The sequence below is a fragment of the Ruminiclostridium sufflavum DSM 19573 genome (genome assembly GCF_003208175.1).
Lineage (GTDB): Bacteria > Bacillota > Clostridia > Acetivibrionales > DSM-1351 > Ruminiclostridium > Ruminiclostridium sufflavum.
Genome location: NZ_QKMR01000005.1, coordinates 1 through 214,297 on the forward strand (window position 1 = coordinate 1; position 214,297 = coordinate 214,297).

General features: G+C 39.2%; 188 protein-coding genes, 8 tRNA genes, 2 pseudogenes and 1 riboswitch. Of the genes and pseudogenes, 150 read left to right on the forward strand and 48 right to left on the reverse strand.

Annotated elements, in window-relative coordinates; all coding sequences use genetic code 11:
- The 3 genes from LY28_RS05125 to LY28_RS19490 all read left to right on the forward strand — a co-directional run.
- Positions 1-183 (forward strand): transposase (locus tag LY28_RS05125; protein ID WP_207658057.1); only part of this gene is annotated, 183 nt, incomplete at its 5' end.
- Between the two features lie 538 nt (positions 184-721).
- Positions 722-1,303 carry an accessory gene regulator ArgB-like protein gene (locus LY28_RS05135; protein WP_110461115.1) on the forward strand — a complete coding sequence of 194 codons (582 nt, stop codon included), beginning with the start codon at positions 722-724 and terminating at the stop codon, positions 1,301-1,303.
- Between the two features lie 17 nt (positions 1,304-1,320).
- Positions 1,321-1,434, forward strand: a complete 114-nt coding sequence (locus tag LY28_RS19490; RefSeq protein ID WP_278302863.1) for a cyclic lactone autoinducer peptide — start codon at positions 1,321-1,323, stop codon at positions 1,432-1,434.
- A gap of 37 nt (positions 1,435-1,471) precedes the next feature.
- Here LY28_RS19490 and LY28_RS05145 read toward each other — a convergent pair whose 3' ends face one another.
- A complete protein-coding gene (locus LY28_RS05145; RefSeq protein ID WP_110461117.1) occupies positions 1,472-2,764 on the reverse strand; it encodes a sensor histidine kinase in 1,293 nt (430 codons plus the stop codon).
- A 106-nt stretch (positions 2,765-2,870) separates the two neighbouring features.
- Entirely contained in the window at positions 2,871-3,263 is a 393-nt protein-coding gene (locus LY28_RS05150; protein WP_110461118.1) for a helix-turn-helix domain-containing protein, read from the reverse strand.
- A 1,068-nt stretch (positions 3,264-4,331) separates the two neighbouring features.
- On the opposite strand from LY28_RS05150, the gene LY28_RS05155 reads away from it, so the two are divergent.
- A complete protein-coding gene (locus LY28_RS05155; RefSeq protein WP_110461119.1) occupies positions 4,332-4,574 on the forward strand; it encodes an AbrB/MazE/SpoVT family DNA-binding domain-containing protein in 243 nt (80 codons plus the stop codon).
- 544 nt (positions 4,575-5,118) lie between these two features.
- On the forward strand, positions 5,119-5,811 hold the full coding sequence (locus LY28_RS05160; protein WP_110461120.1) for a manganese catalase family protein: 693 nt from the start codon (positions 5,119-5,121) through the stop codon (positions 5,809-5,811).
- Positions 5,812-6,012: 201 nt separating this feature from the next.
- Here the strand turns inward: LY28_RS05160 and splB are convergent, their stop codons facing one another.
- The gene (gene splB / locus LY28_RS05165; RefSeq protein WP_110461121.1) at positions 6,013-7,035 is read right to left on the reverse strand and encodes a spore photoproduct lyase; all 1,023 of its coding nucleotides are present in this window, start codon (positions 7,033-7,035) and stop codon (positions 6,013-6,015) included.
- 411 nt (positions 7,036-7,446) lie between these two features.
- On the opposite strand from splB, the gene LY28_RS19880 reads away from it, so the two are divergent.
- A complete protein-coding gene (locus LY28_RS19880; RefSeq protein ID WP_242981167.1) occupies positions 7,447-7,839 on the forward strand; it encodes a sigma-70 family RNA polymerase sigma factor in 393 nt (130 codons plus the stop codon).
- Between the two features lie 378 nt (positions 7,840-8,217).
- Here the strand turns inward: LY28_RS19880 and LY28_RS19500 are convergent.
- The 4 genes and pseudogenes from LY28_RS19500 to LY28_RS05190 all read right to left on the reverse strand — a co-directional run.
- Positions 8,218-9,456, reverse strand: a pseudogene (locus LY28_RS19500) (recombinase family protein); the annotation flags it as partial.
- Positions 9,457-9,828: 372 nt separating this feature from the next.
- Positions 9,829-11,223, reverse strand: coding sequence for an ABC transporter permease (locus LY28_RS05180; protein WP_110461124.1), 1,395 nt, complete (start codon positions 11,221-11,223; stop codon positions 9,829-9,831).
- Positions 11,210-13,597 (reverse strand): COG1361 S-layer family protein, encoded by a 2,388-nt coding sequence (locus LY28_RS05185; RefSeq protein ID WP_110461125.1) that lies wholly within the window; start codon positions 13,595-13,597, stop codon positions 11,210-11,212. The genes LY28_RS05180 and LY28_RS05185 overlap by 14 nt, the downstream gene beginning before the upstream one ends.
- Before the next feature lie 173 nt (positions 13,598-13,770).
- Positions 13,771-14,493, reverse strand: a complete 723-nt coding sequence (locus tag LY28_RS05190) for an ABC transporter ATP-binding protein (protein ID WP_110461126.1) — start codon at positions 14,491-14,493, stop codon at positions 13,771-13,773.
- Between the two features lie 254 nt (positions 14,494-14,747).
- Between LY28_RS05190 and LY28_RS05195 the strand changes: the two are divergent.
- Positions 14,748-15,125, forward strand: a pseudogene (locus tag LY28_RS05195) (sigma-70 family RNA polymerase sigma factor); the annotation flags it as partial.
- A 199-nt stretch (positions 15,126-15,324) separates the two neighbouring features.
- Here LY28_RS05195 and LY28_RS05200 read toward each other — a convergent pair.
- Positions 15,325-15,717, reverse strand: coding sequence for a pyridoxamine 5'-phosphate oxidase family protein (locus LY28_RS05200; RefSeq protein WP_110461128.1), 393 nt, complete (start codon positions 15,715-15,717; stop codon positions 15,325-15,327).
- A gap of 132 nt (positions 15,718-15,849) precedes the next feature.
- Here LY28_RS05200 and LY28_RS05205 point away from each other — a divergent pair, with 132 nt between their 5' ends.
- A complete protein-coding gene (locus tag LY28_RS05205) occupies positions 15,850-16,233 on the forward strand; it encodes a winged helix-turn-helix transcriptional regulator (protein ID WP_110461129.1) in 384 nt (127 codons plus the stop codon).
- Positions 16,234-16,401: 168 nt separating this feature from the next.
- Here LY28_RS05205 and LY28_RS05210 read toward each other — a convergent pair whose 3' ends face one another.
- The 4 genes from LY28_RS05210 to LY28_RS05225 all read right to left on the reverse strand — a co-directional run bounded on the left by LY28_RS05210 (position 16,402) and on the right by LY28_RS05225 (position 21,724).
- Positions 16,402-18,147 carry an ABC transporter ATP-binding protein gene (locus LY28_RS05210; protein WP_110461130.1) on the reverse strand — a complete coding sequence of 582 codons (1,746 nt, stop codon included), beginning with the start codon at positions 18,145-18,147 and terminating at the stop codon, positions 16,402-16,404.
- On the reverse strand, positions 18,147-19,895 hold the full coding sequence (locus LY28_RS05215) for an ABC transporter ATP-binding protein (RefSeq protein WP_110461131.1): 1,749 nt from the start codon (positions 19,893-19,895) through the stop codon (positions 18,147-18,149). The genes LY28_RS05210 and LY28_RS05215 overlap by 1 nt, the downstream gene beginning before the upstream one ends.
- 81 nt (positions 19,896-19,976) lie before the next feature.
- Positions 19,977-20,594, reverse strand: a complete 618-nt coding sequence (locus LY28_RS05220) for a TetR/AcrR family transcriptional regulator (protein ID WP_110461132.1) — start codon at positions 20,592-20,594, stop codon at positions 19,977-19,979.
- A 236-nt stretch (positions 20,595-20,830) separates the two neighbouring features.
- Positions 20,831-21,724 carry an AraC family transcriptional regulator gene (locus LY28_RS05225; RefSeq protein ID WP_110461133.1) on the reverse strand — a complete coding sequence of 298 codons (894 nt, stop codon included), beginning with the start codon at positions 21,722-21,724 and terminating at the stop codon, positions 20,831-20,833.
- Positions 21,725-21,955: 231 nt separating this feature from the next.
- Between LY28_RS05225 and galE the strand changes: the two genes are divergently transcribed.
- From galE to LY28_RS05260, 7 genes are read left to right on the forward strand one after another with little or no spacing between them, the layout of a single operon-like run.
- On the forward strand, positions 21,956-22,969 hold the full coding sequence (gene galE / locus LY28_RS05230) for a UDP-glucose 4-epimerase GalE (protein WP_110461134.1): 1,014 nt from the start codon (positions 21,956-21,958) through the stop codon (positions 22,967-22,969).
- A gap of 14 nt (positions 22,970-22,983) precedes the next feature.
- On the forward strand, positions 22,984-23,919 hold the full coding sequence (locus LY28_RS05235; protein WP_110461135.1) for a nucleotidyltransferase family protein: 936 nt from the start codon (positions 22,984-22,986) through the stop codon (positions 23,917-23,919).
- Positions 23,909-25,021, forward strand: a complete 1,113-nt coding sequence (locus LY28_RS05240; protein ID WP_110461136.1) for a phosphotransferase enzyme family protein — start codon at positions 23,909-23,911, stop codon at positions 25,019-25,021. The genes LY28_RS05235 and LY28_RS05240 overlap by 11 nt, the downstream gene beginning before the upstream one ends.
- Position 25,022: 1 nt before the next feature.
- On the forward strand, positions 25,023-26,060 hold the full coding sequence (locus tag LY28_RS05245) for an SIS domain-containing protein (RefSeq protein ID WP_110461137.1): 1,038 nt from the start codon (positions 25,023-25,025) through the stop codon (positions 26,058-26,060).
- A gap of 25 nt (positions 26,061-26,085) precedes the next feature.
- Complete coding sequence (locus LY28_RS05250; RefSeq protein ID WP_110461138.1) at positions 26,086-27,483, forward strand: ROK family protein; 1,398 nt, start codon at positions 26,086-26,088, stop codon at positions 27,481-27,483.
- A 19-nt stretch (positions 27,484-27,502) separates the two neighbouring features.
- On the forward strand, positions 27,503-28,354 hold the full coding sequence (locus LY28_RS05255; protein WP_110461139.1) for a PIG-L deacetylase family protein: 852 nt from the start codon (positions 27,503-27,505) through the stop codon (positions 28,352-28,354).
- A 23-nt stretch (positions 28,355-28,377) separates the two neighbouring features.
- On the forward strand, positions 28,378-29,004 hold the full coding sequence (locus LY28_RS05260) for a carbohydrate-binding family 9-like protein (protein ID WP_165835501.1): 627 nt from the start codon (positions 28,378-28,380) through the stop codon (positions 29,002-29,004).
- An 8-nt stretch (positions 29,005-29,012) separates the two neighbouring features.
- On the opposite strand, the gene LY28_RS05265 is transcribed toward LY28_RS05260, so the two are convergent.
- On the reverse strand, positions 29,013-30,695 hold the full coding sequence (locus LY28_RS05265) for a sensor histidine kinase (RefSeq protein ID WP_110461141.1): 1,683 nt from the start codon (positions 30,693-30,695) through the stop codon (positions 29,013-29,015).
- Complete coding sequence (locus LY28_RS05270; protein ID WP_110461142.1) at positions 30,692-31,450, reverse strand: response regulator transcription factor; 759 nt, start codon at positions 31,448-31,450, stop codon at positions 30,692-30,694. Before LY28_RS05270 ends, LY28_RS05265 begins: the two co-directional genes overlap by 4 nt.
- 341 nt (positions 31,451-31,791) lie before the next feature.
- Here LY28_RS05270 and LY28_RS05275 point away from each other — a divergent pair, with 341 nt between their 5' ends.
- From LY28_RS05275 to LY28_RS05295, 5 genes are all read left to right on the forward strand, one after another.
- Entirely contained in the window at positions 31,792-33,162 is a 1,371-nt protein-coding gene (locus tag LY28_RS05275; RefSeq protein WP_110461143.1) for an ABC transporter substrate-binding protein, read from the forward strand.
- Positions 33,163-33,304: 142 nt separating this feature from the next.
- On the forward strand, positions 33,305-34,213 hold the full coding sequence (locus LY28_RS05280; protein ID WP_110461144.1) for a carbohydrate ABC transporter permease: 909 nt from the start codon (positions 33,305-33,307) through the stop codon (positions 34,211-34,213).
- A complete protein-coding gene (locus tag LY28_RS05285) occupies positions 34,210-35,052 on the forward strand; it encodes a carbohydrate ABC transporter permease (RefSeq protein WP_110461145.1) in 843 nt (280 codons plus the stop codon). The genes LY28_RS05280 and LY28_RS05285 overlap by 4 nt, the downstream gene beginning before the upstream one ends.
- Positions 35,053-35,069: 17 nt before the next feature.
- A complete protein-coding gene (locus LY28_RS05290; RefSeq protein ID WP_110461146.1) occupies positions 35,070-36,101 on the forward strand; it encodes a Gfo/Idh/MocA family protein in 1,032 nt (343 codons plus the stop codon).
- Complete coding sequence (locus LY28_RS05295; RefSeq protein WP_110461147.1) at positions 36,101-36,952, forward strand: amidohydrolase family protein; 852 nt, start codon at positions 36,101-36,103, stop codon at positions 36,950-36,952. Before LY28_RS05290 ends, LY28_RS05295 begins: the two co-directional genes overlap by 1 nt.
- A 159-nt stretch (positions 36,953-37,111) precedes the next feature.
- Here the strand turns inward: LY28_RS05295 and LY28_RS05300 are convergent, their stop codons facing one another.
- Positions 37,112-37,495 (reverse strand): metal-dependent transcriptional regulator, encoded by a 384-nt coding sequence (locus LY28_RS05300; protein WP_110461148.1) that lies wholly within the window; start codon positions 37,493-37,495, stop codon positions 37,112-37,114.
- Between the two features lie 600 nt (positions 37,496-38,095).
- Here LY28_RS05300 and LY28_RS05305 point away from each other — a divergent pair.
- The 30 genes from LY28_RS05305 to LY28_RS05450 all read left to right on the forward strand — a co-directional run bounded on the left by LY28_RS05305 (position 38,096) and on the right by LY28_RS05450 (position 72,089).
- Positions 38,096-39,529, forward strand: coding sequence for a hypothetical protein (locus LY28_RS05305; RefSeq protein WP_110461149.1), 1,434 nt, complete (start codon positions 38,096-38,098; stop codon positions 39,527-39,529).
- 102 nt (positions 39,530-39,631) lie between these two features.
- The gene (locus LY28_RS05310) at positions 39,632-40,366 is read left to right on the forward strand and encodes a ferric reductase-like transmembrane domain-containing protein (protein WP_110461150.1); all 735 of its coding nucleotides are present in this window, start codon (positions 39,632-39,634) and stop codon (positions 40,364-40,366) included.
- 16 nt (positions 40,367-40,382) lie between these two features.
- On the forward strand, positions 40,383-40,775 hold the full coding sequence (locus LY28_RS05315) for an FMN-binding protein (protein WP_165835502.1): 393 nt from the start codon (positions 40,383-40,385) through the stop codon (positions 40,773-40,775).
- A 348-nt stretch (positions 40,776-41,123) separates the two neighbouring features.
- Positions 41,124-41,819 (forward strand): NfeD family protein, encoded by a 696-nt coding sequence (locus tag LY28_RS05320; protein WP_110461152.1) that lies wholly within the window; start codon positions 41,124-41,126, stop codon positions 41,817-41,819.
- An 87-nt stretch (positions 41,820-41,906) separates the two neighbouring features.
- Positions 41,907-43,373: a flotillin family protein gene (locus LY28_RS05325; RefSeq protein WP_110461153.1), complete on the forward strand. Its 1,467-nt coding sequence runs from the start codon at positions 41,907-41,909 to the stop codon at positions 43,371-43,373.
- 211 nt (positions 43,374-43,584) lie between these two features.
- Positions 43,585-43,779 (forward strand): sulfur carrier protein ThiS, encoded by a 195-nt coding sequence (gene thiS / locus LY28_RS05330; protein ID WP_110461154.1) that lies wholly within the window; start codon positions 43,585-43,587, stop codon positions 43,777-43,779.
- Positions 43,780-43,872: 93 nt separating this feature from the next.
- On the forward strand, positions 43,873-44,673 hold the full coding sequence (gene thiF, locus LY28_RS05335) for a sulfur carrier protein ThiS adenylyltransferase ThiF (protein WP_110461155.1): 801 nt from the start codon (positions 43,873-43,875) through the stop codon (positions 44,671-44,673).
- Positions 44,674-44,700: 27 nt separating this feature from the next.
- A complete protein-coding gene (locus LY28_RS05340) occupies positions 44,701-45,474 on the forward strand; it encodes a thiazole synthase (protein ID WP_110461156.1) in 774 nt (257 codons plus the stop codon).
- A 34-nt stretch (positions 45,475-45,508) separates the two neighbouring features.
- Positions 45,509-46,663 carry a 2-iminoacetate synthase ThiH gene (gene thiH, locus LY28_RS05345; RefSeq protein ID WP_110461157.1) on the forward strand — a complete coding sequence of 385 codons (1,155 nt, stop codon included), beginning with the start codon at positions 45,509-45,511 and terminating at the stop codon, positions 46,661-46,663.
- Positions 46,664-46,783: 120 nt separating this feature from the next.
- Positions 46,784-47,398 carry a thiamine phosphate synthase gene (locus LY28_RS05350; RefSeq protein ID WP_110461158.1) on the forward strand — a complete coding sequence of 205 codons (615 nt, stop codon included), beginning with the start codon at positions 46,784-46,786 and terminating at the stop codon, positions 47,396-47,398.
- Between the two features lie 87 nt (positions 47,399-47,485).
- Entirely contained in the window at positions 47,486-49,042 is a 1,557-nt protein-coding gene (locus LY28_RS05355; protein WP_110461159.1) for an ABC-F family ATP-binding cassette domain-containing protein, read from the forward strand.
- Positions 49,043-49,536: 494 nt separating this feature from the next.
- Positions 49,537-50,610 carry an ABC transporter ATP-binding protein gene (locus LY28_RS05360; RefSeq protein ID WP_110461160.1) on the forward strand — a complete coding sequence of 358 codons (1,074 nt, stop codon included), beginning with the start codon at positions 49,537-49,539 and terminating at the stop codon, positions 50,608-50,610.
- A gap of 25 nt (positions 50,611-50,635) precedes the next feature.
- Positions 50,636-51,706 carry an ABC transporter substrate-binding protein gene (locus tag LY28_RS05365; protein ID WP_110461161.1) on the forward strand — a complete coding sequence of 357 codons (1,071 nt, stop codon included), beginning with the start codon at positions 50,636-50,638 and terminating at the stop codon, positions 51,704-51,706.
- Between the two features lie 161 nt (positions 51,707-51,867).
- Complete coding sequence (locus tag LY28_RS05370) at positions 51,868-52,779, forward strand: ABC transporter permease (RefSeq protein ID WP_110461162.1); 912 nt, start codon at positions 51,868-51,870, stop codon at positions 52,777-52,779.
- Between the two features lie 13 nt (positions 52,780-52,792).
- Positions 52,793-53,590, forward strand: a complete 798-nt coding sequence (locus LY28_RS05375; RefSeq protein ID WP_110461163.1) for an ABC transporter permease — start codon at positions 52,793-52,795, stop codon at positions 53,588-53,590.
- Positions 53,591-53,624: 34 nt separating this feature from the next.
- Complete coding sequence (locus tag LY28_RS05380; RefSeq protein ID WP_110461164.1) at positions 53,625-54,848, forward strand: aspartate aminotransferase family protein; 1,224 nt, start codon at positions 53,625-53,627, stop codon at positions 54,846-54,848.
- 14 nt (positions 54,849-54,862) lie between these two features.
- Positions 54,863-56,011 carry an iron-containing alcohol dehydrogenase gene (locus LY28_RS05385; protein WP_110461165.1) on the forward strand — a complete coding sequence of 383 codons (1,149 nt, stop codon included), beginning with the start codon at positions 54,863-54,865 and terminating at the stop codon, positions 56,009-56,011.
- Between the two features lie 49 nt (positions 56,012-56,060).
- Positions 56,061-57,332 (forward strand): class-III pyridoxal-phosphate-dependent aminotransferase, encoded by a 1,272-nt coding sequence (locus tag LY28_RS05390; protein ID WP_110461166.1) that lies wholly within the window; start codon positions 56,061-56,063, stop codon positions 57,330-57,332.
- A gap of 4 nt (positions 57,333-57,336) precedes the next feature.
- Complete coding sequence (locus LY28_RS05395) at positions 57,337-58,341, forward strand: phosphotransferase enzyme family protein (protein ID WP_110461167.1); 1,005 nt, start codon at positions 57,337-57,339, stop codon at positions 58,339-58,341.
- The gene (locus LY28_RS05400; protein ID WP_110461168.1) at positions 58,334-59,119 is read left to right on the forward strand and encodes a glucose 1-dehydrogenase; all 786 of its coding nucleotides are present in this window, start codon (positions 58,334-58,336) and stop codon (positions 59,117-59,119) included. Before LY28_RS05395 ends, LY28_RS05400 begins: the two co-directional genes overlap by 8 nt.
- A 210-nt stretch (positions 59,120-59,329) precedes the next feature.
- Positions 59,330-61,117 carry an indolepyruvate ferredoxin oxidoreductase subunit alpha gene (iorA, locus tag LY28_RS05405; RefSeq protein WP_110461169.1) on the forward strand — a complete coding sequence of 596 codons (1,788 nt, stop codon included), beginning with the start codon at positions 59,330-59,332 and terminating at the stop codon, positions 61,115-61,117.
- Entirely contained in the window at positions 61,114-61,719 is a 606-nt protein-coding gene (locus LY28_RS05410) for an indolepyruvate oxidoreductase subunit beta (protein WP_110461170.1), read from the forward strand. Before iorA ends, LY28_RS05410 begins: the two co-directional genes overlap by 4 nt.
- A gap of 145 nt (positions 61,720-61,864) precedes the next feature.
- A complete protein-coding gene (locus tag LY28_RS05415) occupies positions 61,865-62,329 on the forward strand; it encodes a methylglyoxal synthase (RefSeq protein WP_110461171.1) in 465 nt (154 codons plus the stop codon).
- A 155-nt stretch (positions 62,330-62,484) separates the two neighbouring features.
- Entirely contained in the window at positions 62,485-63,726 is a 1,242-nt protein-coding gene (locus tag LY28_RS05420) for a phenylacetate--CoA ligase family protein (protein ID WP_110461172.1), read from the forward strand.
- A 246-nt stretch (positions 63,727-63,972) separates the two neighbouring features.
- Entirely contained in the window at positions 63,973-65,877 is a 1,905-nt protein-coding gene (locus LY28_RS05425; RefSeq protein ID WP_110461173.1) for an efflux RND transporter periplasmic adaptor subunit, read from the forward strand.
- Positions 65,878-66,037: 160 nt separating this feature from the next.
- Positions 66,038-66,715: an ABC transporter ATP-binding protein gene (locus LY28_RS05430; RefSeq protein WP_110461174.1), complete on the forward strand. Its 678-nt coding sequence runs from the start codon at positions 66,038-66,040 to the stop codon at positions 66,713-66,715.
- Positions 66,716-67,894 (forward strand): ABC transporter permease, encoded by a 1,179-nt coding sequence (locus tag LY28_RS05435; protein WP_110461175.1) that lies wholly within the window; start codon positions 66,716-66,718, stop codon positions 67,892-67,894.
- Between the two features lie 31 nt (positions 67,895-67,925).
- A complete protein-coding gene (locus LY28_RS05440) occupies positions 67,926-69,911 on the forward strand; it encodes an S-layer homology domain-containing protein (RefSeq protein ID WP_110461176.1) in 1,986 nt (661 codons plus the stop codon).
- A 215-nt stretch (positions 69,912-70,126) separates the two neighbouring features.
- Positions 70,127-70,240, forward strand: a riboswitch (THF riboswitch).
- Positions 70,241-70,394: 154 nt separating this feature from the next.
- A complete protein-coding gene (locus LY28_RS05445; RefSeq protein ID WP_110461177.1) occupies positions 70,395-70,916 on the forward strand; it encodes a folate family ECF transporter S component in 522 nt (173 codons plus the stop codon).
- A gap of 294 nt (positions 70,917-71,210) precedes the next feature.
- A complete protein-coding gene (locus LY28_RS05450) occupies positions 71,211-72,089 on the forward strand; it encodes a DUF4097 family beta strand repeat-containing protein (protein ID WP_110461178.1) in 879 nt (292 codons plus the stop codon).
- 183 nt (positions 72,090-72,272) lie between these two features.
- On the opposite strand, the gene LY28_RS05455 is transcribed toward LY28_RS05450, so the two are convergent.
- The gene (locus LY28_RS05455) at positions 72,273-72,881 is read right to left on the reverse strand and encodes a hypothetical protein (protein WP_110461179.1); all 609 of its coding nucleotides are present in this window, start codon (positions 72,879-72,881) and stop codon (positions 72,273-72,275) included.
- Between the two features lie 371 nt (positions 72,882-73,252).
- Between LY28_RS05455 and LY28_RS05460 the strand changes: the two genes are divergently transcribed.
- The 4 genes from LY28_RS05460 to LY28_RS05475 all read left to right on the forward strand — a co-directional run bounded on the left by LY28_RS05460 (position 73,253) and on the right by LY28_RS05475 (position 79,507).
- On the forward strand, positions 73,253-75,238 hold the full coding sequence (locus LY28_RS05460; protein WP_110461180.1) for a DNA gyrase/topoisomerase IV subunit B: 1,986 nt from the start codon (positions 73,253-73,255) through the stop codon (positions 75,236-75,238).
- Between the two features lie 57 nt (positions 75,239-75,295).
- Positions 75,296-77,488, forward strand: coding sequence for a DNA gyrase/topoisomerase IV subunit A (locus LY28_RS05465; RefSeq protein WP_110461181.1), 2,193 nt, complete (start codon positions 75,296-75,298; stop codon positions 77,486-77,488).
- Positions 77,489-77,663: 175 nt separating this feature from the next.
- The gene (locus LY28_RS05470) at positions 77,664-78,185 is read left to right on the forward strand and encodes a peptidylprolyl isomerase (RefSeq protein ID WP_110461182.1); all 522 of its coding nucleotides are present in this window, start codon (positions 77,664-77,666) and stop codon (positions 78,183-78,185) included.
- A gap of 359 nt (positions 78,186-78,544) precedes the next feature.
- On the forward strand, positions 78,545-79,507 hold the full coding sequence (locus LY28_RS05475; protein WP_110461183.1) for a hypothetical protein: 963 nt from the start codon (positions 78,545-78,547) through the stop codon (positions 79,505-79,507).
- A 103-nt stretch (positions 79,508-79,610) separates the two neighbouring features.
- Here LY28_RS05475 and LY28_RS05480 read toward each other — a convergent pair whose 3' ends face one another.
- Entirely contained in the window at positions 79,611-81,032 is a 1,422-nt protein-coding gene (locus LY28_RS05480) for an NAD(P)/FAD-dependent oxidoreductase (RefSeq protein ID WP_110461184.1), read from the reverse strand.
- Positions 81,033-81,578: 546 nt separating this feature from the next.
- Between LY28_RS05480 and LY28_RS05485 the strand changes: the two genes are divergently transcribed.
- The 8 genes from LY28_RS05485 (at position 81,579) to LY28_RS05520 (ending at position 89,480) form a co-directional block, all read left to right on the forward strand.
- Entirely contained in the window at positions 81,579-82,079 is a 501-nt protein-coding gene (locus tag LY28_RS05485; protein WP_110461185.1) for a QueT transporter family protein, read from the forward strand.
- Positions 82,080-82,204: 125 nt separating this feature from the next.
- A complete protein-coding gene (locus LY28_RS19070) occupies positions 82,205-82,381 on the forward strand; it encodes a hypothetical protein (RefSeq protein WP_165835503.1) in 177 nt (58 codons plus the stop codon).
- 138 nt (positions 82,382-82,519) lie between these two features.
- Positions 82,520-83,530 carry a tryptophan--tRNA ligase gene (trpS, locus tag LY28_RS05495; protein ID WP_110461187.1) on the forward strand — a complete coding sequence of 337 codons (1,011 nt, stop codon included), beginning with the start codon at positions 82,520-82,522 and terminating at the stop codon, positions 83,528-83,530.
- Positions 83,531-83,643: 113 nt separating this feature from the next.
- Positions 83,644-84,210 carry a manganese efflux pump MntP gene (locus LY28_RS05500; protein WP_110461188.1) on the forward strand — a complete coding sequence of 189 codons (567 nt, stop codon included), beginning with the start codon at positions 83,644-83,646 and terminating at the stop codon, positions 84,208-84,210.
- A 176-nt stretch (positions 84,211-84,386) separates the two neighbouring features.
- Positions 84,387-86,366, forward strand: a complete 1,980-nt coding sequence (uvrB, locus tag LY28_RS05505; RefSeq protein WP_110461189.1) for an excinuclease ABC subunit UvrB — start codon at positions 84,387-84,389, stop codon at positions 86,364-86,366.
- Between the two features lie 40 nt (positions 86,367-86,406).
- Entirely contained in the window at positions 86,407-86,760 is a 354-nt protein-coding gene (locus LY28_RS05510) for a CidA/LrgA family protein (protein WP_110461190.1), read from the forward strand.
- Positions 86,761-86,911: 151 nt separating this feature from the next.
- Entirely contained in the window at positions 86,912-87,607 is a 696-nt protein-coding gene (locus LY28_RS05515) for an LrgB family protein (RefSeq protein ID WP_110461297.1), read from the forward strand.
- A 142-nt stretch (positions 87,608-87,749) separates the two neighbouring features.
- Positions 87,750-89,480, forward strand: a complete 1,731-nt coding sequence (locus tag LY28_RS05520; RefSeq protein WP_110461191.1) for a phospho-sugar mutase — start codon at positions 87,750-87,752, stop codon at positions 89,478-89,480.
- A gap of 144 nt (positions 89,481-89,624) precedes the next feature.
- Here the strand turns inward: LY28_RS05520 and LY28_RS05525 are convergent, their stop codons facing one another.
- Positions 89,625-90,440: a metallophosphoesterase gene (locus LY28_RS05525; RefSeq protein ID WP_110461192.1), complete on the reverse strand. Its 816-nt coding sequence runs from the start codon at positions 90,438-90,440 to the stop codon at positions 89,625-89,627.
- A 318-nt stretch (positions 90,441-90,758) separates the two neighbouring features.
- Here LY28_RS05525 and LY28_RS05530 point away from each other — a divergent pair, with 318 nt between their 5' ends.
- The 5 genes from LY28_RS05530 to LY28_RS05550 all read left to right on the forward strand — a co-directional run bounded on the left by LY28_RS05530 (position 90,759) and on the right by LY28_RS05550 (position 98,036).
- Positions 90,759-91,829, forward strand: a complete 1,071-nt coding sequence (locus tag LY28_RS05530; protein WP_110461193.1) for an HD-GYP domain-containing protein — start codon at positions 90,759-90,761, stop codon at positions 91,827-91,829.
- Positions 91,830-91,949: 120 nt separating this feature from the next.
- A tRNA-Leu gene (locus LY28_RS05535) sits at positions 91,950-92,032 on the forward strand.
- A gap of 201 nt (positions 92,033-92,233) precedes the next feature.
- Positions 92,234-92,731: a recombinase family protein gene (locus tag LY28_RS05540; protein ID WP_110461194.1), complete on the forward strand. Its 498-nt coding sequence runs from the start codon at positions 92,234-92,236 to the stop codon at positions 92,729-92,731.
- Between the two features lie 63 nt (positions 92,732-92,794).
- Complete coding sequence (locus LY28_RS05545) at positions 92,795-93,700, forward strand: recombinase family protein (RefSeq protein ID WP_110461195.1); 906 nt, start codon at positions 92,795-92,797, stop codon at positions 93,698-93,700.
- 61 nt (positions 93,701-93,761) lie between these two features.
- The gene (locus tag LY28_RS05550; RefSeq protein WP_110461196.1) at positions 93,762-98,036 is read left to right on the forward strand and encodes an NACHT domain-containing protein; all 4,275 of its coding nucleotides are present in this window, start codon (positions 93,762-93,764) and stop codon (positions 98,034-98,036) included.
- A 368-nt stretch (positions 98,037-98,404) separates the two neighbouring features.
- Here the strand turns inward: LY28_RS05550 and tnpA are convergent, their stop codons facing one another.
- Entirely contained in the window at positions 98,405-98,713 is a 309-nt protein-coding gene (gene tnpA, locus LY28_RS05560) for an IS66 family insertion sequence element accessory protein TnpA (protein WP_110461198.1), read from the reverse strand.
- Positions 98,714-98,822: 109 nt separating this feature from the next.
- On the opposite strand from tnpA, the gene LY28_RS19790 reads away from it, so the two are divergent.
- The 8 genes from LY28_RS19790 to LY28_RS05600 all read left to right on the forward strand — a co-directional run bounded on the left by LY28_RS19790 (position 98,823) and on the right by LY28_RS05600 (position 106,627).
- Complete coding sequence (locus LY28_RS19790) at positions 98,823-98,954, forward strand: DUF4180 domain-containing protein (RefSeq protein WP_422784982.1); 132 nt, start codon at positions 98,823-98,825, stop codon at positions 98,952-98,954.
- 219 nt (positions 98,955-99,173) lie between these two features.
- Positions 99,174-100,037 carry a hypothetical protein gene (locus LY28_RS05570; protein ID WP_242981160.1) on the forward strand — a complete coding sequence of 288 codons (864 nt, stop codon included), beginning with the start codon at positions 99,174-99,176 and terminating at the stop codon, positions 100,035-100,037.
- Positions 100,038-100,350: 313 nt separating this feature from the next.
- Positions 100,351-101,763, forward strand: coding sequence for an MATE family efflux transporter (locus LY28_RS05575; protein ID WP_110461200.1), 1,413 nt, complete (start codon positions 100,351-100,353; stop codon positions 101,761-101,763).
- Positions 101,764-102,574: 811 nt separating this feature from the next.
- On the forward strand, positions 102,575-103,300 hold the full coding sequence (locus tag LY28_RS05580; protein WP_110461201.1) for an SAM-dependent methyltransferase: 726 nt from the start codon (positions 102,575-102,577) through the stop codon (positions 103,298-103,300).
- A gap of 286 nt (positions 103,301-103,586) precedes the next feature.
- Positions 103,587-104,051, forward strand: a complete 465-nt coding sequence (locus LY28_RS05585; protein ID WP_110461202.1) for a VOC family protein — start codon at positions 103,587-103,589, stop codon at positions 104,049-104,051.
- Between the two features lie 300 nt (positions 104,052-104,351).
- Entirely contained in the window at positions 104,352-104,906 is a 555-nt protein-coding gene (locus LY28_RS05590; RefSeq protein WP_242981161.1) for an RNA polymerase sigma factor, read from the forward strand.
- Positions 104,896-106,023, forward strand: a complete 1,128-nt coding sequence (locus tag LY28_RS05595) for a DUF4179 domain-containing protein (protein WP_110461203.1) — start codon at positions 104,896-104,898, stop codon at positions 106,021-106,023. Before LY28_RS05590 ends, LY28_RS05595 begins: the two co-directional genes overlap by 11 nt.
- Positions 106,024-106,261: 238 nt before the next feature.
- Positions 106,262-106,627, forward strand: coding sequence for a hypothetical protein (locus LY28_RS05600; protein WP_110461204.1), 366 nt, complete (start codon positions 106,262-106,264; stop codon positions 106,625-106,627).
- Between the two features lie 128 nt (positions 106,628-106,755).
- Here LY28_RS05600 and LY28_RS05605 read toward each other — a convergent pair whose 3' ends face one another.
- Together LY28_RS05605 and LY28_RS05610 are read right to left on the reverse strand one after the other, a co-directional pair.
- Positions 106,756-107,769 (reverse strand): bifunctional glycosyltransferase family 2/GtrA family protein, encoded by a 1,014-nt coding sequence (locus LY28_RS05605; RefSeq protein WP_110461205.1) that lies wholly within the window; start codon positions 107,767-107,769, stop codon positions 106,756-106,758.
- 17 nt (positions 107,770-107,786) lie between these two features.
- A complete protein-coding gene (locus LY28_RS05610; protein ID WP_242981162.1) occupies positions 107,787-108,782 on the reverse strand; it encodes a phosphodiester glycosidase family protein in 996 nt (331 codons plus the stop codon).
- A 253-nt stretch (positions 108,783-109,035) separates the two neighbouring features.
- On the opposite strand from LY28_RS05610, the gene mscL reads away from it, so the two are divergent.
- From mscL to LY28_RS05625, 3 genes are all read left to right on the forward strand, one after another.
- Positions 109,036-109,455 (forward strand): large-conductance mechanosensitive channel protein MscL, encoded by a 420-nt coding sequence (gene mscL / locus LY28_RS05615; protein ID WP_110461207.1) that lies wholly within the window; start codon positions 109,036-109,038, stop codon positions 109,453-109,455.
- Positions 109,456-109,567: 112 nt separating this feature from the next.
- Entirely contained in the window at positions 109,568-110,383 is an 816-nt protein-coding gene (locus tag LY28_RS05620; RefSeq protein ID WP_110461208.1) for a ZIP family metal transporter, read from the forward strand.
- Between the two features lie 132 nt (positions 110,384-110,515).
- On the forward strand, positions 110,516-111,574 hold the full coding sequence (locus LY28_RS05625) for an aldose epimerase family protein (protein ID WP_110461209.1): 1,059 nt from the start codon (positions 110,516-110,518) through the stop codon (positions 111,572-111,574).
- An 82-nt stretch (positions 111,575-111,656) separates the two neighbouring features.
- On the opposite strand, the gene LY28_RS05630 is transcribed toward LY28_RS05625, so the two are convergent.
- On the reverse strand, positions 111,657-111,836 hold the full coding sequence (locus tag LY28_RS05630) for a zinc-ribbon domain-containing protein (protein ID WP_110461210.1): 180 nt from the start codon (positions 111,834-111,836) through the stop codon (positions 111,657-111,659).
- A gap of 260 nt (positions 111,837-112,096) precedes the next feature.
- Between LY28_RS05630 and LY28_RS05635 the strand changes: the two genes are divergently transcribed.
- The 3 genes from LY28_RS05635 (at position 112,097) to LY28_RS05645 (ending at position 113,822) form a co-directional block, all read left to right on the forward strand.
- A tRNA-His gene (locus LY28_RS05635) sits at positions 112,097-112,173 on the forward strand.
- A gap of 127 nt (positions 112,174-112,300) precedes the next feature.
- Positions 112,301-112,741 carry a GNAT family N-acetyltransferase gene (locus LY28_RS05640; RefSeq protein WP_110461211.1) on the forward strand — a complete coding sequence of 147 codons (441 nt, stop codon included), beginning with the start codon at positions 112,301-112,303 and terminating at the stop codon, positions 112,739-112,741.
- A gap of 124 nt (positions 112,742-112,865) precedes the next feature.
- Positions 112,866-113,822: a DUF4349 domain-containing protein gene (locus tag LY28_RS05645; RefSeq protein WP_110461212.1), complete on the forward strand. Its 957-nt coding sequence runs from the start codon at positions 112,866-112,868 to the stop codon at positions 113,820-113,822.
- A gap of 54 nt (positions 113,823-113,876) precedes the next feature.
- Here LY28_RS05645 and LY28_RS05650 read toward each other — a convergent pair.
- The 3 genes from LY28_RS05650 to LY28_RS05660 all read right to left on the reverse strand — a co-directional run bounded on the left by LY28_RS05650 (position 113,877) and on the right by LY28_RS05660 (position 115,719).
- Positions 113,877-113,952: transfer RNA gene (locus LY28_RS05650), tRNA-Lys, on the reverse strand.
- Positions 113,953-113,955: 3 nt separating this feature from the next.
- Positions 113,956-114,032 (reverse strand) — tRNA-Gln (locus LY28_RS05655).
- 73 nt (positions 114,033-114,105) lie between these two features.
- Positions 114,106-115,719, reverse strand: a complete 1,614-nt coding sequence (locus LY28_RS05660; protein WP_110461213.1) for a peptide chain release factor 3 — start codon at positions 115,717-115,719, stop codon at positions 114,106-114,108.
- 609 nt (positions 115,720-116,328) lie between these two features.
- Here LY28_RS05660 and LY28_RS05665 point away from each other — a divergent pair.
- From LY28_RS05665 to pheT, 12 genes are all read left to right on the forward strand, one after another.
- Entirely contained in the window at positions 116,329-117,987 is a 1,659-nt protein-coding gene (locus LY28_RS05665) for a nucleoside kinase (protein WP_110461214.1), read from the forward strand.
- 64 nt (positions 117,988-118,051) lie between these two features.
- Positions 118,052-118,396, forward strand: coding sequence for a DRTGG domain-containing protein (locus tag LY28_RS05670; RefSeq protein ID WP_110461215.1), 345 nt, complete (start codon positions 118,052-118,054; stop codon positions 118,394-118,396).
- Between the two features lie 75 nt (positions 118,397-118,471).
- Positions 118,472-118,891, forward strand: coding sequence for an ATP-binding protein (locus LY28_RS05675; protein ID WP_110461216.1), 420 nt, complete (start codon positions 118,472-118,474; stop codon positions 118,889-118,891).
- 252 nt (positions 118,892-119,143) lie between these two features.
- Positions 119,144-120,451 (forward strand): [Fe-Fe] hydrogenase large subunit C-terminal domain-containing protein, encoded by a 1,308-nt coding sequence (locus LY28_RS05680; RefSeq protein WP_110461217.1) that lies wholly within the window; start codon positions 119,144-119,146, stop codon positions 120,449-120,451.
- Between the two features lie 87 nt (positions 120,452-120,538).
- Positions 120,539-120,871 (forward strand): DRTGG domain-containing protein, encoded by a 333-nt coding sequence (locus LY28_RS05685; RefSeq protein WP_110461218.1) that lies wholly within the window; start codon positions 120,539-120,541, stop codon positions 120,869-120,871.
- 15 nt (positions 120,872-120,886) lie between these two features.
- Positions 120,887-121,606 carry a PHP domain-containing protein gene (locus LY28_RS05690; RefSeq protein ID WP_110461219.1) on the forward strand — a complete coding sequence of 240 codons (720 nt, stop codon included), beginning with the start codon at positions 120,887-120,889 and terminating at the stop codon, positions 121,604-121,606.
- Between the two features lie 63 nt (positions 121,607-121,669).
- Positions 121,670-124,768, forward strand: a complete 3,099-nt coding sequence (locus LY28_RS05695; protein ID WP_165835505.1) for an EAL domain-containing protein — start codon at positions 121,670-121,672, stop codon at positions 124,766-124,768.
- Positions 124,769-124,843: 75 nt separating this feature from the next.
- On the forward strand, positions 124,844-125,644 hold the full coding sequence (locus tag LY28_RS05700) for a TrmH family RNA methyltransferase (RefSeq protein ID WP_479692069.1): 801 nt from the start codon (positions 124,844-124,846) through the stop codon (positions 125,642-125,644).
- A gap of 139 nt (positions 125,645-125,783) precedes the next feature.
- A complete protein-coding gene (locus tag LY28_RS05705; RefSeq protein WP_110461222.1) occupies positions 125,784-126,812 on the forward strand; it encodes a LacI family DNA-binding transcriptional regulator in 1,029 nt (342 codons plus the stop codon).
- Positions 126,813-127,235: 423 nt separating this feature from the next.
- On the forward strand, positions 127,236-129,590 hold the full coding sequence (locus LY28_RS05710; RefSeq protein ID WP_110461223.1) for a glycoside hydrolase family 94 protein: 2,355 nt from the start codon (positions 127,236-127,238) through the stop codon (positions 129,588-129,590).
- A gap of 654 nt (positions 129,591-130,244) precedes the next feature.
- Positions 130,245-131,276, forward strand: coding sequence for a phenylalanine--tRNA ligase subunit alpha (gene pheS, locus LY28_RS05715; RefSeq protein WP_110461224.1), 1,032 nt, complete (start codon positions 130,245-130,247; stop codon positions 131,274-131,276).
- A gap of 12 nt (positions 131,277-131,288) precedes the next feature.
- Positions 131,289-133,670, forward strand: coding sequence for a phenylalanine--tRNA ligase subunit beta (pheT, locus tag LY28_RS05720; protein WP_110461225.1), 2,382 nt, complete (start codon positions 131,289-131,291; stop codon positions 133,668-133,670).
- A gap of 102 nt (positions 133,671-133,772) precedes the next feature.
- Here the strand turns inward: pheT and LY28_RS05725 are convergent, their stop codons facing one another.
- The 3 genes from LY28_RS05725 to LY28_RS05740 all read right to left on the reverse strand — a co-directional run bounded on the left by LY28_RS05725 (position 133,773) and on the right by LY28_RS05740 (position 137,575).
- On the reverse strand, positions 133,773-136,712 hold the full coding sequence (locus tag LY28_RS05725; RefSeq protein WP_110461226.1) for an Ig-like domain-containing domain: 2,940 nt from the start codon (positions 136,710-136,712) through the stop codon (positions 133,773-133,775).
- A 119-nt stretch (positions 136,713-136,831) separates the two neighbouring features.
- The gene (locus tag LY28_RS05735; protein ID WP_110461227.1) at positions 136,832-137,128 is read right to left on the reverse strand and encodes a hypothetical protein; all 297 of its coding nucleotides are present in this window, start codon (positions 137,126-137,128) and stop codon (positions 136,832-136,834) included.
- A 225-nt stretch (positions 137,129-137,353) separates the two neighbouring features.
- A complete protein-coding gene (locus LY28_RS05740; RefSeq protein ID WP_110461228.1) occupies positions 137,354-137,575 on the reverse strand; it encodes an alpha/beta-type small acid-soluble spore protein in 222 nt (73 codons plus the stop codon).
- A gap of 222 nt (positions 137,576-137,797) precedes the next feature.
- On the opposite strand from LY28_RS05740, the gene LY28_RS05745 reads away from it, so the two are divergent.
- The 9 genes from LY28_RS05745 (at position 137,798) to LY28_RS05785 (ending at position 148,542) form a co-directional block, all read left to right on the forward strand.
- On the forward strand, positions 137,798-139,150 hold the full coding sequence (locus tag LY28_RS05745) for a glucose-6-phosphate isomerase (protein WP_110461229.1): 1,353 nt from the start codon (positions 137,798-137,800) through the stop codon (positions 139,148-139,150).
- 429 nt (positions 139,151-139,579) lie between these two features.
- The gene (locus LY28_RS05750; protein ID WP_110461230.1) at positions 139,580-140,167 is read left to right on the forward strand and encodes a hypothetical protein; all 588 of its coding nucleotides are present in this window, start codon (positions 139,580-139,582) and stop codon (positions 140,165-140,167) included.
- A 103-nt stretch (positions 140,168-140,270) separates the two neighbouring features.
- Positions 140,271-141,545, forward strand: coding sequence for a bifunctional folylpolyglutamate synthase/dihydrofolate synthase (locus tag LY28_RS05755; protein WP_110461231.1), 1,275 nt, complete (start codon positions 140,271-140,273; stop codon positions 141,543-141,545).
- Positions 141,546-141,623: 78 nt separating this feature from the next.
- Positions 141,624-142,748, forward strand: a complete 1,125-nt coding sequence (locus LY28_RS05760) for a tetratricopeptide repeat protein (protein WP_110461232.1) — start codon at positions 141,624-141,626, stop codon at positions 142,746-142,748.
- Positions 142,749-142,990: 242 nt separating this feature from the next.
- A complete protein-coding gene (locus LY28_RS05765; RefSeq protein ID WP_110461233.1) occupies positions 142,991-144,076 on the forward strand; it encodes a patatin-like phospholipase family protein in 1,086 nt (361 codons plus the stop codon).
- A gap of 274 nt (positions 144,077-144,350) precedes the next feature.
- Positions 144,351-145,850 (forward strand): threonine synthase, encoded by a 1,500-nt coding sequence (thrC, locus tag LY28_RS05770; protein ID WP_110461234.1) that lies wholly within the window; start codon positions 144,351-144,353, stop codon positions 145,848-145,850.
- A 151-nt stretch (positions 145,851-146,001) separates the two neighbouring features.
- Positions 146,002-146,442 (forward strand): ACT domain-containing protein, encoded by a 441-nt coding sequence (locus LY28_RS05775; RefSeq protein ID WP_110461235.1) that lies wholly within the window; start codon positions 146,002-146,004, stop codon positions 146,440-146,442.
- Between the two features lie 162 nt (positions 146,443-146,604).
- Positions 146,605-147,852, forward strand: a complete 1,248-nt coding sequence (locus LY28_RS05780) for a homoserine dehydrogenase (protein ID WP_110461236.1) — start codon at positions 146,605-146,607, stop codon at positions 147,850-147,852.
- A gap of 147 nt (positions 147,853-147,999) precedes the next feature.
- Positions 148,000-148,542: an ECF transporter S component gene (locus LY28_RS05785; protein ID WP_110461237.1), complete on the forward strand. Its 543-nt coding sequence runs from the start codon at positions 148,000-148,002 to the stop codon at positions 148,540-148,542.
- A gap of 6 nt (positions 148,543-148,548) precedes the next feature.
- Here the strand turns inward: LY28_RS05785 and LY28_RS05790 are convergent, their stop codons facing one another.
- The gene (locus LY28_RS05790) at positions 148,549-149,976 is read right to left on the reverse strand and encodes a hypothetical protein (protein ID WP_242981163.1); all 1,428 of its coding nucleotides are present in this window, start codon (positions 149,974-149,976) and stop codon (positions 148,549-148,551) included.
- A 318-nt stretch (positions 149,977-150,294) separates the two neighbouring features.
- Between LY28_RS05790 and LY28_RS05795 the strand changes: the two genes are divergently transcribed.
- From LY28_RS05795 to yhbY, 10 genes are all read left to right on the forward strand, one after another.
- On the forward strand, positions 150,295-151,089 hold the full coding sequence (locus LY28_RS05795) for a lysophospholipid acyltransferase family protein (protein ID WP_110461238.1): 795 nt from the start codon (positions 150,295-150,297) through the stop codon (positions 151,087-151,089).
- A gap of 293 nt (positions 151,090-151,382) precedes the next feature.
- Positions 151,383-151,457: transfer RNA gene (locus tag LY28_RS05800), tRNA-Pro, on the forward strand.
- Positions 151,458-151,565: 108 nt separating this feature from the next.
- Entirely contained in the window at positions 151,566-153,419 is a 1,854-nt protein-coding gene (locus LY28_RS05805; RefSeq protein WP_110461239.1) for a TIGR03960 family B12-binding radical SAM protein, read from the forward strand.
- Positions 153,370-154,122, forward strand: a complete 753-nt coding sequence (locus LY28_RS05810) for a TIGR03936 family radical SAM-associated protein (RefSeq protein ID WP_479692070.1) — start codon at positions 153,370-153,372, stop codon at positions 154,120-154,122. The genes LY28_RS05805 and LY28_RS05810 overlap by 50 nt, the downstream gene beginning before the upstream one ends.
- A 19-nt stretch (positions 154,123-154,141) precedes the next feature.
- Positions 154,142-155,641 (forward strand): Rne/Rng family ribonuclease, encoded by a 1,500-nt coding sequence (locus tag LY28_RS05815; RefSeq protein ID WP_110461241.1) that lies wholly within the window; start codon positions 154,142-154,144, stop codon positions 155,639-155,641.
- A gap of 136 nt (positions 155,642-155,777) precedes the next feature.
- On the forward strand, positions 155,778-156,089 hold the full coding sequence (rplU, locus tag LY28_RS05820) for a 50S ribosomal protein L21 (RefSeq protein WP_110461242.1): 312 nt from the start codon (positions 155,778-155,780) through the stop codon (positions 156,087-156,089).
- Between the two features lie 14 nt (positions 156,090-156,103).
- Positions 156,104-156,439 carry a ribosomal-processing cysteine protease Prp gene (locus tag LY28_RS05825; protein WP_110461243.1) on the forward strand — a complete coding sequence of 112 codons (336 nt, stop codon included), beginning with the start codon at positions 156,104-156,106 and terminating at the stop codon, positions 156,437-156,439.
- A 4-nt stretch (positions 156,440-156,443) separates the two neighbouring features.
- Positions 156,444-156,725: a 50S ribosomal protein L27 gene (gene rpmA / locus LY28_RS05830; RefSeq protein WP_110461244.1), complete on the forward strand. Its 282-nt coding sequence runs from the start codon at positions 156,444-156,446 to the stop codon at positions 156,723-156,725.
- Positions 156,726-156,998: 273 nt separating this feature from the next.
- Positions 156,999-158,276, forward strand: coding sequence for a GTPase ObgE (gene obgE / locus LY28_RS05835; protein ID WP_110461301.1), 1,278 nt, complete (start codon positions 156,999-157,001; stop codon positions 158,274-158,276).
- Positions 158,277-158,304: 28 nt separating this feature from the next.
- Positions 158,305-158,598, forward strand: coding sequence for a ribosome assembly RNA-binding protein YhbY (gene yhbY, locus LY28_RS05840; RefSeq protein WP_110461245.1), 294 nt, complete (start codon positions 158,305-158,307; stop codon positions 158,596-158,598).
- 104 nt (positions 158,599-158,702) lie between these two features.
- Here the strand turns inward: yhbY and LY28_RS05845 are convergent, their stop codons facing one another.
- From LY28_RS05845 to LY28_RS05860, 4 genes are all read right to left on the reverse strand, one after another.
- Positions 158,703-161,180 carry an ABC transporter permease gene (locus tag LY28_RS05845; protein WP_110461246.1) on the reverse strand — a complete coding sequence of 826 codons (2,478 nt, stop codon included), beginning with the start codon at positions 161,178-161,180 and terminating at the stop codon, positions 158,703-158,705.
- Entirely contained in the window at positions 161,181-161,852 is a 672-nt protein-coding gene (locus LY28_RS05850; protein WP_110461247.1) for an ABC transporter ATP-binding protein, read from the reverse strand.
- A 127-nt stretch (positions 161,853-161,979) separates the two neighbouring features.
- A complete protein-coding gene (locus LY28_RS05855; RefSeq protein WP_165835506.1) occupies positions 161,980-163,134 on the reverse strand; it encodes a HAMP domain-containing sensor histidine kinase in 1,155 nt (384 codons plus the stop codon).
- Complete coding sequence (locus LY28_RS05860) at positions 163,122-163,970, reverse strand: response regulator transcription factor (RefSeq protein ID WP_479692071.1); 849 nt, start codon at positions 163,968-163,970, stop codon at positions 163,122-163,124. Before LY28_RS05860 ends, LY28_RS05855 begins: the two co-directional genes overlap by 13 nt.
- A gap of 201 nt (positions 163,971-164,171) precedes the next feature.
- On the opposite strand from LY28_RS05860, the gene LY28_RS05865 reads away from it, so the two are divergent.
- Positions 164,172-164,441 (forward strand): hypothetical protein, encoded by a 270-nt coding sequence (locus LY28_RS05865; RefSeq protein ID WP_110461249.1) that lies wholly within the window; start codon positions 164,172-164,174, stop codon positions 164,439-164,441.
- 38 nt (positions 164,442-164,479) lie between these two features.
- Here LY28_RS05865 and LY28_RS05870 read toward each other — a convergent pair whose 3' ends face one another.
- Together LY28_RS05870 and glgA are read right to left on the reverse strand one after the other, a co-directional pair.
- On the reverse strand, positions 164,480-165,019 hold the full coding sequence (locus LY28_RS05870) for a DUF4364 family protein (RefSeq protein ID WP_110461250.1): 540 nt from the start codon (positions 165,017-165,019) through the stop codon (positions 164,480-164,482).
- 298 nt (positions 165,020-165,317) lie between these two features.
- A complete protein-coding gene (gene glgA, locus LY28_RS05880; protein WP_207658059.1) occupies positions 165,318-166,772 on the reverse strand; it encodes a glycogen synthase GlgA in 1,455 nt (484 codons plus the stop codon).
- A 445-nt stretch (positions 166,773-167,217) separates the two neighbouring features.
- Between glgA and LY28_RS05885 the strand changes: the two genes are divergently transcribed.
- The 9 genes from LY28_RS05885 to LY28_RS05925 all read left to right on the forward strand — a co-directional run bounded on the left by LY28_RS05885 (position 167,218) and on the right by LY28_RS05925 (position 175,552).
- Positions 167,218-167,466 (forward strand): TIGR03905 family TSCPD domain-containing protein, encoded by a 249-nt coding sequence (locus LY28_RS05885; protein ID WP_110461303.1) that lies wholly within the window; start codon positions 167,218-167,220, stop codon positions 167,464-167,466.
- A gap of 258 nt (positions 167,467-167,724) precedes the next feature.
- A complete protein-coding gene (locus LY28_RS05890) occupies positions 167,725-168,045 on the forward strand; it encodes a YtxH domain-containing protein (protein ID WP_110461253.1) in 321 nt (106 codons plus the stop codon).
- Positions 168,046-168,115: 70 nt separating this feature from the next.
- Positions 168,116-168,496 carry a hypothetical protein gene (locus LY28_RS05895; protein ID WP_110461254.1) on the forward strand — a complete coding sequence of 127 codons (381 nt, stop codon included), beginning with the start codon at positions 168,116-168,118 and terminating at the stop codon, positions 168,494-168,496.
- A gap of 193 nt (positions 168,497-168,689) precedes the next feature.
- Positions 168,690-170,183, forward strand: a complete 1,494-nt coding sequence (locus LY28_RS05900) for a LysM peptidoglycan-binding domain-containing protein (protein ID WP_110461255.1) — start codon at positions 168,690-168,692, stop codon at positions 170,181-170,183.
- A 417-nt stretch (positions 170,184-170,600) separates the two neighbouring features.
- The gene (locus LY28_RS05905) at positions 170,601-172,730 is read left to right on the forward strand and encodes an S-layer homology domain-containing protein (RefSeq protein ID WP_110461256.1); all 2,130 of its coding nucleotides are present in this window, start codon (positions 170,601-170,603) and stop codon (positions 172,728-172,730) included.
- Between the two features lie 316 nt (positions 172,731-173,046).
- Positions 173,047-173,340 (forward strand): Dabb family protein, encoded by a 294-nt coding sequence (locus tag LY28_RS05910; protein WP_110461257.1) that lies wholly within the window; start codon positions 173,047-173,049, stop codon positions 173,338-173,340.
- Between the two features lie 233 nt (positions 173,341-173,573).
- Positions 173,574-174,722: a polysaccharide deacetylase family protein gene (locus LY28_RS05915; protein WP_110461258.1), complete on the forward strand. Its 1,149-nt coding sequence runs from the start codon at positions 173,574-173,576 to the stop codon at positions 174,720-174,722.
- Positions 174,723-174,952: 230 nt separating this feature from the next.
- Positions 174,953-175,261 (forward strand): hypothetical protein, encoded by a 309-nt coding sequence (locus LY28_RS05920; RefSeq protein WP_110461259.1) that lies wholly within the window; start codon positions 174,953-174,955, stop codon positions 175,259-175,261.
- An 87-nt stretch (positions 175,262-175,348) separates the two neighbouring features.
- Positions 175,349-175,552, forward strand: coding sequence for a hypothetical protein (locus tag LY28_RS05925; protein WP_133250177.1), 204 nt, complete (start codon positions 175,349-175,351; stop codon positions 175,550-175,552).
- A gap of 95 nt (positions 175,553-175,647) precedes the next feature.
- On the opposite strand, the gene argH is transcribed toward LY28_RS05925, so the two are convergent.
- Both argH and LY28_RS05935 read right to left on the reverse strand, forming a co-directional pair.
- Positions 175,648-177,027 (reverse strand): argininosuccinate lyase, encoded by a 1,380-nt coding sequence (gene argH / locus LY28_RS05930; RefSeq protein WP_110461261.1) that lies wholly within the window; start codon positions 177,025-177,027, stop codon positions 175,648-175,650.
- Positions 177,028-177,141: 114 nt separating this feature from the next.
- Positions 177,142-178,356, reverse strand: coding sequence for an argininosuccinate synthase (locus LY28_RS05935; protein WP_110461262.1), 1,215 nt, complete (start codon positions 178,354-178,356; stop codon positions 177,142-177,144).
- 362 nt (positions 178,357-178,718) lie between these two features.
- Between LY28_RS05935 and ruvC the strand changes: the two genes are divergently transcribed.
- The 11 genes from ruvC (at position 178,719) to LY28_RS05990 (ending at position 187,252) form a co-directional block, all read left to right on the forward strand.
- Complete coding sequence (ruvC, locus tag LY28_RS05940) at positions 178,719-179,219, forward strand: crossover junction endodeoxyribonuclease RuvC (protein WP_110461263.1); 501 nt, start codon at positions 178,719-178,721, stop codon at positions 179,217-179,219.
- A 105-nt stretch (positions 179,220-179,324) separates the two neighbouring features.
- Positions 179,325-179,930, forward strand: a complete 606-nt coding sequence (gene ruvA / locus LY28_RS05945; RefSeq protein WP_110461264.1) for a Holliday junction branch migration protein RuvA — start codon at positions 179,325-179,327, stop codon at positions 179,928-179,930.
- A gap of 97 nt (positions 179,931-180,027) precedes the next feature.
- A complete protein-coding gene (gene ruvB / locus LY28_RS05950; RefSeq protein WP_110461265.1) occupies positions 180,028-181,029 on the forward strand; it encodes a Holliday junction branch migration DNA helicase RuvB in 1,002 nt (333 codons plus the stop codon).
- A 66-nt stretch (positions 181,030-181,095) separates the two neighbouring features.
- Positions 181,096-181,611, forward strand: a complete 516-nt coding sequence (locus tag LY28_RS05955; RefSeq protein WP_110461266.1) for an epoxyqueuosine reductase QueH — start codon at positions 181,096-181,098, stop codon at positions 181,609-181,611.
- Between the two features lie 277 nt (positions 181,612-181,888).
- The gene (locus LY28_RS05960) at positions 181,889-183,445 is read left to right on the forward strand and encodes an N-acetylmuramoyl-L-alanine amidase (RefSeq protein ID WP_110461267.1); all 1,557 of its coding nucleotides are present in this window, start codon (positions 181,889-181,891) and stop codon (positions 183,443-183,445) included.
- Positions 183,446-183,564: 119 nt separating this feature from the next.
- Complete coding sequence (locus LY28_RS05965; RefSeq protein WP_110461268.1) at positions 183,565-184,761, forward strand: GerMN domain-containing protein; 1,197 nt, start codon at positions 183,565-183,567, stop codon at positions 184,759-184,761.
- 278 nt (positions 184,762-185,039) lie between these two features.
- Complete coding sequence (gene rph / locus LY28_RS05970; protein WP_110461269.1) at positions 185,040-185,759, forward strand: ribonuclease PH; 720 nt, start codon at positions 185,040-185,042, stop codon at positions 185,757-185,759.
- 23 nt (positions 185,760-185,782) lie between these two features.
- Complete coding sequence (locus LY28_RS05975) at positions 185,783-186,376, forward strand: XTP/dITP diphosphatase (protein WP_110461270.1); 594 nt, start codon at positions 185,783-185,785, stop codon at positions 186,374-186,376.
- A gap of 89 nt (positions 186,377-186,465) precedes the next feature.
- On the forward strand, positions 186,466-186,945 hold the full coding sequence (locus tag LY28_RS05980) for a metallophosphoesterase (RefSeq protein ID WP_110461271.1): 480 nt from the start codon (positions 186,466-186,468) through the stop codon (positions 186,943-186,945).
- A 153-nt stretch (positions 186,946-187,098) separates the two neighbouring features.
- Positions 187,099-187,172 (forward strand) — tRNA-Gly (locus LY28_RS05985).
- Positions 187,173-187,175: 3 nt separating this feature from the next.
- Positions 187,176-187,252, forward strand: a tRNA-Arg gene (locus tag LY28_RS05990).
- A gap of 158 nt (positions 187,253-187,410) precedes the next feature.
- Here LY28_RS05990 and LY28_RS05995 read toward each other — a convergent pair.
- From LY28_RS05995 to LY28_RS06010, 4 genes are all read right to left on the reverse strand, one after another.
- Entirely contained in the window at positions 187,411-187,782 is a 372-nt protein-coding gene (locus LY28_RS05995; protein ID WP_110461272.1) for a hypothetical protein, read from the reverse strand.
- Between the two features lie 80 nt (positions 187,783-187,862).
- Positions 187,863-188,306, reverse strand: coding sequence for a cell wall hydrolase (locus LY28_RS06000; protein WP_110461273.1), 444 nt, complete (start codon positions 188,304-188,306; stop codon positions 187,863-187,865).
- A gap of 278 nt (positions 188,307-188,584) precedes the next feature.
- Positions 188,585-189,346, reverse strand: coding sequence for a 5'-methylthioadenosine/adenosylhomocysteine nucleosidase (locus LY28_RS06005; RefSeq protein WP_110461274.1), 762 nt, complete (start codon positions 189,344-189,346; stop codon positions 188,585-188,587).
- Between the two features lie 162 nt (positions 189,347-189,508).
- Positions 189,509-190,237, reverse strand: a complete 729-nt coding sequence (locus LY28_RS06010; protein ID WP_110461275.1) for an ATP-binding protein — start codon at positions 190,235-190,237, stop codon at positions 189,509-189,511.
- 293 nt (positions 190,238-190,530) lie between these two features.
- Between LY28_RS06010 and LY28_RS06015 the strand changes: the two genes are divergently transcribed.
- On the forward strand, positions 190,531-191,403 hold the full coding sequence (locus LY28_RS06015) for an SPFH domain-containing protein (protein ID WP_110461276.1): 873 nt from the start codon (positions 190,531-190,533) through the stop codon (positions 191,401-191,403).
- Between the two features lie 18 nt (positions 191,404-191,421).
- Positions 191,422-191,610 carry a type II toxin-antitoxin system antitoxin gene (locus tag LY28_RS06020; protein WP_110461277.1) on the forward strand — a complete coding sequence of 63 codons (189 nt, stop codon included), beginning with the start codon at positions 191,422-191,424 and terminating at the stop codon, positions 191,608-191,610.
- Positions 191,611-191,689: 79 nt separating this feature from the next.
- Here the strand turns inward: LY28_RS06020 and LY28_RS06025 are convergent, their stop codons facing one another.
- Complete coding sequence (locus tag LY28_RS06025; protein WP_110461278.1) at positions 191,690-192,943, reverse strand: methyl-accepting chemotaxis protein; 1,254 nt, start codon at positions 192,941-192,943, stop codon at positions 191,690-191,692.
- 257 nt (positions 192,944-193,200) lie between these two features.
- Here LY28_RS06025 and LY28_RS06030 point away from each other — a divergent pair, with 257 nt between their 5' ends.
- The 3 genes from LY28_RS06030 (at position 193,201) to LY28_RS06040 (ending at position 197,530) form a co-directional block, all read left to right on the forward strand.
- The gene (locus LY28_RS06030) at positions 193,201-194,580 is read left to right on the forward strand and encodes a beta/alpha barrel domain-containing protein (protein WP_110461279.1); all 1,380 of its coding nucleotides are present in this window, start codon (positions 193,201-193,203) and stop codon (positions 194,578-194,580) included.
- Positions 194,581-194,700: 120 nt separating this feature from the next.
- Positions 194,701-196,629 carry an aconitate hydratase gene (locus LY28_RS06035; RefSeq protein ID WP_110461280.1) on the forward strand — a complete coding sequence of 643 codons (1,929 nt, stop codon included), beginning with the start codon at positions 194,701-194,703 and terminating at the stop codon, positions 196,627-196,629.
- A 226-nt stretch (positions 196,630-196,855) separates the two neighbouring features.
- A complete protein-coding gene (locus LY28_RS06040) occupies positions 196,856-197,530 on the forward strand; it encodes a GntR family transcriptional regulator (protein ID WP_110461281.1) in 675 nt (224 codons plus the stop codon).
- A 56-nt stretch (positions 197,531-197,586) separates the two neighbouring features.
- Here LY28_RS06040 and LY28_RS06045 read toward each other — a convergent pair.
- Positions 197,587-197,662: transfer RNA gene (locus LY28_RS06045), tRNA-Glu, on the reverse strand.
- 314 nt (positions 197,663-197,976) lie between these two features.
- Here LY28_RS06045 and LY28_RS06050 point away from each other — a divergent pair.
- The 11 genes from LY28_RS06050 to LY28_RS06100 all read left to right on the forward strand — a co-directional run bounded on the left by LY28_RS06050 (position 197,977) and on the right by LY28_RS06100 (position 208,707).
- Positions 197,977-199,377, forward strand: coding sequence for an RsmF rRNA methyltransferase first C-terminal domain-containing protein (locus LY28_RS06050; RefSeq protein WP_110461282.1), 1,401 nt, complete (start codon positions 197,977-197,979; stop codon positions 199,375-199,377).
- Positions 199,378-199,414: 37 nt separating this feature from the next.
- On the forward strand, positions 199,415-200,134 hold the full coding sequence (locus LY28_RS06055; RefSeq protein WP_110461283.1) for a pseudouridine synthase: 720 nt from the start codon (positions 199,415-199,417) through the stop codon (positions 200,132-200,134).
- A 124-nt stretch (positions 200,135-200,258) separates the two neighbouring features.
- Positions 200,259-201,428: a class I SAM-dependent methyltransferase gene (locus tag LY28_RS06060; protein ID WP_110461284.1), complete on the forward strand. Its 1,170-nt coding sequence runs from the start codon at positions 200,259-200,261 to the stop codon at positions 201,426-201,428.
- Between the two features lie 127 nt (positions 201,429-201,555).
- Positions 201,556-201,954 (forward strand): carbohydrate-binding protein, encoded by a 399-nt coding sequence (locus tag LY28_RS06065; protein WP_110461285.1) that lies wholly within the window; start codon positions 201,556-201,558, stop codon positions 201,952-201,954.
- Between the two features lie 209 nt (positions 201,955-202,163).
- Entirely contained in the window at positions 202,164-203,165 is a 1,002-nt protein-coding gene (locus LY28_RS06070) for a polysaccharide deacetylase family protein (RefSeq protein ID WP_165835507.1), read from the forward strand.
- 147 nt (positions 203,166-203,312) lie between these two features.
- Positions 203,313-204,560 carry an adenosylhomocysteinase gene (locus LY28_RS06075; protein ID WP_110461287.1) on the forward strand — a complete coding sequence of 416 codons (1,248 nt, stop codon included), beginning with the start codon at positions 203,313-203,315 and terminating at the stop codon, positions 204,558-204,560.
- Between the two features lie 53 nt (positions 204,561-204,613).
- The gene (locus LY28_RS06080) at positions 204,614-205,912 is read left to right on the forward strand and encodes an amidohydrolase (RefSeq protein ID WP_110461288.1); all 1,299 of its coding nucleotides are present in this window, start codon (positions 204,614-204,616) and stop codon (positions 205,910-205,912) included.
- A gap of 76 nt (positions 205,913-205,988) precedes the next feature.
- Positions 205,989-206,279 (forward strand): hypothetical protein, encoded by a 291-nt coding sequence (locus LY28_RS06085; RefSeq protein ID WP_110461289.1) that lies wholly within the window; start codon positions 205,989-205,991, stop codon positions 206,277-206,279.
- A 189-nt stretch (positions 206,280-206,468) separates the two neighbouring features.
- Positions 206,469-206,975, forward strand: a complete 507-nt coding sequence (locus LY28_RS19340; RefSeq protein ID WP_207658058.1) for a hypothetical protein — start codon at positions 206,469-206,471, stop codon at positions 206,973-206,975.
- A gap of 3 nt (positions 206,976-206,978) precedes the next feature.
- A complete protein-coding gene (locus tag LY28_RS06095) occupies positions 206,979-207,572 on the forward strand; it encodes a 5-formyltetrahydrofolate cyclo-ligase (RefSeq protein ID WP_242981164.1) in 594 nt (197 codons plus the stop codon).
- A 709-nt stretch (positions 207,573-208,281) separates the two neighbouring features.
- Entirely contained in the window at positions 208,282-208,707 is a 426-nt protein-coding gene (locus LY28_RS06100; RefSeq protein WP_110461290.1) for a recombinase family protein, read from the forward strand.
- A gap of 255 nt (positions 208,708-208,962) precedes the next feature.
- On the opposite strand, the gene LY28_RS06105 is transcribed toward LY28_RS06100, so the two are convergent.
- The 4 genes from LY28_RS06105 to LY28_RS06125 form a co-directional block, all read right to left on the reverse strand.
- Positions 208,963-210,483, reverse strand: coding sequence for a recombinase family protein (locus LY28_RS06105; RefSeq protein WP_110461291.1), 1,521 nt, complete (start codon positions 210,481-210,483; stop codon positions 208,963-208,965).
- Positions 210,484-210,733: 250 nt separating this feature from the next.
- Complete coding sequence (locus LY28_RS06115) at positions 210,734-211,696, reverse strand: hypothetical protein (RefSeq protein WP_110461293.1); 963 nt, start codon at positions 211,694-211,696, stop codon at positions 210,734-210,736.
- Positions 211,689-212,192 carry a sigma-70 family RNA polymerase sigma factor gene (locus LY28_RS06120; protein WP_242981165.1) on the reverse strand — a complete coding sequence of 168 codons (504 nt, stop codon included), beginning with the start codon at positions 212,190-212,192 and terminating at the stop codon, positions 211,689-211,691. The genes LY28_RS06115 and LY28_RS06120 overlap by 8 nt, the downstream gene beginning before the upstream one ends.
- Positions 212,193-212,429: 237 nt before the next feature.
- A complete protein-coding gene (locus LY28_RS06125; RefSeq protein ID WP_110461295.1) occupies positions 212,430-213,044 on the reverse strand; it encodes a methyltransferase family protein in 615 nt (204 codons plus the stop codon).
- A gap of 373 nt (positions 213,045-213,417) precedes the next feature.
- On the opposite strand from LY28_RS06125, the gene LY28_RS06130 reads away from it, so the two are divergent.
- Positions 213,418-213,984: a hypothetical protein gene (locus LY28_RS06130; RefSeq protein WP_110461296.1), complete on the forward strand. Its 567-nt coding sequence runs from the start codon at positions 213,418-213,420 to the stop codon at positions 213,982-213,984.
- 4 nt (positions 213,985-213,988) lie between these two features.
- Here LY28_RS06130 and LY28_RS06135 read toward each other — a convergent pair.
- On the reverse strand, positions 213,989-214,297 hold a 309-nt coding region (locus LY28_RS06135), incomplete at its 5' end, for an IS66 family transposase (RefSeq protein ID WP_133250178.1).

Genomic DNA, 214,297 nt, shown 5'->3' on the forward strand with positions numbered 1-214,297 from the left:
GATAAACATGCAAATTTAAAGTATAAGTTTGGGAACAGACATTTTTGGGCAGAAGGATATTATATAAGCACAGTAGGTTTAAACGAAGCAACTATTAGGAAGTATATCCAAGAGCAGGAGAAGCACGATATTATGGTGGATAAACTAAGTGTAAAAGAGTATGAAGACCCCTTCAAGGGGTAGCAAGTAGTACGTTTGTCCCTTTAGGGGCGGCAAAGATGGCAAGGGCAATAGTAGCTTGAACAAAGTGAAAGCCAGCGTCTTTAGGCGCTAGCCGGTAACAAGCCCTTATAGGGCTAGCACAAGCCACCCGTTTTACGGGTGGTCATGACTTATGAAACCTTTCAGTTCAGCAGGAGATATTGAGTAATTCGACGAGCTATATTCGATTCTGATGCTTAAATATATAAGTGATGGTTTTATATTGATAATATGCAGGATGAAGCTGAAATTGGCTTGTGAGACTTCACGGATACTATTTCGGACTATCGGCTTTCAGCCGATAGTAATTGACTTTTTTAAAAGTTTTCTGTTTAACAAACATATAATGTCATATTTAAAGGAAGCAAGCATATTTATATTAATGGTTTTACTGTAGTTCAATTGCATATTTATGTAATTTGTATAAGGATATCACATGTTTTTGGTAAATTACAAAAAAATATCGACAAATGAAAATAAATAGGATATAATGGTGTAAAATGTAACATGCGGTGATAATATGTTGTCAAAAATTGTGAAAAAAATTACCGATGAAATTGTTATGAATGTACCGGGAATAACTGAAGAAAAAGCGGAACAAATTGATTATGGTTTGTATGTGGCTTTTTCAGATAGTTTGAAATTAATTGCAGTATTGATTACCGCTTTATTTCTTGGTAAATTCGAATATACTGTTGTCGCTGCTGTTGTTTTTGCTTTAAATAAATCTTATTTGGGCGGAGCTCATGCAAAGACACAAGTGGGATGCTTAATTTCATATTTTGTATTTATTTTTAGTTCTGTTTATATATGTGAGTCAGTAGATGTTTTATATATTAATATATTTTTATTTATTGTATCGGGAATTTTAGCAGCATTATTTGCACCTGCAGACTTAGTGACAAAGCCTATAATTTCTGAAAGAAAGAAGAAGGAACTAAAGATTAAGGGAAGTCTTTTATTATTACTGTTATTTTTAGTTTCGTTCTTTGTTCCTGTTGTTTACTCAAATATTATTTCTTTAATTACTTTAATATCGACGATTAATACTACACCACTGGTGTACAAATTAACAAAAAATAAGAGGGGTGGGATAATATGAAATTAAAAATTAAACTGATGGTATTGACAGTTCTGTCTTTGATTGGTATGTTTGCTGCTACTGCATCTGCGAATGCCTGTTGGATTTGGGCTTTTTACCAGAGGGAATGTCCCAGATCTTTGCTTAAGTAAAACAGTAAAACAAAAAAGGCTAAAGCAAAAGAGGCTATCAAGCCTCTTTTGCTATGCTTATAACTTGTGAAAATGTCATGCTGTCTTTATTGAAGGAGGTTGTATTAAAAATATTCTTATAGGAGCTGAGTATTTTATTTGCTATGATAAGCCCATTTCCTCTGTCTGCTCCCTTTTTGGATTTTTCAAGGATTGGGATTTCTGTGCACTCGTTATTTATTGTTATTATAAGGCTTTTTTCCGTATTTTCCATCTGCATCTCAATTTTCATTTTTCCGTTGTTCAATACTTCTTCTATTGCATTGTCAAGGTAAATGCCTATGACCTCGCACAATTCGGAAATCCTGATATCAGGAATTGAATCTACCACATCAATAACCTTAAGATTAAAAGCTATCCCTTGGCTGTCTGCATAATTCATTTTGGCTGAAATAATACCAAACAGCCCCGCGTTTTTGATATTATATATTGCCGTATTCCCTAAGTTTTCATTTAATTCTAATATTTCCTTCAGATATAATTCTGCCGCCTCGTACTTTTTCATTTGATACATTGCATATAAAACCGTAAGGTGATTTGTATGGTCATGCTTCAGCCTTCTTAAATCTTCGAGAGTATTGGCGAGAGATTCATTGTAGAACATTTGCTGATGCTGCTCTTCCTTCTGCATTTCATATCTATGATAAATACTGATATACCAGACTGTTGAAATAAAATATATAAGGGAGGATATGAGTGAGACCACAAGAGAAACCGGATCGTAATGAATTGCATAATATACTCCGAAATATGAAGCCATTACAATAACGGTAATAATCAGTAAAAATCCTATAGGTTTAAGATTTCTGATATTTGAAAGCATTTTAGTATATGTACTGAGCTTTATAAGGATGAAGGTTACTATATAAATAATAATATTCATTATTAAGAACAAATCAGGATTATTGTTTATCAATTCCTGAGACACCTCAATTCCGAACATATAAAAAATAGGAGCAACTGTGGCATTTCCAATTCCCATAAAAATGATTATAATGCAAAACGCAAGAATAGATTTAATCCATTCGATTTTAAAAAAGAATTTTATTATTACTATATTTATTATAGTCAATATTATTGATTTCATAAATTGCAGGCTAAGTGGTATATTCAGCACGCTCATCCATAGGGTGGATATCAATCCGTTCAGAACGCCGACAGAAATAGAAAATATGATAATTATATTGCGCTTAATGGTAACATTAAAATTTACTTTAAGAAATTCGCAAGTTAAGTATGTAGTAATTATTGCAAAGACTGTGTTAATTAACAACTGTTCTAATATATACACTAAAAGTCCCTCCATGCCCGAATTATCGAATAATAATTAAACCGTGATATTATGATTTGTATGTAAGCAAAAGTTTTACGAATATTTAAAAGGCAGCTTTATATATTTAGGATGTATTTTTTCCGGAAGCTGATGATGTCTCACATTTGACCTTATCCATTGAATCTTTATACTTAAGCAGTTGAATATATTTTTCAAGTTCTTTTTTACTTTCGGGACTAAGATTGTTAATGTTTGTTATAATAGAATTCTCAATAGAATTTAGTATATAATCCGAATTTTTGTTATTTGTTCTTCCAAACAGATAATCGGAGCTTACTTCATAATAATCAGCAAGGAAATTAATAACATGAGAATCAGGCTCTCTTTTTCCCTGCTCATAATAACCATATGCGCTGGTTGTAATATTTAAGATATTTGCAATATCCTTTTGCAATAAGTTCTTCTCTTCTCGTAGCTTCCTTAATCTGACAGAAAGTTTACTTTTATATTTTGGCATACAATTTCTCCTACTAAGATTATTATACAACGAAATGTCGCTTTAAAATACAAAAAACAACAAATAATTGTGGAAAGTTTTGTCGTACAACAATTTGTTAAGTCAGTCCCGTAATAAATATATTATTCCATTTAACTCTTTCATAAAACCAACCTCCGTAAACGTTTTTTTTGATTTTACAATAAAATAGATAATGTGTCAATATATGTAACAATATTAAGATAAATACAAATTAAGCTAGAAAAAAGTATTGGCTGGTTTTGTGAAGAAAAAAGCATTTAAAATAAAATTTTTTAAACATTCCGGCAGTTGAAAATATCATATGTAAAAAAGTAACTGAATGTCCAATAAAAATTATTCTTGCAATAAATCAACTGATGCATTAATATATAAATACTGTATTGAAATGTTTTGTGCGGAAGCGGAAATAAGCCTGACATGAGTTGACTAAATTTTAAAACATTGGTGAAGCAAGAAAACAGACACTTCAAAAAATAACAACTTCGTTGGTTTTCTCAATAATGTTAACATTGATAATCTTGACAATGTCCAACTTAAAATATTATTAATAAGGTTTAGCTTGAAAGCTTAAAGCATCTGTGCAAGCAGGATGCTTTGTATGGCATATAAAACCATATATGGCTTTTCGCAGTTATGGGGAGAGTATGGCTGGAAATCAGCTGTATATCTCTGAGAAGAGGCGGTTTTCCACTGATGGCTTAGCCCTTTTTATACCAGTACTCGTTAGAATTTGCGGGGATAGAGTATCATAGGAGATATTTATATCAAGATTATAATATCGTTTTTCAGCTGGTATGAAAATTGTATATATTATAAAAAATAATACATTTATTTACTGGGAACTTATTTCAAATTAATATTTGGGCAAAGAATAGGAAACTAGGCTTATTCCAGCGGTTTTAATAATGCTTCTCACATATGTAAAAAAATAATACATATATTTTATGTTTTTATACGACATTTTTCTTGAAAATTGTTGACAAATAGTAGGAGATATAGTAAAATAATGTCGAAGGGAATAAAAAATTGTAAAGGAGGCACACATTTATGAAATCAACAGGAATAGTAAGGAAGGTAGACGAGCTGGGCAGAATTGTATTGCCGATAGAATTAAGAAGGACTTTTAACATTGAGGAGAAGGATGCTTTGGAGATATATGTGGATGAGTCAACAATTATATTAAAAAAGTATGAGCCGGCATGCATTTTCTGCAATGATGCAACAAATGTAACAAACTATAAGGGTAAGAATATCTGTCAGGCATGTATGAATGAATTGAAGAAAGATTAAAAAGCACTTGTAACTACTGATATTATCAGACTCCAAAGGGAGTATGTATTATTTCAATAAAAGGCAGCACTTGAAGTGATAATTGCTGAGACAATTGATATACAAGGCTTAAGGCAGTATGCTCAGTTGTTTAGTTTAAGTTTGAAAAGACTAAAAATAGAAGGTGATATTGTTGGGGAAAAATGATATTGCAAGAATAAATCTATTTTTATCTGCTGAGTTGGGATTTACAAAAGTTATAGTCACTAAAGAAAAAAGGAAATATATCAAAAAAAAGATAAGCTTTTAAAGTTGGCTTATCTTTTTTTGTGTGGAAGGATACGTTAAAAAGCTTGATGTCTTGGTTATTATAAAGTCGATTGCTGTCGGTCGGGAATATATATCGTCCCTATATTTTATCGTAAGGAGGCCTGCAGATTTATCCGTTAAAAAATGCTTAATTTCTTGTATTAGCTTTCCATAACTTTTGATTTTTATAGGTATATTTTTAACTTATCTACACAGGATACTTATGAAATTATAAAATAATTAAAAGGAGAAAATTATGTTTAAACATGACAAGGCTCTTTTGCAGGAAGTTAAGGTTGATGGACCGAATCCCGCGTATGCGGCTATGATGCAGGAGCAATTAGGCGGACCTCACGGAGAATTAAAAGCGGCGCTTCAATATATGTCTCAAAGTATGAGTATTAAGGATCCGGAAATAAAAGATTTATTTCTGGATATTGCTTCTGAAGAGTTAGGTCACATGGAGATGGTTGCTACCACCGTCAATTTGCTGAACGGGCATACTCTTGATGCAAATAATGCAACAATAGGAAGCATTCAGGCTCATGTTTCAACCGGTCTTACACCCGCACTTACAAGCGCGTCAGGACAGTATTGGACAGCTGCATATATTGAAGAAACAGGTGACCTTGCCGCAGATATTTTATCGAATATATCCGCTGAGCAAAGGGCAAAAGTGGTTTATCAATATCTTTACAGGCAAATAAACGATAAAGGAGTAAGGGAAACAATAGATTTTCTGCTCAATCGTGAAGAAGCGCACAATACAATGTTCAGGGAAGCTTTTAACAGACTTCAGGATACTGGTTCTTTAAAAGACTGGGGAGTAACAAAGGATTCCAAGCTGTATTTTAATCTTTCAACGCCCGGCGGGCAGTTTTTTAATGCAAATAACCCACAGCCGCCAAGCTTCAATTCTCCTAATGCTGCGGGAGGACCCAAGATGTAAGAATAATAAATTGGCTGTTGCAGAATATACTTTGCATAAAAGTTATTACTGCCGGCGGAAGCTTTCATAACGATAGTAATTAATCTGAATGCTTTCAAGGCAATAAATAACAGCAGCTTATATTGTTTTTAAGGGATATCATGCAACAGCCTTTTATCAGGAAATGCCGGCATTAAATGCAGTTTAAGACCGAAAATAAATTTATATAATGTACAATATTTTTTTGTTTTTATAAAGTCCATCCAGTTCTTTTGTAAAAAAATCCTTAATTTCATTTATGTTTTCATTCGGATACACATACTTGCCATATCCGAACTGTCCATATTTAAATTTGCGTTCTTCGTCATTCATAGGTAAATCACTGTCGGGAAAAACCTCCAGTATTCTGTTTTTTGCTATTGTTGTATATCTGTGGGATATGATTTCAAAGGTAACGGGATAGCTTAAATTATCAGGAAGCTTGCTTCCTAATTCAAGCAGTAGATTATGGTAATCTTCTTTCCAATTCGGATAAATAAATACCGGTGCTATTAGAAAGCCTGTGGGATATCCTGCCTTGGCTGCCTTTATGCCCGCTTCTATCCTATTATTGCGGGAGGATGTATGATGCTCATATTTATTTATTACGAAAGCAGTATTAATACTGAAGCGTATTTCTGTATGTCCGTTATGCTGAATATTAAGCAAGGTATCTATATCATTGTATTTTGTCACAAATCTGAATCTGGATTTTTCGGATTTTCCGAAAAACTCTATGGCTTTTTTTAGCGAATGTGTATAAGGCTCAACAGGCACAGGGTCTGAGGTGGCTGCTCCTTCAAAGAGGGTTATTTCAGGGAGTCTTTCATTAATATACTTTTGAGCTTGCTTCAGAATGTCATCAATATTGGCATGGATTTTCACAAAGGGCTTATCTCCAAGCTGAGTGTTTAAATAGCAGTACTCACACTGTCCCATACACCCGGATACCAATGGGAGCTGATAGTGGGCTGAAGGCTTGCAGGATTGAAATTTTAAGCTTTTCTTAGTACCTATTACCAGAGTTTTTTTCCCTTCTCTGTATTGTGAAAATAAGTTGTCACCCGGGATGTACTGCTTTACCCTGCCGGATACAGAGTCGATAATTTCGGTATCTGCTTTGCCTTTAAATTTGTTGAATATATTTTGGCTCATTTCATATTCTAGTGCGCTTTTCTCAAAAATAATTCTTTCAGGTATAAACATAGTGTGCTCCTAACAAAATTAAATGCTTCTCGGTTAAGACTTCAAAAAATATAACTTATTATTTGACAAAGCTGCGGAATATATTCTTTAAGAAGCAAATTCAAAGCTGATGCAGCTTAAAGCCGGCTTGAAAGCAAAGTTTGTTCTGAAAAGTGCAGTCTTAAAATATTTATAAAGGACAGGCATTATTTATTTATTTATTCATAGAATAGAAAGGTACACTATTTTTTGAAGTATGAATATTGTGAGCTATCACACATATGTCATGCTTCATTATTATAGGAGGTGCCTTGCTTGGTAGAAATACTGTTTCCTGCAATTATTAATGGACTACTAAATAACCTATTCCTTATGCTGGGCTACGTTTCAAATGTAAATTCCTTTCCTCAGCCTCTGAATTCTGAGGAGGAAATGTACTATGTTGAGGCATATAAAAATGGCGATGAGGAAGCAAGGAATGTTCTGATTGAAAGAAACTTAAGGCTTGTTGCACATATTGTGAAGAAATACGGTTCCTGCGGCAATGACAGCGATGACCTTATCTCTATAGGTACAATCGGACTGATAAAAGCAATATCAACCTTTAATGTGGATAAAGGTACACGTCTTGCAACTTATGCTGCCAGGTGCATAGAAAATGCTATTCTTACCTGTTACACACAAATCACTTCTTTCGGATACCATTTGAAAAAAATCCTGATATTCTTCCTCAGAGGTTCCCTTGATGAAAATATGAACCTCGTCGTCTCCGCCGGCGTTCGGTATAATAAATATTTTTTCAACGATTTTCCGTATCAACTCTGACTTTTCTATATGAGATAATTTTTCAACCAGTATGGGGAAGGAAAATATCAGTTCTCCGGTTTTTTTCAAAACATCTGTATCCTCAATATGGGTTTTCCTTTCAGCCAGCAATTCTTCTTTTTCTGATTTATATTGCTCTATGCTATCCGCCAGTCTTTCTATATCCTCAAGAATATATTTTTCTGCTTTTTCGGCTGCATTACGGAGGCTTTTTGTAAGATTCTCCATTTCTATACAGCATTTATCAGTCAGCTTTTCAAGGCTGTTTATTTTTGAATCCAGATTGGCCGTTATTGATTGATGCATTGAACTGCTTTCCAGCAGGCTGCTGTAATATTCGTTATCCGTATGACTGCAGACAGAGCAAATGGTATCCAGCACAAACTGATCAATGGCATTGCCTTTTATGTCCTTACAGCTGCAAGCTGTATTATCCCTTCGCTTGGTTTGGCATTTATACAGAAAGCGAGGCTTCCCGTTGGTATACCTGCCTGTTTCCCTGTGTGTAAGGAGATTCCTTCCGCAATAGGGGCAGGCGATCAGACCGGATAACAGGGAGTGGGTTTTTTCATTAGGGCGGATATATTTATCCTTGTTTTCCTCTAGTATATTTTGTGCCAATATCCATTCCCTGCCGGAAATGATTCCTTTATGTCTTCCTATAGCTATAATCCAGTCTTCAATGCTACGACGCTGGATTTTTTGAGTGTAGGAGGGATGAATGATGGTGCTTTCGTCTTTTATTTCTTTAACCTGCAAGGTTTTATTGTAGACCATCAAACCGCACTTGCCGTTAAAATCAGCCTCTTTTGCATAAATTGGCACTTTAAAAGCTGATAAATAAGCATATGTGTCTTTATCGGCAGCAGCATATACGGGGTTTGTCAAAATGTTTCTTATGCTGATTCTTGTGTGGTTTTTCCTGTTTTTTGTAAGGATTTTCTTTTGATAAGCCCAATTTACTACATTTTGAACACTTCTGGATTCCAGAAAGCGCATAAATATTTCTCTGACAATAGCCTGCTCCTCAGGAACCGGCTCCAAATGGTTCAGCGATGTTTTTTTGCTGCCGATACTAATATACTCTTTTTTTGATACGAAGCCTGTGGGAGCAGTACCGCCAAGCCATCGTCCTTCCTTCGCAAGCTCATACATGTTGTCTGATATTCTCTCCGCAATAATGTCACGCTCAAATTCTGCAATAGATGCAAGTAAGCTCATTATTATTTTTCCGGTTTTAGAGCTTGTATCTACCTCGTCTGTGCAGGAGACGAAAGAAATTTTTTTCTGCCTCAGCTGTTCCACAAGATTAAGCAAATCAAGAGTGCGTCTGGATATACGGTCGAATTTATAACAGATTACCGCTTTGATTTTATTATCCTTAATATCCTGAAGCAGCTGCATATACTCCGGCCGGTCGGAATAAAAACCGGACAAGCCTTCATCCTTATAAACTATTATATCCTCATCATGGGCGTCAAATTTTAAAACGGCATAGCTTTTGCATTTGCTGATTTGATTATCTATGCTTTTTCCGGTTTCGGTTATCTTTGATTTGCGGGCATAGACTGCAACTTTTCGATTGTCCTCCGGTTTGCTTTCTGTTTTTGAAATCATAATGCTCCTCCCGCAAAAGCTGCTTTGTTTTTTCTTGCGGTATGCTGTAAGAATATTCCAGGCTGATGCACTCCTCGATGGCGCTATAATTGACTCCTGTCAAAGAAATATATTTAGCTGCTTTTTCTGCTCTGAATTGAAGCACTGATTTGCAGATGTACTGCAGCTGTTTTTGTGACTGACTGTGAAGGACAGCTTTAAAAGCCATTTATAATACCTCCCTTATAAATTAAATATATTTTTGGAGATATTTGTCCTATGCATGATTATGCATGATATAGAAGTAAAAGCAGCACAAAAAAGGCTATTGACGTATCGCCAATAGCCGGATATTTTTTGGAAAATATTTTATTGAAAGGCTGCCGGAGAGGCTTATTCGGATTTTATTGCTTCCAGAGCACTGAGCTTCATGGCTCTTCTTGCGGGTGAAAAACCGGAAACAAGTCCTATAAAGATAGCAAAAGCGATAGAGGTAAGTGCCAGCCAGATAGGTATTACGGATATCCTGCTTTCGGCATCTCCCATACCCATGCCCATACCCATACTGAGCATGCCTCCGCTTTCGGAATTCATAAAACTCTTGCCGATTGTGTTTAAAGCAAAGGAAGCAAGATAACTCAAAATAACGCCGATACAGCCTCCCAATAATCCGATGATACCTGCTTCCAGCAGAAACAAATGCCGGATGTTTCCCATTTTGCAGCCAAGAACCTTCATTACGCCTATTTCACGGGTCCTTTCATAGATGGACATAATCATTGTATTTGTTATACCAAGAGCAGAAATAATGAGGGATATGGCTCCAATGGCTCCAAGCACCAGCTGAATAGTCTGAGACTGCTTTTGCATGGATTTTCGCATATCTGCAAGGCTGTTGGTTCCGTAGCCCAGATCATCAATTTCAGACTGAATCCGATCAACATCCTTGATTTTATCCACCATGACCATAAGGCGATCGAAGCTCTTGCCGATGCTGTTGGTATCAAACATCATGCTGCTTTGGCTCTGGCCGTTCTGGGCTTTGGCAGCGTCCTTCATAAGCTTTTTAAGATTAAGGTAATCCATGAAGATATATTGATCCTTCTGCCAATCGTTCGTTATATCTAAGACTCCTACAGCTTTCAATTTGTAGAGCTTGGGAGCCTTGTCTGAAGTGTCGGATCCACCTAAACCCTGTTGCTGCTGCTTTTCTCCATAGCTCATGTCAAAGGTTGCCTCGATTTTATCGGTCAATACATTAACGGCGGGCTGTCCGTCTACCGAGCCATAGCGGCTCTTTGGGTTGTAAAAGTATTGAGGGATATTACCGCCCACTACGATTTTGTCCGAATCGCCCTCCTGAAGCAACCGGCCCTCGGCAATGGGATAATCAAAATTCGGCATTGATTTTACATCAATCCCCATAACCTGTACATAGGCCATGTACTTGCCTGATATAAGCTTCATGCTGCTTTCAATGACGGGGGTTATACCCTTGATTCCTTCAATTTTGCTTATTTTTGTTATGGCGGCATCGTCAAGAACGATTTCCTTTTGTGGTCCGCCGGAGCTGTCGGGATCGTTTCTGTATGTGGTAACGTTAATGATATTAAGGTTGCCCATTTGCTTTAATTGGGCTTCAAAACTCTCATTCATACCCATTCCAAGGGAAACCATGACAACAATGGATGCGGTTCCTATGACAACACCGAGAACAGTCAGTATAGTTCTGGTTTTTCTTCTGAAGAGATTCTTTAACCCCATTAAAAGTATATCAAAGTTCCTCATCTATCATAAATTCCTTTCTTGCTTTTATTTTTTTGCGAATTACGAGTACAGTAATGGTTATTATTATAAGTAGCAAAGCTCCTCCTCCGATAAAAGCCCATAGTGGAATTTGTTTGCCGGCTTCCTGAGGAGGAATTGAGCCATCACCGTCAGCGGGAGGCTCCACAGGCATTTCAGAAGCATTAAAGGATATCTCTTTTTTTACTTCCTGCTTTTTACCATCTGCATCTTCATATGAGAAAACAAGGAAGCCATTCACAGGGCCTGCTGCTTCGGGAGTAACAGCGCCGTCAAAGGAATCTGTTTTTCCGGGTTCAAAATTACCCACATAATAGCTGGTTCCCTCAACTCTGAAATTGCCTTCAAGCTTTACCAGCAAATTATATAAGGTGGATTTGCCCATATTGTAGAAGCTAACATTTATAGGCACCGGGGAACCCAAATAGGCTTCGGCGGGAAAGCTTAAATCTCCCACTACCAGACGCGGGGTCTGCTGGAGGGAAACACCCACAACATCCTTGGTAGTATAAGGATTTCCTTTTTCATCCTCGTACTCGTAATTTATACTTATCATATACTGCTTGGGAGCAGCATCCGATTTTGAAGAGAAGCTGACCTGTTTCTGAACCCTGCCTTTGGGGGCTATGCTATCGATATAAAAAGAGTTTGAATTAACAGTTGTAAAGGTTCCGTCATCAGAAGTAAGAGTTACTTTAACATTGCTGATGGTGGAGGCCTTACTTGTATTCAATATTGACAGGTTCAGGGTAAAGGGCTGGCCTGCACTTATGATTTCAGGATTAACGCTGTATTTGTCAATGATGAGTCTGGGGACAGACTTTCCGGTGGAATTTTCTATATTGAGGCCGACGTACTGCATGACTGTCTGTTTGGTAACAGTTCCATCAACAGGTGCGTCATATTCAACATTCAATGAAACGGCATAATTTTTTGTTACTGCCTCATCCGAAACATAAAGCTGAAACTGAACATTCTTTGATTCCCCCTTTTTCAGTGTGGGAATTATAATTGTATTCTGAGTTCTGGGTATCAGCTCCTTGTCTGCTGATATAGTTACCTTTATATTATGAGCATCTGCCGAGCCGGTATTGGCTATGTCAAAAGACACAGGAGCACTGTCACCGGGTGATAGTACATTTTCGGGCGATACAATGCTTTTCATCTCGACAATTGTGTGAGAGTCCTCCGATACCACATTATAGAAAAATTCCATTTCATCGGAATATAAAGAACCGGTACTATCCGAATAATCTACCTTTACTTTCAGACTGTTTGCGCCGGTTTCGATTTTGGAGGAAGCAAACAGATTAAATGAAAATACGGACGAAGTACCGGAATAAATGGCTGTCTGAGTTTTTTTATTTGTATTCCCGATTATACTTGCTCCGTCATTTTTCAATCCAAGTAAGGTGACCGTTACATTTTTTGCCGATATGGCACCGTTGTTTTCCAAGGCTACATCAAGCTTGAAATTCTTTCCGGGAAGTACAGGTGAAGGATTTGTCGAGACTGTTTTTAAATCCAGCTTTGGAAGCCGGCTGCCTTCCAAGGTTTTTAAATAACCCGTTTCCGTATTGCTGAAATAATCTCCTGAAGCATTATAATATTGGAGATTAAATTTTATGGGATAGGTTTTAGGGGTTGCGCCGTAGGATATCTTGAAAGTAAATTTGACATTCTTGCTTTCATTTGGCTGCAAGGATTCCAGTGTATGAGACGGATTCATTGCTTCAACGGTAATTGGAGCAGAGTCGTCAAGCACCGGAGAAACCACAATATTTCTTGCATAGTACAGGCTGGTGTTTTTAAGGGGAAGAGTATAGGTGATTTCAGCACCGGCTTGTCCGGAGGGTATGGCTGAATTCTCTGCAATTTGGATTTTTGGGGCATATTTTGTAGTATCTACCGGGGTGGAAGGAGTGTCATCCTTGATCACAGCCTCGGAGATAGTAACGAAATCTGTTTGGGAGTTGGTTCCTGACGGTGTGGTATATTTTATGGTAACCTGAAGCTTATTGGATGATCCGTCATATTTATAATTGTAAGCATTGGTCATAAAGACGGTAGCATCAAGGGTAGCAATATCTACAGGGATGATGGAACCGGAATTTTTTATTGAGAAGGAAGAACTGCTGTCAATTGCTATGTATATGTCCGAAACATCGGCACTATATTTTTTTACATTAAGAGTCATACTGAATTCGTCACCGGATTTAATGGTTGTCTTATTAATGTTGTAGCCTTCAAGACTTACATCTTGTGCGGCAGTTGCCGGTAATGTAACCGTAAATATTTCCGACAACAGAATAAAACAAATTAAAAGTATAGCTGCAAGTTTTTTTAACACGTTCATATGTATTTACCTCCAAGCCTCACTGGACTGTCATTAATTTTTATACTGTATTTGCATATCAAATTTAAAGAAAACCGTTTATACAGCCGCAATATACGACTTAACATCGTAAGATGCTATACTGCTTTTACTGAGTGCTGACTATAACATCAAACAGGAGATGTTAAGCGGTATTATATTATCTTTTCCGCCGGCAGGTTAGACGACGGGGTCTGGGTTACTACCTTTTCAATATTTCCATCAAGAATATGAATTACTTTATCTGCGTAATTTGCAATGCTGATATCGTGTGTAACGATTATCAATGTCTGGGAGTTCCTTCTTGCCATACCTGTGATTAGATTCATAACATCAATGGTTGTCTTGGAATCCAGATTTCCGGTGGGCTCATCTGCAAAAATAATTTGAGGGTTTCCCACAAAGGCTCTGGCTATGCCTACTCTTTGCTGTTGACCGCCGCTCATCTGGGACGGTTTTCTGTTGTTGTGAGAGGTTAGCCCAACGGCATTAAGCATTTGCTGTGATTTTTTATCCCGCAGTCTGCGAGGGATGCCTTTGAAAGCCAGAGGCAGACCGACATTTTCCAGAGCAGTCAAGCCTGGCAGCAGATTGTACGACTGGAAAACAAAACCAATGTATTTTTGGCGGAACAAAACAAGCCTCTGCTCATTCAGCTTTTCGATATGTATATCTTTGATAATTATTTCACCTCTGGATGGCTTTTCAAGACCGGCCAGAAGATTTAAAAGAGTGGATTTGCCGGAGCCGGAGGTTCCCAGAAGACAACATATTTCACCCTTTTGGATAGTAAGGTCGATATTCTGCAGGGCAACGACTTTTTCGTTACCTACCCTGTATACCTTTCTTACTCCTTTAAGTTCAATCAAACTACCCAAATATTCACCCTCCTTAAAAAAGTTTAACTGAGAATTAGACGAAATTGAATTTATATAGTTCCCTAAAATTAACAAAAGGTTATATAATCTATAATCTATTATATAACTTCCAGTAAAATTAAAGGTAACAAAAATGTAACCATTTACAGGCTTTAATTTGAAGGCTGTAAGTCTGAATGCCGCCGGATTTCAATAAATGGGGGATTGCTTGAATAAGGACTGAAAAAAGGTATAGATGTGTTAACAAGGCTATAATAGCAAATGAAATTCTAATGCAAATAAGAGCTTCTAAAAAAATACAGAATGAAGTTTCTTTACAAGATCCTATCGGGGTGGATAAAGAGGGCAATGAGATTACACTTATTGATTTAATTAGCAATGACTCTGAATCCGTAGTGGATGAGGTCGAACTGAAAATGCAGGTTAAGAAGCTGTACAGCAAAATGAAGGTTACTCTTAAAAACAGAGAAAAGGTAGTACTTGAATTAAGGTACGGCTTACAAAACGGAACAAGCAAAACCCAAAGGGAAATAGCAAAAATGCTCGGGATTTCAAGATCATACGTATCCAGAATTGAAAAGAAAGCAATAAAAAAATTAAGCAAGGAACTAAAACCGGAAGGCTGTCAATAAATAAACATAATGCCCCCTATTTAAGCATAAAGAACCCTATATTTTTTAAAGTCAAAACTATCCTCTGATAGTTTGGTTTTAGGCATACCTCCACATGCATAATAAAACAATTCTATAATGTGGAGGTATGCATCTTTTTTACACGGCATTCTGACCTTTCCCCAATACATAAGGGCAGCAACATATAAACCTTGATATATTAAAACTTAATCACCTTAGGTGCATCTGTGAAAGATGAGATTGTAGCGGTAGCATCCTTGAGATAAAAAACCTGACAGTTGCCGTCATCGGCTTTGTACATTCCCTGAAGGGAAGGATAGGCATCCAGCATATGCTGCCTTGCTTCTGCTCTGTCATCCTCTACGGCTGCAGCTTCCACACGAATCCATCTGCCTCCTGCCATTCCGCAGATTTCAATCTTGGAATTTTCTTTCATTTGTTTTGATACATTTTTTATTTTGCCGGTTTGAAGGTAAAGCTTATTATCAAAAATATCAACAGTGCCAAAAGGACGAACCCTTGGTTGGTTACCTTCAACGGTTGCTAGGTAATATGTTTCGCATTTTTTCAAAAACTCATAAACTTCATTCATAAATATTCTCCATTTCTTTTAAGATTGACTTTTAATCTATTTTTTAATATTATTAAACTATTATACAAGGTTATAATCAAGTACGATTTTTTAATATAGTAAGTATCAATTTGGATACTAAGGAGGAAAATTATGCAGAAAGAGTTATTTGGCATTTGTCCATTTGTGACGGCGCAAAAACTGCTTACCGGAAAATGGACGCTGCTCATTATGCGTAATCTGAGCATAAGGACAATACGTTTTAATGAGCTGCAAAGAGAGCTTCCAAATTTAACGCAGTCTACTTTGACAAAGCAGCTGCGTATGATGGAAGAAAATGGACTGATTATCAGAACAGTATATAATCAGATACCGCCAAAGGTTGAGTATTCACTCAGTGAGCTGGGGAATCATTTCAAGCCTGTTTTGGATGCGCTTCAAATATGGGGGAACGAATATATTGAGTATTTAAAAGAAAATAACAGACCGGCTGAAAAGCAACATGAATTAATTGATGGTGAAGGGAATTCTTTTTAAAATTAAAGGCTTGTAAAAGAATGACCCCTTGCTTGGGTTTTTCAAGGGGTCATTCTTTTTTGACGGCTGCTAAAGTCAATTGCGGTTCACAGTTCATGCCTTCATGAAGATAGGATACAGTTTTTTCGGATTAATTAAGCTTTTCAATGCAGGCTGTTACAGCGCAGGCTATTCTCTACGACTCCACCCCTTAGTGGTTTCCCGGACTGTTACAAAGCTTTTATAAATTCCGTCCATCTGTATCAATTCCTCATGGGTTCCTTCCTGAGCAATTTCTCCATTCGCAATGACCAAAATTTTGTCTGCATATCGGATTGTACCGAGTCGATGGGCAATAACAAGGAGCGTCTTGCCCTTGCACAGTTCACTGATAGCCTCCTGAATATAGCTTTCGTTATCTGCGTCAACACTGGCAGTGGCTTCATCTAGGATTACAATAGGAGCATCTTTTAAAATGCAGCGGGCAATGGAGATTCTCTGCTTTTCACCGCCTGAAAGAGTTTCACCGCCTTCGCCTATCATTGTCTGAAAACCGTCAGGCAGTGCCATTATGAAATCATAACACCTTGCTTTTTTTGCAGCTTCTATTACCTCTGCCTCGCCGGCATCGGGGCGTCCCATGCTGATATTGTTATAAACGGTATCCTGAAACAGATAAACCCGTTGGAACACCATGCTGATATTATTCATAAGATCACTGAGCTTTACCTCCCGAACATCCTTGCCGCGTACGAGTACTTGCCCGGATTTCACATCCCAGAAGCGGGTAAGCAGGTTTGCTATGGTAGATTTCCCTCCTCCAGAGGGCCCGACTAATGCCAGCATATTGTTCTTCTTTAAATCAAAGGAGACATTGTGAAGAACATCCTTATTGCCGTACGAAAATCTCACATTCTTAAATTGCACCTCAGGTGCTTTGCTGTGCTCTGGAATAGTGGACCGGCCGTTATCCGGCAGCTCCTGCTCATTGAATACCGCTTCAATACGATCCATACAGCTGCTCATAACTGTAAGACGCGCGCTGTCACTATAAAGTGCCTTGATAGGACCGAAAAGGTCAAACACAAATAGCATTATGCCCAAAAGGAAGGTGGTGTCAAGCACAGAGCCTGCATTCAGGTACAGGGAAAGAGTAAGAATAATCACTCCGCCGATGCCATATAGCAGGTTCAGACCACGCTGCCATACAGCGGCATTTTCTTCAAAGTCAATGCTGCGCTTGCAGCTAGTGCGGAAGTTGTCTGAAAGCTCCTTCGATTTCTCTCCCAAAAGATTGTAGGTCTTGATGATACCAATTCCTTCAATAAAATCAAGCACAGCTTCAGTCAGGTTTTCGCTCTGCTCCTGACGGATTGAAGAGTACCTGAGACTGTCCTTGTTCATTCCATGTGCTACAACAATTAAAATCAGAATAACGGCGGTTGCCGCAAGACCAAGCCAGACGTTGAGAAGGAACAGAAAAGCCAGCAGAATTACCTCTGCAAAGATATAGCTCATCATGTCAGCAAGGATGTTCATGCAATTTTCTTCAATAAACAGCATATCGGTGGAGAGAACCGAACTGATTTTCCCAAGATTGCCTTCCGTAAAATATCCCATTGGCATTTTGCGCAGATGTGTGCCCAGCTCCATACGTTTTTCGGCAAAGACCATGTATCCTGCAGCAGACTGCAGCCGGTTTGCCGTGTGCTGGAGCAGAATCTGCAGAATCAGGCTTGCCGCCATTGCAATTCCGACTTTCAGGCAAAGAGCAGCGTTTGCAGTGCCATCATAAAAGGCTGCAAGAATGACAAATGCAAGCCCTATTGGCACTTTTGCCATAATTGATTTCAAAAAGGAAAATACAAATGCCAGTTGGATCTTGCCCTTATATTTTCCTGAAACCGAGAGAATTCGTTTCATCAAAGAGAGCATTAGTTTTCATCTCCTTTCGCAATGCTAACCTTCCAGTTTGCACTGGCTTTAGCTGCCTGCCACAGCTTTTGATATTCAGGACAGGTGTCCAGCAGCTCCTTATGGGTACCTGCTGCCGCAAGGTTACCCTCCTTTAAAACACAGATCTGGTCTGCGTTGATAATTGAATGCAGCCGATGGGCAATGACAATAACGGTTTTTTCACGGATTACCTCGGCAATTGCCTCATTCATTTTCTCCTCGTTTTCAGGATCCATGAAGGCTGTTGCTTCGTCAAGAACAATAATAGGTGCGTTTTTTAAAATCGCACGGGCCAGAGAAATCCTCTGTCGTTCTCCTCCGGAGAGTTGTTTCCCTCCATCTCCCGCTAAGGTGTGGATTCCGTTTTCCAATCTGGATAGGAATTCTCCGCACTGGGCTTTTTCAGCTGCTGCCATTACTTCGTCATCTGTTGCATCCAGCCTGCCTAAGCGTATATTTTCCAAAAGGCTTATATTAAATAGAAATTGTTCCTGAGCCACATAGGATATCTCGTTGTTCAAAGCTTCAATGCTCATATCCCGGAGTTCCTGTCCGCCTATTTTTACCGAACCGCTGTCAATGTCATAAAAATGAACCAGCAGCTTTGCCAGAGTGGATTTTCCGCTGCCGGATTCGCCAACCAGAGCCGTCATACTGCCCTCGGGAACCTTTAGCGATATACCGTGGAGAACCTCGGTATCCTTGTAGGAAAAGCTGAGGGAATCAAATTCCACAGAGTGATCCTTTCCCATAAAGGGTTTATCTGTTTGTTGAAGAGGAGAGGCACTCATAATTTTTTCAAGGCTTGCAATTTTAAAATTAATTTGCGGAAGTGTTGACATAAAGCCCAGAGCCCGCAAAAGCGGCGCACCGATTCCGAAGGACATACACAAAACCAGTGCCAGATCCGGCAGTGTTGAATATCCGTGAATTACCAGATAAGCGCCGATAGGCAGAACAAAGAGCGAGACTGTAGGCAAAACGCTGCTGTAAAGCGCCATCCACGGCCAACATGCCTTATACCAGGCAAGTGTAAAGTCCCTGTAGTTTTTTACATCTCCTTCGAATCTATGATAGGATTCGCCGTCCCGGTTGAAAACCTTTACTACCTCCATGCCGTTGATATATTCCACAATGGTGTTATTCATCTTTTGGGCCGCGCCGTAATAATTTCCCATTTCCTTCATGCCTATCCTGTACATGAGCAGCATTGAAAAAATCCCCACCGGCAGAGAGCATAGTGCCAGCAGGGCGAGCTTCCAATCTGCGATAAACATTCCGGCAAACACCATAACGGGTATAGCAAGATTTGCGATACCCTCAGGAAGCGCATGGGCGAGGAGCAGCTCAATTGTTTCTATATCATCAATAAAAACCTTCTTGACGGAGCCGATGCCTTTCCCCTGAATAACGCCCAGAGGCTGCTGCTCCAGTCTCTCCTGAAGGGAGATTCGCAGATTTTTCAGCGTGTTGTAAGCACTTTCATGTGAAAGAGAAAGCCCCCGCACATAAAAGATGGCATACAGAACAACACATACGGCGATGGCTGCTACTCTCAATGCTACATAATGCAATGACATGGTTTCCCTCATAAGCAGGGGGGTGATAATTTGGTATATGAACCAAAAGGGGAGCGCATTCATCACGATACTAACGAGCATCAAAACAATTGCCGCATATGTTGTTTTTCTATACTCACCTGTATAATTCAGTACTTTTTTAAACAAGTTGAAATCCTCCTTTATGTATTGGTTAGTTGTGCCTAACTTGTGGTTGTAATACACCCTTCCATATGCTGGAAGGGATGCTCACACCGATGGAAATCCAAGTACACGCCGCCAGTTGAACAGGTCACAAATCAGCTTGCAATGCTCTTTAATCTGTTCCCAGCCATACCCGTGAATGAACGGCTCATAAATGGTAGTCCAGAAAGCTGACAGCAGGATATGCATCTCGTCCCGGGAGATGCTTGCATCGGTTAGCCTTCGCTTCCTGGTTTCCAAAAAGTATTCATAGCTTTTTCCTGTCATAACCTCTACCCAGTCATGCTGAAAATCAGAATATCTGGTTCCTTCCGCACACTTAATGAGCAAAAGAAACCCATTTCTATGCTCGTAAAGAAATTGAAACCACCACAGCGTAGAAGCATTCATTTCCCATGCAGTTACCAGCTCTTCATCGGAAAGCTTTTCCACAGAAATAGAGCACTTTTCCTCCATAACAGCGTTCAGAGCTGCAACCGTATCTGCGACAACGGCGCAGAATAAGTCCTCTTTACCCTTATAACGCTTATATAAAGCGCCAGTAGTAATTTGCGCCTTCTGGCATATTTCTTTTAAGGATGCTTTTTCGTATCCATTGGCAAGAAACTCCTTTTCAGCACTTTTAATAATTCGAGGATCAATAGAACGGTCAGGCCTTGCCAAAAATACGCACCTCCTTGTATTAAACATTGATAAAAGCATTATCGATAACTCGATTATCAGTTTATCAATTGGCAGGGAAAATGTCAAGACTTATGTACAGGAGAAAATATTTAAAACGGGAAAGACAAGTCTTCTATGCTCAATATAAGATTCGGCAGATAGAGAGCTCAACAGTATATATCTGCGCTTGGCTTATTCCTGCACTTATAAGAAATCAGAATACCGCATTATACACATTATATCCTGTAAGCTTTGGATTTAACTGACAGTACATACTGCGACGGAGTCATACCGGTAACATTTTTAAAATGCCTTGAGAAGTAATGGATAGATGTATAGCCCAAGATTTCAGATATTTGTGTAAAATTATATTCTCCCTCACGCATCATTTTTTTTGCTGCTTCAATTTTAAGCTTCTTAAAGTGCTCCATTACTCCTGTTCCCATTTTATCCTTGAACAAGACCTTCAAGCTTGTCCTGCTGAGGTTGGAAAAACGGCATACCTCGTCAAAGGTCAGGTTTTTTGTAACATTCTCATTAAGAAAATTATTAATCCTTTGAAGCAAATCGTTGTCAGATCTTTCTTTGACAACAGTTGAAAGCCTGCTGCTGCTATTTACGCTGTTTCCTTTTCGAACCATGCTTATCAGTAATTGCTCAAGATATATTTTAATCAGCTGTTCACAGCCGAAAATAGGCTCCGGCCGCTTTTCCAGCTTTTTCATATGGGTAATGTCAAGCTCGGAGGTATAGGCCTCTTTAGCCTCATTAATAATTTGCGCAAGCAGGTTTTTTTCGAAATCGCTTATTCCAAGGATTTTATTTTCATAGTACCTTATTGCGGGCGATTTACACTCAAAGGACACAACAATCAGGTTGGGAGCGACCTTGCCGTTTGCCCAGACATTATGAAATTCATTGGGCTTATGAAATATAATTTCACCCTGCTTCAGTTTTAAACCGAGGGCTTCAGCCATAACCTCAACCTCTCCCTTGTCAACATACAGAAATTCCCAGAAGTCATGCTTTTCACCCTCAAAAACATAGTCCTTTGCATATTCAAAGTAATGTATAGAAATAATTCTTTTAATGACTATTTCCTCTTTTAAAAGAGTTTTTTCGTAATCCATTTTAACCTCGCAGTATTGATGTTAACTATATTATAGCTAAAAGGAAGCAATCTTCCTAGTCCAAAAGTCTAAATAAATTGACTTTATTGATAAATAAATAATTAGCCATACGCCTTAAAATATAAGTATAAAGAGAACGTGAGACAATGGTAGACAGATTTAGAAAAGGTTAGTGTACCGCTGCGTTGCTTTATTATAAATTTTGTACCCGAATCGGGTGTGGAGGTTAATATGTCTGTTTTGGTAACCGGAGGAGCCGGCTATATTGGAAGTCACGCTTGTGTGGAACTTTTAAAGTCGGGATTTGAGGTTGTGGTTATAGATAACCTCAGTAACAGTAATGAAGAAGCTTTAAGAAGAGTTGAGGAAATAACAGGGAAGGCACTTAAGTTTTATAAAGAGGATTTGCTTGACAGAAATGTGCTTGAAGAGATATTTAATAAGGAAAAAATTGATGCAGTAATGCATTTTGCAGGGTTAAAGGCTGTTGGAGAGTCTGTGGTGCAGCCGGTAAGATATTATCACAACAATATAACAGGTACACTGGTATTGTGTGAGACAATGCATAAATATGGTGTTAAAAAGCTTGTCTTCAGTTCATCTGCAACAGTATACGGAAATCCTCATACAGTTCCTATTACGGAGGAATTTCCGCTGTCAGCTACAAATCCTTATGGACGTACAAAATTAATGATAGAGGAAATACTAAGGGACTTATATATTGCGGATAACACATGGAATATAGCCATACTGAGGTATTTTAATCCAATAGGCGCCCACTCAAGCGGCAGAATCGGAGAGGATCCGAAGGGAATACCCAATAATCTGCTGCCATATATTGCTCAGGTTGCAATTGGCAAGCTGGATAAGCTGAGTGTTTATGGAAGTGATTATCCTACAGCTGACGGAACAGGTGTCAGAGACTATATACATGTTGTTGATTTAGTTATGGGACATCTCAAGGCATTGGAAAGGCTGAGGAGCAATCCCGGTGTTGTAACCTGCAATTTGGGTACGGGAAGAGGCTATTCGGTTTTAGAGATTGTGAAGGCTTTCTCTGAAATCTCAGAAAGAGAAATACCATATAAAATTGCAGATAGAAGGCCCGGAGATGTGGCTGCATGCTATGCTGATCCAACGAAGGCAAAAAATGAACTGGGCTGGTGTGCGGAAAAGGGGCTGGAAGAAATGTGCAGGGACTCGTGGAACTGGCAGACCAAGAATCCGAAGGGATATGAAAAATAAGGAGGGACTGTGCTATGACAAAACCGATACTCGTTGTAATGGCGGCTGGAATGGGAAGCAGGTATGGCGGTTTAAAACAGATAGACCCCGTTGGACCGAATGGAGAAATTATAATGGATTATTCTATTTATGATGCACTTAAAGCCGGCTTCGGAAAAATTGTATTTGTCATAAAAGAAGATTTTCAGGAGGTTTTCAGGGAGAGAATAGGATATAGAATTGAAAAGCTGGCAGACACCGCGTATGTATTCCAAAAAATCGATGATATTCCGGAAGGGATTCAGGTGCCTGAAGGCAGAGTAAAGCCATGGGGAACAGGACATGCGGTTTTAAGCTGCCGGAGGGCTGTGGATGCTCCCTTTGCTGTTATCAATGCGGATGACTTTTATGGTGCGGCAACGTTTAAGCTGCTTCACGATTATTTGATTTCCGAAGCTGCTGATGCTCAAGGAATGTACAGGTACAGTATGGCAGGCTTTATTCTTGAGAACACGCTGTCTGAACATGGACATGTGGCACGTGGAGTATGTAAGGTAGATTCAGAGGGCTATCTTGAGGAAATACACGAAAGAACGAATATAAAAAAACTTGGGGACAAGGTTAAATATTCCGAGGACGGACAAAATTGGTCTGAAATTTCTAAAAGCAGTATTGTTTCGATGAATACCTGGGGGTTTACTCCTAGTATTTTCGGAGAGCTTGAAGCGAGGTTCAATTCCTTTTTCCGTAATAGCAGCAGCAATCTGCTGAAAGCCGAGTACTTTCTGCCCGAGGTGGTTGACAGCCTTATTTCAGAAAAAAAGGCTAGAGTAAAGGTACTGCCGTCAGAGGATAAATGGTACGGGGTCACATATCAGGATGACAAGCCTTTAGTTAAAAATGCCATATGCAATTTTATTAAGCAGGGAGTATATCCTGATAAATTATGGGAGGGAATCAATGAGTACTAATAATAAATACGATTTCAGCAGTATTGCAAAAAGCTTTTCTTTTGGAGGCAGCTTTGTTAAAAGCCAGCCATACGGTTTTGGACATATTAATGACACGTATGAGGCATATTTTGAAATGCAGGACGGAAAAATGAAACGCTTCATTCTGCAAAGGATAAACAATAATGTATTCAAGAATCCGGAAAAGCTTATGGAAAACATTCAGTCGGTAACCGCCTTTTTACGTAAAAAGATAATTGAGGCAGGAGGAGATCCGGACAGAGAGACCCTCAACCTGATTCCGGCTGTTGACGGGAAAAGCTTCTATAAAAGTGACGAGGATAATTATTGGAGGGCATATGTTTTTATAGAGGGCGCTCAGACATACCAAGTTGTTGAGAAGCCTGACCATTTTTACAATGCGGGCAGGGCCTTCGGAAAGTTCCAGAAATTATTGAGTGATTATCCTGCGGAATCTTTATTTGAAACTATTCAGAATTTCCATAACACAAAGGTGAGGTTTGAGACCTTTATTAACGCGGTGGAGAAAGATGTTATGAATCGCGCCAAGGATGTGAGGGCAGAAATTGATTTTGCGTTAAAGAGGTACAACGAAGCGGTTCTGCTTGTCAATATGCTGGAAAGGGGAGAATTACCTCTTCGTGTAACTCATAATGACACAAAATTTAATAATGTTATGATAGATGATGAATCAGGAGAGGGAATCTGCGTAATAGACCTTGACACTGTCATGCCGGGTTTATCCTTGTATGATTTCGGAGATGCCATACGTTTTGGAACTAATCCGGCAGCAGAGGACGAAAAGGACTTATCAAAGGTTTGGATGGACCTTGCTCTTTTTGAACAATTTACAAAGGGCTTTCTCAGTGCCGCAGGAGACAGCCTTACAAAGGCGGAGCTGCTGCATTTGCCGCATTCAGCCAAAATTATGACATATGAATGCGGAATAAGATTTTTGACGGATTTTCTTTCCGGTGATACCTATTTTAAAATCCATAGGGAGGGACATAATCTTGACCGTGCCAGAACCCAGTTTAAGCTTGTTGCGGACATGGAACAGAAATTTGAGCAGATGCAGAAAATAATAAACGGAGGTATTTGATATGACGCACATGTGGAGTGAGATACTTGAACAGCCTGAGGTGTTAAAAAGATGTATTGAAAGTAATGAGAAAACAATATTAAGCATCGTTGAAGCTATTAAAGCAAGAAATATCGATTCTGTTGTAATTGCTGCCAGAGGTACTTCCGATTATGCCGGAACCTATGCAAAATATATAATAGAGTCTGTAATAGGTATTCCTGTTGCACTGGCAGCTCCTTCGATTTATACTGTATACGGCAAAAAGCTGAAGCTGGGCAACAGCTTGGTAATAGGCATTTCCCAATCAGGGAAGGCGGCTGATGTGCTGGAGGTAATAAAGGGAGCCAATGAGAGCAAAGCACTGACCTTGTCAATAACTAACGACAGGGAATCCCCCTTGGCAAGGCAGGCTCAATATCACCTGTTCTGTGATGCGGGAGTTGAAAAGAGTGTTGCTGCCACAAAGACCTTTACCAGTGAAATGATGCTTGCTGCACAGCTGGTAGCCCAATGGTCTGAAGATGGGCAGATTAAAAATCAATTATCCGGGGTTCCGGTTAATTTGTCAAAGGTCTTTGAGCAGGAAAAGGATATTATTAACAAGGTACAGAGGTACCGCTTTATCAGCGAATGCTTTGTTCTTTCAAGAGGTATAAATTATCCCGTGGCACTTGAGACAGCCCTGAAATTTCAGGAAACCTGTTATGTGAGAGCGAGGGCATATGCTACGTCGGACTTCTATCACGGCCCCTTTGCTATGCTTGACAAGGATATGCTTGCGGTTATCTATGCTCCAAACGGGCCATCTCAGAAGGATGAGATAGAAATGATAAACAAGATTAAGGAAAGCGGTGCCGAGGTATTGATTGTATCCAATAATAAGGAGCTGCTGGAATCGGGAAATTGTACCTTTGAAATACCTCAGACGGATAATGATATGATATCTCCGTTTTATAATGTGGTTATAGCACAAATGCTTGCATGCAGGCTATCTCTTTGCAAGGGCCTTAATCCTGATGCGCCCCGCGGGCTGAATAAGGTCACAATAACAAAATAATATCTCGTAAGAAGGAGGTTTATTTATGCTTAAGCTCGAAGTCAAACCTAAGGTTACTACTGTACTTGATAAGGATTTTATGCCTATTTCGCTTATAAACAGGGCTTTTCGCGATAGCTTAAAAAAGCTCGGGAAAAGTGTGGCTGTAAAAATAGCTTTAGAAAGAGAAGGGGGCTTGATTTCTTCATACAGTACTGAGGTTTTCCCTGAAAACAGCGGAATGGATGAAGAAAATCTTTTATATATTGAGCGTATTGTAAAAACACTTTTATGGGCACGCGGGGGCTGGAAGCTGACAATCGGAGGTCCTGAGAGCATAGGAAAATATATTTCAGGAATGTATTCTCAGGGCGGAGGGAGAGAATTTGATGCAAAATTCATGGGACGCGTATACGAAAAGGAGTTTACAGTAGTAATTGCAGATTTAAGAGAGGTTCCCGGGGCAAATGAAGCTGCAAAAGCCATAGGCCGTCATTTGAAGGGCTGCAGAATAGGTCTGGATTTAGGAGGAAGCCGTAAAAAGATTTCGGCGGTAATTGACGGGAAGGTTGTATTTACAGATGATGTTTTATGGCAGCCGAAAGCACAGAGTAACCCTGATTACCATTATGAAGAGATACTAAATATTATAAAAACCGCTGCGGCGCATTTGCCGAGGCTTGACGGATTAGGAATAAGCTCTGCCGGTATAATTGTAAATAATAGGGCTATGATTTCATCGCTTTTTATTAAGGTGCCGGAGGATGTATTTAATGCTAAGGTAAAGGGAATATTCAAGAATATTGATAAAGCCTTAGGAGGCATTCCCTTCGAGGTAGCCAATGACGGCGATGTTACCGCACTTGCAGGTGCTATGGGGATGAAGGCCTCAAATGTTCTTGGAGTATCAATGGGAACAAGTCAGGCAGGCGGCTATGTTGACGGAAGGGGTAATATAACAGGCTGGCTTAACGAACTGGCATTTGTCCCGATAGATTATAATCCTCGGGCTATGGTTGATGAATGGTCAGGAGATTATGGCTGCGGGGTCAAGTACCTGTCACAGGATGCGGTTGTCAAGCTGGCTCCGGCTGCAGGGATAGACTTTTCTTCGGGCCTTGAGCCGTCTGAAAAGCTTAGGCTGGTTCAGGAGCTTCTTCAAAAGGGAGACAGCCGTGCCATACAGATATTTGAAGCAATAGGCTGCTATCTTGGATATGCTGTGGCACATTACCAGGACTTTTATGATATCAATTACGCTTTTGTCCTTGGAGGTGTGACGGCGGACGAAGGCGGCAGAATTATACTTGAAAAAGCCTCGGAAGTACTTGCTGAGGATTTTCCGGATCTGGCATATAAAATTAACTTTACTGTCCCCGAGGATTCTTTCAGAAAGCTTGGACAGTCTATAACGGCAGCCAGTCTGCCTGAAATAAGTATGTAGAAAATGGAGGAATTGATATATGAATTTTAATAAAAACGATGCCGAATTATTTATACCTGACGGAAGGCCTGCTGCCGATGCATTAGGGAGAACTACATGTATGGCTGTTGCCGCACATCATGATGATATTGAAATAATGGCTTATCACGGTATTGCACAATGCTTCGGAAGAGAAGATGAGTGGTTTTGCGGAGTTGTTGTGACAAATGGTGCCGGCAGTCCGAGAAATGGGCTATATGAAAAGTATACAGACGAAGAAATGCAAAAGGTCAGAAAGCTTGAACAGAAGAAAGCAGCCTATGTGGGCGAATACGGCTCTATGGCACTTCTCGGCTACACCAGCAGTGAGGCAAAGGATTCTGCAAACAACGAGGTACTGGAAGAAATCAAGGAATTGATTAAGGAAGCATCCCCAAAGGTTGTTTATACACATAACCTTGCAGATAAGCATGATACGCATGTGGCGGTTGCCATAAGGGTTATAGGTGCAATCAGGCAGCTTCCCCCGGAGCTTAGGCCTCAGAAGGTTTATGGCTGCGAGGTGTGGAGAAGCCTTGACTGGGTTAATGACGAAGAGAAGCTTTTATTTGATGTGTCGGCTCACACTAATATAGCGGCCGCACTTACCGGCGTCCATGATTCTCAAATATGCGGCGGAAAGAGATACGATCTTGCGACAGAGGGAAGAAGACTTGCCAATGCTACATATTCAGAATCGCATGGAACTGACGGCTCATCCGCTTTAAGCTGCGCTATGGATTTAACGCCGCTAATCAAGGAGGACTCCCTTGATATAAGTAAATATATTCAAGACTATATAGAACGTTTTAAAAATGATGTTGCAGAAAAAATCAGAGCATTTAGCTCTTAATGGCTAAAGAGGGAGCAGCTAAGATGATATATTATTGCAGAAAAATTGAAGAGGATTTGTTTCTTGATGGAAATGCTGACAAGCAGCAATGGAAGACAGCCAAAGAAATCCGGCTTGTTGACAACAGTACCGGCGGTAAGCCGCAGCAAGCCGCAACAGCAAAATTATTATGGAATGATAGAAACCTGTATGTCTGCTTCAAATGCACAGATAATTATATTAATGCCACAATGACAGGCTATAATGACAGATTATACGAAGAAGAGGTTGCGGAGGTTTTCATAGATGACAACAGAGACATGAAAACCTATATAGAGCTTGAGGTAAATCCATTGAATGCTTTACTGCATTATAGCATACACAATGATCTTAAAGGGAATATAATTGGTTATGGAAGAGTGGACAAAAATATTAAGTCAGCTGTCTTATGCGACAAATTAAAGGGTATATGGAGTGCAGAGCTTGAAATACCCTTTTCAGAATTTATAACAGCTGAAAATATTCCGCCTGAAAAGGGTGACAGGTGGCTGGCCAACTTTTACAGAATTGACAGGCCAAAGGATAAGAAGGCGGAATATACGGCATGGTCTCCTACAGGACAGGACAACTTCCACCGGCCTGAAAAATTCGGTGAATTAATTTTTGATTAAATTTCCGGTCAGGTCTGATATTTTAATGTAAAAATTACAGTTGTATTGCGATCCTTGCTCTCAATTTCCAAGCCATATTCATTCCCTTCATAGAGCTTAATCTTGTTATTGATATTAGTGAGTCCGATATTTAGAACGTCATTAGTTTTCATGTTGATTTGATTATCTTCAAGAGATTTTTTTATGTCTGCCAGTTTTTCATAAGGAATACCTATTCCATTGTCAAGTATATATAATTTCAGAGTATCTCCAAATCTTACCGCCTTTATATTAATGGTGCCATAGCCGTCAATTTTCTCCAAGCCGTGGAAAACAGAGTTTTCGATAATGGGCTGTAAAATCATTTTTGGAATTTTACAGCTTTGCAGGGAGTCATCTACGAATATTTGATAATGGATTTTTGTTTGAAACCGGACGGAAATCATATAAAGATATTTATCAATAATATCCAGTTCGTCTTTTAGAGTTACATAATTGTCTCCCTTTATTGAATAACGGAACAGATCAGCCATATTTGTACAAATATTTGCAAGCTCCTTTACACCATGAATCAGGGAGATTCCTCTCATACATTGCAGCATGTTGAATAGAAAGTGGGGATTGATTTGACTCTGGTATGCATACAGCTGTGTTTCCTTTTTGGATATTTCCATTTCATAAAGCTTTGCCTGTGATTCTATATTCTTTTTGTTTAAGGAGGATATTTTATCCAGCAGTTCATTTATATGAGCCCCTATTGATCCTATTTCATTTCTTGCGGTATGCTTTATGCGGGCATCCTCAAAATTAATGCTTTTAATTTGCTTATTCAGTCTGTTAACCGGCTTTATTATTGTCTTGTCCACTGCAATAAAGATATAGAACAGGAATACAAGGTAGAAAATACCTGTAAATATCGAAAAGCTTTCAAAGGTTGTCGACTTGTTATCTATCAGATTTGTCTGCGGTGTGCCTATTAAAACAAGATTTGTGCTGGGGATTTTAGATACAGCCTGATTACTGCTATCTGTACCTGATAATTTCAAGTCAAAATTTGAGGTGTTGGATATTAGCACCTTATCGGCATTTATATCAACAAGCTCTATAAATATGTTTTTTGAAGAATTAATAAGCTGGGACACAGTTCTGAAGGATGAGACCATTACCACATACCCTAACTGCTTCCTGTAATTTGCCGTTATTTTTGTGGCAAATATCGGAGTGAAATGTATCAGGTAGGTATTATTTGAGTTTATATCATAATAAGCTGTATATACGCTATTTACACCTGAATTGTTTTGAATGTAGGATTTAATATAATGCTCAAGATTCAGGGATATATAACCGAAAAGGCTGGCTGTGCTTTCTGAGCTGCACAAAAGGATATCAACCAGATTTGAGTTATATATTTTTGAGAGAGAGATCATATCACTTAAATTTTTCTTTGCTTTATTTTTTTCAGTTTCAGATTTTGAAGAAAGAAGCATCTGAGCATATTGGCTGTTTGCAAAAATAGAGGCACCTTTAGACATATTTTCAGATTGTATGGAGAGACTTATTTTAATATTATTCAGGGTGGCTTCACAGTATGTTTCCTGATCTTCAATACGGTTCTTCTGTATCTGATTCAAAATAAAAAAGTTGGCAAAGGTTATGAAGAGCACAGGAATAATCATAATTACAGCAAATTGCTTAAATATTGACTGCCTCATGTCTGATTCTCCTTGAAATTTTTTCTGTAATCCTTAGGTGAAAGCTTGCTATATTTCTTAAATACCTTGCTGAAATAAAAGTAATCATGAAAGCCTACCAGAGAGGATATCTTATCCAGGGAATATGAAGAGCTTTCCAAAAGCTTTTTAGCCTCAGTCACTCTGATACCGGTCAAATATTGCGAAAAGGTGGTATTTTTATATTTGGTGAATAAAGAGCAGCAATAATTGGGATTAAGATAAAACTTATCCGCAAGACTTTTTAGTGTCAGGGTTTTAGAAAAATGAGTATTTATATAATTTATCATCTGGTCAAAATTATCGATATTTACTTCGACGGCGGTGCTATTATCTGTAAGGCCGTTATTTTCCTGATTATATTTATCCAGATGCTCTTTTGCCAATTTCAAGGTTTCATAGGTTTCTTTGGGGTTCAGGGGCTTCAGGCAATAGCCGGTTGCTCCGAACTGTATAGCCTTCTTAGCGTATTCAAATTCTCCATAGCCGCTTATAATAATAATTTCACTGGCTATGTTCTGCTCTCTGATTTTTTGCATTAACTCTATCCCGGTCATATTTGGCATACGTATATCGGTAATTATCAAATCGGGTTTTTGAGTAACTATATGAAGCAACGCAGTCTTAGGGTCTTTAAAGGAGTCAGTTATTCGGAAGCCAAGCTCCTCCATCGGCCAGGTCTGTTCAATATCAATAATAGTCCAGGGTTCGTCATCAATAATTATTGCTGAATACATACTGCCTCCAAATGAATTTTATAGTTGAAAAATTAATTATAAGATAGTTTTTTAAAAATTGGATAATTATATATATAAATAGTTTAGCAGAAAGCTTCAATAATTTAAAGTGTATTTTGTTTACATAAAATAAATTTATTGGTTTAGCTTTAAGAATGAAGGTATAAGTGCTTTAAACTATATTCTTATTATATTTGTATACTTTGACTAAAAAAATGTAAAATTCTCATATAATTTTTGTAGAATAATAGATTCTCTGAGAATATTCTATACTTTTTAATCGCAGTTGAATATAAAATAAATTCATAGAATAAATAATATAGTAAATGGAGGTTACAACAATGAAAAAAAGGTTATTAGCATTATGCATGACAATGACTATGGTTGTTGGTATGTTGGCAGGCTGCGGAGGCTCAGGGACAAGTTCTGATTCCGGGTCCACTGACACCAAGACAGCACAGACAGCAAATTCAGGTGAAAAGATTACACTCTCTTTTTCTACATCTGTGTATGTTGAAGAACCCCATCAGAAGGCAATTGACGGATTGATTGCCGCTTATACAAAAGAAAATCCGAATATTAATATTGAAATCTTTGGCGCCGGCTATGACGGTTACTGGGATAATATTACAACTGAAATTCTGGCAGGTAATGAAAGTGATATGATACAGGTTTATCCTGAAAATATTTCCACATATAATGTCATTCGTCCGGAGGGTGTATTTGTGGATTTAACAAGCTATATGGAAAAATCAGGCTTGAAGGACAAGCTGGTAGGACAGGAATTCTGTACGGTGGATGGCAAGGTATTGGCTATTTCAGACTATGCATGGGGAACGACAGGGATATTTTATAGAAAATCCTTGCTGCAAAAAGCCGGTATTGATGCTGACACAATAAAAACTCAAGAGGATTTCAGAAACGCTTGCCTGAAATTTACAGGTGACGGTAAGTATGCTATGGGTGTTGTTTCAGGAACACATGCTTTTACAGTAAGTGAATGGAACAGGTTAATTGCCAGACCGGTATCCGGAGGTTTGTATTTCCCAAATGGGGAAACAGGGCCTTATACAGCTGATAATGTCAATGTTAATTCAAAAGAAAATGTTTGGGCGGCTCAATGGTGGCAGAACCTTATTGTTAAGGACAAGGCAGTAAAGCTGGTCACAGATAAGAAGGATTCCCGTGAAATGTTCTGGAACGGGGATGTCCCCTTCAATATGGACGGCCCGTGGTTCGTTGGTATGACAAAATCAAGAGATACATCACTGTTGGATGATATCGGCATAATACCTCAATTTGACATAGTATATGAAGGAAAAAATTATAAGCCGAATCCGACTAATTATCCTTTGGTAACAATGATAAGCAAAAACTGCAAGCATCCTGAAGAGGCTTGGAAATTCCTGGAATGGATGGCATCGGAGGACGCACAGAAAATTATTGCCGATTGCGGTATGATTCCAAGTAATCTGGACTATTCGACAAGTGATGAATATATCAAAAACTATTCCCTTGAATATGGCATTGTTGATTTTATGAAGAATAATTATACTAATTTAGTTGCTGACCCCAATATTCCTCAGCTGGGTGAAATATCCCAAATCATGCTGGATGCAGGACAGGCTATGTTCTCAGAACAGGCGGCAGATCCTCAGACAAAGCTGGATGAAGCTGCAAAAGCAATTAAAGACGTCATGTCGAGAAAGTAAGCAAATAGCCTGAGTCGGTGCGGTTGTAAGAGCTTTATATATAACCGCACCTGCATTTCAGGTGTAGTAAGGCTTAGAGGGGATAGGTGATATCAGATAACATAAGTATTATATTATATTAAATTGACAATCGAGGTTTCTTATGAAAAATATTAACAAGAAGAAGAAAAAAAAGAAGGATTATGCACCGTATTTTTTTATAGCCCCCTTAGTGATAATAATGTTTGTTTTCTTGGCCATACCTATTATCAAGGCCGCAATTATGAGCTTTCAATATTGGTATATAGCAAAACCGTCTGCTGACGGAAATTATTTTTTGGGATTCGACAATTACAGCAAGGTTCTGACTGACAAATATTTTTTCAATTCTGTTAAGGTAACAGTATTTTATACGGTTGTTACGGTGACTGCAAGATTTATTTTAGGCTTTTTAGCGGCTTTGCTATTGAATCATGCTTTTAAAGGAAGAGGTCTGGCAAGATCCTTGCTGATTATTCCATGGGCAGTGCCGGAGGTAGTAGCCTGCCTGGTCTGGATTCTTATGTACGATAGGGATTATGGTATTATAAACTTTTTATTAAATAATGCAAATATTTTATCACAGAATATAGCATATCTACAGGATGTTAACGTAGCCTTGCCTGCGGCAATGGTGGTAAATATATGGAAGGGCTTCCCCTTTGTCGCGATTATGCTGCTGGCCGGAATGCAAAGCATTTCTAAGGATTTATTTGAAGCAGCTGATATGGATGGCGCCAATTCCCTGCACAAGATAAGACATGTAATAATTCCGTCCATAAAGCCGGTCTCAATGATAGTTTTCCTGCTCCTGATAATATGGACTATTAAGGATTACGCAATAGCTTATGTTTTAACAAAAGGCGGGCCCTCCAGAGCAACTGAGATATTAACGATTTATGTTCAGCAAAATGCGTTCAAGTACTTTGATTTTGGCAAGGCATCTGCCGCAGGTATGATTATGCTGGTATTTTCATTAATTTTTACCTTTATATATTTCAAAGCTTTAAAAGGAGGTGAGCAGGAAGTATGAAAAAATCAAAAATACCGCATATATTAATTATTGCCGCAACAATATTATTATGCGCAGTTACACTATTTCCTTTCGTCTGGATGATTTCAACTTCTTTCAAGCCTGCCAATGAGGTATACAGCTATCCGCCCACCTTTGTACCGGTAGAAGCGTCAATCAGCGGGTATATCGAAATTTTGACAAAAAATTCTTCAAGCTTTAATTTTATTAAGTGGACTGCAAACAGTGCGGTTATTGCAGTATTCACCACAATATTCGCCATGCTTATAGCATCACTGGGAGGCTATGGCCTTTCAAGATTCAAATTTAAATGTAAGGGTGCTTTAACTTATACAATTCTCACTTCACAGGTATTACCCGGCTCACTTCTTATCGTACCCCTTTACATTATAATGAGTAATCTGAAATTGCTTGATACTCATTTGGGACTTATTTTAGCATATGCCACCTTTTCAGTTCCGTTTTGCACATGGATGATGAAGGGCTTCTTTGATACTATTCCCGCAAGCATAGACGAAGCGGCAATGGTAGACGGAGCAAACAGATTCGGGTTATTTACCACAATAATCATACCGCTGACAGCTCCGGGGCTGGTGGCGACAGGCTTGTTCTCATTTATCACAGGCTGGAATGAATACCTGTTTGCAAGCGTTTTTATGAAAAATTATAAGAACTGGACATTACCGGTGGGAATTGCCAGCTTTCAGGGACAGTACACTACAAATTGGGCAACTATTATGGCAGGCTCCGTATTAATTACCTTACCTGTCGTAGTTTTATTCTTATTATTACAAAAGCATCTGGTCAGCGGAATGACGGCCGGTGCTGTAAAACAATAAATCAGGAGGGATTATGCATGGAAATTAAACAAATTAAAATGGGAATAGTTGGGGCAGGCACTTGGGGGGAAACACACGCATCAATATATGCAGAGCATCTATTTGCAGACCCGGTGGCTATTTGTGATAAGGACGAGGTCAGGGCAAGAGCCATAGCGGAAAAGTACGGCATAAGAGAAGTGTACACCGACTATAATGAAATGGCAGAAAAGAGTGATATTGATGCTGTTGCAATTGTAACACCTGATTTTCTGCATGCTGATATTGCTTGTAAGTTTGCCGACTGCAAAAAGCATCTGTTGATTGAGAAGCCATTGGCAACAACAAGAGAGGATATCGGCAGAATATGTGAAGCTGTTGAGAGAAATGGCGTGCGTTGTATGGTAGACTTGCACAACAGATGGAACCCTCCTTTTAATACAGCCAAGCAGGAGGTGGAATCCGGCAAGCTGGGTGAACCCTATACGGCATATATAAGGCACAGCGATGTGAAATGGGTTGCCACCGACATGCTGAAATGGGCGTCAAAATCATCAATCCTCTGGTTCTTGGGAAGTCATAGTCTGGACACCCTGCGCTGGATTTTTGATGATGAGGTTAAAAGAGTGTATTCAATTAAAAAGGAAGGTATATTAAAAGCCCTCGGTGTTGATACGGCTGATATATATTTGACTACCATTGAATTTGAACGCGGCGGAATTGCACATATGGAGAATGGATGGGTAACTCCGAACGGCAATACAAATATCAATGACTTCAAATTCAGTTTGCTTTGTACAAAGGGTATGGTCAGCCTTGATTTATCAAGCCATAACTTAATACATCTGGTAACTGATGAAAAGGCTGTAACACCGGATATATTAGTATCTAATATGGTATTTGACAGATGCAAGGGCCTTTCTTATGAAAGTATCCGTGATTTTATAGACAGATTGGTGGATGGCAAGGAATTCAGAGTAACTCTTGAGGATTCAAGAAAAACTGCTTTAGCCATAATTGCCATGCTGGAATCGTCAGAGACAGGAATGCCTGTAGAGGTTGAATATTGATGCTGGACGGACATATTCATATATTTAATAAAACAATCGATAAGGCTGGATTAGCTGAAAAATTCAGCGAGGCCGGAATTAACGGGGGAATTATATTATCCCTGCCTCCGGAAACAATGAACTTTGGATATTTCGGGCAGAAGGAGCGTTTGGACAATCTGCTTGAGTGTAAGGAAGCCGGAAGCAATTTGTATCCCTTTTATTGGATAAATCCTATTGAAAAGGATGCCTTGGAGCAGGTTAAGCTTGCGGAGGAATATGGTGTCAGGGGATTTAAAATAATATGCAATAATTTTTATCCCGATGACAAAAAGGCTTTTAGGGTATTTGAGGCTATAGCAGGTATAAACAGGCCGATATTATTCCATTCGGGAATTTTATGGGATGGAGCGGTTTCATCACAATACAACAGGCCGGCGGGGTTTGAGGCTCTGCTGCAAATCGACGGATTGAAATTTTCACTTGCTCATGCGTCTTGGCCATGGATTGATGAGTGCATCGCCCTCTATGGCAAAATCCAGAATGCCTATTCGAGGCGTCCTGACTTGTCGGTTGAAATGTTTATTGACATAACTCCGGGAACTCCTCCTATCTACAGGGAAGAGCTGCTGACAAAGCTTTTTAAGGTTGGATATGATGTCCAGAACAATATTATTTTCGGCAGCGATTGCAATCTGGACAATTACAACTCAAAATGGACTAAGGATTGGGTAAAAAGAGATAATGAAATATATGATAAGCTATCAATTGGTACTGATGTTAAAAAGAAAGTATTTTCAGAAAATCTGAAGCGGTTTCTGGGACTGGATAAGCAACCTGTCAAAAAGAATACCTTGCTTCCGGGAATCTGAAACTAAAGCTTATAAAGCCGGCGTACAGCCATAAAAAAATTTAAAGCTGTGTGCCGGCTTTTTTGCCCTTTTAAGCAAACACCGGTAATTCATAACCGTCTTGGTTTCATATCTCTGCTTTACACATCTTACAAAAACTGCAAAGGTTGATTAATTTATTTATTTATTACTCTCGTAGTTCTGTAAAAAAAGCTGCATAGCCTCAATGGATTTTGCACTGATAACATGTTCAATGGAGCAGGCATCATTGTCCGCGGTATCATGGTCTATCTTAAGGATATCCATAAAAAACTTCCGGATAATATGATGCTTTTTTGATGTGAATTCCGCCCAGTTTTCTCCGGCAGAGGTAAGATATATTTCACCGTATTTCTCCCTTATAATCAGACCCTTCTCTGCAAGCGTTGACATAGCACTGTTGGTGCTTGCTTTTGTAACTTCCAGACGTTCGGCGATATCTGATACTCGTACTCCCTTCCCTGCTTTTGAAAGTTCATAAATTGCTTCAAGGTAATTTTCCATCGTAAAAGTGAGTTTTTCCATTTCAAATCCTCCGCAATTCCGCAGCAGGTAAATTTGCTACCTCGCTCAGCTTATGCTTTTATATTAAAGGAAAAGGGAATTTATTTCAAGAATTAAGAAAAATTTATTGCAGATAGTTGACAGAAGTTATAGTCAACCATATAATATTAAATGTTAGATTAATCTAACACTCGAGTGAAAAGATTAAAAATCCGGCTATGAGCATCAATGAGAGCGGTAAGCCTTTTGAGAGGCTTGGCCGGAACAGGAAACTGCATAGTAATCATGACAGCAACAGTTGCATTACAAAACTGAATACAGAGGACTAAACTATGCTGATTGGAATTTAAAGCATTGATCATTATTTTATGAACTGAACGGGAAAGTTTACAAAAACAATCTGAGAGAATTGATGCCATATGGCGGTTAAGCATTATCATGAGATTTCTGAAGCTGCCCGGCTGCAGAATATTAGGATAACGCTGTGGCGCACATTCACATAAACAGGTCAAAGCCATAGGTTAAAATAAAAGGTCCTCAATTTCAAACAAGGTATTAATAAAAAATATAGAGAGGAAGGTATAGATGTGATTAATTATAATTACATCATACAAGGGAAAAATGAAGATTAATTTAAAAAAAGCGGTTACAATTGGCATGGCATTATCGATTTCCTTGTCTATGCTCGCAGGCTGCTCATCTGAGGAAGGCAGCAAGGAGTCTGTTGCGGACACTTCTGCTGCGAAGGTATCACAGGCAGATGACACTGCAGCCGGTAAGGAAGTAAAATCTGAAATAGAATGGATATCTACATATAATGGTCCGGATAAGAAGGATGACAGAATGTTTGGCGCTGCCGTTGCATCGGATGGAAGCTATATTGCCGTAGGAAATTCTGAAAATGCGGATAAAAGTGAAACGGCTGTGTATTTAAAATATAAGGCAGACGGTACTCAGGAATGGGCGAAGCAGATTCCTGACACCCACTTGCAGGCAGTAATAGAAACCAAAAGCGGATATCTGGCTGTGGGCAGCACAACCTCAAAGGCGGAACCGTTCTTTAAGGAAACCGCGGCGGCGGCAGGAGAGCCTGATACCAATGCGGCGGCTGTACTGTTTGACAAAGAAGGAAACATAATTTGGGCTAAATCCTTTGGAGGCAGCGGATATGATGTATTTACAGGGCATATGTGGAGCGGGTCCGGCTATCCTTCCGTATTGCCTAACGGGAACTTTTTACTACTTGGGAATACAGCATCAAATGACGGCGATTTTAAGGGCAGAAACATCGGAGGCACTGATGGGTTCCTGCTTGAAATAGATCCTCAGGGGAAGCTTGTATCAGTAAACCTCTATGGCGGCAGCGGAAACGACACCTTGCATGAGGCAATTGCTTTAGAGGATGGAAGTATTTTAATTGGCGGCATCATGAATCTCCCTACAGAGGAAAAAACAAAAAAGGTTCTTCCTGCGGACGGAATGTTTAAAGGATTGTCCGACAATTGGGATGAAGGCAGTGTTTTTGTAACCAAGCTTGATAAAAATAAAAATATTCTTTGGACAAAGCTTATTAATGCACATGGACCATGGGTTGTAGGAATGACGCCGGCAAAGGACGGAGGAATTATGGTTGCTGCCGACGGTATGAAGGAAACTGCCGAGGAAGAGGCTACCAGCCTGTCTCTGTATAAGCTGGATGCAAACGGTAATGTGATTTGGGAGAAAGATTACAGTAACGATAAGGGTGATACTGCGAGAATATTTGTAACCTCCTTAAGAGGAGCTGCCGACGGAACTTATCTGCTTTCGGGAGAGGTTCATTACAAATCGGTTCTTGAGCCTGATTCTGAAGGTATGCGCGGCTGGCTTGGCTGTATAGATGAGACCGGTAATTTGCTGTGGGAACGTAATTTTGAAGGCACAGATTATGAATTGCACATCCATGCAGAGCCCGCCGCCGACGGAGGAGTTGTTCTGGCGGCTCAGAAAGCCTCGGAAGATGGAGACTGGGATGCAGTACTTATAAAATATGCACCCTATGTAAAATCAAAATAATCATTACATAGCTTCTGATGCAAATGGACTTCTGCCCTGCCGAATGCGGGCAGAGGTCCATTCAATTAGCATTTATTTAAAAATGCAAGAGAGGAGAAAAAAATGTTGCTATTGCTGGGACTGGTGCAAGTATTCATTTTCATATTTGTATTCCATAATGCTCTTAAAAAATACCCTGAACGATTTTACACAGTGGCAGTCTGCATGGTAATCTTTTTAATCGCGGATATTTTACTGGAATTTTCCGTAGAATGGCCGGATTGGATTCAAACCTATATTTTGTCTGTTTTTCAGAGAGGTTCCTTTGCTACCTCACTGTTTATTGTTGTAATGTTTATTGGCGCACTGGATAAAAAACGGCCGGCCGTAAGGGCATTATTCAAGATTCGTGCTGAATTATCCATTGTGGCCTCCATATTGACACTAGGGCACAATCTTATCTATGGTTGGTCCTATTTTCCAATGTTATTTACAAGGCCGGGAGATATGCGCCCGGAATATGCGGCTGCCTCGGTGGTAACCATCGTGCTGCTGGTGCTTATGATACCGCTGTTTATTACCTCCTTTTCAAAGGTACGGCGCAAAATGAGTGCACATAAGTGGAAAAGCTTGCAGCGGCTGGCATATCCTTTTTATATTCTGATTTATGTGCATGTGATGATTCTGTTTATACCGAGATGGAATTTGGGAGGTAATTATGTTTTGGGCATTCTGGGATATACGGCTATTTATTCAGCCTATGTTATCCTTAGGCTTAAAAAATATTTTAATGACAGGAAGCATAAGCAGCCGCGGTATTGCAAAACCCATGCACGAAAGGAAAAGATTAAAAATTAAATTTAGGAGAATATATATGAAAAATAAACGCTTTTTTGCGTGTGCAGCCATAATGCTGGTACTTCTTAGTGCCGGCTGTTCCACAGAACAAACAGATAATTCATCGGTAAAGAAGGAAGCTGCCGGTCAGTCTGCGGAGGCAGGGAAGATTAAGGACGGCATATACTCGGGAGTGGCACGGGGATATAAAAAAGGCCTTCATGTAAATGTAACAGTCAAGGATAGTAAAATTGCGGATGTGGAAATTGGCAAGAATAACGAAGATGAACCTTATTTGACGGATTCCATGGTTGTAATTGAGCAGATTGTGGAAACCCAGTCTACGGAAGTAGATGCTGTGGCAGGTGCCACAAAAACCTGCAAGGGAATAGCCAAGGCAGTGGACAATGCACTGGAGAAGGCTAAATAATTATATGCAAGAATACAAAAAGGCACTGGATTTTGGAGTATTACTTCAAGTTCAGGTGCCTTTTTCGGTTTTCAGCCGATAGTAATTGACTTTTTTGTAGAAGCCATATATACATTTGTGTGCGGTGAATGGACTAGGGCGATAATTGAAGAGAAACGAAGATAATAGCATTTACATAATAACCTGATAATTCTTGTGATTTTAAGCGCAAATTATAGTATAATTAGAATATAAACATGCTGCGGCGGTTCTTGTGGAACCTTATAGGATATATTATAATTTGTGCATGTGGTAAATATTTGTAATTACATATCATTGTCACTAGGTTATAGGGAAGGAGGTTAAGATATGTCTGATTTCTACGTAATAGTTTTTTTGGTAGGTGTTTTTTATACGCTTGTTTCTTTAATTATAAGCGGAGTTACCGGTTCATTGCATTCACACGGGGATTTCAGCGGTGATGTGAGTATGCATGGGAATATGGACAGTGGAAGCCTAGACGGCGGACATATTCAAACAGATGGAGGAAACGCAATGCATTCCGCTGACGCAAGCCATGCCGGAAGCATTGAAGGGCAGCATGGATCTTCTGCGGATAGCAGCTCGGGAGTATCGCATAGCATTGTATCCTGGTTCGCATTATTGTTGAACCCGATAGTGGCTGTTTCCTTTTTAACTGTTTTTGGAGGTATAGGAATATTAGGAGAAAGCTATTTTAAGTGGAACGATATCATTACCTTGGTATTTTCAGCTGCTTCGGGAATAATTGTTTCAACGCTTCTTTACAATTTTATAGCAAAGCCTATTTACAGAAGCGAAAACACCTCTGATGTTTCAAGAAATGAATTGATAGGAACGGCGGCAGAAGTTACGACGGATATACTTGCTGAAGGCTTTGGGACTATTACGTACACAGTAAACTCTATCAGGTTTACGTCACCTGCAAAGCACATTGAGGAAAAGGCTGTCAGACAAGGCCAGAAAGTTGTTATATGCAAGATAGAGAGCAATATTTTTTATATAAGTGAAATACCCGGTATCTAAAAACTCAGCTTTTACCGGCAAATTGAGCTTTGGCTCAGTTAACCATGCCGGTTAGGCTTTGTAAAAAAAATAAAAGGAGATTAAAAAATGGGAGATTTTTCAGTGTATTTAATTCCGGTAATAATTGTAATAGTTTTATTTGTTTTAATTATCAGCTTATTCAACATGTACAAAAAGGTGCCGCAGGATAAGGCGCTGGTAGTTACAGGTTTCAGAGGCAGAAGGGTTATAACCGGCGGCGGCGGTATTGTTGTTCCTTTGCTTGAAAGAATTGATGTTATATCTCTTGAAAATATGCAGATTGATATCAGAATAGACGGTGCGCTTACCTCACAAGGTGTTGGAATTGTTGCGGACGGTGTGGCGGTTGTTAAGGTTAAATCCGATAAAGAGTCTATTTTATCGGCAGCAGAGCAGTTTAATACCTCAAAGGGTTTGGATTATATGCTGGGTATTATTGCAAAGACAACACAGCAGGTACTTGAGGGTAAGCTTCGTGAAATAGTTTCAAAAATGACGGTTGAGGAGATATACAAGGACAGGGAGACCTTCGCATCACATGTTCAGGGTGTCGCAGCAACAGAGCTGCAAAGTATGGGACTTGAGCTGAAGGTATTGACCATCAAGGATATATCTGACAAAAACGGATATCTGGAGGCACTTGGAAAGCCAAGAATTGCTGAGGTTAAGAGAGATGCCCAGATTGCAGAAGCAGAAGCTACAAAGGAGACAAAGGTAAAGACCGCTGAGGCCAACAGAGAAGGAGAGGCTGCAAGAATACAGTCTGAAACAAAGATTGCGGAAGAAAATAAAAATAAGGAGCTTAAGGTTCAATCCTACAATAAGGATCAGCAGACTGCAAAAGCGGATGCCGACCTTGCTTACGAGATACAGGCGAATATTGTTAAAAAGGAAGTTGCCGAAACGGCAATGCAGGTTGAAATAACCAAAAAGCAGAAGGAAATAGAGCTGGCAGAGCAGGAAGCACTCAGAAAAGAAAAGGAACTGGAAGCGACAATCAAAAAGCAGGCTGATGCAGATAACTATCAGGCTACAAAGCTTGCGGATGCTAATAAGTACAAGGAATTCGCATCTGCAGAGGCAAGAGCAAGAGCGATAGAAATGGAAGGTGAAGCTAAGGCAAAGGCAAAGAGAGCCGAAGGTATGGCTGAGGTGGAAATTATCAAGGCAAAGGGTGAGGCTGAGGCATCAGCTATGCTGAAAAAAGCGGAAGCCTTCAAGCTGTATAATGATGCGGCTGTTACGCAGATGATAATTGAAAAGCTGCCTGAAATTGCAAATGCAATAGCCAGTCCTCTGGCTAAGACTGAAAAGATTGTTATTGTCGACAATGGCAGCAGCGGAGAAGCAAAAGGTGCCGCAAAGGTTACAGGCTATGTGACAGATATTATTTCTCAGCTTCCTGAGAGTGTTGAAGCAATTACCGGACTTAATGTTTTGGATTTGCTGAAAAAAGGCGGTATTAATAAACCGGAGGATATAATTAAAGAAGTAAATAAAGATGAGGCTCAGCAACAGTCAGATACTCTGTAAAAAGCAGGATAGCTGTTTTGTAAGGCGAGCAGGATAAAAATATCACAAGGGGTTTACGTGACGGTGCCTCTTGTGATATAATACATAAAAAATTAATTTATTTATTAAGTTTCGTACAATATAGCACGAAAAGGGGTACACCACCGCGGGTGTAATTCTTTTCGTGCTTTTTGTTTTGGCTTGTATTTTAAACTTGGAAAGGATGCTTGTGATGAAATTAAATGGGAATACAATTATCTTTAAAAAGGAAGTGCCGTTAATTTTATTCTTACAGCAAAACAAATATGATATTTCCCGGATAGCGGTTGAGCTAAACGGAGATATTGTACCGAAAGCAGAGTATGCCGGGGTTTTGCTTAGTGAAAAGGATTCCGTGGAAGTTGTCAGCTTTGTTGGAGGAGGATGAGGATAAATTAACAGGAATAACGGGTAATTAAAAATTGGAAAGGTGGCGGGCAGCTTTCTATGCTGTTTTGCGTAAAAGGAGCATGGAAATAAAATGTATATTAAAATAAATGGGCAGGAGATTGAAACGAAATTTCGGTATGTATATGAGCTGTGCGGAAACATAAGTGCAGAAAAGGTAATAATCCTTAACGGATATCAGACATCCGGGGACTATGAATTATCTGAAGGGGATGAGCTTTTTATTATACAAAAGGGGGTCATACCAGGGCAGGAACAGCTGGAAGGGATGATGGCGGCACGGCATACCCCACGGGTACATGCTAGGGTAAAAGCAGCTGGAGTTGCTATTGCAGGATTGGGAGGATTAGGCTCAAATGTTGCGGTCATGCTTGCCAGAACGGGTGTGGGGAACTTGCTGCTGGTGGATTTTGATGTGGTTGAGCCGAGCAATCTGAACAGGCAAAGCTATTACATAAGCCATTTGGGTTTGCCTAAAACAATTGCTCTTGAAAAACAGCTTAAGGAAATTAATCCGTTTATAAATATAAAAATAAAAAATGTAAGAGTTACAGAGGAAAATGCAGAAGAATTGTTTGCCGGATATGATGTGATATGTGAGGCCTTTGACAATCCTGAAGCAAAGGCTGTGCTTGTAAATACTGTTCTTGAACGGTTACATAATATTAAGGTGGTAGCGGCATCAGGAATGGCCGGCTATCACAGCTCCAATCTTATAAGAACCGAGAGAAAAATGAAAAATCTTTATGTATGCGGTGATTTTGAAAACGAAGCCGGAACAGGCAGCGGGCTGATGGCACCCAGAGTACAGATATGTGCGGCACATCAGGCAAATATGGTTCTGCGCCTGTTATTGGGAATAGAAGAGGCTTGAAAAGCTATTATACAAGGAGAGGTTAAAATGACAGATAAATTAGTTATCGGAGGCCATGAATTCAAATCCAGATTTATTCTGGGTTCAGGCAAATTTTCGCTTGATATGACAAAGGCGGTAATAGAAAATGCAGATGTCGAGATGATAACCGTTGCACTGCGGAGGGCAAATATAGGAGGAGAAGGGAATATACTGGATTTTATTCCTAAGGACATAGTGCTGCTGCCGAATACATCAGGGGCAAGAACTGCCGGGGAGGCTGTAAGAATTGCCAGACTTTCAAGAGAAATCGGCTGCGGTAATTTTATTAAAATTGAGGTTATTAATGATTCAAAGTATTTGATGCCGGACAATTATGAAACTGTAAAAGCAACGGAGACACTTGCAAAAGAAGGCTTTATTGTTATGCCATATATGTATCCTGAGCTGAATGCGGCAAGAGCGCTCCAAAATGCCGGAGCTGCCGCTGTTATGCCTCTTGGTGCGCCAATAGGCAGTAATAAGGGGTTATTGACGAGGGATTTTATTAAAATGCTGATAGATGAAATTAATCTGCCTATTATAGTGGATGCAGGAATAGGCAGGCCCTCACAGGCTTGCGAAGCAATGGAAATGGGTGCGGCCGCAGTTATGGCAAACACAGCTATTGCAACCGCAAAGGAGGTCTCCGTTATGGCAAAGGCCTTCAAGCTTGCCGTTGAGGCGGGCAGAGCGGCTTACCTTGCAGGTCTTGGACGTGTGCTTGATTATAAGGCGGAGGCATCCAGTCCTTTGACGGGATTTCTGGAGGATTTGGCTTGAGATAACATTTGTTGCGTAAAAGGAGTGAGGCTGTATGACAAGCAGGGAAAGCAGTATCATGCATCATTTAGAAGGCATGGAGGCCATAGATTCGGACATTATGAGCAAAGTGCTGAATATGGCACAAAAATATGATTATAACCAATATACGGTGAGGGATGTGGAAGGCGCGCTGGAAAGGGAGGCACTTTCTGTGGAGGACTTTGCAGCTGTACTGTCTCCGGCGGCGGCAGCCTATCTGGAGCAATTGGCTCAGAAGGCAAGGCTCGAAACCAGAAAGCATTTTGGAAACTCTGTTTCCTTATTTACACCGCTGTACATATCAAATTACTGCGAAAACAATTGCGTATACTGCGGTTTTAACTGCAAAAATAAAATCCAAAGAGGGAAATTATCCCTTGAAGAAATAGAGGATGAACTTAAAACTATTGCCAAAACAGGCTTAAAGGATATCCTGATATTAACCGGAGAAGCGCGGCGAAAGTGTGATGTTGCATATATAGGTGAGGCAATAAAGCTTGCCCGCAAATATTTTTCAACAATAAGCGTTGAAATTTTTCCGCTCAATACGGAGGAGTATAGATATATCAGGCAATGCGGCGCCGATTTTGTCTGTGTTTATCAGGAAACCTATAATACTGAGACATATGAAAAAATGCATCCAAGGGGGCCGAAGAGGGTTTTCCCTTATAGATTCAATGCTCAGGAGCGTGCGATAAAAGGCGGAATGCGCGGAGTTGCCCTTGGTGTCTTGCTGGGCTTGGACGATTTCAGAAGAGATGCTTTTGCAGCAGGTATTCATGCCTATCTGTTGCAGCAGAAATATCCTCATGCCGAGCTTTCCTTTTCTGTACCGAGACTGCGTCCTTATATCAATAATTCCCGAAATAATCCGAGAAATGTGCATGAATCTCAGCTTTTGCAGGTTATACTGGCTTACCGCCTGCTTATGCCCTTTGCAGGTATAACAATTTCAACGAGGGAAAGTCCTGAATTCAGGGATAATGTTATAGGCATAGCGGCAAATAAGGTTTCTGCAGGTGTGAAGGTAAGTGTGGGAGGGCACGATTCAGAAGCAAAAGGCGATGAGCAATTTGAAATATCCGATCCACGAGATGTTGCCGCTATACATCAAATGATACTTTCGAGAGGCTTGCAGCCGGTGTATACCGATTATGTCAGAGTATGAAGATGTAAAATTTACGCCGGAAATATCAGCTTAAAAATGAGAAGTTTACAATTCGTGCATTATTTTTTTCTTCACAATCAAAAAGCTGCGGGCGGCATCGGTGAATGGAGGTCAGTATAATTGATTATTTGTGTGACAAACAGATTGCTTTGCAAGGGGAATTTTCTTGAGCGTATTGAACAGATAGCAAAAGCTTTGCCATATAGTATAATTCTGAGGGAAAAGGATTTGCCGCTTGAGGAGTATGAGCAGCTGGCATTGGAATGTGAGGGAATATGCAGAAAATATAACGTACCGCTGGTAATAAATTCATATATAGCTGCTGCTCGAAAATTGAAAGCTTCGTATATTCACCTTCCTGCTGAAATATTTCTGAAGCACCGGAAAGAGCTGAGCGGCTTCAGACAAGCAGGTGCTTCCGTTCATTCGGCAGAGGAAGCGAAATTTTCTGAAATAATGGGGGCGGATTATTTAATAGCAGGGCATATTTTCCATACTGGCTGCAAAAGAGGTGTTCCGCCAAGAGGGCTTGATTTCCTCCGGCAGGTATGCTCTGCGGTTTCAATTCCGGTATTTGCAATCGGAGGGATAAGTGAAAGCAATGCGAATGAAGTGCTGAAGGCAGGAGCGGACGGCATTTGCATGATGTCTCAGCTTATGGGCTGTGATAATGTGGAGGCGGTTTTCGAGGGATATCGTGAAATTTTTGCTGAAAATAAAAAGTTGAAGGATTAATTTGATCGTTTTCAGACAAATTTACTTTACTATATTTTATAAATCGGTATAATTATAATGTTGATTTTTTTGTGTGGAGGAGTAAATTTGAGTATATTAACAGTAGAAAACGTAAGTCATGGCTTCGGCGCCAGAACCATATTGGAGGATGCCTCGTTCAGATTGCTTAAGGGTGAGCATGTAGGCCTTGTAGGGGCAAACGGGGAGGGCAAGTCTACATTTTTAAATATAATTACCGGAAAGCTTATGCCGGATGAGGGAAAGGTCGAGTGGTGCAACAGAATAACCACCGGATATCTGGATCAGCATACTGTGCTCACACCGGGGAAAACCATACGTGAGACCTTGAGAGAGGCTTTTCAGCACATGTTTGATCTCGAGCAGGAAATGCTCTCAATATACGAAAAGATGGGTGAGGCTTCTGAAAGTGAATTAAACTCAATGATGGAGGATGTAGGTGAGCTTCAGAATGAGCTTGAGCACAGCGGCTTTTACATTCTTGATTCAAAGATTGAGGAGGTTGCAAATGGTTTGGGACTGGGGGATATCGGACTTGAGACAGATGTTTCCAACCTGAGCGGAGGGCAGAGAACAAAGGTATTACTTACAAAGCTTCTGCTTCAAAGCCCTATGATATTGATATTGGACGAGCCTACGAACTTTCTTGATGAAAACCATATAATATGGCTGAAAAATTACTTGAAAAATTATGAAAACGCATTTATACTGGTTTCTCACGATATTCCGTTTCTGAATGATGTGGTAAATGTTATTTATCATGTGGAAAATGCTGTGCTGACAAGGTATGCAGGTAATTATGACGAATTTCAGAGAATGTATCAGCTCTCAAAGCAGCAGACTCAGCAGGCATATGAAAAGCAGCAGAAGGAAATCGAAAGGCTTGAGGACTTTGTCGCAAGAAACAAGGCAAGAGCGGCTACTGCGAATATGGCTAAAAGCAGACAGAAGAAGCTGGACAAAATGGAGCTTATCAATAAGGTGCAGGAGAAGGTCAAGCCGATATTCAAGTTCAGGGAAGCCCGTGCATCTGGAAGATATATATTCAGGACAGACAATCTTATAATAGGATATGAAGAAGCCTTGACAGGTATGCTGAACATAGCTCTGGAGCGCGGACAGAAGGTTGCAGTCAAAGGTGTGAACGGACTGGGGAAATCCACTCTGCTTAAAACTCTGCTGGGAATTCAAAGGCCGTTTGGAGGAGAGGTTGTACTTGATGACTATTTGTATCCCGGTTATTTTGAGCAGGAGGGTGAACGCTATAATACAAAAACCGCATTGGAAGAGGTATGGAAGGAGTACCCCGGGCTATCGAATGCCGAAGTACGCGGAGCGCTGGCAAAATGCGGCCTTACAACTGAGCATATTACCAGCCAGATGATGGTGCTGAGCGGCGGAGAGAATGCAAAGGTACGTCTGTGCAAGCTGATGCTGAAGGAGGTAAACTGGCTGATATTGGACGAGCCTACAAACCATCTTGATGTGGATGCGAAGGAGGAACTGAAAAGGGCACTTGCGGAATTTAAAGGCACAGTACTGTTGGTTTGCCATGAGCCGGAATTTTATGAGGATTGGGTTACAGATGTATGGAATGTGGAGGACTGGACAACAAAAATTGTTTAAGGCTTGAATAGTTACGGTAAACTAAAAAGATAGTATTTTATAAAAATTGTAATATAAAGAAATGCTTAGGATATATGGGTGAAATAGTCTTGTGCTGCAAGCTTAAATAGTATATTGTACTAAAACTGCAGATTAAAAAATATTAAAATTTGTTACTAATTATAGAGATTTTTATTTACATAAACTAATTCTTGACACAGCAAAAAAAAGAAATTATACTAGTTACATAAACAGCAACGAAATATAATTAATATAAAGCAACGGTGCTTTGAGTTATTATAAGCTCAAAGTGCTTTTTTTATAGGCTGTACAGGAATTAAAAATCAAATAATAGAAGAAAAGCAAAGGCGCTTTGGGTATAAAACTCAAAGCGCTTTTTTCATAGGCTGAAAAGGAAAGGAATAAGAAAGATAGTAAAGAAAAGCAAAGGCGCTTTGAGAAAAAACTCAAGTGCCTTTTGTTATAAAGAGGCCGGTGAGAAGGGGGAAGCCATTATGGGAGCTAATATCAGGCTGGAAAATGTATGTAAGGATTATGGACAGACAAATGTAATCAAGTATGTAAAGTTTGAAATAGAGGATGGGGATTTCCTTACAATTCTTGGCCCCAGCGGAGCAGGGAAAACAACTCTGCTGAAAATGATTGCGGGTTTTGAGGATACATCAAGCGGAAGCATATTGATTAACGGAGAGGATATTGCAAGAAAGCCCATTCATAAGAGAAATATCGGAATGCTTTTTCAGAATTATGCATTGTTCCCTCATATGACAGTTAACGAAAACATTTCTTTTCCTTTGGGTATAAGAAAAGTAAAGAAAGCTGAAAAGAAGGAAAGAGTAGCTGAAATGCTCAACAAGGTCAAGTTGGGAGAATATGGAAAAAGATATCCTAGAGAGCTGTCAGGCGGGCAGCAGCAGCGGGTTGCGCTGGCAAGAGCACTGGTCTTCAATCCTCCGGTTTTACTGCTGGATGAGCCTATGGCTGCTTTGGATAAACAGCTGAGAAAGCATATGCAGCTTGAAATCAAGGAAATACACAATGCACTGGGAATTACAACAATTTCAGTAACCCATGATCAGGAGGAAGCTCTGACAATGGCCACGAAAGTTTGCATTATGAAGGACGGCATGGTTGAACAAATAGCTTCTCCTGTTGAAATTTATGAAAGGCCGAATTCAGTTTTTGTTGCAAAGTTCATAGGTGAGGCAAATGTTGTTGAATGCCCTGTAGTCAAGGTTGAGCCTTCATATATCGGCATAAAGCTGTATGGAGACAACTTGGTAAGGTTGCCGCAGAAATCAAAAAAATATACCTCCTTCAACTCCATAAATGTTGTGATAAGGCCTGAAAAGGTCAAGGTGGTTGATGATTCCTTCAATGGCCTGAGGCTGAAGGCAAAAATTGAGCAGGCGGTTTATGTGGGAGATGTTTTAAAGCTCAAGGTCAGGCTTGAATGCGGAAAGAGTATGAAGGTGAAGGTTTTTACACAATATTCCCTGTCACTTAATGTAGGGGATAGCATCAATCTTGGTATTCTTGAGGAAGACATGGTTGTAGTAGGAAGATAAAAATTATATACGGGAGGATACGAAAATGAAAATAATGAAAAAAGTCGCAGCAGTAGTCTTGTCAATATCAATGTTAGCTGCAACGGCAGCCTGCGGAAAAGGCGAAGAGGTTGCGGGTGATAAAAAATGGTCTGGAAAGAGTCTTGTGGTGTGCAGCTGGGGCGGTGCGATTCAGGAAGCACAGAAAAAAACCATCTTTGATGCCTTTGCGGAAAAATACGGATGTACAGTTGAAGAAACGACTGATCCGGATCCGGCAAAAATTAAGTCAATGGTTGAGGCGGGGAATATGGAAGTTGATGTTTGGGATGTTGACTGTGACTTCGTTCCGCGCGGAATTGCACAGGATTTATTTGAGAAGCTGGATTTCAATGTTATTTCAAAGGAAGGACTGGTCGAGGGCTTTATAACAGAATATTCCGTACCGGCGGAAATTTCAACTCTGTGCATTTCATGGAATACTGAAAAGATTTCAAGTGATAAACATCCTAAAACCTGGACTGAATTTTTTGATTCAAATACTTATCCGGGAAAAAGAACTCTTTATACGAATCCGATGTCAATGTTTGAGGCGGTATTATTGGCAGACGGAGTAAAAAAAGAAGATATGTATCCAATTGATGTTGACAGGGTATTTAAATATCTTGATGCTCACAAGAGCGATATTGTAACCTTCTGGACCTCCGGCGCACAGTCAGTTGAGCTGGTGGCAGGCGGTGATGCCGCACTGGGAACGGTATGGGGCGGACGTGTTATTGCAGCCCAGAAGGACGGACAGCCTATTGAAAAGGAAACAAATGAAGCAATTCTGACAGGAGATGCATGGGTAATCGGTAAAGGCTCAAAGAACGTAGAAATGGCGCAGGACTTTATAGCCTTTGCGACATCGCCGGAAGTGATTGCAAATTATGCTGTTGAATATCCGGGGAATGCACCGGCAAATACCAAGGCATATGACCTGATGACCAAGGAACAGATTTCCGCACTTGCATCATCTCCCGAATTGGAAAAAACTCAATTATATATAGATGTTGACTGGTGGGTCAAAAACTACGACGCTGTATATGAAAGATTCCAAAAGTGGCTTATAAGCTAGGTCCCCCGGTAAATTCCTTTATATAAGGGCTGCTGCATAAATAGTACTTGTAATTGCTGCAAAGACAATAACAGGTCGAGGGACATTTAAAAAGACTATAGAGCTATGCAGCAGCCCTTCCTTTGTAATTGTATATTTTTAGGCTTGAGGAGGTGCTGGTAATGGAAGAAAAAGCAGCATTGGAAGGAGCTGTTTCATTCAATAAGGCTGAACAGCTGACAATGAATTATACAGCTAAAAGAAATAAAAGGAGAAGCAATAAATCCTGGATGCTATTAATCCTGCCGGCATTATTTTTATTTATATTTATGTTTATTCCTTTGCTTCAAATAATAAAATTAAGTATTACTGATGCTGGCGGCTCATTTACATTAGCTGCATATTTAAAGTTTTTCCAATCAAGCATCTATTTGCAGGTTATTGCATTGACCTTTAAGGTGGCATTTGTGGTTACGCTTTTATGCCTGTTGCTGGGATATCCGGTTGCATATGCTATGACGAAGTGCTCAAAGAGGATCAGCAGCCTGATAATGATAGCTGTTATGATTCCGTTCTGGACAAGCTTATTGGTTCGTACTTACGCATGGATGATTATACTTCAGTCAAACGGAATAATTAATAATATTCTTATGGGCCTGGGACTTATCAAGGAACCGCTGCAGCTTATGAACAACACCACAGGTGTATATATAGGTATGACACATATCCTGCTTCCATACATGATTTTATCACTTTATCCTGTTTTAAGCGGCATTGATTTCAATTATGTTTCAGCGGCACAAAATCTTGGAGCAAACAAGCTGCTGGCCTTTTTAAGGGTATATTTGCCTCTTAGTATTCAAGGAATTGCTGCAGGCTCGATTTTAGTATTTGTAATGGGTATAGGTTATTTTGTAACACCCTCGCTGCTGGGGGGCTCAAACGATGCAATGATTTCTCAGCTGATTCAGGTACAGGTGAGCAAGCTTTTGAACTGGCAGTTCTCATCAGCTGTTTCTATAATACTTCTTGCAATAAGCTTAGTTGTATTATATGTTTCAAAGAAGCTTATGAAGGTTGATAAATTATGGTAAGGAGGTTGAGGATATGATTTGGGTAATTGCAATCTTAATTATTTTATTTCTGGTATTACCTGTGCTGATTATAATTCCGATGTCATTCAGCTCTTCACGATATATCGAATTTCCGCCGCCGGGGTTTTCAGCACAGTGGTACGAGAAGTTCTTTGGAAGCCAGCAATGGACAGATTCGCTTGTTACCAGTATTCAGGTTGGAATTATAACAACGGTTATTGCACTGCTTCTTGGAATACTTGCCGCGGAAGGAATACACAAATCCGACTTTAAAGGAAAGGGAATACTCACCGAGCTGTTTATGATGCCAATGCTTGTGCCTGCGATTATTGTAGGCTTGGCACTATATCGTTTTGAGGCGCAGAACAATATTACCGGTACCTTTGCAGGTATTGTAATAGCCCACACGCTTCTGGCTGTTCCGTTTGTAATAAGAACTGTTCTTGCCAGCTTAAGCGGGCTTAATCCAAATTACGAGCTGGCTGCACAAAATCTCGGGGCCAATAAATTCAAAGCGTTTATTAAGGTTACCTTTCCAATAATAAAGCCTGCTGTATTTTCAGGTGGAATGTTTGCATTTGCAACCTCCTTTGATGAAATTGTTGTGACACAATTCATCAGCGGAATAAGGCTGGCGACACTTCCCAAAAGAATGTGGGATGGGCTCAGGCAGCAGATAGACCCTACAATTACAGCCATTGCCGCAATTATGATTATAGGGATAACACTAATAATGATTATTGCAAACAGCAAGGAAATTTTTTCGAGAACCTACCATGTTAAAGAAGAGGTTCTGGATGAAACTGATTAAAAATTACAGCTGTTAACATACTGGAGGAAGAAAAATGAGATTAAAGGATTGTGGATTGACAAAAGAGGATTTGAAAGAAATTGTGGGAAAGTACATGATTGAAACCTACGAGCGTTTTGATTTTGTTGCCGAAACAGCAAAGGATATGTATTTATATGATGAAAACGGTGAAGGCTATTTGGACTTTTATGCGGGTATTGCGGTGAACAGTGCGGGAAGCTGCAATGAGAAGGTTGTCGCAGCTGTTAAAGAGCAGATTTCTGATGTTATGCATACATTTAATTATCCGTATACAATACCTCAGGCTTTGCTGGCTAAGAAAATTTGCGACACCATAGGTATGGACAAAATTTTCTTCCAGAATTCAGGCACTGAGGCAAATGAAGCCATGATAAAAATGGCCAGAAAGTATGGCGTTGAAAATTTCCATCCCAATAAATATAATATTGTGACTGCAAAAATGGGCTTTCACGGCAGAACCTTCGGCTCGATGTCGGCAACAGGCCAACCGCAGAATGCTTGTCAGAAGGGCTTCGGAGATATGGCTCCCGGCTTTGTGTATGCGGAATACAACAATCTGGAGTCCTTTCAGGCGGCAGTTACCGGAGACACTATTGCTGTCATGATAGAGCCTGTTCAGGGAGAGGGAGGAGTCTTTCCGGCTACATATGAGTTTATGACCGGCCTTAGAAAGCTGTGTGATGAAAAAGGACTGCTGCTGCTGCTTGACGAGGTTCAGACAGGCTGGTGCAGGACAGGTGAGGTAATGGCTTATATGAATTACGGTATAAAGCCTGATATTGTTTCAATGGCAAAGGCAATGGGAGGAGGGATGCCGATAGGTGCAATCTGTGCTTCAGAAAAAGCGGCAAGGGCATTCAGCCCCGGCTCTCACGGCACTACCTACGGCGGGAATCCGGTATCCTGCGCTGCTTCTCTGGCTCAGATTACAGAGCTGCTGGAAAAGGATCTGGCAGGCAATGCTAAAAGAATGGGGGCATATTTTGCCGAAAAGCTGAAAGCACTTCCGCATGTCAGGGAGGTCAGAGGGCAGGGCTTGCTGATAGGCGTTGAGTTTGATGAAAAAATTGAGGCTGTTGATATAAAGCACGGCTGCTTTGACAGAAAGCTTATTATTACTGCTATAGGCTCAAGCATTATCCGCATGGTGCCTCCTTTGATTCTTACCGAAGAGCATTGTGATAGGGCTTATGAAATTATCAAGGAAACAGTTGAGAGCTGTCAAAATAGAAAATAAAAGGAGCTTGATTCATGAAGGATTTCACATTTTCTGTCCCGCAGGATATAGTATTTGGTATCGGCAGTCTTTCAAAGCTGCCCATGCTTTTGCAAAAAATCGGTTCGGGCAAGGTTTTGATTATTTCAGGGAGATTCCTTGAAAGGCTGGGAGCAGTTAAAAAGGTAGCTGATATTATCGAAGCCAGCGGGATATCCTATGAAACATTTTTGGAGGTTGAAGCTAATCCCTCTATTGAAACTGTAAAGGCTGCCTCAGAAGCATATAAAAAAAGCGGAGCCACAAGTATCGTTGTTCTGGGAGGCGGAAGTCCTATGGATGTTGCAAAAGCCGCAGGAGTACTGGCAGGGTTTGGCGGGGAGGTAACGCAATACGAGGGCGCAGACAGGGTTCCCGGTAGGATAGATCCCATTATTGCTATTCCTACAACTGCCGGAACAGGAAGTGAGGTTACTGCTTTTTCTGTTATAACAGATAAAACCAGAAATTATAAGCTTACAATTTTCAGCAATAAATTAATACCGGAGTATGCACTGCTTGACCCGGAGCTGATAATGTCATTGCCTTCGGATATTGCGGCAGCAACCTGTATGGATGCTCTTGTCCATGCCTTGGAGGCTTACTTGTCAACAGCGGCATCACCTTTTTCAGATGCAATGGCGGAAAAAGCACTGGAGCTTATAGGAAAGAGTATACGGCCTTTTGTTTCAAGCAGGAATAATGAAGAAGCTGCTTCCGGTATGATGCTCGGGAGTATGTTTGCAGGAATAGCTTTTGCATGGGCACGGCTGGGAAATGTTCATGCAATGGCACATCCACTGGGAGGTTTTTTTAATATTCCTCATGGGATGGCAAATGCCATATTGCTTCCTGTAATTTTAGAATATAATGCCCTTACCGATACGGGTAAATATGAAAAAATATATAACTGCATAAAAAGAAGCAAAGCTGCAAGAATGAATTTTACTCCAAAGATACTTATTGAAGAAATCAGAGAGCTTAACCAGAGCCTTGGAATCCCGGCAGCACTTTCTGAATTGGGTGTGACAGAAGATACAATTCCGGATATGGCAAGGGATGCAATGAAGAGCGGAAATATTCTTGTCAATCCCAGACAGTCTACTCAGAAGGATATAGAGATGCTTTACAAAAAGGCATTATAAATCCCGGCTCTGATATCAATTATCATTTTATGAAACAGGAGGGAAGCACATGTTATTGGATAATCCCGGCATTACAAAAAGAAGTACACTTGAAAAAAGCGAGAAGTTCTGGAATCCAAGTAAGACACAGGAATGGCAGAAGAAAGGCATTAATCTTGTTGTAGGGAAAAGAGAAGGATATTATTTCTGGGATATGGAGGGGAAGAAGTATCTTAATATACACATAAACGGCGGAACATACAATCTGGGACACCGTAATCCCGAGGTTATTCAGGCAATGCTTGATGCGGCGGAGGAATTGGACATAGGCAATCATCATTTTCCGTCGGTTGCCAGAGCAGAGCTTGCGGAGCAGCTTGCATCGCATTGCCCGGAGGCTTTGCACTATTCGGTATTCTCCACCTGCGGCGGAGAGGCTGTGGATGTGGCAATAAAGAGTGCAAGATATGCCACAAAAAGGAAAAAGGTTATTTCTATCAAGGGCTGTTATCATGGCCACACAGGACTTGCGGTTTCGGCGGGCGACGATGTTTTCAAGGATCCTTTTCTGTGCCGGGGCGAAGAGGGAATGTTCGTTCAGGTACCTCTGAATGATATAGCAGCAATGGAGGAGGAGCTGAAAAGGGAAGATACGGCCTGCGTTCTCGTTGAAACTATTTTGGCGACTTATGGCTTTCCCCTTCCAGCCGAGGGCTATTTGAAGAAGGTTAAGGAGTTATGCGGGAAATATGGTGCATTGTATGTGGCGGATGAGGTTCAGACCGGATTAATGCGCACGGGTAAAATGTGGGGTTTTGAGCATGAGGGCTTCGAGCCTGATATTATTGTTACTGCAAAGGGCTTCGGCGGAGGCATTTATCCCATATCGGCGACAATATTGAATGAAAAGGCTGCAAAATGGCTTTTTGACATAGGAAGACTGCACGGCTCAACCTGCGGCGGTTCTGAAATAGGCTGCTGTGTTGCTTCAAAGGTGCTGGAAATAACAGCAAGACCGTCAACTGCCGATAATATAAGGCGCAACACAGCTTATCTGGAAAAAGGAATCGGAGAGCTGCAGAAAAAATACAATGATTTCTTTACGGGCTTTACACAGCGCGGAGTAATAATGGGACTTGAATTTGCCTGTGAGGATGCTTCTGTTTCGGTTGTAAAGCCATTGTACGATAATGGTGTCTGGTCTCATAATTCACGGCTTCATCCTAATATTCTGCAGTTAAAACTGGGTCTTTTATGTGATGAGGCCTTCTGCACCGAATTATTTGAAAAAATGGATACAGGTATAAGGCAAGCCAGAGATAAAGTCTTGCATAAGGGGTGAGCATATGAGGTATGCGTTTGATACGCCTGACGAAATACTTGCTTCTGTAAAAGCCTGTTTTCCGGTATTATACAATATTGAATCTGCATATTCAATTTCCCTGCTGAAATTTTCTGAAAATTATACTTTCCTGATTGATTTGAAAGGCGAACAGAGGATTTTCCGGGTCAACAGGCCCGGGTACCACACCTTGGAGGAGCTTAAATCAGAAGTATCATGGATGGATACTCTCAGAAGTGAAACCGGACTGATTTTTCCCGAGGTTATATGCGGCAGGAATAAGGAACCGGTGCAAAGCTTTAGAAATGAGCAATCTGGAAGAATATACTTTTGCAGCATGTTCACCTTTATGACCGGAAACATTGTCGGAAGCCTGAGCGGAGGGGAGCTTCTTGAAAAAATGTGCAGCATAGGCGAAATTACGGCAAAACTCCACAAGTGCAGTATTAAAAATAATTTTAAGCTCAAGAGGTTTGAGTGGAATTTTGAAGCTTTTTTCGGAAATAATCCGCGTTGGGGTGATTGGAGGAAATTTAAAGAGCTGACACCCTATGAGATTAAATTGATAGGAAAAGTAATTTTTGTTATGAGGAACAGACTTGAAAAATTCGGGAAAAATTCTGCCAGATACGGTCTGATACATTCTGATTTGCACTTGTCAAATATAATTGCAGAGGGGGCTGCGGTCAAAGTGATTGATTTTGATGACTGCGGTTACGGATGGTATTTATATGACTTGGGGTGCAGTCTGGTTGAATATAGCAATGGCTTGGAGGAATTGATTGATAGCTGGCTTAAAGGCTATGAAAAAGAGAGACCTCTTTCGGAAGAGGAAAAGGAAGAGCTTCCGACCTTCGTTCTGATGAGGAGAATAATACGGCTTGCATGGCTTTCAAGCCGCTCTGACAGTGATACGGCAAAAAAACTTGACAAGGATTACCTGACAAAGACTATAGAATTGTGTATCAAGTATTTAACGGCAAACGAACAGGAGGTATTATATGGGTAAGCTAAAAGGAAAGATTGCTTTTATTACGGGAGGAGCGGCAGGCAACGGCCGGGGAATTGCAGAAAGCTTTTTGAGGCAGGGAGCGGAGGTTATACTTGCCGATATATCGGATACAGTATTTACAACAGCCGATGAGCTGGGAGAAAACGTATTTGCTTATCAGCTTGATATCACAAAGCCCCATGATGTGAATAATTGTGTGGCTGATGCTGCCGCTAAGCTGGGAAGGATAGATATACTGGTTAATAATGCAGGTATCGCGAGATTTTCTAAGTTTATTGACATTGAAGATAAATTAAGGGATTTGCAGTTTGATGTTAACATAAAGGGTACTTGGAATTGTACAAAAGCAATATTACCGCATATGATTAATAATAAATACGGACGTATTATCAATATGTCCTCGGTGACAGGCCCATATGCAGCCGATCCCGGCGAGGTGGCATATGCAACGACCAAGGCTGCAATTATTGGATTTACAAAGGCTCTGGCTATTGAGACGGCACAGCATAATATAACTGTAAATGCTATTTGTCCGGGTTATATTCTGACCTCAATGGTAAGGCACAGTGCCGGGGAATCGAATCCTGTCAATCCTCAGGCGGTTATTGACGCAATAGCTGCCGGAATACCTATGAAAAGGCTTGGAACACCCGGGAATATAGGTGATTTGGCAGCATTTCTTGCCAGCGGTGAGGCTGACTATATTACAGGAACCGATATTATTATTGACGGAGGAAACGGTATTCCTGAAACAAACTCAATGGGACTCAGATAAATTGCTTGCTTTTATTAATAATTAATTCAGGTTTTCCGATAAACGGAGGACCTTTTTTGCTGTGTGATAAATATTAACATAAAGTATTTAACTGTTTTTTAAAAATAAGTTTATAAAAAATTAAAGATATTATGTTATAATTCTTAGTGTATTGTTTTAAAAGGGATGCAGGAATATTTACAATTGGCCGCTTGGCCTTTGGAGGTTAAAATGAGTAAAAAATTGCTTATGGGCAATGAAGCAATAGCGTTAGGTGCTGTCAGAGCCGGGGTGAATATCGTAACGGGATATCCGGGAACTCCTTCTACCGAGGTGCTTGAGACCATAGCGCATAATAATCCGGGAGATTTGTATGTCGAATGGTCTGTAAATGAGAAGGCTGCAATGGAGATCGCAGCAGGAGCTGCGTACAGCGGGGCAAGAACTATGGTAACAATGAAGCAGGTGGGATTGAATGTGGCATCTGATCCATTGATGTCTCTGGCTTATATAGGGGTTAAGGGAGGAATGGTAATTCTGGTTGCGGATGATCCGGGACCTTTTTCATCTCAGACGGAGCAGGATACAAGACATTTTGCAAAGTTTTCCAATCTTCCTGTGCTTGATCCGGCAACACCGGAAGAGGCTTATGAAATGGTTCAGTATGCTTTTGAGCTTTCTGAAACGGTTAAATTGCCTGTGTTTTTAAGGCCTACAACCAGAGTGTGCCATGCATGTGCAACAATTGAAACAGATAATGAAAGAATAAAGCATAAGCCGGAAGGCTTTGAAAAGAATCCTGACTGGGTTATATTCCCCAATCTGGCTTATAGAAAGCATATACACATAGAGAAGCTCCAAGATGATTTGAGTGATATATTCTCCAAGCTTAGGTTTAACAAGGTATATGGAGCCGGCAGACTTGGAGTTGCGGCATCAGGAGTGGCTTATACCTATGTTGCTGAGGCTGCTGAAAAGCTAAAGGCAGATGTAAAGGTGTTTAAGGTTGGAACGCCTTATCCGCTGCCTAAGACTCTGGCGGAAGATTTCCTTGAGGGCTTGGACGAAGTATTGGTATTTGAGGAGCTTGACCCTGTTGTAGAGGAAGAGTTGATTTTATATTCTGCGGCTAACGGCAAAAAAGTGAGGATTTCAGGTAAAAAAACTCAGCACCTGCCATGTGCGGGAGAATATACGTTTGAATTGGTTTATAGTGCATTGGCAAAATTTATCGGAGTTGAGGAAAATAATACCGAAAGGGAAGCTTTGCCTTTACTTCCAGTCAGACAACCGGTACTATGCGCAGGCTGCCCTCACAGGGCCTCCTTCTATGCGGTCAAGATGGCTATGAAGGGGCAGAAAGCAGTGTTTTCGGGAGATATAGGCTGTTATACCCTTGGCAATGCAAAGCCTTTGGATATGGTTGACACATGCCTGTGCATGGGAGGCGGAATAACCGTAGCGCAGGGAATTCACAGAACACAGCCTGATACAAAAAACATATCCTTTGTTGGGGATTCAACCTTTTTCCATACAGGGATACCGGGAATTGTCAATGCCGTTTATAATGATACAGATATTACGGTGATTATACTTGATAACAGTACTACTGCAATGACGGGTCATCAGCCTCATCCCGGAATAGGGAAAACCATGATGAACAGTATTTCGGAAAAGGTGGATATTTACGGTGTTATTAAGGCATGCGGCGTAAAGCATATATCAAAGGGAAACCCTCTGGATTTTGAAAAGGCCGTTGAGCTGATAAAGCAGGCAGCAGAATTCAAGGGACCTTCGGCGGTGATTTTTGAAGCCCCCTGCATAGCATTGTTTAAACCTGCTGTGCTGTACGAAGTTAATGATAATTGCAGGAACTGCAAAAAATGTATTACTTCCATCGGATGTCCCGCAATTTCCATTGCAGACGGAAAGGTTAATATAGAGCCTTCTCTCTGCTATGGCTGCGGTTTGTGTACGAGTGTCTGTCCATTTAATGCTATCGGGAGGTGTGAAAAATGATTGGCTCAAAATATGACATACTGATAGCCGGTGTCGGCGGACAGGGAACTGTCCTTGCATCAAGGCTTATTGCGGCAGCTGCAATAAAGCAGGGAAGCTTTGCAAGGACTTCTGAAACAATAGGCATGTCACAAAGAGGAGGCTGTGTTGTCAGTCATGTCAGAATTAACAGTGAAATGTCCGGCTCCATAATACCTAATTACAATGGTGACATGCTTATCGGCTTTGAACTGGCGGAAGCTGCACGAAATATGCAGAGGCTCTCAAGGGAAGGCTGCTGTATAATAAATACCCAGGTAATAAAGCCTGTATCTGCTTCGTTAGGAGCTTCACAATATGATGCGGAGGAGATTGCCGGATATATTAAAGACAACACAAAAGAGCTATATTTTATTGATGGCTATGAAACAGCAAAAAAAGCAGGCTCAGTCAAGGCTGTGAATGTTGTTCTTTTGGGTGCGGCGGCAGCTGTCGGTAAAATGCCTTTCAGCAGGGAGGCTATTCTTGAAGCAATAGTTGAAAATGTACCGCAGAGGTTCAGGGAGCTTAATGAAAAAGCTTTTGTAATGGGGTTTGACAGCATTTTGTCACAGCAAAAATGAGAAGGTGGTATTTTGTGCAGATATCAGGCGGCAGGTTAACTATATATTTATTGGTAAAAAGGTTTGTACTTAATATATATACATTGCTCAAGAAACATTGTTCAAAGAGAAGCGGCATATTTAATATAATTCAGGAGGTATAAAAATGAGCATAAACAAGCTGGGTAAACAGAAGCATATAGCTTTAATAGCACATGACAATAAAAAGGATGATTTGATAGCCTGGGCAAAGAATAACAGGGATGCTCTCGGCAAGCATTTTTTGTGCGGAACAGGTACAACTGCCCGCTTGATAGCTGAGAACACCGGGCTGCCGGTTAAGGCCTATAAAAGCGGGCCATTGGGAGGCGACCAGCAAATAGGAGCACGTATTGCAAACGGTGAAGTTGATTTTATGATATTTTTTTGGGACACATTGACTTCGCAGCCTCATGACACTGATGTAAAGGCTTTGCTGAGAATTGCGGTGCTGTATGATATCCCTGTGGCTATGAGTCAGACTACAGCAGATTTTCTTTTGTCATCTCCTTTAATGGATGAGGAATGTGAGCGAAAAGAAATAGATTATTATGCAAGAATCAGAAAACAGAATTTCAGCGGGACACTTTAGATTTGTTCTGTTGAGATAGACATTTTCAGCGGCATTTTGTATAATAATAGATAAATTAACTCAACTTTCCGCAGATAAGTTCGAGCACTGATATGCTTTTTTGCAGGAGAGCCGGGTAAGTTAAACAATAATTTGAAGAGAAGAGATGAGTAATGATGAGTGGCGGTCAGTTTGAACTATTTCAGAAATTGCTTTCAAATGTTAATCAAAACAGCCTGTTTTACAAGGAGAAGTTTGAAAAAAACGGTATAAAGGTTGAGGACATAAAAGCTCCGGAGGATATAAAGAATATTCCGTTTACTACCAAGGAAGAGCTGAGGGACGCCTATCCTCTAGGGTTGCAGGCAGTTTCTGATGAGAAGGTTGTGAGAATTCATTCTTCCTCAGGTACTACCGGAAAGCCTATAATAATCCCTTACACTGCTCAGGATGTTGAGGACTGGGCTGTGATGATGGCAAGGAGCTTTGAAATTGCAGGTGTTACTCCCTTGGACAGGGTACAGATTACCCCGGGTTATGGTTTATGGACAGCCGGAATCGGATTTCAGGCCGGAGTTGAGAAGCTTGGTGCTATGGCAGTACCTATGGGGCCGGGAAATACTGATAAGCAGCTTCAGATGATGATGGATCTTAAATCAACTGTAATAATAGGAACCTCCTCATATGCTTTAGTATTGGCAGAGGAGGTTGAAAGAAGAGGAATCCGCTCTGAAATCAAGCTGAGAAAAGGTGTTATAGGCTCTGAACGCTGGGGAGAAAAAATGAGACAGCGTATAAAAAATGAGCTTAGTATTGAAATCTATGATATATACGGACTTACAGAGATTTACGGGCCGGGTATCGGGATTGATTGTGACTGCCACGAGGGAATGCATTATTATGATGACTATTTGTATTTTGAGATAATTGATTCCGAGACAGGAGAGGTTCTGCCTGAAGGCGAGACAGGTGAGCTGGTTATTACAACATTAAGAAAAGAAGGTGCACCGCTTGTAAGATACAGAACCAGAGATCTGACAAGAATAATCTCAGGGAAATGCAGGTGCGGCCGCACATATCCCCGTATCGACAGGATAATCGGGCGTACGGATGATATGGTCAAGGTCAAGGGTGTTAATATTTATCCGGGGCAGATAGATGAAGTTCTCAAGGAGGTTGAAGGAGCCAGCAGTGAATATCAGATACTGATAGATCATATCAACGGGAAAGACGTTATGACGCTCAAGGTTGAATATAATTCGGACGGTGATACTGACCGTTCTGATATTGAGGATAATATAGTGGATATCTTTAAAAAGAGAATAGGGATACAGATTATCGCTGAAGTCAGCGGAATAGGCAGCTTGCCAAGAAGTGAAAAAAAGAGCAGGAGAATTATAGACTACCGTCATTGCTAAAAAACCGGTATTTTGTCTTTCATAGACTTTGAAATATAATAAGTTTTTAAAAAGCAGATATATGCATACAGTTGCATATGTTTGCTTTTTTTTGTTTGAACTTTCTTTACAATAAGTGCTTACAGGCCTTAGTACTTCACATATTATTCACAATTCAAACACAGGTTTTTCATAAAGATGAAATAAAATATTAACATGAAAGAATTTGAAAAGTTTGCCTAAAAACCAATTGAAGAGGTGGAGTTCATGCAAAAGAGTATAAAGAAAAATAGGTGGAGTCGTAAGAAAATTATTACGTGTTCCATTATTGGCGCAATTGTTGTTGCAGCCGCTGTGACAGGATTTACTCTGACAAAAAATAACGCTTTAAAAAGCAGTTCAGCCGGTGCTCAGAGAACGACAAAGGTTACAAAAGGAAATATCGAGGTCAGCATCAGCGGTTCGGGTACCATAACCTCAGCAAATACATCTGATTTGATGTCCAATGTTGAAGGTAAAATCATTAAAGCCTATTTTAAAGAGGGAGATACGGTAAAAGAAGGTGATTTGCTGTACGAAATAGACGATAATGATGCACAGCTGAATATTCAGAAAATAGAAAATTCTATCAGTCAGGCTAAGCTTAGTTCAGGCAGCAATGACAAGAAATATGACAGCTTGGTAATAACAGCGCCTTTTGACGGAAGAGTAACAGATATACAGGCAGAAAAGGGTGAAAGTGTAAACAGCGGCAAGAGCCTGTTTACTATAACCGACACTTCAAAATTGACAATCTCGGTTCCCTTCAGCAAGTCAGATGTGCAGGAAATAAAGGTGGGACAGAAGGTTCAGATTAATTTGCAGCAGCAATTTGACACAATAGAGGGTGTTGTAACAGAAATTGCAGATAATACATATACAGCTTCAAATGGCGGAATTGTTAAAAATGTGGAGGTTACCGTGACAAATCCCGGAACCCTGACAGATTCCTCAACTGCAAGCGTAAGCTTGACGACTGCCAAGGGTGCGGAAATAACAAGTCAGGATGTGGGGATCTTTTCATATGCAAATAAAAAGACTGTTCAGGCTGCAACGTCAGGAGAGTTTTCAGCTGTAAATATCAAGGAAAATCAATATGTGAAAAAAGATGATGTTCTGATAAAAATTGATAATGATGATTTACAGGTCACAACAAAGACAAATGATTTGAAAATGCAGGATTTGCAGAATCAATTGTCTGCGGCAAAAAAGACATTGGAAGACTATAAGGTATATGCTCCGTTTGACGGCACGATTTCTTCCATTACTGCCGAGCAGGGAGACAGTCTTGAGCGGGGCGGTGCTCTCCTGAGCATAAGGGATTTTAACCAGATGCAGTTTACGATATCTGTTGATGAGCTTGATATATCCAAGGTGGAGGTGGGGCAGGATGTTTCGGTTACTGTGGATGCACTGACGGAAACAACTGCAGACCCTCTGAGCGGAAAGGTTATTTACAAGGCGATGGAAGGCGCGTCATCCAATGGTGTTGCCACATATGATGTTACAATAAAAATCAATGAAACTGAAAACCTGCTTGCAGGTATGAATGCAAATGCGACAATAACCTTGGATAAAGCAGAGAATGCTTTGGTTCTGCCTCTTGAAGCAGTAAGCCAGAGAGGAAGCAAGTCTTTTGTGTGGGTGAAGAGCTCCTCGTCCGGAGGGAATCAGCAGGCTCAGACAGGAGAAGGCAAGGGCGGAAGCAGGGAGGCTTCAGGCAGCTCGGATAATGCCAAAAAGCCTGATGCCGGAACCGGCGAAGACAGCAAGAATACACAAAAACAAAACAATGGCAATTCAGAAGGAACAGAAAAGATGCCCACTGTGTTCTCCCAGAATCAGGAATACTATGCTAATGCAGAAATGGTATCTGTCGAGGTGGGATTAACAAGTGATACTTATATTGAGATAAAAAGCGGATTATCGGAAGGTGATGAGGTTATTCTTCCGCCGCTTGTTGAATCAAGCAATGGCGAAAGCAGTGAACAGAAGTCCTCCGGAGGTTTTAACATGGGCGGTATGAGCGGCGGCATGAGCGGCGGCATGCCAAGCGGCGGAGGTGGTATGCCAGGTGGCGGGGGCGGTATGCCTTCAGGTGACAGGACATCCAGCGGCAGCAGAAACAGGTAGGTCGGTATTAACTGGCATTGCTTTTGCTGTGCTCAAAGCATAAAATTTGCTTGCTTAGGTTCAAAAAGCAATACGCTTGCTTATAAAATTTAAAAGGGGGACCGGAGCCATGCCTTGCAATAAAAAGTATTTACCCTAATACGTGGGTGTGGACATAATTATGATAAGAATAGAAAATATGTGTAAGATTTATAACATGGGCGATAACTCTGTTTATGCATTAAATGATGTTTCGCTGCATGTGGCAGAGCATGAATTTGTCTCAATTATAGGTCCTTCCGGCTCAGGGAAATCCACATTGATGAATATGCTGGGCTGTCTGGATGTCCCAACATCCGGAGAGTACTATCTGGACGGAAAGGAAGTAAGCAGGCTGAGAGATAACCAGCTTGCAGAGATAAGAAACTATAAAATAGGATTTATTTTTCAGGGATTCAATTTGCTGAAAAAGCTTACGGCTGTTGAAAATGTTGAATTGCCGTTAATTTATCAGGGTATAGGGCATAGGGAAAGAGTCAGGAGAAGTACAGAGGCGCTTGAAATGGTAGGCCTTGGAGACAGGATTCATCATACTCCGAATGAATTATCCGGAGGGCAGCAGCAAAGAGTTGCCATAGCCAGAGCCCTTGTGAGCGACCCTCCTTTAATACTGGCAGACGAGCCCACAGGAAATCTGGATACAAAATCCGGTGCGGATGTTATGAAAACATTGCACTTTCTACATGAGAAAGGAAACACTATTGTACTGATTACGCATGATAACAGTGTAGCCGCCCAAGCTCAACGGATTATCAAGATTCAGGATGGTCAGATTATTGAGGACAAGGAGGCGGTGTAGATGGGCTTTATTCAAGCCTTCAAAATGGCAATAAAGAGTATTGTAAGCAACAAGGGCAGGTCTTTTCTTACAATGCTTGGGGTAATAATCGGTGTGGGTGCTGTTATTACGGCAGTAGCCTTTGCACAGGGAAGTACTTCCAGTATAACCGATTCCATCAAAGGACTGGGAAGTAATCTTATTAATATATCCATTACAGGCAGAGGCAGTAACAGACAGATTACTTATGAGCAGCTGCAGAAATATGCGGATGAAAACAGTGATACCATCAGCCTGCTTGCACCTACAGTGAGCAATTCAATGACTCTTAAAGCAGGAACTTTGAGCAGAACGGTAACAGTCATAGGAACAAGTGAGGAATATGAGTACATAAAGAGCAAGCATGTTTCATCGGGGAGATACATTACTTCCTTTGATAACGACAACAAGCTTAAAACAGCAGTTATAGGAACAGCTGTAGCAAATGATCTGTTTGCCGGAGTCAATCCCGTAGGGCAGACAATGAAAATTAACGGACAGGAATTCAAGGTTATAGGGCTTTTGCAGGAGACAGACGGCAGTCAGGACTCGGGCGATGATGATCAGGTGATCATTCCGGTAACGGTTGCCCAGAGAATCAGCAGAAACGGCACTATCAGAAATTTTACCATTCAGGCGGCAGATGCGGAACAGGTAGATGCTGTAATGGAAAATATTAAAACATATTTAACATCTGTATACGGTGATGAGGATTTGTTCAATGTGATGAATCAGGCAGAGATACTGGATACTCTTAGTTCGATTACAGATACCCTGACAGTGGTGCTTGCCGGAATTTCAGCCATATCTCTTGTTGTGGGAGGCATAGGTATAATGAACATTATGCTGGTGTCTGTAACAGAGAGAACGAGAGAAATAGGTATAAGAAAAGCTATCGGAGCAAAACGAAGGAGTATATTGGTTCAGTTTTTAATTGAGGCTGTAATGATGACAGGTCTTGGAGGGCTTCTCGGTATATTGATTGGAGTTAGCATCATCCACTTTATTATCGGTGGATTAAACATAACAACAGAGGTATATTCACCATTCTGGATGATGCTCTCTTTCAGTATATCATTAGGAGAAGGGGTTCTTTTCGGAATTTTCCCGGCATACAAGGCAGCAAGCTTGAATCCTATTGAGGCCCTTAGATTCGAATAATAATTATTAAAAAACCAGGAGGTTGAAAAGAATGCTTAAAAAGATTATTACCCTTACAATGATTGCCGTTCTGTGTATTTCAACTACATTTTCATATGCGGCGGCAGGGACACAGGCTGAGTCTGCTCAGTCAGCTTGGAAGGACTCACTTTCCAAGCTGGAAGTAATGGGTATTATAAATGAGTCTGATTTAAATACCACAGGAAAGATGTCCAGAGATATTTTTTCAAAAATAATAGTCAATTCGACGGGAAATTACGAATTGGCACAGTCCTTGAAGGGCTCCACCACTTTTTCGGATGTATCAAAGACCTCTGAATTTTGCGGATACATAAATGCAGCTGCGAATAAAGGCTATTTAACCGCATACGCCGACGGAAAATTCAAGCCCTCAAGCAATATTTCCTTTGCCCAATTGTGTACTGCCATGATTGGAGCACTTGGGTATACAAGTAACGACATAATCGGAATCTGGCCGAAAGGGTATATAGATAAAGCTAAGAGCTTGGGGCTTACTTCCGGCTTTAGCTACAAAACTTATGATGAAGTGCCTGCAACCAGTATTATTATTATGATTGGCAGAATGCTGGGCACAAATGTCAAGAAAGCCAATACAAATGATGCGGATGTTACTCTGAAGGAATGGGCAGGATTAACAAATGATCAGGCTAATTGGGTTTATGGTGAGCCGGAGGTTGCTTTCAACTTTAATCCTAACACCAGAAAGCTTGGAAATATCACCTTTAAAGCCAACATACCTGTTCTGAGAAATACAATTGACAACGGTGTGTCCCCGGCTGCAAGTGTAATCGGTGAAAAGATTTCATTAAGTGATATCAAGGATAAGGATGTTGTTTACGAGGTTTATAACAAGCTTGATGTTTTAATATATTATCTGGTAATTGACAATAAAATTGAAGGTGAGATCACAAGTATTCTTCCAAACAAATATGCGCCTACGTCGATTAAAATAAATGATGTAAATTATGATTTGGGTGAATATGCAAAAATAGAAAAATTCAATTCAACAGACGGCTCCTTCAGCGTAGGGGACCATATATCCGCTGTATTGGGCTATGATGGCAAGGTTGTGGATGTATACTTGGTCGAAGATGATAACAATAAGGAATATGCATTTGTTGTAAACTGCAAAACAAAGGTATCCGAAGCAGCCGCTGATTACGGGAAAACGTATTATACGGTTGAGCTTATGCATGTGGACGGAACGACGAAGTCCTACAAGGTTCAAGAGGATGCAAGTGATTATAAGTGGAGGCTTGTCAAGTATTCAAATATTGATGACGACACAGTAACGCTTTTGAATCTTAATTACAGAAGTGACTCTGAAATTGTAATAGACAGGTATCAGGAAAAAATAGGCCAGAGCTATACCGCAGATAATGTAAAAATCTTTAATTACACTGATGAGAGTGTTGATTTGATTAAATGGGAGGATATACCTGACGGTACGTTGGCTGCCGGGAAAGTTAAATATCTGGCAACTTCGGGTGACTTCGGGGATGTATGTGTTATTCTGACAAACGACATATTCAACCAGCAGTACAAAAATTATGTGGTAAAAAGTATAAAGGAGCCAAGCGATAAGAATCTTGCAGATGAAAATTCGGCATATTACCAATACAGCCTTGTGTCAGGTTCGGAAAATTATACTTATGTATCAAAAACCGGAACCGGTATATCCGGGGCTATAATCGGTTCTGTTCTAAGCATGAAGATGTACAATAATAAAGTAAGCACCTTTTCGAAGGTTGCTACTCCCGACACCTCAGGCATACGCGTTCAGGCTGTAGACAGCAAGCGTATCAAGATGAATAACAGTGTATATATGTTTGACTCAAATGTAGCCATATATCTTAAGGATTACAAGGGAAACCTGACCTCCATAAAGTATTCGGATATCACTGTAAATATAGATTACGCGTTAATAAAGCTTTATTTTGACAGGCCTATAAATAATGGAGGAAGAGTTCAGGCAATAGTTATTTCACAGAATTAGCAGGAAAGTATAAGCTGTAGTCAATATTTGTAATTTACACGAGTAATATAAAAATCCCCGGCTTAAGTTGCAGAATAAAATGCTTTTAAGTCCGGGGTTTTTTAAAGGAATATTATTTAAAACGCTAAAAGTGGGCTATGATATAATTGCTATTTTTATAGAATATTTGTATTGATTTTGTAGCTGATCTAATATAAAATAAACAAAGAAAAATTGGCAGAGTAGATTTTTGCGCGTTAAGTGCCGGAAGGACGGGAAGTTGCCTTTCGGACGAAAAGTATAGACCTTCGTTGTTTATATTTGCGGTGCAGATTTCGCATTCCGCTGTCACAAAAAGAGCATACCTCTTTATGTGGCTTTTTAACATACGCAGCGCTGTGTTAAGCTTGCGTTGTTTATTGTAATTGAGGGCCTTTGCATTGGCAATGCCGGTTTGTGGTCTTGCAGTGCCTATGCCCGTAATAAAAAGGAGGTAATGCTTTTATGCATGATAAAACAAGAAATATTTTATTTGTAGGTCTTTTTGTCGCACTTGAAATTATTTTAACAAGATTCACTTCAGTAGAAACTCTCACTGTGAGAATATCCTTTGAGTTCATAGCCGTCGCTCTTTCCGCGATATTATTCGGACCTGTCACAGCCGGCACTGCAGCAGCAGCTGCTGATATATTGGGTATGATTATTTTCCCCAAGGGGCCTTACTTCCCGGGCTTTACTTTGAGTGCCTTTGTTTCGGGTATTTTATACGGACTGATTCTATACAAAAAGAGAATAACCCTTGTCAGGACATTTTTTTCGGCCCTTGCGGTGATAGTAATTACAGGACTGATAATGAATACAGTCTGGCTCTTTTATCTTTATGGAAATGCAGCATATGCGGGTTTGGCCTCAAGATTAGTCAAATGTACAGTTTTTTTGCCGATACAAACAGTTATGATTTATTTTACATGGAAATATTCAGGAGCTTTGATTAGCAGAACTATTAATCAGAGGCAGAGCTTTTAAAGCAGTAGCGCTTCAGGCCTAATCCAGCGGTCAGTAATTAATCTTGATGTGTATTTCCCCAAATTAATATTCTATTTTTAAGACATTTTTTATAAAAGCACGTATAAAATAGTGGAAAGCAGTAATTTCAGGAGATATTTCCCTGTATAAGACAGTGAAGTATATACGGCGAAAAATGATGACGGTTTGTCTTAAATCAGCTTTGCCTTGAAGTATAGCCAAGTTTGCACAGGCCTTAGAAAAATATTTATCAATCCGATAAGGGACAATAAAAATAAAACAGGGGTGAGATTTTTGAAAAGAAAATATTTGTCAGGTATCTCAATAACATTAATTTTTGCAATGCTGCTTCTTGTTTCCGGCTGCGGTGTGAGAATTAATGGAAAGGAATATGAATTCTTTTCAGCGAGTGAAAAGGATGAAGCAAGTGTTCTTGACGGAATAGCCGAGGAAGCTTCTGATGGCTTTACATCCTCTGTCGACAGGCAGGATGCCGGCAAGGTAGCTGTGTCTGCCAGCTCGGGAAATATTAAGATTAAGAGATCGGATACCTCCCAATTAAAGATTGAGGCAAATAAGAGAGTCAAGGGAGCATCGCGGAAGGATAAGGATGCTGTCTTGAAAAATATGGATATTACAGTTGAAAGGAATGGCAAAACTATAGAAATAGTTGTAAAAACCAAGAATAGGAGTGATTTTTGGGATTGGCTCAAGGACAACTATAAAGCATTTCAGGTTTCAATAGATTTTGAGATATTGCTGCCTGACGGCATAAATACAATTGAAGTGGATACGGGAGCCGGTAATATAGATATTAATGATATTTCGGCTGAGCTTTTAATAAGCTCCGGTGCCGGAAACATTGACATCCGGAATGTGAATGCATCGGGTCAGTCTGAGCTTGAAGTGGGAGCCGGGAATATCAGCTTTGACGGAAATGTGAATGATATAAAATCCTTTGAGGCTTCGTCAGGAGCAGGAAATATAGATTTTAAGGTTCCCGGAAGTACGAGGATGTCTCTTGAGGCAAATACCGGTGTCGGTATCTTATCCGGTGCCTTTATAAAGGAAAACAGCGATGATAAATTCAGCTTTGATGAGGATATAAATGGCGGAGGCCCGAAGGTAGAGCTTAGCAGCGGTGTGGGTAATGTCTCGGCGGATAAAAAATAACGGGTAAGAGCTATGGGGACAGGATAAGGCTGAAACCGCTTAAGGAAAATGCTCCTTTTGCGCTATGGCATGAAATCTATAGTATGGAAACAGGAAATATTGCTCATAGATTTTATGCTAAAAGATTTATTGCAAAGGGAGCATTTTATTGAACAAACTCAATTCAAGGTTAAAACAAACTATTTATAGCAAGGCTTTGACAGCTTTCCACAATATTTCGCATAATTCAATACCTTCGCTGTTTTCGGCATAGGTATCTTCAATTATAAAATTATCCTTTGAAATTTCAAAAGATTCATCATCAACAGCAACAGAAAGAGAGAAGTTACATTGACCGAAATTTTTCCTTGCCAGAATATCTATCATCTGTCCGATATCAAGAAGCGGCAGGCATTCCTGTTTGGTGTAGGAATCAGGCCTTTGAAATTCAAAACTAAAATCTTCATCAAAAGAGAATTCTTCTTCAATATTTTCGTCAGTATCGTTATTTTCATCTTTTTCATTTTCATCAGCTGTTTCAGAAGCAAGGACTTCTGAAGCCTCCTCCTCACTGATTATCTTTACTTTCTCGTCAGGCAGGAATTTCAAGTCATAAAGAAGCAAACCACCGTTTTTGGATATTGTAATTCCTCCGATGACATAAGTTATCAGACCGTATTTTTCCTCTGCAGCATCTACGCAAACTGTTGCTACGGCTACATCGTATAAATTCGGAAGCCATAAATCACAAAGATTCTGCTTTTGCTCGGGATTTAATTCATCTAGTTGCTTTTGAGTTATCCTTAATTTCATATAGCTGTTTCCCCCATTATTGTTTTGTGGCTGAGCCTCAGGTAAGATATCAACAGGTTCAAAAAGAGCTCGGCTGTATAAATATTATATTATATATTCCACATCTTGTCATTTGATTTTGCCAAAAGCAATTATGGTTCAAGCCTTTGAAAGGAGAAAATCGAGACGATAAAATCGTTTGTTTAGCCCATAGTAATTGATTTGCACCCTTTGAGGTTCAGGGAAATTATACTAAGGTTTTAGTTGAATTTCCAGAGTATATTATTAAATTGAGTTAGTTATGTTATATAATAAAAATGAAAACACTTGAAAAGAACACTAGTTTGATAATATAATGTTGTTTAAACGGAATAATTTTTGGAGGGGCAATAATGACAAAAGGTACTGGAAAGACTGAGTATGGAAATGAAAGCATTTCGTCGTTAAAAGGAGCAGATAGAGTCAGGCTGCGTCCGGGAGTGATTTTTGGCTCGGATGGACTTGACGGCTGCCAGCATTCTTTCTTCGAAATTTTGTCAAACTCAATTGATGAGGCAAGAGAGGGACATGGAAATGTTATAGAGGTTACCAGATTTGCCGATCATTCAATTATGGTTCAGGACTGGGGAAGAGGTATTCCTCTGGATTATAATGCCAATGAAGAGAGATATAACTGGGAATTGGTATATTGTGAGCTTTATGCGGGAGGAAAGTATAAAAACAACTCGGGAGAAAATTATGAATACAGCCTGGGTTTGAACGGGCTGGGTGCATGTGCTACCCAGTACAGCTCGGAATACTTTGATGTTACTGTATTTCGTGACGGCTATAAATATGAACTGCATTTTGAAAAGGGACAAAATGCCGGTGAGCTGAAAAAAGAGAAATGCAAATATGCTCAGACTTCTACTATACAAAAGTGGAAACCGGACTTGGAAGTATTTACTGACATAAATATACCGCTTGAATATTTTCAGACAGTTCTGAAAAAGCAGGCTGTTGTCAATGCAGGATTAAGGTTTGTATTCAAGGATGAGGAATCGGGAGAATCCTTTATATACAGCTATGAAAACGGTATTGTTGATTATATAAAAGAGCTTTCACAGGAGGACGGCTTCACAGAGGTACAGTTTTATGAGAATGCGACAAAAGGCAGGGACAGGGAGGACAAGCCTGAATACAAGGTTAAAATGCAGATAGCCTTTTGCTTCAACAACAAAACAAATCTTCTGGAATATTACCATAATTCAAGCTTTCTCGAATACGGCGGCGCTCCGGACAAGGCTGTAAAGAATGCAATGATATATGCAATTGACAAATGCATTAAGGAAAGAGGCCGGTATAATAAAGACGAGGCAAAGCTGATTTTTGCAGATATTGAAGACAGCCTTATTTTGGTGGTCAATTCATTTTCAACTGTAACAAGCTATGAAAACCAGACTAAAAAATCAATTACAAATAAATTTATACAAGAAGCAATGACAACCTTCTTAAAAGAGCAGCTTGAGATTTATTTTATTGAAAACAAGGTTGAAAGCGACAAGATAATAGAACAGGTGCTGGTCAATAAGAGAAGCCGTGAGACGGCTGAAAAAACAAGAATTAATATTAAGAAAAAGCTCAGCGGCAACATTGATATATCAAACAGAGTCAAAAAATTTGTTGACTGCAGGACAAAGGACATTTCAAGAAGAGAGATATATATCGTTGAAGGAGATTCCGCCCTGGGTTCCTGCAAGCTTGGGCGTGATGCCGAATTTCAGGCAATTATGCCTGTGAGGGGCAAAATACTCAATTGCCTGAAGGCAGATTATGACGGGATATTCAAAAGTGAAATTATCACCGACCTGTTGAAGGTGCTTGGCTGCGGAGTCGAGATAAAATCAAAGCATAACAAGGATTTAAACACCTTTGATATGGACAGCCTCCGATGGAACAAAATAATCATATGTACAGATGCGGATGTGGACGGATTCCAGATAAGAACCCTTATTCTGACCATGATATATAGAATTGTTCCGACATTGCTGAGGGAAGGAAAAGTATTTATTGCAGAATCACCCTTGTTTGAAATCACCTGCAAAGGGAAATCCTATTTTGCATATTCCGAAAAAGAGAAGGCGGATATTTTGGCAAGGCTGGAAGGAAATAAATATGCAATTCAGCGTTCAAAAGGTCTTGGAGAAAATGAACCGGATATGATGTGGCTTACAACCATGAATCCTGAGACCAGAAGACTGATTAAGGTAATGCCTTCGGATGTGGAAGAAGCCACAAGGCACATGTTTGATGTGCTGCTGGGTGATAATCTGCCGGGAAGGAAGCAGTTTATCGAGGAAAACGGAAACAAGTATCTGGATATGATTGATGTAAGCTGATGATTAAGCTTTAGACCGGTAATTTCCGGTAAACTGGAAATAGAAAAGAGGATAAGCATGACTTCCAAGAAAATTATTGTTGAAGAACAAAATATAGTAGAAACTCTTGAAACCAATTATATGCCTTATGCCATGAGTGTTATAGTTTCAAGAGCAATCCCCGAAATTGACGGCTTCAAGCCTTCCCACAGAAAGCTTCTTTACACAATGTATAAAATGTCACTTCTGACAGGAGCAAGAACAAAATCCTCAAATATTGTGGGGCAAACCATGAAGCTGAATCCTCATGGCGATATGGCCATATATGAAACTATGGTACGGCTGACGAGAGGAAATGATGCCCTTCTTCATCCTTTTATTGATTCAAAAGGAAATTTCGGAAAGCAGTTTTCAAGAGATATGAAGTTTGCGGCGCCGCGTTATACAGAGGCCAAGCTTGACAAGCTCTGCGAGGAAATATTCAAGGACATAGACAAGGACCCCGTGGACTTTGCGGATAATTATGACAGTACCATAAAGGAGCCGGTTCTGCTGCCGACTACATATCCAAATATATTGGTAAATGCAAATCAGGGAATAGCCGTTGGAATGGCAAGTAATATATGCAGCTTTAATCTGAAGGAAATTTGTGAAACGACTTCGGCTCTGATTGACAATGAAAATATCAGCATCAGGGATTACTTAAAGGCACCGGATTTTTCATCGGGAGGACAATTAATATATTCGGAAAAGGATATAGGGGATATATATGATAATGGAAAAGGCAGTATTAAGGTTCGTGCGAAGTACAATTATGATAAGGCAAACAACTGTATCGAAATAATAGAAATACCGTATTCAACAACAATTGAGGCAATAATGGACCAGATTATCGATTTGGTTAAAAGCGGCAAGATAAAGGAAATCACTGATGTAAGAGATGAAACAGACCTGGGCGGATTAAAGCTGACAGTTGATATTAAAAAAAGTGCCGACCCCGATGCCCTGATGAACAAGCTTTATAAGTTTACTGCCTTGCAGGACAGCTTCAATTGCAATTTTAATATACTGATAGACGGAAGACCGCGGGTTATGGGTGTAAAAACCATTCTGAATGAATGGCTGAAATTCAGGATGGAATGTATAAAGCGTCAGACTTTTTTTGATATAGGAAAGAAGAAGGACAGGCTTCATCTACTGATGGGCCTCAAGAAAATATTACTTGATATAGATAAGGCAATTATTATAATCCGTGGAACAGAGCAGGAAACAATGGTTGTGCCAAACCTGATGGAAGGTTTCGGAATAGATCAGGTTCAGTCGGAATTCATTGCGGAAATAAAGCTTAGAAATCTGAATAAGGAATATATCTTAAACAAGGTAAGCGAAACTGAGAGTTTAATTAAAGAAATAGCTGATTTAGAGGATATCTACAAGAGTGAAGCAAGGATAAAAAAAATAATTCAGAAGCAGCTGAAGGAGATTGTAAAAAAATACGGACGGCAAAGGCGTACGGAAATAATCAGCGAAGAGCAGGTGGAAGAGATAACTACCGAGCACCTTATTGAGGATTACAACTTGAAGCTGTTTCTTACAGAGCATAATTACCTCAAAAAAATTACACTTGTTTCTCTCAGGTCAGGCTCCGAGCAGAAGCTGAAGGATGACGATGCAATAATTCAGGAAATAGAAACTCATAACAAATCGGAGCTTATGCTGTTTTCTAACCAGTTTAGTGTGTATAAAATGAAAATATATGATATACCGGACTGCAAAGCCAGCAGTTTAGGGGAATATATTACAAACCTGCTGGGGCTGGAAAACGATGAAAAGATAATTTATATTACAGCTACGGATAATTATGAAGGCCATATGCTCTTTTTCTATGAGAACGGGAAAGGAGCTAAGATTGAAATGTCGAGCTATGCTACAAAGACAAACAGAAAGAAGCTGGCAAATGCATATTACAGCAAAGTTCCTTTGGTAAGAATGCTATATATAAATGAAGATGTGGATTTAGCCGCGCAAAGCAATATTAAAAAGGTACTGGTGTTCAATACTGAGGAAATCAGTCCTAAAACCACCAGAGCTTCACAGGGAGTACAGGTTCTCACCTCCAAAAAGGGAAGCAGGCTGTTAAGCATACAGACACTGGAAGAAAGAAGGCTTTCTGATCCTGATTATTACAGGACAAAGAATATACCTGCCATCGGCTGCTATTTAAAGGAGGAGGATAAGGGAGATGTGCAGCTAAGCTTGAAGCTGGAATAAAATCAGTTATAGAAGGATGAGGTATGTGTTAAGAATAGCATGAAAAATAGTAGGGGAAATAAAGCTTAAAGCTTGACATATCGGCTTAAAGCTTTAAAATATAATAGACATTGTTAGTATTCAGGCTCAGAAGCTGAGCTAATGAACTACGGCACAAGAAAAGGGGACAAATATTATGAACAAGAATCCAATAGTAACAATTGAGATGGAAAGCGGAAGTATCATGAAAGCTGAGCTTTACCCGGAAATAGCACCGAATACGGTGAATAATTTTATTTCACTTATAAACAAGGGCTTTTATGACGGAGTTATTTTCCACAGAGTTATACCGGGCTTTATGATTCAGGGGGGAGACCCGGACGGGTCAGGTATGGGCGGACCGGACTACAGCATCAAGGGTGAATTTTCCACAAACGGCGTCAAAAATGATTTGAAGCATGACAAGGGTGTTTTATCTATGGCGAGGACGATGGCTCCGAACTCAGCCGGTTCGCAATTTTTTGTAATGGTTGCAAAGGCTCCGCATCTTGACGGTCAATATGCCGCATTTGGAAAAATAATCGAAGGAATAGAAGAGGCAGACAGGATAGTCAGTGTAAAAAGAGACTATAATGATAAGCCGAAAGAGAACCAAGTTATGAAAAAGGTTACGGTTGATACCTTTGGCATTGAGTATCCCGAACCGGAAAAGGCCTGAAACACAGATGAAAAACACCTTGCAGGACAGCAGATATTTTTGAGGCTGTTTGTTGCGGCAGGGTGTTTTTTAGCTTGGATTTAAATAATAAATAATTAATATGTCCATAAAAACGCGAAATAAAATTAATAAAATTTATAATTCGACTTATTGCAACAAATAACTTACTGTGTTATCATATCATCATATTAGCTTAAATTTCCACCTGAATAAGTATTATACAAGACAAAAATATTTTATTTAAGAAAGTTCCGGATTATTTATAATTAATTTTCCGACTGTTATTATATTTTAATTTTTTAAAACTATATTTTATACAGGTTATGGAAATTCAGGCAAAATCAAAAGGAGGAAAATTGATGCGTATTAAAATGATGTTAAAAACATTAGCGGTAGCTATGATTCTTACCTGTTTGTCTGCATTTCCGGTAAGTGCGGCACATGAAGAAACTGTCAGTTTCGGAGACGATGCTTATCAAATCGTTGTTCCGGGATTTATCGAGGGAAGAGATGTTACTATTGACGGTGAGACAGTGCATGCCATTGTTGTTGAAAAGCCAGAGAAGAAGAGCAACGGAAGATATGATTTTTTTGAGGTGGTAACAACTGATCCTGATGTTTTTATGATTACCTCAACTATTTCAACAATGTATGATCCGATAGGTGATTTAATGTTAGACATAGAGGATGGCCACGTAACCTTTAGTCCCAGCTTCTATGAGGATTTTGATGAAGCTGCAAAAGAACCTCTGTATTTTGGCTTCTCCTTACGTGACATAGATTTCAATGTAATATATGATTTCCCGATATGGTTTGTATTTGAAGACGGAGATGCTTCTTCCGGGACGCCTGAAGTAACTCCTGCACCTGAGCCTGTTCAGGTTAAGGAGGTAGTTGCAAAGGCTGCGACACCAAAGGTTATTGTGGACGGAAAGCAGGTTGCCTTTTATACATACAATATTGACGGTTACAACTATTTCAAGCTGAGGGACTTAGCTATGGCGATCAACGGTTCGGACAAGCAATTTGAAGTGTCCTGGGATAGCGAAAATAAGACTATTAATCTTTTGACAGGTGAAGCATATACATCTGACGGCAAGGAGCTTGCTCCTGTATCAGGGCCTGCTTCTGTTAAAGGAGTTACCAACCAGTCCAAAATATATCTGGACGGAGAGGAAATAGCTCTTGAAGCCTATAATATAAATGGAAATAACTACTTCAAGCTTAAGGACTTGGCTTCAGTAATTGATTTTGAACTTTTATGGGACGGAGTTAATAAGCAAATAATTATTGATTCTGCTTCCAGTTATACAGAGCAGTAAGCAATAACAAGGAGGATTCCAAGGCTGTGGGCGTTACCCCTCAGTCGTGGAATCCTATTTGTTTTTTGTATATTTTTTCATTTAATGCTTACAGGCTGGGCAGTCAATTACTGTTGGTTTCAGCGGCGGAAGCTGACTTTATTCTGTCAGATATGGTTCTTGCTGCAAGAACACCGCTTGCGCTCGCCTGAGAAAGACCTCTGGTTATTCCGGCACCGTCTCCGATGGCAAACATATTTGGAAGCCGGGTTTCAAGCTCATTTGTAAGCTCAAGCCTTGAACTGTAGAATTTCACTTCAACTCCGTATAAAAGTGTATCATAGTTTGCCGTACCGGGGGCTATTTTATCCAATGCATAAATCATCTCGATAATATTGTCCAGATGCCGCTTGGTTAAAACAAGGCTTAAATCTCCGGGAGTCGCATTCAGTGTTGGATGTGTGAAGCTCTGACTCAGCCTGTGCGGATTGGTTCTGGCACCTTTTATAAGATCACCGAATCTTTGCACAAGTACACCTCCCCCAAGCATATTAGACAGGGAGGCTATCCTTTTACCGTATTGATACGGCTCATTAAAGGGCTGAGTGAACCGGTTGCTTACAAGAAGCGCAAAGTTGGTATTCTCACTTCTGAGCTGTGGGTCAGTGTAGCTGTGCCCGTTAACAGTAACTATATCGTCAACATTTTCAGAAACGACATGTCCGTAAGGATTCATACAAAAGGTGCGTACAAGATCACCATATTGCTTTGTCCTGTATATCAGCTTTGATTCGTAAACAACATCGGTTATATGTTCAAATACCTTGGCAGGAAGCTCAACCCGGACACCGATATCAACCTGATTGTTTATCAAGTCAAGCTTCAGCTGACGGCATTGCGTTGAAAACCATTCCGCACCTGATCTTCCGGGAGCAACAATCAGATATTTGCATTTGATGATTTCTCCATTGTACAAACTTAATTCATAGCCTTCCTTTGAAGGGTTAATGGTCAGAACCTGAGTATTGCATTTGATTTCAAGCAGCTTTGCAAGGTAGTTATACATACTTTTGAGTATTTCGAGATTGTTTTCTGTTCCCAGATGCTTTACGGATGCCTGCAGCAAGTGAAGGTCGTTTTCAAGAGCTTTTTTCTCTATTATTTTAGCAGCATCGGTATATGTGGAGTATTTTTCTTTTGTTGCACCAAATTCAACATTCACACTGTCAACATAGTTAATCAGCCTCATAACCTCGGAATCATCCAGATAATCATTCAGCCAGCCTCCAAATTCGGTTGTAAAATTGAATTTTCCATCGGAAAATGCACCGGCGCCTCCGAAGCCCCGCATTATATCACAGCTTTTGCAACGTATGCAATCTTTGATTTTATTTGCAACAATGGGACAATTTCTGCTAAATATATTGTTTCCCTGCTCAAGCATCAATACTTTCAGCTGAGGGTTCAGCTTTGTTAATTCATAACCGGCAAATATACCGGAAATACCACTGCCTATTATTGCAGCATCGTAATTTGATATTGTCATAAGTAACCTCCGTAAGCCGTGCAGCGGCAATTAGTATAAAAATTGTTCTGAAAATACGTCATGCAGCACAATTTATTTTCAAGCTTTTCAAAGCTAATTATATCTGAAAAAAAGAAAAAAGTAACTAGTTGACTTAAAAAACCAAGGGCATGCCAAACTGAATAATTTGCTCTAAGAACGACAGGGTATCCAGCTTATGTGAATATATGGGATTATAGACATAAAGTACGATTTATATTCATAAAGTATGCTGTCTTCAGACGAATAATGTGTCCGGACAGTTTTGTAAGGCATTGATTCAGTTTTGATTGTAATATATAATATATAAATAACAGTTATATAATTTATAACTATATTTTACTTCTTTCAAGCTAAGACAGTTCGTGACCATCCTGTCTGTAAATAAAACTATGGCGGCACTGCCTGCTTACTGCAGGGCAGTATTTTTGTTAATATTGTTTTGCTGCAATGTCCATTGTTTAAAAGGAGGAAGAGATCATATCCGGTTATTGCAACGGGTTTAAAAATAAAGGAATGGATATAATTATGAATAATAAAAAAGTAAGGCTGCTCACAACTTCATCAATGATAGCAGCAGTATATTTAGTGCTGACCTTGATTTTTTATCTTACAAGCTTTTTTCCGTATCAGATTAGATTCGCCGAGGCGCTTACAGTGCTTCCATACTTCACTCCGATGGCAATCCCGGGACTGTTTGTAGGATGTCTGGTTTCAAATATACTGGGAGGCAATGGGATTTGGGATATAGCTATAGGAAGCATATCAACACTTGCAGCCTCCTATCTGACGTATAAGGTATCTTTTAACAGACCCAAAAGAAAGCTGCTGGCTCCTCTGCCTCCTGTAATTATAAATGCTGTGGCTGTGGGGGCCATGTTAAGTGTTCTTTATGAGCTGCCTGTGTTTATGACAATGCTTTCGGTGGGCGGCGGCCAAGTAGTCGCCTGCTACTTGCTTGGGTATCCTTTGATGCTTCTGATTGAAAGAAATAAGAAATTAAAGGCACTTTTTGATAAAATCAATTAGATGTAAAGGCAGCAGGTGAAATTACATTTAGTGCAGTGCAGAAAGAAGCTTGCATTGTGCTGTAGAGGGGAGAATCCATGCCGAGCGCTTTCCGAAACTTATTGAGAAGCAGGCATGGTATAATTATGAATGTAAATAAAATAATGAGTTTTGGAAGTATGTTTTTTACTATTGTACTGATTGCCTTTGGAATGTTAAAATATTCTTCGGGACAGACAAGAGCGGGTGCTTTTTATTTGATAGGCGGATTGGGTTTTTTTATTGTTTTTCTGTCCTACAAAAGGAAAGAAAAAAACCGCTAAAAAATTCAAAATGCCTTGTTATTAATAATATAATAGTGATAAAATCAATGATATGAGATTTTCAGTGTATCAGTTGCTGGAAATTTTACAGTTATGTGTATTTTATTCAAACAAATTTCAGGTTAAGGATGTGTTTTAATGGAGCAGACAGAAAAGAAAAAGAGGATTTTCAGCGGTGTTCAGCCATCAGGGAATCTTACCATAGGTAATTATTTAGGAGCTATAAAAAACTGGATACCAATGCAGGAGGAATTTGAGTGCCTTTACTGTGTAGTTGATTTACATACACTTACTGTCAGGCAGAAGCCGGCTGAGCTGAGGCAGAGAAGCTTAAATTTACTGGCTCTTTATATGGCTTGCGGACTGGATCCTCAGAAATGTACATTGTTTATTCAGTCGCATGTCAGTGCACATGCAGAGCTGGCTTGGGTATTGAGCTGCTACACATATATGGGGGAATTAAACAGAATGACCCAGTTTAAGGATAAGTCGCAGAAACACAGTGATAATATAAATGCGGGCTTGTATACCTATCCTGTCCTTATGGCAGCTGATATTCTGCTGTATCAGGCAGACCTTGTACCAATAGGTCAGGATCAGAAGCAGCATCTTGAGATAACGAGAGACATTGCCTCAAGGTTTAACGGTATTTACGGTGATACCTTTGTTATTCCGGATGCATATATTCCCAAGATAGGTGCGAAAATTATGAGCTTGCAGGAGCCTGAAAAGAAGATGTCAAAGTCAGATGAAAATGAAAATGCGTATGTATTTATTCTGGATACTGAGGATGCCATTATGCGCAAATTCAAGAGAGCGGTTACCGATTCGGAGCGTGAAATCCGTTATGATGAGGTAAATAAGCCCGGAGTAAGTAACCTGATCAGTATTTATTCTGCAACAACAAATAAGGGCTTCAGCGATATTGAAAAGGAATTTGAGGGGAGAACATACGGTGATTTGAAGGAAGCTGTCGGTCAGTCGGTTGTAGAAACCTTGAAGCCTATTCAGCAAAAATATAATGAGTTCTCTTCAAATAAGGATTATTTGAATTCAATCCTTAAGGAGAATTCCGACAAGGCTGCTTATATGGCCAGAAAAACTCTTTCAAAGGTTTACAGGAAAATAGGGCTTGTACCGAGGGGATAAAAAGAATATAAGGTGGGAACTCATTTCATGTGTCGTGGAATAGTTCCCAGTTTTTTTGCACGAAGCATTACCGAGGTTATAAATTTGTGCTCAAGTAGGGCGTGGAGGTTAGTATGGGAATCTGGGAACTAATACTTTTGGCAGCGGGGCTTTCAATGGATGCGGCGGCAGTATCTATTTCCAACTCTTTATGTATAAGAAGAGTTGGTATAAAGAATGTATTGCAGATGGCATTGATGTTTGCATTATTTCAGGGAATAATGCCATTGATTGGATATTTTGCTGCAAATGCTTTTTCTGATATAATTAATCAGTTTGACCACTGGATAGCCTTTGTTTTATTAGCTATTATTGGGGGAAGGATGCTGCATGAGGCATCAGCGAAAGAGGATAAAAAGGATTGTGAACTGTTTTCAATGACATTTAAGCTTTTGTTTATTCAGGCTATTGCAACTAGTATAGATGCTCTTGCTGTTGGTGTAAGCCTGTCCGCTCTTAATGTAAATATTTATTATTCAATAAGTATTATAAGCATAGTTACTTTTGTAAGCTGTACTGTCGCAGTTGTGATTGCAAAGCGGTTTGGTACTTTATTAGGGAAAAGAGCCGGCATTGTGGGAGGAATAATATTAATTGCCATAGGCCTTAAAATATTTATTGAACATATGTTTTTTCAGTAACAGGACTAAAATGGCATTATTTAATTATATAACATAAGCTTTATTATTCCAAACACATGTTTGATTTTGTTTGGCTATATGCTATAATTGAATACAATACTATTGGAGGAAAAGCCCATAGCTTGGGATTTAATTATACTAACAGGATTTTATTGTGAATTGCGAATGAGGTAGTTATGAACAAATTTGAAATTATATCAGAGTACAGTCCAAAGGGTGATCAGCCGGAGGCAATTGAAAAGCTGAGCAAGGGAATATCTGATGGTGTAAAGCATCAGACACTGCTCGGAGTAACAGGTTCGGGCAAGACCTATACGATGGCGAAGGTAATTGAAAAGGTACAGAAGCCAACACTTATTATGGCTCATAATAAGACGCTTGCCGCACAGCTTTGCAGTGAATTCAGAGATTTTTTCCCTAACAATATTGTTGAATATTTTGTAAGCTATTATGACTATTACCAGCCGGAGGCATATATTGCGGCTACAGACACCTATATTGAAAAGGATTCCTCTATCAATGAAGAAATAGACAAGCTGCGGCACTCTGCAACTGCGGCACTGTTTGAGAGAAGAGATGTCATTATTGTTGCAAGTGTTTCCTGTATATACGGCTTGGGAGATCCTGAGGATTATACAGACCTGATGATGTCTCTCAGAGTGGGTATGCACAAGGATAGGGATGAGGTACTCAGAAAGCTTATAGAAATACAGTATGAGAGAAATGAAATTGATTTCAGAAGAGGCAGGTTCAGGGCCAGAGGAGATGTTGTCGAGATTTTTCCCGCCAACAGTTCAGAAATGGTGCTTAGAGTTGAATTTTTCGGAGATGAAATTGACAGAATTACCGAGGTTGATTATCTGACCGGGGAGGTTAAGGGAACGAGGTCACACATTGCTGTTTTCCCTGCGTCACACTATGCAACGACAAAGTTGAAGATGGACAAGGCCATAGTTACGATAGAAGAAGAACTGGATGAACAAATTGAACGTTTTAAAATGGAAGGAAAGCTGCTTGAAGCGCAGCGAATAGAGCAAAGAACCAGATATGATCTGGAAATGATGACTGAATTAGGCTTTTGCCAAGGCATAGAAAATTATTCCAGGCATATCAGCGGAAGAGAGACCGGAAGCCCTCCTTTTACACTTATGGATTATTTCCCTGATGATTTTCTGCTTTTTATAGATGAATCACATGTTACCGTTTCTCAGGTAGGAGCTATGTATAACGGTGACCGTTCCAGAAAGGAATCACTTGTTAATTACGGGTTCAGACTGCCATCTGCATTTGATAACAGACCTCTTAAGTTCAATGAGTGGGAAAATAAGATTAATCAGGTTGTATATGTCAGTGCAACGCCTGCCGCTTATGAAAAGGAACATTCGGCTCAGGTTGTTGAACAGATTATCAGGCCTACGGGGCTGATAGATCCTGAGGTTATTGTCCGGCCCGTAAAAGGCCAGATAGATGATTTGATAGGTGAAATCAATGCCAGAGCAGAAAAGAATCAAAGAGTGCTTGTTACTACACTTACAAAGAAAATGGCTGAGGATCTGACTGACTATATGAAAGGGCTTGACATACGTGTCAAATATATGCATTCAGATGTTGCCACCTTTGAAAGAATGGAAATAATAAGAGACTTGCGTCTTGGTGAATTTGATGTTCTGGTAGGAATAAACCTTCTGAGAGAAGGCCTTGACTTGCCCGAGGTCACCCTTGTGGCAATACTTGATGCGGATAAGGAAGGTTTTCTGCGTTCAGAAACATCGCTTATTCAAACAATAGGAAGAGCAGCCAGAAATTCCGAGGGCAAGGTTATAATGTATGCCGACAGTATAACCGGTTCAATGCACAGAGCTATAAGCGAGACTAACAGAAGACGTCAGATACAGATGGATTTTAACAGGGAGCACGGCATTGTGCCTACTACTGTCAGGAAAACTGTGCGTGATCTTATTGAAGCGACAAGGGCAGCAGAGAAGGAGGAGACTTATTCTGCAGGTGATAAAACTGAAATGATATCCTATGAACAGCTGGAAAAAGTAATTTTTAAGCTGGAGAAAGAAATGAGGCAGGCTGCAGGTGATTTGCAGTTTGAAAAGGCTGCAGCACTGAGAGATAAAATTGCAGGGCTGAAAGAAAGGCTTAAATAAGGCAGAAGCGCATGCTGTTGTGCTTTGAGGAGATAATGCAATGAAATTACTTAGACAATTTTTAATAGTATTGATAATATGCTTTTTGGGAGAGGTTTTAAACAAGGTGGTGCACATACCGCTTCCCGGCAGCATAATCGGAATGCTGCTGCTTTTTGTCTGCTTGCTGCTTGGAATAATTAAGCTGGAAATGATTGAAGAAATAAGCAGGTTCTTGCTGGATCATCTGGCGTTCTTTTTTATTCCGGCAGGGGTCGGGTTAATAGCATATGCGGGGATTCTAAAGAGAAATTTAATTCCCATACTGGTTATATGCTTTGCAACCACCTTCCTTGTAATGATTGTAACCGGCTGGACTGTCCAGATAATTAAAAGGAGACTGAAAAGACGATAGTATATGTAGCGAAGGCTTGAGCCTCAATAGATTTTTAGCACAAATTATTGTTAACAATATTATAAGTATTGAAGCATATTTATTATTGAAATGGGGGGAATGTTCCTGCCGTATTCATTGTTGTTTATACTGAATGGGCATGGATATGCATATGAAGGATATAGTTGCTGCTCCGATTTTTGCACTGCTTATTTCCATACTTGCTTATGAAATAGGTATATTTATTAATAAAAAAACCAAAATAGCCTTTTTTAACCCGCTTATGATAGCTATTGCATTGGTAATAGGTGTTTTGCTTCTGCTGGACATCCCTCTTGAGGATTACAAGAGCGGGGGGGATTTTATTTCATTGTTTTTGACGCCTGCCACAGTTATATTGGCTGTGCCGCTCTACAGGAATATTAATTCTCTGAAAAAGGACTATATTGCCATACTTGGAGGAGTTGCTGCAGGATGCGTTACTGCTGTTTTCAGCATTTGGGGTCTGGCGAAGGTTTTCGGGCTCCCGAAGGATTTACTTGCCTCACTTATTCCAAAGTCAATTACTACACCGCTGGGGATAGAGCTTTCTAACCAAATTGGAGGTATTCCCTCTGTAACGGTTGCCGCTATTATAATTACGGGAATTGTTGGAGCAGTTTTTGCACAATGGATTTTAAGGGTGTGCGGGATAACCGATAAGACTGCAAAGGGCATTGCCATAGGGACTTCGGCACATGCGCTTGGGACTACAAAGGCAGTTGAGCTGGGGGAGACCGAGGGCGCTATGAGCGGCTTGGCTATAGGGCTTGCGGGGCTTGTCACAGTTATAGCGGCAACCATATTATCCGGAATTGGTATGTTTTAAATGGTTAAATCTGCATTAAAAGGTTATAATTTTTGGGAATTGTGTATTAATATTATATATATTGCATAATTGAAATTGTAAATTTTTATGATATACTATTAGTCGAATGTTCAAATGAATTTTAGGAGGATGCTGATAAATTATGGATAGCATGTCAAAATTGAACTTTTGGTTGGAAAATGAATATTTTGATCAAGACACAAAGGATGAGCTTTTATCAATAAAAGACAATGAAAAAGAAGTAGAAGACAGATTCTACAAAAGTCTTGAGTTTGGGACCGGAGGGCTCAGAGGTATAATCGGTGCCGGTACAAACAGAATTAATATATATACTGTAAGAGTTGCATCACAAGGTCTTGCAAACTATATAAATAAACTCGGAAAACAGGATAGCGGTATTGTTATAGCATATGACTCAAGATTTATGTCTCCCGAGTTTTCTCTGGAAGCAGCAAAGGTTTTTTGCGCCAACGGGATTAAGGCGTATCTTTTTGATGAATTGAGGCCCACTCCGCAGCTTTCCTTTGCAGTAAGATATTTGAAAGCGGCAGCAGGCATAGTTGTGACTGCCAGCCATAATCCGAAGCAATATAACGGATACAAGGTGTACGGCGGGGACGGGGGACAGTTATCAATAGACGGTTCAAATGCGGTTATTTCTGAAATTAACTCAATAGCCGATATAACAAAGGTTAACACAATTTCAAAGGAAGAAGCGATAGAAAAGGGCCTGCTTGAAATTATCGGAAGCAAGATAGATGATGCATATATTGCGATGCTGAAAACATTGTGCATAAACAAGGATGCAGCTTCAAGGGTAGGAGACGGCTTCAAAATTGTTTACACACCGTTACACGGAGCAGGAAATAAGCCTGTCAGAAGAATTCTATCGGAAAACGGCTTCAAAAACGTATTGGTTGTAAAGGAACAGGAGCTGCCGGACTCACAGTTCTCAACCGTTAAGTCACCTAATCCGGAAGAAAGATCTGCATTTGAATTAGCTATAAGGCTTGCATCCGAGAACAATGTTGACTTAATAATAGGTACTGACCCTGACAGTGACAGAGTTGGTGTTGTGGTAAGAAAAAATGACGGAGAATACGCTACATTAACGGGAAATCATACAGGCTGCCTGCTGCTTGAATATATGCTTTCCGCAATGCAGGAGACAGGAAAGCTTCCTGATAACGGTTTTGTTGTTAAAACAATAGTTACCACCGAGCTATCCAGGACTATTGCGAAATATTACAATGTTGAGCTTGTTGAAGTTCTCACAGGCTTTAAATTTATAGGGGAGCAAATAATGCTTCGGGATGAAAGAGGCAGCCAGAAGTATCTGTTTGGTTTTGAGGAAAGCTACGGCTATCTGGCAGGCACTGATGTAAGAGACAAGGATGCGGTTGTAGCCTCAATGCTTATAGCTGAAATGGCGGCATATTACAAGGCTAAGGGAATTACGCTGTATGAAGCCCTGATAAACCTATTTGAGAAGTACGGATACTACATAGAAGGGGTTAATTCATTTACTCTGGAGGGTAAAGACGGTGTAATGAAAATCAAAGCTGCAATGTCTGCTATGCGTCAAGTGAAATATCAGAAAATCGGAGCTTTAAATGTAAAGGCTATAAGAGATTACAAGAAATCAGAAAGATACATTATTGCTGATGGGTCTGCGGAGAAAATCATATTACCGGAATCTGATGTTTTATACTATGAGATGGTGGACGGCTCATGGTTCTGTATCAGACCTTCGGGTACAGAACCGAAAATCAAGATATACTATGGTGTGTCCGACAAAACCCTTGAGCTGTCACAAGCAAGGCTGGACACATTAAGGAGCAGCGTTTTAGAGGTTATAAAGCCATTACTGTAAAGGAATAATGGTTTCCCGTGCAGGTATATTATTAAAAATCAATTAATATCGGCTGAAAAGGCTATTGGAATTGTTTTAATGCTATCAGCCGGTATTAATTTACTTCCCGTTAAGCAGACTTTTTTTAGGGAAAGCCTGTACGCTCTATGGAAGCTGGATTACTGCAATTTCCGGTTTAGAAAGAAAGCGGAACGGAAAGACTACATTTCCCAATCCTTTATTTAAATACATATTTATGCCGTTTATTTTGTGGCTGCCCTTTCTGTATCCCATTTTACAAAGCTTTTCATTTCTCATTATTTTAAACTCAAGGCCAAATGGCATCCATATCTGACCGCCGTGAAAATGTCCGCAGAGAAAGTAGTCTGACTTTTCTTCGGGAAGATTAAACAGCATGTCGGGATTATGTGAAAATACAACATTTATGCAGTTATTACCCAAGGATGGCTTAATCCCGCTGAATGCTTTTCCGACATCAGGCTTTCCTTGCTTTAAGTCATCAATCCCGATAATATTATAGGTTGTATTATTTTTTATTATGCTGATATTGGAATTAAGCAGAACCTCTGCTCCTGTTTTTTGTATTATATTGATAAAGGAGGCTGTCTTTTTATTATCATGATTTAAGGCTTTATGGTCATGATTTCCGAGAGAAATATAAACAGGACAAATAGCTGTTATTTCCCTCAGCAATGTAATAAACCTTGTGATATCCTTTGGTTTTTCGATATAATCACCGCTCATAATTATTATATCAGGATTGGCTTCTTTTAAGGCTGTTCTGATTCTTTCTGCCGAAATATAAAGCTTATTTACATGTAAGTCAGATATGTGTGCTATTTTAAGGCCTTTATGGCTTGTGCTGTAGCTGACTGTGCTTTTACTCAGCAAGGAAGCCTCTATTCTCATATATAAAAGCAATAGCAAAATTGAAATGATAAGAATAATTGTATAAGTCATAAAAACACTCCTCATAATAAAAAACAAAAAAATGGTAAGAATAGTAATATACTATATGTTTGTTTTTTGCATCAGCCGTGTGATTTGCTTGCATTGTCACTAGATTAGTATATATAAAAATATTATCTTTGTAAAATAGCAAAAAAAGTTTGAATATAGTAAAAATATGTTGCCACTACTTGGAATAATAAGTATAATTATGATGATAAATGTATTTTTTAATCATTATATATTTGTTGAGATATTTTAGCATATAAATTATTGTCACAAGGATGTATATCGCAACATATACGTCAATATAAATTTAAGAGGAAATAAATGAGAAAAATTAGTACTTCTAATTGCAAGGCCGGAATGATAGTCGGAAAGGCAATTCTGCATAATGGTGCGGCGGTTCTGCTGGAGGCAGGCGCCCGGCTGACAGCATCATATATAAATAGGTTGATAAATCTGGGCATTACCGAGATATACATTAAAGATGATGTGTCAAAGGATATTGATATACCTGATGTTATTGAAGAAAAAACGAGGCTTGAGGCTATTGAACTCGTTAAAAGCACAATGGAGGCTTATTATCATGGTGATAAGCTGAATTCAGACAAAATTATAGAGGTTGTTATTAAAATAGTAAATGAAATTTTATTAATAGATGATATTATTATCAATTTAATGGATATAAAGTCTTGTGATAATTATACATTTTTACATAGTGTTAATGTATGTGTCCTGTCAATTGTCACAGGTGTGGAATTAAAATTAAGTTATGATGCTTTGAAGGAATTAGGGATAGGTGCGATTTTGCATGATATAGGAAAGGTTATGATACCGCCTGAAATACTTCAAAAAAGCTCTGCGCTTACTGATGAGGAATATGAAGTTATCAAGCAGCATTCACTATTGGGGTACAATATTATAAAGACAATACCTGAGATTAGTGAAGCGTCGGCTATGGTTGCATTATGCCACCATGAAAGATTTGACGGCAAGGGATATATCAGCGGGCTGAAAAGGAATGAGATACATATTTATTCAAGAATAGTTGCTGTGGCGGATATATTTGATGCATTGACTTCTGACAGAATATACCGCAAGAAAATCAGCACAATTCAGGCTATTGATTACCTGACGGTTATTGCTGCCTCGTCACTGGATGAGGAAGTGCTGCGATGCTTTGCTAAAATAATACCTCCGTTTCCTGTGGGAACCGGCATAGTTCTGAATAATGGTGAAAAGGGAGTGGTTATCGGGGTAAACAGGAATTTACCTTCAAGACCGGTTGTGCGAATAGTTTTTAGTTCTGATGGAAATAAAAAATCGAGCTATAATGAAATAAATCTGGCTAAGGAAACGGAGTATTTTATTAAGTCTACCGCTGAATTGACAAAATGACAAAGAGAATATAACTTAGATAAGGGAAGTAAAACAAAGCAAGGCACACTTAATGATGAATTTTATAATAATCTGAGATTGACAAAGCTTACGGATGTATTTATAATAAATATTGCTTATGCGGATGTGGCGGAATTGGCAGACGCGCTGGATTTAGGTTCCAGTGGGAGACTGTGCAGGTTCAAGTCCTGTCATCCGCACCAAGATAAGTTGACAAGTTTTCGAAAGAGAATTTGTCAACTTTCCTTTATGCGGGTTTGAAGCATTTTAAGTGGTTGGCAGATTTCCAGAACGTATGGATTTGAACCCACACGTAATCAAAAAACAATAATTATATGAGCACGATGGCTGCCAAAGCTATCGTGCTTTTTTCGTACCCTAATTAAGAAAGTGAGGATCTGACCATGACGACTTATATTGACAAATCAAATGGGATTACAGAAGGCTTGCGCAAATCCTTTCAAAGTACAGACTGCAAGATGGCGAACCGTCAGTGCTATGGCTATGATATCTCGCCCAATGGCGACCTTGTCGTCAATCATGGTGAGGCAAAAGTTGTTCGTTGGATTTTTGAACGGTATCTTGTAGGAGAAAGCTTTGGTAAAATCGCTGCCGGTCTTGAACAGCATGGAGTACTTTCCCCTACCGGAAAAGCTAAATGGAATCGTGAAGCGATTTCCAAATTGCTCTCGAATGAAAAGTATACAGGATCGGTTCTGCTGCAAAAGACAATGAGCATTTGCGGTACGCAGATTAAAAACGAAGGCGAGCTTGATCAGATGTTGATTACTCACCACCATGATGCAATCATCTCAACTCAGGATTTTGAAACGGTGCAGCAAATGAAGCATGAGCGTGCAAAGGCCCCAGTTCAAGAAATGAAAATGATGCTGTCGTTTTAACAGGAAATATATTCAAATAAATCAGAATATGGTATACTATTAACAAAGAAAGCGGCGAAGCCCATGAACCATAGAACTATTACAAATATTTCCCTGAAGCAATACAATTTATCTATGGATAAACCCCTTCGGATTGCTGCTTATTGTAGGGTTAGCAGCCTCAAAGAGGCTCAAGAATTAAGCCTTGAAACGCAGATTCGATATTATACAGATAAAATCGAGGCCTGTACCTTTGGAGAGAATGCCGGGGTGTTTTCAGATACAGCAACGGGCCGGAATATTCGGCAACGCCCGGCGTTTAAGAAGCTTATGACAAAATGTCGAGCCAGTAAAGTGGATCTCATTCTTACAAAGTCTATCAGCCGCTTCGGAAGAAATTCCTTGGAGACTATTCAGCGATTACGGGAGCTTCGCAGCTGGAACATTGATGTTTATTTTGAACAAGAAAATATTCATCTACTTGACCCTGCTGCACAGCACATTATTGAGATATACTGTGCGCTGGCGCAAAATGAGAGTGAGAACAAAAGCCACAACATTCATTGGGGAATCCATGAGGGGTTTCAAGCAGGAACCTCGGGTTATCAAAATCTTCCTTGCTATGGGTATTGCTTCGATAAAACAAAGCAGATACTCACAATTGTTCCAGAGGAAGCAAAGGTTGTTCAAATGATTTTTGACTTACGCCTGCGAGACTATAGCCTTGGCAGAATTTCAGCAGAACTGGCAAAAAGAGCAATCCCCTCACCAAAAGGTAAGCCAGTTTGGAGTCGCGAGTGCATCCGAAAAATCCTTTGCAACGAGAAATACACAGGCTCAGTGATGCTGCAAAAGACTTATGTGGAGGACTTCTTCACTGGCAAGCAGAAGCATAATACCGGGCAGCGTGAACGATATTTTTACAAGAACAACCATAAGCCGATTGTTGGATGGGACGTTTTTGCGCAGGTGAATGGCTTAGAAATGTAACGGTATGTTATAGCAATAATGAGGCTCGTTTAACAAATGATTTTAAGCAAAGGAGATAAACGTGAATTGGACAAATTTTCAAACATATAACGATGCGCCTACTAAGGCTTTCGAAGTGTTATGCAATCAACTCTTTGAGAATTGGTGCAAAGCGGAATATTCATCGCATATTGACTCTTTTAGTATTGTAAATGGTGCGGGCGGCGATGGAGGGGTAGAATCGTTTGCTGTGTTAATTAATGGAGAAATTATCGGATTGCAAGCGAAATGGTTTCCTTCAAGCATTTCTGAAAGTCAGATAAATCAGATAAAAAACTCCATCAAAACAGCGATGAAAGTTCGTCCTCAAATTGTCCGTTACATTGTCTGCATTCCTCGAGATCTCGCTTCGTTGACAGGTAAAGGTGAAAATTCAGAAGACAAACGATGGAACGAAATGCAGGCAACTATGTCGGAGGAATTCCCAACTCTGTCCATAGATTTATGGAACGAAACGCGGCTTATCTCGGAACTTCAAAAAGAGTCGTCTGCAGGAATATATAAATTTTGGTTTAAAAATGCGGAGGTTTCTGAAGAAAATGCAAGGTTTTCATTTAATAAAAGTAAAGAAAGTTGGTTGTCCACAAAATATGTTCCTGAATTAAATACTTACGGTGAAATTGATAATTGCATTTCTGAATTTTTAGGTAATCAAAAGCAGCGCAATGCTATTCGACTGACATTTGAAAGCTTTTGCATGCTCTGTGAAGCCTTTTCTTTTGCGGCAGACGAATTGATTTCTGTATGCGGAGATAATGATCTACAATTATCACTTGCTTTAACAGATACAAAGAATCATTTGACTGCAATGAAATATGAAATAGATAAGGCATTGGCATGGTTAAATCATGAAACAATATTTAACATTTCCATAGATGAATCTGATTTTTGGATTGATATAGATACGCTCACTCAACAACTTAAAGAAAGTAAAGAAGAGTATCATCACCATTTCCATTTTTATGAAGTATCAAAAGTGCTACGAAAACTAGAAAAGGTTGACATGCAAGAGGCGATAAAAATCCTTATGCACGGCAATGACAGAAAAAGTCTTATCTTTTTAGGTGAGCCTGGAACTGGAAAAACTCACGGAGTTGCAGCTGAAACCGAAAAATTGCTTGATGATGGGAACCATATTCCTATACTTATTCAAGCACGCGATATTCCTGCAGGTTATATGTGGAAAGATATAATCATCTCTAGCCTTGGCTTGACAAGTGATTGGAGCGAAGATGAAATTTGGCAAGCATTATCTTCTCTCTCAAATAGGAAACGCTTTCATGCTGTTAATTCAGATACCCAGATGTGCATTTTGCCTAAAATTATAATTATTGTGGATGGGGTTGATGAATCATCGCTTCCTCAGAAGTGGATTCAACTAATTCAAGAAACAAATGCCATTGTACAAAAGTACCCTCAAATTCGATTTTGCTTTACATCTAGGCCTTATATAATTGATTCAAATGCCAATTACGCAAGAATAATAAAAATTGGTGCTAGTGGTGATTCTCCAACTTACAAACTTTTTTCGAGTTATGCAAAAGCTTACAATATTGATATTACTAATGTTGGTTGGATAAAGTATGCATTAACAACTCCGTTATCCTTAAAGCTGTTTTGTGATATAAACAAAGGAAAACCCATATCATACCATGACCGAACTGATGTCTCAATAACAATGCTCTTAAAAGAAAAAATTTATATTTTGGAAAAAGAGTTCTGTTCACGAATGAATGTAGTTTCGGTAAATAATCAGTATATACTAAGGGCTATTAGACTAGTTTCTGCAGCATTATATGATCAACCCCGTATTGAAAAAAATGTACTTACTGAAACTATTTTAAAGGAATTAACATTACAGCGATCTCAAGTAGAGATGTTAATGCAATATTTGGGGGATTATGGAATATTAAGATTATTTTGCGAGCATAGTTCTAGATATCTTTCACTCGATACCTATTATTATTATCCGGGAATTCAAGGGTACTTTGATTATGCATCCGCCCTAATGCTTTTGGATGAATATAGTCATCCGCAGAACATTAATTTTGAAAAATACATGTACATTCAGAAAAACACACTGTATGCTTTGACGATTATCGCCATTCAAAATTGCAATTATCTCATAACGTCGAATGCAACCATTGATAATGTGGCTAACCCATGGTTTAAAGAAGAACTTCTATTTATCGCATTACGTCATTCAAACCCTAGTAATGCCCAAACTTATAAAGAAAGGCTTCTACAAATAATGTCGGGTGGCGCAGAACCTCTTATGTCGATTACAAATAATGTTGTTTTACCATTAGCGAGAGACATACAGCACCCTCTTGGAAGTGCATTGCTTGATAAATTTTTATCCAGTTTTATAAACCCTGCTGATAGAGATATTATGTGGTCAATACCATGTTATCTAAAAGGCACGCATAGTGATAAATGGTATTACACAAAAGAGTTGGCGCTTAACGATGACGAGTATGTCTTATCCAATGACGATATGGCTGGTGGCTGTCCAGTAATATACGCATGGGGGTTATCCTCCGTTAATAACTTGCAAAGAAAGTTTTACAGAGATTCGCTAATGAAATGGGCGCAGCTAGCCCCCAATGAGTTTTATAAGCTATTTCTCAAATTTTCCACTGTGAACGATCCCCAAATACGCAGTGACATCTTTTCAATCTTAATGTCTCTATTGTTCGAAGATGAGAATCAGAAATTGATTAAAGAAGCCGCTGATTGGCTGATCACTAATATTTTAGCACCAGATAAGATTCAAGAAAATTATGATATCTCAATAAGATATTATTCGTGTGCCATTGTACAAAAAGCAATTAGTTTGGGCGTTATTGACAAGAAAGAAGCTGAGTCTTTTTTGCCTCCGTATAAGCCGGTTAGCAATTACATTCTTCTAAATAAGGATGCTTTGTCTGGGACGCGTATGGGTGGGTATAGTGGGATTGACTACGATTTAGCAAGATACGTGCTAATTGACCACTTCACTTCATGCTTTTCTGATTATGACAGACGAGTAAAAAATCAATATGAAAAGTTAATAAAGCTAATTGCCAAGGAGCAGCCAGAATATAAAGGTATTTCAACCGACCAGTTTATCATATCTGCAGCGTTTGCCTTTGTAACTCAATGTGGTTGGAATGAAGAGATATTTCAATATTATGATAGAGAAAAGAAAAAAGCCAGAGGTGTAGATTGCGCAATCAGTGGATCTTATCATTCAGCTACCCACGGATCGCAAAGCCAGGTTATGACAATCTGCGAGAAATATGTTTGGCAGGCAAGAAATGTTATTAGTGGCTTTTTATCAGATCGCCTTTTATATTGCGATGATGATAAGGTCGTTCGAGTTACTGATTATGGATTATTGGATGATTTCATCATCCCCGCGCAGGAACTTAACCAAATTGATCCAGATAATATACCCGAAGATCATCCATGGCATATTCCTGAAAAAGAAGTTGTTATATTAGAAGGACAATACAACACGAAAGAGGACGTAATTAATTCAATTATTCACTCGCCTGATGTTGAGTGGATTAAATGGCTGTTTATCAATAACAATACACAAAAATATAGCGTAGAGAGCAACAACTTGGCGGCTCTGGAGGGATATTCATGTTTTTATGGATCCACTGGGGTTGAAACATGTTTATTTATTAGTTCAATATTAATTTCATCTGACGATATTGATAAATTTCTTGATATATTAAGAGATGATCCAGATTTGGCTGATAATATATCGAATCCCGTGGATTGGCAAGGTGGGATATATTCATCTTGTTATATTACGCCTAAAGAGGTTTGCTGGTCTCCTTGGAAAAAGCGGTATAATAGTAGATTTGTTGATGATTTTCCTCAATTAGATATCCAATCGGCTGTTGACAAGTGTTGCTATAATTTTCAGGAGTATGGTGATGTTTATTACGATTTACCCTCTCTCCCCGTAAGGGATTTACTCCATATTACTAATTCAGACGGTTACTTGTTCTGCGACAATCAGAAAAAAGTAAAAGCTGAATACTGTATAACAGGCGAAAAATGGAGAACCTATCAAGATTATCTTTTGGTGGACAAAAAAGAATTACTTACAAAAGCAGAGGAAATAGGGAGTAAAATTCTTTGGATAATGCGTGAATACCGCAGAGAAGATGGAAAGTCCAAAGAAAAGCTTGGTGAGTTTTATGCTCAAAAAGATTGCTGTTCTATTGGCTTCTTTAAAAATGGTGAGTTTATTACGAGACAAATTTCTACAAAGCAAGACAGTAAAGTGAGAATCCATTAATTATATTGAATTTATAGCAAACTTTATTATGCTGAGCCAATTGCGCATTATGTTTTAATTTTCATATGATGATAGTTCAAATTCCTATCTTAAAACAGGATGATATCCAGAATTGACGTGGCTCGCATGTAATACACAGAAATAAAGGGTTTCAGAGGCTTTCGGACTTCGTGAAATCCTTTGTTTTTTTGTAAAAATCCAGTGTGTGAAATTTAACACACTGGACTCAAATAAAGCTTTCACATATCTCATAAGAAAAAGGGAGAGTTTATCATGGGTAACCATTGCAACAAGTGATTCAGCCTGCTTCCTGAAATCAGTTGCGCCACATGCAAGGTAAATGTGCTCCGCTCCTGAAATAAATGAACTCAACATGAGGATTGCAGTGCGCGGATTACCTCTGCTGCCAAGAGGGCTTCGTGCTTTGATGAAATCTTGATGCTGACATCCTTCCAGCTCAGAATTACTCCATAAGATGAAACGGGAACCTTCTCCATTTTCTGAATTTCAACAAATGCTGTCTTTGGGGAAACGGTCGGATCTTCCTTATAACCACGGATGATCTTTCTCCAGTAATAGTATACATGAGGAGATAACTGATTCTTTTCGCACCATTCCGGGATTGTCATCCCGCTGATTCTCTGTTTCCATAGGCTATAACTTTCCTGATTGAACATAATCAACCTCCTGAATTTGTTTTCAGAAAGTTTATCACAATCAGCTTAATGGTTCACGACGCCATGTTTTGAATCACTTACCAAAGATTGATTCATTATAACAGTTAAAATAAATGTAGATATGATCGCGTCTGCTCAATATGAAACCAGTTGCGATAAGTTTATCATTGACAAGTCATGCGTGGTGGATGATTTCTTTGTTTTAAGCACGGGACTTGCTGGCAGAATAAGCATCGCGTGAAGTTTATGAAAGCTCTCCTTGTTGATAATAATGGGGCAACTGTTCATGCAGTTGTTTTATACAAGTGATACCAAAAGACATTGCTTTCCGGCGGAGGGAAGTTGTGTCTTTTTTTATTGGAAAAAATATGGTATTATCTTCATGTGTGTTGCTGCTTTATGAGAACCAAGACCTCGCATTCTCTCTGCGCAGTGCAATTTGATAAAAGGAGGGTGTCTTGTGAAAAAAACAGGATTCCTACTGCTATGCGTTTTGACCATCGCCGTGATGTTTTCGTTAACCGCCCATGCGGATATGGGTCCGAAACCGTCTGTTGTGATAGATTTTAATGGGCTTGACGGAAAAACATATTATGCAACGTTGCTTGCCAGTGAAAAAACCACTGGTCCTTACACAGCGCTTAACGCTAATAAGGGGAATGCCCATTACGTGGAGGGAGACGAGGACTATGAGATTTTTTTGAAATTTGCGGAGTATCATGACGCGGAGGGGTATTCCTTTCTGCAATTCTTTAAAGACTGTACAAAAACACATCAATTTAGCTGGACGTACTACCCGCCTCAGGTATTTAAAATACTTTTGTATTTCCCCAAAACAGACCATTTTATCGTCAGTGATGACCGCTACGAGCGTTATGCCTTTGACAGTTATTTCACTGTTCAGATTTCCGATACAAGTCTTTCTGCTGCAAAGTCCTACGATTATACGAATGAAACACTTTCCCTGATCGTCCGTATTTTACTTACTATTGCCGTCGAGCTTGCTATTGCGCTGCTGTTTGGTTTTCAGGAAAGAAAACAGTTCCGTTTTATCATTCTCGTTAACGTCATCACGCAAATTGCGCTGAACCTTGCTTTGAATATTATCAATTACTGTGCCGGGGAGTTGGCATTTGTGGTATCCTACGTTCTGCTGGAAGTAGGGGTGTTCATTGCGGAAGCGATTCTTTATACATGGTATCTGAAAAAGCGCAACTCAAAAGAGATTCCCGGCTGGAAACCAGGCGTATATGCATTGGTGGCCAATGCCGCCTCTTTTGCGCTGGGGCTTGGGCTAGTCTATTGGATTCCAGGTATTTTTTAGTGGAGAGTATTTCTAAATAACAGCTCCTCGACAGTATAAAAACAGATAAGCTTTTTGCACGATTCCTTCAAAGAAACCGTCTGATTTCATGTCGAAATTAGACGGTTTCTTTTTGATGCTTTATGTGCTATAATACTAATGAACTCAAATGATCCATTATTTGAGCGATTCATCGGAGGGCTTTTAATGAAAATAAAGCTGGATAAGATGTCGGGGTTATTCCCGGTATTTTATCCGGCTTTTTTGATTTCAAAAGCGCAAAACGTGAACATAAAAGCAAAGCACAGGGATGATTTCAGGAGGACAACATCACATGAATGTTCAAAATGCAAGTCTCAAGCCAATCAACAAGCAATTTACCAAATATGTAATCCCTTCTGTTATAGGAATGGTTGTACAAGCCCTTTATACTGTTTTGGACGGTATCGTCGTAGGGCAGGGAATTGGAGAAATAGGACTGGCCGCCATAAATATCGTCTTCCCTTTTGGCATGATTGTTATTGCGCTGGCCATGTTGATCTCGGTAGGTGGCGCCAACGTTTATTCGTTTTACAAGGGTCAGGAAGAAGCGGCAAAAGCGAACAGTATCTTCTGTCAATGTCTGACACTTTCCGCTGCAGTCGGCGCTGTGCTGGCCTGCGCAGGGTTTCTTTTCCGGGAGTCACTGGCCTTGTTTGCGGGGGGAAACGAAGCCCTGCTGCCCTCCGCTACTGCTTACTTGAAGTGGCTGGCGCCCTTTTCCCTCTTTCAAATGATCGTCTGCTGCCTTTCTATTTTTGTGCGGAATGATTATGCCCCCAGACTTGTCATGATTGCGACGGTTACCGGAGCAGTCATCAATGCGATCCTTGATGTTGTCTTTATTCTGGTTCTCCATTACGGTATTGAAGTGGCGGCCATGACAAACGGCATCGGAATGCTTATAGAGATTGCATTCTACGCAACTCATTTTGCCGGTAAAAAGGGTATGCTGCGGATCAAAAAGCCCGTTTTCAATTTTGCTGATATGAAACGGGTATTCAGCAATGGGCTTGCTACATTCCTGATGGAGTTCAGCCTGCCTGCGGTTACATTTTCTTTTAATCTGGCAATCATTCACACAGTGGGGACATTGGGAGTGACAGCCTATTCGATTGTCGGCTATATATGCGCCATCATGAACATGGTATTGATCGGTGTTACCCAGGGTGTACAACCGCTCATGAGCTTCTGCCACGGCAAGGGTGATAAAAAGTCATTTTCTCATGCATATTCCCTTGGGATGCGAACCAATATTATCGTCCCGGTGATATTGGTGGGCCTTTGTTTCGCCTTCAGTGAAGGACTCGTAGCTCTGTTCCGCTCAGACAACCCGGAATTAACCGCTTTAACGAGCCATATGCTTCGGCTTTATCCGTTCGCGTATATCGCCATAGGGGTTACACTGATGAATATCCTCTATTTCCAGACCACAGAGCGAAACGCCTTTTCTGCAGTAATTTCTTTCTTGCGTTGCATCGGTTTCATACAATTCTTTCTGTTGGTATCTGTCTATCTGTTTGACGGACAAGGACTCTACCTCGCCTTTTTTGCCGGCGAGTTGTGCCATTTGATTATTTCACAGATATTGGTGAAACGGGCGAAGCTCTTGGGAGATACAGCAGTGCAAATACAGAGGGGCCTCATCGAACAGGATAGTAAAGGTGAAAGTGAATCGGATATTGCATCAAGGGATTTGGCGGACTGATTGCACCAAAAGAGGTTAATCTGTGCTTAAAAACATAAATTTCTTTTGCATGGTTCCCTCAAAAAACTCTATGTGTCGGAGATGAACACTTTTGAATTGTGCCTATAAAGAGGAATCTTAATTTTTGCCTGAAAGAATGCCATAGGGAAGTTTTTTTTATTTTGAGTGTGGAAAAACTTGAAAGGTTGCAGATGCGTCCGTTTTAGATGACCTTTTAATTTTGAACAGTTCTTATTGGACTGAATAAAATTGAAGGCCATTTTTCTTGCCCGGAAGCTTTATGTCAAAGTTTCATGGCATTGCCATATAAATACTGATGTTCAAATTTAATTATACGAAAAAGCTGAAAATCAGAGACAAAAAACTAAATATTACGGCTTTTGAACTCTTTGTTCAAGTTGATGCCGTCCGCAATAGCCTTAAAACAGACATCTCAATAATAATCAAACTGAACAGAGATGTGCAAATGGCTTAGCTTATGCAGATAAATAAACTGTTTCAGACTCTTGTGCATAAGCGAAATTGAAATGTAAAGCGATTCGTTACATTGACATAATAATAGTATCATGATAAAGTAAATTTGTAAATTAAAGAAAGAGTGGTGTGTTGATGTCGGTCATCCTGTAAGGATTTATGTTAAAGACATGAGATGAGCAGTTGTACTGCTTTTATTTGTGTTATCAAAAACTGCCTTACAGATTGAATGAGCATCCATTTTTTATAATGGTGTAGTTTGTAGCGCAGTAATTATACTGTGCTTTTTTATTTTCTTTCTATAAGGCGAAAATCAAAATTAGAGAGGAAGAAGACTATGTATACATTTACAGACCGGTTTATGTTCAATAATGAAAATATTAAGTTCCTGAAAAAAACAATGATGGGGCCAAATGCCATGCGGGTGTCTGAGGAATTAGCGTCGCACCTGAACATCAACGAGAATATGCGAATCCTTGACCTCGGCTGTGGGAACGGTCTTTCCACGCTTTATCTGACGAAAAGGTATGGAGCATCCGTTTTTGCCGCCGACCTTTGGATTTCGCCAACTGAAAATTATGAGCGATTCAAATCTATCGGGATTGATGATAGGGTCGTTCCGGTTTCCGTAGATGCGACTAAGGGGCTGCCTTTCGCAAACGAATATTTTGACCTGCTCTTTAGTGTGGATGCTTACCATTATTTTGGTGACACAGCAGAAATGCTGCCGTCGCTCATTCCTTTTGTGAAAAAGGATGGCTATATCGCTGTAGCGGTTCCCGGACTAAAATATGAGTTTGGGAAAAATGTCCCTGATGAAATGAAGCCGTTTTGGAATGACGAAGTGGCAAGGACTATACACTCTCTTGACTGGTGGAAGGAGTTATGGGGCAGGGAAAAGGGTATTGAAATAGTGGATATCTGCGAAATGGCCTGCTGCAAGCAAGCATGGGAGGAATGGCTTACCGCATATCATCCCGTTGTTGCGGAGGACATAAAAATGATGAAAGCAGAAAACGGAAAGTATTTTAATCTTGTTCAAATGATTGCTAAAGTGCTTTGAATACGTTTCCGGTTTATTATTCGTCTTGGTTTCCAAGGATGGCCTGCCCACCTCAAGGTAAAACAATTGTATTAATTGATGTACCCTCCGTGCTATATCTGTGATATGAAAAAGCTGATTGCAGCCAGTCAAAACGGCAATATATAAAATAACCAATTACTTCGAGGTTATCAGGCTGAAACAGATGCAGAATTGTATCTGTTTCAGCCTGTTTTTTCATGTTATACTTAAAAAACAGGACAAAAACGCTGTTTAAACATAATTTATATTATTGGAGGAAACTCAAATGAAATATCAAGGAGTTTGCATTGCAGTGAAAGATATAAGTCTTTCCAAAAGGTTTTATCAGGATTTATTTAAGCTTGAGGTGTTTCAAGACTATGGCAGAAATATTTCCTTTGGAGGATTGTCTTTGCAGCAGGACTTTGATTGGCTGTTAGGTATTCCGAAAAAAAGCGTCTTGAAGGAATCTAATAATATGGAGCTGTACTTTGAGGAAAGTGAATTTGACGACTTCATTGCAAAATTAGAGCAGCGCAACGACATTAGGTATATAGGGGATGGCGTTAAGGAAGCTGAATGGGGACAACGCTCCGTCCGTTTTTATGATTTGGATGGACATATTATTGAAGTTGGCGAGAATATGAAGAAGGTTGTAAAACGGTTCCTTGATTCCGGGCTGTCAATGGCGGAAACCTCCAAACGCATGGAAGTTTCCTTATCGGATTTAGAAATGCTTTTAAATAGTTGATTCCTTTGTGGTATACAAAGTATGCTCCGGTATCGGAGATAACCTAATCCTGAATTATAGGTTCGTGTAAAAATGCGCTGAAACGTGTTTTATTGTGAAAAGCGTGTATAATATAAGTATAAATATGATATTGTCTCAAAGGTGATGTCTGTTCCTTAATAGTACTTTGAAGATAAAGGGTTTCATAGGTTTTCGGACTTTATGGAATCCTTTGTTTTTTGCAAAAATCCAGAGGGCAAAAAGTGAACCATTTGCAATCTCGTGCCTATTAACAAGTGTACGGGATTTGCAAAGGAGGCGATGAAAGTAGGTTTGGAAATGTTACGCGTAATAAAAGCTAATCAAACAATCCCGCGCTGTATGTTTGCGGAGTTAGTAGATGACTACGGCGATTCGGTTTACAAGTTTTGCCGAAGTCTGACGTATTCTAAAGAGGATGCAGACGACTTGTTTCAAGAAACATTTTTAAGAGTATTGGAGCAGTTACCTAAGGTGGATAACTCAGAGAATCCGAAAGGCTTTCTCTTTTCTTCTGCGCTGTATATATGGAAAGGTTGGAAGCGCAGGTATGCCCGGCGAAAACGGTTAGCACCCACAGAGCCTTTTGACGAAGCAGCAGCGGGAGGAGAAAGTATGGAAGAAGATTTTCTTGTACGGGAGGAAGCCCATATTGTCCGCGAGCTGGTTGAAAGCTTGCCGGACAAATTTAAGGTCCCGGTTATCCTGTACTATACTGTTGAAATGAGTGTGCCTGATATTGCATTGTCTATGAAAATACCGCCCGGCACGGTTAAAAGCAGGCTGTTCAAGGCGCGGAAACTTATTGAGAAAGGATTGAAGGAGCATGAAGAATAAAAATTATGATGTGGACGGATTGCTCAAAAAAGCATTAAAAAGCACAGAAACGCCGGATACAGCGTTAGTGCAAAAAGTAAAATTAAATTATATCAAGGAGGGAGCTCTTTTGAGAAAACCCAAGTTTAAAAATTATTTTGGAACAGCTGCCGCTGTTATTGTTGCAGTTATGCTTGTAACTACTACGGCGTTTGCGGCATGGCATTTTTTGAAGCCGGAAGATATAGCACAAAAAACAGAAGATTATGCGTTGAGTGCAGCATTTGAAAGCAAAACCGCCATAAATATCAACGAATCAAAGACAAGCGGCGATTATATATTTACCCTGCTTGCCGTTGTATCCGGCAAGGACATTACTGATAAGCCGTATTACAAAAATGGGGAGGTACAGCTTGAACGTACCTATGCGGTAGTGGCGATTCAGAAGGCAGACGGTTCACAAATGACGGCAGATGAGGGGACGCATAATTTTTTTGCCTCTCCGCTTGTGAAGGGCTTGAAGCCTTGGGAAGTGAACGCTGCTACATTAGGCGGCGCATATGTTGAAACGGTAACGGAAGGAGTTATGTACCGGCTTGTAGAGTGTGATGATATTACGATGTTTGCCGACCGTGGTTTATATTTTGCAATATGTGACAGTACCTTTATCTGCAACACTACTTTCAAATTCAATGAACAGACTGGCGAAATTGCTGTAAATCCAGCTTATAAAGGAGCAAGCGCAATTTTTGATTTGCCGCTTGACAAGAAGCTGGCTGATCCCTCGAAAGCTGCTGAGCTATTGAAGGGCTTGAAAAGTTCTCAAGACACAAACGTGGATTTTGAGAATGGAGGATATGATATAAACTGGAATAACGCAAAGGCTGTTGAGTGGTCTAGAGTACCCCTTAAAGTCGACGGCAAAGGATATTTCAGTTATGAGTGGAGCTCTGACGGGAAATCGGACGATACTGTTGGCAGCGGTTCAATTTCCGCAAAAGTTACCGACATTTTTACGAGTGACAGCATGAGCTCAGCTATTGTCAATGTAATGAAGTCTGACGAAGCTACATATGCCTTGCGGGTTGTAAAATCGGAGGACGGCACGTTTACCGGAATGATTGTAATAGCACAATAAAACATATAACCCTCCCTGCATTTCGTTTTTGCAGTACAAGAACGGAATGCAGGTTTTTTCTGCAACGGATACCACATGCTTTGGGCGTATCCTAAAAAGCAGATAGCTTTAACAGGAGAAATAATTTTTATTGGCTTATCACACAAATTTTTCCAAATTAAAAGGGGATAGTAATTAAATGTAGAATAATAATCATATAATACTTCGTACCAAATTTTTATTTAAGGGAGAGTAAAAAATGAAGAGAGAAGATTTTATTTTAAGTGACCCTTATTATGAAACAGAAGCTGAAGGAATTTTAATTAAAATTCACAGGGACTTTTTGAATCAAAGCTCTATCGCGTACGCCAATAAAATATTTGAATTGTATTTGTACAAGAAATCCGAAGTGATAGATTATGTTTTAAATCACAGTGTTCTGGATTTCTATAAAAGCAGATATGCAAGGAATGAAATAGCTGAGAAATTAAATGAAGCAGATATAGAAATCATGAATGACAGATGGGGCTGTCTTACATGGAGAAACCATAATCTGGATGAGCATATAATACAAGTTGAGTTTAATGATGAGATGCAGTTATCTTATGTGAGCATAGATGGTTAACGAAACTTATAATAATACAAGTATCGCGGCTATGGAAAGTTGAATTGAAAAAAATGCTTTTAAAAATGTAAGCTCCATGTTTAAGGGGCTTACATTTTTTAGAGGTTTTTGACAGGTCATACCGCTTTTCAAGTAAAGATATATTTCTTTTGAGTGAAATAGCTTACAAAAAATAAAATAGCTTCGGTTAGAATTTTGCTTATAAAAAGGGACAATGACATTGTATCCGTAAAGAAATCAAGCATCAGATAATTACAGATAAGAATTGCTGCTACCAAACAGTAATACTTTATTAAAGCTTTTCTGTGTAGCTGCTTTTTAGCGTTAAACACTAAATTTTTGTTTAAGATATAATTAACAAGGGAGCTCACAGCTCTGGCCGCTATTACCGAAATAAGCAGATTTTTTGTAATGCGGTTGAAGATAAACAGGCAAATAAAATCAATAATGCCGCAGGCAGCTGAAGAAAAGCAGAAGCTCAAAATAGGCAGATATATTTTTACAGAATCCCGAACGGGGTGAAAATGACTGCTTTTGTTGTTGTTTTCGTATATTGTCTTTATAGGAATGCAAAACAATTCATAGCCTGATGACTTTGCCTCCAGCAGTTGATTCATCTCATATTCATACCGGTTTCCTTTTATTTGAATCAGCCAGGAAAGCATATTGGCTGAGAAGCCTCTGAGGCCTGTCTGTGTATCGGTTATCTTGCAGCCGGAAGCAAGAGAGAAAATAAAGCCTGTAATTTTGTTCCCTATCAGGCTTTTTAAAGGAATTGAGCCTGTAAATTCCCTGCATCCCAAAATGACGGAATTTTTGTGCCAGACTATGCTTTCGGCAATTTTAATAATGTCCTGCCATGTATGCTGACCATCGCAATCGGCACAAACTATGCCTTCCTTTTCTATACCTTTCTGCAATAAATAGGTAAATGCGGTTTTTAATGCGGCTCCTTTTCCTAGATTGATTTTATGGCTTAGCACAATACAGCCTTCAAATCCGGCCTGTGTGAATATGGCTTTGTATTTTTCGGCGCTGCCGTCATTTACAACAATTATGCCGTAATCACTGTTTTCTCTTATAGCCCTTATTAGCTCGATTAGCTTTTTATCCGGTTCGTATGCGGGAATTATAATTTTCATAAGGAAATTTTCCTTTCTCAGCCGATGTATAAAATATCACTGACACCACGTTCTTTATTTTTACCAAGGGGATTATTTATAACCTCACCGTTAAAATACATCGTTGAAGAGCCACCTCCATCAAGATTATAGGCATCTGTGCAGCCCAGGCTTTCAAAAAGCTGAGCAAATTCAGTCAATGTCATTCCCTTGCTGTAGCCCTTGCTTCTGCCGTCTACCACTACAAAGACATAATGATTGGCGGAAATAACACCTACTCCTGTTCTGGGATTCGAATTTTGAATTGAACGGTTGCCGAAGTTTGTGTCAATCTCTGTAGTGCCGAAATCGGTAACGGCAGAAGAAGCTTTGACAAGTACAGGCCCAAAGGACAGCGTTTGTGTAACACCCTGCGAAATTAATTCTTCAGCTGTTGTTCCGGTTTCATCATAGGTCGTCATGGTTCCGTTCTCATAAAATGCCAAACCTGTCCGTGCAGGAATATCTCTGAATATTTCTCCGTTGCGGATTACTATTCCGTCATCACGGAAACCGTAATAGTCGCCGTTAATGGCTAAAATGGCATTGTTTTCTTCCGAAATCTCAGAAGTGTATTCAATAATGTTGCTTCCGAACTGATTTTTGGCAAACGCTGATTTCAGCTCGCTTGAATCCTTCAGGACAATATCTGCGACGTAATAGGTAACGGTATCACTACCAGAACCCTCGGTAATTTTTTTTATATTAATAGTTTTTGAATCACTTGTATAATTCCACTCATTACCGGAGGAGGATACGGATTCTGAATCATAGGCAGCTCCGGAGCTGCCCGTGTTAACGCTTTGAGAAGCCTGCCCTGCGGCATCGGATGCAGCGCTTGTATCAAGAGCATTGCTTATCTCGACATGCTCAATAAGGTAACGGTCCGCTAATTTATATAAAACAGTACAAACTGCAAGAAGAAAAATAAATATGATTATAAGTATTCTTTTTTTAGTAAGCCTTCTGCTGTGCTTTGACATTTCAGATATCAATCCCTTCACCGCTGTTCAGTCACAATTGTTTATGAAGCTTTGCTGACAGCTTCGTTGCCGTTTTTAATAAAACAGTTTTTATTGCAATTATAGTCTAAACCTTATGTGTGTTCATTTTGTCATAAAGGTGTGTACTTTTTGTGAAGGTTTAGAGAAAAGCCCGTTGAATTATTAAATACTATAGTTTATACTAAACACAAAATATATTATAGAAACCGTTTCAGTATCGGTTTGGGAAAAGGATGTGTGATATTTGAAAAAGTTTTTTTCTGAATTTAAAGAGTTTATTTCCAGAGGAAATGTCATTGATTTGGCTGTCGGTATAATTGTGGGAAGTGCATTTACAGCTATTGTTAATTCATTGGTTAATCAGGTTATAATGCCCGCCATAAGCTTCATAATCGGAGGGCTTGATTTCACAGGGTACAAATTTCCTGAAGGTGCGGCAGAAGGACAGGCTGCAATTATGTATGGTGCTTTTATTCAGCAGGTTATTAATTTCATAATAATTGCATTAGTTGTATTTTGTATGGTAAAAATGATAAACAGGGTTAAAAGGATAAAGGGTGAAGAATTAAAGGAAAAGGAAGAAAATACGCCTCCTCCTTCGGCAGAGCTGCAAATGCTGACGGAAATCAGGGATTTGCTGACGGAAATTAAAACAGAGAAATAAAGTCAATAATTTTCCAAAGCTATAATGGGGCTGGAGTAATATATAAGGGCTTTTATTAAAAATTGCGGTCAGCAGTAATATGTCAAAAAATCAGGAAATGGCGGTGTGATATATGGAATGGATAAGTAATCAGAATCATGTGCTTCTGGCACTGGCTGCAACGTTAATGACATGGGCGATGACAGCGCTTGGAGCTGCAATGGTTTTCTTTTTTAAGGAAATAAAGCAGAGTGTTCTTAATACTATGCTGGGATTTGCCGCGGGAGTAATGATTGCAGCCAGCTTTTGGTCATTGCTGGCTCCGGCAATTGAATTGGCAGAGGATTCCTTTTTGCCGGCATGGCTTGTTGCGGCTATAGGATTTGTTGGAGGAGCAGGTTTTTTAGCTGTGGCCGACAGGATCATTCCTCATATGCATTTTAATGCAAAGGATGGAGAAAGCGAGGGTATTTCAACACACCTCAAACGCAGTATTCTTTTAGTTTTTTCGATAACCTTACATAACATTCCGGAGGGTCTGGCAGTGGGTGTGGCATTCGGAGCTGTGGCAAACGAAATGGGCAGCCTGTCTGTTATGTCTGCAATTGCCGTTGCAATCGGAATCGGGATACAAAACTTTCCGGAGGGTGCGGCAGTATCAATTCCTTTGAGGAGAGAGGGCTTATCCCGCAGCAGGAGCTTTTTTTACGGACAGGCATCAGGTTTCGTTGAGCCTGTTGCCGGAGTGGTTGGAGCGGCGTCAGTTATGTTTATTAGGCCAATATTGCCTTATGCACTTGCATTTGCGGCAGGTGCAATGATTTTTGTTGTGGTTGAGGAGCTTATCCCGGAGGCGCAGAGCGGAAATCACAAAAGTACTCATCTCGCTACCGCAGGATGTATAATTGGGTTTGCGGTAATGATGATTCTGGATGTTGCTTTGGGATAGTATATACCGCGGTTGATAAAAAGCAGAAATAATTGCCGTTTTTGTTAAATGCTTATTTAAATAAAATGAAATCTGGTTTATTATTAGATGGGTAAGAAAATAATAATTTATGTTGCACAGGAGGATAAAGCCTTGAGTATTGAAAAAAATAGCTTCGGTACATTGCAGGACGGCACTGAAGCAGATATATTTAAGTTGACAAATTCTAAAAATGTATCTGTAGAAATCACTAATTTTGGCGGAATAATTGTTTCGGTAAATGTACCTGATAAAAACGGAAAATCAGCTGATATTGTATTGGGATACAGAAAGCTTGATAAATATATAGATAATGACGGGTACATTGGCGCATTAATAGGCAGGCATGCAAACAGGATAGAGGATGCCGTATTTGAGCTGAATGGCAAGGTATATGAGCTTGTGAAAAATGATGGCAGGAATCATCTGCATGGTGGGGATACAGGCCTTCATAACGTTTTATGGAAGGCAGAAATATTAAGCGGGGAAGGCATTGAAAGGCTGGTTCTCACTCACACCAGTCCTGACGGTGAGGAAAACTATCCGGGTAAGCTTGATGTAACTGTCGAGTACTCCTTATCAGAGGATAATGAGCTGAAAATTGATTATACTGCCGTTTCGGATAAGGATACAGTCGTGAATCTGACAAATCATGCTTACTTTAATCTTTCAGGGCATAATTCAGGAGAGGCAACACAACACCGGCTGTTTATCAATGCTGACAAATTTACTCCGGTTAATGACGAATGCTTGCCGATTGGTGAGATTCGCAATGTAAAAGGGACCGTAATGGATTTTACAAAAATGAAGCGTATTGCCGAAGATATAGACAGTCCGGATGAACAGCTTGTAAACGGTAAAGGCTACGATCACAATTGGGTTCTGAACACAGAAGGCAGCATTAAGGAAACAGCGGCTGTGCTGTATGATCCTGAGAGCGGAAGAGCTATGGAGGTATATACCACAAAGCCCGGTATTCAATTTTATTCAGGCAATCACCTGAGCGAGAAGCTGATTGGAAAAGATAATGCGGTTTACAATGCGCGAACAGGTCTTTGTCTGGAAACGCAATATTTTCCTAATGCTATGAAGCATAAAAACTTTCCGTCTCCTATTTTGAAGGCAAATGAAAAATATCATCATATAACTATATACAAATTTGTAAACAAATAATAATAGCATAATATATTAAGCATAAGCAGAAGCAAAAACCCCCGGGATTCCGGGGGTGACTAAAGTCAATTTGTGTTTTATATTATCCTCTTTTAGAGTATCCGCTATTAAAGCTTTTTTGAGCAGCCTTTTTAGCTTTTCTGCATTCAGGACATCTTGCAGGTTCGTTTGTAAATCCTTTTTCGGCGTAAAACTGCTGTTCTCCAGCAGTAAAGGTAAAAGTTGCACCGCAATCTTTACAGGTAAAAGTTTTATCTTCCATGAGACTACCTCCTAAAAATTTTGTTGCTGAGCATATAAAACCTTATACATTACGGTACGAAAAAGGACAGTTAAATCAGAATAAGAAATTATAAAGCTTAGCAATATAATTATACTATTGAGAATTGTAAAAATCAAGAAATTTTGATTAAATTGGAGCATTAATAATAAAAAAAAATCAATTTCCTATTGACAAATATAATATTGTGCCGTAAAATATCAAATGTGCCTTGCGGGACGGAGTCTTGAAGGCAGTAAATGGTGGATATAGTTCAGTTGGTTAGAGCGCCAGATTGTGGTTCTGGATGTCGTGGGTTCGAATCCCACTATCCACCCCATTAATAAAAGAATCCATGTGCTAGGTATTGAGCCTGTGCATGGTTTTTTTGTGTTACGGGGCAGAAGCTTTACGCGCGGCAGCCTTGATTAAATTTTAGTGCCGGAAATTCGGCGGGGGAGGTCAGCTTGATAAGAAAAATAAGAGAAGAGGATAAACAGTTTTATTTGAAGATGTCAAAGGATTTTTATTCTTCAGATGCTGTATACCGCAATATACCGGAAGTATTTATTATGAATACTTTTGATGAGTTAATGCGGTCTGATAATTATTTGTCCGGATACATTATGGAACATGAAAATTGTACAGCAGGCTATGCCCTCTTGGCCAGATCCTTTTCACAGGAAGCAGGCGGTATGGTTCTGTGGATTGATGAGCTTTATGTCATGCCTCAATATCGTTGCTGCGGCTTGGGACATGAGTTTTTTTCATATCTGGAAGGTAATCTGTGCTATAATGTCAAGCGCTTACGTCTTGAAGTTGAAGACAGCAATGAAAAAGCGGTATCCCTTTATGAGAGAATGGGATTTAAAAACCTGCCGTATTCTCAGATGATAAAGGAGCTGTAACAATATACAATACAAAACAGTTTTGTATTGTATTATCTCGAATATTATACAATAAAATTGAAACCTTTTGATTTTCCTTACGTCTATATTCTTATACTGTTCACAAAATATAAGGGGGAAAGCTATGTACAGAAAATTAATTATCTGGATTCTAATGATAGCGGTATCGGTTTCAATGGCAGGCTGCGGTTCGACTGCCAGCAAGTCTGAGACTTCTAAAAAGGATATTGCGCTTACCTTCAATGATTCTATGGATGCCGGATCTGCACAGTCCGGCGAAGGAGCCGCAGAAACATTACCGGCATCGTCAAGTCAGGCTGAAAGTAATAATGTAAATGAGCAAAGTACTGATAATATTGCCGGTGTAAATCAGAAGATAATTTTTACAGGTCAGGTTAATCTTGAAACTCTTGATTTCGAAAAGACCAAGACGGATTTATGCCAATACATATCGTCCGCGGGGGGATTTATACAAAGCTCAACTGTTCAGGGCAGCGGAATTGGCTATGGTGGTTTAAAGAGTGCCGAGTATGTATTTAGAATTCCGAAAGCAGGATATAATCAGGCATTTATTGATTTAAGGAAATTCGGAACAGTAGTATTAGAGCAATCAAACGGCGAGGATGTTACTGAGAGGTACTTTGATACAGAGGCAAGATTAAAGTCGCTGAAGATACAGCAAGAGCGTTTGCAGGAGCTTCTGAAGAAGGCCGACAAAATGGAGGATATTTTAAAGATAGAGAAAGAGCTTCAGACAACTTTGTATGAGATTGAAAACTGTACGGGTACGCTCAAAAAATGGGATTCACTTGTAGAATACTCTACTTTAAATGTAAACATATCCGAGGTTGAACAAATAAAGCCTGCTCAACCTAAAGAGAAGGATGGCTTTTTTCACAGGCTGGCATACAGCTTTAAAAACAGTGTGGCAGGTATCGGGGTGTTTTTGCAGGCTTCGGCTGTGCTTTTGGCAGCGGCGGTACCTGTAATAGTACCATTAGGGTTGATTGGTTATTTGATATTCAGGCTTGCAAAAAGAAAAGCAAGAGGATTGAAGGATAACGAGAATAAAGAAAAATAACAGATTAATAACTTGTTTAAAACAAAAAGCCTTTAATCGGATGATTAAAGGCTTTGGTGACCCATCGCAGATTCGAACTGCGGACACCTTGATTAAAAGTCAAGTGCTCTGCCAACTGAGCTAATGGGTCGAGTGGCTGGGATGGCTGGACTCGAACCAACGAAATGCCAGAATCAAAATCTGGTGCCTTACCAACTTGGCGACATCCCAACGTCAAGCGCAAAACCTATTATAAATAGGTTTGCACTTTTTGTCAAGTAAAAAACAAAAAATATTTGAAATTTTATAGCTTGAAGTCCTGTGTTGCTATGTCAACCAGCTGCAAATCCTTATTTCTTTCTTCAGCCATTCTTATTGACCATTCGTTTTCAAACAGTATGGAATTCCTTCCCAGCTTGTCTTCAACAATAATAGCTGTACTGGGAAGATTCAGCTTTCTTGGATCCAGACCTTCGTTTTTTATCCATCTTGCATGTCTGAAGGGCAGATTTTGAACTCTCAGCTGAACACCATACTCATTTTTCAATCTGTATTCCAAAACCTCAAATTGAAGGGCGCCGACTACTCCTACAATTAATGCTTCAATGCCTATATCAATTTGCTTGAAAACCTGAATTGCACCTTCTTCGGAAAGCTGATCAATGCCTTTTATAAATTGCTTTCTTTTCATAGTATCGGCAGGCGTAATTCTTGAAAAAAACTCCGCAGGGAAAATAGGAATGCCCTTGAATCTGATATTATCGCCGCCCTCGAATAAGGTGTCTCCTATGTTGAATATTCCGGGATCGAACAAGCCTATGATATCGCCGGCAAACGCTTCTTCAACAATTGTACGTTCTTGTGCCATAAACTGCTGCGGTTGTGAAAGACGAACCTCCTTACCGGCGTTTACATGCCTAACCGACATACCTTTTTTAAACTTGCCTGAGCAAATTCTTATAAATGCAAGCCTGTCTCTATGCGTAGGATTCATATTGGCCTGAATTTTAAATATGAATCCGGAAAATTTGTCGCTTTCAGGATCAATTTCGCTGCCTATTGCTTCAACAATCCCCGGTGAAGGCGCAAGATCCAGAAATTCTTCCAAAAACGGCTGTACTCCGAAATTGGTCATTGCACTTCCAAAAAACATGGGAGTCAGTTCACCGCTTCGGATTTTTCTTTTGTCAAATTCATCGCCGGCCATATCCAGAAGCTCAATATCCTCACACAGCTTGCCGTGATAATGGCTGCCTAACAAATCTGCAAAAACCTGATCGTCTACTTTACCGACTTGAGATGATACCTGGCTTTGTCCATGCTCACCGCCGGTAAACAGTTCAATTTGCTTTAGCTTACGATTGTATACGCCCTTAAAATCACCATCAATTCCAATTGGCCAATTCATTGGATAAGAACGAATACCAAGTACTCTCTCAATTTCCTCCATTAATTCAAAGGGATCTTTGCTGGCGCGATCCATCTTGTTTACAAAGGTAAAAATAGGAATTCCTCTGAGCTTGCATACATGGAAAAGCTTTATCGTTTGAGCCTCAATACCCTTTGCGCCGTCTATAAGCATAACGGCACTGTCTGCGGCAACCAGAGTTCTGTAGGTGTCCTCACTGAAGTCTTGATGACCGGGAGTGTCCAGTATATTAATGCAATAATTATTGTATTCAAATTGCATAACACTGGAGGTTACAGAAATTCCTCTTTGCTTTTCAATTTCCATCCAGTCTGATACGGCAAATTTATTGGCTTTTCTTGACTTTACGGAGCCGGCCATTCTGATGGCTCCTCCATAAAGCAGTAATTTCTCTGTTAATGTTGTTTTACCGGCATCAGGATGAGAAATAATGGCAAAGGTTTTTCTTCGTGATACTTCTTTTTTTATTTCGGCTTTTATATCTGGCATATTAACCTCCCATGCCGAGTTTTCGGCACAAAAATTTGGTAAGCTTTTGTGGAGGTACGCTAGTATTTTCGTAGCTGTATCTAAAGTCTTTCAAGCTAACCTCCCACGCCGAGTTTTCGGCACAAAAATTTGGTAAACTTTCGTGTAGGTACGCAACATGTTTATTACCAAATCCGCATTTTTTAGCTGCCTAACCTCTTGTAATTCGTTTATCAACACGTTTTCCACGTTTCATTTTATATTATAGCCAATATGCTGTCAAATACTAAAAGGAGCAAGCGGGAGTTTCATAAATTGTTTTATGGAAATAATATGGATAATCCGGCTTTTGCGGTTTTATACGATTTGAAAGGCAGGAAAAGAATCAGCGTTTCAATTTAAATGTGAAAGTTGAATAAGTAATATTAAAATTTATACATTTCGGGGAAACCATGAATATAACTATTATAGAAATAATAACATTAAAAGGATATTTTACATTTAGCATAGAATATTATAAACTAAAGAAAAGTAGAAAAAGATAGTAATTTCTGAAAACAGACGGAGCAAAAGGTTAAGTGGAAGTTTTAAACGCTGCGTTTTAAAATAACAAAATTGAACGGAGGATATATGGGTAACGGCAAAATTATTGTAACTATAAATGGAGACAGGTACGAAACAGAAGCTAAAACTACTCTTTTTGAGCTGAGCGGGAGCTTTCAGAAAAATTATGCTTGCGCTGTTGTTGCAGCAAGAGTTAATAATGATATAAAGGATTTAAGCTACGAAATTATTGAAGATGCAAAAATTAAATTTATAGATTTAACTGATGAGGATGGAATGAGAATATACAGAAGAAGCTTATATTTTCTTTTCATCAAGGCGGTTAATGAGGTTTTCCCTGACAGAAATGCGGTTATAAGCCACCCCATGAGCAACGGGGTATATTGTGAGATAAACGGAAGTGAAGCATTAACTGAGGTTGATGTTGAAAAAGTTGAAAATAGAATGAGAGAGATTATTGCTGCAGAAATGCCGTTTGAAAAAAGAATTATTCCCTTGGAGGAAGCGAGGCAGTTGTATAAAAACACTGGAAGACTTGATAAATACGAGGTTCTGGAATATAGAAAAAAATCACATGTTACGGTTTATAACTGCGGCGGCTATGAGGACTATTATTACGGGTATATGCTGCCGGATACAGGTTATATAACATGCTTTGCTCTTAAATTTTATCAGCCGGGTCTTGTTATACAGTTTCCGTCAAAAGTAAATCCCGAGTCTCTTCAGCCGTTTGAGGAGCAGAAAAAGCTGTTTAAGGTTTTTATCGACTACAAGAAGTGGATAAGAATATTGGGAGTGCAAAACGTAGGAGCATTGAATGACATTGTTAACACAGGTGAAATAGGGAATCTGATAAGGGTCAGTGAAGCTATTCATGAGAAAAAAATTGCAGAAATAGCCGACAAAATAACAAACCATGAGGAAGAAAAAAGAATTGTTCTGATTTCAGGACCGTCATCATCGGGGAAAACCACCTTTGCAAACCGACTAGGCATACAGCTCAGGGTAAATGGCTTTGTACCGCAGACTATATCTCTTGACAATTATTTTGTAAACAGGGATAAAACTCCTGTGGATGAGGATGGAGAGTACGACTATGAAGCATTGGAAGCTATTGATGTGGATTTATTCAACAAGCATCTTTCTGATTTGCTAAATGGCTTTGAGGTGGAAGTGCCTGTCTATAATTTTGAAACGGGTTCGCGAGAAGCTTTCGGACAGAGGATGAAGATGAATAAGAACACAGTTCTTGTCATTGAAGGAATACATGGACTTAATGACAAGCTTACCGCATCTATCTCACCCGAGGATAAATATAAGATTTATGTAAGTGCTCTTACTTCGATGAATATTGATGACCATAACAGAATTCCCTCAACGGATACCAGAATACTGAGAAGAATAGTAAGAGACAGCCAGTTCAGAGGCTGCTCGGCAATTAATACTATAAACAGGTGGCCATCTGTAAGAAGGGGTGAGGAGAAGAATATTTTTCCTTTTCAGGAGAATGCTGATGTTATGTTCAATTCCTCACTTGTGTATGAGCTGTGCTTGCTGAAAACATATGCGGAACCGCTTTTGATGCAGTTAGGCATGGAAAATGAGCGTTATTCCGAGGTAAAGAGATTAATAGAGTTTTTAAGCTACTTTTTGCCGATAGACGAAAAGGATATACCCAATAATTCAATTGTAAAGGAATTTATTGGAGGAAGCTGTTTCTTTTAGGTGGTTTTTGCGCAAAAGGTATTGGGATAAATTTTATTAGACAACTATATAAGGGGTGGAGAAAATGAGGCTTGGTTATATAGCTGAAATACTGGATGCACAGGTTATTTGCGGTGGAGAGTTTTTGGAGCTTGAGGTTACGGCAGGCTGTGGATCTGATTTAATGAGCGATGTGATGGCATATGTAACTGAGAATGTTATACTGCTTACCGGGCTTATAAACTTACAGGTTATAAGAACGGCTGAAATGATGGATATAAAGGCAATAATTTTTGTGAGAGGAAAGCTTCCTATAGACAGTATGATTGAATTGGCCAGAGAGAAGAACATTGTTTTGATGTCAACGAAACTATCAATGTTTATTGCATGCGGAAGGCTTTATAATGCCGGCTTACAAGGGAAATCGTAAAAGCTGCTGAGGTAGCTGCCGCCGAAGCACAAGGTTTTGTGCTTTTTTAGTACAGCGAGAGGAAGGTTTGTTGATATGGGCACTATAAGGCTAAAGTATGACATACCTGCAAATGACTTTATAACTGCAGGAGAGGCCTCCAGCAATGTTAAAAACAAGCTAACACAAATAGGACTTTCATCCGATATTATAAAGAAAGCTGCCATAGCAATGTATGAAGCGGAGATAAATGCGGTTATTCATGGAAATGGCGGGTATGCTTATGTTGAAATTTCGGACTATAAGGTTGTTATAAATATTGTGGATTTTGGTCCCGGAATACCTGACTTGGATTTGGCCATGCAGGAGGGTTATTCGACAGCTCCTGATAATATCAGGGAAATGGGCTTTGGTGCCGGAATGGGGCTTCCCAACATGAAAAAGTATGCGGATAAGCTTGAGGTGTTTACTAAGGTGGGAAAAGGAACAAAAATAATAATAACTGTTAACTTTTAATATTATAAAAAACTGGCAGCATTGACTAAAGTCAATTACGGTTCAAGCTTTCGCGATGATATTTATATCGAGACGATATTTTGTATCAGGACGATATTTAATATCGTCTTTTTAGTTGAATCAGGCTTTTAAGCTGATTTTGAGCGCAGTTTGGGTTTGAACTCAAGCTATCGGCCGATATAATCGAATCGGCTCTTTATCCGGCAGTAATTGACTTTTTAAATGCGGGATCAGAACGGCAGGAGGGTTAATGTGAAAGAATATTTTCATTCGGTTAATCTTGATAAGGACAAATGCAGAGGGTGTACAAATTGTATTAAACGATGTCCTACTGAAGCTATCCGCGTCCGTAAGAGCAAGGCTCAGATAATAAATGAGAGATGCATAGACTGCGGTGAATGTATACGTGTTTGCCCTTATCATGCAAAGACTGCCATAACTGACAAGCTGGATATTATTAATAATTTTAAATTCAAGGTTGCATTACCGGCGCCGTCCCTTTATGGACAGTTTGATAAAAAATATACAAGGGATAATATTTTATATGCTCTCAAATCACTTGGCTTTGATTATGTCTATGAGGTGGCAAAAGGTGCTGAAATTGTAAGTGAGGCTACCAGACAGCTATTGAAGAACCCTGATATAAAGAAGCCTATGATATCCTCTGCTTGTCCGGGAGTTGTAAGACTTATTCAGGTCAGATTTCCGGGCTTAATTGAGAATATTGTTAAATTGGAGTCTCCTATGGAGGTTGCGGCAAAGTCGGCAAAAAACGAGCTTCATGAAAAGCACAGCATAGCCCTTGAAGACATAGGCGTATTTTTTATTTCCCCGTGTGCTGCAAAGGTAACCAGTGTCAAGGCTCCTTATGAAAAACAAAAATCAAATGTTGACGGTGTAATTTCAATTAATGATATTTATCTGAAGCTTTTGTCTGCATTGAACAACTCCGAAAAAGGTACTAATTTGGCGGAGGCGGGTATAGAAGGAATTAACTGGGCAAATTCAGGCGGTGAGAGTTCTGCACTGGGAACTGAAAAGGTTTTGGCTGTGGATGGTATCCATAATGTTATAAAAATTTTTGACGAAATTGAGGAAGACAGGCTTAAGGATATTGATTTTGTAGAAGCACTTTCTTGCACAGGAGGATGTCTTGGAGGACCGTTGACGGTCGCGAATGCTTTTGTAGCAAGGACAACTCAGCAGAAGCATATGAGTGAAGCCTCAGAAAAATATGCCTCAGACATTGATAATAAAAATTATAAGGAGCTGGTATGGACTTCAGATGTTGAATACAAGCCGGTTATGAAGCTGGATCAGAATGTCTCAAGGGCTATAGAGAAATTAGAAATGCTTGAAAGGCTTTATGCCGAGCTTCCCGGCTTGGATTGCGGAGCATGCGGTTCACCGAATTGCCGTGCTCTTGCGGAGGATATTGTAAGAGGAATCGCAAATGAAACAGACTGTATTTTTAAGCTAAGAGAGCGAATCCGGGATTTGGCTGAGGAAATGGTGGAATTAGGAGGTAAAATGCCTCCTGTTATGGATAAAGACAAATAAGTTTCACTTATTTGTCTCTGCAAATAGCTTCGCTATTTGTTTTCAGCCGGATTAACGCAGTTTGTTTTATTATTAAGGAGGGTTTTAATGAAGATTGCTGAACTGCTTGCCGGAATAGGAGGCAGGCTATTGACTCAAAGTGCTGCAGATACTTTAATAATTGAAAATGTATATATATGTGACCTGCTTAGCTGGGTTATGTCACATGCGCAAAAGGGTGATGCGTGGATTACGGTTTTAACAAATGTCAATGTGCCGGCTGTTGCAATGCTGACTGATGTAGCATGTGTAATTATCCCAGAGGGGATTGAGGTTGGAGAACTGACAATAAAGAAGGCAAAGGAAAATAATATTACTATAATCAGTTCACCGTATAGTGCATTTGAAATATGCAGAGCAATCATAAAAAATGAAGCATAGGTTGCGGAGGTTAATGTGAAAGCTGCATATGATTTACATATACATTCTTCAATATCTCCCTGCGCGGATGATGATATGACACCGAACAACATAGTAAATATGTGCTTGCTGAAGGGGCTGGATGTGATAGCTGTAACAGACCACAATTCATGTGCAAATGTACAGGCAATAGTAAATTGTGCAAAAGCTACCTCCTTGCTTGTCATACCGGGAATGGAAATAGAAACTGCGGAGGAAATACATGTGGTCTGCCTGTTCCCTGATATGCAAAGAGCCTTGGAAATGCAGAACATAGTCTATTCAAGACTTCCGGATATAAGAAATAATGAGGAGGTCTTTGGCAGGCAGCTTATTCTGGATGAAAAGGATAACCTGATTTGCAAGGAAAAGAGACTTCTTTTGACTGCTGCGGCTATGACAGTTAATGAAGTCTTTGAGATAGTGGGCAATAAAATGGGAGGACTTGCAATACCGGCGCATATAGATAGACAAGCCAATTCCATAATTTCAAGTCTGGGTGTCTTGCCTGAGGATATAGATATCAGCTGTGTGGAAATAAGCGGTAAAAATATTGAGAGTACTGTTATTGCAAAGGATTTCAGGTTTAAGGATATTAAAAGGATATGTTCCTCGGACGCGCATTACTTGTGGAATATTCATGAAAGGGAGTACTTTATAGAATTAGAGAGCTTGACAATTAAAGCTGTTATAAAAGCATTAGGAACCGGCAAGTAAAGAAAGGTATTAAAAAATAAAGAGAACTTTACATTTGCTGTCCTAATGAAAGGGGCTATGGGAATGACATTAACTTATTTTTTATCTTTATTATTTTTTATTTCTTTTTCCGTTTACATTTTTTTGGGATTGTACATTTTATTTATTAATATTAAAAGTATATTAAACAGATTGTTTTTTATGGTTACCTTTTCCTTATGCATATGGGCGTTTGCTTTTTCTATGTGCTATCTTACCAGAGATTATAATACGGCGGTACTATGGCGTATGCTTGCATCAATTGGATGGACCACTATATTCAGTTTTTTGCTGCATTTTCTTATAATTTTAACGGGACGCAGTGAGATATTAAAAAAACGCTGGATTTATATACTTATTTATTTCCCCGCTGTGGTATTTATTTCTGTTTTTTGCCTTTTCAATGATATAGCGAGACAACAATATGACATGATACTTTCAAATGTCGGCTGGATTACTGTGACAGTAACAAGTATCTGGTCGCGTATTTATAACGTTTATTATATTTGCTGTACAATTATAGGGTTGAGACTGCTTTGGAATTGGGGCAGGAGGTCGAAGGAAAAGGAGATTAAGAAGCAGGCAAGGATGATGATAGCATCCTTCGCAATTGCTGTTTTTTTAGGCACCTTAACCGAGATGACTGTAAATATATATACATCGATACAATGTCCGCAGCTGGCACCGCTTTTGGCTGTTATACCTATCAGCACCGTGTGCTTTTTCGCAAAAAGATACGGCCTTATGTTTCCTGAAAGTGCTTTTGCGGCAGAGCCGGGCACGATACTCAATAAGGCAAATAAGAGCAAAATATATCAGACTGTATCTATGAGCTTTTTTATAGGCGCGCTGCTGAATTTTATAGCTGAGTTTTATTTTAACAGGAATGAAATAAAATCTGTAATGTATTTCAGCATGTTTCTTTTTATGATAGGAATAGTGCTGCAAGTAATACAAAGAATCCGGATTAAAGAGGAACTGAGAGATTTATTTTTTACCATTACAATATCATTGACTGTTCCGATTTTAACCTTAGAGTATATTTATTGCGGAAGTGCCACTGTCTGGGCCAGTACATTTCTTTTTGTCATGATTTGCGTTGTATTTAATAAGCGGCAGCTAATGTATGCGTTGGGTATCTCTATACTTATTACTCAGATAATAATATGGGTGAAGGTACCTGCTGTAACCGTAATTATTGACGGGGCAGATTATATAGTCAGAATAGCTTTATTAAGTATAGCTGTTTGGATGGCTCATTATATAAATCAGATATATATTAATCGTCTTGAAGAAAATGAAGACCAGATTAAGTTTCAAAAAATGGTTTCCAACATTTCAGCTGATTTAATCGGGGTCAATGAATACAATATAGATGAAAAAATCAACACCTTCTTAAAGATGAGCGGAGATTATTTCAGAGTAGACAGAATATTTTTTATCAGCCTGTCCCAGAACTTCAGGACATATGAGTGGTGCGGAGAAGGCATACAATCTGCAATAGACAGTGTTCCTAATGTAATTGAAGAAAATTTGAAATGGTGGAAGAGGCAGCTGTATAATAATGATATAGTGCATATATCAGATATTGAAATGCTCCCTGATGAAGCGGAAAAAGAAAAAGCAATACTGCGTAATTTGGATACCAAGTCTCTGTTTGCAATAACTATGACCAGAAAAGGCAAAGCGTTAGGGTTTTTGGTTTTTATTTCAAATTATGATTCTAACATATTTAAAGACAGTCATAAAAAATTATTAAAAATATTAGCAAATATATTATCTGATGGTTTGATTAAAATGGAGGCAGAAAAAGAAATAAGTTATATGGCATATTATGATTCGCTGACAGGAATTCCAAACCGCACATTATTCAGGAACAGATTGGAACAGGAAATAGCGTTGGCAAAACGGGACGGAACCTTGATTGGCGTGATTTTTATTGACTTGGATTCCTTTAAATTGGTAAATGATACTATAGGGCATTACGGAGGAAATAAAGTATTAAAGGAAGTGGCTTCCAGATTGTCGGCATGTGTACGCAGGCAGGATTCGGTTGCACGTTTCGGAGGTGATGAATTTCTTGTTCAGGTTAATCAGGTTTTTGAAGTGGAGGAAATACAAAAAATTGCAGAGGATATTCTTATTTCTATATCAAAACCAATAACTATAAAGGAACAGGAATTTTTTACTACTGCAAGCATGGGAGTTTCAATTTATCCGTATGATGGAGAGGATACTGAGACACTGATAAAAAATGCGGATTTAGCCATGTATACCTCCAAGGATAACGGAAAGCATCAATACACCCTTTGCTCACCTGAAATAAAGGAAGAGGTGCTCAAAAAGACCAAAATTACAAATCATCTTTACAGGGCAATAGAAAGAGGTGAATTTGTATTATATTATCAGCCTCAGATAAGTACTGCTTCAAGAGAAATTGTGGGTGTTGAGGCCTTGCTTCGGTGGAGGAATCATGAGTTTGGGGTGATTTCCCCGAAGATATTTATACCTCTGGCTGAGCAGACCGGTTTAATTGATGCGATTGGTAAATGGGTGCTTGAAGTGGCTTGCCGGCAGAATAAGGCTTGGCAAAATGCCGGCCTGCCGCCTATAAGAATGTCGGTTAATTTGGCGGCTGAGCAATTTCAAGACAGGAAGCTGATTGGCTTTGTTAACAAAGTACTTTATGAGACCGGATTGGATGCGAGGTATCTTGAATTGGAAATCACAGAAAGTACTGCTGTTGATAAAGAAAAATATAAATATACAACACAAATGCTGAATGAATTGAAGGAATTAGGAGTATCAATTTCTATAGATGATTTTGGAACAGAATATTCATCTCTGGGGAGGCTGAAATCGTTACCTATAGACCAGTTGAAAATTGATATGCAGTTTGTGCAGAATATTTCAGAGAGCAAGAAGGATGAAGCTATTGTAAAGACAATTATTCAATTGGCTAAAAATCTGGAGCTCAATGTAATTGCCGAAGGAGTTGAAAAAGAAGAGCAGTATGAATTTTTAAAAAAGGAAAGGTGCGATGAGATACAAGGATATTTCTTTTATAAGCCAATGCCTGCTGCTGAATTGGAGGGTATTCTGCATAAGCATAGCAAGAGGCTTGATATGGAGGTTAAGCTTTAAAACAAAACTATAGGCTGGTAATATCAGTTCTTTAGGTATTTGTTTTGACTTTTTGAAAGCATACGAGGAGAAAAGATGATGAATTATATACAGAGCAGCCGCAACAGCACAATAAAAGAAATTAAGGCTCTGCACCTGAAAAAGAACAGAGAAGCTGAAGGCCTTTATTTTGTGGAAGGCATCAGATTTGTAAAGGATGCTGTTGATAACGGGCAGGAGATTGTAAAGGTTATTATGTCTGATAAGCTTGAAAGCTTAAATGGCGGGAAAGAGTTGATTGACAGAGTAGCTGCGGTAGGTGCCGATTGTTTTGTCGTTAATGAAAAGGTATTTAAGGAGATATCGGATACTCAGACACCTCAGGGAATTATGGCGGTATTAAAAAAGAGGGAATTCAAGCTTAATAATGTTATTGAACAAGGAAGCGCTATTGTAATATTAGATAGTCTTCAGGATCCCGGAAATGTTGGAACCATCATAAGAACATCGGATGCAGCCAATATTTCCGCGGTTTTTATGACTAAGGGCTGTGTTGATTTGTTTTCGCCGAAGGTTTTACGGTCTACAATGGGCTCTGTTTTTCATATACCTATATTTGAAGGCCAAAATATAAAGGAGATAGCCGGACAATTAAAAAAAGCAGGTTATAGAATAATTGCTTCTCATTTGAGTGGAAAAAACAACTATTATGAAGAAAATTTGTCGGGGAAAATTGTCCTTGTAATAGGAAATGAGGCAAATGGCATAAGCGACGAAACAGCCGAATTGTCAGACAGTCTGGTAAAAATACCGATGCCGGGCAGGGCAGAATCGTTGAATGCGGCTGTGGCTGCGTCAATAATGATTTATGAAACAGTTCGACAGAAAACGAAATGAAACACTTGTTTCTCTGCTTATATATAGTATATAATGTTATCAAGAGGTAATATTTTTTGAGCGGCTTTAGATTTTTAGCAGTTTTTTGGAAGTATAGTTCACCAAATTTATGTCTCCTAAATGGGGCGTGGAGGTTAGCATGACTAACATTTTTGATATTGCGAGATTGGCAGGAGTATCAAAGACAACTGTTTCAAGAGTAATTAACAATAGATCTGGTGTGAAGGAAGAAACTCGTGTTAAAGTAAATGAAGCCATAGAAGAGCTTAATTACATTCCAAATCAGGCTGCTAGAAGCCTTGTCTCAAGAAAGTCCGGTGTTATCGGAGTAATTTACAATGTTTTTAATGCTTCTGTATATCTGAATTTAGCTAATCTGCTTGAAAAATATGCTGCGCAATATAATTACAATGTAGTTTTTTGCAGTACGAATGATGATTGTGGTTCAAAATTAAGATATGTTCAATATTTTACCAGCGGGGCTGCCGACGGACTCATTTTATTTGGAAGTGATTGCAGGGATGCCGAGGTGGTTCAGAAAATCAGAGACTCCAAGTATCCTTTGGTAGTAATCGAGAATTACTTTAATGATATTAAGGTGAATGATATTATTATTGATAATTATAATGGAGCAAAAAAAGCGGTTCAGTATTTGATTGAGCTGGGTCATACCAAGATTGCCCATATAACCGGAAATGTAAGCCACAAAGTTGCTTTTGAAAGATTAAGCGGCTATAAAGCAGCACTTAGGGAGAATGGAATTGAGTATAGAGATGAATATGTTGTGTTTACCGATGCAGGAGAAAGGTCCGGAAGTGAGGCAATTGAAAAAATTATCTTTTTAAATGACCCGCCTACAGCGGTATTTACCTTTAACGATATGCAGGGCTATGATGCTATACAGAAAACCAGAGAAGTGGGAGTACATGTTCCTCAGGATATGTCAATAATAGGGTTTGACAATATATACGAAGTAATGCATTATATTCCTTCAAGCATCAGGCTTACATCAATGATGCAGCCGATAGACAAGATTGCTGAGTCAGCCATAAGATTAATTATGGAAAATATAGAAAGCAGGGAAGCGGAGCCTAAGGTTATTTCCTTTGACACTGAATTATATTACGGGGAATCCTGCAGTAACAGAGAATTGAGCTGTGAAGATTAGAACAGGTTAAGCATCTGTTTTGATTTTAATAGAAGAAAAATGTTTTTTTTAATGATTTTTGGGAGCGTTCCCAATTGATTTTTGCTTAGCTTTAAATTAAGATTACGGACATTTAGGACAGGAATTATCAGCCGATAGCAAATTGACAAGAGTTGATTACAGTTCAAGCCTCAATATGTATATAAGCTGATAGTAAATTGACCAGAGTCAATTACGGTTCAAGCTTCAATATTGTATATAAGCTGATAGTAAATTGACCAGAGTCAATTACGGTTCAAGCTTCAATATTGTATATAAGCTGATAGTAAATTGACTAGAGTCAATTAAGGTTCAAGCCTCAATAGGTATAGAAACTGATAGTAATTGACTCTACTGCTAAGAGCTTTAAAAGGAAATTATAAGTTATAAATGGAGGATAATTTAATGAGGTACGGATATTTTGATAAGAAAAAGAAAGAGTATGCAGTGACAAGACCGGATACTCCCACGCCATGGATAAACTATATTGGAAGCGGAAATTATGGAGGTATAGTATCTAATACAGGCGGAGGGTACAGCTTTCACAAGGACCCGCAGAACAGACGCGTGACAAGATATAGATATAACAGTATACCTATGGACAGACCGGGCAGATACATATATATCCGTAACAAAAATAGCGGAGAGTACTGGAATCCGGGTTATCAGCCTGTGCAAAGGAAGCTTGACAGCTATAGCTGCAGGCATGGCATGGGGTACACTGTTTTATCAGGAGAATATCAGGGGGTTATCGGTGAAGTAACATATTTTGTCCCTGATGACAAAAATTTTGAAATCTGGCATGTAAAGCTATCTAATACATATGGCATAGCGCAGAGCCTTCAGGTTTTTGCATATTCAGAATTCAGTTTTTGGGATGCCATATTGGACCAGCAAAATGTTGACTGGGTTCAGCAAATTAATCAGGGAAGATTTGATGATGGCATAATTACATATTATCCTTACCATGTAAGTGATAATGCTGCTTTTTTTGCTACAGGCGAAAAGGTAAGCAGCTTTGACACAAATCTTGAAACCTTTATAGGCAAATACCGGTCTGAAGGCAATCCCATAGCTGTTGAGCAAGGCGGCTGCAGTAATTCAATATCACGAAGAATGAATGGTGCGGGTGCATTTTGCATTGATGTTGACCTAAAGTCCGATGAAGAAAGGGAAATGGTATTTATCCTCGGTTTTGCAGAAGACAGAACCGCCATAAAGGAGGATATAAAGGAATATCTTTCACCCGGGAAGGCAAAGGAAGCCTTGACCAGATTGAAGAAATACTGGGATGACTACACAGGAAGGTTAAGTGTGGAAACTCCTGATGAGGATATGAACCTGTTTGTAAATGTTTGGAATCAGTATCAGTGTAAAACTACCTTTAATTGGTCGCGTTTTGTTTCGCTGTACCAGCTCGGTCTGGGAAGAGGGATGGGAATTCGTGACAGTGCGCAGGATACATTAGGTGTAATGCATACAATACCGGAGGAGGCAAAACAGCTTATAATAAAGCTTCTGAAATGCCAATTTACTGACGGCAGGGCATACCATCTGTTTTTTCCTCTTACAGGCGAAGGAGGACAGGGAGATGCTCCTGTTAATAAGTTTGACTGGTATTCGGATGACCATTTGTGGCTGATATTGGCTGTAAATGCTTATGTTAAGGAGACAGGCGATTTTGCCTTCCTGAAGGAGCTTATTTTGTACAATGACAGGAGTACCTCCGGTACAGTATTAAACCATTTGGATATGGCTCTTGAATTTACGCGCAATAACAAAGGCCCTCATAATATTGCTTTGGCAGGGCGGGCGGACTGGAATGACACTCTGAACCTTGATACAGGAAAGGGAGCTGCCGAGAGCGTATTTACATCAATGCTGTATTGCAGAGCTGCTTTGGAAATGGTTGAACTTTGTGAATACCTCAAGAATAAAGAACAGGGTATAAAATATACAGGAATGTATGAAGAAATGAAGAATGCCATTAACTCTAGCAGTTGGGACGGAGAATGGTATAAGCGTGCTTTTGACGATAACGGTGAGCCGCTGGGGTCCAAGGAAAATAAATTCGGCAAAATATTTATAAATTCTCAGTCATGGGCTATTCTGGGCAAGGTTGCCGATTGCGATAAAGCTGATAAATGTATGAAATCAGTTGACAGGTATTTAAATTCTAAATACGGAATTGTCACGATGTACCCTTCCTATAATGAATATGATGAGACAAAAGGAGGAGTTACCACTTACCCCGTAGGAACTAAGGAAAACGGGGGAATATTCCTGCATACCAATCCTTGGATGATGATTTCTGAAACCTTGTTAGGTAACGGGGATAAAGCATTCGAATACTATAGGCGGATACTTCCTGCTAAGAGAAATGATGATGCAGAGCTTTATGAAGTAGAACCTTATGTATATTGCCAGAACATACTGGGAAAAGAAAATCCTCAATTTGGTGTCGGCAGGAATTCATGGCTTTCTGGTACGGCGGCATGGAATATGGTGGCATCAAGCCAGCATATTCTCGGAATCAGGGCAAACTATGACTGCTTGATAGTTGACCCGTGTATACCGGCTGAGTGGCAAGGATTTAAGGCAAAGAGGGTATTCAGAGGTGCAGTCTACAATATAGAGGTGCAAAATCCGAACGGAGTATGCTCAGGCATATCAAAAATTACGGTTGATGGTGCAGAGGTTGCTAAAATACCGGTTTTTGAAGCCGGAACGACGCACTCCGTCGTGGTGCTGATGAAATAATACGGCAAAAGGGGATTGCAGCAAAAAATACACTCTTGAATGTTTTTGGTTATATTGCTATAATAACAAATAATACTGGTTTGAAAAATACTGCTTTTGCAGGATACGACCAATATGCTAAAAGCAATGATGGAGAAAAGTAAGCGAGAAAAGGCTGCTGCAGAGATAAGGTATCACCGGCTGAAAATACCTTTAGCAGACTGCTTGCCCAAGTTCCCTCCGAAGCTGTGGCTTTGAACATTACAGTGTATGTGTTAAGCGGATTTGCTGCATAAATATCAGATACATTGTATTAAGGTAGGGGCTGCCGGTTAAAACCGTTAAAATGCAAGAGTTCAGCGACATATCCTTTTTGAAAGGGGCTTTGTAATGACTGTGCCGAATAATATATATGTCATTTATTGTTAAGCTATATCGCTGAAAAAGCTGGGTGGTACCGCGAAGAATGCCTTCGTCCCTTTTGTTGGGATGGAGGCTATATTTTTGCGTAAAAATAATAAGGCTTTTTAGGGGGATACTGACTTTCAAGCTGAGCAATTAATAATAAAGGAACCTGATAAGCAGCATTTAAAGGTGAGAAAGCCATGACGGCACTTTATTGCGGTAATATTCAAATGCAAGGCAGAAACAAAATAATGAAAGGAGATATTAGACGTGATTGAAAAAATCTGTAATTTAAGGGACATAGCTCTGGGTAAAATAAAAGAAGCTGCATCAGGCAGTGAGGTTGAAGAACTGAGAGTAAAGCTGCTTGGTAAAAAGGGTGAGCTGACTGAAATGCTCAAGGATCTTAAAAATATGGCTCTTGAAGAGAGAAAGCAGTTTGGGCAGGAGGCAAATGAGCTGAAAAATGAATTGAGTGAATTATTGGAGGTAAAATTCAGAGAAATCAGCAATAATGATGTCAAAAAGTCATTAAGCAAAGGGTCCAGCTTTGATATTTCATTGCCCGGTACAAGCTTTCAGGTTGGTTCGCTTCATCCGGTCACTATTGTTCAGAAGGAAGTAGAGAGAATTTTTACGGGCATGGGCTTCAATATTGTTGACGGACCTGAGGTAGAAGAGGAGTTTTTTAATTTTGAGGCTCTTAACATACCCAAAAACCATCCTGCCAGAGATATGCAGGACACATACTGGCTTGAGAACGGCTCCCTTTTGAGAACCCATACCTCGCCATGTCAGGTAAGGGCCATGCAAAAGTACGGAGCACCGCTGAAGGTTATAGCTCCGGGAAGATGCTTCCGGAATGAAAGCACTGACGCATCCCATGAGAATACTTTTTTCCAGCTGGAAGGCATGATGATTGATAAGAATGTGTCTATTGCAAATTTGATATATGTTATGAAAACACTTCTGTCAGAGATATTTAAAAGAGATGTAAAGGTAAGGCTTAGACCCGGATTTTTCCCATTTGTTGAGCCGGGCTTTGAGCTGGATTTGAACTGTATGATTTGCGGCGGCTCAGGCTGTCCTACCTGTAAGCATTCAGGATGGATAGAGCTGCTGCCGTGCGGAATGGTTCATCCTAATGTACTGCGTGCGGGAGGTATTGACCCCGAGGAATATACAGGCTTTGCATTTGGCGTTGGACTGACAAGGCTTGCAATGATGAAATATGGAATCAGTGATATTCGTGTTCTCAATTCGGGAGACCTGAGAGCAATGGAACAATTTTCGGTAAGATAGGAGGAAAGTAAATTGAAGATATCATTAAATTGGATAAAAGATTATGTTGACTTAGACGGCATTGATATAAAGGAGCTGTGGTACAGATTTACAATGTCCGCTGCCGAGGTTGAGGACGTAGAATATGCAGGCAGGGATATCCAGAATGTGGTTGTGGGGAAAGTGCTCAGTGTTGTTCCTCATCCCGAATCCAAAAAGCTTAAGATTACTCAGGTTGATTCAGGTGACGGAATACTTCAGATAGTTTGCGGAGCACCTAATGTAACGGAGGGGATTTTAGTTCCTCTTGCAAAAATAGGAGGTTCGGTTAAGAAGCTTTCCAAGCTTGGAAAGGTGAAGCTGGTTGGTGTTGAAAGCTTCGGTATGCTGTGCTCGGCTCAGGAGCTTGGTATCAGTGATGATCACAGCGGGCTTCTGATTTTGGAGGGGGATTATACACCCGGTACTGATATCAAATCGATTATTGATATTGATGATGTTATTATTGAGATAGATAATAAATCCCTTACAAACAGGCCTGACCTGTGGGGGCACTATGGAATTGCCCGTGAAATTGCCGCTATTTACGGCAAAGAGCTGAAGCCTATGCAATTGGACAGCCTTGAGGGTTCCGAAAACAGGAGTAAGGTTGACATTGCCGTGGAGGATACGGAAAAATGTCTCAGATATTCCGGTATAAAGCTTGACGGTGCAGCCGGTTTAAAAACCTCTATTAACATGAAGGTAAGGCTGTTTTACTGCGGAATGAGACCGATTTCACCCTTGGTTGATCTGACTAACTATTTAATGCTTGAGATGGGGCAGCCGATGCATGCATTTGACAGCAGACAGGTTGAAAGCGGTATTGTGGTAAGGTCAACAAGGGAGCCTGAAATATTCAGAACTCTTGACGGCTCTGAAAGAAATCTGCCTGAGGATATTCTGCTTATATGCAATAAGGAAAGGCCTGTGGCTATAGCCGGAATTATGGGTGGCGAAAACTCTGAGGTGCTGGAGGATACCACCTCTATTCTGCTGGAATCCGCTACCTTTGACGGCCCTTCAATAAGAAAGGGCTCAACAAAAATCGGTCTGCGTACCGAAGCAAGTGCCCGTTACGAAAAATGCCTTGACCCTAATATTACCGTTATTGCAATTCAGAGATTCGTTAAGCTGCTGAAGGATATGAATTCGGGGATTACCTTTGCCTCTGCCTTATCGGATGTATACTGCCGCAAGCTTGAGCCGGTTGACATTACAATTACAAAGCCGTACATTGACAGGTACATCGGGAATAATCTGCCGCAGGAAAAAATGGTTGAAATTTTAAGGTCATTGGAGTTCAAGGTTGAGGTTGAAGGTGATACCTTTGAAATAAAGGTCCCTACCTTTAGGGCTACAAAGGATATAACAATGAAGGTGGATATAATTGAAGAGATTACCAGGATATATGGTTATGACAACATAGCTCCTCAGACTCTGAATATAGAATTAAAGCCTCTTGAATATAACGAGGAAAGGCTTACGGATCACAAAATTAAGGAGCTGCTTTCCGAAAGGTTCGGCGCGAGCGAGGTAATGAGCTATATCTGGTATGACAATGCCTTTAATGCCAGAATGGGAATAGAGACTAACGGGCAGGTTAAGGTTATGAATCCGCAGGCGCAGGATGCAAATACCTTAAGGGAAAGCATGGTTCCCGGAATGCTGGGCTTTGCGGAAAAGAATGAAAAGGTATATGATGATTTTTCGCTTTTTGAAATAGGAAGTGTATTTAGTGCCGCGAATCCAACGGAAAAATGTGAACAGCACAAAAATTTGTGTGTATTGCTTGGAAGTAAGATTAAAAGTGAGGATGAACTTTTCTATGACTTGAAAGGAATAATGACCTTTATTGCAAAGACATTGAAGAATGTTATTCCCGAGTTTTCTGCCTGTTCCGGTGAATATAATTGGATTCACCCCATGAAGTCTGTTGACATAAGCTTTGACGGTAAATTGATGGGATATATTGCTGCTGTTCATCCTTCCATAAGAAAGAACATAGGAAGGAAGGTTAACGCTGCGGTATTGGAAATAAACAGAGATGTTCTGCATGCTATAAATACCGAAGTTATTAAATACAGGGATTTATCCAAGTTCCCTGAGGTCAAGCTGGATTACAGCTTCCTTGTTGACAGCGGTATCATGTTTGACAAGCTGCTTGAGGATATTCGCGGGTTTAAATCTCCGCTTCTTAACAGCTTTGATTTTGTGACAAGCTATACGGGAAAAGGCTTGCCTGAAGGTAAGAAGAGTATGACCTTCAGGTTTGTTATCGGTTCAAGCGAAAAAACCCTTGCCAGCGATGAAATAAATGGTTTTGCAAAGAGCATAATAGATTATATGGGAGAATTAGGCTATATGCTTAGATAGTCTTTATAAGGCAAAGCCGTATATATTGAAAAGCCCTGCAAATAATGCTGAAAATCATTTGCAGGGCTTTTTCTCTGTATATTTAAAAACAAAAACTAAAAGCTATCTTACCTTCCAAGCCTTGTCTGGTAAAAAATAATTAACTGAATAATCGTAAATTTCATAAACCTGTCTTACCGTAGTTCTTGCCGGAGTGTTGTCTGAATCGGCTTTTACAGATAATACTACCTCACTGTTATTTACAGTATTTGAAATAGCTGTTACAGTATAGCCCTCAACAGCAAAGGTCAGCAGGGAAATAGAATAAGAAGCAATTGGTTCACTGTAGTATATGGTTATTTTTCCTGTTGTGCCTTTTGGCACTTTGCCATCAACTATAGCAGATAAAATATCACCTGATAGTACAACCTTTTCCACTGGTTCTGTTAAGTCACTAGAATCATGGTCAAAGGTAATAACCTCAGGGGCTACCTTGTCCATTATGCTTATGGACTGTAAAGGAGATAAGCCGGTTCCGAAAACAGATTTTGAATAGCAATTATTTCTGGTAAGTGATGATATGGCAAAACCGTTGTACTTGACGTCAGTGCTAAGATCTTTGTCAAGGACTAATGCCACCTCGGTGTTGTCGTCGCCGTTAACTATCATTGATTCCACGTACGCAGTTCTGATAGCACCCTCGGTAACTCCTGTAAAAGAGATATCATTGTTGGAGAAGTTATACAGCTTGCTGTTAAAGGTGATCTTAACCTTGTTTTTGGCAATTAAGTCCGCGGATTTCACCATTACCCTTTCTTTATCTATTGCATTTAAATAAGCAGGGTAGGGAGAATTCAATATTTTTCCCGATAAATCTGTAATAGAGGACATTTTTACATTCGGCAAATTTACTTCCGTACTCATTTTAAGCATAACCGACCTGTCAGATAATTTGGATACTGTATCCTCAGTTCCCAATGGAGAGTAAATTGCACCCTGAGTTGTGGCAACCATGTAGTTGGCTTTATCAAGCATCTGGGCTTCATTCATTGGTTCGCTGAAATATATTATAATTTTGCCTTCACTATTTAGAGTGAAGCATTTACCTTCTTCCAATGAAGGAGTCGTATATTCACCATTAGTAAATGTAAATGGAATATCCGAAGCTATTTTGTTTCCATATAGGTCTTCTGCATTTTTAACAACTACCTTGTAATCAGTATTATCACGCAGTGGTTTAGGTAAATTTAATGTTACGCTTTTTTGGTCGGAGGAAAGCATTGGTGTGAAGGATATATGCGATTTTTCCTCTGCTGTTGTAAAGCTGTAGCTTGCAGAATCCAGTGCAACTGTTCTGTTTATTACCTCGTTAAAATAAATTTTGAAAGAAAAGTTACCGTTTAATTCGGTTGATGTAACATGCGGTGCGGTTTTATCAGGCCCTACCTCGGCAACGATTGTCTGATCCGGAACATATTGACCGTATATATTGAACATTTTACAGCTTGGGTCAGTGCTGTTTACGAGGAATAAATCAGTTGTGCCGATAGGCATCCTGTCAGGAAATTCAAAGGTAATCTCATTTACAAAGGCTCCCTCGTCTATAGAGACAGGAGTTGACATATTTGCCACAACATTCTTGTCTGTATGGAACAGTTTCAGGTCTTTTGCAGTTACCGGTTTGGAAAAGCCCAAGGTAATTGCGTTATCTTTGACCTTTTTGACTGTAACCTGTGAAGATGTCTTTCCAGTTTTTGTATAAGTAAACATGAATCTACGATGGGATAATATGTTGTTTGCATAATCCTGAATAGGAGTTTCCGTTTCCGAGCTATTTATATGAACGATTAATATACCTTCAGAAATAGATTCCGTTAAAGTCAGAATTATAGTGCTTCCTAATAATTCTGCTCTTTGTATTGTATATGTATAAGCATGGGAAAAAGCAATACCTTTAGATTCTTCAATTTCCGTATACTTTGGCTTTAAAAGCTCAACGCTGAAATTTTTAACATCAAGTATATTGTTATTTGTGCTGTCATAAACAGGCTCTGATAAAGTGATTTTTATTGCTTTTTCCCCAACTGCTTCAATATTTTTTAAAGTTGTTATTCCAAGGTCTTCAACCTTTACCTCCAAATTAATATCATTTTCAAGTTCGGAGCCGTCGGAAGCTTTAATCCCTTTTTTTACAGTAACCTTTGCCGTTGTCAGGTTAGTCAGCCTGTCACTGATTTTATTGTTCAGTGTAATAATTGCTGTTTTTGTAAGATTATTATAATTTACAGCACCTTGGGCAAGACTAATAGCCTCTGTTCCGTTATCCTTTATTTCATAAAAGCTTATATCAGTAACAGAGGATTCCTCCATTTCTTTATTAAATACTATTTGTATCTGCTTTGCATTTATTGCTGTAATTGAATCTACAGATAATGAAGCCTTAGAGGGAGAAGAGGAAGAAGCTGAACCGGCGGGAGGCATGATAATCTGCGCATATCCTGTAAAGCTTCCTGTAAGCCCGGTTAAAATATTGCCTTCGGAATCCTTGATATTAATCAACTCTACAGTGTAGCTTTTTCCCGGCACCTGATTGCCTGTTGTTATTTTCAGCTTGGTACCTGAAGGTGTTACGGAGGATATGTCTAATGTATTATTTTTATTGCCTGCTTCATATATTAATACATTGTTTTTGCTGATTGCTTTGATTTCTGTATTCAAATCAATTGTTATTTCTGTACCGCTGACGGCAAGTATTCCCTGGATTTTTGCAATAACAGCAGCCTCGGCTGCTTTTCCCGTATCATATCCCAATGAAGCAGCGGTTTCGGAATCGACAGAACCCTCGCTTATAAGAGTCTGGATAAGAGTTTTATCTTCACCTAGAATGTCGGTGCTTAATGCGGTATTCATGGCTAATACTGCCTGTCCTCTGGTAAAGCTGCCGCTTGAATCCTTTGTTTTTGACAAATAGGACTTATCAGCTGAAAGACCTGTCTCATAGGCTTTTTTGAATACATTTTCGTTCCATTTGATATCCGTATGATTCAGAAGCTTCAGAAGCATTATAAGAAATGCCTGCTCGGTGGTGTTGTCCGAAGCTCCGAAAAGCCCGTTGCCATAGCCCGAAACAATGCCGTTTGAGCTGCAGAAGCCGACATACGGCGCAAACCAGTCCGTTTGGGCTACATCCTTGAAGCCGGTATTTTTAAGGTATCTTTATTTTTCTGTATGTATTCATATTTGCCCATCAATTTTGCTATAAAGGTCATAGCTTCTGTTCGCTTCAAGGTGCTGTCAAGCTTGTAGTTTCCGTTGCCGTCACCCGAGAGCAGGCCCAGTTTGTTTAAATTGGCGGAAATAAGGCTTAAAGAATTTTTGCTGTCAGCTTCCTGAGCATTGCTTGAAACTGTGCAGGAAAATAAAATGCTAATTGTGAGAAATAAAGCTGCAGTTTTTCTAAAGTACTTGATAAAAATCATCCCCCTATAATATTTTATGAAGAAAGCTGAAATATCTGTATTAAACTATACAAGTTGACTTCATTTGAAAATTATACCATGAGTTCGCCGCTTTTTGAATACCATTTTATTTAATTTGAAGCGGGCATAAAAAATATCAGTGTGTTAATCCGCACACTGATATTTTTCAGAGTTAAGAAATGTTGACTGCGCTTGGCAGTACTCGTTTATGATTGGTACAGACGGTTATTTCATATTATTTTCATACATCTCAACCATTTTTTTTACCATCTGTCCGCCTATGGGACCGCCTTCAGAACCATTTTGCTTTGAAGTTAAATCGCCCTTGTAATGATCGTTGTTTTCCTTGCAGTATTGAAGCCTTCCGATTTCAGCGGCGCAATCAAGCTTAAATTTGGTTAAGGCATCTCTGCTGCCTGAAACAAGTGGTTTTTTTGGATTTGACATAAATTTTCTCCTTTACGGCAATTAATTAAGATGTTTAAGAAATTTCATTATTATTGTTGGCATAAAAAATAATTTCTTACTATGTAAATTTTACGAGATATGGGTTCTATAAGCAAAAGTGCATAAAAAATCATTAATATGGCTTTTAATTAACAAAAGCGAATGATATACTATTAAAGATAAAAATTTTAAAATTAATATAGTGATATACAGGAGGCCGTTATGAATAAAATAACATTTGACAGCTCAAAGGCTTCAGGCTTTTTGAGCGATTATGAGATTGATTATTTAGAAGGACAGGTTAAGCTTGCACATGAAATGCTGCATAATAAAACCGGTGCCGGTAATGATTTTTTGGGATGGGTAGACTTGCCTGTAAACTATGACAAGGAAGAATTTGCGAGAATAAAAAAATCTGCCGAAAAAATAAAATCAGATTCTGATGTATTGGTTGTCATAGGTATCGGAGGCTCATATCTGGGAGCAAGAGCGGCAATTGAGATGCTTTCCCATTCCTTTTACAATATGCTTCCGAAGGACAAGCGCAAAACTCCGGAAATTTATTTTGTAGGCAACAATATAAGCTCGACATATGTTACAGACTTATTGGAGTTAATTGACGGAAAAGAAATATCCGTTAATGTAATATCAAAATCCGGCACTACTACAGAGCCTGCTGTTGCATTCAGAATACTCAAGGAATACATGGAAAAGAAATACGGCAGGCAGGAGGCTCAGAAGAGAATATACGCAACTACCGACAAAGCACGAGGAGCATTGAAGAAGCTTGCTGATGAAGAAGGCTATGAGTCCTTTGTAATACCTGATGATGTAGGAGGCAGATTCTCTGTCTTGACGGCAGTAGGGCTTTTACCGATAGCCGTATGCGGTGCAGACATTGATAAGATAATGCAGGGCGCTTTGGATGCCTACAATCTTTACAAGGACTGCGATTTCAGGAATAATGACTGCTACAGGTATGCTGCTGCAAGAAATGCACTGTACAACAAAAACAAGACAATAGAAATAATGGTTAATTATGAGCCTTCCCTGCACTTCTTTACAGAATGGTGGAAGCAGCTTTACGGTGAGAGTGAGGGCAAGGATCAGAAGGGAATATTCCCGGCAGGTGTTGATTTTACAACAGATCTGCACTCCATGGGGCAGTACGTTCAGGATGGACTCAGAAATCTGTTTGAGACTGTAATAAATGTGGGCAAGGCTAAAAAGAGTATTACAATAAAGGAAGACAAGGATAATATAGACGGGCTTAATTTCCTTGCAGGCAAGGATATGGATTTTGTTAATAAAAAGGCCTCTGAGGGAACGCTTCTTGCACATACTGACGGCGGAGTACCAAATTTTGTTATTAATGTACCTGAATTAAATGAGTATTGCTTCGGAAGCATGGTTTATTTCTTTGAAAAGGCATGCGGGATAAGCGGTTATTTATTGGCGGTAAATCCTTTTAACCAGCCGGGAGTAGAGGCTTACAAGAAAAATATGTTCGCATTGCTTGGAAAACCGGGGTATGAGGAACAGAAAGCGGAGCTTGAAGCAAGATTGGCTGAATAAAATAAACGAAATAGCGGCAAAGGATTAAATTCACAAGAACTGCCTCTTTAATGATATTTGATATTATTTTAAGAGGCAGTTTTTTATATGAGGATTATGTATTGCATGGACTTTAAATAAATTGTATAATTAGTAATACAACAAACATCAAATTTCGACAATAAATATTTGTGGAAGATGTTTTGCGAACAAGGATACCATAAAAAATAAGATGTTTGAAGAAAAAGCAGCTCAGTCTTCAAAAAGCTATGGAGCCATAAGGTTTCTATAGCTTTTTCTTGGTAAGGCAGGCGGCTTGAAACAGTAAATATAACACTTAAAATCAAATATTTCCCAAAAAGGCGAAGATTCAACAGTAATTGACTTTGTATAAGGTATATAATTTACATATCCGGTTATTATAACTTCATTATGATGGAGAGGTGTAAAATGGACAAAAACTTTAAAATTAAGGTGTCAGATATTTCAGGTAAAAAGGATTCTGTCTCAAAGTTTTCAATACAATACTCATCTAAAAATGCAGAAAATTCAAAAATAAGCTATCAGATTATGTCGGCACTGAAAACAAATGAAAGAATTATTATGGAAGTAAGCAGTTCGATTATGAAATTAAGTCAAAGTGAAAATAAAAAGCTTTTTTCGAGAATTATGGAGGATTTAGATAAATGGGGAATACAGTATAAAAAAAAGAAAATATCAGTATATAATAAAATCTCAATAATGTCGATATCTCTGAAAAGTGAAGCTATTGAAGGATATGAGCTGCTTGCGGCCATACCTGATGAAGTTTGGAGGAATGAAGAATTCAGAAGGATTCTTCCAAATACCGGTGTCAGATATTATCTGTCTGAGCGGGGAGAGGAAATAGACTTGGAAACGTTTATGGATTTAGATGAAGAGGAGCAGATTAAGCTGTGTTCAATGGTAATTTTTGATTATATATTATTAGGCAGTATGGGAATAAATACTTGTATAAAGAAAAAGGCTGATATTATTGAATTATTAAATAGAGATTAAGGTTTTTTAATTGACTGTGGTGGAAAAAACTGATATTGTTTACTTGCAGTGAGGGGTTTTTAGAGTCAGCGGTACATTTAGGTCTTGGAGGAAGCAGCTTGCTATGAACTATGAAGAAGCAATGAAATACATACATGGTACCCTTAAATTCGGAAGCAGGCTTGGGCTTGACAATATTGGAAGGCTAATGGAATTTATGGGAAATCCCCAGAAAAAATTAAAATATGTGCATGTTGCCGGAACAAATGGAAAAGGCTCTGTCACTTCCTTTATAAGTAATATATTAATAAGTTCCGGCTATAAGACAGGTGTATTTACATCTCCGTATATACAAAGGTTTACCGAGAGAATTAAAATAGATGACAAGGAAATAGAGCATGAGGAATTAACAGATATAATTGCGTTTATAAAATCCAGAATTGACTTAATGCTGGACGGAGGCTTTGAGCATCCAACAGAATTTGAAATTATTACTGCGGCTGCATTTGAGTATTTTTATAGAAATAATTGTGATATAGCCGTACTGGAAGTAGGTCTTGGGGGAAGATTCGATTCAACAAATATAATAGAAGCTCCTGAGGTCTGCGTTATAACAACTATCAGTCTGGACCATACCGACATACTGGGGAAAACCATTGGAGAAATTGCTTTTCAAAAAGCGGGGATAATCAAGCATAACAGCGATACAGTAATATATCCCCAGGAGCCGGAGGCGGAAGAGGTTTTTGAAAGAGTTTGCAAAAGTCAGAAGGCCATATTGCACAAAGCCAGTTTTAAAACTTTGAAGCTAAAGGAATACGGCATTGAAGGACAGCTGTTTGATTATAAGGACTATAAAAATTTAAATACAAAGCTTTTAGGAGATCACCAGCTGAATAATGCCGCATTAGCTGTTGATGCCTGTGAAGTTTTGTCTTTAAAGGGTTTCAATATTGATAATGAAAGCATAAGAAACGGTATTGCAAGGACAATATGGCCGGGAAGGCTTGAAATAATAAATAAAAATCCTCTGATACTGATAGACGGCGCACACAACTTTGAGGGCGGAAGGGCTTTGAATGCAGCGTTGGACAGATACTTTGCTGATAAAGACAAAATTTTTATCGCAGGTTTTCTTAAGGATAAGGATTACCGGAATACAATGGAAATGCTGTCTGAAAAGGCAAAGCTTATAATTACGGTTACACCGGATAATGACAGAGCATTGAAATCAAGTGAGCTTGCAGAAGTACTGAAATGTTTTTCAAAGAAGGTTAAGGACGGAATTACTGTTGAAAACAGCTTGAAGCTGGCATATGAAGCAATTGACGGGAATAGTGTGATTTGTGCATTCGGATCACTGTATATGATTGGTAAAATAAGAGGGTTATATAAATAAAGAATATAATACAAAGGATAACATATAAAAGTATATTATAATGAAAAAATTAAAATACTTTGAAGGGAGCTAATGTTCATGGATTTAGATCAGGAAATTAGAGGCTTCAAACCAATAGACTTGGAAAAATATTCTCAAAATAATGAAGCAACCGATACAGTTGTCAAATCAGTGGAATTATACAATAAGGCCGTAGAGTATCTGAAATCGGGAAACGAAGATATTGCAATGATTGAATTGAAAAAGGTTGTGTCTGTTAATCCAAATTTTTATGAAGCTGTAAATTTACTGGGGCTATGCTATGCGTATACAAACCAGCCGGAAAAAGCAGAGGAGCTTTTCGGAAGCATTGTTCAAAAAGAGAACAATGCTATAAAGGCAGCAGATTATCTGAATTTTATCAGTATAAGTGAAAACGGTTCTTACAAAAAGGCCGGGAGATTAAAGCAGACTGCTAATGATCTGGGCTCAAATAAATCCTTAAAGGAGCTTTCAAAAAAAAGCACTGCCAATGAGAAAAACGTATTGGCTGAAAACCTTGTTCTTGAGAAAATAAAATCAGGATTTACCAAGCCTTATATTGTTATGATTATAAATGTTGTCAGTATTATTTGTCTGATAGCGGCTATAATACTTTTTGCTGCCTCAAGAAGGGATGCCGGAAAGGTGGACACAGGCTCAGAGCCGGCGGTTAGTGCACAGAACCAATCGGAGGCTGGCAAGACCTCTGCGGAGCTTGAAAAAATAAAAGACCAGCTTGCTGCGGCCAATGGCAAATTAAAGCAATATGAGCTTTCGGAACAGGTTTCCAATGTATCTGCTCTTTATGCACAAAAAAAATATATAGAGGCTGCAGATAAATTATTAGCTCTCAAGGCTGATGAATTTACCGGCGATTTAAAGACCCAATATGATTCCATAAGAAAAAAAGTACTTTTAAATGCTGCCAGCCAGCTGACTGCAGACGGGAATACTCTGTATAAAAGCAAAAAGTATCCTGAAGCTGTAAAGAAGCTTGAAAAGGTTTTTACCTTGGGTGATAACTGGGAGTTTGCCGATAAAGCACTGTATATTTTAGGCAAAAGCTATGTGGAGGTAAATGATTTGCAGAAGGCTGCAGCAGCATATCAGAAGCTTATAGACGGATATCCCGAATCTTCCTATGTAAAATATGCAAAAAGCAGGCTTAGTGAAATTCAATAGCTGATAGGGCAGTATATTGCCGCAGCATTTACCATTCAATTCCTGTTAAAGCTTTTGCACTATAGAGAACGAAATATCAAGGCTGTTGCAAAATATATATAAACCTCTAATGCGGCGGGTATAATATTTTGCATACAGCCTTTTAATTTAAAAATCAATGCTTGTAGGATTGTACATTATACTAATTAATAAAAAACGATAATATATATACATTAGATACATTTTTCTGAGGGGATTTGGAAATGAGAGGTGCCAAGCGTGCATTAAATATTGTATTCAGTGGAGGAGAAACTAATTCATTAGCATTTGTCGGAGCATATGAGGAGCTTGAAAAAAAATATAGTGTTCTTGGAAATATTGCAGGTGTATCTACGGGAGCCTTGGCTGCGGCGTTGATTGGAGCGGGATATTCTGCGGCGGAGCTGAAGGAATTGCTTGATAATTTTGATTTCAATAGTTTGAAGCTTAGAAAAAACAAATTTCTGGATATATCAATAGCAGAAAAAATCAGAAGCATGGCTGAAGGGAAAAAGTGGTTAAATGATAATGACCTCTTCGTATTGCTGCATAAGCAGGATTATCCTGAGCTTCAGCATATAAAGAGAGAAAACGGTGATTTTAAAGGAACCAGAGGCAATTTCCTGATTAATTTGATTGCATTCAGTCAAAAAAATGCTTTTATAAATGGCGAGCTTTTTGAAAAATGGGTAGCTCAGCTTCTTGCAAATAAAGGAATTTATACTTTTAATGATTTAAGGGGAGGTATTACGGATAAGGTAAACCCTCGGGGATACAAGGTCAGAATGACTGCGGTGGATGCAAATATTGGAAAGGTAATAGTACTGCCTGATGATATTGCGGTTTATAATATTGAGCCTGATAAGCTTGAGGTGGCACGGGCGGTAAGAATGAGCATGTGTATGCCTTTTATATTTGAGCCTGTTGTTCAAATGAAAAAGGAAAATAACAGCTTAAAGCCTCATTATATTATTGACGGAGGTGTACTGGATAATTTTCCGGTGTGGCTTATAGACAGCACCCAGATAAATAGCATAGCGGGCTTTAAATTAATTGAAAGGCAGTCAAAGGATTTTATGCAGGAAGAAAAGCTTTTGAAAAAATTAATTATAGTATCCCATGATACAGGGGTTCCGAAAAATTCATATAATATTGATAATATTGCGTTTATCAATACCGGCTTTATATCAACGGTGTATTCGGCCCTGTCTGAAAAAGAAATTATATATCTGTATAATCAGGGGAAAGCATCGGTTCAAAAGCTTATTATTGGTATGCAAAAGAAAAATCAAGGGTGGAGAGTTTTTTAAACGGCTGTATATCAACCTTTAATCAGCTATATTAAGATTGCTTTTTTTTAGGATTTATTATATTATTTAGTCTGGTAGAACTTAAAATTGTCTGAATTACATTACCAAAGTCAATTGCCATTGAGAGCCTTTGCGGCGGCGGTATGGCGTTTTCTCAGACACAGGTTGCCGCTTTTAACACAGGTTGGACTTCAATTAAGCGTAATTGATTTTATGAATTTAAGGGAATATAATTCTATTATGCGATAGATTTATTATTTCGTGGGAGGTAAAGATGTTATATAGAAGTACCAGAGGAAAATGTGCAAGCGTTAGCTCGGCAGAAGCCATAAAGAAGGGCCTTGCATCAGACGGCGGGTTATTTGTGCCTGAAAATATAATTCACTTTGATAATGAGCAAATTTTAAAAATTAGTAAACAAAGCTATCAGGAAAGAGCTTTAAGTATATTAGAAGGATATCTGGACGATTATACCGCGAGTGAGCTTAGGGATTGTGTCAGCAAGGCATATACAGCTCAGAAGTTTGAAACGGAGGCTATTGCACCCTTGCACAAATTGTATGATTCGGTTAACATACTTGAGCTTTGGCATGGACCTACGAGTGCTTTTAAGGATATGGCCCTTCAAATACTTCCTCATTTTCTTGTAAAAGCCTTGCAGAAAACAGGGGAAAACAAGGAAATTGTTATTCTTGTCGCAACTTCCGGAGATACCGGAAAAGCTGCCCTTGAAGGTTTTAAGGATGTCGAGGGTACAAAAATTATTGTCTTTTTCCCAAATCAAGGCGTCAGCGAAATTCAAAGGATGCAGATGGTAACGCAGGAGGGCGGCAACACATACGCAATTGCGGTAAACGGAAATTTTGACGATGCTCAGAACGGTGTTAAAAAAATATTTGGTGATAAGGATGTTCTGAAATTAATGGAGGACAACGGATATAAGTTTTCTTCCGCAAACTCTATCAATTGGGGCAGACTTGTTCCACAGATAGTTTATTACTTTTCTGCATATGCTGATATGCTTAAAAATAAGGAAATTCAAGTGGGAGATAAGATAAATTTTGTTGTGCCTACAGGTAATTTCGGAAATATACTGGCGGCATATTACGCAATGCAGATGGGCTTGCCGGTAAATAAGCTGGTTTGTGCATCAAATGACAATAATGTTTTGACCGACTTTATTAATACTGGTATATACAATAAAAACAGGGCTTTCAAGAAAACTCTGTCTCCGTCTATGGACATTCTGATATCAAGCAATCTGGAAAGACTTTTATATTTGATTACAGACGGCAATTCCGGAATGGTAAGTGAATGGATGGGCAAGCTGAACAGTGAAGGCTTGTATGAAGTGGATCAGGATACAAAGAAGAAGATTCAGAATATATTCTGGGCTGACTACTCAAATGACAGTGATACTTTGAAGACGATAGAAAGTGTTTATCTTGAAACCGGATATGTGTTGGATACTCATACTGCCGTTGCGGTAGATGTATACGATAAATACGTTATTTCAACAAGTGATGTAACAAAGGCTGTAATTGTTTCAACAGCCAGCCCGTACAAGTTTAACGAGAGTGTAGTCAAAGCTGTTTCAGGGGAAGAGGCTATTGCGGGCAAGTCCGAGTTTGAGCTTTTAGCGGTGCTGAATGAGAAATCAGGGCTCAAAATTCCTGAGCCTTTGAAGGCGCTTAAGGATAAGCCTGTTATTCATAAGGAAACCTGTGAGCCTGCCCAGATGGTTAATAAGGTAAAAGAAACCCTTCATATTTGAAAATAAACGGTTAAATTAAAAGCATTAAAAAAGATATGTTAAGCTTGTTAATCAGGTTAATATATCTTTTTTTGGTTGCAAAGAAAAAGAAAATGTGCTAATATATCACCAAGGAAAAACAATTGTACGTATTAGGCGGACAGGAGGGCATATGAAGCAGGAATCAGTTTTTTTTCTGGTTGATTCATTTATTTTACCTGAAGTATTTTCAAAGGTGATAGAAGTCAAGAAAATATTGAGCACAGGCAAGATAAAAACTGTCAATGATGCTGTTAAAGAGGTCGGAATCAGCAGAAGTGCCTACTATAAGTATAAAGATTATATATTTCCGTTCTATGAGACATCAAGAGGGAAGGTTTTAACACTTTTTTTTGTGGTTGAAGACTTTTCGGGTATTCTATCAAGTATTATTGATAGAATAGCATCTGCGAAGGCTAATATTTTGACTATAAATCAAAATATTCCAATCAATGGGCTGGCAGATGTTACTGTTTCCATTGAAACCTTTGAAATGAAGGATGATATGCAGAAGCTGATGACAGAGATTGAAAAAATTGAGGGTGTCAGGAGATGTGAAATCTTGGCAAGGTAACAGCTCGAAAATAAAGTTAGTGCAAACATGGCGTATTTTCCAGCTCGAAAACAGAGTTAGAGGTTAGCTTGAAAGAAATGTGGAGGTTTAGAATTAAGATTGCGTACCGCCACATTGCTTTACTATAAATTTTGTGCCGAAAATTCGGCGTTGGAGGTTAGTATGATTAATGTAGCTATTTTAGGTTTTGGAGTTGTAGGCTGCGGAGTTGCGGAGGTCCTTAAAATAAATAGTGACAGTATAGCACAGCGTGCCGGACAGGAGATAAAGGTTAAATGGATTCTGGATATTCGTGACTTCCCGGATAGTCCGTATTCCGATTTATTAACTAAAAATGCAGAGGATGTATTTAATGACAGAAGTGTTGACATAGTAGTAGAAACCATAGGCGGAGCAAAAGTTGCGGCTGAGTTTACAAGAAGAGCACTTATGTCAGGGAAAAGTGTAGTTACATCAAATAAAGAGCTTGTTGCTTCACAGGGTCCTGAGCTATTGCAGCTGGCAAAGGATAACGGGGTGAGTTATCTTTTTGAAGCGAGCGTCGGCGGAGGGATACCTATTATAAGGCCATTGAATCAGTGCCTTGCGGCAAATGAAATTGATGGAATTACCGGTATATTGAATGGAACTACAAACTATATATTCACTAAAATGAGAAGAGAAGGCAAAAGCTTTGAAGCTGCCCTGAAGGGTGCCCAGCAGAACGGATATGCCGAACAGAACCCTACAGCGGATGTTGAGGGACATGATACTTGCAGAAAAATCGCAATATTATCTTCGATAGCATACAATGAGTTTGTTGATTCTGACAGCATATATACGGAAGGTATTACAAAGATTACGACTGAAGACATGAAATACGCCGAGGCAATGAATGGCGTAATTAAACTGATAGCGGTAAGCAAGAGAATTAACGGCAGGATTTTTGCAAGAGTCAGTCCGGCTGTTATATCAAAGGAGCATCCCTTGGCAAATGTAGAAGATGTATTTAATGCCATAGTTGTGAAGGGTAATGCAATCGGAGATGCAATGTTCTACGGAAGAGGCGCCGGCAAAATGCCCACAGCCAGTGCGGTTGTCGCTGATATTATAGACATAGCAAAGCACCCCGGTTCAAGTATGATGAGTGTATGGGTCAGAAAGGATAAAAATAATATTATTGACATAGAGGACAGTCTTGCAAAATTTTTGGTAAGGGTTCAGGTTGCAGACATATCAGAAGCTAAGGGAAAAATAGCTTCTGTATTTAATCAAGAGACAGAGTTTATAGAACTGGGCTCAAAGACTAATGAGCTTGCATTTATCACTCCGTTTGCAGCAGAAAAGGAGCTTAACGGCAGCATAAACAGGATTAAAGAAATGAATTCAATTACTGCAATATCTAATATAATCAGGATAGAAGAGGAATAATAAAAAATATTATATTCATTATGGAGCTTCAAGCTCTGTAAGAGCTTTATTTAAACACTGCGGGTATTTTGTTTGCAGTGTTTAAATAAGCATTAATTTGAGGATAACATTTTGTCTGGCATTATAAGAGCTGGGGGAATTAATTTAATGAGTAAAGTTTCTACAAGAACATTAGTTATTAATGCATTGATGATTGCACTGGTATTTTTAATAACTTTTCTTCCGTTTTTGCATATACCAAGCCCGGTGGTGCAGGGATATTTTAATATAGGAGATGCTGTTATTATGATTACAGCTATGCTCTTGGGCAGGAAATCCGGGTTTGTTGCCGGAGCCTTCGGCTCGGCACTGGCTGATCTGGTTTTGGGTTCATTTGTATTTGTTCCTGTCACCTTTGTTGTTAAAGGGCTTGAAGGGTATATGGTAGGGCTGATTGCCAATAAAAGCAACAATGATACGACCTCCGTTATACGCAGACTCCTTTCTCTGGCGGCAGGGGTTTTAGTTATGGCCTCCGGATACTTTATGCTGGAGCTTTCGGTGGTAAGATTTTTGGATGAAAATCTGGCTCTTACCGTAATTATTACAGAGCTTCCGGGAAACCTGGTACAAGGTGTTGTCAGTGCGGTATTGGCATATGTATTTATAACAATTATAAACAGGACAAATGTTATTTATAAATTAAAATAATATATTTTAATTATTTTTAACAACGTCGGCATCAATTTCACAGAAGTCTTTTGTGACTAGCCTTACTGCATATTCGATATACTTTTTGCCCAGGTCTGCTTTGGGTATACTGACTAGTTGGACTCCGGTTCTGGAGGGGATTCCGGTTAATAATACATTATCTTCTGATATACTTGCTTTTGTTACCGAAAAGTTGTATATCAGCAGCCCTATCTGGTCTTTATTAAGGGCGGGGTGTTCTTCAAAGAAACCTAATTCTGCACATAAGTCAAAGGCGATATCCTTATCTGATGACAGCGCAAAAAGTTTTTTCATGTTAAGGTACATTTTGCGGGGGACATAGCACCAGTCTCTGTCTGAGTGCTTTTTCCACTCGGGATGATAAACAGGCCTCACATAATTTTTATTGTTATATAGGATGCTGTAATTAATGCCGGAAGAGCTGCTTATGGCGTTTTCCAAGTCAAGGTTTGTATTTAAAATACCTGATGCCTGATATCCTCCGTTGTATTGAAAGTAAATAGGATTTGATGAATCGGAAATATAGTGCGTCAGCTCTTGCTTAAGAAGAGTATTTTCCTCGGCTATATTATCAGGTATATTATTTGCAACACTGCTTGTATTACTGAAGGTTTCTTCGACAGTACCAAAATCATTCTCTCCGTTTGGAACATGCGGAAAGTTTATATTTTGATAATCAATCTCAAGACCCCCAGGAGTACATAAATGAATTGACATTTGCTTTTCTTCATTAGTCTGAGCAGAAACATCGCCTATTTTTACAGATATTATCTGAACTCCTTTTTTGGCTGGCATTCCTGAAATGGCTATTTGATTTTCATACTGGACTACATTCTGTAAATCAAAATTATAAATCATTATGTTGATATAATTTTGATCGTCTATAGATACAGAAGGATAAAAACCTAGCTCACCTTCCAGATTAAAAGCAGTGCTTTCATTTCCGGTATATACAAAAATACTATGCCTTGCGGTAATTATTTTTTCGGGCAGATACAGCCAGCCTTGATAATATGCCTGTTTCCATGTGTCTGAATATATAGGGCGAAGATATTCTTCATTTGTATAGGTAAAAATGTATGACAAGGTTTTCCCTTTGTCCAGAATCTCCTTGGGAGTTGCGGCAGAAAACACAGGCTGAATATCCGGATCGGCAATTTCTCTGAGGCCGTTTTCGTAAAGCACCTTGTCTTCTGACGGAATGATGCTGGATAATATCCCTTTCAGCTGCTTGTTTTCATTTTCGGGAGACAAGGCAGGTTGAGTCTTGCAATTATCGACATCTACTGACTGGGGATAGCGGGAATAATTCAAATTTGAAATAAAAAATGCGGACAGTACAATAAATAATATTGCCATTAAACAAAACAACATTTTTTTTCTGCTTGTTATAATAAATAAGCTGTTGTTCATACAGACCTCCACTTCAGAAAGAGCATAGTATAATGAACACTGCATCCACATTTTTTATGCAGTATGCCTCCATGGTATATTTGTATTCATTTGGTTAACAAGATAGAATTGAAAAGTATTGAACTGCATATATATGATATATAGATATTTTGTAGACATTGCAAAATTTGTGATATATAATAAGTTGAATGGCTGAAAGCCAATTGCTGCCGGCTCATAGTCTGGCTTGGGCTGTTTCTGCTGTCCGGATTTTTTTTAGACAAGGCTGTTAAGTGTAATTGACCTTGTAATATAATTTTTCGAGTGGGATGTGATTTTTTGAGCAAGGAGTTTTTTTTCGGAGATAAGTATCAGACAAACGGAGATAAAAGAAATATTTTTGATAAGCTTTTTTTAAATACAAGATGGTATTTTGTATATACTTATATCAAGGTGGTTTTGCAGGCGAGGAGATTAGTTGGCAAGGGGAGCTTTGATATGGAGGAGTTTTCCGTATCCAGCTACAAGACTTTTCAGAATATTGAAAATTGCGGCGGCAGGTTGTTTATTGACGGTATGGACAATATAAGAAAAACAGAAGGGCCTGTCGTTTTTGTCAGCAACCATATGAGTACTCTTGAAACCTTTGTGTTTCCATGCATTATAGTACCCATTAAAAAGATAACCTTTGTTATCAAGGATAATCTTCTCTCTATTCCTGCGTTTGGCCCTATAATGAGCAGTCTTGAGGCGATTATTGTTTCAAGGAAAAATTCCAGACAGGATTTGGTCAAGGTCATTAATCAGGGCAAGGAGACTATTTTAAAGGGGATTTCAGTTGTGCTGTTTCCAGAAGGTACAAGACGTGCGGAATTTGAACCGGGAAAATTTAATTCAATGGGTATTAAGCTTGCAAAAGAAGCAGGAGTCCCCGTTATACCTGTTGCCATAAAGACTGATTTCTGGGGTAATGGAAGGCTGATTAAGGATATTGGACCGGTGAGAAGAAAAGAACCTATATGTATTAGCTTTGGAGAGCCTGTTTACATATCAGGCAATGGAAAAGCCGAGCATAAGCAGGTTGTGGATTTTATAAGCCAAAAAACTGATGAATTTAAAAAGATAAAGATATAATATGTGAATAATTTATTATATAAAAACAGAAGAATATAACAGGGTATTCTGAAAAATTGAGCTGTCAGGCTTTGTACTCACAGAAGCAGTGTGCCGGAAAATTATAAATATAATTAGTTTTTTGAAAAGTCGCTCTGAATTTATATAAAAAAGCAGATAAAAATAGCAATTATTTATTTACGGGTATTGCAAAATTCTTCAGTTAGTTATAAAATGTAAAGAGTTATTTAACAATTAATGTTGTGTGCTGCTGTTATATGTAGAAGCGGTATATACACATTATGTAAATATTTCGGGGTGTAGCCCAACGGTAGGGTGCTTGCTTCGGGAGCAAGAGGTTGCTGGTTCAAATCCAGTCACTCCGACCACTATTATAAGCGACTTTCACATTATGGGGGAGCGCTTATATTTTTGCGGTATAATAATACTGCCATAAAGTATGTCACAATATTCACAAATCAGAAACGGAGATAAAAATGAGCGTAAGGTTATCAGACGGGTTGCTTAAAAGTGTTGAAAAACCTTCAAGATATACAGGAAATGAGTGGAATAGCGTTATTAAGGATCCCCGAAACGTTAATATACGATTTGCGTTTTGCTTTCCGGATACTTATGAAATAGGCATGTCTCACCTCGGAATGAAAATTTTATATCATTTATTGAATGAAAGAGAGGACTGCTATTGTGAAAGAGTTTTTGCACCATGGACAGATATGGAAGCGAAAATGCGTGAAAATGGCATACCTTTGTATTCGTTGGAAACTAAGGATGAAATAAAAAATTTTGATTTCGCCGGTTTTACACTGCAGTATGAAATGAGCTTTTCAAACATATTAAATATGCTTGATTTGGCTGGAATACCAATTACAGCCGATAACAGAAAGGACAACGACCCTTTCGTGTGCGCGGGGGGACCATGCGCATATAACCCGGAGCCTCTTGCCGATATAATTGATTTCTTTATGATGGGTGAGGGTGAAGAAATTATAAATGAAGTTATGGATGCTTATGCGGGATGGAAGGGTACTGGAAGGTCCAGAACTGACTTTCTTGAAGATATTGCGGGTATCGAAGGTATTTATGTGCCTTCGTTTTATGAGTTTGAATATAAGGAAAATGGCACTATTAAAAGCTTTAATCCGTTAAAGCCCCAGTATCCGGTGAAGATAAGAAAGCGCATTATTCACGATATGGATAAGGTTTTTTACCCTGATAAAATAGTTGTTCCATATACTGACATTGTACATGACAGGATAATGCTGGAGGTTTTCAGAGGCTGTATAAGAGGCTGCAGATTTTGTCAGGCAGGATTTATATACAGGCCTGTAAGAGAAAAGAGCCATGAAAGATTGATGGAATTGGCTAAAAAGCTGGAGGAAAGCACAGGCTATGAGGAAATCTCACTTACATCGCTCAGCACCAGCGATTACAGCGAATTGGAAGAGCTGACAACAGAGCTTATAGATGAAATGGATGAGAGAAAGGTTGGTTTATCGCTTCCGTCCCTCAGACTGGATTCATTCTCAATGGATTTGATGGAAAAGGCTCAGAAGGTGAGAAAGAGCGGACTGACCTTTGCTCCTGAAGCAGGAACTCAGAGACTTAGGGATGTAATTAATAAAGGTGTTACGGAGGAGGATTTGCTAAGTGCCGTTTCACTTGCATTTAATGGAGGCTGGCACGGTGTGAAGCTGTATTTTATGCTTGGCTTGCCGACAGAGACCTTTGAGGATGTGGAAGGGATTGCGGATCTGGCTTATAAGGTTGTGAATGCATATAAGAGGGTGCCGATGGAAAAGAAGGGCAAAGGCTTAAATGTGACTGTAAGTACGTCCACATTTGTTCCAAAGGCTTTTACTCCGTTTCAGTGGGAAGCTCAGGAAAGCCGGGAAGGTGTTTCTGAAAAGCAGAGGTTTTTAAAAGGCAGAATACGCTCAAAACAGGTAACATACAATTATCATGAAAATAAGCTGAGTTTTCTTGAAGCTGTATTTGCACGCGGAGACAGAAGAATATGCAAGGTTTTAATCAAGGCATGGGAACTGGGCTGCAGGTTTGACGGCTGGGGGGAATACTTCAAGTACGATATATGGATGCAGGCCTTTTCCGAATGCGGCGTTGACCCGTATTTTTATGCCGTGCGCAAAAGAGAATATGATGAAATTTTACCGTGGGATCATATAGATGTAGGAGTAACAAAGAAATTTTTAATAAATGAAAGTAAAAGGGCTCATGATGGAAAGATAACGCCAAACTGCAGAAAAAATTGCGGAGGATGCGGTGCCGCCGTATTCGAAAGCGGTATTTGTGGAGGTGACAGCCTTGGTTAATATTCGTGCTAAATTTAAACGTGGTGATGAGGTAAAGTTTATTTCACATCTTGACTTGATGAAGGTATTTGAACGTGCAATAAGAAGGGCAAAGCTTCCTATTGCATATTCACAGGGCTTCAATCCGCATCCGGGCATGGTTTTTGGGCTGCCGCTCAGTGTTGGGGTTACAAGTGAAGCTGAATATGGGGAATTTGAAATAACCGATGACAGTATTTCTGTGAATGAGTTTGCAGACAGACTTAATGCCCAGCTTCCTCAGGGACTGGGAATATTGTCCGTAAAAGCCAGAAGGTCAAAAGAAAATATAATGGCTACGATAGCCGCTTCTGAGTATTCCGTTGTTGTGGGAACCAAATCAGAATGCACCGAGAAAAATATTAAATCAAGTATTCAGAAATATCTTGCCCAGAATGAGATAGTTGTCAAAAAAAGAACTAAAAGCGGCATGAAAGATACAAATATAAAGGATATGATTTACGACCTGAGCTTTGAACTGCAGCCCTGCGGCACATTTAATATAATTAAATTTAACATGTTAGTCAGTGCCGGAAGCAAAGCAAATTTGAAGCCGGATCTCTTGATTGCTTCTTTTTTTGATTATTTGAAGCTTGATTACGACATTGATAGAATTCATAGGACAAAGTTATTTGTCAAGGCTCAGGACCAACTTCTAGATCCAATGGACGGGCTTGTTTTATAGTTACATTTGAGGTGATTGGATGATTAATGAAATGATTGTGGATGTCAATGCGGCAGAAATAAGAGTTGGCATACTTGAGGACAAAGAGCTTGCTGAGATTCATATTGAGAGAACAAGTCATCAGGGGCTTGTGGGCAATATTTACAGAGGCAAAGTCAGCAGTGTTTTACCGGGTATGCAGGCTGCATTTATTGACATTGGTTACGAAAAAAATGCTTTTTTATATGTGGGTGATGCAATTCCGCAAAAGGATTATTCTGATGATGAAACGGATGCTTACAGAGATTACGAGGAGTATAGCATTTCGGATATTCTGAAGGTGGGACAGGAGCTGACTGTTCAGGTAATAAAGGAGCCGATCGGAACTAAAGGGCCAAGAGTGTCAACACATATAACTCTTCCCGGAAGAAACCTTGTTTTGCTTCCAAATGCCGATTATGTGGGGATTTCCCGCAGAATAGAAAATGACGAGGAAAGGCAAAAGCTTAAAAAAATAGCGGAAAAGCTCAAGCCTGAAAATATGGGCTTGATTGTCCGCACTGTATCCGAGGGGAAGGATGAGGAAGATTTTGTTGAGGATGTGGCCTTCCTTACAAGGCTATGGGGGAAAATTAAGCAGCAGGAGAGCTGCGGGTCTGTTCCCCGTTGCCTTCATAAGGAGGTTAATCTGGTCTATAGGTCGGTGAGAGACTTATTTACATGGGAAATAGCCAAATTTGTTATAAACGATGAAAAGGAATATTGCAAGGTACTTGAATTAGTGGAAATGATATCACCTGCCTTAAAAAACAGAGTTGAATTATTTCAGAAGGATTATGAGATTTTTGATTATTATCAGATAGAGACAAAAATACAAAGAGCCCTGTCCAGAAAGGTCTGGCTGAAATGCGGGGGGTACCTGATTATTGATAAAACGGAAGCGCTTACTGTAATTGATGTGAATACAGGCAAGTTTGTAGGCAGCAATAATTTAGAGGATACAGTTCTGAAAACCAATATAGAAGCTACAAGAGAAATCGCAAAGCAGCTGCGTTTGAGAGATATTGGCGGAATAGTTATAATTGATTTTATTGATATGAATGACTGCGAACACCAGCAAATGGTGCTTGATTCGCTGAAGCAGTGCTTGAAGAGTGACAAAACAAAAGCCATAGTTCTGGGAATGACTCAGCTGGGGCTGGTGGAAATGACCAGAAAGAAGATAAGACAAGAGCTTTCTACAATTATGACCTGTGATTGCCCCCTCTGTGAAGGAATAGGAAAAGTGCATACTTCCGAAACAAATGCAATGGAGGTTTTGAAAAAAATAAAGGAATATCTGAGCACCTCCAAGGCAAGGGAGGTAGAGCTGGAAGTACATCCCTCTGTCATATCCATTGTCGAGGATAATATTGATAAAATTAAAGAAGCGTATACCCCAAAAAAAGCGGAGATTAAAATCTTAATTTCTTCTGCCCATGATTTGAAATCAAATGGACTTAGAATCAAAATGATTGACATTGATTCCTTGCTATGCTAAAATATATCGGTAGCCGCTCGGCCAGGGCTTGTTAAATATAGCTTATAAAGTCTGATAGGTATTTGATTTTTTGAGCTGTTGCCTGTGATGTGTAAATGTCATTTTGCCGGCGAGATTGTTAGTAGGAGGTGTATTCATGTACGCAATTATAATGACTGGCGGTAAACAGTATAAGGTTCAGGAAGGCGATGTTGTTTTCGTTGAAAAGCTTTTTGCTGAAGAGGGAGCAGCAGTTACTTTTGATAAAGTTCTTGCAGTATCCAAGGACGGAGCAGTTAACTTCGGAGCTCCGACATTAGAGTCTGTTTCTGTTAGCGCAAAGGTTCTTAATCATGGCAAGGGTGAGAAAATCACAGTTTTCCATTACAAACCCAAAAAGAACATAAAGAAGAAGCAAGGTCACAGACAGCCTTATACAAAGGTTCAGATTGAAAAGATTAATGTTTGAGGAATAACAAGGTAATGATTAAAATTAATATAGGTAAGGATTTAGCAGGTAATATCAGAAAGTTTACTGTAAAAGGACACTCAGGGTATGCCGAGATAGGCAGTGATATTGTATGCTCAGCCGTTTCAGCAGTTTCTTTTACCGCAATAGGGGCTATAAAGGAGCTTATAGGCTTGAAGAAGTTTTACAGGCAGCATAGATGGGGGATTATTTCATGTAAATTAGACATGGACATACCGCCAGAATTGATACATGATGCCAATATTATTATGGCAACAGCGGAAATAGGGTTCAAACAGATAGAATATGCTTATCCGGACTATGTGAAGGTAATGGATGAGGAGGTGTAGTCTCATGATAAAGGTTAATTTACAACTTTTTGCTCATAAAAAGGGTGTTGGTAGTTCCAGAAACGGTCGTGACAGTGCGGCGCAAAGACTTGGCGTAAAAAGAGCTGACGGTCAGTTTGTACTGGCAGGAAACATTCTTGTTCGTCAAAGAGGTACAAAAATTCATCCCGGTGATAATGTAGGTATTGGTAAGGATGATACCTTATTTGCATTAAAGGATGGAAAGGTTAAGTTCGCAAGACTTGGCAGAGACAAGAAGCAGGTTAAGATTGTAGCTGCTGACTAAAGTCAATTACGGTTCAAGCCTTCGCGGCTAGGATATCGTTTTTTAAGGAGGCTTTAGCCTTAGGTCTAAACTGTCGACCGATAGCAGCTGTTCTTTTTGGCCGATAGTAATTGACTTAATATTATCGCATTAGTGGAATTATAAGAGGTAGAAAATGTGATATGCATTTTCTACCTTTTTGATATATTTATAAAGTTATTGGCGGTTAGTATAAGTAATAAGCAGCAGATAATAAGGACAATAAACTTATCCAAACTGGAAACGGAGATAGAGATGTTTAAAGATAGTGCCAGAATAAATGTTAAGGCTGGAAATGGCGGAAATGGATGCGTTTCATTTCACCGTGAAAAGTATGTGGCGGCCGGAGGCCCTGACGGAGGAGACGGGGGAAAAGGCGGCGACGTTATATTTGAGGTGGAGGAAGGTCTGAATACCTTAATCGACTTTAAATATAAAAAGAATTTTAAGGCTCAAGCAGGTGAGGATGGAGGTACTTCAAACTGCTCCGGAAAAAACGGAGAGGATTTGATTATCAAAGTTCCGCCGGGGACAATGGTTAAGGATGATACAACAGGAATTGTACTTGTTGATATGATAAAGTCCGGGCAAAAATGTGTTATCGCGAAAGGCGGAAAAGGCGGAAAAGGGAATCAGCATTTTGCCACTCCTACCAGACAGATTCCAAACTTTGCAAAGAGCGGTGATTTAGGTGAAGATTACTCTTTGATTCTTGAAATGAAGGTAATTGCAGATGTGGGATTAATAGGCTTTCCAAATGTGGGGAAATCAACTATATTATCAATGGTTTCTGCCGCGAAGCCTAAAATAGCAAACTATCATTTTACAACATTAGTGCCCAATCTGGGGGTAGTGCAGATTGAGCAGGGGAAGAGCTTTGTAATAGCAGATATTCCGGGATTGATTGAGGGTGCCAGCGAGGGAGTCGGGCTTGGACATGAATTTTTAAAGCATGTTGAGAGAACCAAATTACTGGTGCATGTTGTTGATGTATCCGGGATTGAGGGCCGAACTGCAATAGAAGATTTTGAAACTATTAATGAGGAATTGGAAAGATATAATGCCTTGCTTGCGTCCAGACCGCAGATTGTGGCTGCAAACAAATTGGATATTCCCGGCTCGGAAGAAAATTATGCTTCATTCAAAGCAGAATTAGAGAACAGAGGATACAGGGTATTCGGCATTTCAGCCGCTACGAACAAGGGCTTGAAGGAACTCATGTACTATGTTTCAAATACGCTCAGTACACTTCCGGATACTATTTTATTGGAAGAAAACAAGGATGAAGAGGTTATATATACCGCAAGGGAAGAAAGGCCTTTTGAAATTCACATTGAAGACGGTGTGTATGTTGTGGAGGGAAATTGGCTGAGGAAGGTTCTGGGTTCAACTAATATGACTAATTTTGAATCACTTCAGTATTTCCAGAGGGCTCTGAAGAAAAAGGGTGTTATTTCAGCTCTTGAAGAGATGGGTATCCATGAAGGCGATACTGTTCGAATTTACGATACGGAGTTTGATTACTCAAAATAATTGAGTTAATCGCATATAGGAGGAAAATATGCTGACAGGAAAGCAGAGAAGCTACTTGAGAGCACTTGCAAATAACATTCAGCCGATATTTCAGATTGGTAAGGGCGGGATAAATGACAACATGCTTAAACAATTTTCCGATGCCTTAGAGGCCAGAGAATTAATAAAGGCAACAGTACTTAAAAATGCAGAGTGTGACGCTAAGCTTGTATGTGAGGAAATTGCAGAGCTGACACAGTCACAAATTGTTCAGGTAATAGGAAGCAAGTTTGTTTTATACAGGCAATCCGAAAAGAACGCAGTTATAGAGCTGCCCAGATAGTCTTATTGCGGTGCAGTGTACAAGCATATCCGATAAAGCGGGAGCACTATTGTTTATTATGAAATGCAGTGCCCCGCCATACCCGTATAAAATCAGAAAAATTACTATACTGATTCAATTAAATTAACAATATTCATTCTTTCAATCTTCCTCAAAGGTATACAGGAGGCAATCAGACAAGCTGCAATTGATACAATGGCTGCTTCTGCCATTGGCAGAACCGGCAGAGGGACAAGCTGCAATTTATCTGAATCGGCGGCATTTGCAAGTATAGTGCAAATATATCCTGTAATAGTACCTGCGGCAGCGGCAATTATGCCGTAATACGCACCTTCCCACAAAAAGGTTTTATAGAGGCTTCCTATGCTCATTCCAACTGCCCGCTGTATACCGATTTCGGCTATTCGCGTATGGATATTTGTGTAAACCGTATTGATTATATTCAGAATACCAATCAGTCCGATAAGCAGGATAAGTCCCCATGCAAGCAAGCGGATTTGTTCATAGCTTTCAAGGAGCTGCCTGTCTGTTTCCTGATAGGACAGCCATGTGCCGCCGGATTTTTCACACATTGACGTAATTGCATTTTCTACTGCTTTATAATCGGCGTCATTTGAGAGGGAAGGATATAATTCTGTATAGTTCCTTTGACCTGTAAGGCTGTCATATACCGTGTCATATACGATTATCTGAACACCGTTTGTGAAGCCGGCATTATCCGGAGTAACAGGACTGTCAATTATACCTGACACTTTGAGGGGTTTTCCGTTTAACGAAATTGTCTCACCTGTTTCTATTTTTGTTGAGCTAATGGCCGTATCTCCGTACACTATAGCCACAGGATTTTTGATAAGACAGGATTTACCGTCTTTAACTGACTGTATTTCCTGCTGCGAAAGCAGCGGGAGCAAGGAACGCATACGCTGTTCGTCAATTCCGGCGATATGGAGGGTTTCTCCCGGCTGAAGCTGAACAGACAGCTTTATATCTGGGATATTACCACTTTCATCAGGCATGTATAATTTGTATTTCAGTGTTGAGATAGAGGAGATACCTGAAACAGATGCCAAATTATTTACTGCTTCCGGCGAAAAGCCTGCTGTTTGGTTCGTGACTGAAAAATCTCCAAGATGCATTTTCCGTACAGCTGCTGATGTATCTAAAAGGCCTGAAAAACTTTGCAAGGCGATAAACACAGTAATACTCATTATAAGTGATAAAATTGTAATAGCTGTTCTGCCTCTGTTACGCTTCATATTCATACGGGCGTAAAATGATTCAAAGCTGAGGATGTGTTTGATTTTACGGTTTCTGCGTTTTATTAGGGATATTCTGCCGGACATTGCTGTGGTTGGCGGGACCTTGGCGGCATAATGTGCGGCAGGTAACGAAGCAATAAAAGCAAAAACAAGTGTAATTGCTCCGCTGATGACTAGCGGGAGAATCTTTCCACCGGAACTTTGGGCTATCATTTCTGATAATTCGTTATATGAGCTTGCCATGAAAATTTCCGGAGAAAACAGAGAAACTGCAGCTGATGTAACTCCTTTAGAAGATAACAGACCTAAAAGTATTCCCGCCGGAATACCTATACTGCAAAGCAAAATAAGCTGTAAAACCACAATTGTGTTGAGCATGCCGCGGTTCGCACCTATAGCCCTCAAGGTACCGTATTCCTTGGATTTTTTGGTGACTGCAATTTTCAAGATATTGTATATAACCAGTCCTGCTGCCATGAGAACAAGGACACCAACCACTATTCCTGCCAATGTCATAAAGGAGAAGCCTGAGGAGTCGTCTCCGGAAGCCTTTTCCCGATAGTTTATTCTAAGTGCCGAAAGCAAGGTGTCGTTATACTGAATGCAATAATCCGGAATGGAGTAGATTTCTGCCAGATCATCAATGGTATTCTGGAAGTTTTTTTTGTCTGCAACACGAATATCCTCGGAATAAAGCTGATATTTTTCAGGAAGCACCTTTTGTGCCGTACCCTTGCCGACGATGCCGGTGGTAATGCCGTTTACATAGCCGATATAGTTTGCTTTCAGAATACCTGTGAGAGTAAAGCTCTGAGAATAGGCATATCCGGTTTCGGTGTCGTGCAGACGTGATATATTAATATCTAGGGATATAGTATCCCCAAGACTTCCGCTAAAGTTCAGCATTGACAATACATCCCGGGGCAAGGCGATTTCTCCTGTATTATCAGGCAATTTACCGCTTTCAAGCTGCAGGCTGCTTTTATATGCGGACAGTGCAGCATCCCCGTACTCACGAAGCTGGATAGAAAGGCTGCTATCCTGAATATTTGCCGTACCTATAGAAATTGTGGTTCCGGAGTAAGAAAGGCGGCTATCATCAGATATTGCGGCGGCCTGTTCCTTCGACAGCTGGTGAAGGGTTGCATATCTGTTGCCGTTCAGACATGCTGCCTGCCTTACCCGCATGTCATTTAAAATACCGATTGATTGACCTATTATAGTTGTCATCATGGTGGATAGAACTATGGCAATCAAAATCAGAACAGAAGTCATTTTTTGCGCCAGAAGCTCTTTCCATGCCAGAGCTTGATATGATTTCATTTAAACAGTCACCTCCGAAAGAATGCCGTCCTCAATGACAAACTGCCGGTTTGCTGTTTTTGCAATGCGGCTGTCATGGGTGATTAAAACAATTGTTTTTTTCATTGAAGACCAGATATTATAAAGTAAATTCATGACCTCGTTGCTGCTTCTGCTATCAAGGTTTCCGGTCGGTTCATCGGCAAAAATAATATCCGGTTTCATAATCAATGCGCGGGCGATAGCAACACGCTGCTGCTGTCCGCCGGATAATTCATGAGGCAGATGGGTCAACCTGTCATCTATTCCAAGCAAATTGGCAAGCTGCTTCAGGTAGTCTTCATCCGGCTTTTGCTTATCCAGAAGCAGAGGCATATATATATTTTCCTTTGCGGTAAGTACCGGAAGCAGATTGAATTGCTGAAAAATAAAGCCTATCTTCTGCCTGCGGAATGCGGAAAGCTGACGGTCGGTGAAGCTATAGATGTCTCTTCCGTCGTAGGTAAGACTTCCTGAGGTTTGTTTGTCAAGTCCAGACAAGAGATGCAGCAGTGTGCTTTTTCCGCTGCCTGACGGCCCCATAATGGAAATAAAGTCATTTCCGTTAATTTTTATATTGGCCTTATTAAGGGCAATAATGCGGCTTTCGCCAATGCCATAGATTTTTGACAGTTCCTTGGTTTCAATATTCATAAAAATCACTCTCCTTAATTCATAAAGCAATTATGCTTTGGCCAATTGGCTTTGACCAAATAGGTTTCAGCCGATATTAATTGACCTTCGTTTAAGGAAAGTATAATTTAAAAATCTCAATTTTTCCTCAATTTTTTGAAAGAGAAAAGATTGCTGTTGCTTTTGCGCCGCTTGATGTATTTTCCAGAGCTAGGCTTCCGCCATGCTTCTCACACATAAGGCGGCAAACATAAAGCCCCATACCGAAATGCTCCTGTCCGACGGCAGTATCATCACGCAGGAAAGGAGCAGCGCCTTTTTGAAGAATTAGAGGTGAGAAGCCGGGGCCATCGTCGGAAACAATTAATAAAAGCTTTGTATTTTCAACATAAATGTCCACCGACACACTATCTTTTGCATAACGGATTGCATTATATATCAGGTTCTCGGCAGTATTCAGAATGATATGCCGATCCGCCCACAGCTGCTTAGCCGTGCCATGGAATGAGAAGCTGATTTTTTTATCTGTGCCTGAGCACAATATACTCAAGCTGTCCTTTAAATTATCTGAAAAGGCCGGCCATAAAATAAGGCTCGGAGAATATTTCATTTCCTCAAGCTTTTGAGCGTTTGTCATTGCCTCAACATAGGTTTCAACACGTCGGGAATATTGTAAAATCAAATCAGTAATATCTGCTATCTTTGTATCTGTTGGCTTTTCCTGCTCGATTTTCTTTTGAAGTAATTTTGCAGAGCCCTTCAAAACAGTAACAGGATTTCTTAAATCGTGAGAAAATGCGGCATTTAACCGTTTCCGTTCTTCCATTTGAGCCCAAAGGCTGCGGTTGTTTTTCAGCAGTTCCGCCCGCATTGTTTCAAAAGCGGTGCTAAGCTCACCCAGTTCATCATTTGAGTGCTTTACAACAGTAAAATCCAAGTCCTGATGCCTTATCCTTTCTGCGCTGTTTTTTAGGATATCAATGGGTCTCTTTAGCTTGATTTTATAAAAAACGATATCTGCCGCTAAAAGAGAAACAACTGCAAATAAGATTGGAAGTGCTGCCTGCAAAAGTGATAATACCATCAGGGGCCAGTCATTCTGCATCTCGGCGGCATGAACAGATATACTTCCGGAGGATGTGTCTCCGAATTCAATGATAGTGTTTCCGGAAGCAAAGAGCTTTTCCCGCAAGACTAAACAGCCTATAAATGAAGCGATACCAAGTAAAATGCCAACAAAGAGGAAGGAAACTGTAATTATAAAAAAGGACTGCTTTAAGGTTGCATTTTTTATCCGTTCCATTTGTAACCCACCCCCCATACAGTCTCGATATATTTATGTGCTGACAGTGCTGAAAATTTTACTCTTATTTTGCGGATGTGCTCCATAATGGTGTCACTGCTTCCATCACCTTCTAACCCCCATATTGTGTCGTATATACGTTCCCGGTCAAACACCTGCCCGCAGTTTGCAGAAAGCAGCTCAACAATATCAAATTCCTTTTTGGAAAGTGTAACGGTTGCTCCGCCAATTGAAATTTCTCTTTTCACATAGTCTATAGTCATGTTATCAAAAAAGCGTAAGGCAGATTGTTCCTGCCTGCGGTTTTCACGTCTTAGATGGGCAGCTACTCTTGCGCCCAATTCATCAAGATCAAAGGGCTTTACAATATAGTCATCGGCTCCGGCACCAAGGCCTTTAATCTTGTCGTTTGTTTCGATTCTGGCAGTTAAAAATAAAATAGGACATGGCAAATGTTCACGTATCTGCCGGCATACGGTAAGACCATCTATTTCAGGCATATTTATATCAAGCAATACAATGTCAGGATGGTTTGATGCCTTTTGCAAGGCTTCTTTACCGTCATATGCAGTAAAAACCTGATAACCGGACATTTCAAAGTAGCTTTTCATCATGGTGACAATGCCTTTTTCATCATCCACCAGTAAAATTTTATAACTCATTCTTTTACCAAGGTCAATTACTATAGGCCGGTTATATTGCTTTTCAGCCGATAGAAATTGACTTCCTTTATAGTAGTAGGTTTTCAAGCCTTCATCCCGCAGAATATCTGTTTTTAACGAAAGATAACCTTGGGTTGGTTTTTCCTGATATAAATTATAAAAGGAAAATCTCAAGAATTGCTCAAGTCAATATAAATTTTATTATATACATATGTATTTTAATTTACAAACCAGAAAAAATTTTTATAAAAAAGGCATTTAATTATTACAGTAAGCATATATATAGAGGTATTTTATTTTGAGGCTTAATTGTAAGCCGGGAAAATGCTCCGGCAGCTTTAAGCTTTTATACCGGGAACAGAGGTGAAGGATATAATGCAGGATAAATTCGAAAATATTAATTATGAATATATACAAGCGTCAGACATAAAAATAATCAGTGATAAATCTCTGGTCGATAAGGTTCAGAATACTTATAAGTTTTTCAAGCTATGTGAAATATATTTGAATAATGTCAAGGATGATTATGGCAAGAAAAAAATAGCAAGCTTAAGGCTGGCTTTTGTTCAGCACCAGCTTGAACTATTGTTAAAAGAATGCTTTGCAAGGGGAATCAACCATAATCTAAGCTTCTGTGAGCAATAAATTATGGCTTTTTACCAAAGGAGGATTTTCTCAGAGGATTACAGCTCATCTTGGGCTGTAATATCTGATAAAATCTTTTTATACAATTTTTCGGAATTTTGGTTCCAGTTGCCGCAAATCCTTTTTGCATCATTTTTGCTGCCGACGGTTAATTTCAAGTCAATATATGTGAAGGTGCCTTCAACTATCTTAAGGCTTACAAGGTATTCATTGTCATTTACTGCTACGTAATCAGAAGATATGCTGTTCTCATTCTTTATACGTTTTTTGTTGCTTGCAAGGGCCTCATCAATTCTTGACTTTGTGCCTGCGGCAATTATTGAAACAAAGTAATCCAAGCTTTGATTGCCGGCGGGAGATATTCTGTATGAAAGCTTGTCATCAGTGCTGATTTTTTCCAAAAGCTTTCCTTCGCATAATTCATCAAGATATTGCTGCAAAAAGATATAGTTCATTAGTTTATTTTCCAATATTATTTTAGTAAGAAGCAAGTTGGAAACAGGAGCTTCTAAGCTATTAATAATATATAGTAATATTATTTTGTTTTCTGCCAGTTCTCTGCTTTCGATAGGATTCATAAAACCTCCCCGTATCTTTAGTAAAATTATAAAAAAATAAAGCTTATTTAAGAAATAATGTAACAATTATATCATAATAAATGAAAAATTTCTATATTGCCTGTATCTGGCAAGCATGTCTGTACATTTATGCGGAAAGCTGTATAGGGCTCTATACTGAGGTGTACAGAACATATGGAGAATTAATGCTTTGCGGATATAATCAAGGCACCTCCTTCAATTTTTCGTTGATAAGAGGTGCTCTTAAAAATTCTGAATACGGCTAAAGGCATTTACTGTTCAGGCTTTTGCCTTTCAGCTAGCCTTGAATGCAGTTTGGGCCAGACAATGTTTTACGATACATAGCCAAATACTCATGTGCGGATTTATCCCAACTGAAGTCGGCTTTCATACCTCTTTGGATAAGTAAATTCCAGATATCCTTTTTATTGTTGTAGAAATGAACAGCCCGCCTTATTGTATTGAGCATATCGTGTGCATTATAGCTTGTAAAGGAGAAGCCGTTTCCTTCACCGGTTGTCTCATTGTATGACAGGACGGTATCGTTTAATCCGCCTGTTTCGCGTACTATGGGAACGCAGCCGTATCTGAAGCTGAAAATCTGGCCAAGACCGCAAGGCTCAAACAATGACGGCATCAGAAACATATCTGATCCTGCATAAATTCTTTGAGCCAAGGTGTCACTGAAGGTTATGTTTGCAGATACCTTATCCTTGTGCCAGTAGGCAGCATTTTCAAAAACCCACTTATAATGCTCGTCACCCTTTCCAAGTACAATCAGCTGAATATCCATTTGCAGTAATTCGTCAAGAACGCATTCTATAAGATCAAAGCCCTTTTGTGCGGTCAACCGGGAAATAATGCTTATAACCGGAACATCTGGCCTGACAGGAAGATCCAGTTCTTCCTGAAGCTGACGCCGGTTTTCGTATTTATTTGATAAATTATCGGCGGAGTAATTAGCATAAAGCCTTTTATCAGTTGCAGGATCGTTTTTTTCATAATCTATTCCGTTAAGAATACCGTATAAATCACTTGAGCGATGAATTAATAAGGAATTCAGGTTTTCTCCGTAAAAACTGTTTTTAATCTCCTGTGCATAGCTTGGACTGACAGTACTGATAGAATCTGAATAAACCAAGCCGGCTTTCATATAGTTTACATTATTGTAAAACTCAATTCCGTAAGGAGTAAAGTATTGCCAATCTATTCCGAGTAAATTTGGAATTACGTCGCTGGGAAATACTCCCTGATATTTTAAATTGTGAATAGTAAATACTGTTTTTATTTTACTGTAAAAGGGTATATAGCGGTAGTTTGCCTTTAATAGAAGGCTTACGACTCCGGTTTGCCAGTCATTGCAATGAATGATGTCAGGTTTGAACCCGATAAGCGGCAGTATTTCGATAACAGCTTTACTGAAAAAGGTGAATTGTTCAGCCTGATCAAAATCTCCGTATAGCTCACATCTGTTAAAATAATATTCGTTATCTAAAAAATAGTAAGTAATCTCATCATGAACCAGCTTATAAATTCCACAATATTGGTGCCTCCATGAAAGGTCAATATATATGTATCCTAAATATTCCATTGACTGTTTGTACTTCTGAGCAATACAGCCGTAATTGGGCATAACAACTCTGATGTCTGTGCCAAGCTTAGAAATAGCTTTAGGCAAGGAACCGGCAACATCTCCCAGACCTCCTGTTTTGGCAAAGGGAAAAACTTCAGATGACGCAAATAAGACATTTATATTGTTATTCAATTGAGTACCTCCTAAGTATTGGATTTTTGTGTGCATTTAACAGTTATATTTATATATTTAATATAACTTATTTAAACATATCGGCATTCATAGGGGAATAGCCTTAACCTTTTGCTTATAAAGCCTATTAATATCAAATATTCAAACTATAATAAAAAGAAACATCAGTTGAACAAACCGAGTATTTATAGTTTAACAGAATTTGTATAATCGCACAATACTCAACACATTTACTAAAAGAATTACGGTCAGGTCTTCTGACGGCAAGATATCGGAACGATACTTGCCGCTTTCAGGAGGATTGAGCTTTTAAGCCGGTTTTTCATGCGGTTTGGGGGAGAGCAAGGCATGTATTCTTGACATAAGCCTGAACATAAATTATACTGGTTTAAACATAATTTTTCGGAGAATTTTGGAGGCCACTTTGGAACATATAGTTTTCAGAACAAGGGGAACCTGCTCAAGGCAGATAGATTTCAGCATTGACGGCGGAATAGTTAAAGAGGTTAAATTTAATTCAGGCTGTGAAGGAAATCTTCAGGCAATTTGCAATCTGGTAGAGGGAATGCCTGCGGATTATATAATAAGCAAGCTTAAAGGAATTAATTGTCAGGGAAGAGGCACGTCATGTCCCGACCAGCTTGCCAGAGCATTGGAAAATGTTGTTGAAAAGGCTGTATAGAGTTTAATTTGTAAATTTTAAAAATAAGTTTTTATATAGCTATCAATTTTGAAATAAAAGACGTATAATATTGTATATATGTTTAGTAAAATTTGTAAAAAAATTAAGTGATTCTTGTAAATTACTAACAGTATGAGTCTTGGCTTTTTAAGCGGATATTGTGTTTCCGGACATATTTTTGAGGCTTGCAGGTTTGAGGCTTACGCTTGTGGTTATAGTAATTGGCTTTATAACTAATTTTTTGAGGAGGTTGTATTAATGAATTTAAGAGATCTATTTCAGAAGAAGAAACCATCAAAAAAACAAACAGCAAAAAATGTTGCTATAGGTGCCGGAATTGGTACTGCAGTCGGGGTTACAGCCGGTGTATTATTAGCACCTAAATCAGGCAAGGAAACCAGAGAGGATATATCTAAGACAACAAAACAAACTCTGGAAAATGTGAAAGATGGATTAAACGTTGCTAAAGAAAAAATTGAGGAAATGGTAAAGAAGGAAAAGTGCACATGTGGTGCAGCTGCTGAGGCAGCAGAAGAAAATGTATCTGATAAGGCTGAAGAAACCAAGGAAGCGGAATGATATTTACATAGCATAAGCTGAAAAAGTTTGATTTCTTTTTTGGCTCTTTAAATACGAAAGGAAGCTGCTTATGAGTATTACAGTAGACCTTAGAGTAATTGCCTGGTTTATAATCTTTTGCATTGCAGTTGTTGTAGGTGTTTTTATGATTATACTCCTTAAGAATTGCCTGAAGGTTGTAGATAAAGTGAATGATATAATTGAAAGCAACTCTGAGAGCATTGGAGAAACACTTACGGTATTGCCGGCAACGGTAAAAAGTATAGATGAGCTTGCCGGCAGTGCGAAGGTAACCATGGATAAGGCAAATTCTATAGTTGCAACGGTTGAAGACAATGTTTCAGATACTTTTGATTCATTTTCAGTTAATGCGGAAAATGTTCTTAGCATAATAAATATTGCAAGTACTGTTGTTAAATCTATAATAAGTGCATTTTCTTCGTCAAAATAGTTTAAAAATAATAGTAAAAACGAAAGGATTTAATTCTTTCGTTTTTTTATTTGGTATGTTATACTAGCTTTGTATAGCGTTTTAACTAATATTTGGTCAAGCCTTTCAGCAATATGAGAGTAATTGACTGTTAAAGGATTATATTCTACTAAAGATACAAAGGAACTTTAAAATACGATATGGGGTGAATGCTGTGGATGGAAATATAAGGCTTAGTGCTACAGTAATAAGCTGTATGGGAAATGGCACCGATAAGGATGACTTTTACTTCAATGGCAGTCTTTCTAATTGTCACAGTACAAAGAGTATTCAATGCTCTTTCGAAAAAGCTTGCGACAATTTTATTTTCTCTGTTACAGACTCAATGGGGACAGATAATGAGGAGACAGCCGGTATTTCTGCTATAAGAGAAATAAAAAAATATCATGAGAATATTAAAAAGCAGCAGTTTTCATTAGAAAATATTTCAGAAAAAATATATGAATCAATTCAGTTAACAAGCAATCTTATATACAGCAAATCGGCAATAGCAAAGCAGGAGGCAGCAGTACTTACCGGATTTTCATCAGTAATTATTGATAATAACAGAGTTACAATAATGAATTTAGGCAATAATGGGGCGTTTCTTTATAATCAGGGTGTTCAAAAAGAGATATTTGCTAAAAATGACAGCAGAAAAAATCAAAAGCTTAAAATGCTGGGGATATCACCCAATACGGCTGATATCTATAATGATACAGAAAAAATTCTGAAGCTTGCGGAAGAAGAGTCAAAAACAAAAATTAAAATTTCACCTTGCATTGAGCTTATAGAAGGTGATATTTTTCTTATTTGCAGTGATGGCTTAATGAATTCCATCAGCAAAGGAAGAATAGAGTCAGTTATCAATTCGGGGCTTGACTCTTCAAAAATAGCAAGCATTTTATTTCAGGAGGCCTTGAAGAATGGTGTAGAAGACAGCGTAACAGTTATGGTTATTAAAGTAGAGGAAATAAAAAATATTGAATATTCACCAAGCAGCTACAGAAGGCCAAGTCAGATTGATTACGACAATGAAACGGAGGAGCTGCACCCAAATAAGGAAAAAAATATTGTGAATTACATACTTGCATTTGTCTGTGTTATTGTTATATCCGGTGTTCTTTTTATGGGATATCTGATTATCCAGAACAGTAATATACTGGCATCTGAAAAACAATCCGCAGACACCTCCCAAGCCGATTCTACCGCCGGTTTATCAGATGAAAGTGCCGGCCGGTCCACAGATGAATTTACAGCAGATGAGGAGGCTGATAATTCTACTGCCGGTATAACCAATCAGGGGAAAGACGATACCTCAAAGCAAAGCAGTGAAACTGATTCAGGCATACAGAGCAATGAGGACAAGCAGACTGATAAGGATAAGGATAAGGATACTGGGGAGGACAGCAGCGCTGATGAAACTAAGGGCGGCAAAAATGATGTAAAGGAATCTGCCGGACAAATAACGGAAGCTGACAATAATAAAAATGCAGATACGGAATATGACGTACATATAGTTCAGGCCGGAGAAACATTAAGCTCCATAAGCAACAAATACTATTATAATCCAAACAAGTATGATGTAATTATAAAGTTTAATAATTTAAAAGACGAGAACAATTTATATGTAGGGCAAGAACTGAAAATACCAAAGGCAGGCAAATAAAAGACATTACTATCTCCAGACAAAGGGAGACATACTTATATGTAAAAGAAGCAGCTTTTTAGAAAATTGAGATGCACCTCCAATGTTAGATTTATTTTGTATAACATTGGAGGTGCTTTTTTAATAGTGCGGTTATTTCTATCCGGTTTTAAATTGATAAGTTTTACACCTGTAATTTTCAATTGGGAAAGATTAATAAAAAAATTAAAAAATATGGAACTTATAAATAATATCAACGTCTATAATTGTGACGATATAAATTAGCAAAATTTAGCTAAAAACTTTAACCCTTCAGCGTAGGCTTTGAGGCTGGCAATGATACTGCGGCATGTATTTTATGCCTGGCTTATCTTTGTTGAGACGGTAAATCCTTCCGAAAAGGCTGAGTTAAAAAATTAAAACCGAGGAGGAATCAGTGTGAAAAAAATTATTTCAATGCTGCTTGCAGTTGTTATGACGGTTACGTTTATGGTGCCTGTTATGGCAAGCGAACAAATTTCGGCAGACAATGCATTGGCAAATGCAATTAAGGTTGTGAAGGAAAAGATAGAAATACCGAAAGAATGCAATAAGTTCAATTATGATATCAACAGCTACGGTGACGTAACCTCATGGAACTTGGAATGGAGCAGTGATTCGGAGGGCAAAGCAATTAATGTGACAATTGATGAAAATAATCTTATCAAGCGTTACTATTCTTATGACCGCTCTTCATCATATGATAAAAAAATTCCAAAGTATTCAAAAGAGCAAGGCAGGGAAATTGCAGAAAAGTTTATTAACGTACTGGACGAAAAGCTTATAAAGCAATTTGAGCTTATCGACAAGGAAGGCACCTACAGTGACGACAGCGATTACAGCTTTAATTATGTAAGAGTGGCGAACGGTATAGCAGGTTATTTTAACAATATAAGTGTAAGTGTAAATAAGTACACCGGCGCTGTGAGTAATTATTCATGCTCATATGCTCATAATGTAACATTTGAGGATGCATCTAAGCTAATAAGCAAGGAGCAGGCTGAAAAAGCGTTTATTGACAAGCTTGGGCTCAAGCTGGTGTATAAGATTAAGACAGAAGATAATAAGCCTGTTTCGTATTTGACGTATATCCCTAAATATACAAATAAATATATAGATGCATTAACAGGTGAGGTAGAAAAGGTATCGGAGTATTATTCATATGATCAGAGTACTTCCGAGATGGCAATGGGAAAAGCGGCAATGGACAGCGGGGCAAATATTGTTCTGACTCCTGAGGAGCTTGATGCTGTTAAGGGGATGTCAGATGTAATGTCTAAAGAATCTGTCGATAAAAAGGCAAGAGGAATAAGCCTGCTCGGTATTGATGACAGCTTTAAGCTTTCAACCTCATATCTCAACAAGGACTGGAGAGATAACGAGACTTTCATCTGGTATCTCAGCTATACAAAAGAGCTAAGCAAAGATAAAGTTCAATACAGAGAAGTACAAATTGATGCGAAAAGCGGCGAAATTCTTGGATTTGACATAAATGACCCTGAAGAGGGTGCAAAGGCCGGCAAGACCAAAGAAGAGGCAAAGGCTGCCAGCATGAAGGTACTTAAGGAGCTTATGGCGAGCAAGTATGATAAATTAAAATACGATGAAAGCTATACAGAAGCTGTTTCGGAGAAAGAACCAGATTACTTTGTATTCAGATTTAACAGAATTGAAAACGGAATAGAATGTTCAAATAATTATGTATCTATTACTTATGACAACAAATCAGGCAAGGTTACCTCGGCAAGCAGCAATTGGGTCAGAAACGTAAGCTTTGAAGCTCCTGAGGATATAATTTCCGCAGATAAGGCTTATGATATTCTTTTTGATAAAATAGGATATGAGCCCAAATATATTAAAGAAGATACCGATAATAGCAACGATAAAATATGGAGAGAGGATACTGATAAATTCAACGCTGTTTTAGGATATTTTATTAATACTGGCAAGCCTGCTGTAATAAGTGCGGCAACAGGTGATATCCTTGATGATTCGGGAGAGGTATACAAAGAAAATACAGTGGTAGATTATACTGATATTAGCGGCTTGAAGGCTGAAAATCAAATCAGGATACTCACTGAAATGTCTATCAGATACAACGAGGACCAATTAAAGCCCAATGAGAATCTTCTTCAAAAAGACTACTTTGTTTTGTTAAGCAAATTAAACGGCAGATATTATTTTGGCGCAGCTATGGACGATAAAACCATTGATGAAATGTACAAATCATTGATATTCTCCGGAATAATTACAAAGGAGGAGAAAGCACCGATGTCAGCCATAACCAGAGAACAGGCAGCAAAATATTTTGTCAGATTCCTGGGATATAAAGATGTTGCGGAAATAAAGGGCATATACAAATCAAGCTTTAAGGATGCAGGTAAAATTGATTCTGATTTGCTAGGATATGTATGCATAGCTTCCGGTATGAAGGCAATGAACGGCAGCAACGGATTATTCAATCCAAAGAGTAATATGACAAGGCTTGAAGGTTTATTGAGTATTTACAGCTATCTCAGTAACAAATAATATTGCGGCAATTTTATTATAAATTTGCAAATTGAAGCTATGAATAGGGGGGCTGGCAAAACGTCAGTCCCCTTAAATAATAGGGAAAAGCAATAAAGGTCAGTCAGTATCGGCTTTAAGACGATACTGACTGACTTTTGAAATATTTTGAGTGTAAATGGATAAGTATATTACTGTATAATTATTCATTGTGTAAGAATAGATTAATAACCTGTGAAAGTTGTAATGATTTTATTTTATATTATATTTGACTATAAACCGTAACAAAGATAAAATTAAATAATGATATAAATTATCAAATACGGAGGGAAAGCCAATGCTGACACATATTGTATTAATAAGCTTAAAAGATAAAAGTGAGGAAAGTATGCAGAAAATGAAAGAGGTTTTGCTGAGCCTTAAGGGCCAGATTCCTTGCCTGAGATTTATAGAAGCGGGAACAGATGTGGTACATTCTGAAAGGTCTTTTGATGTCGGACTTTATACAAAGTTTGATTCACTGGAGGATATGGAGGAATATCAGGTGCATCCGGCACATCTTAAGGTTCTTGAATATATAAAGGCTGCGAAGGAATCTTCAGTGGCTATTGATTATGAAAGTGAAAGCTGAAAAATTTATAAAAAATTAACAGCTTAGATTTCATGTATCAAGGACAGAATAAATTCTGAATAAATAAAAAGGCAGTAATATAAGATTAGGTGATATCCGCCTGAATAAACGATATAATATCGTGCGAAGGCTTGAAACGCAATTGATTTTAGTTAGGTCATAAATACTTTAAGCTGTTTTAAATGCAAAAGCTGAAATATGAATACAAATAAAAATATTGCTGGAGACTTAAAATGAGAAAAAATTTAACTTTGCTGATGGTTTTTATTATGATTTTGTCATCGGGATGTACTAATAATTTATATTCAAGCAAAGAAGTAAACCAAAGTAAAAATTCTGCTATAGATGAAGTTTCGAATGAAACTCAAGGGCAGGCCTCAACCGGAGCTTTAACATCAGGCAGCAGCAGTAAGGGCGGCAAGGCTGAAGCCTCAGCGAGCTCTCAAAAGGTAAATGCTATTGATTATAATACTGTTAAGCCGAATGAATGCGGGCAAATTATGGTTGTTATGTTTCATAACTTTATAGAGGAATACCAAGGCAAGGGAGATAAAGCATACACAACCACTTTTTCAGAATTTCAAAAGCTGCTTCAGGATTTATATGACAGAAAATATAGACTGATAAGTCTTACAGATATGCTGAACAATAATATTGATATACCGGCCGGCTGCATACCTATGGTATTTACATTTGATGACGGCACAGCAGGTCAATTCAGTTTAACTGAAAAAGCAGGAAAGCTTGTTGTAAATCCCAGATCCGCGGTAGGGATAATGGAGGAATTTAATAAGACTCATCCTGATTTTGGTCTGAGCGGTACTTTCTATGTGAATTTAGGTGTCAAGACTACCTTCAAGGGTGACGGAACCATGTCTGAGAGACTTAAATATCTGATTGATAAGGGCTTTGAAATTGGAAATCATACAAAGACGCATGTATCCTTGCCGGAGGTTAAAACCTCTCAAAAGATGCTTGAAGAGGTTGGGGGCAACCAAAAGCTGATGAACGAATATGTTCCGGGATATGTATTTAATTCTTTTTCACTTCCTTTTGGCAGTGCATCAAAGAATCTAAAGGAATATGTCATACATGGAAATTATGAAGGAACAGAGTACAGGCATTCTGCTGTCATGCTGGTTGGTGCAAATCCGGCACCGTCGCCTGTTTCCGTGAAGTTTGACCCCTTGGCTGTTCCCAGGGTAAGAGCTACAGGCATTACAAAGGTTGAGTGCGATCTGGCATGGTGGCTTGATGCAGTGAGCAAGGGAAGCTCACAGTATGTGAGCGACGGTAATGCTGATACTGTTGCTGTACCTAAGTCAAAAAAAGAGAATGTTGACATGGCAAAGCTGAATGGAAAACAGCTGATAGAATACTGACCCTTCATGCTGAGTGCCTTGTGCAAAAAGCGGTGAAGCTATCAAAAAATGCTTTTTATAAAAAAGAGACAGCTATTATATTTATCTGTTTCTTTTTGTTTGCAATAATATTTTTTATGAATATGTAATTGATAAATTATTGGTAATAATTTATAATTAATGTAAATAATGTTATTGGTATTCGTATATAATGTTTATTTGTATGATAATTAAAAGGGAGAGATTTGATTATGAGTCAAAAAAGCAAAAGAATTCAAACGGATACTGATGTAAAGAGAAAGGCTATACGGCAGGTCGTATTTCACATCAAGAAGAAAGCAGCTTCGGAATATGTAGGCAGCGAAAATCTGAAGGAGTGGATTAATCTGATAGAGGAGATACTGGGGAAGGAAGACTTTCTGATAAGGGATTATATTGAGGCTCGCAAGAGTCTGAACGATATTATTGAAAGAACTCTTGACGAAGAAATGAGGTTCAAGCTTCGGGATTCATGGTTCAGCTTGGGTAAGGCCTTGGAAAAAAAGGCTAAGGTTAACTGACTATGGAGAGGATATTTGTATCAGCCGATACCATTGGGACCTCAGCCGGCAGTAATTGATTTAAAATATATCAATTGGAGGTATGTAATGCTTTTGAGACAAGGGACAGCAGAGGTTAATAATAAAATATTGCTGGAAAGCATAAAAAGTGATATACAGCTCCAGCTTAAGGAACTGGGAGTTACTACATCGGGAATTAACGTTGAAATGAACTCAAAAAATATATCGCTTAATATAGGAATACGCTGTCTTTCACGCAGACTGAGGCAGCTTCAGTTCAATGCAAATTAAAAAAATTACCTGCAAGGATTGTAAAAAACTGTGAGAGGCTTTTTATTTTAATCCTGCCTCTCACAATTAAAAGGCTAAATAAACAGAGTCCGGTTTTAGAGTAAAGCGCTGATGTACGCTTTTGCATTACCAATAGCTTTTTGCTCAGTTTCACGTGCAGGCCCACCGGGAAGCCTTCTGCCAGAAACGCATTTTTCAAGGCTGATTTCCGAATAAACATCCTTCTCAATTTTGCCGGAAAAGCTTTTGAATTCTTCCATGCTCATGTCATCAATGGCCTTGTTGTTTTCAATGCAATACAGAACCATTTTCCCTATGATTTCGTGAGCGCTCCTGAATGGAATGCCTTTTTTAACAAGGTAATCGGCAATATCCGTGGCATTTGTAAAGCCGCCCTGTGCCGCCTTGTACATATTTGCTTTGCGAAGCTTCATAGTTGCAAGCATGTTTGAAAATACCGGCAGACACATTTTTACGGTATCAACAGCATCAAATACAGCCTCCTTGTCTTCCTGCATATCCTTGTTATATGCCAAGGGCAGGGACTTCATAACTGTAAGCATTGTCATAAGGCTTCCGTAAACACGGCCTGTCTTTCCGCGGGCAAGCTCGGCCACATCAGGATTTTTCTTCTGAGGCATAATGCTGCTGCCTGTGCTGTATGAATCATCCAGCTCAATAAATCCAAATTCATGGGATGACCAGAGAATTATCTCTTCGCTTAGTCTGCTAATATGCATCATCAGAATTGAAAGACAGGAAAGAAGCTCAATTGTAAAATCCCTGTCGCTTACGCCGTCAAGGCTGTTCTGAGTTACATCGTTGAAGCCGAGCTCATTTGCAACCATATATCTGTCAAGAGGATAGGTAGTTCCGGCTAATGCTCCCGAGCCAAGGGGAAGAATATTCATCCTTGACCGGCAATCACTCAAACGTCCGATATCACGCTTGAACATCTCAAAGTAAGCCATCATGTGATGAGCGAAGGTTATAGGCTGAGCTCTTTGCAAATGTGTGTAACCGGGCAGAATGGTGTCCAGATTATCCTCTGAAATTTTGATTATGGTATTTTCAATATTAATAAGCATGTCATTTATTACATTTATTTCATCTTTCAGATACATTCTTATGTCAAGTGCAACCTGATCGTTGCGGCTTCTTCCGGTATGAAGCTTTTTCCCTGTATCTCCGATCCTTGAGATAAGAATTTTTTCGACATTCATGTGAATATCCTCAGCATCAATTTCAAATTCAACTTTTCCTGCTTCAATGTCATTTAGAATATTTTTAAGGGTGCTCTGAATCAGGGAGCTTTCCTCATCGGAAATTATCCCGCACTTGCCCAGCATATTTGCATGAGCAATGCTTCCCAGTATATCATGCTTGTACATTCTACAGTCAAAGCTGATAGAGGAGTTAAAATCATCCACCAGCTTATCGGTGCCTTTTTCAAATCTACCGCCCCAAAGTTTCATAGTTACCTCCGTTATTAAAATTTCAATAAAGGGACAACCCGTCTAGGATTGTCCCACAAAAAGCTGATCAATAGCTTGACTTTAGTCAATTACTATCTGCGGTGGCTGTTCCGATTATTTAATATCCTTGCCCTTGAGCAGCTGAGCCCTGACCTTTATAGGAAGACCAAACAGGTTGATAAAGCCTTCTGAATCCTTCTGGTTATATACCTCATCCTTGTCAAAGGTTGCAATTTCTTCACTGTATAATGAATATTCTGATTTGGCACCCGCCGGCATGCAGTTGCCTTTATACAGCTTCATTCGTACTGTACCGGTAACTGTCTCCTGAGTTTTATCGACAAATGCCGATAAGGCTTCACGAAGAGGAGTGAACCATTGTCCAAAATATACTAATTCAGAAAATCTCTGAGCGACAAGATCCTTGTAGTGAATTGTGTCTCTGTCCAGACAAAGCAGCTCTAATTCTCTGTGAGCGGCATAAAGCACAGTTCCGCCCGGAGTTTCGTATACTCCTCTTGACTTCATGCCCACAAGCCTGTTTTCAACCATATCGGCGATACCCACACCGTTTTCGCCGGCAGCCTTGTTCAATACATCCATTAATTCAATCGGACTGTACTCAATACCATTAACTTTTTTAGGGATACCCTTTTCAAAATAAATCTCAACATATGTCGGCGCGTCCGGAGCTTTTTCCGGTGAAACCATCAGCTTTAAAATTTTATCGTACTGGGGTTCGTTCCAGGGGTCTTCCAGATCCATGCCTTCATGACTGAGATGCCAAAGATTTTTGTCCATACTGTAGTTGTCTTTCTTTGTAACAGGGACAGGAATATTTCTTGCAATTGCATAATCTATTTCTTCTTCTCTTGACTTAATATCCCATATTCTCCATGGAGCTATTATTTTAAGCTGCGGAGCCAGAGCTTTAACTGTCAGCTCAAATCTTACCTGATCGTTTCCTTTTCCGGTGCAGCCGTGACAAATAGCAGTACAGCCTTCTTTCAATGCTATTTCAACCATTCTTTTGGCTATTATAGGCCTTGCAAAGGAGGTACCCAAAAGATACTTTCCCTCATATACAGCGCCGGCCTTCAATGTAGGATAAATAAAGTCAGTTATAAATTCTTCCCTCAAATCCTCTATATAAAGTTTTGAAGCGCCTGTTTTAATTGCTTTTTCGTGCAATGGCTCCAGTTCATCTCCCTGTCCGACATCACCGGCCATTGCGATTACTTCGTAATCATAGTTTTCCTTCAGCCACGGAATAATTATTGAGGTATCAAGACCACCTGAATAAGCTAATAAAACCTTTTCTTTGCTCATATTTACCATCCTTTCAGCCGGGAAATCCCGACGGCAATCAATTATTATAAATAAAAAAAACAATACTATAAATTTATGCTAAAATATATTATAAACGAATTCCTAATTTGCGGGAAGTTTTACTTCCGGAAGAATTAAGCTTGTATTAATAATAAATTTACAATAATGATTATACAATGTTTTGTATAAATATTCAACATGATTTTATATTTATACAAAAATATTTGTAAATGCAGTAATAAAACGTCTGACGAACCAATGCAATTTATTATTTTAATGAAGGCTGATAACTCAACTTTTCCTGTTTAAAATTGAGTTGGTCTTTTAAAGGCTTGGTATATTTTAAAATATGGAGGTTACTAATGATAATAATGGGAATTGACCCCGGATTTGCAATTACAGGCTATGGTGTTGTAAAATATGAGGGGAACAGATTTTCGGTTCTGGAATACGGTGCGGTTACAACAGAGGCATCAATGAAGCTTTCACAAAGACTTTTGGTACTGTATAATGAACTGGAGATTTTAATAGATAAATTTAAGCCGGATGCAATAGCAATAGAAGAATTGTTTTTTAATAAAAATATAAAAACCGCCCTTAATGTCGGACATGGCAGAGGTGTATCAGTGCTTGCCGCCGCGAAGGCAGGTGTTGAAATATATGAATATACCCCGCTGCAGGTGAAGCAGTCGGTGGTGGGATACGGCAGAGCCGAGAAGACCCAGATACAGCAGATGGTTAAGGCTATTTTGAATTTAAGCGCAATACCCAAGCCGGACGATGTTGCAGATGCCTTGGCAATTGCCATTTGTCATGGGAATTCTTACAGGATGGGAGCTATTTTGGGTAATAATAACTTTTAGATATTGTGCACATTTTAATTAAGCTTTGCAAATATGGCACAAAGGTCTTGAACAGTAAATGTTTCCATAAAATAAAAAAGTACATAAATCAGCGGAGAGTGAAAAATGTTTGCATATGTAAAGGGAACCTTGGAGTACAAGGAAAGCAGCAGTATAGTTGTAGAAGCAGGAGGAATAGGATACAGGATTTTTACCTCAGTATCAACAATAAACAGTGTGGGTCAAATAGGAACAAAGGTAAAAATATTCACACATTATTATGTCAGAGAAGATCTGGTTGCTTTATACGGCTTCCATACACCTGAAGAGCTTGGTATGTTTGAAATGCTTATTTCTGTATCGGGAGTGGGGCCTAAAGCTGCTGTTTCACTTGCATCAACGTTGTCACCGTCGAAATTTGCACTGGCAGTGGTTTCACAGGATATCAAATCATTGACAAAAGCTCAGGGTGTGGGTGCCAAAGTGGCTCAAAGGATTATTCTGGAGCTAAAGGACAAGATATCAAAGGAACAGCTTACAGATAATACTTTTGGGTGCACGAATTCAGACCTGCAGGGAGTAAGTGACTGTGCCATGTCTGAGGCGGTAAGCGCTCTGATGGTACTGGGATACGGCTCCTTTGAAGCTTCAAGCTCGGTCAATAGGGTGTATGCAGACGGAATGAGTGTAGAAGAGACTATAATGAAGGCGCTTAAAGCCTTGTCAAAATAAGGGCTGCTGTCATAGACGTCATGGCGGGCTTAACTAAAGGTAATTACGGTTCAAGCTTTGCCAAATTTTTGTGCCAGAGCCGGGCGTGGAGGTTAAGATGGAAGAGGAGAGACTGGTGAATCGCGAGACTCATTCGGAGGATATTGATGAGCTGAGCTTGAGACCAAAAAAGCTTGAAGAATATGTAGGACAGTCAAAGGTTAAAAATAACCTTAATATATTTATCGAGGCAGCAAAAAAAAGAAAGGAGGCGCTGGATCATGTATTGCTCTACGGACCTCCGGGTTTGGGAAAGACCACGCTTGCAAGCATAATTTCATCTGAAATGGGCGTAAATCTCAGGATAACGTCCGGACCGGCTATTGAGAAGGCAGGTGACTTGGCTGCGATACTTACAAATCTGAGCACTCATGATGTGCTTTTTATTGATGAAATTCACCGGCTCAACAGGAGTGTGGAGGAAATATTGTATCCGGCAATGGAGGACTATGCCTTGGATATAATTATAGGAAAGGGGCCAAGTGCGCGTTCCATAAGAATTGACCTGCCCAAGTTTACCTTGATAGGCGCCACTACAAGGGCGGGGCTCCTTACTGCTCCTCTGAGAGACAGGTTTGGTGTCATAAATAAGCTGGAGATGTATACTGCTGACGAGCTTAAGCATATTGTAAAGCGTTCGGCAGGAATACTTAATATAGAGCTTGATGATAAAGGTGCTTATGAGATTGCGAGAAGGTCAAGAGGGACACCCAGAATTGCAAACAGGCTTTTAAAAAGAGTACGTGATTTTGCACAGGTAATAGGCGGCGGTAAAATAGATTTAAAGGTTGCAAGGCATGCTCTTGATGCCCTTGAGGTGGATGAAATCGGTCTGGACGGTGTGGACAGAAACATGCTGCTGAGTATAATCACCAAATTCAGCGGCGGGCCTGTCGGACTTGATACTCTTGCAGCATCTATAGGAGAGGATTCCGGAACAATAGAGGATGTATATGAGCCGTTTCTTATCCAGCTTGGGTATATTAACAAGACACCGAGAGGAAGAATGGCTACAAAACATGCATATGAGCATTTCGGACTGCCCTTTGGTGATGAATAAAAGGATTTCTCCTCAAGGGTGTCAGAATAATTTTAATTAAGACTTGTGGAAAAGGAGAATAAAATAATGAAGCTGTTATTACACATGTGCTGCGGCCCATGCTCCACATATCCTGTACAGGAGCTTTTAAAGGAGAAGTTTGCAATAGAGGGCTATTATTACAATCCCAATATTCATCCCATTGAGGAGCATACCAGAAGAAAAGAAAATGTTGAAAAGCTCAGCTGCTTAACAGATATTCCTGTAGTATATGATGATGATTTCAGACAGGATGAATGGGAAGCCATGAAGGATACAGGAGAAGCCAGATGTCACAGGTGCTACAGCTTACGGCTGGAAAAAACCGCAGGTTATGCCGCAGAAAATGGTTATGGAGCTTTTACCACAACACTTTTGGTAAGTCCGTATCAAAAGCATGCTTTGATAAAAGAGCTTGGGATGTTTTATGCGGAAAAGTACGGTGTGGAATTTGTATACAGGGATTTCAGGCCGGGCTTCAGGCAGGGGCAGCAGATGGCGAAGGATATGGGACTTTATCGCCAGAAGTACTGCGGCTGCATTCTGTCATTAAACAACAAATAAAAACAGGCTTGAAACGTAATTGACTTTAGAAGCTGTTGTTTACAAAAGTGTTACATTTTTTTTAAAACTCAGATATGTATTTTCTATTTTTCTTAATAATAGTATACTAACTTATATACATATAATGGTTGACAATTTATGTAGATTGATACCAAACAATATAAAAGGACAAGTATTGAAATGCTTCCTGTAACGGACTAAAGTCAATTACGGTTCAAGCCTTCAAAACGACAGAATACCGGGATAATACTTATGCTTCAGGAGGATAAAACAAAAGATGAAAAAATTGCTTATACTATTTGGAATGATTTTTAGCTTTATAACAGCCTTTTCGGCAGCAGCCTTTGCGCAGCAGCCTATAAATGTGATAGTTAACGAAAAAAAAATAAACTTTCCGGATGCGCAGCCGTTTATTGATTCAAATAACAGAACTCAGACACCTGTAAAATTTATTGCGGAAGAATTAGGTGCTGATGTATCGTGGAACGGAGAAGAAAAAAAGGCAACCTTTGTTATGGGAGATATAACCCTGGTGCTGTACATAGGAGACATAAATTATACAATAAACGGACAAGTCAGGCAAATGGATACTTCTGCACTTTTAAAGGACGACAGAACCTATGTACCTGCAAAATATGTGGCAGAAGCTTTCGGAGCTGAAGTGCGCTGGGAGTCATCATCTAAAACAGTGTATGTCAATATGGACAAAGGTGACAATAATGATAATACAGCAAAGGATAATGACAGCACTGGTACCGATAATCCTGCCGATGCGACAGATGCAAATAATACAGAGGATACAGCCCAGGAACCCGAGGGAGAGAATAACGGTACAGCTTCGGGAACTCCGGCGGTCACTTTAAAGACTGTAAAAGCTTCAATGACTTATTATAATAAATATGACAGGGTTTATTTCGCACTGAAGGGCATAAAGCTGGCCAATGTCGGCTCTACAGTGACAAATTACTTTACTGAGTCATATGATACGAAAAACAACAAATATACAATAACCTTGCCTGCAAGCTTCCCTGTATGCCTTGCCGAGGAGGTATTTAACATTAATGATTCAAGGGTAAGTACTGTTGAAATCCGCAGGAATTTTAAAACATATGATACTCAAATAGTTATTAGCGCAAAAAAACAATTCAAATTTTTTATATCATATAATGAAAAGCTGAATCAGTCTGAAATAAATTTATTGACACCGGCAAAGGACGGAGAACTGCTGGTGGTTATTGATGCCGGACATGGAGGTATAGACCCGGGCGCTTGTTATAGTAATACATATGAAAAGGATTTGAATCTGGCAATTGCATTAAAGCTTGAAAAGCTTCTCAAGGAAAAGAATATAAAAACCTTTATGCTCAGGCAGGATGACACCTTTGTTGCCTTGTACGACAGGCCGTATATTGCAAATGCATTAAATGCATCGCTGTTTATAAGTATTCATAACAATTCAATAGATAACGGCAAGGTCAGCGGTACAGAAACTTTGTACTATCCAGAAAAGGACGGAGATACTTCCTTTACCGGAGAGAAGTTTGCGAAAATAATTCAGGATTCCTTAATAAATAAGCTCAAAACGGTTAACAGAAAAACTGTTGAAAGGCCGCTGCTTGTGGTGCTGAGGTATACTAAAATGCCTGCGGCCCTGTCTGAAATAGGATTTTTGACAAGTGCTTCCGATTTGAAAAACTTAAAAAGCGAAGCTTTTCAGCAAAAAACTGCGGAAGCTCTTCGCGATGCTATAGTCAAAGGATTGGGACAGCTGCAGGCGGAAAAGAAAAGTGCTTTTGCAGAGCCTGAAAGTGAAGGAAGCACATTTATAGAATAGTAAGAATTAAAAAAACGGCAAGGTCAATTCAGACTAAAGTTTTGGGAAATAATAAAAAACAGATATATAGTCTATAATTATCATATGGTAATTTTTTCAAGAAATAAGGAGGACTATATATGAAAAGGTTTGTTAGTATTTTACTGGCAGTTATGATTTTGATTTCAGGGTGTTCATTTATTGGCAAAAAACAAAGTGATTCGGATAAAATTATTCCCGATTCCGTGCAAACCGATAATGCGGGAAATTCAGCGGAAAGTGCTTTTAATATCAATAATACGGCTCAGAGCGGTTCGAGCGGTGCTTCGGCAGCTGCGACTGCTTCAAGCACAGGGAGTGACAAATTATTAACGGATAGCAGTGGTGTGAGCGGAGGCCCCGAGGCTATTGGAATGCTGATTGACAATGGTGCCGGAAAAGGAGTTGTCAATGACCCGAAGGATAAGGACAGCATACTGATAACACTGTATTACAGGAATAAGGAAGGCTTGCTTGTTCCGGTTACGAGAAAGGTATCAAAACAGGAAGGTGTGGCTAAGGCTGCAATAAACGGTCTTGTGGATCAGGCGGTGACCAGAGAGCAGCTGGCATATTACGGATTGTATCCTGTTTTGCCGCAGGGGACAAAGATAAAGGGTATAAGCATTAAGAACGGAAACGCTGCCATAGATTTCTCAAAAGAATTTTTGAATGCTGAAAACAAGCAGAATGAACAAATGATGGTTTCATCTGTTGTTTACACTTTAACTGGATTTAAAACAATTTCAAATGTTGAGATTAGAGTTGACGGTAAAACCTTGGACAGGCTTGTTAACGGGACAGATTTGTCAAAATCCAGAAACAGGCAGAATACTTTTATAAATTCAGAGGAAACGGAGCTTAAGGAAGGCTTCATAAAGTGTGACTTATATTATATGGCATACGGAACCAAGGATATCAATTATATGATGCCGGTATCCACTCAGATAGAAAATTCAGAGGACAGCCAATTATTGGCTGCAATGTTTTCAGAGCTGAGCAAGAAACCAAGTGCTGCGGAATATTTTACGTCATTTCCTGAAGGAACTAAATTGCTTTCTTTTGATGAAAGCAGTAATTTGGCAACCTTGAATTTTTCATCTCAGATCAGTAATTACGGAGGGTCTGAGAAAGAAAACAGCCTGTTGAATCAGATATATTATACAATAAGCCAGCTGAAAAATATTAAAAAAGTAAAAATATTGATAGACGGAAAAGAGGCCGCATTGCCGGAGGGGTCAGAGGTAGCATCGGCAAAAGCTCTTCCGGATACATGGAATAAAATAATTGATAAATAAAATTTTCTGTAATGCTATTTATGAATATAGGATAAAAAAACAGCTGCCGCCGTGAAATATACGGCGGCAGCTGTTTGATATTGACAATTTTGTTCTGATATAATTTATACGGGATTATTAGCTTTGTATAATTGGGTTTGTTTAAAAACAGGTGATTTTTATAAGCTTTTGAGGTATTATAAAAGAGCCGTATTTCGGCTGAAGCCAAAAACAAATTAAATAATGATTCGATGAAAAATTAGGCGTGGCTATAATTTATAATTTAAATTGGAGGGAATATTTTGAGACAAGACGGAAGAAGCAACTCACAGTTAAGAGCTGTTAAAATTACAAGAAATTACATAAAGCATGCTGAGGGCTCTGTTCTAATTGAGGTTGGAGATACGAAGGTTATTTGTACTGCCTCTGTGGAAGAAAGAGTTCCCCCGTTCAAGAAGGATTCCGGTGAGGGATGGGTTACAGCCGAGTATTCTATGCTGCCTAGGGCAACAGGTGTAAGAAATTCAAGAGATATATCAAAGCTCAGGCTAAATGGCAGAAGTCAGGAAATCCAGCGTTTGATAGGAAGATCACTCCGGACTGTAATTGATTTAAAGCTTTTGGGTGAGAGAACAATTACTGTTGATTGCGATGTTATTCAGGCGGACGGAGGCACAAGAACTGCTTCAATAACGGGCAGCTATGTGGCTTTGCTGGATGCATGCCGGAAGCTGAAAGATGACGGCTTGATTTCCCGGATGCCTGTAATCGGTTTTGTAGCAGCTACAAGTGTTGGAATAGTAAAGGGTGAAGAAATGCTGGATTTATGTTATGCTGAGGACAGCAATGCCGGTGTTGATATGAATGTTGTTATGTCTGACAATGGTGAGTTTATAGAAATTCAGGCAACAGGAGAAAAAACCTGCTTTGGCAGAAAGCAGCTGGACTCCTTGCTGAGTCTGGCGCAATCAGGGATAGAAGAGCTGATAAGGGTTCAGAAGGAAGCTTTGAATAATTAATTTGCTTTTTAGGGAGAAAACGAATGAAGGTATTAATTGTTGCTACAAAAAATAAAGGCAAAATTTCCGAAATCAAAAGGGTTTTGTCAGGTATGCCTTTTGATGTGCTGTCGATGGGAGATATCGGGGTAGATATTGATGTAGAGGAAGATGGCAAGACCTTTGAGGAAAATTCAATGAAAAAGGCACAGGAAATATGCAGAATATCAAATGAAATTGTTATTGCTGACGATTCGGGGATTGAGGTTGATTTTCTGGAGGGAGCCCCGGGTATATATTCAGCAAGGTTTGGAGGACTAGGAGCTACCGACAGGGATAGAAATGCAAAGCTTTTGGCTATGCTTAGAGAGGTGCCGTTTGAAAAAAGGACGGCAAGATTTGTCTGTGCAATTGCAGTTGCATTTCCTGACGGGAGAGCCTTCGTTGTACGTGATACCTGTGAAGGCTTTGTGGATTTTGAGTGCAAAGGAAATAACGGATTTGGGTATGACCCTCTTTTTTATATGCCTGAATATAATAAAACCATAGCCGAATTGGACATTGACATAAAGAATAAAATCAGCCATCGTGCAAAGGCATTAAACAAGATGGCAGAGAAAATTGAGGAATATCTGTAAAAAGGCTTGAATCTGAGATTCAGAGACTGGCTTTAGCCGGCCTGTGAATCTTGGAGCTCTGCTGCATAGGTTGTTTTGGGGGAAGCACAATGAAGGTACTTGTAATAAGTGATACTCATGGATATATTTCTAATGCCAGATATGCAATAGATAAAAATCCCGAGGCAGAAATGGTGATACATCTTGGTGATTACTGCAAGGATGCAGTTCAGTTAAGCAAATTATATCCCGGTATTATATTTGAATTTGTTTCGGGGAACTGTGATAACAGAAGTAATGCTGTTTGTACTGAAAAAACCATTGAAATAGAAAATTGCAGAATTTTTATGACACACGGGCATAATTATTCGGTTAAGCTGAATTTAAGGCCTATACTGAAAAGAGCTGAGGAAGAAAATGCAAGGCTTGTTTTATTCGGACATACCCATATAGCCGGCATTGACAAGGAAGACAATATTCTTCTGATAAATCCCGGAAGTATTTCACAATCCCGCGGCAGTAAGCCTGAGTCATATGCTGTTTTGGATATTTCAGAGGGAAAAATAAAAGCGGATATATTCTATGTTTAGAAGCGGCTTTTATTGTGCCTTGAATTTTTTCGTCTGTTTGGGGGGCTTAAAAAATAAAAATTTTAAAAAGTTGTTGACAAAGTATACGGGGTACCTTATAATATTAAAAGTCAGCTGAAGAAACGCTATAAACGCTGGCGCTGAGTAATATGTGCGGGTGTAGTTCAATGGTAGAACATCAGCCTTCCAAGCTGATTGCGAGGGTTCGATTCCCTCTACCCGCTCCATATGTGCCAATAGCTCAGCTGGATAGAGCAACGCCCTTCTAAGGCGTAGGTCTTGGGTTCGAATCCCCATTGGCACGCCAATTTAAAAAATCATTAGAAAGCAAATACCTATATTTTGCCTATCTAATGATTTTTTTGTATTAGTATGCTTTCTAATGAGGCTTCAGCCTCAAACCAAAACTATCAGCATATGAAATCGGTTTCTAGCCGATAGTACTTGACTTTTTAGTGAAGAAACTTAATAGTAAAATGAAATAAACTTAATGGTAAAGAAGTCACATGCTACAACGTTACCTGTTTCAGCCTGCCTAATAGTTATATAGTTTGCACCAACGCTCAGCAGTTCACCAAACTTATCTACTAATGTACCGGTTCCTATTAAAAATTCTACTCTGACCTTTTCACCTATTTTTGTACGTAAATATCCGTTCAGATATTCTGTACTTTCAAGTGTTACTGCCTGAGGCTGAGTAGTAGGCGTTATAGGCGCTTCTAATGGCCTTGCTGTGCCATTTTGGTATAATACCTCGGGTATGGCTCGATTGGGGTCAATACGTTCATGAGGATAGCAGTCATCCGTATTGTAATATGGAACGAAAAAATTTTTCATAATTACGAACTTCCTTTCTGCAATCAGATTATAATAATTTGCCGGCTCTAATTGTTTTTTTAAAAATAGCTGGAAACGTATCAAGTTTCTGCATATTTTTGTGTGGGTATATAGAAACAATGCTTATTAATTCTGGTTAAAATAATTCCTGTGCCGTTGGGCGGGAAAAAGGATGCGCATGTCGGGCTAAAAGGGTTGTAATACCAAAGGGAGTTAGCAACTGCACCCAATGTATTTCCTCCTAAAGCCCAATCGGCTATGTCATAATGGATTTGCTGAGGATTCATATTATATATATTCTGCGGATTATATTGATCTGCAACTACTTCCTTGCAGCAGGTGAATTGATTGATTTGCATAATTGCGCTTCTTATATCGCCATTAACAAGTCTGAAAAATTCACCGTACGGAACGGTAGTTCTGTTCATAACAACAGATGCAACTCCTCTCAAACCGTCATCGCCTTCTCCGCCTGCTTCGCATTGCAACAGTCTTGCAAACAGTTCTCTATCAGTATATGCCATTTTCAATCACCTTTAATGTTGAAACTTAAAAAGGAAAGCTTTTATTCATAATATCAGTATATTGGTTTTAAATTGCTTATGTTACATAATTAAAAAATTATGTTAATGAATACTTGTATTAGTTTTGTGCCTGAGGGGACTAAGGTCAGTTATGGTTAAAGCCTAAAAAATCAAGAGACAGCAGGGAAAAAAGAAGCTTACCTTCACAATGATAAAATTATTTTATTATTGTGAAGATTAGCCTCGAACAAAACCTACCTGCCGATAATAATAGCTCTTTATCCGGCCTCATTAATAAATTGTTTTATAATGCCGCAAGTAAAATGACTGGCTGTTTTTTCAATAAATTTAGGAAAGTTTATGCCTGCCTCCTTATCAGCCTTGTCTGATATAACACGGAATACAACGAAGTCTGTATTGTGCTCATAACATACTTGCGCCACTGCCGCACCTTCCATTTCAATACATTTAAGATTCCGTATTTCCCTGCTCAGGCTTTGTACCTTCTGTATATCTGCCACGAACAGGTCACCGCTTGCAACTGTACCTACGGTGATGTTAGGAGTTGTTATTTCAAACTCTTTTAAGTAGCATTCAGCTACATCAGCTTTCATACTTTCAGATATGTAATGATGAGCAGACAGCTTTGCGAGAGCTGTCATTTTTGGGGATGCCTCAAAGGTATCAACACCCAGCAAGGGTATCTCAAATTTTCTGAAAGGAGGCAGGGCACTTGCGTCCATGTCATGCTGCACAAGCTTGTCAGCAATAACGATATCTCCTATATTGAGAGACTTATCTGCTCCACCGGCAACTCCGGTAAAAATGACCAGATTAACTCCGAAGGTTTCTATAAGAGTAGTTACAGTTGATGCTGCGGCAACCTTTCCGCATCTCGAAAAAACTAGCACTACATCTTTGCCGAACAAATCTCCGACATAAAAATTACGCATTCCTATATTTTTTGATTCCTTAATAGTCATGCTTTCCGATAAAAGCTTGATTTCTTCCTGCATTGCACCAATAATACCTATTGTCATGATAAACCTCCCTGCCGAATTAAGAATATGGATTTATTTAAGCACTGGTGCGTACCTATACGCATGATTGCAGCATATAAATAAAAGAGTCTATAAAGAAGCTCTTTATAGACATTATAACACTAGATGGCACTATGTGGTAATAAAAATTGTGCGGCTGTTTTATACCGATAGAACTTCTCCGCTTGTTCCTATGACAGCTATACTCCAGGGAATCATTTTTCCCGACTTTATCAGTGCGGCTTTTACGGCGTTTACAATACCGCCGCAGCAGGGAACTTCCATTCTTAGTATTTTAACACTGTTGATATTGTTGTTTTCCAAAATTGCTGCCAGCTTTTCGGAATAATCACCATCGTCAAGCTTCGGACAACCAATTAAAGTTATCCTGTTTTTCATGAATTCCTTATGGATATTTGCGTATGCGTATGCCGTACAATCTGCCGCTATTAATAAATCACAATTTTCAAAATAAGGGGCGTTAACAGGTACAAGCTTAATTTGGCAGGGCCATTGCATCAGCTCCGAGGTGAGTGGTTCGGTATCGGCTTTAGCCGGTGCAGTCTGGCTTAGGCTCTTTTTGATTGACATGGCTCTTGAGCCGGGGCAGCCGGTGTGTACAGGAGAGCCTGACAAAGCATGCAAATCAGATTTCTTTTTTATATTTTCCATAACAAGCTCCTCATCATATGCAGCTGCCTCACGTTCTATGATAGTAATAGCATCTGCGGGACATTCGGGAAGGCAGTCGCCTAATCCGTCACAATAGCTGTCAGAAATCAGTTTTGCTTTTCCGTTCTCAAGTATGAGCGCGCCTTCATGACAGGCATTTACACATAGGCCGCAGCCATTGCATCTTTCTTCATTAATACTTATTATTTTTCTTTTCATTGTGTCCTCCTTTGTGAGCCTTGAGCTCAAATAAATTGTATATGGCGGTTCTGATATCTGTAAAGGGTTTAAACCTTGTGCTATCTCATCTGCTTTGATTATAATACATACAGGTATAATATTATGTAGCTGTAGATACAAATTTAAGCCGGTATAAAATTAATATGGTACAAAACAGTTTGTGCTAATAATTAAGAAAATATTGACGGAATAATATTAAAATGATATCATATATATATCATAAAAATATAAGTTGATTAAAATTTGTGCCCTGATGGGCGTAGGAGGTAAATATGAAGGAGATTATAGGCAAAACAAAATCAGGAGGCTTGTTACTGCTTGTATCATTTATTGTGCTTATTGCGAGTGTAGGCATATTTGTACTGGGTTTATTAAATGAGGGTATATTATTATCAGTAATCGGCTGCGTATTGTTTGTTGTATATATTTTTATATTGCCAGGTTTTTTTACAATTCAGCCCAATGAGGCAATGGTGCTGATACTGTTCGGTAAATATGCAGGAACCGTAAAGGAAGCAGGCTGGCATTGGTCCAATCCTTTTTATACAAAAAAGAAAATATCCCTCAGATCCAGAAATGTAAACGGCGAAAAAATAAAGGTTAATGATGAAATGGGTAATCCGATAGAGATCGCGGCGGTAATTGTCTGGAGAGTTGAGAATACTGCGGAGGCCTGTTTTGATGTTGATAATTATATCGACTATGTAAATGTACAGAGTGAATCAGCTCTCAGGCATTTGGCAGGTATGTACCCTTATGATGTGGATGAGGAGAATACAGATACTTTGTCATTGAGAGGCAGCTCGGATGAGGTTTCGGAGGCTCTCAAGAATGAACTGCAGCAGAGATTGGGTAAGGCGGGCGTTATTGTTGAGGAGGCAAGAATTTCACATCTTGCATATGCTCCTGAAATTGCGGCTGCTATGCTTCAGAGACAACAGGCAGCGGCAATAATAGCAGCAAGGCAGAAGATTGTTGAAGGCGCGGTAGGCATGGTTCAGATGGCATTGAATAAGCTGAGTGTTGATGGGATTGTTGATTTGGATGAAGAAAGAAAAGCTGCTATGGTTAGCAATTTACTTGTTGTCTTATGTGGGGAAAGAAGCACTCAACCTGTAATTAATGCCGGAACTTTACACAATTAATGCAAAGGTGTTGAAATTATGTCAGAAAAAAAGTCTATTTTGCTAAGGTTGAGTCCAAGGATGTGGGAAGAAATATCCAAGTGGGCTGATGACGAATTCCGTTCGGTAAATGGCCAGATTGAGTATATACTGAGTGAAGCGTTACGGAAAAGAAAATCCTCTCATACAAAAGCAGCGGATAAGGATGCTGATTCCTATATAGAATAGCGGTTAAATAAAAGCCATGCACATCAATATATTTTCTTTGGTGTGCATGGCTTTTACGCTGTGTTTTTCATATGTATGTTTATCTGAGCTTATATTTTTTCAGGTTAAGATTCAGTTGATTTACCAATTGATCCAGACTTTGAGCTGAAGTTTTCATATCATCCAGAATCTTTAGCTGATTTTCTGTGGTAGCCGCAACTTCTTCACTTGAAGCAGCAGTTTGCTGAGATACAGAGGATATGTTTTCAATTGAACTGATTACTTCACTCTTGTCATTCTGCATTTTAATAACTGCTTCATTGACATCATTAATCTTTGTTACTATGAAGTCAATTGCGTTGGCAATATCATTAAAGGAGCTGTTTGTCTTGTCAACGGCAAGGTTTTGCTCCTGAGAAACTTTTTTCATTACTTCCATGGATGAAATTGCAAGAGCTGATTCCTCTGCTATGCTTTGCATCATATTGTTAATTTCCTCGGTTGACTTTCGGCTTTCATCTGCAAGCTTACGAACCTCATCGGCAACAACCGCAAAGCCTTTTCCGGCTTCACCTGCTCTTGCGGCTTCGATAGCGGCGTTAAGAGCCAATAAATTAGTTTGCTCTGCAATATTTTCTATTGATTCAACAAACAAACCAATATTTTTTGTGGCATTTGTCAGATTTCCGACGACTGAAAATATCTTTTCGGAAGTTTCATAGGTTTCTTTTGATTTATCCCTCAGGGTTGTGACTGCTTTAAGGCCTACAGTGTTTAAATTGCTGATTCTGTTTGTCTCGGAAGTTATACCGTTGTAGCTTTCATAAACAAAATTTATTTGGTCGGAAAGCTTATCAACAACCTGTACTCCTAGTTGAGCCTCTTCAGCCTGAGAGGACGCACCCTTTGCAATCTCATCTATTGTTTTTGATATCTCCTGTATGGCACCGGTGGCATTTTCTGTGGTAGATACAACCTTCCTTGATGCCTGAGTTATTGACATAGAAAGATTGAAAAAGCTTTCTATAAGTGAACGTATTTCACTTATCACAGAATTGACTACTGAAGCGATTGCTCCTAAAAATCCGTATTTTTTCGGTTCAATCATATTTGAAAAGTCACCGGATTTGAAACCTTCAATTTCTGATGAGAATTTCTTAATACCGCGTTTATACCTGAATCCAGTATTAATGGCTAAAATGAAGCCTGTAACTTCCGTGGAAATAAATGTGAAAATTACAAAAAGCGGATTTTTAAAAACTATTCCTACTATAACCGAGAATACAATACTAGATATCAGATTTAGTACAGATAACACAAAATAATTGGAATTACTTGATTTGTTTTTTTTCATAAAATCCCTCCAAGTTATGCAAAAATTAATCGATTATAACATATACATTTTCTATTCTACAAATATTAGTAAAAACCTTTTTTAATTTGCAATAACTTTATAATTGCCGGAAAAATGAAATGTATATTTGTTGAAATATGTAGCAGTATGGTTTTCCTGCAAATATTATTGACAGAGGGCGTAAAATTGTATACAATCATACACATATACAAAAGAACATGTTTTTCGTGGAGATAATTAATTTTGGAGGTGTTAAAATGATTGAGTTTAATAAAAAATCAAATACACTAGAGCAGACTCAGTACAGATATTCACTTCAGGATGTATCTGAACCAAATCTTTATAGAGAGATTTATAATTATGAAGAAGTACCTAAGTGCGCATTTAATCATAGAAGGGTTCCTATGAATCCGGCTGATGAAATCTGGATAACAGATACTACCTTCAGAGACGGACAGCAGTCCAGAGCGCCATACACAGTTGAACAGATTGTCAGGCTGTATGATTATCTTAATAAATTGGGAGGACCGAAGGGTATTATCCGCCAGACAGAATTTTTCCTTTATAGTGACAAGGATAAAGAAGCTGTCTGCAAATGTATGGAGAGAGGATATAAATTTCCTGAGGTAACCAGTTGGATAAGAGCATCAAAAAGTGATTTCAAGCTTGCCAAGGAAATGGGAATGAAAGAAACCGGCTTTTTGGTCAGCTGCTCTGATTATCACATATTCAAAAAGCTGAAAAAGACAAGAAAACAGGCTATGGACGATTATTTGAGCGTAATAAAGGAAGCTCTTGAGGTTGGAATTAAGCCAAGATGTCACTTTGAAGACATAACAAGGGCAGATTTTTATGGCTTTGTTGTTCCTTTTGCGTCAGAGCTTAAAAGATTGATGGATGAAAGCGGAGTTCCAATAAAAATAAGGGCATGTGATACAATGGGATATGGTGTTACATATCCCGGCGCTGCTTTGCCTAGAAGCGTACCTGGAATAATTTACGGACTGAGGCATCATGCGGGCTTTCCGGGTGAGCTGCTTGAATGGCACGGACATAATGATTTCTATAAAGCGGTTGACAATTCATCTGCTGCATGGCTGTATGGCTGTTCCTCTGTGAACGGTTCGCTTCTCGGTATTGGTGAGCGTACCGGAAACACACCTCTTGAGGCAATGGTTTTCGAATATTGTTCACTAAGAGGAACAACCGACGGAATGGATACTGCCGTAATAACGGAGATAGCTGACTATTACGAGAGGGAGCTTGATTATGAAATTCCGCCAAGAACTCCGTTTGTTGGAAAGCATTTTAATGTGACACAGGCAGGAATTCATGCTGACGGAATGCTGAAGGATGAGGAAATATACAATATTTTCAATACAGCAAAGCTTCTGAACAGGCCGATTGGTGTTGCGATAACCCAAACCTCGGGTTTGGCGGGAATAGCTCTCTGGATAAATAATAATTTCCGCTTGTCCGGAGAGGATATGATTGATAAAAAGGACCCAAGAGTTGCAAGAGTTAAGGATTGGATTGACGAAGAATACCAGAATGGCAGAATTACCTCCATCAGCGATAAAGAGATGCTGAAAGGAATACAGAAAATAGAACCGGGCTTGATTCCGGCTAAAAAATAGTACTATGGCTTTTTTGACAAAAATGGTATTATTAATAACGGTATTGGCTTATACATTAAATTTTGCTGATTTTGATTGATGCAAAATTAAGAAGCTATTAAAATAGTAGGAGGATTAAAAATGGGCTTAAATTTGGCACAGAAAATAATTAAGAATCATTTGGTCAGCGGGGAAATGGTTAAAGGCAGCGAGATATCCATTAAAATAGACCAGACGCTTACGCAGGACTCAACAGGTACTATGGCATATTTGCAGTTTGAGGCAATAGGAATACCGAGGGTCAGGACAAAAAAATCAGTTGCATATATTGACCACAATACATTGCAGGCGGGTTTTGAAAATGCGGATGACCACAAATATATTCAGACTGTTGCGTCAAAGCACGGGGTTTATTTTTCGAAGCCCGGAAACGGAATCTGTCATCAGGTACAGCTGGAGCGTTTCGGAGCACCCGGCATGACCTTGCTTGGTTCTGACAGCCATACTCCCACAGGCGGAGGAATAGGGATGCTTGCTATCGGAGCAGGCGGACTTGATGTTGCGGTTGCTATGGGCGGCGGTCCGTACTATCTGCCAATGCCCAAGGTCTGTAAGGTTGAACTGAAAGGTAAGCTTAATTCATGGTCAACGGCAAAAGATATTATTCTGGAGGTCCTGAGAGTATTGACTGTTAAGGGCGGAGTCGGAAAGGTAATTGAATATGCCGGGGAAGGCATCAAATCTTTGACTGTTCCTGAGAGAGCTACAATAACAAATATGGGAGCTGAGCTGGGCGCTACAACCTCAATATTCCCAAGTGACGAGGTCACTCTTGAATTTTTGAAGGCTCAGGGCAGAAAGCAGGATTGGGTTGAGCTTTTGCCTGATGCTGATGCTGAATACGACGAGCATGTAGTGATAGATTTGTCAACAGTTGAGCCAATGGCGGCAAAGCCTCACAGTCCTGACAATGTGGAGAAGATTTCCGCTATCGGAAAAATAAAGGTCGATCAGGTTGCTATCGGAAGCTGCACAAATTCATCCTATATGGATATGATGAAGGTTGCCGCAATATTAAAAGGAAAGACTGTGAACCCGAAGGTCAGCCTTGTTATTGCACCGGGCTCAAAGCAGGTATTGACTATGCTGGCACAGAACGGTGCGTTGGCGGATATGGTGGCGGCAGGAGCAAGAATTCTTGAATCAGCTTGCGGCCCGTGTATCGGTATGGGTCAGGCTCCATGTACGGATGCGGTATCCTTGAGAACCTTCAACAGAAATTTTGAAGGAAGAAGCGGAACCACTTCCGCAAAGGTTTATCTGGTAAGCCCTGAGGTTGCGGCTGCAAGTGCCCTTACAGGTGTTTTGACAGATCCGAGGGAGTTGGGCGAGGCTCCCAAGATTGAAATGCCCGAGCAATTCCTGATAAATGATAATATGGTTATAGCACCTGCCCCTGAAGGAAATGATGTGGAGGTTGTCAGAGGCCCGAATATCAAGCCTTTCCCGTTAAACAAGGCATTAGCCGAAAAGGTTGCCGGTAAGGCGCTTATTAAGGTTGGAGATAATATAACAACTGACCATATTATGCCTTCAAATGCAAAGCTGCTTCCATTCAGGTCAAATGTACCCCATCTTGCGGAATACTGTCTGACACCATGTGACCCTGAATTTCCCGCAAGAGCAAAGGCTAACGGCGGCGGATTTATAATAGGCGGTTCAAATTACGGACAGGGCTCAAGCAGAGAGCATGCCGCATTAGCTCCGCTGCAGCTGGGAGTAAAGGGTGTTCTTGCAAAATCATTTGCAAGAATCCATATGGCAAACCTGATTAATTCGGGAATTATTCCTATGACCTTTGAAAATGAAGCAGATTATGATTCGATTGATTTAAATGATGAGCTGGTAATTGAAAATGCAACCGAACAGGTTAAAAAGGCTGATACTATAGTAGTAAGGAATCTTACAAAGAATACTCAGTTTAGCGTAAAGGTAACATTATCCGAAAGACAGGTTCAGATAATACTTGCCGGAGGACTGCTGAACTTTACACGCGAACAGAGCAGGTAGGTATTTGATATAAAGTGATATTTATTTCAATATTGCTTTTTAAAGTGAGTCAGTTAACATAGGCTGGAGCCTCTATACAGCGTTGAAAGCCTTCTTGAAGGTGATTGCAGCTATAGAAGTATGAGGTATTGAAACTGTAAGATAATTGAGAATCTCTGCTTTGGCAGAGGTTCTCAATAAGAGGCTTTACTGAAATTTTGTGCCGGTACTCGGCGTGGGGGTTAATATGGCAAAGTTTGAATATGATGATAATGAAAACTTGGTAAATTCTTTAAGAGGCAAGGTTTTTAACCAGCTTCGGAGTCAAATTCTAACGGGAATATATAAGCCCGGAGACAGCCTGATTGAGCTTCGCCTGTCTGAGGAGCTTGGAGTCAGCAGAACACCCATAAGAGAAGCTATAAGGCAGCTGGAGCTTGAGGGTCTGGTTCATGCCATACCCAACAAGGGTGCTGTGGTTAAGGGAGTAACCGAGCAGGATGTTGAAGATATTTTTACAATCAGAATGAGAATTGAAGGGCTTGCCAGCAGATGGGCGGCAGAAAAAATTACGGAAGAGGAAATTAAGGAATTGAAGGAAGCTCTTGAATTTGAAGAGTTCTACACTATAAAAAATGATGTTGAGCAGCTTATGAAATTTGACTCGAAATTCCATGATATTATTTTCAGAGCAAGTAAAAGTAATCCGCTTATGCATATGCTTAGTACCTTTCATCATTATATTCAAAGCGCCAGAAATAATTCGTTCCATATTCCCGGAAGGCCGGACAAGGTATTTGACGAGCATAAGGCAATTTTTGAAGCTATACGGAAAAAGGATGCGGATACTGCGGAGCAGCTTACTGTTGCCCATATAAGAAATGCCAGAAACAGCTATAATGAAAAGCATCATAAGAGCTGACACAAAATATGTATTGGAAGTAAAAAAACAACCTTGTTATATACAAAGTTGTTTTTTGGTGACTCATAGGGGATTCGAACCCCTGTTGCCGCCGTGAGAGGGCGGAGTCTTAGGCCACTTGACCAATGAGCCATATCTCAGTGACAAAAGCTATTATAGCATGGGGACAAGTGACTGTCAATAACTCAATTTCAATATTTTAATTTTTCCCTCTTGACTAAAGTCAATTACGGTTCAAGCCTTCGCGACGATATATTATCTTTTCAAGCGAATTAAGCCTTTAAGCTAATTTTGAACGCAGTATAGAAATTAATTTTATAAGCTAAATGATTATATATAATTATTATTCCAAGTTTTGTGTTATAATAACTCCTGTGAAAATTTAAAAGCAGGAGTCAGCCAACTAAAGTGCAGTGGCAGATTGGCGTGGAGGACATTATTTATTTATGAAGTTACCTGAGGAATTTGTGAAAAAAATGCGGGAGCTGATGGGCGGGGAATTCGACAGCTACCTGCAATCATATAATAAGCCCAGATTTTATGGCTTACGTGTTAATACATTAAAAATAACGGTGGAGGAATTCCTGAAAATATCTCCTTTCCGTTTGAAGCCTGTACCATGGACAAGGGATGGCTTTTATTACACGGAAGGTGATAATCCGGGCAGGCATCCATATTATTATGCGGGCCTGTATTATATTCAGGAGCCCAGTGCCATGCTTCCGGGAGCGGTAATTGGTGCAGAACCGGGAGAAAGGGTTCTGGATCTCTGTGCGGCACCGGGAGGGAAAACCGTACAGATGGCTGCCGGAATGAAAGGGCAGGGACTGCTGGTGGCAAATGATATAAATGCCGACAGAGTAAAAGCGCTGGTGAAAAATATAGAGCTGTGCGGCATAAAAAACGCGGTGGTGTTGAATGAAATGCCGGACAGGCTTTCCAGAAGCTTTGAAGGATATTTTGATAAAATATTAGTGGATGCGCCCTGTTCTGGAGAGGGAATGTTCCGCAAGGATGAGGATGCCGTCAGAAGCTGGGAAAAATATAAGTGTGAAAAGTGCTGCGGTATGCAGCGGGATATACTTGGGCAGGTTGACAGGATGCTGAAGCCGGGAGGAAGTATTTTATACTCTACCTGTACGTTTTCACCTGAGGAAGATGAATTGATGATAGAGAGCTTTATGAATCAGCATGAGGGCAGCTATGAGCTTGTTGAAATACCTAAAGCCGGGGGAATTGAAGGAGGACGTACCCAGTGGTCAAATGGGTCTTATGACTTCAGCAAGGCAGCAAGACTTTGGCCGCACAGGCTGGACGGCGAAGGACATTTTGCAGCCTTGCTTAGAAAGAAGGCAGATACAGGTGATAATGGCAGTATAAAAGGAGCAGGAAGAACAGAAAAGTCCGTTGCTATAAGTGATGCCGGTGATTTGAAAGCCTTTAGTCCTGAGCTTGCGGAATTTATTGAAAAAAATACAAGCCTCCTATTAAAGGGTCATATTTTTAAAAAGGGTAATAATATATATCATCTGCCGGAACGCTGTCCTGAATTATCAGGGCTGAAGGTCGCTAAATTCGGGTGGTATCTGGGTGAAACAGGTCCGAAGGGATTTATACCTTCACATTCCTTTGCTGTTTCATTAAGTAATGATGAAATCAGGAATAAAATTGATTTTCAATGGGATTCCAGAGAAGTAAACAGCTATCTGAAGGGTGAAACTCTTATTGTACCGGGAGAAAAGCGCTATACAGGAGTCTGTGCTGACGGTTATGTGCTGGGATGGGCGAAGCAGACGGGGGACATGCTTAAAAACCTGTATCCCAAGGGATGGAGAAAGATGTCTTAAGCAGATTACGATTATTTAATTCAAGGGAGGGTTAGACTTGGAAGACAGGCAGCGATTGGACAAGGTGCTTTCTAATTTTGGGTTTGGCTCAAGAAAAGAGATAAAGAGTGCAGTAAAAGCCGGCTTGGTTAAGATAGACGGCATTACTGCCAAGGATAGCGGAGCATATGTTAATCCCGCTGAGAATGCAATAGAAATGAATGGCGAAAGGCTTTATTACAGAAAATATATATATTTAATGATGAACAAGCCGAGGGGAGTTATATCCGCAACCGCCGACAACAAGCAAAAAACAGTTTTTGATATACTGCCGGAGGAATATAAATGCTTTGACTTATTTCCGGCAGGAAGGCTGGATATTGATACTGAAGGGCTTGTGCTGATGACGAATGACGGACAGCTGGCACATGAAATACTGTCACCGAAAAAACATGTTACAAAGCAGTATTATGCTCATATATCAGGAGAAGTCGACAGCAGTGACATAGAAGCCTTCAAAAATGGAGTAGTACTGGGGGACGGATACAAGACACTGCCTGCACAGCTTGAGATACTCAAGTCAGGTGAGCTTTCCGAAATCAGGCTGTCAATTGTTGAAGGAAAGTTCCATCAGGTAAAAAGGATGTTTGAAGCTGTTAATAAAAAGGTTGTATACCTAAAGAGGCTTAGCATGGGTAAGCTGAAATTGGATGAAACCCTTGGACTCGGGGAATGCAAGGAGCTTGAGGAAGAGGAAGTAGCGTTGTTGAAAGCTTGAGAGAGATAATGCTTATGCTTTTAAGCCTGCTGTTTTATGCAGCTTGGTTTTTGAAATTTTTTACTTTAAGAGGCTTTAGCCGATAGTAATTGACTTTTGCCGGTCAGGCGGAAATGAGGATTAGATGAACAAGCAGAGCACGCAAAAATTAGAAATGTTCCTGTTGGGATTGCAGCAGAGAATAACTGAGAACTCCAGTTTTTTTAAGAAAATTACCCTGAAATTTAAATCAGGGACTAAAATGTATGAAGGAACAATTATTTTGCAGGATGACAGACTCCTGTTTCAGTATAACGGAAGAAATGACAAAATGGAAATTTCGTGGCTTGGAGCAAGAGTTTCAAAAATCGCACAGGAATATGAAGCTGTCAGTTTGGTTTATGAAGAACGGGGAACTACGATTTTCATAGATGCAGATAATAAAAATGTAAAAATGAAAACAAAGGATACGGAGATAGCGGAAATTTGCAGAGATCACAATGAAACCTCGCAAATATCCAACAGGGATTATTATATAAAAATAGGAGCTGCAAATGACCTCCTTAAAGCTATAGGCATCCTTAGTGAAAACGGGAAAATAAAAAATGACATGATCAGAAAATATAACCAGATAGATCATTACATTGAGCTTGTGGACGACATACTGAAGTCGCTGTGCTCCGGTTATGACAGCATAAATGTGGTTGACTGCGGCTGCGGAAAATCATACCTGTCTTTTGTCCTGAATTATTATATAAAGGATGTTTTAAAAAAGAATTGTAATTTTATCGGACTGGATATTTCAAAAACAGTTATTGATGCTTCAAAAAAAATTGCAGACTGTCTTGATTACAGAAATATGCAGTTTAAGGTCACAGATATCAGAAACTATACCGCAGACAGGGATATACATCTGGCAATCAGCCTGCATGCCTGTGATACGGCAACTGACGAGGCTATAGCATTGGCTGTGAAAAATAATGCAAAAGCAATTGTAATGGTACCGTGCTGTCAGAAGGAAATATTAAACCAATATACCTTTGATAGGCTCAAAAGCATTACAAAATATGGGGTCCTGAAAGCAAGGCTTGCTGATGTATTAACTGACGGAATTAGGTTAATGCTATTAGAAGCGGCAGGTTATAAAGCATCTGTTGTCGAATATGTTTCACCGCTGGAAACACCGAAAAATTTAATGATAAGAGCCGAAAAGACCGGCGGAGTCAATAAAGCGGCGATTGAAGAATATAAAAGCCTGAAGCAGGAACTTGGAATACACCCTACATTGGAGAAATTAATTCTGCCTTATTTGTAATAAAAAATAAAATATTTGGGAAATAAAAGGGAAATTTGACATATGCTGAAAGATTGTGATATAATATACAAATGAGTTAAAGTTAAAGAGGAAGCATAAAACATATTTTTACTTAGGGAGTGAGACAATGGCAAAAAAATCATATGATGAAAATGGTGTGCTATTATCAAAAAAGACGTTGTACAGTGGTGACATTATAATGGTTAGCTACACAGGCTTATTGGTACAGTCAGGTGCTCAGGATGTTTTCTTGCATATCGGGTTTGGTGATGAATGGGAGAATTCCTCTTTTATACCTATGAAATATGAAGAAGGAACTTTTATTGCCGAATTTGAAATTCAGGAATGTAAGAAATTTGGTATTTGTTTTAAAGACACGGCAGAAAATTGGGACAATAACACAGGAGAAAACTATGTGTTCAGTGTTTCCCAAAAGCCTTTGAAAAAGGACACTGCTGCGAAAAAGGAGAAGAGTACTACTGAAAAGGCACCTAAAACTAAGGCTAAAGCAAAAACAAAGCTGTAAAATTGTTATAATCGGAATTATAAGAAAGGGCTGTCTTGAGAACGTATACTATCTGCAAAATATGTACTTGGATTTTTCTTGATTGTACAATATAATGTAGGGGTATACTATTAAATGGCAGCCTTTTTTCTAATACTATATAATGTCAAAATGAAGGGATTGAGTCCATGCCGGCAGGTTTTGCCAGCATATGCTGCATGGACATAATTATGAAAAAACAAGCGGATAAAATTAATTTAATACAAAAGTATAAGCAATTAACTGCGGGAAAAGACAAAAAACAGTTGATACTGATGTGGAGTACCGTTTTAGTGTGTACACTGACTATTATATTTGTGTGTTCCTGCATAATTTATACTGTAAATCTTAATAAGACACCTAATACTCTACACACCCGGTTTGATGAAGCGAATCAGAAAATGACAAATCAAAAATTCAATTCATACATAAATAGCCTAATTAATAAAAAGCCGGCCGGAAATCAGCAGGGCACCAAGACTGCGGAACCTGAAAAGGGTAACGTAAAGGAAACAGACAAAACAACCCAGAAGGACAATGCTTCTGTAAATAAAACCATCTATAAAGGTGTAAGTACTACACAGGCAGCTATTACCTTTGATGACGGGTACAACAGAAAATATGTTGAAAAGGTTTTAGATATACTGAAAGAAAATAATATTAAATCTACATTTTTTATAATCGGCAAGGTTTTGGACGATTATCCCGAGGTATGGAAACGGGCTGTAAATGAAGGCCATCAAATCTGCAACCATACACAGTCCCATCAAATATTAACCAATATGTCCGACGAAGCTGTTCAAGCAGAAATATCCGGGTGGGAGACGAGCGCTCGAAGGGTATTGGGTGATGACTATCTCACCAGAATGAAAAAGGAATTTCCATATTTGAGGCTGCCCGGCGGGGGTGGGGCAAAGAGCAGCAGAATACTGAAAATTGCTCAGAAGAACGGTTACAAGGTAATAGGGTGGAATGTTGAAACCGTCAGCAGTGTTATTAATCCTTTGAAAAACAAAAAATCCGTTAGTGAAATTTCTGATAAAATCGAGCAGCATGTTGTAAATAATTGCTCTGGTGGCTCTATTATATTGCTGCATTTTAATCAATATGACATGGGAAATATAGAAGCCATAGTCAAGGGACTTAAAAACAGAGGATTTCAAATGAAAACAATTAGTCAATTAATTAAATAACCTGTTGAAACTAAAAATGCAGTAGATTATAATTTTAGGTGTAAAATTTTACATGCTTTTGTGCTTTTATACATGTGAATAAGCAGGGAACATAAATAATATAAATAGAGAATATGAAATTACTATCTTATTATGGAGGTTATTTAAATGAAAAGTGTTATTAAAGATATATCGCTGGCAGATAAGGGCAGGCAAAAAATTGAATGGGTAAGAAAAAATATGCCTATTTTGAGAGGGCTTGAGGAAGAATTCAAGCAGACAATGCCTTTCAAGGGAGTCAGAGTGGTGGTTTCGGTACATCTTGAAGCAAAAACTGCGTATTTGGCAAAGCTATTTGCAATAGGAGGCGGAGAGGTTTCGGTAACAGGAAGTAATCCCCTTTCAACTCAGGACGATGTAGCGGCAGGTTTGGTGGCTGATGGACTTGATGTTTACGCATGGTACAATTCGACAAAGGAGGAATATGAGGAACACTTAAATCTTGCTTTGGGATATAAACCTAATATAATTATTGATGATGGAGGAGATTTGATTAATTTGCTCCACACCTCAAGAAGAGAACTGCTGCCGCACATAATGGGCGGATGCGAGGAGACAACTACAGGTGTTATGAGATTAAAGGCTATGGAGAAGGAAGGCGTTTTGAAATTCCCCATGATAGCTGTAAATAATGCTCAGTGCAAATACTTGTTTGATAACAGGTATGGTACAGGTCAGTCTGTATGGGATGGAATAAACAGAACGACAAATTTGATTGTGGCGGGCAAGAATGTTGTTGTAGCCGGATATGGTTGGTGCGGCAAGGGTATCGCAATGAGAGCGAAGGGCTTAGGTGCAAGTGTGATTGTTACTGAAATAGATCCTATAAAGGCTGCCGAGGCAATTATGGATGGCTTCAAGGTAATGAAGATGTCTGAAGCGTCTAAGGCTGGGGATTTATTTATCACAGTAACCGGATGCCGTGATGTCATAACTGCCGAGCACTTCAAAAATATGAGGGACGGAGCTATTTGCTGCAATGCCGGGCATTTTGATGTTGAAGTATCCGTTAAGCAGCTGGAAGATATTGCAGTTGAAAAGCAGGAGCAGAGGCATAATATCATGGGTTACAAATTGGCGAACGGCAGATGGATAAACATTTTGGCTGAAGGAAGATTGGTGAATCTGGCAGCGGGCGACGGCCATCCGGCTGAAATAATGGATATGAGCTTTGCTTTGCAAGCTATGTCGGCAAAATATATGCTTCATAATTATAGCAAGCTGGGTAAAAAGGTAATAGATGTTCCTGCGGAGCTGGATGCTGCTGTTGCAGAAATGAAATTAAAATCATGGGGTGTTAAGACAGATAAGCTGTCAAAGGAACAAAAAAAATATATAAACAGCTGGACAGAATAGTTAAAGAATTTATTTTAAGTATGACAGTCTGAGGCTCATGGAGGATTGGCGGTTTGGACTTATTAATAAAAAACATTGATATTGTCACTATGGATGATTGCAACAAAGTGATTAAAAATGGTTATATCGGTATAAAAGACGATAAAATCAGCTTGGTTTCAGATAGTCTGCCAAAAGGCACCCAATGGAAGGAACAAATCGACGGAAAGAGAAAAATTGCAATTCCGGGGCTTGTTAACGGGCACAGTCACAGTGCGATGACGCTAATGAGAAATTATGCCGACGATATGGCTTTGGAGACATGGCTGTTTGATAATATATTCCCTGTTGAGGCAAAGCTGACGGAAGAATTTGTATACTGGGGGACTATGCTTGGTATTGTTGAGATGCTCAAATCAGGAGTAATTGCATTTGCCGACATGTATATGTTTATGGAGGAAGTTGCACGTGCGGTTACCGAGACAGGTATCAAGGCAAACATATGCAAAAGTCCCGTGCAGTTTTTTGAGGACGGAGAGCTGAAAAGGCTGGACAAAAGTCAGGGGACGATAGATTACTACAATAAGTATCATAATGCCGCTGACGGCAGGATAAAGGTATTTGTTGAAATACATTCTACATACATGTTCAACGAGAGAACACTGGCAAATGCGGCAGCACTGGCAAAGCAGCTGAATACCGGTATTCATATACATCTTTTGGAAACTGCTGCCGAGGTTGAATCCAGTAATAGGGATTATGGCATGACGTCAGTGGAAATATGCAAAAAAACAGGCGTTTTGGATGTTCCGGTATTGGCCGCACATTGTGTTCATATGACTGACAGTGATTTGGAGATAATGAAAGCAGCGGGAGCAAGCATTTGTCATAATCCAACCAGCAATCTAAAGCTGGGAAGCGGTATTGCAAGAATTCCGGATATGCTGGATATGGGAATTAATGTATGCCTGGGAACAGATGGTGCTGCCAGCAACAATAATTTGAACATGTTTGAGGAAATGAATCTTGCAGCGCTGATACATAAGGGAGCTGCAATGAATCCGCAGCTGATGAAGGCAAAGGATGTACTGAAAATGGGTACCTGTAACGGAGCCAAGGCACTTGGCTTTGAAGATTCAGGTATGATAAAAGAGGGAATGAAGGGCGATTTAATATTGATAGATACTGATAAGCCTCATTTATATCCTAAAACCAATCCTGTATCAGCCATTGTTTATTCAGCTCAAGCATCAGATACAGACACTGTTATCATTGACGGAAAAATAATTATGCAGGATAGGAAGTTCAAGAATATTGACGAGGAAAAAGTAATGTTTGAAGCTGATGCCTTGTCAAGAAAGCTCTTGACATAATTTACATAAAGGTTTTTTAAAGCATATGTCAAATAATTATAGAATAAACTATAATTATGTCTTGGGGGATAATGTAATGTCTGTTAGTATAAGCTTATGGTCAGCTATAGAAGGAGAAATACAAAGATTTTTATCCAGCTATTATCAAATGGATATCCAAAAAGAAGAACAGTGCCAAAACTGGATAAGTGATTTTTTCAATCCTTTGGAGTCGATTGATATGATTAGTGCATTAATGGATAATTTTTATAAATATAAACTTACTATGTATATACATATGGAGAACGGGTATTTGCATAAGATAACGGAAGAAAACTATAACGATGTTATAAAAGGTCTTTTTGAGATATATTATTTGTCTGCCTGAACAATATATTAAGTTTTAAGAGTTTTAGGGCAGTTGGTTTTATTCATTAAGTCGGTATTTCAATTTTATATTGTTATGTTATAATATCTGTTGAGAGCTTAAATTTCCCAATATCTATTAATTATTGAAGCCACATGGGAGATGCTTTTTATTATTTTTTAGCCAGTTTGGGCTAATGGAGGTTAATGCATGAATCAAGATAACATTCAAGAGGAATCGGATTTTGCTCAGGCGAATAGTACAACTTCTGCTGAACAGGCTCTTGAAGCTAAGTGTAATGATAATGAATCTGCTGTTGATTCGGAGGAAGGCTTTATCCCGGCAGGAGGCTCTGCAGATAATTCATTAAGCGCGGACAATAGTTTTCAGCCGGAAAGTAGCAGCAGTAAGCAATACAATAATAATCAGGTAAGCAATCTGGAGAGACAGCTGTTATTAAATAACAGTAATCCTTTAAATATCAGAAGCTTAAGCAATTGGACAAAAGTTATTCTGACAGCTTTGTCTGTTATGATTCCAGGAATCGGGCAAATTATCGGAACAATAGCAGGCTTGGTATTTGTCGCTAATGACAGGGATTCGGACAGAAGATTATATGGGGCAGCATTAATAACAGTTTCGATGATTGCATTTGTGCTGTCAGCAATTTTCTGGTTTACATTTATTTTGTCCTTTGGACCTGAGCTGTTCTACTGATGTTTGATACTGGAGGTTTTTGAAATTCAAAAAAAGGATGTCAGAAGAAAATACCTTTCAATTAGAAGCAAAATGGAAAAAAACGACGTAACGGAGAGGTCTTCATGTATTGCTGAAAAATTAAATCGAATGGAATATATAATAAATGCAGCAAGCATCATGTGTTATGTCAGCTTTGGCAATGAGGTATTTACCCATGAATTGATAAAAAAATGGATAAGAGAGGGCAAGCAGGTAAGTGTGCCCTGTACGGTTATAAATAACGAGCAAAAATATATGCATGCTGTGAGGATAAAGGCTTTTGATGAGCTTAAAGCAGAAGGAAACTATGGTATACCGGAGCCGATTTTACGGAAATGCAATATTATCAGGCCTGATATGCTGGATATAATTATTGTACCGGGAAGTGTGTTTGACATTCATAAAAACAGAATGGGCTACGGAGCAGGATTCTATGACAGCTTTTTAAGCGGGGTGTCAGGCAGATGTCAGAAGATAGGGCTGTGTTTCGAGTTTCAGCTTTTAGACAAAATACCTTTTGAGGAATATGATGTACCTCTGGATTTATTAGTTACGGAAAAAAGAATAATTGTTTAGCTGATATGCCTTTAGGTGTTAGACGGAATCCATATATGGACTGTTAAAGTTTGTATGCCGGATTCTTTTTATTTTCCTTGCGACGATATTCATATCGATTTTTAGGTGGATTAAGCTTTTAAGCTGATTTTGAGTATAGTTTGGGTTTGAATTTGTTTTGACTTTAGGAGGCTTCAGCCTTAAACCCAAGCTATCGGACGATTATATCGTTTATTTAGCAGATAGTAATTGACTTTGATAGTATATTATATTTATAAATTCAATGGACAAATTTTAATATTCAGGTATGGTGAATATAATTAGATTAGGACTTATATATTTTCAGCATTTTTATTGGGAAATGAAAAAATGGTCTGATAGCTTGAAGGAACTTGGAAGGTATAAGAAAAAAATCTTGCGTACCGCTGCGAAGCAGAGGTTTGCTACATTGCTTTTCATAATTTTTTGGGCCTATACTTGGCGTGGAGGTTAATATGGCAAAAATCAAACAGCACAGGATTCAGAACATTTATAAAGAAAAGATTAATATTGTAGACTTGCTTTACAAGCTTATAACTATCAAATTTTGAAAGATACAATCTGCAAAAAAATACAGAGCTCATTTTTTTGACCGAAAAAATTCTCAAAAAACCCTTTATTCCAAAAAATAATTCAACCAATTTATATACGTCAGCTGATTATCGTTTAAATTAAGGAGGTAGCAGTTGTTATGCTGGGGTTTAATAAACCTGATATTAATTATCATATTGGAATTTATGTAAGACAGAGCAGAGACGAAAATGATGAAAATTTAGAAACAATAGAAACCCAAAAAAGACTGCTGATAGATTTTGTGGCTAAAAATAGCTTGGGTACTATTTTTAAAACGTATGTGGATGATAATGTTTCCGGAGCAGGCTTTGAAAGGCAGGCATTAGACGAGTTGAAAAAGGATGTGCTGGCATGTAATGTAAATCTTATTGTTCTGAAGGATTTATCAAGGCTGGGAAGAAATAATGCCAAAACTCTTTTGTTCCTTGATTTTTTAGAAGAGTACGGAGTCCGTGTCTTGACGGCAGACGGAAGATATGACAGCATCAAGGATAATGAAACGGTTGGTATTGATACTTGGTTTAATGAACGGTATATCAAATAATAGACATATTTTTATATGTGCTTTTAATATTATCTGATATGCTATAATTTGATGGGTGCTTCAGCAGCGTGGAATAGGGCTTATTTATGGTATTGATTTCGAGAGAACAGATGTTGAGGACGCTATGAAAAAATTCTTAATTTGACGGATATACCCCACGGGCATGGACTGTTTTGCACAGTCTGCCCATTGGGTGCATTGCTGTAAAGGCCTCAAACTATCTGTCATACAGAACAGTACATACAATAGATATAATCAAAGCAAAGGATATATACGTATTCCAAAATTATCATTTCTGCAGCCCTTGCCTTTAATGTATTCGACCTTTTCAAGAACACTTTTAAGCAGCAGATTTTTATTTTCAGGGGTTTCCAGATTGTAGTATTCACTGATAACCTTTGCTGCATGAGGAATAAAGTCAGTCTTTAGCAGTTGTTTGTTATCAAGAGTATTCTGGTATATAGCAGAGGTTTTGTCAAGCTTCTGTGTAAGTGCATCTATTTTTCGGAAAACAGCATCGGCTCTTTCTGTAAAAATATCAATGGAGTATACTCCTTTTTCCAGCAGGACATAAATATTATCCTTCTGAATATATGCTTCGGAAAGCTGTTTTTTAAGTAAGCCTATGCTGCTCTTCAAGGCGGCTTCTTCTGAATCGGTGCCTTGTGTTTTTTTAGTTATATCAAAGCTGTATCCGTCCAGATATTCCTGCAAAGCAGAAAGAATTTCAGCTTCAACGTATTCAAATTTACTGCTTTTATTTCCGCATTTATTTCGGCATATAACATGAGCGCTTGATTCCTGATAGGGCCTATATTGCATTTTACTGCCGCAAACCCCGCATATTAATATTCCGGCAAGTGGGTTACTTAGGCTAGTGGCTGGTTTTACAGGAGATTTTGTATTTTTTTGCATAATTAATTCGGCTCTTTCAAATATTTCATAAGAAATCAGTGGTGGGTGCTTGCCTTCGGAAATTATCCACTTTTCCTTGGACTGCTTTCTGCTGGCATTTTTCTTTTGGCAGGTCCGGTAGTTCAAGGTTTTACCCCATACAATTTTTCCTGTATAAACAGGATTTTTTAATAACCCTGAAACAGCCCAGCAGGTCCAAATATTATTTTTGTTTGTTTTAATACCCATATTATTGAGTCTCTCTGCAATTATCTGAGAGCCGGCAGATTCATTCACATACCAGTCAAAAATACTTTTTACGATATCAGCTTGCTCGGGATGAGGTTCTAATGTCCTGCTGAATTTTTCTTCTTTAATTATGTAGCCAAAGGGAGCGTAAGGAGAATTATAATTTCCGCTTTTTACAGAGTGGATTACTCCGCGCTGAAGGCGTTTCGTAATCATTTTATATTCCTTTCGGCTCATAAAGGCCTCAAATTCGCTGTATTCCTCATCAAATTCGTTTGATAGGTCATATGTTTTATCCGGAGTGATTATTTTAGTATCCGTGTTTTTAAAGGCCTTCAAAATAATGCCCTGTTCTTCCATGTCTCCGCGGCCCAGCCTTTGGAGATCCATTACGAGAACAGCATCATACAGACCGTTCTGGACACCCTTCAGCAGTTCAAGCATTGCCGGCCTGTATAACAGACTTTCTCCGGAAACCAACTCCTCATATATTTTGATAATAGTAAGCTTTTTGGCATTGGCAAAGCTCAGGAGATCCTTACGGTGCTTTGCCAATGTTTCGCCTCTACCAAGCTCCTTTTCTATTTTTTCATCCTCTCTTGATTTTCTGAGATAAATACAGGTTTTAATCATGGTGGTTATGCTCCGGTATCATATTTATATTCGCATGCTTTTTCTTATCTGTACAGGCTTCAGGTATATAATACTCCTAATGTATTTTTATGCTGCTGATAATGAAAATAATAGTCATGATGGAAATATGATATCGGAAATAACTCTGGAATGGCTAAATAAAAAACAATCCAAGCATACACCTTGGATTGTCTGTAAGATATGTTAAAAGATAAAATTGTTTAGAACCGACCGGGCTTAATCCCTCCAATCATGGCAGAAGCTTATATTTCATGCTTTTAGTTAAGATATTATAAGTAACTGACGCGTTTTCGATAATTTCAGTATTTTTATACGAAAGGCCTGCGGCAAACTCAACAGTGCTGTTGTCTATCCATTTTACATCACTGTACAGACCGCTGTAATTTTCATGGTCTATCCTCTCCCATATTTCATATTTCTTATCCCTTGCAAGCAAAAATCTTGCGCTTTCAATGAGCTCGGGGCTTATTAAACCGTTTTCCATATCAAAAACAATGAGATATGTGCTTTTATTTGAACAAGTGGTTACTGCAATATTCTTTTTGTCCGGAGACAGCACTATAGATGTTATATACATACTCGGTTTGCCGAAGGCAAAAAATTGGCTGAGTTCGTCATTTTTTATCAACCAGAGTTCATTATAGCTGCCATAGTCCGAATAATTGTTAAACAAGGTAAATACAATTGAGCCGTCTGCCAAATGATAAATGTTTGGATTGTCATAGGTTTTTGTCAGAATACTTAGGGAAAAAGCCGCGGCGTCCGAAAGCTTTTTATCAGTATTTTGCAAAAATGGCTTGATAGCGTTGATAGCCTTTAAGCGGATTTCATTATCTCCATAGTATTCTACCAGCTTGTTGATAGAAAAGTACTGGGTATAAATATCATCCGACCGCAGGCCTTTAAAGTAGACCTCCGCACCATAGTGCTCCGCTGAAGCGTCGGCAATTGCCATTTGCTCGGTCGATAAATATCTCAGATAAAAAGAGCTTGCATTGTTTTGGATTGTACTTGCCGCAATAGTTGTGATTGCAATAACAATACATATACATGCTGCTGCCATCACAGCCAGAGGGCGTACCGGCTTTTTTCTTTTGAGCAGTATTTTCTGTGTGAGTTCTGCCTTAAAATCTTCAGTAATTTCAAGATCAGAAAGCCTTGAATCGATTGCAATTTTAATATTGTCATTCATAGCAATAATCTCCCTTTAATTCTGATTTCAGCCGTTCTCGTGCCCTTTTCAAACGTATTGAAGCGGTTGATTCAGGTATATGTAATACCTCGGCAATCTCGTGAATCTTTAGCTCCTGATAATAATAAAGAAGTATGATTTCCCTGTATTTTACAGGCAAGGACATAATTACTCTCAAAAGTGTGTCATCCTGTATCATTTCAGCTTCTGTGGCAGGAATTGTTTCCAGTACTGCCTCAGCATCAATCCGTTTCCACCAGTTTGACCGCAAATAATTTTTGCATACATTGATGGCGATTCGCATAATCCAGGTCTTTTCAGAGCTTTTTCCGTTGAAGCTGGAATAGCCTCTGTATACTTTTAAAAGAGTGTCTTGAACTGCATCCTCTGCAAGGTGATAATCCTTTAAATATAGGAAACTCATTCTAAGAAGGGAATCCCCATACTCCCCGATGATTTTATTTATATCAGGCAAATCATTTTTTTTTGAGCCCAAATTTATCAATCTCCTTCCGATTATTAGACACATAAAAGCTGAAAATACTTTCAAATATTAAAAAAAATATGTATACAAATAAGAATGGAGATTAAACCGGAATAAATTGCTATATGGCAGCATGAACTGACAGAATGACAGGGTTCGCTGGTATCACCTTAAGCTGTTAATATTTTTTGCTTTGATAATCTGAAACAAGCTTAAGGCAATAGGTCTTGAGCATTTCAACTGAATTTTTTAATAGATGCCTGGAAACAGACGATGCTTTGTTTGCAGGCAATAGGACTTGAATTCCTGCTGAAACCTATTCAGCATTGCTTTTTCCTCAACATGAATCCGGATACTATAGCAAATAAAGCAGAGAATAAGGGAAAGAACTGCTCCGAGAATATGACGGTACGCAAGGGTAACTCCCAGAAGACTTATAATGCTGCCTGAATAAGCCGGATTTCTGACAATACGGTATAAGCCGGTTTGTACCAAATGCTGTTCCTTGCTTGTTTGCACCGCAAGCGTAAAGGCCTGCTTGAGCGTTAAAACCGCTGTGACCCTGATAAGTATTCCCAATAAAATCATTAAAACACCTATGTAAAAGAATGCATAAGGTAACAGCCAGCTCTGCACAGTTTGGCTAATTTGCCGGCTTCGGAATATAACAGCTAAAAATATGCTGCCAAAAAACGCCAGTAATATAAAAAGTAGGGTTCCGCTGTCAGAGCGTTTTTTTGAAGAAAGCCTGCCGGCTTTTATTGAAGAAAACATAATAATAAGCTCTGTGAATAAAAGTAAACCTAAAGCAATATTAAAAATTATAAAATCTGTTGTATTTAAAAATTTGGTCGAATCACCCATGTATCGAACATCTCCTTAAAAACTTTACCTTTATACCGTATAGTTAAGATTTTGATTTTTGCTATTATATCATAGGATAGCACTTATATTGACAATTCAAATATTATTAAACGAATTCCTTGCAATAATAGCCTGTAAATCCAGTATAACCCTAAGAGAAAACCTGTCAAGAGAAAAATTAAAATTTTATGAATAAGATTGAATTTTTCTGATTTGGCAAGAAGGTTTTGAATGTTAGGTATAATTATATAAAATGTAAAATTATGTTTTATTATATTAAGTTGTTTGCTATAATGAGTACAGGATAATTTATTATTATCCTGTATTTAATAATAACAAGTATGCTAATTGTCTGCATCAGGAGGAGCTTGCTATGGAAAATACTGTTAATATGGAGTACTCTATAAAACGATTTCAATCATCCAAGGATAAAGATTTCATAAAAGCCCTGATGATATATAATTCTACAATTCCTGTAGATACTAAAACAAGTTCAAATGAAATAATCTATTTTGTTGACCATAGCATTTTACAACCCAAAAGAGAAATGTTTTTTTTCGGGCTTTTTGCAGGTGGTGAGATTGTCGGCTTCATGGAAACAGGATACTTAATAACCACAAAAACAATTATTATTGACTATATTGTATTGAAAGAAGCATATCGTCTTAACAGTGTGTTTTATCCACTCTTTAGCTTAGTACAACGATATTTTTCAGAACATATGATTGATTTTGACTTTATCGCTACTGAGATTAGTACAAAATGCCCAGAGGAATCAGTTGATGTAGAAAGCTTCTTTTCTAAAAAAATGCTTCAAATGGAAGACTTTCGCATTGTAGAATTATTGTATAGGCAACCTAAGTTAGGTCTTAACAATGAAGAAAGTAATTTCGATTTCGAATTAATGATAAAGTCAGCACAATCCGTCGTTTCAATGTAAGCGCTTAATCTTGGGGTGTCTTGCTTGAGTCTTTATGACACCATGATGGCAATTCGGGTGACCATGGCAGATAGGGTGTCAGAGATTCTTGCGTTAATTCTTTCAAGCCCGGCAATTTTGACAGTAGATATACCAAATACATATATGGGTTGAGTTGATTCGCTTTCGCAGACTCAATCATGCTGTATACAAGGGCACTGGCTTTAGCTCCACGGGTCGTATCGGCAAAGAGCCAGTTTTTCCTGCCTGTGACATAAGGTCTAATAGCATTTTCAGCACGATTGTTGGATATTTCAATTCGTCCATCCAGCAG

Bases quoted from the DNA above. Each gene is read 5' to 3' on its own strand.
- LY28_RS05265 (WP_110461141.1), bottom strand. From the start codon at position 30,695: ATGAGGCAGTCAATATTTAAGCAATTTGCTGTAATTATGATTATTCCT.
- LY28_RS05705 (WP_110461222.1), top strand. From the start codon at position 125,784: ATGACTAACATTTTTGATATTGCGAGATTGGCAGGAGTATCAAAGACA.
- thiS (WP_110461154.1), top strand. From the start codon at position 43,585: ATGAAATTAAATGGGAATACAATTATCTTTAAAAAGGAAGTGCCGTTA.
- LY28_RS05290 (WP_110461146.1), top strand. From the start codon at position 35,070: ATGGAAATTAAACAAATTAAAATGGGAATAGTTGGGGCAGGCACTTGG.
- LY28_RS05205 (WP_110461129.1), top strand. From the start codon at position 15,850: ATGCAGAAAGAGTTATTTGGCATTTGTCCATTTGTGACGGCGCAAAAA.
- LY28_RS05235 (WP_110461135.1), top strand. From the start codon at position 22,984: ATGACAAAACCGATACTCGTTGTAATGGCGGCTGGAATGGGAAGCAGG.
- LY28_RS06010 (WP_110461275.1), bottom strand. From the start codon at position 190,237: ATGAAAAGAAAAATAATAAGTATTAATGAAGAAAGATGCAATGGCTGC.
- LY28_RS05925 (WP_133250177.1), top strand. From the start codon at position 175,349: ATGCTTTTGAGACAAGGGACAGCAGAGGTTAATAATAAAATATTGCTG.
- LY28_RS05575 (WP_110461200.1), top strand. From the start codon at position 100,351: ATGAATGTTCAAAATGCAAGTCTCAAGCCAATCAACAAGCAATTTACC.
- LY28_RS05155 (WP_110461119.1), top strand. From the start codon at position 4,332: ATGAAATCAACAGGAATAGTAAGGAAGGTAGACGAGCTGGGCAGAATT.
- LY28_RS05430 (WP_110461174.1), top strand. From the start codon at position 66,038: ATGATAAGAATAGAAAATATGTGTAAGATTTATAACATGGGCGATAAC.
- LY28_RS05850 (WP_110461247.1), bottom strand. From the start codon at position 161,852: ATGAATATTGAAACCAAGGAACTGTCAAAAATCTATGGCATTGGCGAA.
- LY28_RS05920 (WP_110461259.1), top strand. From the start codon at position 174,953: ATGAGTCAAAAAAGCAAAAGAATTCAAACGGATACTGATGTAAAGAGA.
- LY28_RS05895 (WP_110461254.1), top strand. From the start codon at position 168,116: ATGAGTATTACAGTAGACCTTAGAGTAATTGCCTGGTTTATAATCTTT.
- LY28_RS05750 (WP_110461230.1), top strand. From the start codon at position 139,580: ATGGACAAAAACTTTAAAATTAAGGTGTCAGATATTTCAGGTAAAAAG.
- LY28_RS05685 (WP_110461218.1), top strand. From the start codon at position 120,539: ATGAAGATTGCTGAACTGCTTGCCGGAATAGGAGGCAGGCTATTGACT.
- LY28_RS05385 (WP_110461165.1), top strand. From the start codon at position 54,863: ATGAAGGATTTCACATTTTCTGTCCCGCAGGATATAGTATTTGGTATC.
- LY28_RS05700 (WP_479692069.1), top strand. From the start codon at position 124,844: ATGATGAATTATATACAGAGCAGCCGCAACAGCACAATAAAAGAAATT.
- LY28_RS05245 (WP_110461137.1), top strand. From the start codon at position 25,023: ATGACGCACATGTGGAGTGAGATACTTGAACAGCCTGAGGTGTTAAAA.
- LY28_RS05460 (WP_110461180.1), top strand. From the start codon at position 73,253: ATGACAAAAGGTACTGGAAAGACTGAGTATGGAAATGAAAGCATTTCG.
- LY28_RS05325 (WP_110461153.1), top strand. From the start codon at position 41,907: ATGGGAGATTTTTCAGTGTATTTAATTCCGGTAATAATTGTAATAGTT.
- LY28_RS05620 (WP_110461208.1), top strand. From the start codon at position 109,568: ATGGAATGGATAAGTAATCAGAATCATGTGCTTCTGGCACTGGCTGCA.
- LY28_RS05980 (WP_110461271.1), top strand. From the start codon at position 186,466: ATGAAGGTACTTGTAATAAGTGATACTCATGGATATATTTCTAATGCC.
- LY28_RS05445 (WP_110461177.1), top strand. From the start codon at position 70,395: ATGCATGATAAAACAAGAAATATTTTATTTGTAGGTCTTTTTGTCGCA.
- LY28_RS05675 (WP_110461216.1), top strand. From the start codon at position 118,472: ATGGGCACTATAAGGCTAAAGTATGACATACCTGCAAATGACTTTATA.
- LY28_RS05510 (WP_110461190.1), top strand. From the start codon at position 86,407: ATGAAATTACTTAGACAATTTTTAATAGTATTGATAATATGCTTTTTG.
- LY28_RS05275 (WP_110461143.1), top strand. From the start codon at position 31,792: ATGAAAAAAAGGTTATTAGCATTATGCATGACAATGACTATGGTTGTT.
- LY28_RS05255 (WP_110461139.1), top strand. From the start codon at position 27,503: ATGAATTTTAATAAAAACGATGCCGAATTATTTATACCTGACGGAAGG.
- LY28_RS05890 (WP_110461253.1), top strand. From the start codon at position 167,725: ATGAATTTAAGAGATCTATTTCAGAAGAAGAAACCATCAAAAAAACAA.
- LY28_RS05780 (WP_110461236.1), top strand. From the start codon at position 146,605: ATGATTAATGTAGCTATTTTAGGTTTTGGAGTTGTAGGCTGCGGAGTT.
- LY28_RS05480 (WP_110461184.1), bottom strand. From the start codon at position 81,032: ATGACAATATCAAATTACGATGCTGCAATAATAGGCAGTGGTATTTCC.
- LY28_RS05580 (WP_110461201.1), top strand. From the start codon at position 102,575: ATGTATACATTTACAGACCGGTTTATGTTCAATAATGAAAATATTAAG.
- LY28_RS05790 (WP_242981163.1), bottom strand. From the start codon at position 149,976: ATGAACAACAGCTTATTTATTATAACAAGCAGAAAAAAAATGTTGTTT.
- yhbY (WP_110461245.1), top strand. From the start codon at position 158,305: ATGCTGACAGGAAAGCAGAGAAGCTACTTGAGAGCACTTGCAAATAAC.
- LY28_RS05375 (WP_110461163.1), top strand. From the start codon at position 52,793: ATGATTTGGGTAATTGCAATCTTAATTATTTTATTTCTGGTATTACCT.
- LY28_RS05975 (WP_110461270.1), top strand. From the start codon at position 185,783: ATGAAGGTATTAATTGTTGCTACAAAAAATAAAGGCAAAATTTCCGAA.
- LY28_RS05185 (WP_110461125.1), bottom strand. From the start codon at position 13,597: ATGAACGTGTTAAAAAAACTTGCAGCTATACTTTTAATTTGTTTTATT.
- LY28_RS05845 (WP_110461246.1), bottom strand. From the start codon at position 161,180: ATGAAATCATATCAAGCTCTGGCATGGAAAGAGCTTCTGGCGCAAAAA.
- rpmA (WP_110461244.1), top strand. From the start codon at position 156,444: ATGATAAAGGTTAATTTACAACTTTTTGCTCATAAAAAGGGTGTTGGT.
- LY28_RS06115 (WP_110461293.1), bottom strand. From the start codon at position 211,696: ATGAATGACAATATTAAAATTGCAATCGATTCAAGGCTTTCTGATCTT.
- LY28_RS19070 (WP_165835503.1), top strand. From the start codon at position 82,205: ATGAATGTAAATAAAATAATGAGTTTTGGAAGTATGTTTTTTACTATT.
- LY28_RS05540 (WP_110461194.1), top strand. From the start codon at position 92,234: ATGACGACTTATATTGACAAATCAAATGGGATTACAGAAGGCTTGCGC.
- LY28_RS06020 (WP_110461277.1), top strand. From the start codon at position 191,422: ATGTCAGAAAAAAAGTCTATTTTGCTAAGGTTGAGTCCAAGGATGTGG.
- LY28_RS05285 (WP_110461145.1), top strand. From the start codon at position 34,210: ATGAAAAAATCAAAAATACCGCATATATTAATTATTGCCGCAACAATA.
- LY28_RS05390 (WP_110461166.1), top strand. From the start codon at position 56,061: ATGTTATTGGATAATCCCGGCATTACAAAAAGAAGTACACTTGAAAAA.
- LY28_RS05465 (WP_110461181.1), top strand. From the start codon at position 75,296: ATGACTTCCAAGAAAATTATTGTTGAAGAACAAAATATAGTAGAAACT.
- LY28_RS05455 (WP_110461179.1), bottom strand. From the start codon at position 72,881: ATGAAATTAAGGATAACTCAAAAGCAACTAGATGAATTAAATCCCGAG.
- LY28_RS05935 (WP_110461262.1), bottom strand. From the start codon at position 178,356: ATGAGCAAAGAAAAGGTTTTATTAGCTTATTCAGGTGGTCTTGATACC.
- LY28_RS06060 (WP_110461284.1), top strand. From the start codon at position 200,259: ATGAACAAGCAGAGCACGCAAAAATTAGAAATGTTCCTGTTGGGATTG.
- LY28_RS05515 (WP_110461297.1), top strand. From the start codon at position 86,912: ATGAAGGATATAGTTGCTGCTCCGATTTTTGCACTGCTTATTTCCATA.
- LY28_RS05545 (WP_110461195.1), top strand. From the start codon at position 92,795: ATGAACCATAGAACTATTACAAATATTTCCCTGAAGCAATACAATTTA.
- LY28_RS05135 (WP_110461115.1), top strand. From the start codon at position 722: ATGTTGTCAAAAATTGTGAAAAAAATTACCGATGAAATTGTTATGAAT.
- LY28_RS05410 (WP_110461170.1), top strand. From the start codon at position 61,114: ATGATTGGCTCAAAATATGACATACTGATAGCCGGTGTCGGCGGACAG.
- LY28_RS05435 (WP_110461175.1), top strand. From the start codon at position 66,716: ATGGGCTTTATTCAAGCCTTCAAAATGGCAATAAAGAGTATTGTAAGC.
- LY28_RS05200 (WP_110461128.1), bottom strand. From the start codon at position 15,717: ATGAATGAAGTTTATGAGTTTTTGAAAAAATGCGAAACATATTACCTA.
- LY28_RS06015 (WP_110461276.1), top strand. From the start codon at position 190,531: ATGAAGGAGATTATAGGCAAAACAAAATCAGGAGGCTTGTTACTGCTT.
- LY28_RS05665 (WP_110461214.1), top strand. From the start codon at position 116,329: ATGGGTAACGGCAAAATTATTGTAACTATAAATGGAGACAGGTACGAA.
- ruvA (WP_110461264.1), top strand. From the start codon at position 179,325: ATGTTTGCATATGTAAAGGGAACCTTGGAGTACAAGGAAAGCAGCAGT.
- LY28_RS05440 (WP_110461176.1), top strand. From the start codon at position 67,926: ATGCTTAAAAAGATTATTACCCTTACAATGATTGCCGTTCTGTGTATT.
- rplU (WP_110461242.1), top strand. From the start codon at position 155,778: ATGTACGCAATTATAATGACTGGCGGTAAACAGTATAAGGTTCAGGAA.
- LY28_RS05805 (WP_110461239.1), top strand. From the start codon at position 151,566: ATGAGCGTAAGGTTATCAGACGGGTTGCTTAAAAGTGTTGAAAAACCT.
- LY28_RS05915 (WP_110461258.1), top strand. From the start codon at position 173,574: ATGAGAAAAAATTTAACTTTGCTGATGGTTTTTATTATGATTTTGTCA.
- LY28_RS05855 (WP_165835506.1), bottom strand. From the start codon at position 163,134: ATGGAACGGATAAAAAATGCAACCTTAAAGCAGTCCTTTTTTATAATT.
- LY28_RS05360 (WP_110461160.1), top strand. From the start codon at position 49,537: ATGGGAGCTAATATCAGGCTGGAAAATGTATGTAAGGATTATGGACAG.
- obgE (WP_110461301.1), top strand. From the start codon at position 156,999: ATGTTTAAAGATAGTGCCAGAATAAATGTTAAGGCTGGAAATGGCGGA.
- LY28_RS05710 (WP_110461223.1), top strand. From the start codon at position 127,236: ATGAGGTACGGATATTTTGATAAGAAAAAGAAAGAGTATGCAGTGACA.
- LY28_RS05760 (WP_110461232.1), top strand. From the start codon at position 141,624: ATGGATTTAGATCAGGAAATTAGAGGCTTCAAACCAATAGACTTGGAA.
- thrC (WP_110461234.1), top strand. From the start codon at position 144,351: ATGTTATATAGAAGTACCAGAGGAAAATGTGCAAGCGTTAGCTCGGCA.
- LY28_RS05590 (WP_242981161.1), top strand. From the start codon at position 104,352: ATGAAAGTAGGTTTGGAAATGTTACGCGTAATAAAAGCTAATCAAACA.
- LY28_RS05320 (WP_110461152.1), top strand. From the start codon at position 41,124: ATGTCTGATTTCTACGTAATAGTTTTTTTGGTAGGTGTTTTTTATACG.
- LY28_RS19880 (WP_242981167.1), top strand. From the start codon at position 7,447: ATGTACTATGTTGAGGCATATAAAAATGGCGATGAGGAAGCAAGGAAT.
- thiH (WP_110461157.1), top strand. From the start codon at position 45,509: ATGACAAGCAGGGAAAGCAGTATCATGCATCATTTAGAAGGCATGGAG.
- LY28_RS06125 (WP_110461295.1), bottom strand. From the start codon at position 213,044: ATGGGTGATTCGACCAAATTTTTAAATACAACAGATTTTATAATTTTT.
- LY28_RS06085 (WP_110461289.1), top strand. From the start codon at position 205,989: ATGTCTGTTAGTATAAGCTTATGGTCAGCTATAGAAGGAGAAATACAA.
- LY28_RS05420 (WP_110461172.1), top strand. From the start codon at position 62,485: ATGAGTGGCGGTCAGTTTGAACTATTTCAGAAATTGCTTTCAAATGTT.
- LY28_RS05365 (WP_110461161.1), top strand. From the start codon at position 50,636: ATGAAAATAATGAAAAAAGTCGCAGCAGTAGTCTTGTCAATATCAATG.
- LY28_RS05520 (WP_110461191.1), top strand. From the start codon at position 87,750: ATGGATAGCATGTCAAAATTGAACTTTTGGTTGGAAAATGAATATTTT.
- LY28_RS05475 (WP_110461183.1), top strand. From the start codon at position 78,545: ATGCGTATTAAAATGATGTTAAAAACATTAGCGGTAGCTATGATTCTT.
- tnpA (WP_110461198.1), bottom strand. From the start codon at position 98,713: ATGTTCAATCAGGAAAGTTATAGCCTATGGAAACAGAGAATCAGCGGG.
- LY28_RS05260 (WP_165835501.1), top strand. From the start codon at position 28,378: ATGATATATTATTGCAGAAAAATTGAAGAGGATTTGTTTCTTGATGGA.
- LY28_RS05960 (WP_110461267.1), top strand. From the start codon at position 181,889: ATGAAAAAATTGCTTATACTATTTGGAATGATTTTTAGCTTTATAACA.
- LY28_RS06035 (WP_110461280.1), top strand. From the start codon at position 194,701: ATGGGCTTAAATTTGGCACAGAAAATAATTAAGAATCATTTGGTCAGC.
- LY28_RS05755 (WP_110461231.1), top strand. From the start codon at position 140,271: ATGAACTATGAAGAAGCAATGAAATACATACATGGTACCCTTAAATTC.
- LY28_RS05425 (WP_110461173.1), top strand. From the start codon at position 63,973: ATGCAAAAGAGTATAAAGAAAAATAGGTGGAGTCGTAAGAAAATTATT.
- thiF (WP_110461155.1), top strand. From the start codon at position 43,873: ATGTATATTAAAATAAATGGGCAGGAGATTGAAACGAAATTTCGGTAT.
- argH (WP_110461261.1), bottom strand. From the start codon at position 177,027: ATGAAACTTTGGGGCGGTAGATTTGAAAAAGGCACCGATAAGCTGGTG.
- LY28_RS06000 (WP_110461273.1), bottom strand. From the start codon at position 188,306: ATGGCATATACTGATAGAGAACTGTTTGCAAGACTGTTGCAATGCGAA.
- LY28_RS05370 (WP_110461162.1), top strand. From the start codon at position 51,868: ATGGAAGAAAAAGCAGCATTGGAAGGAGCTGTTTCATTCAATAAGGCT.
- LY28_RS06130 (WP_110461296.1), top strand. From the start codon at position 213,418: ATGGAAAATACTGTTAATATGGAGTACTCTATAAAACGATTTCAATCA.
- LY28_RS05775 (WP_110461235.1), top strand. From the start codon at position 146,002: ATGAAGCAGGAATCAGTTTTTTTTCTGGTTGATTCATTTATTTTACCT.
- LY28_RS05870 (WP_110461250.1), bottom strand. From the start codon at position 165,019: ATGAATCCTATCGAAAGCAGAGAACTGGCAGAAAACAAAATAATATTA.
- LY28_RS05910 (WP_110461257.1), top strand. From the start codon at position 173,047: ATGCTGACACATATTGTATTAATAAGCTTAAAAGATAAAAGTGAGGAA.
- LY28_RS06100 (WP_110461290.1), top strand. From the start codon at position 208,282: ATGCTGGGGTTTAATAAACCTGATATTAATTATCATATTGGAATTTAT.
- LY28_RS05525 (WP_110461192.1), bottom strand. From the start codon at position 90,440: ATGACTTATACAATTATTCTTATCATTTCAATTTTGCTATTGCTTTTA.
- LY28_RS05485 (WP_110461185.1), top strand. From the start codon at position 81,579: ATGAATAATAAAAAAGTAAGGCTGCTCACAACTTCATCAATGATAGCA.
- LY28_RS05295 (WP_110461147.1), top strand. From the start codon at position 36,101: ATGCTGGACGGACATATTCATATATTTAATAAAACAATCGATAAGGCT.
- LY28_RS05225 (WP_110461133.1), bottom strand. From the start codon at position 21,724: ATGGATTACGAAAAAACTCTTTTAAAAGAGGAAATAGTCATTAAAAGA.
- LY28_RS05180 (WP_110461124.1), bottom strand. From the start codon at position 11,223: ATGAGGAACTTTGATATACTTTTAATGGGGTTAAAGAATCTCTTCAGA.
- LY28_RS05785 (WP_110461237.1), top strand. From the start codon at position 148,000: ATGAGTAAAGTTTCTACAAGAACATTAGTTATTAATGCATTGATGATT.
- LY28_RS06005 (WP_110461274.1), bottom strand. From the start codon at position 189,346: ATGACAATAGGTATTATTGGTGCAATGCAGGAAGAAATCAAGCTTTTA.
- LY28_RS05240 (WP_110461136.1), top strand. From the start codon at position 23,909: ATGAGTACTAATAATAAATACGATTTCAGCAGTATTGCAAAAAGCTTT.
- LY28_RS05955 (WP_110461266.1), top strand. From the start codon at position 181,096: ATGAAGCTGTTATTACACATGTGCTGCGGCCCATGCTCCACATATCCT.
- LY28_RS05250 (WP_110461138.1), top strand. From the start codon at position 26,086: ATGCTTAAGCTCGAAGTCAAACCTAAGGTTACTACTGTACTTGATAAG.
- LY28_RS05740 (WP_110461228.1), bottom strand. From the start codon at position 137,575: ATGTCAAATCCAAAAAAACCACTTGTTTCAGGCAGCAGAGATGCCTTA.
- LY28_RS05415 (WP_110461171.1), top strand. From the start codon at position 61,865: ATGAGCATAAACAAGCTGGGTAAACAGAAGCATATAGCTTTAATAGCA.
- LY28_RS06025 (WP_110461278.1), bottom strand. From the start codon at position 192,943: ATGAAAAAAAACAAATCAAGTAATTCCAATTATTTTGTGTTATCTGTA.
- LY28_RS05995 (WP_110461272.1), bottom strand. From the start codon at position 187,782: ATGAAAAATTTTTTCGTTCCATATTACAATACGGATGACTGCTATCCT.
- LY28_RS05965 (WP_110461268.1), top strand. From the start codon at position 183,565: ATGAAAAGGTTTGTTAGTATTTTACTGGCAGTTATGATTTTGATTTCA.
- LY28_RS05270 (WP_110461142.1), bottom strand. From the start codon at position 31,450: ATGTATTCAGCAATAATTATTGATGACGAACCCTGGACTATTATTGAT.
- LY28_RS19340 (WP_207658058.1), top strand. From the start codon at position 206,469: ATGAATCAAGATAACATTCAAGAGGAATCGGATTTTGCTCAGGCGAAT.
- LY28_RS05470 (WP_110461182.1), top strand. From the start codon at position 77,664: ATGAACAAGAATCCAATAGTAACAATTGAGATGGAAAGCGGAAGTATC.
- LY28_RS05280 (WP_110461144.1), top strand. From the start codon at position 33,305: ATGAAAAATATTAACAAGAAGAAGAAAAAAAAGAAGGATTATGCACCG.
- LY28_RS05765 (WP_110461233.1), top strand. From the start codon at position 142,991: ATGAGAGGTGCCAAGCGTGCATTAAATATTGTATTCAGTGGAGGAGAA.
- LY28_RS06065 (WP_110461285.1), top strand. From the start codon at position 201,556: ATGGCAAAAAAATCATATGATGAAAATGGTGTGCTATTATCAAAAAAG.
- LY28_RS05150 (WP_110461118.1), bottom strand. From the start codon at position 3,263: ATGCCAAAATATAAAAGTAAACTTTCTGTCAGATTAAGGAAGCTACGA.
- LY28_RS06050 (WP_110461282.1), top strand. From the start codon at position 197,977: ATGAAGTTACCTGAGGAATTTGTGAAAAAAATGCGGGAGCTGATGGGC.
- LY28_RS05315 (WP_165835502.1), top strand. From the start codon at position 40,383: ATGAAAAATAAACGCTTTTTTGCGTGTGCAGCCATAATGCTGGTACTT.
- LY28_RS05725 (WP_110461226.1), bottom strand. From the start codon at position 136,712: ATGCTTCTGAAGCTTCTGAATCATACGGATATCAAATGGAACGAAAAT.
- LY28_RS05395 (WP_110461167.1), top strand. From the start codon at position 57,337: ATGAGGTATGCGTTTGATACGCCTGACGAAATACTTGCTTCTGTAAAA.
- LY28_RS05305 (WP_110461149.1), top strand. From the start codon at position 38,096: ATGAAGATTAATTTAAAAAAAGCGGTTACAATTGGCATGGCATTATCG.
- LY28_RS06030 (WP_110461279.1), top strand. From the start codon at position 193,201: ATGATTGAGTTTAATAAAAAATCAAATACACTAGAGCAGACTCAGTAC.
- LY28_RS05500 (WP_110461188.1), top strand. From the start codon at position 83,644: ATGGGAATCTGGGAACTAATACTTTTGGCAGCGGGGCTTTCAATGGAT.
- LY28_RS06040 (WP_110461281.1), top strand. From the start codon at position 196,856: ATGGCAAAGTTTGAATATGATGATAATGAAAACTTGGTAAATTCTTTA.
- LY28_RS05530 (WP_110461193.1), top strand. From the start codon at position 90,759: ATGAGAAAAATTAGTACTTCTAATTGCAAGGCCGGAATGATAGTCGGA.
- LY28_RS05695 (WP_165835505.1), top strand. From the start codon at position 121,670: ATGACATTAACTTATTTTTTATCTTTATTATTTTTTATTTCTTTTTCC.
- LY28_RS05210 (WP_110461130.1), bottom strand. From the start codon at position 18,147: ATGCTCTCTTTGATGAAACGAATTCTCTCGGTTTCAGGAAAATATAAG.
- LY28_RS05735 (WP_110461227.1), bottom strand. From the start codon at position 137,128: ATGATTTTTATCAAGTACTTTAGAAAAACTGCAGCTTTATTTCTCACA.
- LY28_RS05585 (WP_110461202.1), top strand. From the start codon at position 103,587: ATGAAATATCAAGGAGTTTGCATTGCAGTGAAAGATATAAGTCTTTCC.
- LY28_RS05670 (WP_110461215.1), top strand. From the start codon at position 118,052: ATGAGGCTTGGTTATATAGCTGAAATACTGGATGCACAGGTTATTTGC.
- LY28_RS05825 (WP_110461243.1), top strand. From the start codon at position 156,104: ATGATTAAAATTAATATAGGTAAGGATTTAGCAGGTAATATCAGAAAG.
- LY28_RS05865 (WP_110461249.1), top strand. From the start codon at position 164,172: ATGCAGGATAAATTCGAAAATATTAATTATGAATATATACAAGCGTCA.
- LY28_RS05310 (WP_110461150.1), top strand. From the start codon at position 39,632: ATGTTGCTATTGCTGGGACTGGTGCAAGTATTCATTTTCATATTTGTA.
- LY28_RS05400 (WP_110461168.1), top strand. From the start codon at position 58,334: ATGGGTAAGCTAAAAGGAAAGATTGCTTTTATTACGGGAGGAGCGGCA.
- LY28_RS05645 (WP_110461212.1), top strand. From the start codon at position 112,866: ATGTACAGAAAATTAATTATCTGGATTCTAATGATAGCGGTATCGGTT.
- LY28_RS05660 (WP_110461213.1), bottom strand. From the start codon at position 115,719: ATGCCAGATATAAAAGCCGAAATAAAAAAAGAAGTATCACGAAGAAAA.
- trpS (WP_110461187.1), top strand. From the start codon at position 82,520: ATGGAGCAGACAGAAAAGAAAAAGAGGATTTTCAGCGGTGTTCAGCCA.
- galE (WP_110461134.1), top strand. From the start codon at position 21,956: ATGTCTGTTTTGGTAACCGGAGGAGCCGGCTATATTGGAAGTCACGCT.
- LY28_RS06070 (WP_165835507.1), top strand. From the start codon at position 202,164: ATGAAAAAACAAGCGGATAAAATTAATTTAATACAAAAGTATAAGCAA.
- LY28_RS06075 (WP_110461287.1), top strand. From the start codon at position 203,313: ATGAAAAGTGTTATTAAAGATATATCGCTGGCAGATAAGGGCAGGCAA.
- LY28_RS05380 (WP_110461164.1), top strand. From the start codon at position 53,625: ATGAGATTAAAGGATTGTGGATTGACAAAAGAGGATTTGAAAGAAATT.
- LY28_RS05600 (WP_110461204.1), top strand. From the start codon at position 106,262: ATGAAGAGAGAAGATTTTATTTTAAGTGACCCTTATTATGAAACAGAA.
- uvrB (WP_110461189.1), top strand. From the start codon at position 84,387: ATGAACAAATTTGAAATTATATCAGAGTACAGTCCAAAGGGTGATCAG.
- LY28_RS05605 (WP_110461205.1), bottom strand. From the start codon at position 107,769: ATGAAAATTATAATTCCCGCATACGAACCGGATAAAAAGCTAATCGAG.
- iorA (WP_110461169.1), top strand. From the start codon at position 59,330: ATGAGTAAAAAATTGCTTATGGGCAATGAAGCAATAGCGTTAGGTGCT.
- LY28_RS19490 (WP_278302863.1), top strand. From the start codon at position 1,321: ATGGTATTGACAGTTCTGTCTTTGATTGGTATGTTTGCTGCTACTGCA.
- LY28_RS05340 (WP_110461156.1), top strand. From the start codon at position 44,701: ATGACAGATAAATTAGTTATCGGAGGCCATGAATTCAAATCCAGATTT.
- LY28_RS05630 (WP_110461210.1), bottom strand. From the start codon at position 111,836: ATGGAAGATAAAACTTTTACCTGTAAAGATTGCGGTGCAACTTTTACC.
- LY28_RS05745 (WP_110461229.1), top strand. From the start codon at position 137,798: ATGAATAAAATAACATTTGACAGCTCAAAGGCTTCAGGCTTTTTGAGC.
- LY28_RS06105 (WP_110461291.1), bottom strand. From the start codon at position 210,483: ATGATTAAAACCTGTATTTATCTCAGAAAATCAAGAGAGGATGAAAAA.
- LY28_RS05160 (WP_110461120.1), top strand. From the start codon at position 5,119: ATGTTTAAACATGACAAGGCTCTTTTGCAGGAAGTTAAGGTTGATGGA.
- LY28_RS05300 (WP_110461148.1), bottom strand. From the start codon at position 37,495: ATGGAAAAACTCACTTTTACGATGGAAAATTACCTTGAAGCAATTTAT.
- ruvC (WP_110461263.1), top strand. From the start codon at position 178,719: ATGATAATAATGGGAATTGACCCCGGATTTGCAATTACAGGCTATGGT.
- splB (WP_110461121.1), bottom strand. From the start codon at position 7,035: ATGTTTATACCTGAAAGAATTATTTTTGAGAAAAGCGCACTAGAATAT.
- LY28_RS05595 (WP_110461203.1), top strand. From the start codon at position 104,896: ATGAAGAATAAAAATTATGATGTGGACGGATTGCTCAAAAAAGCATTA.
- ruvB (WP_110461265.1), top strand. From the start codon at position 180,028: ATGGAAGAGGAGAGACTGGTGAATCGCGAGACTCATTCGGAGGATATT.
- LY28_RS05815 (WP_110461241.1), top strand. From the start codon at position 154,142: ATGATTAATGAAATGATTGTGGATGTCAATGCGGCAGAAATAAGAGTT.